We start from the raw sequence: 228502 nt of genomic DNA, 5'->3' as shown, positions 1-228502 counted from the left end.
TCGATTTTACAGGCGTCAACACCCGTATGCTGGCACATTACGATGCCGCGATGGGAGGACGGCAACCATCCCATCTACCGACTGATGTCGGTAGGATTTTGCACGTGCCTATCGAGGTACTCAAGTACGACATCTTCGGTGATGGCGCCAGTGGTGGTCGAAAAATATCCTCGGCCCCAAAAGTGCCTCCCCCAGGTAGCGCTTTTTAAGCTGCGGTAATTCAAATTGCACCTTGTGGGAAGATCGCCCCTTCATCTTACGCATGAGGTCGCTCACCGACAGGTTTAGTGATGCTGACACTAACATATGGTTGTGGTCTCAAGACAGAACCCCGTTGATGATCTCCACCCGGTTTTCTGAATAAACCTGTCTTACGATCTCTCTCACGCGCAAACGTACATCACCAACCAGCACCTTGTAGCGATATTTCGTTGACCAGACTAAGTGATAGCTATGGTAGAAAACGCAGTGTTTGCCTTTGTCGTATGGTCACCCTCTTCTCAACGCGCTGAAGCGATCTCGTCTGAAGACGAGGGGTTTAAACCAAAGCGTGGATACTAACGCTCATCAAACGCCAGATGTACGGACGCGCAAAACTCGATCTGCTGCAAGCGCGGCTAATCGGTGTGAGGTAACGACCAACTTCAGATAATGTGCGTCAGAGCCGATTTTAAATGCTGAAGGCGGGTCAGTTTTGAATGATCATTGACAGCCACTAATTCCAGGCCAAGTTTCACTGGAATTGTGAGGATCTCGGCATTCGGCATGTCTGTAACAAGCCAGTATCTCCGCATTTGAATGGCAAGGTTGAGAGATCGCATAAAACCGACAAGCAGGAATTTTGGCAGCTCGTGGGCTGTGTCGATGACATCGATATCAAGGTGAAACTGAAGAAATGGGAGGTCTTTACAACTGCCACAGACCTCACGCGGGGCTTAGAGGAAAAGCACCAATCGAAGTGCTCCGAGAAAAACTTCAGTTGCAGCCAGAAAAAGCCTAAAATAGCGCTTCAATCGAGGTGGAAGACATCACAACTTAGCTATATATATAATTCCAGAGTCCCAATTCCGATTGCCCTATCATGACGGTCCACGGGCCAGGGGATGTTGTCAATTGTTTCTGTTGACTGCATCTCCTTTCTCTGATTTTCGACCCGATTTTTAAGTTTGTTAAACACATTACGCTCTTCTGACGAAAGTTGGTTAAGCTGTAGAATATTTGCCGCCAAATTGAAAGCGATGACATTCGTATCGCTACGAAGACCACGCAATCCGATAAAGACATCAACCGGATGTTCGGATTTCATGCGTTCTGGGGTTAAATCGCGATGAGTGAAGGCAATGAACTCCAAGCATTCCAGTGTACGCCTGGGATATCTCAGGGCTTTCGTACTGGAAAGCAAAGGAATATCATCAATGCGACCTCCAGTCTCCGTGGCATGAAATGCGCGACAGGTAATGGCGCGCAGTTCACTGTCGGTTTGAAACTCGGTAAAGAAATCATCCATGTCAAAAATGACTCTGGTTTTTTCACCATTCTTGTCGATAACGAGTTCCTCATTTGGCAGAATTCTTAGTGGATCTAAACTGGAGGGAACGGTTCCAATGGGTGGCTCTGCAATCAGATGCGTCATACAGGCCATGAAGAAACTATGGGGAATGTCACGCCAAGTCTTGGCTCCTTCTAGCAACCATATTTTGGCCAGTGCAAATTCCTGAGAGGAAGCCCCCTCTCCCAATTCCGGTCGATATCGTGCCTTTGCTGCCAGCAGACCCTCTGGGATGGTTCTAAAAATATAGGCCCCATGCCTACTCATATCTTCATCAATGGAGAATTCTGATGGATTGGAACCGAAAATTGTCTTCTTGATATCAGTTTTCACATCCTCGAATCCGGGCGATTTTACCAAAATCCCGATAGGAGAATCCCTGATTATCTTTCCTCCTTCTTCTTCCACAACCATACCCATGATCGCTTGCTGAACAACGAATTCTTGTCTTTCAGAGTAGGTTTTTTCTTTCGCAGTCATTCGTCAAATCTTTTTTGGGGTTATGTTGGGCAGGCAACATAGGACAACTCAGCGGGTCTCAAAGATATCGTCAAACCTAAACAAGAAGGGAGTTCTGTAGCCAGTTGCTGCAAAAAGAAAGGGGTCTGCCACCAAATAGGGATAATAGATCCTATCGGTGATCGGTTCCGTCGTATTCTCCGTCATGTGTAGCATCGCATTTTCATCAATCTTGACATTTGGACAACCAATACCCGGCACAAACCCAAATGAGGAAAAAACCGTGAACCAGATTTCAATATCCTCGTCTTCCGCAGTATCACGAAAATGGCGCAGGATCTCTTTGGATTCCTCAAAATGCGTCTTCATGATTTTTTTGACTGAGTTATCGCGACAGGCCAGATCAATCGCAGTGCCACCATAGTTTAGCAGGAAAAGCTCAAACATGGAAAAAGCCACAACAATCCGCTTCACGTTTCCAGCCTGAGCAATGTGTTTCAGCACATATTCGGTGGCGTTAAGCAATATCAGTCCTGCATTATCTTCGAACCAGCTCGGTCCACGCAAAACAATTACTATACCAGATATTTCATTTGTCCACTCGCCAAACTTAGTCACGACTTCGTTCTCGACAAGTGGATTACTCACTGTCCCATCGTTGGCAGACATCTGATATAAATGCTTAAATAGCTCTCCTGGAACATCCAGAATGTGCACGTCAAAGCGATTATCAGCTTCCGAATAGCCATCCAACAGCATGGGATCATCAACACCGCTCCAGTCTACTTCAAATCGCCATTCAGTTGCATCGCTTGTGTTCTTGTACCTGACTTTGTGGTGATTGATTATTCTGTCTCGTGTTTCCTTGTCTTTCGCCTTGATCTTCGGCGTCTGGTCACGGCGATAACCATGGCGCTTTTCATTTACTGAGTTGACTATATTTTGCAAAGTGTGGGTCTTACCAAAACTTCGCATGCCAAAAAGGCCAATTTTCTGTACCTTCATTGCAAAAGACCAATCAAAAACCGTACAACTTGTAATATTGTTAGATGTAGCATATTGATTTTTTGGACTCAAATTGGAATGAACTCATGTATGGGCAAATTGATGAGGACCTGTGGCTCGCTTGGGATGGCGAGAGGCGTTTGACCATTGGTGGGATTGGGAAAACAGCTTCCAGTGAGCTCTTTGTAGTTCTTGGCCATACCCCGCCCAAGAGTGGACAACATGAAGTCAACTCAAAGCTGATCGGCGCTTACGAAACAATCAAGAGCAATCGTTTCTGTCTATCCATCAAGATGGACAGGGAGTTCGAGTATATCGAAGTTCTTCGTCTGGAGGAAAAGGCTGCATTTCCGATCAAGGCTTTTCGTCTGGTCAATGATCAGAATTTTGATGGCAAAACCGATGCTGTTGGTTATGTGCTCGTCGGGTTGATACATGATTATGCGACCAACACAGACAGATTCATTCCAGGCTTTCATCGACGGGAAAGCGAAATCAAAATTCCCGATATTCCAGGTCTTGCGTGGATGTCACGGTCGCGCATATTGGAAATCGGCTCCCAAAGCGACTCCAGGAAACTCGAGAGCATAGCACCAAGCATAGTTATTCCTCCGAGTAACTTCGCACCTATTCGGGTCTCCGTTCCAAGAAGTCTAAACCCCAGGCAAAAGGATATTGAGTGCTTTGCTGAGGTTCCAGCAGTTTTTGGAACCAATTATGCCAGCAGACATTTTTATGTTCCGTTCGGAGTTAGGCTTGAAGGGCAAGGTTGTTCCCTTGAGGGATTGTCTCTCATTCATGTTCGACGACAGGCCAAAATCGCCGAATTATGGAACAACAAAGCCAATGCTTCCAATCATTCTCCGTTGCTCAAGTCATCACATAAGGATCAGATCTCTCGCTCGGTGATTGACTGGTTAACCAAATGTACCAAATTCAACACAGCACAAGAAGCAGAGAGTTTTGGAAAATGGCTTCAGCAGGTATTTAATGGTGAACACATTTTTATTGGCATAGAGGAAGGTCTTGATAGCCCGTTGATCAGGGTCATCAGGGACTCTAGTCAGAGCGATTTATATGATGTTCAAGTTGGAATGGTTTCAATTGGCGATCATTTCATATTTATGGATATGCATGATCGATTCATTCAGGTGGACGACCAGTGCTATGCCGGTTTTATTGCCTTTGAGTTAAAACCGGACTTATCGCTGAACCAATTACATAATACCTATTCCCGAGATTCAGATGAGTTGAGCGAGGCCTTCTTTCAGCGGACCATCACCCTTCAGAAACAGGCTGAAAGTATCACTGAAATATCACCATCTCTTCGTGAAAAGCTTAAAGAGATTTCAGATCCGTTTGAAGAGGACGGATTTTCCGCACTCTTTGGAATTACCGCATTGGCTCTGGATACTGCCCGATTTGAGCAAAATGAATGGAATATATTCAAGGAAGATCCTGCCGCCTATCAGCTATCTCATATCCTTTTCGGAGCCACGGCCTGGAGAATTGATGAAGATAATATTCACTCCTCTGGAAGTTTTGTTGATCGTGTACTGGGCACCATAGGAGCGAAGATCGGTCTAGAGGAAGGGGAAGATATTCGTACGGAGCTAAAACTGCTGTCTCTTCTCTGGCAGAGCAAAAACAAACCATCTGTCGCTAGAGTATTGCAAATCTGCGATGATCTGAGCCTAGACAATAATCTAAGCGGCTGGAATAAGATTGTGGAGGCTGCGCACGAACTCGATAAGATTCAAACTCACCGCAATAACCATCAAATCACTCAGGTGATTATGGACGATCAAAACGCTGAAAAACTTAAGTCTGTATTGGGGATCTCAACGGAAACACATGTCCAACTAGAGGACGTTTTCACATATGTTGAGAAGATTACTAAGATTAACGCGTTTCTGAGCCAACGATTAAGCCACACTCAACCCGATGAAACCGGAACCACTGACGATATCTCTGCGGTGAAACAAAAGGCTGAGCAGATGGTCGAGAAGCTCAAAGAGATGAAGGCGACTGAGGCCGCGCAGCTGTGCAGCGATTGCATTGAGTCATATCCAGATAACCGCAGCATGCTTTTGATGATGATGAACAAGATACGAGAGGAGTTTCCTGAAATAGGATCTCTTGATCTGAAGACTATCAAGGAAGGAATAGCCCCACATGTCTCTTCTGACAGCAACGAAATTGATCGACTTTTGCAATTGTCGCAAGAGTTCATCAATCATGTTACACCTCCAACACATGAAATAGCCACTCAAAGTGATGACACTCTCAAGAGTCTTTTGCAAGCGTCAAGCGATCCGGTTACTAGCCTCAATTCAGATGAATCCCAAAAAGCCATTAATGTGGCACATATTCTCCACTCAAGTGAAAAATTTAATGAGCTTGCCGACATTGTCGCGTCCTTAAGGGAAGATGATATTTCGATCTCTCCTCGCCTCATGCGCCTAGTTTCCATTTGGCCGCGTGACGCGAATAAAACGATCAAAGAGATCGAGGCATTCCGAAACAGCAATTCCGCCTAGAAAAGGCTATCTGAAGTAGCTGTCTATAGGATTATGTGATGTCTCTCACCTCGATTGACGCACCATTTTAGACTTTTTCTGGCTGCGATTGAAGCTGACCTGCGCCCCAATTATCTAACATTTTTGGGGAGAATCCGTGGGTTGATTGCAGTGAGCCCCTTGTTTAGACCGCCGGGAGTTAGATTCTCCGGCTTCTTATCACAGTGACGGGCTGGTTTCGCCACCGGGATTATGCAATGCGATCGGTACTGCAGCTAATCATCAAACTCATCAACATGATAGCTGTATCTGAAATCGCCGCTTGAAACACCTGTTTTCCCCCTGTTCCGGTCTGATTGAGATGCGTTTCCATTTGTCTGACTATGTGCTACATCAACAAGATCGTCTTTCGGACGGCGGCTGGCCTGTTTAGTGCTATTCCTTTGCCGGGAAGAGCGGCGCGGGGCGACTTGGATGTCCTCTCCGTGAGCAGCAGATGACGTCCCCGTTGTTCGGGCTTTCTGGGCGCTTTTCTGACCACCATAATCGCTTACCTGGCGCTCTGCCGGACTGTCTGAATGCGATGACAACTCTTCTTCATCGTCGTAATCTGAAAATTGGGTATTCCATTCAGGCTGGTCTGTTTTTGTTGCGTTCCTCAGCATATTGTATCCCGATTCCGTGATCGTATAGTAATAGGAAGAGCGTGAACGGAAGGCGAGTTTTGCCTGAATGAGATCATTGATGAGCGTCTTGGCCTTCAAAATCTGTTCCTCTACGACCAGTTTCTCATAAAACTTGATATTGATTTGCCAGACCTTGCCTTTCCCATCTTCAATATATCGCAAGATGATCTCGGCAGCCTGCTTGTGATCGCTGCTGAGCAAATCCCGTTGCAAACGAATCAAGCCAACACTCTTCTCTGTCCAATCCCAAAAATACTTGCCGCAGAAGAAGAAGAACTCCATACAGAGACAGACAAAAAAAGTGAAGACATAGATCGATTCTTTCTGCAGCAACAATGTCGAACCAAGCCTATCGAGAGCAGCGGTGAAACCCTGTTTATTGCCACTGTTGGTCTTGGTGAAGAGAGTGACCTCCTTTTGGATGTCCAGCATGTCGCGGCCTTCGGCTTCAGCCTTGTCCATACAAGGTTTCACAAGATCCTTGTTCAGTGTCTCAAGGGAGGTTTTATATAATCCAGAGATCTGTCTTTCACCGTCCATCAAGATATTGACTTGCTTGTTGAGCAACTTGGCGTTCTGCTCAGACTCACATTGGTCCTTGACAAGCTGGTGGCTAGCCAAAAGCTTCTCCTGGTCTCCAAACAGGGTGACCATTCGCAAATCGGAGCAGTCAAGAGCGAAACGGTCGGCATCTTCCTGTGGCAACTGAGCTATCGCAGCTTTTTGCGTGGTGCACTCCTCCAGAACGGTATTGAGATTGTCAAGACTGGGTTCATTGTCAAGACGTTCCAAATGCTGCTTGAGAGATGATGCCAGTTTTTTATTCTGTTCTGAATTCTCTTTACGCGTCTTTGCCTCCTCAAGATCCTCATTCAGCTTTGCAAGAGTGTTTGACACTCTGGTTTCATAAGCCACGGCATCACGCAGTGTTTTGACGTCGCGATTAATGGCTCCAATGTCATTGGTAATCGTTGTTTGGTGTTCTTTGAGTTCCGCGAGTATTCGCTCCATTTCATTGTGACACGCGCCGTCGCCTTCTTTCCGTTTCTTGACTTTAGGTTTTGCCTCTCCCTCTTGCACCTCCGGGGTCAACTCTCCGCAAGCTTTCTTATTGACATTTTCTACGATGCCTCGATACAGGTCGTGTTCAAATGCCTCTTTCAGCAAACGACGCGCCAAATCAGGATTGGGAACAAATTCTCCCTTTTTCTCTTTGCTTGTTCCTTCTTTCTCAAGTTTCATCGCTGCTGAAAAGTGACTGACTTTTTCAGCAATGGCTTTCTCGTTTGTGATCAGAGAACTTTTTTTGTTTTCCAGCGCACCTATTTGGTCTTCCAGCTTGTGCCCTGAATTCAGTAGGTAGATTTGCTGAATTCGTAGAACCTCAGATGAGGTCGACACAGCTTGTTTATTGCTCTCAAAAATCTTCGTTTCGATAGCTGTGATCTGACCAGAATAATAAACTGTCAGAGCATTCGTATCATTCGGCCCGGAATCCAAACTGGCCAGAACTGTAATCTGCTGTTCAATATGTGTAGAAAAATCTTCAAGCTTTGTCGGGATGTTGAGTGCAGACAGATCAGCATCCAACTTGCTCTTGGAGAGATTGACGATATCCTGATTGAACAGCGCGAAGTCGCCCAGAAGACCAACGAATTCCTGGTTCTCGAGTTTTTCTCCTTCAGAGATCTTTTCAAACCAAAAAGCAAAGGAAAATGCAGAGAAGAAGATGGCAAATGCAGCAAAGGGAATAAGCCACAAAAAGCGCCATTTATGTATTCCATATACCAGCAATTTGGAAACCGCATAGGAAGACCCCACAAACACCAGCATAAAGAATGCAGCGATGGCTCGTCCCCAGATCTCGTCGGGGATGATCTGATGCCAGCCATGGAACTGACTCCAGCCCGTCAATACTGCACCAAAAAGCATACAAAGGGATGCGGCGGCAAACGCTGCCTTTTTCTCTGAAAGCATTTGGAGTAAAGATGGACTACCCTCATTCAGATGCGTTAAGTGGTTGTGATTATTCGTCAATGTTGCTTCTCCCAATGCAAATCTTAATACTCAACCGATATCATGGTGCATACCGAAAGGGTATCGTTTCTCTGCGAATGCGGGCGACCCGGATGCCCGCAAATATGGCACCACTGGCTGGGAGTGCCATAAACAGATGATGACTGGTTGCTGCGGAAGTCCAGGTCATGGGTTGTCCCATGATTGGCAACAGACCAAAAACATTTCCCCAGGACAAAATCCACTGCAAGACAAACAGAAAACAGGAACCCAGAATGAGTGCTGCTGTTGCATCATTGGCCGCAGCAGCGACAGGCTGCCGCAACTTGGCCGATTGGATCTGAAAATAGGCGATACCAGCAATTCCGAGGATCAATAACTGGAGGAACGCCACAAGACTGGCAGTGCCAATACCGTGGCGAGAAATCAGGTAGCTACCTGCAAAATCACTTTGAACGACGGGTATGCAATGCGGTTCGACAGGTTCTTTCAGATCATTGGTGGAGCAATCATTGGAAATGGCGATCTCAGTACCTGCTATATGCGGCGTGCAGATGCCAAAATAGTCCAATATGCTGCTGCTCCTCTCAGGTGCAAGAAAGGTCAAGCTGGCCATTTCGGGACTGATTGAACAAGGCGAATGAGCAATTGCCGACCGTGACCGCAGCACCTGATAGTTCAAATCCCTCAAGCTCAAAGGAATTGTCTCGCTACCAACCCTTCGATCATACCGAGTATCAGCCCAAATGAGGAGACGCTCAAGAACCGTGCGTCTGCCTTCACCGAGTTTTTTCTCCAATGCAGAGATTTGATTTTCAGCCTTCTGCGCTGTCCATTCCCAGTTCGGAACACCAGGAATTAGTCGTGGAACCAAAAAGGGCAGGCTGCCAGCCGTCGCGATCACCAAAACCAACAGCATTGGAGCCCCACATTTGGGGTGCCAGAAGAATGCAGTAATGCGCCGACGTAAACTGGTCAAAAATTCGCATGGGTGCAAACCCCAAAGTTTCTCCTCTCTTTTAGGACGAAACCGAAGCGGGATTTCTTCAATTTCTTTATCATCATGTTTTCGTTCGCGAATTCCTCTGGACACGATACTGGGCAAGAGCAAGGCAACAACGCAAATTGACGTGGCCAGAACAATCACAATCGGCGAATAATCAGAATGAAAATACGGAACAGCGGCCATGGCAATGCCAAAAAGTGCCAGGGAAAAGAACGCAACCCACGATCCCCGCAAGACCACATCGCTAAGCAGCCTAGAACGAACGGTCCATTGAGTAATGACCCCTGAAATTGCAAGGACAACGAAAAACTTGCCGAGTTCAACGGGTTGAAATCCCACAAGTCCTTGCTGGTCGCCGAAGAATACCCAGGCAATGAACACCGCGAGTAAGAGCAGAGAAAAGCGGATGAACGCTGCTGTCCCCAAAACGGCTTCCCCTATCGACCGCCTCAGGGCAAGAGGAGAGGTGGCGATAATGGTCATGAAGGTCAATGGTAACAAGTCCAGCACAAAATATTTCTGCTTGACAAAAAAGCGTTCCCAATCCGTGTTGGCCCCTTCCGCACTCAGGGTGAACAGAGACAGAGCGCCCACCAGAGCCAAACTGAGAGTAATTAACCAGAAAAGCTGGCCCAGCATGCTGCAATCTTCATCTATGAAGAGTAGCAATGTACCCAGCATCAACAGACCACCACTTGCATAGAGCATCAGCACAGGTTTTTCAAAACCGTACACCTCACCAGGCATCAGTTCCAGCCAGTAAGGACCTGCGACAAGAAGAAAAGCCATCGCTTGCAAAGCAAGCTGCAGACGCCTTCTCGGTGTCATTTGCTCAGCACTGGCCGACTGATTGAACAGCCACCAGCCTGCAAATGTGATAACCAGAATAGTCCAGAAAACCTTTTCTTCTCCAGCCAAATCGTCGTTGGATACGATAGGGACAAGCAGGCGATTCAGGGCAGGAGGCGTCTTTCTTGACTCCATTCTAACTGCGACGCCTCTTTCCAAGCTGGATCCAGGGCAGCGTAGTTGATCTGACGTTAAATCCGCTCCGTGAGGCGACACATCACCAAAAATCGATCCACATTGTGCCGCTCTTGTGAGAGGCACCTTTGACAAGGGAGAAACGGAAACCCTATCGCCATTGCTTTCGATCGTGTAGAGCGTATATCCCACCGTGAAACTATTGACAGCAAGTTGGTTGCTCGTGTTGCTATTCCAAACCGGCCATGAGAAATATTTTGAACCGCTATGCTGAGCAGTGAAACTACCGTTTTCTTCAATTTCATAGGCAACAGGCGCGTTGACTGGCATTTTTCTGGGAAACAAGAATGCCAGACCATCTGTCATGCCAGCGCGAATGCCAAACTCAATGTCATCAACCCCACCTGGCAATGCGACCAGGGGAGTTCCATCTTTCAGAATGCAGGTGTTAGAACCTCCAATATAAGCAATATTTCTTGCCGTCACGCCAAATGAGAAACCCAACTCGTGTAATTGCTGTATACGAGTAATCCGGCGTAGCCAATTTCGGAGATGTGTCCAGCCCCCCCACTCGACACAGCGCGGCAGAGCATCACCAGAACCAGTGGTGGCTGTACCTGAATAGGAGAAGATATAGTGTGCCGCTTGACCTGCTGCATCCGATATGAAGATGTGAAGGTCAGTTCCATCCTGACTGAACAACGTCATGTGCGCTTCACCGGCCTTAATATGCAATTTGTTCTTAGCATCCTTGGGTGAATCTGAACCTGAAGAGGGGATGGGAAATCGATCTGAATAGACAGTCATGGAGACATCGGGAAATCCTACGTCCAGCTTTCTGGTTTCAGCTATCCGCTGAAGCTCCCATTCTCCGAACTGGCTGAATGTCAATTGTATATGATCATCTTCGGCAGACTTGGTGCCAGTATCCTGTGCCAGCTCCCTTCGTCCCAAAACAACGGAGGTATCTGGCTTAGCTGAGAAAGTGAGTTTATCCAATTGCATGAATTGTGGTGCATTTTGGCTCGCATGCTCGACGGCCAGAACAAAATTGACGATGAAAAACAGAGTGATGCAGCAGATGAATAGTGGACCCAAGCTCTGCATCAATAAAGCCAAGCGATTGAACCAGTATGAAAAACCCAGCTCCCGAATGGCCCAAATGTCGGACAGTTTGCTCATCTTGGCCACCTTTTGTGCAAGCTGGTCAGAATTTGATTGATCAATGGCGCACAATCTGTTCCGCCACCACCATCATCAAGGGGGTATATCCGGCAGGCGAAGGCAATAGTCTCATTGATCTTCGAATCCCCACCCGGTGGTTCGAGAAAACCGACATACCAAGCTCCAATACCCTCAACCAGAGTTGCGGTTCCGGTTTTAGAGTATAGGTGTTCCCGGATCTGCTTAGACCTGATTTTGCCTTGAGCAGTGCCATGCTTGGCAACACCATTCATTCCTCTGCGCAATTGCTGCCAAAGGGCATGATATCTCTGGTTCCAATCCGCTTTCGAACGAGCATCTAGATTATCCGGCACTCGAATAACCGGCTCATTGGAGCCAGATTGAGCCATGGCTGTCCTTAGGTCATGCGCTATGAAGCGAGGTCTTACGACGCGTTCGGTCGCAATGGAGGCCGCAACTGAAGCCATGTTTAGTGGAGTTGCCCGCACACTCTGGCCAATCCCAGACTGAGCCATTTGGAACAGCCGACTACGGTCAAGATTTTTCACATTGCCTTGCTCATCCCGCCGAACTGGATTGGAAACCGCCAGCCACATTTTGCTGGCCTGGACCCTTGGAACACCTTCAGCTTCTGGGTCCGGGACTTCCAGAATTCCTGCAGGATTGTCTTGTGTGCCAGAGCTGGAAAACAACCGATCCGCCATCTTGGCGATGCTGCTCAACTGAGCTTTGCCGAAATGTTCTCCTTTGCCTGAAGGGTTGCGCAATCCGTCTCCATCCATTTTTAGTGCCAATCCGGCAAAAAACAGATTGGAAGAATGGATTATCGCTTCACACATGCCGATCGCTTTTCCCGAATTGCCAGGACGGCACATTGTTTTGCCGAACATGGCATGACCAGCAAGAGGCGTGCTTCTAGAGTAGTTCTTCATGCAGTAAATGGGCTTGATAGAGCCTCTGGGGTGGAAAAGCGGCAAACCATTAGAATTGCTACCGGTTGCCCTCAGTCTTTTGCCCGACCTGCTTCTTTTGAGCACACACACGTTGTCATCAGACCAGTTGACAGGAGAAAGACCAAGCTTTGTTGCCAAATCATTGGAAGATTGTTTTCCCAACAGAGCCTTCTCCAGCCATCTATCGTTGTTGTCCAACACATGTTGTATGCCAGCAAGAGAAGAAACCAGTTTAAAGGTTGAGCCCGGTGTAGCTTCAATGTTATGGGCGCGCCAGGCTTTTGCAGCAAAGGGGCCTTTTTCTGGCATGACCGAGTTCAGGGCAAGTAGATCCCAATGGGACAGTCCTGTTGCGGGACGAGGCGTTGAAGCAAAGGCCAATATGTCCCCAGCATCGTCACCTTCAGCATCAAGTAAAATGATATCGGCGTTTGCGTTTTTATATTTGGTCCCACTCTTCATGTATTTAGCAAGGATCGATGACACCTGCACTTGCAGCTTGGGTTCTATGGTCAACTTCAGTGGTTTTGGCAACAGCTCCTCGACAAGCGCTGCCGACAACGAGCCTGCATCATGAACCCCAAAACCCAATATATCGGAAAAGCCCAGAGAGAAGGCGGTTGGTGTAAGAACACCGTCCTTGTCCAGGATCTCAACCCCATCCTGTTTCAATGGACCAATTTTCTGCTTCGTGGCATTGCTATTATCGAGCTTTTGAGTTTTTTTGATGTCTGACCAAGCAAACTTACATCCTGTTTCGTCAAGGGCAGTGGGAGCGCCATTTTTCTGCTCAAGAGCACCGCCTTTTAAAATGGCACCTGACGGAATATTTTCTTTCCGCGAACAACTAAGCCGTAATCGACCAATTTTTTGACTGTGTTCGTTCCATGTTTCCAGTCCATTGGTACGACTACTAGGAACCAACGTCACATTGCTCGGCTGTGTGGTGATCTTGATCCTGAATGTGCCACGGGCAGGGCTCTCTATGATCAATGTTGTTGCACTTTGAAGGCTGTTGAGTTCAGAACTGTTGCAACTGACTCTTTGCCCCCTTTTGCCGGAACACCATTTCTGTGCATTGATGACAAAAACATTCTCATTGAACTTGAGGGATGCGTCGTCAAAAGCCCCATTCTTTGCTTGGATTGTCTTGCCTTCAATGTCAATCTCAGAGATTTCACCAATAAGATCGATGAACCAGGGATCGTTGTCGAGCAGCACTTCAGTTTGCAGAAAATGATCGGGTGCCTCACCAGTAGATTGGCTAACATAAGGCTTTGTGACAGACCAGTCAGACATGAAAGGCTTATCAAGATCTGCTAGAAAAGCAAAAGTATTCAGTGATATGGCAGATTGATTGATTTCCTGCAGGTGGCGAGGCAATGATTCACGACCGCCGCCATTAACATCACTGACGGACACTTCCCATTCCTCTTTCAGGCACCCCTCCTTGACAAAGAGGGCATTGAACTGACTGTTGTCCGTGCAGTTGATCTTTCCGTTATGCGCTTGAGAAGCAGTGAATATAGCCCTGTTGTCTCTGATCGCAATCAACTGGTTAGATGCATTAAAAACATCAATCAAGCTGCGTAATCTTTCTCCATCCGCTTCCTGACATAGCTCACGTACAGCGGCCGCCCGACTTTCCCCTGCCGGTCCATCAATCAGTTCTGCATCCTGCGGTACTTCGTTATAATAACTGTTGCAGGAGGCCCGTTTGATATGGACGCCACGGCTGGAGCGCTCGACCCAAATCGCTCCCTCGTTCAACAATCGTGCAAAGCTATTCTCGCCAAGCTTGGACGCGGTTGGTACGATAACCTTTCTGTGCCACTCCTTGTTGATCCCGAAAACATTCACTAGCGTGAAAAAGAGAAACACTCCTCCAGAGATCAGGATCGCGAGCACGATAAAGCTGGTAAGAAGCCGAAAAGAACTGGACCGGGAGTCAGGTTTCATCGATTTTGCCCTTTTTCAATTTGGAGGCCATCTTTCGATGACAAAAGGACCAAGTCTCAAGGTCTGATGCTTATCAAGCATATCCATCGATACCGGCCCTATGGTCGGGCCGTACAAGTGGAAGGCTTTGCCAAGACCAAGAACCTCGTTGCCAATCTGAACAGCGCCAGCATGGTCAAGCCAATCGAGATGGAAGCCTGCCTCAGTTTGCAGATCATCAAAAAAGAGCAGCTTTTCAGGCTGCGTAGGCAGCGTTAAGTATCCAAAAGGCTGATTGTTGCTTCGCTTGATCCGGATCATATTGGGATCATCGGGGTCTTGAAGAACTTCTAAAAAATGATCGCCGTGATGATCCCTATTCCAACTGGCGGACCAGTGATATCTCCTGTTGGCATGCCAATCAAAAGCAAGATGGCGGTTGGTCGAAAACGTCCAAGAAAGGGAGTAACGCCGTTTTTGCATAGCAGAGAATATCAATCTTTTGTATCCATCGAAATCAAACCAGAACTTGGTGATTTGGCTTTCAAGCTCACCATTGGCCAACTCAGTTCTTGAGAATGCCAATTGCGTGATAGCCACATGGGAAACAGCAGGTCGACGATAGTAAAGTCGAGAGGGGCGACCATCCAAGGACATATCCATACGACACACTTTGTTGGATGAGTGCTTGAGCCCAATAAAGGAAACGTTCCAGCGAGCATCGATATCGGCGGGGAGGGACTTGGTTATCGATTCATTTGGCCGTTTGAAAATCAAAGATGCTCTTTCGTTTGATAAAGGTTCGACCTGTGGTGGTGCGACGATTTCTTCGGCTTCCAGCTCCGTCCTGCCAGCAATCCAGATTTGATAATGCCCAGCTAGCTCGGCTTCTTCGAAATTCAGGAATACCGGATCTTTCTTTCCATCCAATCCGAAATACAACATGGACTGGCCGTTGAAGATAGCCGCTTGCGCACCATCAAGGAACAGAGGCTCGGTAAAGTTTGCAGGTTGCTCTGTTGGATTGGGATAAAAGCGGAGCCATCCAATGGGTTTCTCCCCTCTAAGGGGGGCATGCACCCCGGAGCCCAGGTAGAAATGAACCTCATCAAGTTGTTCTTTATTAAAAGCGTTGCTGACCATGCATCGAATACGCAATTGCTTCTCTGGATCTACATAACCGGAAACAGAAGAAGACAAATGCTTGGCCAGCGAGGTTTCAAGTGCCAGTTCGCTATAACCGCAGATCCCCTGACGAGCTGAGACCAGAAAAAAATTGTGGAAAGAAACCTCCCAAACCCGCTCTGAATAGTGGCTTCCAACGCGAACCCTGTCAGTCACCAAGTTTAGAATGTCGACAAAAGAATATATGGTGAGGCTCTTTATCCATTGGGCCAATTTGCTCTGCCGTCCGGGAAGTCTGGCTAAAAAAGAAAGTGCCAAGGATCGATACCAATGCTTCCTGGCTTGTTTCTTTTTGGAAGGTTTGCTGAAAATCCGATCACGCCAGAAGGCCTCCTCTGTCCCGGGTTCTACATGCCCGATGACTTCCACGAACCTTTCTGGTTCAGCCTTGTTTTGCGAGACTTGCCCTAACGCCATTGTTGTATTCCTTCTGTATCAATAAGCATTGTTGGCGATTGCAACGTGGGGGCGCTCTGTTCCCTCAGCAGAAATCCACCCCGGTCGTTTACAATCGATGACAAGGTAACAATTCTCATTTGCTCGATGATCGCTCAAAGTTTTTTTGGCTGCCAAGACAGCCGCCGCAACAGAAGGATCGAAATTAATCAACTGGATTTCATCATCAGATACTTTTACATCCTGAACCCGAATGAGGCTCAGAGGGGGGGGGAGGAGTAGGAATACCCCTTGCTGGGCCAGTTTACTACGTAGAATGGCGCCAGCCAAACTATAGCTGATGGCTTGCCTCGTATCTGGCGAAAAAGCATCCATGCGAAGAGAGACCGCAAAGAGATAGGCAACTTCACTTCGCTCCTGCAATCTGACTTGATCGCTCCATTCCGGGTTGGAAGATATGTGCTCGAAGAGTTTGATGATCCGGTCATGTTCCTCATCAAGCATCTGCCGGGGCTCGTTCCAGACTGCGCCAATCATTGGGGGGCCTGCTTGGCGTAACAGATCTGCAGCAAGAACGAAAAGATCTACACTTGCAGAACTAGTCGTCATCTTTTCTGTTGCCAATGACTGCCGAATATCCTCTGCAATCTGTTCCGGCTGGAGATGTTCAAACCCTTTCAAAGTTCCATGTTCGGTTGCCCCAGCCAAGTTCAGGAAGACTTGTCTGAGCACGGCATTCTCATCGCTCAACAGTTGATGCTGCATTTCGGCGTTGCAAACAGCGCTTCGCGAGGAATGGATAAAATAGATCGCCACCAGAATAGCAACCGCAGAAATGGATGCGATGAAAAACCATAATGGCCAGGGCAGATCCAATAAACTCATGGCTACGCAATCCTGTTGTTAGATATGCCTATTTTCTTGCCAAGAAACTCGATTTCGGTTCGATCCGCACTTCGAGTGACAAAAATTTGAAAGTTGGCGTGTTCGGCATGGGGTGAATTTTTTAGCTCCTGCGTTAAGGAGAATGATTGTTCATTTTCGAAACAGATTTTCATGCCGAACGCATGAAACAGATCTTCAATATCTTCTCGGGTGATGTGGCTATTCACCCCAGCATCATCCAACCCCGGCAGGACCGGCAGGACTAGGCGTTGACCATTCAGGCTCACATCAAATTTCTCGGTTCCCATTTTCGTTTCGCCGTCCAAAAGATACTCAAGATGCTTAATCTTAAACATCGATGGACGAAACTCATTATCGCCACCTCTTGGCACAAACTGGGCAAGGGCAATGGGATGTGTGACACCGTCAGAAAACTCCAATCCTGACAATACCAGCATTTGCGCTCCACGAACGCTTGCCGACTTCATGCCGGTGGGGGACATGGGAATCTTGTTAACCATCATGCCTGCATCAAGCCGTTTTATCGTTCTGGAAATGCCAGCGTAGAACGGAGGCCAAAGTGCAGCACGACCCGTAACCAACCAGTGAAGAGGTGCCTTGTTCAGCCGTTTCGCTTCTCGAGCCAACAAAGCAGGAACCGCATCAGCCAAGAGCCGCGCAACAGTTTGAGGAGACTTCTTGGAGGAACCTTCCCACTGCAAGCGTTTAGCGTCCAAGAGAGCCCGGGGTATGAACAGATTCAGACGACGGCCTTCCTCGGACATGACAATCTGTGTTTTAGCCTCTTTGCTTGGCGGGCGTAGGTTCAATTGAGCTCCAGGCTCCTCTTCAAACAAGCCAGACAAATCAACATAGAGGCCAGGACTTTTGCTATTGGCCCAATCATAGCAAATTGCAGTATTTGTGGTTTTGGTTTCGGCTTCCATTCGAGCCAATTCTGAAGCTTCAATCTTCGCTTTAGCAATGGCTACACGAAGAAGCTCATCACGTTCCAAATCACTCTTTGCTATATAGCGAGTTCTACTACGATACGGCTCACTAGCGGCTGCCTTCCTTTGGTCTTCGACCGCCGATATCGCCAAATCCAGTAGGGATGTATCAAGATCTGCTCCGCCGACTGTACCACCAAAATGAGCGAGTATTCTCCAATCATGTGGGGCGGCCTCTGGGTCGCCCTCTACCGTTCCATCAGGCCGCAAGAAGCTTGCCTCGATCAAACAGGCGTCAAAGGTGGAAGCGCCGATATCAATGCATGCATAGATTTGTGTTTTGTTTCTGTGACTCGTCCTCTGCACCTCTTTCTTTGTGTAAAAAACTCCATAGAAAGCCGATGCCAATGCTTCTGAAATGAACCTGGGCTCACCAACATCGTCAGAATTCTGAGTTCCAAAAACACTTGATGCAAAACGTCTGCCAGCCGTCTTATAGGCGTTCTGTTTTTTCCTATCAATGCCGCTTGGATGAGTGATAACGACCTCTAGGTCACCTGGGGCCAGATCAAGGTAGGCATCATACAACTGAAGGCCTGTATCTTCATCTTTGTCAGCGAAAAACTCCAGTGTTCTCGGAACAATATAACGGCCTAGTTCATCAAATACGTCCGAAAGCAAGTCTGATAGAACAAGCATATCCGTTTCGGCAACTCGACTGTTTGCTCGATCATATTCCAAGATCGACTTTGTTTTCGTTCTTGTATGTGTCAAAAAGCTCCGCTTGAGATTTCGGATCTTGTATTGCTCCATATCGGCCCAACCATTTGCCTTTTTTCTGCCTTCTGGCAGAACGGGCAGTGAGATATCGTAGCGTCGCTGCAACCAAGCCATTCTTTCCTTAGCTTGATCCTTAGCCAGACCTGCTCTTTTGGAGCAACCTAAGGATAGTGGATCAGACAGAGTTCGGGAATGATGCTTTGATGATAGACCAACAACCGTGGGCAGAAGAATGCTCTGAGTAGAGTTTTCGGAATACTCTTCAGTATTCTTAAACACGTCATGAGCGAAATCGCCAAGAGGCAAATGATGCACTTGCGTTGTGCGCCCCCACTTACCAAAATCAACGATGCAAGCTGAAGCGCCGAAATCAACGGCCATGACGTATTTTGGTGCATTCGGCAATGCCTTTAACGGCAGAACCAGAAGCGCATTGACGGCATCTTCCGACGAATTGACGGCCTCCACCTTGAGACACAGATCAATGACTCCAGGCCGTTGGGAGAAATTATGCAGTTCGAGGAGCTCTGCAATATCAATTTTTACGGAATGGGGACCACACTCTTTGAGGTTAACAATTTGTTCCGGCTGCATGAAATCTTCCGACAAGCTGTCTTTTAGTCTCAGAAAAGCTTGTATGTGGCAGGCATCCCACTTGTCATTTATCGGGTTGATTTCCAACTGGATAGGATCAATCAGGGCACCTACACTGCCATCAGAACTCGCCTTGATAAAGCTGATTTCTCTATCCAAAGGCGTCAGTTGTTGATTCTTTGGAATCATGGCGGGCGTGAATTGTATAGTGTCACCCTCTGTGAAGCTGACCATAAGGTCCAACTCTTCTCCCGCGGCTGCCGTAATCGAACAGGGCAGCTTCTGTTCCCAAAGTAGTTTGTTCGGAGGGGCTGGCAGATCCTGCACCTTAAATTGCAGATCGACGACAGTGGTCTCTCCCCCAGAGAAAGAACCCGCCAGTGAAGAAATAGCGATCCAGATTTCGAAGCTCGTATGACTGTCTGGTAGAAAGTTGACCGGACACTGAAGAAGATGGTCCTCCTTGTCACTTGTGATCTCGATGGGAGTCTGAAGGCCAATCTGACGCAGTTTGAGCATCAACGGAACTGGGTTATTATTTGCCAGATGAGCCTTGGTCACCAGCTCAACCTTCCTTTCATGGCTTTTGTAGGGGAGTTTAGCGAATGGCTGTATCAAGGAACCGGATGCCAGTAACAATCTGTCTTTGCCCATGATGTCTGAACGACTAACCGTCATTAACTCCTGTTTGATGTCTCCTTCCAGATCCTCTAACACACTGGTTGCTGCAATAGGATCCTTGAGAACCAATACTGAGCCCGATGGATCATCCGATGCACCAGAGGTGTCACGAACATAGAGCAATATAGATACATCCATCTCATCGAAAACTGCATCAGAATCCGGACATCCTTTAGAGAATAGAACAAGATCAATGCTTTCGCCGGGATTGATGGTCGCGTTATCCTCTAACTGGTTGTTCTGCTTGAAATGTACAGAAAGCCAACAATAGCCTTCAATTGCGGCAATGACATCCAGCTGCAATGGACCATCGTACCCCGAATGTTGCAGCGTTTCGATCATGGTTTGCGCTTGCGGATCGATATCTATCAGCAGACCCGGTCCCAATGTGTATTCTTTGGAGAGGTGCTTCGATATTCTAATGGCCATTGCGCACCCTCTGTACACCTGTTTGTAAAATCGTATTCGAACAACTACCAAATTATAAAAGACAAATATTTGCAAAATACAACCCTTAAGTGAACCGACAGCTAGCTCACTTGGCTTTCCTTGTATATCGATTGGCAAATTGTGATTCAGGGTCAGTCAGGAGGTGGTTTTTTGGCCCATGCTATCCCTTGACCTTCGCCATCGTGTGACAGAAGCGATATGGTGTGGCAATCATTGCCAAGGTTGAGACGCTCCCGGACGTCACCATACTAGATCTAGCAATATGGGCACTGAGGGAGGGAGTATTGCATGGGCGGAGCCTCTCTAACCTGTCGAAGACGATCCAGACCAAATACGATCTCCCCCAGATTTGGAAAATGGAGGTCACCGGTATCACCGAATTCGTCCGCACCCGCTATTGGCCTTTTTAACGATGGCTTGCGCTCAATCATCAACGATCTGGATTGCGAGCAAATCGTATCCCATGACAAGGCAACCTGCATTCTGGGCTGGAATCCGCGCTCGTCAGAATAAGCAACGCTCGCAACCGCTGAAAGCCTTATCCGGCTAGGTATCGTGTAGTCGCGACACCAACTGTGAGGTGTACAGTTACTCCTGTCTTGTTCCAAATGTAGTGACTCACCGGAATCTGCAAAGTCTACGCTGCTAATTTGAATGCTTCAGCAGGTGTCTGCATTGCCAGAGCCTGGTGAGGCCGTTTGGTGTTGTAGAAGTGTATCCAAGTCGCTGATGACGCGGTTGGCACACTGAATGGTTTCAAAGCGGTGTCTGTGAATGCATTGTTCTTTCAACGTCCGGATCACTCGCTCCACCATTCCATTCTGTTGCGGGCAATGCGGTGTTATGAACTCCTGTTTCAGGCCATAGCTTCTAACAATCGCCGAGAAGTGTCGGCTGGTAAAAACCAATCCATTGTCCGATCGGAGAAGGAATTCCTGATCAACACGACCAAGTGCCCCAAATCGACTTATCTGGGCGTGCTCCAAGGCAGCCGAAGCAGTTGTCGACTTACTAGTTCGTGAGAGATGCCAACCCAAAAGTTCTCGCGTGTGGCAATCAATAACCAATGCCAATGAGGCCCAGCCGTCCTTTCCGGTCCAAACACGAGCCAGATCTGTCGACCATCTTTCATTCGGAGCAGTAGCAACAGAAGGAACGGACTGGATCCGAGGCCGCATCCCAACGGCCCGCTTACGTACCTGCCATCCTTTGATCTGGAAAATGCGCTGGACCGTGTTTTTGTTGAAGCCTAGAAGCCAGGCAACTGTTCGATAACCGAAAGACGGTTCCTTTTCGATCATAGCCTTGATCGGATCAGAAAAACGGGCATCAACTCTTGGAGCCGACTTGGTTGGTTTGTAATAAACAGCCCTGCGCGGGATGCTGAACCATCTGCAAAGCTTGGCTATCGATACGCGGATCCCTTCTGACGAAAGGCCCTCATGAAGCGTCCGGATCAATTGTCACCCTCCTGCTCCATGAGGGCCTTCAACTTTTTCAGGCCCGCAACTCCAGCATGGCTTCACCATACGCCTCTTGCAGATCCTTCAGTTACTTCTCGTACTGGGCGTGAATGTCGATTGGGTTGGTGCCCAGGGAGTTCTCCATCCCATGCTTGGCATCCTCGATCCAACCCTCAATCTCTGAAGGGGAAAAATCGTAAGAACGGCTTGCTTCTGATACTGTGGTCTTGCCTTGAATGATCTCAATGACCAGAGCAGATCTTCAGTGGCTCATTACATCGACGCCTTACCAAATAAGGACAAAACAGGTGGAAAACACGTTTGTCGACACGAACTGAACATGAAGTATATTAGCATTGAATAGTATTTAAATTATTGAAATATATAAATAATTTCTATATAATGGATGCAGAGGTTGTCTGGCAAGTCAGGTCGCGTGAAGCTGACTGTCGCGCTTCAACCGCTCTTACTGGCTATCTTTGCACCAATTCATGGTGAGCAAACTGAACGCATGTCGCTTTCAGTTACACTCATCATGGAGAATTAAATTGACAGAGACAAATCAACCGCAGTTTTACTTGATTTTCAGTTCTGAGATCCCATCAGATTTATGGCTGCTCGATGAAGACTTGGATACCGGAAAGAAATTTCAAGGCACGATCAAGTTGGGCTTCGAATTTGAGCTTAAACCAATTGGTCTAAAGCCTTCTCAAGAGGACGTTAGAGTCCCTGAGGGAACAGTATTTGCTGGTGTTCTATGGGGTGATGGCGATCACTTCGAAGAATACACAGAGAATACTTGGGGGATTTTGGGTGAAATTGTCCGAATTGGTGCCCAGGACCTCGTTGTCTTTGGGCAAGACGGATCGGAAATTCTCTCAGTTGAATCAATCGATCAGGAAGATGGTTTGCCACATGTAATGCCGCCAGAAGCCTTTGGGCTTCAACGGAAACCCTGGTGGGGCGATCAATTTCACTGGTGTAAAGATGGCTCAGAGTAAAAGTATCAGTTCCGCCAACTCTGGCGGAGCTGATTTCCTAATCTACACGATATCCATACCAACCGATGCGAATTTGGTCTTTGTGTTTTTGTAATTGGCTATTGATTGACTTGAGGAATGTACTGAATTCAGGAGTAGTCCATCTCGGCTCTCGAACTTCGCAAAAAAACCGAGATTCAAAATCCCATTCCTTTGGGACCGCTAAAGCAACAAACGCAAATTGACCGGCTGCATCAGGCATGACAAAAGGCCGATCTTCCTCACCTCGAATAAAAAAGCTGGTTTGTGGCTCTGTTTCAAGCAGAATCGGGAAGCAGGAATAGGCATTTTCTTGACCTTCTCCATGAAGCTCATCGTATGAGTATTCAAAAACAAATACTTGCTCTCTGGTCTCATCAACGCCACTAATTTTCAGAACATATAATTCATCTGCGTCATGATAAGGTAGAGGTTTTATGGGAACTAAACTCCTTCTACCAACATCCACAGGCCTGAGTGAAAGAGTCGAATGAGGATTCATAGGCTGAATAGTTATCGAACTCATACCAACACTTAAACACGATAAATCCAATAAGATACTTGGGGAATAGTTGTTTTCGGGCATTGGTAGATCAAGTTGCCTGGCGCGAGAAAATATTTCACTAAGTGACAACCGCCCAAAATCTTCTGGTACAAACTGTTCGCGCCAGACCGGCGAGGTTGCTTCAATAAAGGCCTCGAAAATTGCTTTGGCTTCGAGCCGGGTCAAATATTTAGTGTTGCTTCTACGCCAAATATTTCCGAGCCGTCTAAATCCAAAATTTCTGGCTGTTGTGCTTGGCTTTCTCTCGTTGTTTTCTTGTACGTCAGTCTCTTCATCAACGTAGAAGTAATCGGCGATATCTTCTTGTCTTTTAAGACCGCCCATTAGTCCGGATTCGGCAATAAACATCAATATTGGTTTTAAATTCCGATTTTTCCCAACAACGTCTTTGTCTGCAATGGCTTTTCTCAGTTCCAATTTTGAAATTTTGGCTTTTAAGCTCATCGTTGCAACCCCATATTGAAACTGGCATTATCCATACAAACTGGAAGAGAGCTACAATTCAACCGACGTAGTTTGTCAGCACTGCCTCCACAGGAAAACATTTGATCTGCATTCTTCCAACGGTTTCATCCAAAAGAATCCACGCAAGTTGAGCACTGATTGATTTTAGTTCTTAGATTTTCAACATAAACGGGGCTTTAGCATGAATGAGAAGGGTCAGGAAACAGATATTGAATTCAAACAGCTGGAAGATGAGCTGGATCAAATTAGCCAAATCGAGAGCCTCGTTTCATCAGGTGAGTTAGAACCACAAAACTTGCAAAACATTCTTATAGATCATTTCAAACTCTGCTCATCTACCTTCGAAAAATGCATGAAGCTGGGTAATGCCAATGACGGCAAAATTGCAGTCTGGTCATACGCCCTTGCCGAAAAAGTTGCGCAACAAGGCTTTATCTTTTTGACCCCTGACTGGACTATGGCTGAAGCAATTATGCTTCGCAATTCCGCTGTGGCTCAAGCCGCCTCCAGCAACTTAACAAACGATATCGGGGGCCTGCTCAACGCAATGAAAATAGTTGAAGGCCTATTTTCCCGATCAGAATTTGGGCAGGATTCAACTCTTTTCTTAGACGCTGGCAAGTTGGCATTGGTCATTGGCCAAAAAACCAAGCAATTAGGATATCTATTTTTATCTGAAGGCTATCTGCGCCAAGGGATTGATATAGCAACCATTCAACTAAATTCAGACAGATCCGAGAGAAGCGCTGATATCTTTGTGAAGTTCAACCAGTTTTCGGGATCTCTTTATAGAGAATTGCACGAGTTCATCAAATCTGAAAACTATCAAGATCTTTCATGTTGGTACGGAAAAAATTCAATATTAGCATTTCCTGAAGCAGTAAGCATAAACTGCAAAATCGAATGCGCGCGTTCACTTATCCAAACCCATTCAATAAACGACAACCGCATTGCATTTTCACTGCTATATGACTGTCTCCAATATCTGGACAGAGAGCCGGTTAAGGTCGGTACTTTGGTACTTCAAAACTTGATCGATTGCTGCACCAATCTTGGCAGGGAATCTGGAAGATACATCCAGGAAATTGATATCCTGAGAATGATATGCAACCTGCAAACTCGCTATTTGGCTGAGAATGAAGTCGACTCAGCTCTCATTCAACTCGAGGAGTTGAAGCTCGAGTTGTTTGCTAGAAACCAAGAGATCATCTCCATCTCAGAGAATTGGAAAGAAATTTATGACAGAAGCCAGAGATTTTGGCGCAAGTATCTGACTGATCATGAACTTTTCAGTCTTGGAGATTTTTCACTGCTCAACATTGCGGCAGAGTTGAATATGGTTGATGAGGTGAGTTCCGACAATGCATTAGTTGATTTGATTGGGAACGTAGAGAAGGTTCTTTTTAGAGCTTTTTTCACCCGTGAGATTGATGAGTTAGTCAGAAGCTATTCATCGCTTCCTGACCAATTGATTTGCCAATTAAGGCAACGGCTAACGTTGGAAGAGACCCTATTGGTTTTTGATCTTCTTCGTCAGCCGAATGCGAAATTACGCACGATCATTCTGGGTCTTTCGCAACGAGAAAATACAGATCCTGAGATAAGCAGTTTGATTCGCGAGATGTTCCAGATTGAAGATGGGCTAATTGTTGCAGATGATACGCCTAGCGCATTTGAGAGGTTACGATTACAGCACTCAAAATATATTGAGGTTCGCAGTTCTATTGGCAACAAACTCGATGTGCGGCGCGCGGAAATTGATGAGCTGATTTGCGGAGAAAACCATTCTAGCTTGCCTGAGTTGCTAGACGAAGCGGATCAAAACCTTTGTCTTGTTAGCGCAACAGAAAAAGGGGTTATTATTCATATCGTAGGCGCATTTGGCCAAAAGAATTTTTTGTTTGATGAAGTCAAATTGGAAGATTTAGTATGTATTTCCAACGATTGGCTACAAGAGTTTAAGCGCTATGAGTTGGCAATTGAGAGAGACCAGCTGAAAACCGAACATTTAGTTCGATGGAATGAGTTCATTGATAGGTTTTTGGACCGGTTATGGTCGAAGTTATGTGCGTTCATTAATGAAGCACTCATAAATACCTCGTTACGGCCTGATGCCCGCATCGGCCTCCTACTGCCATCGTACCTTTACAACTTACCAATATTGGCTGCACGTAGTGATACGGGCACCCACTTTTTTGAAAAATGGAATTTGTGTCTTTTTCCGTCTATCTGGTCAGCGAAACAAGTCCTATTGAGAAAGGTTTCAAGAACTGAGCAGAGCCCGAAAAATGTAACGGTCATTTTCGATCCATTAAACGATTTTCCCTTTGAACAGCGGAACTTTGGCGAACCAACTGGAGCTGGCGATCCCAAGCTAAATGTCGATCTTTTATATGGCGGAGAAGCTACCAAAAGAAAAGTTCTTTCATCACTGGAAAATGCCGACGCTGTAGCCTTTTATTGCCATGGATATTACCATCACAGGTTTTCGCAGTTTTCTAGTTTGCAATTATCAGATGAAGACAACCCAACAAATTCATCCCATCTCAGTGTTCGTGAGCTTCAAGATGAAAAATTCAAGAACTTAAGATTGGTACTACTGGGTGCATGTGGACAAGGCTTAGTTGGAAATCGTTATGGGAATAATTTTGAAAGCGTTGCCGTATCGTTTCTGGAAAGTGAAGCAAATGCGGCGATTGCTCCACTTTGGTCCGTTTTATCCCAACCAACTGTTGGCCTGGGTACCAAAATAATGGCGAAGTTTGTCGAAACGGGCTCAGCATATGAGACCTACCGCCACGCGATCAAGGAAGCTGCTTACAATGGGTTTGAAACTGGTCAAAATGACTTGCCTTTGGCTCGAGCAAAAACATCACCAGATGAAACCAACGAAGGCGGCCCCACTGATCTTCCGATCAATGCCCCCATATTTTGGGCGGGTCTAACGTTGTGGGGATGTTAGTTTTTCAACCAAAGCCTTGTCATGAAATCAAGCTTGATTGTTATGCTCCAGACAATACACGCCAGGGAGGAAAGAAAGGCCTCTCAGGTAAAGCAGATGCTGTTATCAAATGGTTGCAGCCGATGGGTGTGTCACCGGATATATATACGTCATGAAAGCCATACTGAAGAGACAATCAAATTTGTTGAAAATCTCAAAGAAGCACCACCAGCCTCACTGGATTGGTGGTGCTTTGTCTTTTTCTGCAAACACGCAGCTATTCCACGACCAAATGCACCTCAATGTCTGCGAGTTTCAGTCGGCCCCGCTGTGTTCCCAGATTATCGATTTTTGCCCAGTGCTGTTCCAGGCGGTACCATTGATCTGATACTTCGATCAGAGTGTCATGGTTCCCGACATGACGAAGCAGCAATTTGTCTCGGAAAGGCGTAATTTCTAGGTGCCGTCGAGAAACCACTTGAGGTAGGTCTGGAATTGTCGAGCGGCCTAGCGTGATGGTTTCTCCCTCCTTGAGTTCCGCACGATAGCGATGACCAGAAGCGGGCAGAATCACTTTGAGGCTGTGAGCATTGGATTTGATTTCGACGGTAGATCCGCACCAGGGGCAATGGGTCGTGTTGGGTCCAGCGACAAAGGGGTTGCCACAATCATGAATCCAGCAATTGTCCAGGGCTTTGGTCAAAACCAGTCGCCATTCTTCCGGCTCAGGTCGGACCTTCGGATCGAGTGAGAAGGCGCGATCAAATAGAGCTTGGATCTCCGGTCCCAAAGCTTCGATGGGAAGTTCATCGGGGGCCGGGAGACGTTTTCGTTCGGGCCAGGTTCCATCGGTCAACAGAAGATCGATTTCCGCTGGCACGTCTGGAAACCCATCAGTTGGATAGCGCCCTGTCACCAGCATGCTCAAAAAGACCGCCAGCGCGAAACGATCACTCTCCACGTTTGGCTGGCCCTGCTGCTCCAAACGTAACTCTGGCGCCAGCATGGGACGCTGCCCGATGACCGGTGATGGCAGGCTGGTTGGATCGTCCGCAACATAGCCGTCAAAATCGATCACAGAGACCGTGCCATCCTGATCAATTAGGATGTTGCTGAAGGCAATATCGCCATGGGCGAGGCCATGATGGGCCAGAATAGCAAACAGACTGACAGTTTCGAGGCAGATTTCCAGATTCTCTACCAAACTGCGAGGCTGATCCTTTTCCAGCTCAACACCTCTGACGAAGGGAGCAACATGCCACACATGTCCATCGCTAAGTTCTTCGGCGGCGAATGGACCAGCAAAGGCTGGTGACATCTCACAAAGATGTCGGTTGACCAAATAGTCTGCTCGAGCAAGATTGTCAGGCCGATCATTCAGCTTCTTGGCAACGACACCAATCGTGGGATCGTCCTCCAGATGTCCGAGAAAGGCTTGCCCCTGGCCACCCGGCAAAGGATTTGACCGGTCGATACAAATTCTGATCCCACCAATAGTAATGATATCATTCATGATCGTCTCCATCGATCAGAAGGGCCATGGCAAGTGTCATATTGTCATGGTGAAGATAGGCACCAGTGTCAGGATCACGGGCAGACTCCAACTCGGCAAGTAAGTGATCGGCCAGCCCCCGCATATCGGCTATCTTTTCGCGCTGAAGGGCAAAATCCTCATAGGGAAACAGATCGGAGGCCCCATCTGTCATGGTCATGACGATGCTGCCGGGTTCAAGACGGCAAGAGCCGATACGTGCAGGGGCCTGACAGTTTTTGCCGATATAGGCATTGATGATATTGGACGGTTGGCCTGCGGTATGATGCGGCACTTGGAGATGTCCGACCATCCCATCGGGCCAGATCACCACGATGGCTCCATCACCCAACGTGGCATAGTGAACAATGTCACCCTTCAGCAACACCACAAGAGCTGTGGTCACACCGGTTAAATCACGTTCAGCGGCAACCTTTCTGGCATAGTCAAGTGCATCAAGCAGGTCTCGTAGGGTCAGATCTCCATTTCGCTGAAAAGCATCTCTGAGAGACCAACTAATACTCTCCGTTGCTGTGTGGGATGCTTCCCGCCCTCCTTTGAGGCCTCCAGCCCCATCATTAACATTGAATGCCTTCAATTCAGGTGCAAACTCCAGCACTGCAAAACAATCCTGATTTTCCTCGCGGACCTGACCTTGGCGGGTAGCGGCATCAAGGGACCAGAACTGCGTGGTGAGCTTTCTCGGCTCATGAACAATGACCGGCAAATCACAAGCCTCTGGCGGCATTGCCTCATCAACGACGGACTGTTCGAGATTTGAAGCAGTTATCTGATCTTCGCCTGTTTTCCGATCACCTTCGGGTTCTGATATCTCAACCAAGGGAGATTCAAACTCGACGACAGAACCATCTACACTGGAATTGTCCTGTTCCTCAGAGGCCGTGGCTGATGCACATTCGGGATCTGTCTGCTCGGTATGATCGACCACATTTCTTCTGGAGGTTCCGATCACATTCTGGTCAGTGGTTATCAGCTTCCGGGCAATCATGTGTCTCTGCGCCAGAGCGAGCAATTGGACGATAATCAACACGAATATCAAGCCCGGCACAAAGGTTGGATGTGACCAGTCGATCCCATTAATCTGTTCCAGGATAGGATTGGAGAAGGATTGCAATGCATCCGGTTTGACTGGGTCGAGCGAGGGTGGAGTGGCAATCTGAGATCCAATTTCATCCGAAATATAGGCATGAGAAGGATCGGAGTTCCAAAGCAAGCCGCCGCATAAAGTGATTGCGGCCAGCCCCAATTGCCGAGCCCGATCCATGCGATGAACGCGGTCAGCCAAAAGCAGTTTGGCACGGGTATCTTTTTGAGGGGCGATTGATTTGATCTTCTCAGCAACCGGGTTTCGGACCGGCTGCCGAACATGAGGATTGGAAATCGAATAGCCTGTGCGTTCCAACAGACGCTGCTGAAAGGCTAGGCTTGGCGCATATTTTATGAGTGTCATGGCACGCTCCACTTGTTCGCGAACTTGCGTGCTCTCAAAAAACTCACATATTTTTCTGGAAGTCGCCGGACGTAGTTCTGTCCCCTTGGGGGCGTAGTTACGTCCCGATCTTTCTTTTACAATCCGGGTTAGGGATCGATTGTCTTCAACGCGCTAACAAAAAGGATACCTTGCGATGACAATCAATATCTTCCCCAATAATGGCTCCCAAAATCAGGGAACGACAAAGACACTGCCTTTGGCTAATCAGGATGCAACGGCTCCGGCCACTGTGACGGCACCAGCTTCCGATCAAGCGGAACCTGCACTTCCGGTACTTAATGTCATTAAACGCAAGTCTCTGCCAACTGGGGTCGCATCCAATGTGAAGCAGTTGGTTCTCTTGCTGCTCGATTCATCGTCTTCCATGGCTTTGTTGGGCAAGATTGATGAACTCAACGCAGCAGTTGCTGACTTCATCGCAGAACTGGCCAATCAGGTGAATAAGGGTGGGTTCAAGGTTTCTATCATCGAGTTTGACAGCTCTGCCCGTCTGATCTGCTCAGCTGAATCGGCAGAAACTCTTGTCGCACCCGTGCTTCAGGCCAGCAATGGCACCAATTTTGATGCTCCGATCGATATGGCGGCGACTGAGATCGAAGATTTTCACAACCGACCAAATCCGGAAGGCTGGCATTATCTGAGACCTTTTGTAATCAAGATGTCAGACGGTCAGGCAAACGCCTCTGAGGAAAAGATCCAAAAGCTGCATGAACTCGCTGATGTCATGACCGTTGCCTACGGAACGGATGCCAACAAAGCCACTTTGTCACGCATTGCTAGTGATGGTCAGGTTCATGTTGTCGGGGTTGACGGCTCCCGGCTGCGTTCTTTCCTGGCCCAGGTTGGTCGCACCATGACCCAAACTATGGCTCAAAATATCTGATATTGGAGCAGAAAATGCGATTGAAGGCGGGATCAGTCTCGCCTTTTTGCATGCCACTATTGCGTTTGAGCAGTCCGCCCTCACCCCAGAGCGCACAGTACGCTTCATTTCGCTACCAACATGCCAAACTCACCTAATCTACCCATATTCTCCTGCTACAAATGCCTGATGTTAGGTCAATTTCTACAAAGGCCAGTTTGTTGCACAGCATTGCACTGCCTGATAAAATTCAGACCAAAGCAAGCCAAGACAAACATCAACACAAATGGAACAACCGGCTGGTGGCGAGGACGATCACGACCCGATCAAACAGCGTATCTCAATCAAGGGTGCCCGGCGCATGTTGGGCATGGTTGCCCGGAATTATTCAGACGAAGAAATAACAGAGCTGCTCGATATTCTTTACGGGATTTCGAAAGACGCTTTTGAAATGCATCGCAATGACGGGCGGGATTAGTTCCCCACCAAACGCAGTGTATTTGGAACCGGTTTCTGTGATTTTTGTTCGTAAGAATTATCAAATGCTATTTCACCATAATTCCAGATATTGTCTGAGCTTTTGGCCAAAATGGGGCTGATTTCGACCTATGGAAAAGCCTATTCCAGGAAAGAGATAACTTGCTGTTCAAAGGTGTTCCATCCAAGGGACAGTTGCCCAGCCAACAGGTTTTTGTCAGCTCCACCATCCCGGTTAAGCCGGTACAGGAGCGTCAATTGTGGTGTTCCATCGAGTAAATTCTGGTAGCTTGGTGATTGTGCAAAGATAAAGGACCAGTTTTTCTCCAATTGCGGCTTTGTTGCTGAGGAAAAGACGGTCTCTTCGGGGTGTTCCATCCGCTTTTTTGCAATCTCGAAAAATGCATCAATCTGATCTTCCCGAAGCTGTTTTGAATTGAGTTTCTTTCTGGTTTCCTTGATGGTCACTTCAAGCTGTTCAAGTTCTGCCTCCAGCCGAGTCTGCGCAATCTCAGTTGTACAGGCAATAATTCGATCAAGGATGGAATTTTGCCGATCCTTCAGGTCATTAACATGGGTCTCAATTAGTTTCCGGTCTTCTTCGAAAGAACGGTTCTTCTGGATCCAGACATCCCGCACGACCTCCCGAAACAGAGGCAAAAATCCCGGCTTGGCTTGCAAGCTTTTCAAGTAGTTGGCAATTGTCTGTTCGAACTCGGCCTTGTTCACGCCCCAATGCTTATGACCACGATTGCAATGATAGTAGCCGAAATAGTTACCTGACTTCCCCTTGGATCTGGATGCCACAACCGGTTTGCCGCATTCATGGCAAAGGACCACATGACGAAGGAGGAAGTCTGCATTGTGGCGGGTTTTGGTGTAACTGAGACGGTTTTCTTCAATCGACAAGGAACCATCCCGATGTTCTTTGATTTGAACCTTGCCTCGGTTGGCCTGATTGAAGAGAGAAATGCTAACCAGAGGCTCGATGGGAGCCTTGACCGGTTTGCCCTGGTTCCAGCTCTCACATTTGACTCCACAATAGATGGTTCGCGAGACAAATCTCTCAAGTTGCTTTGGGGTCAAATGTTTCGGCTTGGTCTGACCAATAACCCGCCTTGTTTCCTTGTCATAGATATTCATAGGGCGGGACTGATAGCCCATGGCATTGATGGCCTCGCATATGGCATCATCCGCCCATGAGCCATCGGCTCGTAATTCATACATCTTGATGATCCACGGCGCTTCAATCTCATGAGGCACCATGATGGTCTTCTTTTTTCCGTCTCCAGTGGTGATCTTGGCATTTCTGAAACCGAAATTGGCTCCCCGGCATTGATATCCTTCGCGGGTCAGCTGGATTTGCTGACCGATGGTCCGGGTCAAGATATCGGAGGCCTCTGTCTTGGCTTTTTCCGCCATGAAAACTTCTGCAAAGTGGCTGGGGGATTCCACCGACCAGCCATATTCGACGCCGAGATGCTCCAACCGGTTCCGTTCAGGTTGAATGATCCCGGTGGTATCCAGCAAAGCGACATCCATGGACCGCAATTGGCGTTTCAAGGCGAGATAGGTCTCGGTGCCACCGCGGGTGAAACGATCAATGTCGCCAACAATTACGACTTCGATATCGTCATTCTCTTCAAGAAAGTCGAACAGATCATCCAGCACCCGCCGGTCACTTTTCCGGCCCGAATAATGCTCGGTGAAGAAACGAACGATATCGATGCCATCACGCCGAGCGACAAATTCGGTCTTTCTTCGCTGAGTTTCAATTGACTCTCCCTCCTGGAACTGCCTGTCCGTCGATACCCGCAACAAAGCCACCCCGAGGCTCTGCCTGGAGTTGTTGGGTTTTCTTCTATTCATGAGATGCAAAGGGGTTAAGTCTTAAGAAACTGGCGAAAAGCTCCTTTCTTCCTACGCTGATTTTGCCAAATGAGGATGTTCAGACTAGAAAGAAGGGCTTCGGGGTCGGAGAGCTGTTCGCCGCACCGCAACAAAAGTTCAGGATTCAAGTTGGCCTTCGCTGCTCCGCCTGTCATTGTTAGAAACGTCCTCGCCAGTTTAATTTTGGGTGCGTCTTTGACAAGATCCTGGCGAATTTCATCAAGGTCTTTGACCGTTAATGGCTGCCATTTTGGTGGGTTCTCCATGTTTGGCAATGGTATTGGCAAGCTCTCATTCAGTCAAAGCTATCGCTCCAAGTCAGCTTGATGATCATGGCGGTTCTGGTAATGAGTCCTTTCAGCAGAGCGGCTCTTTTGAAGATCTGCACGCAACATGCCCATTTCCTTTTGGAGTAAGGCATTCATTTCCTTTTTAACCGTGGCTTGTTTTCTCACTTCGCGATTTTCCCGTATCTGATGGGCATATCCTTTTCTGTAGCTGATCAAATAAGCAGACAGATAATTGGATGACAGCAAGCTATGCGCAATGGTCGGTCTTGGGCTTTGGCGTTTCCCAGCTGCCGCATCAGCTTTTCCATCTTCAAAGCCGCTCCGACATCCATGTTGTTCCATCATGTCAGCGTTCTCGCTGTTCGGATTGCTCGTGGCTCCGGCGCGCTTCCAAGGCCGCACGGCGTCTTTGCTCTTCGCGAGCGGTCTCGTAGGCATCGTAGTAGGCGGCATTAAAGTGCTTTACATAACCAGGTTCGAGTAAACTGAAACCAATGTCAGGGAACGGCATTTTAGCTGCTCCAGCGAGGCAATCACTCCAGCCTTGTTTGAAGCCTTCCTCTTCTGCCATTTCGATGAGGTTTTCTGGCATGGACGTCTCCAATGTTAGAGTTTGATCACGGGTGGTTGTCCACCTGGAGCGTTCGGCAATTGAGCAGGCGACAAGCTGGAGCGACGGCGCAAATCTGCTCGTTGGAAGTATCGTTTGGTTTTCAGGATGACTGGCAAGTTGTTGGATTGCAGCAGCAATGCCTCATTGTCCTTCATTCGGATCAGATCATTGGCGGCCATAAGGGGCGCTTTGGCAGTCCTCCCAAGTCTGGCCTCCAAGGACCTCGCCGTATCAAGCGCCATGCCTGGGAGGTAGATTTCGGTTGCCAGGGCTTCTTGAATCGTTCTTGCTCCAAGGGCTCCGTAGCGGCTGTCAAGCTGCGCCATAGATTGCAGGAACAGCGTAAAGGCCACCTTGTATTTTCTAGCCGTTGTACCAAAGACTTCAAATCCTGGGATTGAGAGATGACCAAATTCATCGAGAAACAGGTAAACCGGCTTGCCGGGATTCTTCTGGTTTCTCAGGAGAGAGCGGAAAAGATCCGCATAAAACAGGTTTAGCAGGAAGGCATAAAGCTCCATTTGTGTCTGGTTGACGACCACATAGATCACTGCGGGCTGTTGCCGCAATTCGTCGAAGTCAAAAGAATTGGTGGCCGTCAGAGCCGCCATTTCCGGGGTGGCTACCGGATCCATCGCCACATCTGCGCTCATCAGAACGGATTGGATGGTTTTCAGGTTGCCCTGAACAAAGGCTTTGTAGGCCTGATAAGTGCTTTGGTCGGATCTGGTTGCTGCCAACACAAAGTCATCAATCTTACCTAGCTGCCCATTGGGGGCAACGTGGGCATCAAAACCGGTTATTAGATGTCGAAGGTTCGCAAGATTGCGGTATTGAGCATCCGGTTGATTGTGCAGGCACTGAGCCATGATGCGGATTAGTTTTTCGGCAGCCTGTTCCCAGAAAGGGTCATTTGCCATTTGCCCACTTCTGCCACTTGATGAGCGCACAAGGGTCTTGGCCAACTCAGCAATCTGCTGGGGTGATTTAGCTTTGGCCAGAGGGTTATATGTTTCCGACCGACTTGGATCCATCAGGTTCAACACACGAACTTGATACCCACGACGCTCCAAATAACCCGAAGTGTTTTGGTAGATTTCGCCGGAGGTATCGGTGACAACAAAGCTCGGCAGATGCGCAGGTGGAAGCAAAAGGTTGGGAACAACATAGGTCGATGTCTTGCCCCTACCCATTCCACCCTGGATCAGCACGCTCTCATAACTGGCATTTTCTGACAGCCTCGATGACTTTCCATCAATCAGGATGCCCTGATTGCGGCGACCGAGCAGCCGTGCTTGTTCAAACCGACCCATGAATTTGGCGGATTTTTCACCGCCAGTGAACAGCCAACCGAGGCTAAGGCCCAATCCGCGTCCCAGTCCTGTAAGGATTGAGGAAACGATATCTGCAATCCCGCCGACGATACCGAAAGCAAAGCGGCGTAGTGGGGAAAACCCCGCAATTCCCGCAAATACGAGAATTAGAACAGCAACTGGTGACAACACTGCGATCAAGCTTGGTAGAACCGGCAGCAGCGCTACCACCACGATAACGAGAGCCAGTTTTTTATTGAATTTGGATATCATCGTTCTCGGTCCTCTTCATGCTCGCGTTCAAAATCTTTCAGACGTTTAACCGCTAAACGTTCGAGCTCAGCGCGGCGTGGATCTTTGACGATGTGATTGACCCTCTTCGGTTTTGGGGATTTGTTTTCGGCCTGGCGATCACGCCAGTTCACGAAAGCTGTGGTCAAACCCAATGTCCGTAACCGGTATCGTTTGGTGCTTTGCTGGTCTTCTATGCTCCAATTTTGACCGCGCTGATGTAGGCAAAGTCCCTTTTCCTGAAGATTAAGCGACAGCTGTTCTGGACTATTCGATCGGCTCAGACAGTCCCGCACCATGGCAGCCACAATCTGTTTGCGGCTTGGCTCCCCAGTACGACGTTCCATCTCACTTTCCGACCGAGGTTTCTTGACTATTTCGACGGGGGAGGATCGTGCGTAAACCGGCTTCAGATTGAGCTCAGGGAAATGCTCACGAGCATAGATTTCTGTGGCGCGTTGCGCTTCTGCAAACTGCTTCTTTGTCAAGCGCCGACGTCGGTCTGAGTTCACAGCATTGGATGAGATCATCAGATGCACATGTGGGAAGCTCGTATCATGATGGGTTTTGCCCCACACCAGGTGACCGGGTGCTCGCGCATCGCAATAGACCTGGGCGATATTCCGGAGCCGCTCAGACACCTGCTGGGAACTCAAATGCGGTTGCGGCTCCAATGCCAGAATTTCGTGATAAAGAGCATTGCCATTCTGCCGGGAGGGCAGCTTGCGGTAATTTTCCTGAAACTGCGCTTCAACCCAACCGGTATTGATTCCGGCATGATAGAGGTTGTGTGCGAATGGTTCCTGATCTTCGGCATCACGGCCAATGTACCCGATGAGCTGGCCAAATGTCGGGGCCTTCCGTGCCATGGATTTAATGATCATGGCACCCCGCCTCCTGGTTTCCAGCCAACGAAACACTGATCGTCGTGCCATCGGCAAATCGAGTGATCAGCTTCTCTAGACGGGTGAATTGCCGCAACGCCTCTGCGCCAATGCGATCGCCAGAGGGAGCTTGCAGCCCGCCGTGCTTTCTGGCTTCAATGTGCCCCAGTCGGGCAAGCTGATTGACATTGTTGCCAATCCGGCGAAGTTCTGAGACAAGCAATCGCTGCTGTTCCATCTCATCAAGCGTGAGAACACGTTCACTACGTCGGTAGGCACAGGCTTCTGCCCAGACCTGCCCCCAGACAGAACGCCCAGAAATCTCGGCACGGGCTTGCAGGTCGGCAAATTCAGCATTCGTGATTGTGCCGAAAACGCGCTTTTTGCGCTTGTTCCACTTTTGCCAATAGTCACGACGATATCGCGTCCGATTGGCTTCTTTAGCGAGTTCTTTTTGGTGGGCAGCATCAGAAGACAGCCGCAATCCTTGCGACATCGTCTTCCCGATACCAGCTTGGGGATCTTTCATATTTCTGCACCAATTTTACCGAGGTGATTGTTCTCGGCAAATTTTGTGCAGACATCAGATCAATAACAGGGACGGAGTTCTGTCAATCGCTTCTATAACAACGTAGTAACAAACAATCTTTTGCGGTTGATCCCAGATGAAGGACGTTCCAACTCAAAGCTCACAAAAAACTGAGATTGGCCTTAGATTGACAGACTATGGTTCTTTCAAATCTGCAAAAAACTCGGATGCTGGTTTAATGCCGGAGACAATCAGTTTTTCCCTCGCGCGCGTACAGGCGACATAAAATAGATGGCGCTCGGTGTCATAGACTTCATCCAGTTCCACCTCATCAGCAACCATATCAATGCGATCTTGATCAGGTAGGACTTCATCGTCGCAGGCCATGACAATGACACGTCGGAACTCAAGCCCCTTTGCCAAGTGCATGGAGCCTATGGCGATACGCCCTGTACGATTTTCAACTCGGTTTGATAACTCCAACTGTGTTTGGCTGGCCTCTCTCACAGCCATACGAGCGCGCACCAGTTCGTTATCAGAACGGACAAAAACGCCAATATCCTCTGGTAGAATACCTTCATCGATCGCCTGTAAGATCGTAGCGCCGATGGCTTTTACCTCGTCCTCTTCCGATGCATGGATAAGTATATCGGGTTTGGGCCCATTGAAAACCGATACGGTGCCACGCCGATCTTCTTCAATTCCGTCCACGTCCCGCACAATCTGCGGCAATAGTTTATCGGCGGCCTGCCGAATTTGATGAGATGTTCGATAATTGACTTTCAGCGTATGCGATCTTCCGCGAATATCGATTCCTAGACCGAGCCAAGAAAATGGTTCCTGAAAGATGCGCTGGCCTAAGTCGCCCGCGAAAAATAGTGCCTCAGGATCGTCAGGAGCGATAGCCGAAATCATTTTGAGTTCGGGAACACCCAAATCCTGGGCTTCGTCCACGATGATGTGAGAGAATGGTTTAGCATCCCGGTTCTTGTAATAGGCAGCGACTTCACCAAACACTGTTGCGGGTGTGTATCGCAATTGGCTGCGTAGAATCTCTCGGGCACGACCAAACACAGGCCAGAGTCGTTCCCGTTGTTTGCTTCCCAATCTGTTTTTCCGCCCAAGTCGTGGCACATTGGCATAGGCTTCAAGGCTGTCAATTTGCCAGGCGTCGATGACATAACGCCATTCAGACATCAAAAAACGATCTGTGAAACCTGAAAGCCCCAATTCGTTTGACGCCTTCATAATGGCTTCACTAACATGTTCCAGGCTCGCCAATTTGGGGTCATGCCCGTTTATCAGCGTAAAAAGCTCTTTTGCGACACCATCGAAGGGTCTTACTGAAACCCGATGGTCAAGATATTTATCGTTGTCCATCAATAGCTTTAGCTTGTGTTCCAGTGCATTGGAAAGCGGGCTGGAAAAGGTCGTTAGCAGAAGTTTTGCATCTGCTTTCTGTCGTAAAATGTGTGCAGCTCTGTGAAGAGCAACGACTGTTTTTCCTGTTCCTGCTGAGCCTGAGATACGGGTGGGACCAGCATAGTTGCGCGTCACCAGCTGCCGTTGATCAGGGTGAAGATAGATTGCCCATTTATCCCAAGGATAGTTCAGAGCCCTTTCCAATTCTTCCGCATTTTCCATAATGCGGAAACGCCGCTGGGCGTCCGGATGGGCAAATGGGTCATCAGGGACTTGCCTAGAAGGTACGATCAGCTTCCCAGTGACGGCAAATTCCAGAAGCGCTTCGGCCGCTTCGGCGGGTATGTGATCGGCGAGTTCAAGAAACTGATCCTCGTTTGCCTGTCGCACATCTCCGAGCCAGTCTTGCGGCACCCCTATATCGAGAAGCGCTTCCTCATCAAGTTCGAAGAACGGCGATGCGGGGGATTCTTCGTAAACGATATCGTCTTCTGGTTCGATATCTGGGAGATAATGCTGCTGAGGGGTCTCAATTTCTTCGATGCGTTCGCGCACTTCAACAATTTGAGCCGCTCCAGTGCGCGGATGCGTGTCAATTCGTCTGCGTTCTGCCCATTTATAGGCATCGTCGTGGTGATCGACATAGGCAATCAGAAAACTGGATTGAGTTTTATGGATAATAAGACGGATGTCGCGGTTCACTCGCACAGACCAGAAATTCGGGTCTTTTGACTTGTCGATGCGGTGAAATTTGAAACCCGGATTTGATGGGTCCTGTTGCAAATCGAAGACGGTCAGCTTAACCGCTTTTTGCTCATCGTTCGCAAGCTTTGCCAGGGCCGCCTGAAATGTATCAGAGATAAGAAAATTCATAGTACCTCCTAAACCCCGAAAACTTTCATCACTTCATCGCCGAAGTGGTTGATAACCTTGACTGCGAAGCGACCGGTTGAAGGACGTTCGAAGGGGCGGGATGTGTCGCGATAGAGCGTTTCCCAGGCTTGCCTGTCAATCTCCGCTTTCAGGCTGGTTTTAAGCTGCTTGTAAGGATCGTTCGCACCAAGGAAATAGGCGTGGCGGACAAAGAAGCTTTCTTCGTTATAGTCAGTGTCAATGAACCAGGCAGCGATATCGTTCTTACCTGAAGCTCGGATTTCGTCCGTTTTGGGGTCAAATACGTCAATGCCCAGTACTTCAACCACGATATCGCCGTCCTCATTGAAATCCCATTCAACATCGGGTTCTCCAAACACGACGAACAGATTGCCCGCACCCGTATTCTTTAGGTCATCCGCCATATGAAGATCGGGATTCATCTTGGCTTTTAGGATCGGTAGCGGTCCCAGCTTGTTCACTTCAGAGGAATGGGCATCGAAGTTGAAGCCACAAGCAATCAACACGTCGAAACGGGCATCGTTGGCCTCGCGCGCAGCGGCCATCAGGTCGGAGCGAGTAATTGAACCGAATTCCGGACCGATAAAGATAGCCGCTTTTTTTGACTGTTCATTCTGCTCATAGATGCCTGTGGCGGCGATGTATTCGCCTGGCCAGCCTTCCATTGCCGTGAAATTGATCCGATCTTTCTTGTCGGATTGATGGACACCAGCAGATTTCAGGTTCTCCAGCACCATCGCGGCAAAATCCTGCGCGGGTGCATCAGTGCGGGCACGCTTGCCGTCCAGCGCGTTCAAATCATCAATCAACTCATAATCGTCAGCGGATATCACGCGATGCGGAGAAAGATTCTCGACCGTAAATGGGCCAGCAACGCGGACCTTGGACGTATCCTCATAAGGTCGGTCATGGAGATACTCCACATCTGCCTTCTGCGCGATGGATTTGTCGATTTCTTTCTGGCGTGCTATGCGGGCTTCCCACCAACGGGCATGGACAGCTGCAATATTGTCGGACCAACTTGCATCCGCTTCGCGCGGGACTTCCCATTCCTGCCAATCTTTATCTAGAATGTCGTTAAGTTCTTTGCGGAGCGGCTCTAGAGCTTCTTGCCACTTTTCCCAGATCACATCGATTTCGGCATTGTTGGCGATAACCGTTGACGTGATGTAGTTCTTGCGCTCAAGAACAAATCCTTGTCGCAAATCGTTTAGAATTGATTGCTTTGATTGTAGAGCGCCCGAAATTTGGCTTTCTTTCTCTAATCCTTCTTCGCTATCGGCAAGAAGGTAATAGGGGAAACGAGCACTCATGAGGCGGGTCCTGGTCAAGGCTAGTGCGACACGACTTGTGTCAATTGTAATCCAACGTCGCCCCCATTGTTCCGCCGCATAAGCAGTTGAACCAGAACCGCAAGTTGGATCGAGCACCAAATCACCAGGACTTGTTGCGAGCAATATGCATCGCTTTATTATTTCCGTGTTTGTCTGGACAACATAGACTGGGTTTGACGCACCGCCGAATCCATCCCACCAGTTTGATATCGGCTGCATTCCAAAATCATTGAAATACCTAACGTAGCCAATTTGATCTCTACCAATGTAAACCCTTCCTGCGATGGCCAATCGTTGCATGCCGCTTAGAATACCATCTTCAACAAACGTTGAGTGCTTCCATCCGAGACCTTTTACAAGACCCGGATCAAATTCTCGTCCACAGAAATTGAACTTCTGTGCTTGCGATTTCCCAGGTTTACCTCCCGTAAAGTTCTCGGATTTGAATAGTTTTGCCCCAGTAAAATCTTCCTGAATTTGCAGTGGTTTAACTCTATAAAAGCTTCCCTTGTCACGTTCCTTACCTAATTTTATAATTGAGCTGTAGCTAGCCCTACCAAGATCAACCAACCTGAAATCACGCGCAATTTCAGAATCGTCATCAAAAGCTGTATAGAGCTGGTGTGACTTCGTAATGGTCTTATCTTTCCCATACCAAAGGATGAAGTCATTTACCGGGTCCAAAAATCGACCTTTTTGCCCGCCTTTCTTCTTTACCAGTATCTCCGTAATGCTATTCTCTTCGCCAAACACTTCATCCATCAATGCGCGGACCCGGTGCACATTCTCATCGCCAATTTGAACAAAGATGCTGCCGCTTTCCGTCAACAAATCGCGCATGGCGGTTAGACGATCGCGGAGATAGGTGAGATAGGAATGAATGCCGTCTTTCCACGTATCACGAAAGGCTTTGACCTGTTCCGGCTCACGTGTGATTTGATCCAGCTTGCCGTCCTTCACAACGCGACTGCGCGTTGAGACCTGCCAGTTGGAATTAAACTTGATGCCATAGGGTGGATCGAAATAGATGCATTGGACTTTGCCGCGTAGATTCTCCCGTTCGGCCAAACTTGCCATGACCTGCAAGCTGTCGCCCAAGATCATGCGGTTTTGCCAATGCTGGTCGTGTTGGTAAAACTCGGTCTTGGCTTCCGGGTCTAGTCCGTTGAAATCACCAAACATGTCGAACATGTTCGGCGCATCAGTTTCTGCATCCCGACGTTCTTTTGTCTGTCTCTTCAGATCTTCGATGATGTGCTTGGGATGGATCTTTTCCTGCACATAGATGGGCGGAGCCTGCACCACCAGATCAGACCAATCCTGCCGATCCTTACCGCGCCAAACCAGTTGTGCCTCGCCAAGCTCCACCTTGCCGCCCGCTTTCAGCGTTTCGATTTGCTCGGAAGTCAGCCGAAGTTCAGTTCCCTGCCAAATAATCTGCGGGTCCAAATCTCCATCCCGATCTCGTGTCTCGCCCTCTGCTAGAGGCGTGGCACGTTCATAGGTAACCGGCTCGAACGGATTGATTTCTTCCATCCGTTCGGCGATAGACGCATGCTCGGCAGTTGGAATATTTTTCCTGCTTGCCGCATCGTGTTTGAGCGCTTCAACCTGCTTTGGGCCTTTTTTAGACGTTCTTCTTGCCATTGCCAGGACCCCCATTTCCAAAAATTGCATGTTGATGCAGTCCCGGCGTATGACCAAGAACTTCGAGAACCTCATAGTTTTCGTTGATCCAAGCGCCGCTCATTTCGTCTTTATACTGATGAATTCTCAAAATCACCTGAAGCGTATCTCCAGTACCAATGACGTACTCATGGCTGACGAGTTTGTCGTAAAAGGTCTCGTCAAGGATTGGGGCTGAAATCTTGATCCCGTCACGCCACACGAATTGCCACTTCCTCATACCCCGCTCGAAAATCGCGCGGATGATAAGCAAGCTAGCCTGCTCTTCCTTCTGTCGGCGGCGCTCTTCCTCTGTGACGATAATCTCTCTAACTTCTGACAAGCGAGGAAAATCTGAACGTGGAAACTCAATCAAGGGCTCCTCGTCCTCCAAGTTTTCCGTAATTCCAAAATTTTTGATTTCCTGATCAGCTTCCAGGATTTTGAAGGCTCTAGAAATGCGTTTTTCAATTTCGGGGTTCTTTGCGATCTTCCTCTTTGGCTCTTCCGCCTCCTTAGGAAGCACTACCCTTTGATCTCCTGCTTCAACGATATAGGAATCGTCGTTGACGATAATGTTGACCTCAGCTTTTTCTGCAAAAATCTTCTCGTAGATGAATGCGGCTAGTAGGCTGACAAGCAAGGCTTTGGGAACGCCATCGAGAAGAGGTGCAGCCTTCTTTGTAAGTGTCTTAATTCTTGCACGGAAGGAGCCCTCGCCAAGCGCATCAATATAGACCTCGACCTCGAACTCAGGATTTACGATGCGATTTACTTCTTTTAGTGCACCGGAAAGTTCCAACAGAGAATTGGCAAATGTCTCAGCATTGATCCGATGGAGCTCTCCACCGAAATGAAAAACAAACTCATCTCCCAATCTTGTGAGGTCGGCAATTTGCGTCATGCGACTTCCTTCCCATTTGACGTCGCGAATGCCCGTTCAATCAGCTCGCGAAATTCCTGATCGATTTCGAAAACACTATCAAACTGATCGAACACCCAACGGCCATAGCTACCTAAAGCGTTTACGCCGGGCACCCATTTCTCAGTCATGGTTTCTTTTTTGAGCTTCACCTGCTCATTTTTGAAACCCTTGATCTCGACAATGATGCTTAAAGGATTTTCAGGGCCATTTCCGTCATCCACTTGGACGATGAAGTCGGGGTAGTATTCGCGGGCGACATCGCCATCCTTATAGGGGACCGCAAAGCCCAAGCCCTGGTTCTTCACATAAGCCAAAACGCGATCATGCTTCTCGGCGACACGGGCAAACTCTGCTTCCCAGTCGCTGTCGCTCACAACATAGTTCACATGGCAGCATCGCGGGTCCGTCTCACGAACATCCTTAGTCGTAGAAAAGCTGACATGCCGGGTAGAGCCTTCCGGATTATAGGGATCAATGACCGCTTTAACCTTGTGGTTTCCATCACCAGCCCGAACAATAGCCATGACGATTTTCTCACATGCTTGTGCTGCGATTTCGGGATAGAAGCTTAGCATCCAGGGTTCTGTATCCCCTGGGCACCTCAGATAACCCTCATCAATCCACCGACGGCAGATGGTTTTGATTTGGCCAAATAAATGGTATTTAGGCTCACCATCCTGATCGAGGAAATGCCTATTCAAAACTTCTTTCGCAAGGTTCATAGCTATAGTACTGGGGCGCAGGTTTTGTGCTTCTCTCAGTGACAGCGTATGGCCTTCTCCGACAATTCCGGACATATCGGTCTGACTGGCGCCGACCTTTTCATGATCGATGACATAGGATGACTCGTCGGTGAATTCGGCCTTCAGTCGTTCCTCCGGCAAATCGACGCGATAGCCGATGACACGCGGGAACCTTATTTCCAGTGCCTCACGCTCTCTCAGCGCTTTAACATGGATTGTTTTCTTCGGCGCTTTTGGAGGAGCAACTACCGGCTTGGCGGTGAAGTTGAACGGGATGCCCAAAATGTCAGCATATTCGCTATCAAACAGACCGTCCGCATTCAACTCATAGCTCAAACGACGCAAGCCCCTGCCAACGACCTGTTCACACAGAAGCTGGGTGCCAAAAGCTCTTACACCGAGAATATGCGTAACGGTGTTTGTATCCCAACCTTCCGTCAGCATGGAGACGGATACAACGCAACGGATTTGCTCACCCAAACGATCTTTCTTGCCGACAGTGTTCATTACTTCGCGTAGCAACTCGGCATCTGAAATATCTCCATGCTCACCGCGTTGTTTGCGCTCGCGTTTGAAAGTCTCAATTTCCGACGCGGCCATCGCTCGGAAGTTCTTGTCCAATTCACCGCTCTCGATCTGTTGGCTATCAATGAGCAGTGTATTTGGCTTTGCCAGCGGCTCGTCATATTGGTCAAAATTGCTGAATAAAGACAGATGCCCCCGGTGTTGCGTCACCAGTTCATCGTCTTCGTTTGGGCGTTGCCAGCCTGAAATCCACTCATAAACCAGTTTGGAAGTGGTCGTATTATTGCAAACGACGATAAAGACCGGTGGCACATCAATGCCCGCTTTATCCCATTCAGTGTTGACCTTTTCATAGTGGCCGTAAAGCGACTGCAAAGCCGTCTGGAGGGGGTCAGGAAGTGCGGTTCGCGGATTGACCGTCAGCCCGCCCTTCTTCGGCATTTTCTTACCGATATGATCCCAAAGATTACGGAAGATAGGCATTTCTTCGCCGGGAATGTTATCATCCACTGGGATACGAGGCAGTTTGACAATCCCGCATTCAATAGCGTCCATAAGAGAAAAATCGCTGACAGTCCAGGGGAAGAGTGTGCCTTCAGCCCACCCGGATCCGGCCAAAAAGAACGGTGTGGCGGAAAGGTCATAAACAGCCCCAACGCCCAGCTTTCTTTTGAAGGCTTCAATACCATTGATCCAAAGACGGGCGGCCTTGTTGTTTTCTTCGGCCTCTTTTCTTTCATCGCCTGTTAATTTTTCTTCTTCGCTTTCGGGCTTCTCACGATAGCAATGATGGGCTTCGTCGTTGATCACAACGATGTTCTTGATGCCCATTAGCTCATCGGCAACCCGCCGTACCATCTGACCTTCTGTCTCTTTGCTTTGAATGGGAGCATGCCGTCCTTGCAAAAGAGAGCGGGTCGTCTTATTCGCCTCCAGGAGTTCGCGAAGCTGGAACGCATGATAGTTGGTGATGACGATTTTTGCTTTTCCCAAATCGGGTAGCATATCGGCAGGAACGAGCTCACGGCTTTCGTAATAGCTATCTGGATCGCTCGGCTGGAGCACGCGAAGCCTATCCTTAATTGTGATGCCAGGTGCGACGATCAGAAAACCACGGGTATACAACTTGCTGGTTGGTGAGCGCACTGCATTGATCGTCTGCCAAGCAATGATCATGGCCATGACAGTTGTCTTGCCCGCACCTGTTGCCATTTTCATGGCCAGACGCATAAGATTGGGGTTCGCCCCCGCATTACCGTTTTCTAGGTGCGCCCAAATCCGTTTGTAAGATTTGTTTTTCTTGGCGACTTCGGTGAGCCAGATAATTGTTTCCACCGCTTCGACCTGGCAGAAAAACGGTTTGATACCCTGGAACTCGTGACTGCGCCAATGCTGCAGCAGTCGTGCCGTTGCCGGTGTCACACCCCAGTCTTGCGAATTTGGTATCGAACGCCAGAGTTTTAACTGCAACCGTATATCATTGATGATAGGCGTTGGGTTGTACTCTTGATCTTCAGAGGAAATCCCGTCCGCTACATATAGCCCCAGGGACTGTTGCTCCTCTTCGGTTTTCTTAGATCGGCGTTTTCGTGGCTTTGGCACGGGAGAAATGTGGGCAGAAGGACGACGCCCATCGATTGGTGGCAGTTCGGTCGGTTGCCCTTCATCATCCAAAGCGTGATGGCGACTGGGTTCTTCATATGGAGAGTTCAGGATCGGCTCTTCGAAAAAAGTGCTATGCATCCGTGTCGCCTCGCTGTTCTTCTATCCATTTATCAATGTCTTGCTTCCGAAAACGCCACGATCCTCCTACCTTAAATCCTGGCAGCTTTCCCTCAGACGCCAGACGGTAAGCCGTTTTTTCATTGATTTTGAGGTACTCGGCGACCTCTTTCATCGTCATAATGTCAGAATCCATCGTTCTTCCATTCTCTCGAACCGATAGCATCTGGGAAAATAGCGGAAAATTATGGAATCATCAATACGTGTATTGCGTGCTGGCTTCAATTAAGAGATGTTCGTTTTAACGTGATATTAAAAGCTACCAAACGCAATGCCCATTCGTTTATGTCTAGTCTTTTCAGTAGATGTCGCGTTTTGAGGGGTTCCAAGGGCACCCCTTTGGCAAGTTGCATGTCGTCAGACTCGGGCTTTGCCCGTGTTTGTGCGATCATGCAAACTTGCGGGCGCAGTGCGCCCCTTTCGGCCATGCCGTTCACTCTGCGTCCGCTATGAGGAAAAACTCGGCTTTGCCGGTCAACGCAGCGACGTCATTTGGGCTCTGCCCGCCGATCCGGTTGGATGGCTTTTACCATTGCACAAAGCCGCGAAAATCTTGGCAACTGGATCAACTGAGCTACGCTTGAAGGACACATTTCGATGATCTCCGCAGCCATCGAAGCGTGCTGACTGACGGAACTCTGTCCCTGTCGAAACGGGAGCATGTTCTGCACAAACTTTTCCATGAAACACATCGATACAAACCACGTTCGTTTGACACCGGCGCATCTGGATGAAATCCGAGCCTCGGTTGATTGGCAAGCTCTGTTTGCCGGTCTGGGCCTACGTAAGGCTGAGGGCAAGAGTAAGGATCACGACTGGTGGGCTTTATCCCCATTCCACGAAGAAAAGACGCCGAGCTTTCACATGGGGCCGGGTGGCCTCTGGTATGACTTTTCGATTGGTGAAGGTGGTGGCGCAATTGAGCTCGTCCAGAAGCTCGAAGGGTGCAATTGCTTTGAAGCTGGGCACTTTCTCCTGGATCGAGGCTGGGCGTCATGCACTGCTGAGCGATCGCCAACTAAGGCTGCTCACCACAAAACCCGATCACGAGTGCGTCAAACGATTGAACCAGCGTCATCACAGCCGTCACAAACGGAAACCGTTGAAAACAAGCCCATTCGCCAGGACTTGATCAAGCTCTGCACCTCTCATGAAATGCTGGAAGAGCGTGGCGTCAGTGAAGAAACATGCGCTCTGTTAGGCATCGGCTATCTCCCGCAAGGCCGATCGCCATTGAAAGGCCGGATCGTGTTTCAGGTGGCGGATGCACGAGTCACACCCAAATCAGAAGGTGAACTCACACGGGTGATACTGTCTCATGTTGGCCGCGCCGCAAAAGACGGCCAAGAACCCAAATATCTTTTCTACGAAGGGTTTCATAAGTCAGAGGAATTGTACGCCCAAGAAATCCTGTGGCTGCATGAGGATGCTGAAGCGCAAACCCGTGAATGTGGTCATATTACGCTGACCGAAGGTCCGTTTGATGTGGCCCGTGCCTTTGATGCGGGACTGCGGAATGTTGTCGGCAGTTTCGGGGCATCATTGTCACAGGCTCAAGCCTTAAAACTGAAGGAATTTGCCAATCACTGTGGTGTGACGGCTGTGATGATTCTGTTTGATCGGGACGAAGCTGGCCACCGTGGAGCATTGAAAGCCCAAGAAACACTGCGTGAGGTTGATCTGGAGGGGAAGGTGTTCGATTGGAGCGCCCCGCTCGGACGAACGGTGAACGGGATCGTCAAAATTCCAGAGACGATTACAGATCTCGCAGAACTCAACAATAAACAGATCACCTGGCTTCGCCGCCGGGGTCGGATTTGAGGGAGGGCAGAATGAAAAACCTCTCCCTCACCATAAAGGGCGTTTCGGTTGGTGACACCTGGTTGCGTATGATCTTGGCCGATCTCTCTGATACTTTTTCTCGTGATGACCTATTGTGCCAGATGACAAAACAGCCCTGGCCAGACTTGATGCTAAACGAGGCAGCACGACCGATCTTGCAGCATCTCAAACGGCAGGGTGTGATTTCTTACTCTCGGGATCAAAAATGCTGGCAAAAGACGTCAACGCAGGAACCCGCTCCTTGCCAAATACCGCTGCTTGATACGGATAGCTCTGTTTCTTTGCCCAATGAAGAGCTGGTGGAGAGAGTTGCAGACAAAAGTTGGTTGGCAATGATCGCTGCGTGGTTGGTGTCGGCGTGCCTTGTTGGAGCATTGATGATCATCAATGCTGGGTTCGCTTGGAACTTGACCGAAGACTCGACGTTCCGTTTGGCATTTACCATCGGGTTCATGGGACTGGATGGTCTGCGACCTATGCTGATGGCGCTTGCTTTGAGCAGGTCAATCAGAGCATCACGACCAGCCCGGATTCTGGCGCTGTTTATTGCCCTTGGGCTGGCTCCAGCGTCGGTCATATCCAGCATGTCGGTTATCTCTTCCGCACTGATTCTGGGAACCGAAACGCAGATAGATCAATCGGTACGGCAACGGCAATTGGTCAGGTTGCAAGCTGAACTTGAGCGGCTGGAATCACGTGCGTCACAGACTTGGGCACAACACGTGCGAGAATGTGACCGTGGCGGTTGCGGTGTGATTGCTGAAAAGTTGAAGGAAGAAGCCCAAGATTTGGAAGTGCGGATCAAGGAAGTGCGAGGCCAACTGAGCAAACTGGAGACTAGTCGCCCCGCTTCGACCTTTGCCAGCCGTACAGTCAAAACGCTTCAGGCCTTTGGCTTGCATGGTTATGACACAGAATGGCTCATGCCAGTCTTTCTGGCGCTAACGCTGGAAATTGCCGCGTTGTTTGGACCGGCATTACTGTTGGGCGTTCAAAGTCGTTTCAGGCCAAATTCGTCAGCAAAGTACATAAGATCCGGCCAAAATCGCTGATCTAGGTAAGCATCGTGCATGTTGGATGCGATTCTCTTGAGATCATCTTGCGCCAGCTCCGAGATATCGTAGCCGTCGCATTCTAAGTCAGCCGCCGAAAGGGACGTGATTATCACTGGATGTAGGCTGTTGGTCGCCTCTATCTCGGCGGTCGGTTTGTCTGTTTCAGTCATGTCAATTTGATTTGTTAGGAATTATGCCCGGCCAGAGCAGACCGGGCGGAAAATGGTTAAGCCGTGAAGGGCTCATCAGATGACGATTGTCCGTCACTTTTCGGAGGAAATAGCCAGATGCGTCCGTCAATCGGGTTGGCGTCAAGCACAAGGTTCAAAGCGCCTTTGTCATTCTCGAAAGCCGCACCGACACGAATCCAGATCGGTTTGTCTGGCTTGCCAGATTTGATATGGGCGAAGTAGCGAGGCCGGTTATTGGTGTTGCTCATGATGGTTTGGGATTAGAAAATATTGAGCATCTGAGACGTCACCGGTCGCCTCAGGGTGGATGTCAAAACGGGCAAACGCGCCAGCGGCAAACCGTTGACCGACACCCGCGAGCGGTAGTCTCAAAGATCAGCGAGATTTCTCACCTCCCAAATCTCAGAGTTCCAAAACGCCTAATCGTCTACAGGCCGCGTGAGATTGCTTCGGCACGAAGAACGGCGGTGAGCGATAAAACGGCTTGCTATTAATCATCAAAGTACTAAAATATGATCAATAGAAACTCATCCTATTGATCATGACCTGGCTTTGGACCTTACCGGATTGGCCGAATTTTACGTGGGACGCTCAAGCGTTGGCCCCGCTGGAGGCTCGTTTTCTGCAAGGCTCAGGGAGGCTTGCCGGAACATGGCGACATCTGGCCGAGTCTGACCGGCTGGAATTGCAGGTGGACTGGTTGACCGGTGAAGCACTGGAGACATCGGCCATTGAAGGGGAGATTCTCAACCGGGACTCCGTTCAATCATCTGTTCGCCGTCAGTTTGGCCTGAAGACTGACGCGCGCAGATCTGGACCGGCAGAGGCAGGGATCGCCGAGATGATGGTCAGTCTCTACCAGACCTATGCTGATACCTTGTCCAGCGACACCCTTTTCGAATGGCACCGCATGATCATGAATGGTCGTCGCGATGTTGATCACATTGGTGAATGGAGAAGCCACAGCGAACCCATGCAGATAGTCTCAGGGGCAATACACGACCCCAAAATCCACTATGAAGCTCCGCCATCGGATCAGATGAATGCTGAAATGCAGGCCTTCGTAGTGTGGTTCAATGGAAGTGACGATCTTCCAGCTCTGACGCGGGCCGGGATCGCGCATTTCTATTTTGTATGTGTTCATCCGTTTGAGGATGGAAATGGCAGGGTTGGGCGCGCTCTGGCGGAGAAATCTTTAGCCCAGAGCCTTGATCAACCCAGCCTGATCGCTCTTAGCCAAACAATTTCAAAAGATCGGAAGCGCTATTACAACGCCCTACATGACGCCAATCACAGCCTGGAGATAACAGACTTTCTTGTCAGGTTCGGAGAATTGGTGCTGGACGCACAGCAATATAGTGAGCTCAAGCTGATCCGGTTAATTGAACAAACTCGGATGTTTGATCGACTGAAAGGCAAGCTCAATGCTCGTCAGGAAAAAGCGCTCCTTCGCCTTTTTCGTGCCGAACCAAAAGGCTTTCAGGGTGGGCTGAGTTCCGCGAACTATCGTCAAATCACCGGAACGACCATCCCAACAGCGTCGAGGGACCTCGCTGACTTGGTGGATAAAGGCGCTCTGACCAAGACTGGCGAAAAGCGTTATACGCGCTATTTTCTCAATCTTCCCGATTTGAATTAGAAGATAGGGCGCTACCAAAGCGCATGGACGCCTATCACTCTATCTCATGAAGCTCGCGGAGCAGTGTTTTCGCCATCTCGCGAATACAGTCTCGGCTATTTTCAGGCAGCGAAGCATGGGAACGTCTCGAAAGCTGTTTCAGGGTCAGCATTGGATCTTCGGAACCATAAGCAATCCATGCAACGAAACGCAGTGGGAGACATTTGTCATTCCAGGCTTTGAGATAGAGTAGGCTTGATTGAAGAGATTGTATTTTTTTTTCGGAATCGGTGAGTGTGTTTGTCATCGTGATTGAGATTATAAGAAAAAGAGAACAAGACCAGTGCATTACTGGTCTTTGAAGCGTTTGGTAGAGAGCCACCATAATCTTGGCGCACCCTGATGGCCCGGTTTCCAGACAGCCCAGTAATATTGCTGCTTGGCAATGCGGGCTGATGAAGATGTCGGCTTACCCTCAGGCCAGCAGATCAGTTCATCCAAGGCATAGATGGCAGCAGGTGGTGTTTTACAGAATTTCGGGGTGCGATCCGGATTGCATAGAGAGCGAAGATTGAGCAGCATTGCCACGGACCCGCCGGTCTTTTGGCAGTGGATCAATGCCTTTCGGACAAATGCATCGCCCAGGCCGTGTGTACCGTACGGGGGATTGGTAATGATGTTTTTCGCCAGAGGTTGGGTGGATTTAAGAAAATCTGACCGGCCCTGACCGAAACCCCGGTCAATCAGATCTGTGGATGTTACATTGTGTCCTGCTTTGATCAGTTCTTTGGAGATTGCGCCGTCGCCGCAAGCTGGTTCCCAGATGTCACCGTCAAATGTTTCTACGGAAAGCAGAGCCCGAACAGCTTCTGGCGGGGTTGGATAGAATTCAAATGGGGCACGACCAGAACGAATGTTTGACTGCGGTCGGGAATTTGGACGAGGCCGAGTAGCAAAGGTTGTCATGAGATTTGTGATTAAGAGACAAGACACCGCTTGCACCCCCGATCGCAGCTAAAGCGCCTATCAAAGCGGGCAAACGCTCAAGCGGCAAACCGTTGAAAGGCGCTGGCGATCGGACAAGGTCACGCGGTTCTGGGCTGGTCACAAAGCCTTCAGGAGCACTGCAAACTCAATCTCTGTGCAAAGTTCGACCATCAAATCGCTCAGGGTTATGCTACGTGCACTTAATCCCATCCAAGATGCCTGAAACGTGTGACAACTACGATGACCATGAGAGACTGAATGAAGCAGATCAACGTGTCCGTGATCTCAACGATCAATTTCGGCAAACATTCATTGGGGGACAGATCCTTTTGACCCGGGGCTTCCAGGCTTTGCCGGTTGAGGTGGCCAACAGAGCCATTCAGGCAATCCAGACCTTTGATGATTTTACTGAGGACAATGATCCTTACGGCACCAGGGAATTCGGAAGCGTCGAAATTGATGGCCAGGCTGTTTGGTTCAAAATCGACGCCTATGACCGAAACCTTGAATATGGCTCACCTGATCCAAGTGACCCCGAAGTGACCACAAGGATCATGACTGTCCTTCTGCCCGAGGAATACTGACAGGCACATGCTGTGAGGTGATCATTTTCAAGAACCAAACCCAACAATAATGAGTACAAGAGCAACGCTTACGATTTCTGACAAACATGACAGCTTTGATATCTATCGACATCACGACGGCTACCCCAACGGGCCGCATGGCGTGATCAAAGATATCAGAGCTGCCGTTGATAAAGCCTGGTTGTTACCGCACTTCGAGGCAGGGGATTTCGCTGCGGCAACGGTAGCGCAGATGAAGCAATCGCCGGGTTCGGTCTATTTGACCCACGAAGCTGCTCGCCACAGCGATCGGTCGTTTCACTGCGAGGTCAGTTTTGCAGAAAACGCTCTTCAGGTTGTCGTGCATGACTATGCCGCCCGTGTTGACGATGTGATCCCCAAATTTGAGGGAAGCATTGAAGAAGCGGTTGAACATTATGAAGCTGATCGAGATTATGATGGCGAACCTATTTTTGAACACCGTACCGTCGCCATGCCGGTTGAAGGTATTGATGTCATCGCAAGTGCATTGGATGCAGCGGCGCTCGATATCAACCAGGCATGCAAGTGGCGACCTGATCAAGATTCAAAGCGAGCTCTGGATCAAATATTGATGGCAAAGGCGCTGTGTAGATAAAACTTTGGTTTCTGACAGAACTATTACTGTTCAGCGATGGTCAATAGTTCTCGAATAAACTCATTTTTTCTCATTGCCTCTGCAAGCGCTGCCTCGGCTTCGGCCTTCGCTTCGGTCTTCGCTGCTTCGGCTTCAAACCGAGCTGCCAAAATCCTGGCCTCACCGTCAAGCTTGGCTTCAACAACTGCTGCGTCATCCTTGGCGTTGCCGCAATCCGCACGCTTCAACGGCGGCAACTGCGTTCCCCGATCGCCCTCCCACAGATAGCAGGCCCGCGCGATGGCCGCTTTGTTCGCGATGAACTCTGAATTCAGCTCAGGGTTCCAGGGGAACAATATGGGTGTCACTTCCACGTTTTGATCCACAGGCGATGGCTCTGCCGAGATTGAAAGGCCAAGCTCTTCCATCAAGTCTCCAAATGTAACGCCGCCCGCCACAAGGGCACCAAAAAAAGCCGTGTCGAGGGCGTGGCCATCTACGATGCATCTGGTGGCCTCGAAACCACGGTTTGGATGGGTAAACGATTCACACTTGCCGCCTTCAGCCCCCAACATTCTCGCGGTCACGTCAAACGCGTCGGCACCGTTTGGCTCAAAAACAAACAGCGCATCGTGATCGTTCTGAATCAGAAAGCCGGTTTCCTGCATCACCTTGGTGATCTCGTCATCCGATAGCACCACCGCCTGATCTTCTGCCGCCAGGGGGCTGCAAAGGAGCGTCAGACTGATCATTCCGAATACCAATTCTCGCAACGTAAAACTCCAATAAGAATTCCTTGCGCAATCTTAGTCTTCGAGGCTGAACCGGACAAGCTGCTACACACCGAAAACCACATTTTCGCCAAAACGGCCCTGTGGCCCTCAGCCCTGACACTGGAGACCGATGATCAATTGAAGCCGATCGTGTTCAATTAGCGGTTATAGCCAGCCTGCTAGCCAGGCTGATGATTAGCGCTTTTTCCTCTTATTCTTACGCCTGAATCTTCGTGAGGTGTTTGTTGCCCTCATGAATTTCTGATGTGCCTCCTCCTTCATTTCTGGCAAGCGACCCAGATCAAATACACGTGCTTCTTTGTCAGCAAGTTTGGCCAATAGCTCCTCAACGGACTTATCGGATACCTTCGACTTGTATGCTTCAAAAAGCAGGCCAGGTTTGGGTTTGTAGTTCCAATAGCGACCTATGACTTTGAGGATGAACCAAAGTCGATTTTCGTCTACTTTCCCATCCTTGACCAGGCCAAAATGCACAAGTTGGATGTGATCCGACCATTGAACGAAGACAGGATTGGCTCTCGTTCCCCGCTTTGTTTTCACAGAATACTGGTCGTCTACCAGCCATAGTGGGAAAACAAACTGCCAGAATTGCTCAAAGGCCTCACGGTCAAAAGCTTCGGCCCGCAGAATGGCGGGCATGGTATGATCAATGGCGATCGCATTGCCATCGCCCAACAGATCAATGACAAGAGCTCTGTTTTCCGAGAAATATACCTTGGGTTTGAAATTGGCCATAGAAGGGGGATTAGTCACGTGAACAGTACCTGATCCGCAAGCGATAGCAAATCAAACTATGTTGCCTGACCGCGCTCTATGGCCTCGCTCCAATCATCAAAGAAGTCCGGATTACGCTGGACTGCTCCCTTGAAAACTCGGGTTTGCTCAGCGTCCATTGCCTCTAGCTCCGGCAGAATGCCGGTGATAGTGTTTTCATCGGCTTCAAGCAATTGTCGCTTGGTTTCGTTACCAAGAAAGAGGTTTCTGTTCAGGAGCTCGTGAAGCCGGTTGCTGTGTTTACTCATTGCTAGATTTGAGAGACTGGCCTTGTCAGAATTGTTGCTATGCTGCTTCTCCAGATCGGATGAGTGCATCCCCGTCCTTTCCGACCGTGTCAAACGTCTTGCTATTTCGCCAGAGTGTCAAAGCATCGTAGTCCCATTGATCGGCCTCGGGGTCGTAAACACCAAGTTCTGTTGCTCGTACCTTCCAGTTTTGCGGATTAACGTCATCTCGCCCCAGATCGCCCCTTGGATGAAGCATTTGCATCATTTGGCGAATGCGGTCGGAATGTTCAGTCGTCCAAAGATTTCCGAAATCCGGATTCATACCGGTTGCCCGCACGAAATTCTCATAGTTGTGTCGCCGGACTTCATTTGAGGTGAATTGAGAACCGAACATATCGGTGTAACCCTGCTGTTCCATGTCTGCTGTGGCGACCAGATAGTTGATTTCGTTCATGCCACCCATTGCGAAGTTGTCGGCATCAATTCGTTCCACCAGTGGCAATCGAGACTCGCTGAGAATATGAACATAATAGGCGTCACTGCCCGGTTCTGGTTTGAGGTAAATATTCAAGGACGGATGATCAATCGGAATAATGTCATTGTTTTCTTCAATGACCGTCTCATAGATAATATTTCCGTCGTCATCACGCATTGGCTCTCCGGTGGCCGGGTCAATCTTGGGAACTTGTTTTTCAGTGTTTCGCCGTTCCCGCAGATCACGAGCCATTTGAGATGAGTCCTTCGGGATCTTATACGGCTCGTTTGATGTCTTTGGCGACACTCCCAACGTCACCCGTGCGGCGTTGGCGTCACTTTCCGTGATAGCGCCTGAGGCAAGACCGGCATCAATATGAGAAATCAATGATGCATAAATTTGGTTTGGTGACGATCCAACGAAATTAACGCTGTTCTGCTCAACAGCTTGCCGGAAAAAAGTTTGAGCCTCCGGGGTGCTTCCCATGTTGGCTAAGCTTTGTAATTGCGCCAGAACTTGCTGGACTTTACCTCGCATTTCCGGTGATTTCAAACGACCGCATTCAAGCAACATTTTCAGAACCCCAATAGTTCCTTTAGCGCCTTTTTGGCTTTGCGCCTGTTCAATGGCTTTGAGGTCGGCTTCCTTGTCAGCTTCTCGGGATTTTTCAGTTGTTAATGTACGTTCAGCTGACGCCACGTTCGCCTCAAGTGCTGTTCGTTCAGCATTTACTCTCTCTCGCTCTTCCGCAACCCGGTCTCTTTCAACAACAGTTTCATCGCGAGTGGTAGCTTTCCGATCACGGTCAGCAGTCAGTTCGGTGATCGTTTCTTCATTGGCGGCGACTTCGATAGTCAATGAGATTTTTTCTTCGATCGTTTTACGCAGTGTTGGGTCCTGAGCGTCTTCATCGGTTAGTATCAATGTTGGATCTTCCCACATCTCCCGACTACGATCTTCAAACCCGATACATTCATCCACCGCCAATTCGTTCCGCACGGGCGGGCAGACATCGGAAAAATGCGTCACCACAAACTGGCCTAACCGGTTTTTTCGAGCCGCCTCTGTCTCAACGCTGCTTTCTGCTTCCAACTTGGACATGACGCGCTGTTCCAAGCCATCCAGATCATTGAGCAGTGTTTCTCTCGTTACGCGTGGTTCTTCATTACAAAATGCCTCACGAACCTTCTGAGGATCGCAGTCATCAAAGGATTTGTTGAATTCCGTAATGGCGGCTTTAATCTTATCGTCCAACTGGTCTGGGGTCAGATCTGTAATGTCTTCTGGACGAATAGCCCCGTTCTCGACCCCCCGTATACCCTGAGCTAGAGAAGAGCCATCATCACGACTGCCGGGAGCTTCTGTATTCATCAAAGAAAATTCTACATATACTATCAGAAATTTATATATATTTCAATATGTTATTAGTTTTTGCTATGTATGACGAGGTGTTGAGTAATTCTATCGAGGATTAAGTCAACTTCCGCCAGCTTAGCCGCATTATCAGCATCTAGAGCGGCAATCCTTGCTTTTGAAGCTTGTATTCTAACAATTAGCTGGCCGTTGATCGCAATGATTTTCGCCAGAACTCGGCCTTGTTCATCAAGGATTTGGGCTTGTTCATCTAGCCTCAAGTCAAGCAGCCGGATTTCATCATCAAGTGCGTCAAGAATACGTTCTTGTTCAGCAATTCGGGCTTCGAGCTGACCACTTCGACATTGATGCAACATTGACTTTTGATCTCGACGGCTCATCACGACGCCGTTTTCAGTCGCCAATGTTCGTTGATCTTTTACAAATGCCACACAGTCGGTCACCTGACGATTGTAGGTTCCTTCGATCCGATAGGAACCAGCGTTGTCTTCAGCGCCTGCCTCAATTGGAAATGCAAGACAGAAAGCAAAAATGGTACACACAAAAAGATGGGTTTGCGTCATGTTCAATGGCCCTTCCTCCCCCAGAAGTGGGATATGATATCATCTTGAGTATTGAAAACAGCTAAGGAGAGCGTCTTTTACTGAGTGGCTAGTCTTTGGAGAATTCGTTCGGCTTCAGCGAGTTTGGCTTCAGTGTCAGCCTCCAGAGCGGCAATACGAGCTTCTGTCTCAGCAATCTCTGCTTCCAACTGTTTGCGGATGATCAACTGGCCATTGATCGCGACAATTTTGGCGATCGCCCGCCCGTTCTCATCAATTATCTGCCCGTTTTCATCAATCTCAAGCTGGATGGCTTTGATCTCCTCATCAAGTGCTGCCAGAACATGTTCCTGCTCTGCAATGATTGCCTCTAATTCGCTGTTCCGACATTGATGAAGCAGGTTCTTCTGTTCAGCCCGGCTCAGTACCATCCCGTTTTCTGCTGCAAGTGAACGTTGGTCTTTCACAAATGCTACACAGTTGGTCGCTTGAAGATTATAGGTTCCTTCGATCAGATAAGAACCGGCGTTGTCTTCAGCGCCTGCCTCAATTGGAAAAATCAACGCATAAAGAGAAATAGCACATACAAAATAACGTGTTAGTATCATTTCTAGTGACCCTGTCGGAACAATTACACAGCATGACATAATACCAATCTTGAGTTCTGGAAACAACGCCGTAAAGCGATGGTTATGACTTGGTCTGCTTCTGGAAAACGCCCCGCTTTGCCGTGAATCGCGATGACCAGATACTGTTCAGTTACTGGATAATTGACAACATCGAGGTTAGGAATGGGCAAATAGCGTCGGCGACTGAACTGGTCGCAAGGTTTCTTTGCCGCTGCCATTTCAAAATTCGAATCGGCATTCTCTTCCTCTCAAAAACTGTTTTCAACAAGGTACGCTTCAATTTCATCTAAGATCTGGGCTTGCTCCACCTCGGCAGTCTCACGGCGCAAAACCAGTTTTCGATTCACCCAAATGACGCGTGCAAGCTCTTGCCCCTGATCATCGATAATACGACCTTGCGCTTCCAATCGAAAATTTTGCTGTCGGATTTGCTCATCAAGGGCAGATAGAATACGTTCTTGCTTAGCAATATGGTCCTCAAGCTCGCCATTTCGACAATCTAATAGGATGAGCTTCTGATCTCGACGGCTCATCACTTCACCATTTTCTGCCGCAAGAGCTCTCTGCTTTTTGACGAACGCCACGCAATCAGTCGTTCGTTCGATCCTATGCGATCCGACGTTGTCTCCAGCGCCTACCTCAGTTGGAGAAATCAATGCACTAAGAGAAATAGCACATAAAAAATAACGTGTTAGCATCATGCCTAGCGATCCCGTCAGAACAATTCCACTGGATCATATAATAACAATCTTGAGGTCTGGAAACAACGCCGTAAAACGATGGTTATGACGTAGCCAATCGCTGAAGAATTGCTTCTGCTTGCCGTACTAACTCATCCTGCCGAGCACGCGAAGACGCAATCTCGGTATCCAACTCCTGTTTTCGGATGATCAACTGGCCATTGATCGCGACAATTTTGGCGATTGCTCGCCCGTTGGCGTCAATGATCTGCCCATTTTCAACAATCTCAAGCTGGATGGCTTTTATTTCATTTCTCAGGGCGGCTATAACACGTTGTTGTTCAGCAATGATTTTTTCAAGTTCACCATTCTCGCATTGACCAAGCATAGCCATTGCAGCTGTTCGACTCATAGGATTGCCATGTTCTGCAGCCAAAGCACGCTGTTGCTTTACGAAAGCCACACAATCTGTGACCTGTCCGCTCGTCATTCCGGCCAACTGCACGGATGGTTGTTGTTCTTCTGCTAATGCCGGATCAACCGCTAATGCGCCCAGCATCATTGCCCCGAGAGCCTTTCCCTTGTCGATTCCCATTTTGAGGAGAGATAAGTAAGTATCTCTATTTTCTAGGGAAATTGGTGTTTTTGTCAAATTTTCTTGACAAAAAAGATTTGACTTTAGGGAATTTTGACCAGCCAGAAGGCTATGCGGTGCACGGTGTTTTTTGCGATCTTGACGCATATCAGAACTCCTTGAAACAATCGAATTTGCGAGCAAGAGCCAAGGCTTCGTTCTGGTCGATCCCGAGATAGGCCTGGGTCGATTGCAGGCTTTTGTGCCCGAGCAGCAGGCGCAGCATTTCTGGACGGACGCCTTGTGCGTAGAGATGTGAGGGTTTGGATCGTCGAAGGCTGTGGCCGGAATAATCAGTTGGATCGAGGCCGAGCTCTGCCGCCCATTTCTTCACCAATCGTCGGAGGAAATTCGTCGTGATCGGTTTTGATCCGTCACCGGATCGGGACGTGAACAGGTAGTCACGGCGCGATAAATTTCCAACTTCAATCCAAGTCCTCAGTGCGGCTTGGCTAAACGGTGTTATGACGCTGACCACCGCCGCCCCGGTCTTCTGTTGACTTGATGAGAAGTCGGGCTTGGGTTGGCCATTCTGGTCAATCAAGTCTCTGACGCGCAACCGTACCAGGTCGGAACTGCGCAGCATGGTATCTATCCCAAGACAAAACAGCGTAAGCTCTCGTTGGCGCTCGGCATCTTTTAGAAGATTGGCGAGTTGGCGAATTTGGTCTTGGGTAAATGGCCGCTTTTGCCCGACAGCACGATCCTTGTTCCACGGATGGCCGGTATCGTTCGGCATATTGGAGGGGGTTAGATCAGCGAGCACGTCGTCGCCAGTTCCGCTTTTACGAAAAGCGTGCGTTATGATGCCCGGATAGCCGCATTTTCAGCGGTAAGCAGGTCTCGATCTTGGTGAAGCGATGCTGTACTCGGTTCCATTATGGGAAAGCACGGAAAGCTGTCAAAGCGACGGCAGCTTTGGTTTCGCTTTTCGTAAAAGCGAGCATATAGTGACAGGTTTTCGCTACGAACGTACCAGTGGCAATATCCGTTTGATTTAGTTCAACCAGAGTGAGGGAAGTTTTTTTGGGGGAGGGAACGGCCCAAACATATGAGCCACGCAAAAAATGACGGCCGGAGACGAAATTGACGACCGCGATCGGGCTCTCTGAGGCACGAGGAAAATGGTCGGTGCCTTCTGTGGGGATGGTTGCGAGGAGGCTATAACTGGTTGGTCAAAACAACGATAGTTGTCTGCTTGCCAGCCAATCTGGCGACTGTGCGGCCTCATCCAACCACCAATTGACAAAGGCCACGGGATCACCCTCAAACTCACCGAGGGCGTCCTGCCCGTTCATGAAATGGGATCGATAACCTGTTTCCGTGATTGGCAACGGAACACGATCATCACTTATGACTTCGATATGTTGGGTCACAAACCCATCTTGCTGTTGCTGATACCACGCTGGGCTATGGCGAACTGTTAGGCCTATTCCGTGCCATGTCAGCTGGAAAGCTTCATAAGTTGGGCAATCGGGCTCGAGGCTTGTTTCAGGGGATCTCATGGCACGATTCTAAAGCCAAGTGTATTCGGCGCAATCTTTGCGCTAATAGGTTCCTATCGCAGGATCCGGTAGTTGCCGAGCGGATGTATTGCGCGCACTTTCAGTAAAAGCGAGACTTAGCTTGTGCGAATTCCCGTCTGGTCAATGGCCAGGCCAAGCGACGACGGCGATCAGAGTGCGTTTCGCCTTCAAAACTGTCTCTACGTACACCATTGATTTTCCACGGCTTGCAGAGTTTGCAACCGGCTCGACGATTGATTGGGCGTTTTCTCTTGTGATGCATAGCCAGCCTCATGTTTCTGATTCATCTACAACCACGATCATGCTTTCCTCCTCAGTATTCAACGGACGGAACTTCGCCCCTCTTTAGAAAAGGCTATCCGTGCGATGTTTTCGCATGATCTTTCTGACTGAATACGAATTTGAACGTATGGAGCACCTTCTGGCTCACCGAAAATCGTAATGTTCTATCAAGCTCTTTTTGAACTCTTCAAAAAGGGTGTGTAAGTAGTCTGCTTGTCTAGCAATATTTGAATTGTTCTCTACAAGCGGGTTCATTCTAATGTCATTTTCGACCAGTATTGATGCTAATTCAACGCTATGGAATAGCATCCCGCGATCAAATTCTGAGACTTTTCTGAACATATCAAACTCCGTCTGAATTGTTGTTTCCAATTTGGGAGATCAGTTGCTCAATAAATTCAAGATTTGGCTTTGAAGCCGGGCCCTCATAGTCGATCATAAGTACGCGTGTATTCAGCTCAAAAAGCGCCTTACAGGCAATCTCTGCAAGCGCAACCAGCACCTCGTGTTTGGCAACAAGGGGATTTTCGCAGATATATTCTCCGATGTTTTCAAAGAGCATCATGCAGATTCCAGAGAAGTGTTCTTTGTGGAATACATGAAGTTCTTCCTCGTTTGGTTCTCTCATTGCTTCCTCCATGTTGATGGACACATCTATGCATATTTTTTGCCCGAGAGCAGACGGCAGGACATCTACTGATTTGCTCTGGTGTCTGGTGATTTCATTGGAATTCCAAACGCCGGAAGATGCCATTCCTCACCTAAGGCTATGCGGAATTTGTTGAGGCCTACCCATTGGCAGTGAAATTTCTAAAAACCGTTTGATCTGCCAACTCGTCGAAGATCTGCTGAAGAGTCCTTTTGGACTGAAAAAGCAAAACGTCTCCGATGATCGCTGAATTTCTCACCTTCGATGCTCTCGCTCCGTATGCCATTGACTTTCCATGGTTTACAGAGCTTGCATCCGGCTCGCCGATTGCGAGGTCTGCCTCTTTTGTGGTGCATATCTGCCTCCGATGTCAGAATTACCGCAACCAGGATCTTTCTTTGCACCTCTGAAAACAATGGACGTAGCTCCGCCCCTCCTTTCAGTCGGTTATTGGTGCGACTCTCAGGCATGATCTTTCTGACTGAACACGAATTTGAAAAGATGGAACACTTGCTGGCTGATTTGCTTGCCTCCTGCGATGAGCGGGAGGAAGCCAATTTGCTCGGCCTTCATGCACGCCTGCAAGCAATATTCGAGCAGCAATCAGCCTTGAACTCTTCCCGAAATCGCCTCAAGGCGCTTCAATCGCAAATCGGACGATGATGTCACGCAGCTCCTGCAAATCCTTGCCATAGCCATATTTGGGACGATGGAATTTATGCCCCATCAACTGGGCCTGGGCTCGGTCAATTACGTCTTGCTTGGTGAGTTGATCCTGAAACCAATGCCGCAAGGAATAAAGGCTCTGCTGTTTTTCGGTGACAATGCCATTTTCACGCAAATGCTGGTTGATCAGGCTGGTCGCATACATGTTCTTGCCTGCCCGCTTGCCCCATCCTCCAGCATCAACTAGTTCCTTGGCCGCGTCCAATGAGGCACCCAATAGAGGAATGAGCCTTTCGGAATGATCGGTCTTGAGACCACGTATACCATTCCGCCTGATATGGACATGAGGAACCTCATGATCGAGACGAATATCGGACAGTTCCAGACCGATGGCTTCCACCGGTCGCATACCGGTATTGACCAGCAAGCGAAAAAGCAACACGAAATCCGGATGCAACTTGCCCAACGCTCCGGGTTTGATCGCATTCTTGATCTGTTCGCTCGAGAACGGGATTCTTGGCGTTTGCGGTTCGTCTTTCAGCTTGATGCGAGCGAACGGATTGACCGCCTGATAAGCGTCTATGTCATAGTTGGTCGTGATCAATCGACGCAAGGCATTGATGTCCTTGTTACCGGTATGCGGTTTCAGGCCTCTTTTCTTCAGGCGTTTCAGCCACCATGTTCGGAAATCCATGGCATGGCGGCGTTCCACTTGGTAAAGCGGCACATCACCGACCGCTTCCCGGAAATTGCTCAAGGCCTTGAGATAGCCGTTGCGTTTGGCTCGCACTTGATCATGGCTGAGACCGGACCATTCATCCTCGATATGGGCCCAGAAACGTTCGAACCCCTCCATCATTGACATTTGCGGCACTTCTACCAAGCCAAGAAGTGCTTTTTGCTCCGGCACAGAAGCCGCTCGATCCAGCAACATGCGCAGGCGCATCAGAAGCTCGTCATTGGACATGGAATTGGAGTTGGTCGGAGCAAGTCCACGATCCAATTGGCACTGAGTGGCTGCTTCATATCGCCTTGCTTCATTCCTGCTGGACAGCGAGATGCCGAGATCGACGGCCTTTTGCCACTCTTCTTCCAGGTCTGCGGAAATCTGGGCGGCTCGCAGTTTGGCTTTGGAAAAGTCGCTGGTCTTGAGTGAGAAGCAGATTTGAGAGCGTGCCTCGACGTCGCGATACTGTTTGGGGACAGCGCGATAATAGTACCACCATTTGCTGCGACGCTTGAGATGAAGGCCCCACATGACGGAATTCCCTGTACCAACAATTGTACCAAGACCGGGAGTTCCCGATCCGCAGGGATCATCATGCTTTCAATGAAATCAACGTCTTAGAGACGTAGTTACGTCTTGCCATTAGACGAATGGCGGAGAGACAGGGATTCGAACCCTGGAGACGGTTCCCCGCCTACACACTTTCCAGGCGTGCGCCTTCGACCACTCGGCCACCTCTCCATACCAATTTGTGGGCGCACTATAGCCAAAATTTGATTGAACGCAACCCGCTTTCCACGAAGCTGTTAACAGAATTTGATTTGTGCTTTGCCATCACCTTGCTTAGGTTAGTGTTGCCCGATGTTGTTTTGGAACAAATTGATTTCCCAACAGGTGACGATCCTGACTATTAAAAGGCTAACTTAATGAAATTCCTTCTTTTTGTGCTCAGACTCTCTGGCCTTTGGATTTGTGCTCTGGCTCTTTTGGGGCTGGTTCTCGATGGTGTGCGATCCATCGCAGCCAATGAAATTGTCATCAAATCACTTGGGGAAAGCTGGTTCGAATTCGATAATGCCAGCCTCAATCTGGCACAAGCGGTCATTCAGAGAAATCTTCATCCCCTTATTTGGGATCCGACTGTCCAGAGCATTCTGACCATGCCTGCCTGGCTGGTTGGTGGTATCATGGGTCTGTTCCTGATTTATCTAGGTAGAAAGCGCCGCCCCAAAGTGGTGAGCGTGTAATTTATCAAGGAGTGCTGTCATGTTTGGATTTGAACGAAAAAAGGCCGTCATGCCAACCGCTGAAAGCGCTCTTGCAGGCAGAGAGCAACCAATCGCGACCGCAAAGCTTCACTATGTCTATGATAGACCACTGACTGCGGAGCCTGCCGAAGGCTATGAACGTGCCATGTTCGGGCTTGGATGCTTTTGGGGTGCTGAGCGATTGTTCTGGAAGCTGGATGGCGTCTATTTAACCATGGTTGGCTATAGTGCTGGCTATACCCCCAATCCGACTTATGAAGAAGTTTGTACTGGGGGCACTGGTCACAATGAGGTGGTTTTGGTGATTTATGATCCCCAAATTGTCAGCTATGGCGATCTGCTGGTCCACTTTTGGGAAAATCACGATCCGACACAAGGAATGCGTCAGGGGAACGACATTGGTACCCAATATCGTTCCGGGCTCTATATCTACAGTAATGAGCAGAAGCAGGAAGCAATCGAAAGCAAGCAAGCATTTCAGCGTGCACTGGCTCAAAGTGGACTTGGTACCATTACAACTGAAATTATTGCTGCCAAAGATTTCTATTTTGCCGAGGGCTATCATCAGCAATATCTGGCCAAAAACCCTGACGGATATTGCGGACTTGGCGGAACAGGCGTCAGTTGCCCGGTTGGTTTACCCATCCATGTCAGTGATGCATAGAAATTGCGCTAGAGTTGAAACTGAAAAGGCTGCCAAACGGCAGCCTTTCTTATAGCTCAGCGCTGAAGCGGTCTTGGTTTGGGCAGTTGCAACAACACCGGTATTGATTGGTAATTGGCTGCTTTTGCTGCCATGACAGGAGTCGCTTGCCCGGTGGCAGGGGCTGCATCCAAAACGACGCTACAGGCTTGCGGCAAATCAGCCAAAGTGATTTGGCGTTTCTTTTTAGGCTTCTTGCCGGGCTTCTTTGGTTTTTTTGGCTTCTTTGGTTTCCAAGGCTCGTCTGAGAGCCACCAGGAAAGCTCTTTGCCGCATCCATCTCCCGCTGGCGGCGGAGCCTGATTTTTACAGCCGACACTATCATTTGGGCACTTCATACGCACATGGAAATGATAATGATGGCCATACCAGGGGCGAACTTGCCGCAACCAGGCACGATCATTCCCGGCCCGATCACATAGGGCCTTTTTGATACCTGGATGGACAAAGATCCGCGCAACGCCGGGGGTAGAGGCAGCTCGCTTGATCACACGGAAATGCGCCATGGAGAATTTATTGGAATCCACCGTGCGCGTTCCTTTTTTCAGCATGGAAATTGCCGAGACTTTTTCACGCTCCTTCCGCGTGAAGCGACGCGCGGGCATAGGGCGCAACCAGATATCAGCATCCAGACCGATTTGATGGGAAGCATGTCCAGTGAGCATTGGCCCGCCACGCGGTTGAGCCAAGTCCCCTACCAACAATCCATTCCAGCCGTCGTAAGCCTGAGCATCTACCGCAAGACGTTCCAGAAATGCAATCAGTTGCGGATGACCCCAATTCCGGTTTCGAGACAGGCGCATGGCCTGCCAGGCAGGACCATCGATGGAAAGCGCACGCCCTCCGGCCAAACATCCTTTGGCGTAAGACCCAATGGCCCGGGCCTGCAAATTGGCCGGGGCACGTTTCTTTCCGAACAATTTTTTGGCTGCAGTCTGAGCAATCGCCGGCTTGCTTGCCAATGACATCATCGGCACAACAAGTGCGAGTGACAAAATCATCGCTCCAAACGAGGACGACCAGGATTTGGCCTTTTTCACATTGCAAGACGCATCCAGACATTGCCTGGCAAAGTATCGCTGCCCCGATTGGCCCATGGTCTCGATTTCCTCTTTCGTGACTTGTCTCTTCACTGTGACAAGACGTGTCAGATCATACATGTTTGGCAGATCTATGGCGTCTTTATTTTGAGTTTCACCACTTTGTCTTGCGAGCTTATCGACGAGTTGTTAACCATAAGTGATCACTCGCCCGCAATTGCCACAGAAGAGATGTTCATGCGCTTATTTCTCATTCTTTGTCTGAGCCTGCTCTCTCTTGTTGGTTGTGCCAGTCTATCAGAAGAAGAATGTCAGATCACCGACTGGTACAAGCTGGGTCAAGGAGATGCTTTGGAAGGCTATCCTCAGACGCGCTTGAAAGATCATATCAAGGCCTGTCAGCGCTATGATATTTCGCCTGACATCAAGCGATATGGTGAGGGCCGCAAGGCAGGTTTACAGCGCTATTGCACTGCCGAGAACGGCTTTCGGGTTGGACGGCAAGGCTATCGATATCAGGGTATTTGTCCCGCCGGCACGGAGAAAGCCTTCGTCGGCGCCTATGATCGTGGATCGAACCTCCACAAGATTGAACTGGATCTTGCGGCGGCAAGACAGGAGCGTAATGGCCTGCAGAAGGATCTGCGTCAGGATGAGACTTACAAGAATCTCACCAAGGCGGAGACAAGTGCTCGCAAGCTGAACCTTTCACGCCAGATAAGACAACTGGGACAAGAAATAGATAAACTGGAGCGCAAAAGGGATCGCGAGATCTTCCGTTCGGAGCAATATTTGCTTCGGGTTGCCCCGGAAACCTGAAATTCACTCACCTGGCCTTACAGGTTCAAAAGCGCGCATTTTCGCCATTTCCTTCCAAAATCACTGCATTTGCAATCTGCATTTGCAAAAAAATAGCCGAAACTTTTTCATTTCTTGCGTCAGAACGTTGAAAACACAAGATTTTCAGATTGCATTAAGACCATTGATCTATATTGGTCTGGTACGTCCGGTTGTGGAGGCTGAAAAGCAGATGAAGGTTGTTCTGATTGAAAGCGATCAGGAGAGTAGCCGCGTGATCCAGTATATGCTGGAGTCGCGCAAGGAGACCGTCTATGCTTTTTCTGATGCTGATGAAGCCTGGAACTTTATAGAGACTACTCCCAATATTGATGTCATACTCACTTCGCTCGCAACCAATGGCATGACAGGGCTGGAGCTATGCTGGAATGCGCGAATTCTGGCAGACCAGCGAAAAGGCCTTTATGTCATTGCCATGTCAGAGAGTGATGATGCCGAGCTTTTGGTCGAAGCTCTTGATACTGGCGCGGATGACTTTTTGCAAAAGCCATTGCATGAAGAAACGCTGCATGCACGAATGCGCGTCGCCGAGCGCATGATCCTTCTTCAACGTCAGTTGGTTCATTTGGCCACACGGGATCCAATGACCAATCTATACAACCGTCGCGCTTTTTTCGAACAGGTCCATCATCTGATTGATCAACCCGGCCAACGTGAGGACCTTTGCGCCATCATGTTCGATATTGACCATTTCAAAGCCGTCAACGATACATATGGTCATGATGTGGGAGATGAGGTCATCAAGACCGTCGCAACTTTGGCTGCTGGCCATGACGGTATTCTGGCCCGGCTTGGGGGGGAAGAATTTGCGCTGGTCACCAATGGCTTGTCCATTCTTCAGGCCAGCCGTGTGGCTGACCTGCTCCGCCGTGAAATTGCAGAGACTGACATTCGATTGAACAAATCTACCGTGACTGTCACATCCAGTTTCGGGGTTGCCATTTATCGACCCGGTGAAAGTATTGACGAGTTGCTCAAACGAGCCGACATGGCCCTTTACAAATCCAAGAATGATGGCCGCAACCGCGTATCAGCTGAACGGCCGAGACTAAAACGAGCCAGCTCAGCTGCGTAATAGCAAACCATCATATAAACAAAAAACCCGCCGAAATGGCGGGTTTTGTTTTGAAGACTTCGGGTCCTTTTCAAGGACCGTTGGATCACCAGAAAGCATTTATTTTTTGAAACGAATTCTTATCTGAAAAGTATTCCAGTTTTTCAGGAACACGCTTTGTCAGATCAACTATCCATTTTGAGAGCGGCAATGAAGGCCTCTTGTGGAATTTCCACCTTGCCAAATTGGCGCATTTTTTTCTTGCCAGCTTTCTGCTTTTCCAAAAGCTTACGCTTACGCGTGGCATCGCCGCCATAACATTTGGCGGTCACATCCTTACGCATGGCTGAAATGGTTTCGCGCGCAATCACCCGACCGCCCAGTGCAGCCTGAATTGGAATCTTGAACATGTGGCGAGGGATCAGATCTTTCAGCTTTTCACACATGGATCGGCCACGCGCTTCAGCTTGCGAGCGGTGCACCAGAATGGACAATGCATCGACCGGTTCATCATTGACCAAAATGGACATTTTCACCAAATCGCCAGCGCGATAGTCCGCCAGTTGATAGTCAAAGCTTGCATAACCCTTGGAGATGGATTTCAGGCGATCATAGAAATCAAACACCACTTCGTTGAGAGGGAGATCATACTGCACCATGGCACGAGTGCCGACATAGGACAGATCAGTCTGAATGCCACGGCGCTCCTGGCAAAGTTTCAGAATCGCACCAAGATATTCATCCGGGGTCATGATGGAAGCCTTGATCCAGGGCTCTCGAATTTCCTTGATCTTGACTACATCAGGCATATCAGCGGGATTGTGCAAGGTAATCTCATCACCATTGGTCATTTCCATCTCATAAACCACACTTGGTGCTGTGGCGATGAGGTCGAGATTGAACTCGCGAGACAGGCGCTCCTGAATAATTTCCAGATGCAACAGACCAAGGAAACCACAACGGAAACCAAAGCCCAGAGCGGCTGATGTTTCCATCTCATAGGAGAAACTGGCATCATTGAGGCGCAGCTTGCCCATGGCGGAGCGCAGATCCTCAAAGTCATTGGCATCAACCGGGAAAAGACCACAGAAAACCACGGGCTGAGCTGGGCGAAAGCCCTCCAACGGAGCTTCGCACTGTTTTTTCTCGTGCGTGATGGTATCACCAACACGGGTATCAGCTACCTCTTTGATGGATGCGATCAGGAAGCCAACTTCGCCGGGACCAAGCACTTTCTCATCCACCATTTTCGGTGTGAAAGTTCCGATACGATCCACATCATAGGTGGCATTGGTGCCAAGCATGCGAATCTTATCGCCTTTTTTCAACTCGCCATCAATGATCCGCACAATCACCACAACACCGAGATAGACGTCGTAATAGCTATCCACCAGCATCGCCTTCAAGGGTGCTTCAATATCCCCTTCTGGCGCAGGCAAACGGGTCACGATGGCTTCCAGCGTCTCCTTGATGCCGATGCCGGATTTGGCAGAGGCTTCAATGGCGTCAGATGCATCGATGCCGATCACATCTTCAATCTGCTCACGCACGCGCTCTGGTTCGGCTGCAGGCAGATCGATTTTATTCAGGACCGGCACGATCTCATGGTCGTTGTCAATCGCCTGATAAACGTTGGCCAAGGTCTGCGCTTCCACACCTTGTGAGGCATCCACGACAAGCAGAGAACCTTCGCAGGCAGCCAACGAGCGGGAGACCTCATAGGCAAAGTCAACATGGCCCGGTGTATCCATCAGGTTCAACGTATAGGTCTCACCATCGTCCGCTTCATAGGTGAGCGAGACGGTTTGCGCTTTAATGGTGATACCACGTTCCTGCTCGATCTCCATGTTATCGAGTACCTGATCAGACATTTCGCGATCGCTCAAGCCACCGGTATATTGAATCAACCGGTCGGCGAGCGTGGACTTTCCATGATCGATATGGGCGATGATGGAAAAGTTGCGGATTTTATCAAAGCTTTGTTTGGTCATGGATGCGCTTATACCCTTGCCTTGTCGAAACGACCAGAGACTTTTTCTGCCTATCTCATGCCTTGGCTCAATTATCCAGCCTGAAATTACAAAACCCGACCAATTTGGCCGGGCCTTGAGTGCACTTTAACTGTTTTTCGAAGCTGGACTTACAGCTCCAGAGCCATTTTTCGAGTACGTAGCGCCTCACCTTCGGAGATGGCAATATAGTCTGACGCTTTCTGGCGAAAATCGATGAAGCTTTTGTAGATATCACCCGCAAGTGGTGAGCTATCAGCGATTTCCTTGGTAACAACGGCGCTTTCCTTGGCCAGAGCCATAGTTACATCATCTGGCAGAGACTTCAGCTGGACGCCTTCTTTTGCCAAAAGCGGGCCAAGTGACATCATGTTATGATAAGCAAAATCGGCAATGGTTTCCATTGCGGTTGACTGAACCGCTTCCCGTACGATGGCTTGCAGGTCTTCTGGCAGCGCCATCATTTTTTCTTTATTAACGGTCACTTCCAATGCAGGACCAAGCTCATGGAAGGCTGGCATATAATAGTTCTTGACCACCTTGTAGAGGCCAAAAGCCAGATCATTCCATGGCCCGACCCATTCTGCCGCATCAATGGTGCCAGACTGCAGAGCGGAAAAGATATCCGTTGGCGGCAACATCACAACCGACGCACCAAGGCGACGCAACACTTCACCACCAAGACCAGCGATGCGCATTTTCAAACCCTTGAGGTCATCGAGGCTGTTCAACTCCTTGGAAAACCAGCCACCAGCCTGTGTGCCCGATGAACCAGCGTACATAGGCAAGACACCAAACGGCTCATAAGCCCTTTCCCAAAGCTCCTGACCACCTCCGAAGCGTAACCAGGCCGCATGCTCTACTTGCGTCAAACCGAAGGGAACGCCCGTGAAGAAATGAAAACTCTTGTCCTTGCCTTGCCAATAATATGGCGTAGCATGGCCCATATCGGCTGAGCCAGAGGATACCGCGTCAAAAACCTCCAAAGGTGGTACCAGCTCACCAGCTCCAAAAACCTTTACCGTCAGCCGTCCACCGGACATTTTGGTGATACGCTCGGCACAACGCACTCCGTTGACGCCAACACCGGGCACTTGCTTGGGCCAGGACATGGCCATTTTCCAGGTGATGGCTTCATTTGCTTTGACGATGGACGGTGTAGCAAGAGTGGCTACCCCAGAGGTCGCCAATCCGGCGAGAACCGAGCGGCGATCCAGACGGCTGGCTTTTGACATGACGGTGATCCTTGTTGGCTGTGAGAATTTTTACTTGCAGATGTGCAAAATGATGCATTTTTTCCGCACAGGGTCAATCTAATGCAGCACTTTATGCTTCATCTTACGGATTATCCCACTAAAAAGCCCTGCTTCCAATCCAGGAAGCAGGGCTTTTTAGTGGGATAATCTGGCTTGGTCGATAACCTTGCCATTCAGGCCGACTTCACCTGTTTCAGGAAGTCTGACACAACCACTTCCAACGAGGTAGATTTATCAACCAACTTCGAGGCGGAATTCTCCACTAGTCCTGAGGCTTTGGTAGCCGTGTTTACCGTACCACGCACCCCTTCCACGTTCTCCGCCAGCACGGCTGTTTGCTCTGCTGCTGACGAAATGGAATCGGAGATTTCATAAGTCGCCTTTGCTTCTTCATCCACGGCCAATGCCACTGCCCCTAGAGAATTATCAATCTGCCCGATAACCCGCTTCACCTGTTCGATCTCGGTTGCTGCTCCTGATGTCATGGACTGAACCGAGCGGATCTCGTTGGTTATCTCTTCGGACATCTTGGCGGTTTGTTCCGCCAAGGTCTTCACCTCACTGGCCACAACGGCAAAACCACGCCCGGCATCCCCTGCCCGCGCGGCTTCGATCGTTGCGTTCAAAGCCAACAGATTGGTCTGGTCGGCGACACCGTTGATGAGATCGGAGATGTTGTTAATCGCCTCGGCGCGCTCGACCAATTTGGAAATGGAATCCACCGCCTGATCTGCGGTGGAAATTGCTTGGTCCGTTACTGTCTGGGAGCTGTCAATCTGAGAGCGGATCTCCTCGATATATCCAGTCAAACGTTCGGTTGCCGCAGCGACATTGGTAACATTGCCCGATGCATCCTGTGAGGCAATATTCACAGTCTCTGCCCGGCTCTGAGTTTCTTCGGCTAATGTCGACATATCTGCGGCTGTATGATGCAGATCTTGAGAAGAAGAGCGAACAGATGAGACAATCTCTTCGATCTTGACTTCGAAGTCATTTGTAAAGCCTTCAAGGCGGGCCTGGCGTTCGCGCTCTTGTTCCGTGACCTCTTTTTGCTGGTCCAGAAGTTGAGAAGTCTCCTGCTGTGCATCCTGGGCTTTATCCATGGCCTTTTGAATATTGTCGATGCCCGTTTTGAGGATAAAAGCCAGCGCCATCAAGACCGTGATTTGAGGTGCGGAAATAACAGTATGAAGTATCACCCGGCCAAAATCTGCTCCTGTTGGAAACAAAGCTTGCGGTGCCAGAAAGTTCAATCCCACATGATGCAGTCCGATCATACCGCCGTAAAGAAAAATCGGACGCCAATCGAACCACCCGGTCAGCACTGCCACCGCACCAAAGAAATACATTTGCGTGTCAATCTGCCATGGATCAGCCCTCATAGCATACACCATCAAACCTACCAGAATGGCCATGGCCACGGCTGATGCCAAACGCACATAAATTTGCTGTTTCCCGAACAACCAGATTGCCGTAGCACCTGCCATTGTGCCGATGCCTGCAGCGCCGACCAGCAAAACCTGATCTCCGCGATAGGCTTCTATCCCGACTGCAATCAGGCAATTAAGCCAAAGAAAGCCAAACAGAAATCTGGCATAAATACGCTGAAAGGCTTCAAGATCATGCATTTGGTCGTCCAATCCAGGCTTTTTCTTGGGAACCAGCCTGTTTTCTGGCGGCGTTTAATGGGGCTATTCCTGAGAAAGACTATGCAGAATGCCTTAAAAAGCGGTAAATCAAAATAGGAGATTTCATTTCAGGATAACTAGCTAAGCAATTGTACATAATTAAAAAATTCATCTGTTGTTAGTGGTTCCTAGCCACATCCCCGCCACTGGCCCGATGAGGAGAACAGGAAATAGCTGGAGATATCAAATCCTCTTCTGTGACTATCGGGAGTGTCCAAAGAAACTCAATAAACGAAATTTTATTTCAAACTCTATAGATCTGATATCACAATAAAACTCGCATTTCGTGATAAGTTATTTTATATTCTTCAAAATTTTATTGGGAACAAGCCCTTACTCTTGGAGAAAAATGCCGTGCCGCGCAAAAGCTCGAAGCTGGATCGAATTGATTTACGCATTCTTGAAGAATTGCAAACCAACGCCCGGATCACCAATAAAGCATTGTCGGAGCGTGTCGGCCTTTCTCCCAGCCCCTGTCTGCAACGAGTCAAGCGACTTGAAGACATCGGCCTGATCACCGGCTATTTGGGTCTTGTCGATCTGGATCGCTTTTGCCGCCATGTTACCATCATGGCAACCATTACCATCCGCGATCACGACCACAGTATTTTTGCCACCTTCGAAGAAGCCATTGCCAAATTGCCCGATGTGGTGGAATGCCTGAAGATGAGTGGCTCGTTCGACTATCTCGTTCGCTTTGTCTGTGCCGATATTCAGCGCTATCACGCCGTGACAGAAGATCTTCTCAGCCAAGTCGGTGGTAAGTTGCAAATTGCCAGCCATGTCATGCTGGATCAAACCAAACAATATCGTGGTGTGAGCCTGACCGATCTGCTGCATGGCTAAGATTGGCGTTAAGCCTATAGCAATGCAATATTGTTGAGTTTCTCATATTTGATTTTGATCATATTCAGGTCTTCAAAGGCTCTCTATTCTTTCTGCAAGTCATTTTCAATTGCAAGTATCAGGGCCATCCAAAATGAGCATCACGCTTCGGGAAATGAAAGTCGGTGACGAAGGCCGCATCAAGGCAATCAGAGTTTCTGATGGCGCCTTTCGTGCGCGTCTGTTGTCCATGGGCCTGACCCGTGGCGCCCATTTTACCGTAAAACGCGTTGCGCCTCTTGGAGATCCGGTTGAAATTCGTGTCAGAGGCTTTGCTCTTTCCCTGCGAAAAGCCGACGCTGATGGCATGAAGATCGAAAAAATCCTGCGCTGAGAGGTCATCAAATGTCCTCCGCAAAAATAGCCTTTGCCGGAAACCCCAATTGCGGCAAAACCAGTCTGTTCAATGCCTTGACTGGAGATCATCAGAAAGTTGGTAACTGGGCAGGTGTCACGGTTGATCGCAAAGAAGGCCATTTCCGCCATAGAGATATGGAAGTCACACTGATTGATCTTCCGGGGACCTACTCGCTTAGCAATGCCCATGCCAGCAGTCTGGATGAGAGCATTGCGCGTGATTATCTCCTCTCTCATTCGGCCGATCTGGTGGTCAATATTCTTGATGCCTCCAATCTGGAGCGCAATCTCTATCTCACCAGTCAGTTTCTGGAAATGCGCATTCCGCTGATTGTAGTGCTCACAATGGTTGATCGCGCTCAGGGTCATCTATTGGAAATCAACTACCAGCAATTATCGGATGAACTCGGCGTTCCTGTCATTCCGATAAAGCATGGCGACGCCGCATCACTGGATCTGCTAAAAGACACACTCTATGAGCTCTCAAAGACCAAAAGCAAAAGTACCATTCAGCTTCCTTATGCCACACCGTTGCCAGCATCTCTTTCACGCCTGAAAGATGTCTTTACAGCAACAGCAGCAGGCGCTCAGGTCGATCCGCACTGGTTGGCTATTGAGGCATTGGCTGGTGACAGCAAAGCCTTGTCATTTTTAACGCCTGCTGATTTTGAGGCTCTACAGATTGAACAATCAGCCATTTTGAAGAGTACAGGTGAAGATGCTGATCTTTTGATCGCCGATAGTCGTTATGATTTTGCCAATCACATCACGCTTCAGGTGACCACCTATAAAGATCGCATCTCCAAGAACTGGACCGAGCGGCTGGATCAGATCATTTTGAACCGCTTTCTGGGGCTGCCTATTTTTCTTGGCATCATGTATTTGATGTTCCTATTCACCATCAATCTATCTGGCGCCTTCATCGATTTCTTTGATCAGGCTATGGGTGCCTTGCTTGTCGATGGTCCCAGCTATTGGCTTGATCAATGGGGAGCACCGGCCTGGCTTATTGCGGTGGGACCAAAGGGTGTCGGGGTCGGTATTCAGACCGTTTCGACTTTCATTCCCGTTATTGGCTTCCTGTTCCTGTTTCTGACCCTTTTGGAAGAAAGCGGCTATATGGCCCGCGCCGCTTTTGTCATGGATCGTGCCATGCGCACCATTGGCCTACCCGGCAAAAGCTTTGTTCCCATGTTGCTCGGTTTTGGCTGCACCGTTCCGGCCATCATGGCAACGCGGACATTGGAGAAAAGACAGGAACGACTTGTCACGTCCCTGATGGCACCTTTCATGTCCTGCGGTGCGCGCTTGCCGGTCTATGCTTTGTTTGCGGCAGCCTTCTTTCCCAGTAACGGTCAGAATCTGGTCTTTGGCTTGTATCTGATTGGATTGTGCTTTGCCATTTTCACCGGCCTTGTTTTGAAAGCCTGTTTCTTTTCAGGCAAAGCCGATCCTTTCCTGATGGAGCTGCCTCCCTATCACAAACCCAGCCTGATACTCGCCATTCAAAGAAGCGGAGAGAAACTCAAGCATTTCATTCTTGAAGCAGGGCAAGTTATTGTTGTGGTCATTCTGGCTCTCAGTCTTCTTTCTTCAATTGGTACCGATGGTAGCTTTGGCAACGAAGAAAGTGAGAATTCTGTTTTGGCCACGATCGGAAAATCTCTCACTCCTATCGTCGAACCGCTGGGGCTCAGTGAGGAGAATTGGCCAGCAACTGTTGGCCTGTTTACCGGTATCTTTGCCAAGGAAGCCGTTGTCGGCACGTTGAATTCTCTCTATGGCCAACTTGGCGCTGAAGAACAGGCGCAAAGAGATATATCAGCTGATCAGGATGAAGTCTTTGATTTGCTCTCCTCACTGACTGATGCCGCAGCGACCATTCCTGCAAACCTTTTGGATTTGACCACAAGCCTTACCGATCCATTGGGAATCGATATTGGCGATATTTCCAACCACACCATCGCCGCTGAGGAGCAGGAAGTGGACGTTCCAACCTTTGGTGCCATGGTGACGCGCTTTGACGGACAGCTGGGTGCCTTTGCTTATCTGTTGATGATCCTGCTTTACACCCCTTGCGTTGCAGCAATCGGCGCCATCTCACGCGAAATTGGCGGCCATTGGGCTTCATTTGCCGTGGTTTGGACAACCGGTCTTGCCTATGGTAGTGCAGTACTGGTTTATCAGCTTGGTACATTCAGCCAGCATCAGGCCAGCTCCAGCATCTGGATTGCTTGTATTCTGGGCTTTCTGGCTGTGGCAATCGGTTCCCTGTACCAATTTGGGCGTCGCTCACGAAGCTCGCAAATCCCCGTACAGGAGATGCCGTTGTGATCCTGAGAAAGCTTCTTCAGTATATACGTGAACGGCAACGGGTATCGTTAACCGATGTTTGTCTTCATCTGGACACAGAGCCAGATGCTGCAAAGGCCATGCTGCAGGATCTGGAAAAACGTGGCCGTATCCGCGCAATCGATCCTGCAGGCTGTAGCAAACAATGCTGTTTTTGCGAACCGGATGATTGCAGCCCCAAAATTTGGGAAAGCGTTTGAGTTGGCTTTTCTATAAGCGTATTGGCTGTTCTGTTTGCCAATCTAGTACCTTCAATTCGGGCCATAGGCGCATCATGCGTTTGGCTTTTTCACCATAATGTTTGACATTGCTTGGCAGGGAATGACAGGGACGGATGGTGAGCGCAAATATATCTTCCAATCCAAATGGCGCAGCAATGGAGAGGCTATCATCCTCTTCCAATCTCACCGCAACCGCGTGGGTGGTACACATATAATAATTGAGGCTATCGGCACTGGATTTTAGCTGCGGATAGGCATGGCCGAACTTTTCCGGATACCAAAGATGCACTCTCGCCTGATTGCGCACTTCCAAGCGATCGGCGAGATCTGGTATAGCGGCATTCACCTGCTTGATGATCAGATCTTCTGCGTCGTAGGAATTCTCAGCTGGATCAAAGTAGGCAATATCGAAATCCTTGATGCCGTGACCTTGGGATTTGCCGGTCAGGCAGTTCCACACGGTCTGATAGATGGCTCCTGAAACCAACCACCAATCAGGCAGATCCAATTCTCGCAAAGTCTGCAGAATTTCCACCAAATCCGGATCTTCCATGACAAAACGTGTCAGCAGAAAGCGACGCTCTTCTTCCTTCAATTTATCGCTTGAACTCTTTGCCACCAAATTTGGAGATTCCATGAGGCACTCCTTCGATCAAATTCAATTGAGTGTGCGAGATTCGTCCGATCTTAAGAAGCCTTAAATGCGTTCATCGACATTTTCTGCAATCTGGTCCGCATGAACGAACTTTCGCAGGAGAATTGCCAGACGGCGCCGACTTGATTTCAGGCCTGGAGAAAACTTTCTCTTCTGCCTTGTAGAATGTAAAAGAGCACAGCCCGTAAGGGCCGTGCTCTTCTTGATTGATCGAATGATGAGACCAGCCATTAGCCGCGCAACTCACCACCCGTAGACTTGGTCACTGCTGCTACGATTTTATTGGAAATCGCTTCGATTTCCTCATCGGTCAGTGTTTTGTCTTTCGGCTGAAGGGTCACTTCAAAAGCAACAGACTTCTTGCCTTCTGCCATATGCTCGCCCTCATAGAGGTCGAACAGATTGACACCAGCAATCAGCTTCTTGTCCGCACCGTTTGCGGCACGCAGAATGGTTGCTGCGCTCACATCGGTATCCACCACAAAAGCAAAGTCACGACGCAGAGGCTGCAAATCCGAGAGAACCAAAGCAGGCTTGGACTTGGTAGCCTTTTTCTTCGGAGTCGGGACATTCTCGATGGTGATCTCAAATGCACAAATCGGACCGTCGACCTTGAGCTGATCCAGAATTTTCGGATGCAGTTCACCAAAAGTACCAATCACATTTTTCGGACCAAGCTGGATCTTGCCGGAACGACCTGGATGATACCAGTCAGGACCGCCGGAGACGATCTGCAGTTTGGAGCTGTCCATACCCATAGACTCTAGTACGGCCAACGCATCGGCGCGTACGTCGAAGACATCGACAGAACCGGAAGCATCACGCCAGTGGCGGCCGAAACCTGCAATCTTGGCAGCACCACGGCGCAGACCGGTGGCATGCGTGAACTGCTCTTCCGGCTTATCACCAAGGAAGATCTGACCAACTTCAAACAATGCCAGATCGTTGAACCCACGATCCACATTGCGCTGTGCTGCTTGCATCAGGCCTGGCAAGAGGCTTGGGCGCATATCGGACAGATCTGACGAGATCGGGTTGATCAGGGTCAGTTCTGGCTTGCCACCACCAAACATTTTGGCATATTTGGCTTCAGTGAAGGACCAGGTTACGGCTTCCACCATGCCACGGGCAGCAAGGTTGCGGCGAGCATTGCGGATACGAACCTGACGAGCCGTCAGCGGTGGTTTGGTCACAGCATTGAGACGCGGCAGGGCAATAGGTTTGACCTGATCAACGCCAATGACGCGCACGACTTCTTCCACGATATCAGCTTTGCCATGGATATCCGGACGGAAGGTTGGAACAGCGACCTTGACATCTTCACCATTGCCAGACACCCAGAAGCCAAGGCGCTTGAGCACGGTTTTGATTTCGATATCAGACGTCTCAAGACCAGCAAGACGCTTCACTTCCCCCATAGGGAAGTCGATGATCTTGTCCTTGACCGGTGCTTCACCAGCAATGACGATATTGGATGGCTCACCACCACACAGATCCATCACCATTTGCGCGGCTGCATATTGGCCCGGAATCACGAAAGCAGGATCAACAGTGCGCTCGAAACGATAGCGCGCATCGGACTGAATGCCGACGGTACGGCCAGATTTGGCGATACGGATCGGATCGAACCATGCGCATTCGATCAGCACGTTTGTGGTGACATCAGATGAGCCAGTGCTCTCGCCACCCATGATGCCACCAAAGCCGATTGCGCCGCTGTCATCAGCGATGACGCAAACATCGGTCGGAACATCATATTCCTTGCCATCCAGTGCGGTAAGCTTTTCACCTTCACGGCCCAAACGAGCATGGATGTTACCGGTCAGCTTGTCAGCATCATAAACATGCAGCGGGCGACCTCGATCATAGGAGATATAGTTGGTGATATCGACCAGTGCATTGATCGGGCGCAGACCGATGGCACGCAGGCGTGCCTGCATCCAATCCGGGCTTGGGCCGTTCTTGACACCTTTGACATAGATGCCGGTGAAAATCGGACATGGGCTGTTATCGCCATCTTCGAATTTCAGTTCAATGCCAACCGGACTTTCAAAGGTGCCTTTGATTTCCGCTGGTGTTTTTTCCCTCAGAGTGCCAAGACCAGCACCGGCCAGATCGCGGGCAACACCATAAACGCCAAGCGCGTCACCACGGTTTGGGGTGATGGCAATGTCGATGACCGGATCATCAAGCCCCAGAATTGGTGCAAAAGGCTCACCTATTGGAGCATTTTCTGGCAGCTCAATAATGCCATCATGCTCTTCCGAGAGGCCCATTTCGCGTTCGGAACACATCATACCGTTGGATTCGACACCACGGATCTTGGTTGGCTTCAGCTTCATGCCGTTGGTCGGAATGACAGCGCCATTCTCGGCCAGAACAACCTTGATACCAGCACGGGCATTGGGCGCGCCACAGACGATCTGCAGCACTTCCTTGCCGGTATTGACCTTACAGACGCGCAGACGATCAGCATCGGGATGCTGCTCTGCTTCTTCGACATAAGCAACTGTGAAGTCTTTCAGGATCGCAGCCTGATCGATGACTTCTTCCACTTCGAGGCCAATGATGGTCAGTTTTTCGAGGATTTCCTCAAGGCTTGCGTCAGTCTCGAGATAGTCCTTCAGCCAGGATAATGTGAATTTCATGAGGACAGCCCTCCAACAAGGCCAGGAATATCGAGCGGTGCAAAGCCATAATGATCGAGCCAGCGTTTGTCGCCATTGAAGAAGGCGCGCAGATCAGGCATGCCATATTTCAGCATTGCCAGACGATCGATACCCATGCCCCAGGCAAAGCCGGTATATTTGTCCGGATCCAGATCGCAATTGCGCAGCACATTCGGATGCACCATGCCGCAACCCAGAATTTCCAGCCAGTCATCACCTTCACCGATGCGCAGCTCGTTGCCAACGCGCTGACAGCCGATATCCACTTCCATGGATGGCTCGGTGAACGGGAAGTGAGACGCGCGGAAACGCATCTTGATATTATCGACCTCGAAGAATGCCTTGCAGAATTCTTCCAGAACCCATTTCAGATGACCCATATGAGCGCCTTCTTCGATCACCAGACCTTCAACCTGATGGAACATCGGGGTGTGGGTCTGATCCGAATCGCAACGATAGGTTCGGCCAGGGCAGATCACGCGGATCGGAGGTTCCTGACTGGTCATGGTGCGAATCTGAACAGGGGAGGTATGGGTACGCAGAACCATCTGGGAGCCATCTTCCTTTTCTGGCAGGAAGAAGGTGTCGTGCTCCAGACGAGCCGGATGATCCGGCGGGAAGTTCAGCGCAGTAAAATTATAGAAATCAGTCTCGATGTCCGGACCTTCAGCAACCGCAAATCCCATATCGGCAAAAATAGCGGTCAGCTCTTCGGTGACCTGAGCGATTGGATGCACACGACCTTCGAAAGTGCTGCCCTGGCGGGTCGGCAGCGTGACATCAACCGTCTCGCTCAGCAGGCGGGCATTCAGTGCCTCTTCCTTCAGCACATCCTTGCGAGCAGAAATTGCATCGCCAACGCGCCCTTTCAGGCCGTTGAGGGCCGGGCCCATTTCCTTACGCTCCTCCGGGGTCATCTTACCCAGAGTTTTCATCATTTCCGAGATCTTGCCCTTTTTGCCCAGAGCGGCAACGCGCACTTCTTCCAAAGTGGCTTCGTTGATTGCTCCTGCGATATTGGACAGGATCTCCTGTTCCAGACTATTAAGTTCCGACATAACAAATTCCGATATGGACTTTTGCGCCGAACGAAGCCGGCGATCAGGATCGATTTGTTTGCGTTTTTAGCAGATTGACCGCTACATTCCAGCTTCTTTTGCTGCAAAGCAGGTCATCCATGCTCAAAAGACAAAGAAAAACCCGCATCAACGGATCGATGCGGGTTCTTGGGTATCAAAGATGCTTTAGCATCGAGTCATTAAGCTGCGGCAGATTTGGCCTTTTCAACCAGAGCACCAAATGCTTCTGGCTGATGGATTGCCATATCGGACAGAACTTTACGATCGATTTCGATGCCAGCCTTGTTCAGGCCATCGATGAAGCGACCATAGGTCAGGCCCTGTTCGCGCACAGCAGCGTTGATACGCTGGATCCACAGTGAGCGGAAATTGCGCTTCTTGGTCTTACGGTCGCGATAAGCGTACTGACCGGCTTTTTCAACCGCCTGTTTCGCTACGCGAATGGTGCTTTTACGACGGCCATAGTAACCTTTGGCAGCCTTGAGGACTTTTTTGTGACGGGCGTGAGCCGTTACACCGCGTTTTACACGTGACATATCTGAAAACTCCTAGAAAGAATGCGTCAGGTTCTTATGCGTAAGGCAAGAACTGTTTGACGACTTTGGCATCCTGATCTTTGAGAATGGTGGTGCCACGAGCAGTACGGATGAATTTGGTGGTACGTTTGATCATACCATGGCGCTTGCCAGCTTGACCTGCACGGATTTTACCAGAACCGGTCACCTTGAAGCGCTTCTTCGCGCCGGACTTTGTCTTCAGCTTGGGCATTTTGCTCTCCTGAATCCAATAGGATTGTTGATCTTGTGCTCGAAACCTTTCTCTTCCTCTGGCAAACAGAGGAAAAACAAGTCTCGGATTGAGCATTCTGACTCACCACGGCAGCCCTAAACCCAAAAAAGGAGAATAAGCCGGATGAGCCGAGACTGGCGGGTTATAGCCATGCAGGGAAAATGAATCAAGAGGCGTCAGTACGAATCTAGCCCCGAAAATACAAAAACCCGGAAGTTTTTCCGGGTTTTCATTGCCTATCTGCAAATAGAAGGATTAGCAGAGATCGATCAGGTGGCTTTTGGTGCCAGAATCATGATCATCTGGCGGCCTTCCAGCTTTGGCTCCAGCTCCACCTTGGTGCGCTCTGCCAACTCGGCCTTGACCCTTCTCAGAAGCTCCATGCCCAAATTCTGGTGGGCCATTTCACGACCACGGAAACGCAGGGTGAACTTGACCTTGTCGCCAGCATCCAGAAAACGATTGGCATTGCGCAGCTTGACTTCATAGTCATGGGTATCGATGTTCGGACGCATTTTCACTTCCTTGACATCAACAACCTTCTGCTTCTTGCGCGCTTCGGCCGCTTTCTTCTGAGCCTGATATTTGTACCGGCCATAATCCATGATCTTACAGACCGGTGGCTTGGCATTTGGGGAAATCTCTACGAGATCCAGACCCGCCTCTGAAGCCATGTCCAGTGCCTGACGTGTCGGCACGGCCCCATGGTTATCACCCTTATCATCGATGAGCTGAACTTCGTCTACACGGATTTGGTTATTTGTGCGCGGTCCCGTTTCCCGGGTTGGCTGCGCTCGATACGGACGGCGAATGGTCGTAGTCTCCTAAATAATTGTCGAAATCGGTTCGCTGCATAACATATGCCTTACGGGAGGCCAGCTTGCAAGTCTTTCTCGCGCCTTGATAGGACGCAAGCCTTGAGATTTCCTTGCACTGTCAACAATTGGGCATAAAGTCTCGATGAAATTGCGGGTTATTCCTTAGCGACCAGCGTCGAACCGATCAATTGATCATAAACGGCCATAGTTTGCTGTCCCATGGATTGCAGTGAAAAGGTCTTTGCAACATGGTCACGTGCCTTAATCGCCTGTTCACTGGTCTTATCAGCTTTTGAGGTCAGTGATTTGACTAAGGCGTCTTGCCATGCTTTTTCATCGCCATGAGTTAAACTTTGCCCTAGCCAGCTATCACCTTCAAACCCTTCTGGGGCAGCTACGACCTCGGGCTGCGCACCCAAATCACCGACCAGAACAGGCGTTTGCATGGCAAGGCTTTCTGCCGCAGAGCGGCCAAATGTCTCTGCATCCTGCGAAGGCACGATGGTCACATCCGCCAGAGCATAAGCCGCAGGCATATCTGCACAATGACCTACGCGTTTGACCATGTCCTGCAAACCATGCGCCAGAGTCAACGCATCCAGTTCTTCGACGTAACTTTGCCGTCCCTGATCATCCCCGATCAAAGCCACCTGAAAGGAAAGCCCTTGTTTCTTCAGCACGCCCAAAACCGGCAGAATGAAAGCTTGCCCTTTCCAGCGCGTCAGGCGAGAGGGAAGCAGTAGAACAGGACGCTCAGCCAACCCCCACTTGCTACGCAATGCTTGTATGCGCTCCTTCGAGATCACAGCAGGATCAAATTTTTCCAGATCAACACCACGATAAATGACGGTAAGGCGATCTTTGGCATCTGGATTACGCCCTGCTACCAGATCGCGGGTATAGCCAGAATTGGCAATCACCACATCACCCTTGGCCATGACCGAATTATAGAAGGCCTTGAAGCGGCCCTTTTGACTGTAGGCCCCGTGATAGGTGGTAACAAAAGGTACCCCAGCTCTTCTGGCTGCAAGATAAGCCGACCAAGCCGGTGCTCGTGAGCGAGCATGCACCAGATCCACGCCCTGCTCCTTGATCATTTTCTCGATCTGTTTGGCATGGCTATGAAGGATCTTGAAGGGATTTTTGGTTCTGCCTTCAAACTCCAATTGAACGCCGCCCATCTCTTCAAGATCCGCGCTCAAACGGCCGCGCTCGGACGCCACCAATGCCTTGCCCCCGGCATCGATAATGGCCTTGGCGATATCCACTGTTCCACGTTCAACGCCGCCGGAATCGAGCCAAGGAATAACTTGCAATATGGTCGGGGCGTTTTTCATGCTACAGCCTTGAGGCAAAGGCGCGACTCAATGGAGGCGCGAAGGAATATTTGACGGAGACATAGCAATGACTGCCATTCAGATGCAAATGCTTAACGTGGGCGGACGGGAAATCAAGTTCAATCACCGCCCCGGAAAAGACAGCGCATGTGGCGTCTTTTGGATGGGCGGCTATAAATCCGACATGGAAGGTTCCAAGGTTCTGGTGCTTGATGAATGGGCTGAGAAAACCGGCCATGGCTGCATGCGCTACGACTATTCCGGTCATGGTATTTCGGGTGGTGCCTTTACCGACGGCACCATTTCCAAATGGCTCGAAGAAAGCCTTGCCATTTTCAACAGAACGGAAGGCGAGCAAATTATCATCGGCTCTTCCATGGGCGGCTGGCTGGCGCTGCTGCTAACCGTTGCGCATATCAAGGCCATTGGCGTCGAGAATAGCCGCATCAAAGGCCTCATCCTGATTGCACCTGCAATCGATATGACCAAGGATCTGATGTGGGACAAATTTGACGACGAGATCCGCGCAGGCATGAAAGCGACCGGCGTTTATGAGCAGCCAAGTGACTATGGCGAACCTTATCAGATCACCCTTGATCTGATTGAAGACGGCAAACAGCATCTGTTTGGTGACGCCATGATAGAGACCGGCTGCCCGGTTCATATCCTGCAAGGGGTTCTGGATGACGCCGTGCCATGGCAAATGGCCGTTGATCTTGTTTCTCGCCTCGCCCGCGATGACGTGCGGCTCACCCTCGTCAAAGACGGCGATCATCGCTTGTCTCGCGACGAAGACTTGGCCCGGCTTATTCGATGCGTCGAGGAGATGCTTTAACGATCCAGGATCATCATTCCATGCGGCTCACCACATACATATTTTTATTTCTGATCGCGGCAGCACCTGCATATGCTGTCGATATTGTGCGTACAGCGTTGAACGAACAAGAATTTAGCCAGGAAAAGAACAAAAGAATAGACAGGGAGGCAGCTCGGAATTTCCAACGCTGGAACAAAAACCCAGACATTATATGGGACTGTGACAGTATTCCGCTGTCCCGTACCAATTGCTCTATCACCACTCTACTATGGAAGTCATTCAAGATTAGAGATAAGGGAATAAAGCTGTTTCCTTATGGGCTTTTTTCAAAAAAAACCTACCCCAATATCCATTTCAATATTTCAGGAAATGTGCCGGGCTGCAGGATCGAAAACCATCCCAACCTAACTTTTGTTGACGTTGGGAACATCGATAGATCAGCTATATATCAGTGCATAAATGGCAGTATCCTCACACATTATAACTTTAACGGAAATGTTAAATTTCCGAATATTATCAGCATAATAGCAGCAGAACACTTACTACAAACCACTCCGCCAGCAACAGATGTCGACCAGATTTTCAACGAGATTGAAGCAGTTATCAATCAGCGAAAATGGCAATGATCTATCTGAGCAATTTAACACCTGCCGCGGTTTGAATTTCCGCTTCCAAACCAATCTCATCTGAGTGCCTCAGAACGACCCTTTGATCCGTAAAGCGTGGTTTCAGAAAGGCTTCGATCTCATCCATGTTTGGGTGAGAGATAGTGAGTTTGAGCAAGCGACAGCCAAGATCGATCATGTTGCCTGATGGATGCGGCCCCTCTGGCCATTCAATCAGGGTTGGGCAAGTGCCATCAAACGGCAAGCGACCATCATCAGAGGTCGAGAATTGCCAATGCAGATCGCCACGTGCCATGTCGATGGCTTTGCCCATCTGAGCCGGAGCATCACTGAGGGTTTGCTGGATATCACTGGTTCCGACAATCCAGGTTGCCAAGGAAGCATCACCCTTCAAGGGAAAGTCAAACCCGAACCATCTGGGGTGGTCAGGCTTAGGCGCATCAGGATCGATGGCTATGACTTCCATATATTCATTGCCGCCCAAACTCATCAGTCGATTATGGGTACCCATTTTTGGATGCTGACCGCCCGGAGGCACGGTGATGCCCAGCTGATCTTCAACATGTTTGAGACCAGCCTCCAACGACGTTGCGACCACGGCGATATGATCAAGGACCAGATGATCTTGCTGCATGAGACTTGCCCTTTATGAAGAGTTCAGACAATTCGGGCAAGTTCCTCCCCGACCTTGATCAGGGTTTCCTTGCCCTCGGCACTGTTGACGATGAGATCACCAGAAAACTGGATTTTGCCCGGTTCAAAGACGAGAACCGTGGTGGAGCCACCAAATTTGAAATAACCTTTTTCATCCATCGCCTTGACCGGGCCGGATGTCTTGGTGTTGACGATTGCGCCAACCCCGAAAGCCCCTACTTCAACATAAGCAAGGGTGCCAGCTTTCTCGGTCTCGATCAGGGTATAGGTGCGTTTATTCTCACCAAAAACATCAGGCCCTGCTCCCAAGGCAATCGGATTGACCGAGTGCAACGCGCCTTCGATATCCCGACTTTGCGTGATCATGCCATCGCAGGGAAAGTGATAACGGTGATAGTCAGCCGGGCAGAGACGCACGATTGCCAATGCGCCACCGACAAAGCGCTCATGAATGCCAGGCAACATCTTCTCTATTGAAAACGGATAGCCCTTGACCGGGGCAAAGTCGTTGCCATCCAATTCCGGGAAGACCAGCACCCGACCATCGGCAGGACTGAGAATCAGATTGGGATCGGTACGATATGGGCGCGCTTCCGGCTTCAGATGCCGGATGAAAAATTCATTGAAGCTCTTGTAGCTGTCCTTGGAATCGGCAAATTCGCTCTCATCAATGCCAAGTTCCTTGATGGTTGGATCGATCTTGCTCCTGGAAAGCGCAGAATCGTAATAAGCCCCCATCAACTTGCTGATCAAGGGTGAGCGAAACAGCATCTTTTCGATCAAGGATGAACTGGCATCCTGATAGGCCCAGCGGATCCATTTTTCACCCAACACCACTTCTTCAAATTCATCTCCCGTCTTGCGATCAATGATGCGGATTGGTTGGCGCTGGCTCATCTCTTTTTATCCTTATTGGCCCGCATTGCGAGCGTTGTTTGGCGAATCAGGGCCTTACATACGTAAAAAGCCGGAAATTTCCGCTGCACAGACAGCCATAGAAATGCCATCAGGACAAGCTTTTACGCTCATGCCTGTGCAAAGCCATTTTCACAAAGATTGATATTTCTACACTTTTCGACACACCCCAAAAGATGCAGCTTTGCCAAGGTTCAAATGTCTTGCTCCCGTCATTTGGCTGGGATCTAATGTTCTCAATCATTTGATCATGCGTGCCGTTCTGTTCGCATTTCTCGATCAAATGAATCCACCTGCTTCTAATTCCACCTCTATTCAAAGATATTTTTTCGGGGAGATATTGATGAATATTTTGAAATCCTTTTTTTGCGCTGGTCTGATGAGCAGCACGATGGCTGCAACTTCGATGGTTTCTGGCTCCGCCATAGCTGCCGAGGTCAAACTGCGCCTGCTTGAGACCACAGACATTCATGTGCATCTGGCCGACTATGATTATTATCGCGACAAACAGTCCGATAAAGTTGGCCTTGCCAAGGTCTCCAGCCTTTTAAAAACTGCCCGGTCTGAGGCCAAGAATTCCATGCTGTTTGACAATGGTGATCTTATTCAGGGCAATCCGTTGGGCGATTACATCGCCAAGGAAAAAGGCCTGAAGGATGGTGAGGTTCATCCGGTCTACAAAGCCATGAATATGCTGAATTATGATGCTGCCAATATCGGCAATCATGAATTCAATTACGGTCTGGATTTCCTCAAAAAATCCATCAAGGGCGCAAATTTCCCTTATGTGCTGTCCAATGTCTATGTGCTGGATGGTGATAAAGACCCTTCCAACGACAAGCCGCTTTACGATCCTTACATCATCATCAACAAGGACGTTATAGCCGAAGATGGCTCCAAACATATGGTCAAGGTTGGCGTGATCGGCTTCACCCCTCCGCAGATCATGCAATGGGACAAGGCCAATCTGGAAGGCAAACTGCGTGTTGAAGACATCATCGACAGTGCCAATAAATATGTGCCGCAGATGAAGGAAAAAGGTGCCGATATCATCGTCGCCATTCCGCATTCCTCAGTCTCCACATCCGAGCGCAAAGGCATGGAAGAAAACGCCTCCGCCTATCTTTCCAAGGTTGAAGGCATTGATGCCATCCTGTTTGGCCATGGTCATCTAGTCTTCCCTTCGAAGAAATATGAAGGCTTCCCGGGTGCAGATGTCGCGAAAGGTACCCTTAATGGTGTGCCTGCCACCATGCCTGGTTTTTGGGGCTCACATCTGGGTGTGATTGATCTGACGCTTTCTGGAGAGACTGGAAATTGGAAAGTTTCTGATGGTACCGGGTCTGTGCGTGGTATTTACAAGCGCGATGGCCGCAAGACCATTCCGCTGGTGGAAGCCGATGCTGCCATCAATGAAGCCATCAAGCACGAACATGAGGAAACCATCGCCTATATGCGCAAAGGCGTTGGCAAGACCACAGCTCCGATCAATAGCTATTTTGCGCTGGTGGCCGATGATCCATCCATTCAGATCGTGACGAATGCACAGAAATGGTATGTTCAGAAGCTGGTCAATGGTTCGGAATATGACGGACTACCAGTGCTCTCAGCTGGAGCTCCGTTCAAGGCTGGCGGTCGCGGTGGCCCGGACTATTTCACCGTAGTGCCAGCAGGTGAGATAGCTCTTAAAAATGTGGCTGATCTTTATATCTATCCAAACACCCTGCGTGTGGTGAAAATGACTGGCTCTGAAGTGCGTGAATGGTTGGAAATGTCCGCCGGGCAGTTCAACCAGATCAAGCCCGGAATGGATGGCGAGCAAGCTCTGATCAACACCGATTTTCCATCTTATAATTTTGATGTGATTGATGGTGTCACATACAAGATTGATGTCTCCAAGCCAGCTCGCTATAGCAAGAAAGGTGAAAAGGTTTCTGACGGCCACCGCATTGTTGACATGATGTTTGACGGCAAGCCAGTTGATCCCAAACAGGAATTCGTCATTGCCACCAATAATTATCGCGCCAGTGGCGGCGGCAATTTCCCAGGGCTCAAAGGCGACAACATCATCATTTCAGCACCGGATGAAAACCGCACCATTCTGGCCAATTACATTTTCGATCAGAAGACCATCAACCCATCCGCCGATAAGAATTGGAGCTTTGCACCATTGAGCGGCAAGGCAAAAGTCTCCTTCACATCCAGCCCATCTGCCAAGGATGTGGCAACCAGCATGGGCTTTGAAACCATGGGCATGGCAGAAAACGGCTTTGCCAAATATCGGATTGATCTCAGCAAATAAGCTGGAATTCAGACAAACGAAAAGCCCGGTCGGAATAATTCTGGTCGGGCTTTTATAGTCAGGCAATTATTCTGACTATAAACCTTTTAGGCCCAAGACAGGCCCAACTCTTTTTGCAACTTCTTGGTCAGCTTACGACCAATGATTTCATGGGCCGCATCGATATGAGATTTGATCTCTTCATCGTCCATGGCATCCATACTCTCCAACTGTACCCATTTGGCTCGCGCCAGATAGGGAGCCGGGATGATATCTTCCTGATCGGGCAGGACTTCGAACGCCAAATCCGAGACCTTGAAGCTGATCTTGATGCCAAGCTTACCTGTTTCCTTATCCTCAACATCCTCTCCCCAATTGGAGCAGATGGCGAAAATCTTGCCACCGACTTTCCAGACGGATGCATTGCCCCATTGAATGACATTGGTCGTTGCCGTCAGGCTGGCGCAATAGGCATCAAATTCTTCTCTGGTCATGGTAATGGTCTCTATATCAAGATATTTTAACTCGCCTGATCAGGGGATGGCAGGCAGATTTGAAAATGTGCACCAGGAGAGCGTTCCAGCAATGCGATACTCCCGCCATGGGCCTGAACCAGCTCTGCCGAAATTGCGAGACCAAGACCGGTTCCACCTTTGCGAACCGACCCCTGGAACGCCTTGAAAAGCGATGCTTTCGCCTGCTCTGGCACTCCGGGTCCGGTATCCGAAATCACGATATCCGTCTTGTCGCCGGTTTCCTCCGCAAAGATTTCCAGTCGGGAAATAACACTTTCGCTATCTGCATCTTCGTTTTTCATGACCTGAACGGAATTGCGGCACAGATTCAGCATGATACGGAACAATTGACCAGGATCCGCATAGACTTCCAGATTTTCTGGAACCGCATTCGAGAAGGCGATTTCGCTTTTACCCGACAGATCCAGAAAGTCAGCGACTTCATCAGCCACTTTGTGCAAATTGAGCAATCGCTTTTCCGGTGGCTCTTCCTGCGCCTTTCCATATGACATCACGGCACGCGAATAATCGACTGCCCGATCCAACGCCCCCATGATCTTTGGAACGACACGCTGGACGGTCGGATCTTCCAACATGCTCAGACGATCAGAGAAAAGCTGCGCAGACGCCAGGATGTTGCGCAAATCATGATTGATTTTCGAGACTGCAAGGCCAAGATCGGCAAGGCGCTTCTGCTTGCTCAAGGTTCTGGCCAGTGCCATTTCCATGCGAGCAAGCTGCTGTTCGGTCATACCGATTTCATCCTGACGACCAGATGGTTTGATCACCGCAGTGACGTCATCAGGATTGTGCGAAAAGCGCACCATGCTTCGAGACATCCTGAGGATCGGTCGAATGAGCAAGCCGCGCAGCGAGAGATAGACAAGTGTGGCCGTGATCACCGAGATTACCAGCGACAATACCAGGATATTGATGGCAAACTGAAACATTGCCTGACGCAAGGGGGTTTCGTCGAAAACCAACTCAATCACGCCCTTGGTATAGGAGGACTCTCCCATCACACGAATGGTCCTGCCATCTCCCCACATCAAGGTATCGAATGCTGCAAATATCGACTGGACAGGTGTCATGGCACCGATATCGTCATCCCGCCGGATAACACCTGGCATGTCAATCATCGCAAGCAATTGACGCTGGCCTTCCTTGCGCAGCGCGAGTGTCTGAACCTTGAGTCGATCCAGGAGAGTTTCCTCGAACATCTCATTCATCATATCTGGTGAGGCTTGCGTATAGGCAAGTGCAGCCACTTCAGCCAGTTCGAGTTTCCTCGAGAGCCAATCCACGCGGAATTTGGAAATGGATGGCACGAAAATGAGCACTTCGCTAAGCATGACAAACAGGATTGTCAGCAACAGGAGCTTTGAGGAAAGGCTGAAACCCTTGACCTTCAAATCCTCCGGATCCGGCTGCAATGGCAGAGATTTGACCTCACCATTTGTCAAGCCGTTCGCGCCCTCGCTCTCAATTGGGTGAGCTGAAACAGTGTTGTTTGCATTCTCGCTCATTGTCTTGCACCTCGATCGCCCGTTTTCACCAGTAATGCGCAAAAAGGTTCAACGAATCATTGTTTTTATGCCCCTATCAACCAGTCTAGACCATCGAGCCAGCGATCTGAATGGATCATTCTCATCCGTTCACCATTGCGCTGGCCAAGGCAGTACAGATCGTCCATAGTGTGCTTTCATTTCGACTCGTTTTTGCAATTGGCAAGGAGCCCCCATGTCCGCCAACGGCTTTGCTGGCTACGATTTTACCGCTTTTGACGGGATCGATACCTGGATCTTTGATCTCGACAACACGCTCTATCCTCCCTCTACCAATCTGTTCAAACAGATGAACGAAAAAATGAGTGATTATGTGGCGCGGCTTCTGGATATCCCGGTGGATGAGGCAACCACTCTTAGAGAGGGCTATTACAAGGAGCATGGCACAACCCTGCGCGGCTTGATGATCGAGCATGACATTCATCCTGATGATTTTCTGGAACATGTCCATAATATCGATCACACTTGGGTGAAGCCTGACCCGGACCTTGCAAGGGCTATCTGCGCCCTACCCGGTAAACGCTATATCTTTACCAATGGCACCGAAAAGCACGCCCTCGCCGTGGCCGAGCGCCTTGGTATTACCGATCATATTGATGACATCTTCGATATTGTTTGGGCTGATCTGGATCCGAAACCCAATCGGGCACCGTATGAAAAACTCTTGTCCGAGACCGGTTTGAATCCCAAAAATTCAGCCATGTTTGAAGATCTGGCCCGTAATCTCAAGGTACCCCATGATTTAGGAATGCAAACAATTTTGATGGTTCCCGGTCATACGAAAGCGGTCTTTCAGGAAAGCTGGCAAGCCAAGGGCCCGGAAGCGCCCCATGTCGGCTATGTAAGCGATGATCTTGCCAAATTTCTGCATGGCGTTCTGGACCACCGTGAGATTGATCCCTCAATGCTTTCCCAAGATCTGTAAGCCTCGCTTGCTCCCCCTATACCCTCGCAACGTGATAATCCATTATACTGGTCCTTTAGCCAAGAACCAACAGTTTACGTAATATGTCGTTGAAAGCTTCTGGCCCATGAGGCAAAGTAGGGCAGCTTTTTTGAAACAAGATAGCAATTGAAGGGACTGCAGAGGTAGTCCGAGCTCTAATCCGTGACACGCCATGTGAGACAGAAAGCGAACTTGCACCCTTTGGCTGAACACGCTAGCCATAGCATCAACCAACCAATTGGGCAGATCTTATGATTTGCCGTCCGGATTTTGCATGATTGCCACTTTGCTGCCACTTCAGGAGGACTTGATGGCTTACGAACATATTTTGACAGAGACCCGCAATGGCGTTGGCCTGATCACTCTTAACCGCCCCAAAGCACTGAATGCGCTTTGCTCGGACCTGATTGCCGAAGTATCAGAAGCTTTGGACGGGTATGAGAAAGACGAGAAGATTGGTGCTGTTGTCATTACCGGATCTGAAAAAGCCTTCGCCGCAGGCGCCGATATCAAAGAAATGTCCTCCATGAGCTATATGGATGCCTATCTGGGTGATTTCATCACGCCTTGGGATCGTGTTGCACAAAACCGCAAGCCCATCATCGCCGCTGTTGCCGGTTATGCACTCGGAGGTGGCTGCGAGCTGGCCATGATGTGTGATTTCATTCTTGCCGGTGACAACGCAAAATTCGGTCAGCCGGAAATCACTCTCGGCGTCATGCCAGGTGCCGGTGGTTCCCAGCGCCTGACCCGTTTCGTCGGCAAATCCAAAGCCATGGATATGTGCCTGACCGGTCGCATGATGGATGCAGAGGAAGCCGAGCGCTGCGGTTTGGTATCACGCATCGTTCCAGCAGGTGATCTGGTGGAGGAAGCCGTCAAAACCGCGCAGAAGATTGCCGATTTCTCCCTGCCAATCGTCATGATGACCAAGGAAAGCGTCAATCGCTCTTATGAGACCACGCTCAATGAAGGCCTGAAATTTGAGCGTCGCCTGTTCCATTCCATGTTTGCAACCGAAGATCAGAGCGAAGGCATGGCCGCTTTCGTCGACAAGCGCAAACCACAATTCAAGAACAAGTAACTCCATTGACGGATTTCCGTTGAAAGACAATTGCAAAGGCGCGGGAGGCTTCTCGCGCCTTTTGTTATTTCAACAGAGCACAATGTCGCTTTGATCGGAATATAAATCAGTTGACGGTTATAAAGCACTACACTATAAGCACGGCCTGATGGCGGCCTCCATGTGCCGCCTTTTGTTGTCGAATTCTATTCGACTTTGTTTGAGACCAGCAAAGGCCCTTCATAGATAAGTCCTTTGTGAGGTAACTGCTCGTCCTTCTGGCCCAATCGAAGATTGCGCTGTTGCGATGCAGCGGCAAAGAAAAGGAACAGGCTCCAATGGCCAATACCACTTCAGCCAAAAAGGCTACCCGTAAAATTGCCCGCAAAACTGCCATCAACAAGGCCCGCCGCACTCGTGTACGTGGTTGCCTGCGCAAGGTAGAAGAAGCAATCGCCGCTGCCGATCAGGCTGCTGCCAGCGAAGCACTGCGTATTGCTCAGTCTGAACTGATGCGCGCTGTTTCCAAGGGTGTGTTCCATAAAAACACCGCATCTCGCAAAGTCTCTCGCCTGTCCAAGCGCATCAAAGCGCTTTCTGCATAAGCAGCAGGTATTGCTTTCAAAAAGCCCGGACCAGATTGGCCGGGCTTTTTTCATGATATGCCTTCTCAGCCCTGAATTGGATCATTTGGTATCCGGATTTTTGCCTAATATAAAATAACCATATATATCAAACACTTGTTTGAATTTCACTAAAGATGCGATTCTTGCTGATCGATTCTTACAAGGTCAATATGGTACGGCAAAAAAAAAATATGCGGTGAGAGTCTTGTCAATTGCGCAGACGAGGGCTTCCGGGATTGCTTTGAGTCGCAACATGTTAGGTCTGGTCAAGAGATTGGTTAAAAAAGTTTTAAACTTTTTGATCCCTTCTCAAAGCAAAGAATCTGGTTGTGAGTCTGTTGCGTGGAATGAGAAGGCTGTGTATTGTCAAACTACTGTAAATACAAGGTTAGAGAGCAACGTCACGTAGCAAGTCTTAAACGTTACGAACGAAAACAGGCTCAGTATTTCTTGTGGATTTCGTATGAGTTCGGCTAGTATTTTCTGGACATCACCTGTGAGCAGCAGGTCGAAATCTTTGTCTTACATCAAGACAGGCAGTATTTGACGACAGACGCCTTCCGGTTTTCTGTCCTGCTCATAGCAAAACGGCGTTCTAACAGTTACAAACAACGGTGCCAGTCGCCTGTTGTGAGGGTTTATATGTCAAATACCGGTTTTGATTGTTATGCAGGTGATATCTGTACTCAGGAGGCCTGGCAGATATTGGAGCATAACAATAAGGCGGTTCTCATTGATGTCCGAACTCATGCTGAATGGAGCTTTGTCGGGGTTCCTGATCTGACGGGACTTGGCAAATCTGTTTTGCAATTGGAATGGCTTTCCTATCCTGCCATGCAGGTTCATGCCGATTTTGGGGAGCGGCTGCTGGAAATGCTATCCGAACATGGTGCTGACCAACAGGCGCCTTTGTTGTTTCTATGTCGCTCCGGGGTCAGAAGCCGGAATGCTGCCATCGTCATGACAAAGGACTGGTCCGGGCCATGCTACAATGTTGCTGGTGGTTTTGAGGGTGATCTTGATGCCGGGGGGCATCGGGCGACGGTTTCGGGATGGAAAAAAGATGACCTGCCCTGGCGACAATTTTGATGAAGATTCCGAATTGCCGAATTGCGCGGCATAGGATAAGACACACAGTCTGGTCAGACTTACCCACTGATAAACGGGACCTCTGGCTGAGAAACAAACGAGCTGTTGAAGCGGCTAGCACACGAAAAGAAAACGATTATGCAGCAAACGGCCACAAAGGGAAACGCGGAAATGGAGATGGGTGCGGCAGCTCATCAAGCTTTTCAGGAGGCTGACTCCCCAAAAGAGGAGCCTTCAGTGAAAGTTGGCAAAGAAGAATGGGATCGTGTTAAATCACGGTTGCGTACAGAACTTGGTGAAGATGTATTTTCCAGCTGGTTCGCCAGCGTGGAATTGGAAGGCGAGCAAAATGGCCTCGTCATCCTGTCAGTCTCGACCCGGTTCCTCAAATCATGGATTCAATCGCATTATGGTGAGCGCTTGATGGCGCTTTGGCGTGAAGAGTGTGAGCATGTGCGACGCATTGATCTTTATGTCCGCGGTGCGGTGCGACCAAAACCAGCCCCGACCAAGACAGCAGCCCCTAATCCCGCAGGCAATGCAGCGGTTGGTGGTATGGCTGGAGCAGCCGGACTTGCCGGTGCACAGGCTAGCGAAAATGATCAACTTGGCGGATCTCCACTTGATCCACGCTTGACGTTCGAGACCTTTGTCGTTGGTCAATCCAACACTCTGGCCCATGCAGCGGCCAAGCAAGTGGCTCTGGCTCAACCAGGTCAGCCGGTTTCTTTCAACCCTCTCTTCCTGCATGCCTCTGTTGGCTTGGGTAAAACCCATTTGCTGCAAGCTATTGCCTGGGAAGCAAAGCGTTCCAATCCTGGCGCAAAGGTCCTTTACCTGACCGCCGAGCGCTTCATGTATTCCTTTGTGCAGGCTCTGAAAAGCCAGTCTGCACTGGATTTCAAGGATACTTTGCGCGACATCGATATTTTGCTGATTGATGATCTGCAATTCCTGCAAGGCAAGAGCATTCAGCAGGAATTCTGTCACACGCTGAACAGCCTCATTGATGGTGCACGTCAGGTTGTTGTGGCTGCGGATCGCCCACCGGTTGAACTGGAAAGTCTGGATGAGCGCGTACGGTCTCGTCTTGCCGGTGGTCTGGTCAGCGAATTGCAGCCTTTGGAGAAGGAACTTCGCCGTTCCATTCTCTCCGACCGTGCTCTGCAGGCATCCCGCCGTGATCCAAATCTGGCTATTCCAGATGTCGTACTGGATCATGTTGCAGGTATCATTCGCTCCAATGGCCGTGATCTGGATGGTGCCTTCAACCGCCTGATGGCTCATAATCAGTTGACTGGTGCTCCGATCACCATCGAAATGGCCGAGCAGGCCCTGAAAGATCTGATCCGCTCCAAGGAGCCACGTCGTATTCGCATCGAAGACATCCAGCGTGTTGTCTCCAAGCATTACAACGTATCCCGTTCGGATCTGCTTTCATCCCGCAGAACCCGCACTATCGTGCGCCCACGTCAAATCGCAATGTATTTGTCCAAAATGCTGACCCCTCGCTCTCTACCCGAGATCGGGCGTCGGTTTGGCGGTCGCGACCATACCACCGTGTTGCATGCAGTACGCAAGATCGAGGAATTGTCGTCGTCTGATACCACGCTGGCACAAGAAATCGAGATGCTGAAGCGTATCATTTCCGAATAGGAAATGTTCTGGCATTCCTTGCCGTGACGGCACGGTTAAGAATGTTGCTGATAAGCTGTGAAATAGAAGGGGATTGCACCATTTTTGGTGCAATCCCCTTGCTATATGGGTCACAACACGTCAAAGTTTCGGTCCCCATTGCGGGGCTGTATTGAGTTTGGAAAAGAAAAGGGAAGTGAGGGATATGAAAGTCACTCTCGAACGGGCGGACCTTTTGAAGTCGCTAAACCATGTCCATCGTGTTGTTGAACGTCGCAATACCATCCCCATTCTCTCAAATGTCTTGTTGAAAGCCGAAGGTGGAGAACTGGTTTTCAAGGCCACCGATCTGGATCTGGAAGTGCTGGAAACCGCTCCTGCCATGGTGGAAGCACCGGGTGCAACGACTGTTCCGGCTCATATGCTGCATGACATCGTCAAAAAACTGCCCGACGGCACTCAGGTGACTTTGACCCTCAGTGAAGATCAATCCAGCCTGTCAATTGACGCTGGTCGCTCACATTTCACCTTGCCGGTCCTGCCAATTGCCGATTTCCCAGACATTACTGCTGGTGAATTCAGCCATACCTTTGCCATCCCGGCACGAGATATCAAAAAACTGATCGACCATACCCAGTTTGCCATCTCTACCGAAGAGACCCGTTACTATCTGAACGGGATTTATGTGCATACTCTGGATGTCGATGGCGAGACATTGTTGCGTGCAGTTGCCACCGACGGTCACCGTTTGGCACAAGCTCAACTAAGCGCTCCAAATGGTTCTGCTGGCATGCCAGGCATTATCATCCCTCGCAAAACAGTTTCCGAAATTCAGAAACTGATCGAAGATCCGGATGCGGATCTTGCCGTGGAACTCTCCGAGGCCAAAATTCGACTGAAAATAGGCTCCGTTGTTCTGACATCCAAACTGATTGATGGCACATTTCCTGATTACGAGCGCGTCATTCCAAAAGGCAATGACAAGATCTTGCGCGTCGAGAACAGCCTGTTCGCACAAGCCGTGGATCGCGTGTCGACTGTTTCCAACGAACGTGGTCGCGCCGTCAAGCTCTCACTCGAACAAGGCCGCCTGGTTCTGAGCGTTTCCAATCCTGAATCCGGCACTGCAACAGACGAATTGGCGGTTGATTATGGCTCTGACGCCATGGAAATCGGCTTCAATGCCCGTTATTTGCTCGACATTACCAATCAACTGGAAAGTGATAGCGCTCAATTCTCTCTGGCTGATTCCGGATCCCCTACTCTCATTCAGGATGAGGGTAGCATCGGCACCCTTTATGTTCTGATGCCGATGCGCGTATAGGATGGTTTGAATTTGCGTTCATCATGCGCAATGATACAAAGGGGCAGTGAATGCCCCTTTTTTGATTCCTGAGTGGCTTCAAGCCTCAGCAGGACTGATGGATTCTTTGACCTTCATGCAAGATCGCAACAACCAGATGCAGGATCCCATACTGACCGATGAGGTCTATTCTGCTGACGAGATTGAGCATGTATGGATTTCGTCCATTCAGCTAAGCGACTTTCGCAATTATTCCTCTCTGTCACTTAGGTTGCGAGATGCTCACGTGGTGCTGAGTGGTGCCAATGGTTCGGGCAAGACCAACTTGCTGGAAGCCATTTCTTTTCTGTCCCCGGGGCGCGGTCTGCGCAGAGTCAGCTATCCAGATATTGCGCGCGAAAATGGTCCGGGAAGCTGGGCAATGGCGTCGGAGCTTCATGGCGATTATGGCGAAACCAAGCTTGGTGCTGGCCTGCAACCCGGTCCCAATGGGGATTTGCAACGCCGCATTCGTGTCAATGGTGCCAATATCAAATCCAGCGAACGCCTTGGTGATCATGTCAGCATTCTCTGGCTCACGCCCATGATGGACAGCTTGTTCACGGGTCCGGCATCGGAAAGACGCAAATGGCTGGATCGGATGGTTCTTGCCATCGACAAAAGTCATGGCAGCCGGGTCAATGCATTTGAGAAAGCCATGCGCCAACGCAATCGGCTATTGGATGAAGCTCCGCATGAGACTGTCTGGCTTGAGGGCATCGAAGCACAAATGGCAGAATTTGGTGTCGCCATTGCAACAGCACGTTCGGAACTGGTAAGTCTGCTCATTCAGTCCATTTCTCATTTACACAGTGCTGAGACCGCTTTTCCCATGGCGCAAGTTGGCCTGAATGGCAATTTGGAAGAAAAAGCCTTTCTCATGCCGGCCATTGAATGCGAGGAAACCTATCGCGAACAATTGGTGCAGATGCGTGGACGGGACCGTGCTGCGGGGCGTACCCTGGAAGGTCCTCACCGCTCGGACCTTGCGGTCAATCATGTTGGCAAAGAGATGCCGGCGGCCAAATGCTCGACCGGCGAGCAAAAAGCTTTGTTGCTGGGTATCGTTTTGGCCCATGCGCATCTAGTGGCCAAACGCAATCAGAAAAGCCCGATTGTTCTGCTGGACGAAGTTGCCGCCCATCTGGATGAAACGCGGCGGCTGGCACTCTTCGATATTCTCGACCGTCTTGGTTGTCAGGCCTGGGTGACAGGTACCGATGATCCTGTATTTGCCCCGTTGGGAGAACGCGCTCAGCGTTTCATTGTCGACAATGGCCAACTGACACCAGTTTTGAGCGAGGAAGGCGACAGATGATGAAGCCGCAAAAATTGATGATGTTTGCTATACTCATTGTCATTGCGGCACTGCTGGCTCTTCAATCTGGAAAAGAAGGCGAAAATGACGGTCCTTTGCATGGCAATGCCTTTTCGCTGGATACTGATAAAATCCGATCAGACGGCCTGCGTCTCTATAACGGTGCCTGTATTCAATGCCATGGCATTGAAGCGCGTGGCTCAAGTTTCGGCCCGCCCTTGGTGCACGAGATATACAGGCCATCCCACCATAGCGATCAGGCTTTTGCGCTTGCTGCCTTGCAAGGTGTCACAGCGCATCATTGGGATTATGGCGACATGCCGGCAATTGAGGGAATCAGCCAGACTGATCTGGCCATGATCACAGCCTATATTCGGTATTTGCAGCGAAAAGCAGGCATAAAATAAACTCTATTGTGCAATAAAATGCTCGCAAATATGGCTTTGGGGCTTCTCTCTCCACAATTGCCCGCAAAGGGTTGATTTCACAGCCTCCCATTGGTTGATCGAGACGCGAAACCACGTATAAGTGAAGGGTTACCCCTTTATCCGAGGATGACTGATTCGCATGAGCGAGACTGAACAGAATTCCGGCGCTGAATATGGCGCAGACTCCATTAAAGTTCTCAAAGGCCTGGATGCGGTGCGCAAGCGCCCCGGCATGTATATTGGCGATACTGATGACGGCTCTGGCCTGCATCACATGGTCTATGAAGTGGTGGACAATGCCATCGATGAGGCCTTGGCTGGTCATGCCGATCTGGTGACTGTTACACTCAATGCTGACGGTTCCGTGACCGTAACCGATAACGGTCGTGGTATTCCGACTGACCTGCATCCGGAAGAGGGAATTTCCGCTGCGGAAGTGATCATGACCCAGCTTCATGCTGGCGGCAAGTTCGACTCCAACAGCTACAAGGTTTCCGGTGGTCTGCATGGCGTAGGCGTCTCGGTGGTGAATGCTCTCTCAACCAAGCTCATCTTGCGTATCTGGCGCAACGATCAGGAGCATGAGATCGAGTTTTCTCATGGTGAAGCTGTCAGCCCATTGAAGGTTGTCGGCCCTGCAAATGGCAAGAAGGGGACGGAAGTTACCTTCTATCCAAGCGATGAGACCTTCACTCATATCGAGTTCAAATTCGCAACCCTTGAGCATCGCCTGCGCGAACTGGCCTTCCTCAATTCCGGCGCACGTATCCTGCTGACCGACAATCGCAGTACAGACCCTGTCGTCGAGGAAATGTATTACGAGGGCGGTCTGGAAGCTTTTGTGACCTGGCTTGATCGTGCCAAGAAACCTTTGATTGAAGCACCCCTGTCTGTGACAGCTGAGAAAGACGGCATCACCGTAGAAGCCGCACTTTGGTGGAATGACAGCTATCATGAAAATGTGCTGTGCTTTACCAACAACATTCCGCAGCGTGATGGCGGCACCCACTTGGCCGGTTTCCGTGCCGCTCTGACCCGTCAGATCACCGGTTATGCAGAAAGCTCGGGTCTTTTGAAACGTGAGAAGGTCAATCCGACCGGTGATGATTGCCGTGAAGGCCTGACTTGTGTGCTGTCCGTTAAAGTACCTGACCCGAAATTCTCCTCTCAGACCAAGGATAAACTGGTCTCGAGTGAAGTTCGTCCGGTTGTCGAGAATTTGATCAATGCTGCCTTGAAGGAGTGGCTGGAAGAGAATCCATCTGAAGGCAAGATGATTGTCTCCAAGGTGGTGGAAGCCGCCGCCGCTCGTGATGCGGCCCGTAAAGCGCGTGAATTAACCCGCCGGAAGGGTGCGTTGGATATCGCTTCCCTTCCCGGGAAGCTGGCCGATTGTCAGGAACGCGATCCTGCCAAATCAGAATTGTTCCTGGTGGAGGGTGATTCCGCTGGTGGCTCTGCAAAACAGGGACGCTCTCGCTCCAATCAGGCAATCCTGCCGCTTCGTGGTAAAATTCTCAATGTCGAGCGTGCACGCTTTGACAAGATGCTGTCTTCGCAAGAGATCGGTACGCTGATTACCGCTCTTGGTACTGGTATTGGCAAGGAAGAATTCAAGCAGGAAAAACTGCGCTATCACAAAATCATCATCATGACGGATGCTGACGTAGATGGCGCTCATATCCGTACCCTGTTGCTGACCTTCTTCTTCCGTCAAATGCCGGAGCTGGTAGAGGCCGGCCATCTTTATATTGCTCAGCCTCCGCTCTACAAGGTCAAGCGTGGGCAGTCCGAACAATATCTGAAGGATGAGCGCGCCTTTCAGGATTATCTGATCGATGCCGGTCTTGATGAGGCCGTTCTGATTTCTGGTGTTGGCGTTGAACGTGCTGGTCCTGATTTGCGTGGTTTGCTGGATGAAGCCCGCAATTTCGGCTCCATTCTGGATGGTCTGCATTCGCGTTATAATCGCAGCGTCGTTGAACAAGCTGCCATTTCCGGACTGCTAGACCCAACATTGACTGACGATGCAGCCAAGCAGAATATTGCCCTTAATGAAGTTGCTCAGCGTCTTGATTGGGTAGCGGAAGAGACAGAGCGCGGTTGGTCCGGAAGCATTCAGGATGATGGCGGTTATTTGTTCGAGCGCGAAGTGCGTGGTGTGCGTGAAGTTGCCATTCTGGATCCTGCCCTGTTGCAATCTGCCGATGCCATCAAGCTGAATCAGCTGGCTGCCGATCTTTCGGGAAGCTTTGGAGAAGGCACATTGATGCGCCGCCGTGAGAAGGAATATTCAATTCACGGACCAATTTCCTTGCTCAATGAGGTTTATGCCTTGGGTCGCAAGGGTATTTCCATGCAGCGCTACAAGGGGCTGGGCGAGATGAATGCCGAGCAACTTTGGGAAACCACGCTGGATCCGGAAGTGCGCACTCTGTTGCAAGTCAAGGTTCAGGAAGCGGATGACGCGGATGATATTTTCGCCAAGCTGATGGGCGACGACGTTGAACCGCGCCGGGCTTTCATTCAGGACAATGCCTTGAATGTGGCAAACCTCGATATCTAACGGGAATTGGGCCAGATGCAAATCTGGCCTTTTTCATTTCCAGATTTTCCGCAAACCATATTGAATCTCTCATGACCAGTGCCGAAGAAATTATTACAGCATTGAACATGCAACCACACCCCGAAGGCGGCTATTATGTCGAAACCTTTCGCGATCATGACGGACCGCAAGGGCGTGGTTATTCAACCGCCATCTATTACCTGTTGGAAAAAGGTGATCGATCCCACTGGCACAAAGTTGATGCCACGGAAATTTGGTTCTGGCATGCAGGGTCACCTCTTGAGCTTTGCCTTTCCTCTGATGGGAAAAGCATGACACATCATGTTCTCGGTTCCGATATAATCGCCAATGAACGCCCGCAAGTCATTGTTCCCAAAGGTGATTGGCAATCTGCACAAAGCCTTGGCATTTGGACACTTGTCAGCTGCACAGTTGCACCAGGCTTTGTCTTTGAGGGGTTTGAGATGGCTCCACGTGACTGGTCTCCAAAGGCTTGAACAGCTTCCAAGCCAAGGCTATCCGGCACTTAATCCCCCCTCCATGATTGTGATGTTTTTGCAACATTAAGATCAACTTAACTAATGGTTGCGGTTTTTCTGTTGCAGCTTTTTTCTCATGAGCGTATCTCAGCTCTCCCGATCACGACGATGACGGCATCAACGGCAGGAGTTTTCGCCTCCGCCCACATAGTCGGCCCTGCTTTTCTATGTATGGATGTGTCAACTCGCTCGGGATGCACAATGAGTTCGCGGCGAACGTCGGGGTGTTTCTCCGAAGGGGTGGGTTCGATTCCCACATTTTGCACCATGGATAGCTCAATGGGTAGAGCAACAGATTCAGGTTCTGTCGGTCGAAGGTTCGAATCCTTTTCCACTTGTTGATTTAACCATCAACCACACGCTTTAAACGTGTTTCATTTCATCCGGTTTGAAGACCGGTTTGCCGAAGGCCGATTGAGGAACTTCAAAGTTTTCTTGTGACGTCAGAGGCCAATTGCTTGCCGCCGCTCAATGGTGACGGGTAAGCCGCATGATACTCCACAATCGATCTGGATCGATGGTGCAATTTCATGCCGCATGCTCCACTCCCGGCGATCCGCAGCATCCGACTGTATCGGTCTTCAGACTTCTTTCCACCTCTTATCCGGCTGATCACTCATTCTGCGATCAGTCTAACGTCCATTCCCGTTTTGGGAATCCCAATCTATTGAAAGGATTGTCGTTTCATGACTTGACCAGCATGACGAAGGAGTATGTATGATGAACAGATATTTGAATTATTTGATGGGACGCAAACGTGTCCTTGTGAATGAAAATGAGCGAGTTTTGGCACTTTATAAAGGTGAAATTCTGGGCATCTTCGAGCCCGGCGAACATCTCTTACCTAACCGTCATGATAGCCTCGACATTCAACGCCACAATCTGAACCACCCTGCGGTGACCTCGGATTACGAGAAGATCCTGTTCGCCAAACTGCCTGAAGTCGCTGAGAAGCATTGGATGACATTCCAAACTGGTGCTGATGATGTCACCATCATTGAGCGAGACGGCACGGTCTTTCGGGTTTTGGGTCCAAACCAGAAGCTGGTTGTTTGGCAAGATTCAGGCCCTTGGGCTGAGACACGCTTTGACATTGCCAACGGCTCGAAGGTTCCTGCCAAATGGTTGTTGCGCCTTTTTCGTGAACAGAAACTGGATCAGGTGATCCTCTTGAATGTTCCAAACAATCAGGTTGGATTGCTTTATATTGACGGTGAGTTGGTAGAACAATTGCAGACAGGCCGACACGGTTTTTGGAGAGATGGTCGGTCAGTTGACTTCAAGCTTGCAGATTTGCAGCGCAACCCGATTGATGTCAGTGGTCAGGAAATGCTGACCAAGGATCGGGTGACAATTCGGGTCAATATCTCCGCCGACTATTGCCTGATTGACGTGGTCAAGGCTGTGTCGACTGTCTCTGATTTCAAGGACACGATCTATCGTGCGCTTCAATATGCCTTTCGGCGTGACATTGGGACCATGACATTGGACCAGATCCTGGAGGCCAAGACATCGATCAGTAGCGATACTGGCGAGGCTATCCGCAAGGAGCTCGCAGAGCTTGGGATCGAGGTTTCCAATATCGAACTGAAGGATGTCATCCTTCCTGGTGAAATGCGGGAGATCCTGAACCAGGTTGTCGCAGCTGAAAAGGAGGCGCAGGCAAATGTCATTCGCCGACGGGAGGAAACGAATGCTACACGTTCGCTTTTGAACACGGCCAAAGTCATGGCAGAAAATCCTGTCATGTTGCGCCTGAAAGAGCTGGAGGCTTTGGAGCATATCGCAGACAAGGTCCAGATGTTGACAGTGCATAATGGTACCAATGGTTTGATGAACGACCTTGTCAAATTGCGTGCCGATTAGATAAGATAGGCCGTCCGGATCTTTTCGGACGGCTTTTTTGCTTACTCCAACCGTTACCCTGAAGGAGGACTTTATGATTGTAAGTGTCGCCCTCCGGGCAAAAGACATCTAGACCAGATGTTTTGCTTGCCTGGATCATCCCCGCTCTGGCGATAGCTTGAGTGGCAGGTATTTTATGTTTTTCAGGACAAGACAATGATGTCTTCCAATTCCGGGTCTTTTGATAGCAATAACGGACCTTCTCTCAATGATTTGGGCTTCGGGCCCTTTTTCATGAGCCAACTCGATATGATCGAGTTGGAAACTCTTACTCCTTTTCGTATTTCTGAAATCCAGCGATCCATTGTCGTCGGTCTTGGCGATGGTGGCACGCGACCCTTGCGCACACCACACAAAGTGCCAACCTCTGCTTTTGCGGTGGGTGATTGGGTATTGGCCGATGAGGGAGATCAGATCACACGGCGGCTGGATCCTCGATCAGAATTGAAACGTCGCGGTGCTGGCACTGATGTCAGCGAACAATTGATGGCTGCCAATATCGACAGTCTGTTGATCGTCACATCCTGCAACGAGGATTTCAATCTGGCACGGATCGAGCGCTTCCTGGCTTTGGCAAAGGACGCCGAAGTGACCCCGGTGGTCGTCCTGACCAAGGTCGATTTATGTGATAATGCGGATCGTTACATTTCCGATGCCGGTGATCTGATGGACGAACTGGATGTGATTGGGGTGAATGCCAAAAGCCCGGATGCTCTGGATGCCCTCTCTCCATGGTGTGGCAAAGCCCAGACCCTTGCTTTGGTTGGGTCCTCAGGAGTTGGGAAAACCACCCTCCTCAATGGTTTGACGGGTCGTCAGGAAGCCACTGCCGCCATTCGCGAGAATGATGCCAAGGGACGGCATACCACCACTTATCGCTCGCTTCACCCCGCTCTTGGTGGAGCATGGGTGATCGACACACCCGGCATTCGTGCCTTGCGTTTGCATGAGAAAAGCACCGGCATCGAGCAGGTCTTTGATGATATTTTTGAGCTTGCTACCCAATGCAAATTCAATGATTGCAAACATGAAAGTGAACCCAAATGTGCAGTTCAGGCCGCAATTGCATCGGGTGAGCTGGAAGCTGAGCGATTGGAACGTTGGCGCAAACTTGAGCGCGAGGACAATCGTAATACCGAGACGATTGCACAATCCCGCAAGCGCTCCAAGGAATTTGGCAAGATGGTGAAATCGGTCATGACCGACAGCTATGCACGGAAAGGGCGCACCAAATAACATGAAAAAGCCCTGTTAGTTCAGCAGGGCTTTTTTTCTTGAGTTCTTATTTATCTATCAAGGCACCAAAATGATAGAGCCTGTTGTCAGGCGGGCTTGCAGATCCTCATGGGCTCTTGCTGCATCCTGCAGGGCATATTCCGCAGGATCCGCAATTTTGATGCCACCAGCCGAGATCGCGGCAAAGAAGTCATTGGCTGCCTGCTCCAGATCCGGGCGCGTCGGAATATAGTCATACAATGTTGGGCGGGTCACGAAGAGCGAACCATGGCTGGCCAGAATGCCCAGATTGACACCATCGACCGGGCCGGACGCGTTGCCAAAACTGACCATCAAGCCACGGCGATGCAAGCATTTCAAACTATCTGCAAATGTATCCTTGCCCACCCCGTCAAAAACGACCGGTAGCTTGGCACCATCCGTGATCTGATCAACCTTCTCAGAAACCACATCCTTTCGGTAATTGATGATGTGATCGCAGCCAAGCTTGCGGACCAGATCTGCCTTGTCATCAGACCCCACAGTGCCGATCACTTCGACGCCGATATGTTTCAGCCATTGCACAGCCAGAGTTCCAACTCCGCCAGCTGCCGCGTGGAAAAGCACCGTTTCGCCCGCCTTGACCGGATAGATCTGGCGAATAAGATATTGTACCGTCAGGCCCTTCAGCAAGGAAGCTGCGGCTTGCTTGGATGAGATAGAATTGGGAAGTAGAACGGCGCTGTCAGCAGCAATCACATTATGCGTGGCATAAGAGCCAATGGGGCCGGAGCAATAAGCCACCCGGTCACCGACCTTGACATGCTCAACGTTCTCTCCGATGGCTTCCACCACACCCGCCGCTTCACCTCCAAGACCGGACGGAAGGGATGGAACCGGATACAGGCCGGTTCGGTGGTAGGTATCAATGAAATTGACGCCAATTGCCTCATGACGCACCAAAATCTGACCTGCTTGAAGCGTCGAGATATCGCGCTCTTGAAGCTTCATTTGATCCGTGCCGCCATGGGCAGCAATTTCGATGCGTTGCATTTTTGACATATGAGGGCCTTTTCCGAACTGGATCTTTCGCAAAAACCTGTCTGATGATGGCGGCATCATCAAAAAGGCTTTTTGAACTTTTTTTCAAGCGAGTACTTATCCGAAAAGTCTGTAACTTTTCGGGAACGCGCTCTGATGCGATGAATTGGGAAAAATAGCCTATGAAATGCCACTCACCCTGACAAGTCTAAACACACGACCGAATGGATCAATCGTAAGAGCCCTTGGAACGAAGTTTCTTAAGCGCTCCGCGTTTGGTCTTGGAATCCATACGGCGCTTTTTACTTCCCTTGGTGGGCTTGGTTGCAATGCGTCGCTTGGGTCGATAGGAGGCTTTCTCGATCAGGGCGATCAATCGCTCAATGGCTTCTTCACGATTGCGGGCTTGTGTCCGATGGGTTTGCACCTGCATGACCAGCTCACCCTCTTGCGTCATCAAATGGGACGCCTGTCTGCGTAAATTGGCTTTGATATAGGTGGGCAAGGAAGGCGAACGACCTACGTTGAAACGCAGTTCAACTGCGGTCGAAACCTTGTTGACATTCTGCCCACCCGGGCCAGAAGCCCGGATGAAGCGTTCTTGAATCTCATCGGCATCCAGAGACAATCCATCCTTGATGATGATGCGCTCCGACATGTCCGAATACTCCTTGAGAATTTTCCTTAGCTCGCAGTTTTCGCCGCTTCAGTCTTCAGCTGTATCTCGTGCTCACGCTGCGCCAGAAGCTTTCTCTGGTAGCGGCCCTGCACGATATCGACAATCACAAGGATTGCCAGCACGAAATAGAAGGTAGACTTGGCCATAGCTTCCACTTTGTAGCCAAAGAAGGTCAGATGCGCCAAATGCCCGCCTTCCGAGATTAGCATGATACCGACAATGAAGAGAACGAACAGGCCGAGCACTTCATACATACGGTTTTTTTGCAAAAAGTCGGAGACTCGATCCGCCAGATAGATCATACCCAGACCAGACACGACAATTGCAGCGGCCATAACGATGAAGACATTGGTCAAAGCCATGGCAGAGAGAATGGAATCGAAGGAGAAGATCAGGTTCATGACCACGATCCAGGTGATCGCACTTGCTACCGAACGTGTCGCTTTGCCGGCGGCATGACCTTCAAGATCATCAATGGCAAGCATATGCATGATTTCCTTCACTGCCGTATAGATGATGAAAGCACCACCAATCAGCGTGATAAAGGCATGAACATTGACCTCACCTTCCACGATGCCGGTCCAGTGAACGGAGAAGAAAGGCGTTTGAAAATACTGAACGGCGGACAATATGGCGAACAGCAATACCAACCGCAGCAAAATAGCCAGCCCAATACCAACCTTGCGCACCATGGCTTGCTTGTCAGCCCGTACACGCTTGGATTCGATCGAGATATAAAGAAGGTTGTCAAAGCCCAGTACGGCCTGCAGGGCGGTGAGCATAAAAAAGGTGAAAAGATTGTCGAGGGAGAAAAGTTCGGCCATGGCGTCTTCCATGCTTAAGAAGACACCATAGCAAACCGCACACCCATATTTCCGTGCCGATGGCGCCTTCTATCCAAAAAACTTGAAGAAGGAAATTGTCCGCCGAATCATTGGTTTCTTCGGCAGATCGCCATAATAACTGATCGCCGCGCGACGTCCAATCTCGGACAGAGTAGGATAAGGAGAAATATAACCAGTGATGGCTTTGACATTCATCTTCTGAGAGATGATCAAAGACCACATATTGATCATTTCACCAGCATTTTCACCAACAATGGATGCTCCCAGAATGTTGCCACGCTTGTCGGTCACGATCTTGATCAGACCAGCTGTCTTGCGTTCAGCTTGCGCGCGATCATTCTCGCCATAAGGCCAACGAAGAATGCGAATGTCACGATGCTTTTGCTTGGCCTGCTCCTCATTCATACCGACATGGGCCATTTCTGGTGCGGTATAGGTAACCCATGGAATGATATTGCGGTTTTCGCGAGCCGTCATACGGAAGAGAATGGAGCGTATCACCAAACCGGCGTGATATCCGGCAACATGGGTGAATTGCAGACCACCGGTCACATCGCCGATGGCGAAGACGCGACGATTGGTGGTTTTCAGGGTATCCTTGACCTTGATGCCGCGCTTGTCATAGGTAATATTGGCTTTTTCCAGATCCAGACCATTTACATTTGGCGCACGACCAGCCGCAACCATCAAATGGGTTGCCTCCAGCACATCCTCCTCGCCGTCTTCACCTTCCAAAATGATCTTGGCGCTGTGATCGAAAGCTTCATCGCCTTTCTCAACACGCAGGATCTTGGCACCTTCACGCAGCTCCACACCGTCACGACGAATCTGATCGATTACCACTGCAGTAAGCTCAGGGTCATCTTTGCCCAGAACATTGAAGGCTTCCAGGACTGTTACATCGGTGCCCAGACGGCGTTGTGCCTGCGCCAATTCCATACCGATAGGGCCGCCACCGATGATGACAAGCTTCTTTGGCTGCTCCGTCAGATCAAAAACGGTTTCATTGGTCAGATAATTGACATCATCCAGACCTTCGATTGGCAGTTTGGCTGCGGAAGAGCCCGTTGAGATGACGAAATGACGTGCTGTGATCTCGGTCTTGCCATCGGCCGTTACCACGGTTTTGGCATCCTTGAACTTGCCGGCCTGCTGGATAACCTGCACACCAAGTCCTTCGAAGCGTTCGACAGAATCATTGGGTTCGATCGCCGCAATGACCGAATGAATATGGTCATGTACTGCCTGGTAGTTGACCTCTGGCTCACCTGCACTGACACCAAACTTCACCGCATCACGAATGGTCTGGGCCTGCTTGCCTGCAGCAATCATGGCCTTGGAAGGCACACAACCATAATTGAGGCAATCACCACCCATTTTGGCCTTTTCCAACAAAACCACTTTTTCACCAAAGGCAGCGGCAGCGGCGGCGACAGAAAGGCCGCCAGAACCGGCGCCAATCACACAAATATCTGCTTTAATCTGTTCGGTCATGATACAGTTTCCTTGTTGGGCAGCCTGTCCAACAGTGCCCGATTCTTTAAAAATTTTTCAGGGTCTATTTTTCGCTTCTGCGTTTTTTGACGGCCTTCAATACCGGTGGGATTAGCGAGACCACACCCAGTGCTACGAAGGCAGCAATCAATTCCGGTGTGATAATCGCAGATGTATCCAGCGTCACGGTGCAGCTTGGATCCGCCGCGCAGGCTGGATTGGCGGCATGTTGGGCTTCAATCACACTGTCCAGACCAGAACCGATGAAAGCATAAGCAAAAGTGCCGGGCAGGATGCCAAACAAGGTGGCAAAGAAATAGGAACCCAGGCGCACATTGAACAGAGCCGGAGCAAGATTGATCAACCAGAATGGGAAGAGCGGAACAAGGCGCAGGAAAAGCAGATAATTGAAAGCATCTTCACGAAAGCCTTCCGCAAATCGATCAATGAAACCGCCTGCCTTGGAGCGTAGAGATTCGCCAAAAGATGAGCGCGCTGCCAGAAAAATCAGGGATGCACCAATGGTTGCCGCAAGAACTGTCACCGCACCGCCAACGGCCCAGCCAAAGAGGAAACCACCGCCAATGGTGAGGAAAGATGCCCCTGGGAAAGACAAGGCCACTGCAGCAATATAGGCAAGGGCAAAACCACCGACCATGAGCAGATAATTCTGCTCTACATACCCACGCAGCAATTCACGGTTTTTGACCAGCGAATCGAGCGAGAGATATTGATGCCATCCTTGCGAAAAACCAACGGCCATCAAAATGACGATGACTGCAAGAGGGCCCCATTTCTTGGCAAGGGTCGAGGCATTGGAAGTCTGATTCATGTCCGGTGTGCTTGCGCTATCCATCGGAGCATTTGCTGATTGTTGTTGATCGTGCATGTCGTTATCACCGGGCATCGTTTAAGGACCAATTATAAGCATAACCATTGATTGATTTGTGTTTGCTTAATGCCTGTTTGAGTTTGGGGCTTGCATATCGTTGCCAATGGGCAATCAATTGCCTGGTGGATCCGAAATCATCGTCATACCAATCATAGATTTTTGACGCCTTGATTCCCCTGGCAGACACGGCAACACCACGCGGGTGATTGATATAGTCGCTCGCAGCCTTGTTAAGCTGGGCATCAATTTTTGAACCCTTGAATGCTTCCGTCAGCAGATTGGGACACCCAATCGAGGCGCAGTTGAAGCCATAGTGCAGGCGAGGGTCTCTCCATATTTTACGAGCGATATTGTGCTCGATATCATCGAGAGACAATTTCTTGCCGCCTACCGTCACCAGTTTCTTCTTCCATGGACCAGAACCAAAGAAACCACCACCAAGCTTGATATCCTTGATGGATTTGACTGGATAACGATTCACCACCACATCCAAGGTCTTGGCGTTGTAAAGGTTGATCCAGAAAGCTTTGGCTGCGTTGGAAGAGAGAGACTTGACCTTCACCGCTTCCATACGCGTGATATAGGCCTTCAACGCAGAATGCTGGCTTTTCAACCCGCGATAGTTGACCCGGTTCAGACCATCACGCCCCTTTACCACATAGCGTTTCAAAAGCGCACTATAGTCGGAATGATCAAGACTTCCCGATCCGTTTGCCTTGAAATGCGAGGCCAGCGAAGCAGCCTTGGCGGGGGCTGTGATCATACCCATTGCCAAGGCTGCCATCACAGCAACAAGCGCGACTGACGTTTGTTGCTTCTGGTGCGGGGACTTTATCGCCTTCATATTCGGGATCGGAGCTGACATCGGGGCCTCTTGTTCCAATATTATATCTGGTTTGTAAACGCTTGTGCGCCGCTTCTTCCTTTCCCTATATAGCGGGAAAATCTGCGTTTGTGGGGCTCCTCACCGTCATTTGATCCGCAGCTGATGCCCCCCTCACGCTGCTGTGATAAGGATGCTGTTTCCGCTCACCAGCGCGGTAGAGGATTCGAGAACTCTGTGAGGGAGAGTTGGCAGAAATCGGCGCTTTTGTATTTTGGACGGCCTGTTTTAACCTTTTGTTAGGTAAAAGAGGGGGGATGGGGATAGAAATATCTGCAATTGGCGCTGATTGCAGATTGACTCATCAGCCACATCTCCGTATAAGCCGAGCCAAGTGTATCAGGATCGTCTGCTGCGTCCCGCTTCGGGGCGCTCTTTTTCTCTGATCTTGATGGGATTTGAAAAAATTCAAAAAAGGGGCCGCGAAAGCGGAAAAAGCCCATGAAACGGACTTATCAGCCAAGCCGACTGGTGCGCAAGCGCCGCCATGGCTTCCGGGCGCGTATGGCAACCAAAAATGGCCGTCAGGTCTTGGCACGCCGCCGGGCAAAAGGACGCAAGCGTCTTTCAGCTTAAGACTAGCACATCAACCGCCCACCATTTCGGTTCGGCGGTTTTTGTGTGTCTGGAGCCTTGTGCTGACTGGCGCTCAACCAAGCGAGAAAGATCATGCTTCGGTTAAAGAAACGCGCCGAATTTTTAACCGCGGCGAAGGGTGTGCGCATCCCTCGCCGCGGTTTCGTACTTCAAGCAGTACGCCGAAAACCAGAAGATCCGGGTCCCGCGCGCGTGGGTTTCACGGTGACAAAAAAAGTTGGCAATGCTGTTGTACGAAATCGAATCAAGCGCCGATTGCGCGAGCTTGCCCGCCTTCATGGACCGAACCTCATGGCGGATGGTCAGGACTACGTTCTGATTGGCCGCCGGGCAGCTCTCCATCTGGATTACGACCAGTTGATTGCGGATTTTCGTGGCGCAATTGGGCAAGCAGCCAAAAAGCAGCGTGGCTTTAACCGAAAGCCCGGTGCCCGCAAGGTTGAAAACTAGAGCGCTTGAACTATTTGTGAGTTTTAAGCATGGTGCTGTGCAAGATCCCCTTGCTAGCATCATTCATACCGTCCAGCCGGACGACAGGATAACGGGATGAAGACGGTCGATGGAAAATAATCGCAACTTTTTCCTTGCAATTGCACTTTCCTTCTTAGTGCTTTTGGGATGGCAATATTTTATTGCCGGCCCGCAAATGGAACAGGAAAAGGCTCGTCAGGAGCAGCTGGCAGCTGAGGCAGCCAAGAATACGGCTTCTGGTCAGCAAGATGGCACAATTCCAGCTCCTGCAGCAGGAACTGCCGCAGTACCGGGTACAGAGACTGCAGCAGTGCCAGGTTCGCCCCAAAGCACCGAAGCTGTTCTGGCCGAGACCAGCCGGATCAAGATCGAGACGCCCAAGCTGACCGGTAGCATCAATCTGACTGGCGCACGCCTTGATGATTTGCATTTGAGCACCTATCGCGAAGAATTGTCAAAGGACAGCCCAACGATCACCTTGTTGGCACCTTCTGGTTCCGACAAGGCCTATTATGCCGAGTTCGGCTGGGTGGATAGTTCTCGCAACCTGAAACTGCCAACCGCTCAAACCGTCTGGACTGCTCCACAAGGCGCAACCCTGACACAGGCCACCCCATTGGTTCTGACTTGGGATAACGGCGAAGGTTTGCTCTTCACACGCACGATCTCTGTTGATGCCAACTATCTGTTCACAGTGGAGCAGATTGTCGAAAACAAAACAGATTCAGCCGTAGCCCTCTTCCCTTACGGACTGGTTTCTCGTCACGGTCAGCCACAGACCACAGGTCTGTATATCCTTCATGAAGGCCTTATCGGTGTTGCTGGTGAAGAGGGTCTTCAGGAAGTTGATTACGAAGATCTGGTAGAGACCAAGCTGGAAAAGCCAGCCAAGGTTACCGATGGCTGGGTTGGTATCACTGATAAATATTGGGCAACAGCCCTGATTCCGCCACAGGGTCAGGGTTTCCAACCAACTTTCCGCTATTCCGATGCATCTGGCAAACCTGCTTTCCAGTCGGATTATCTGGGTGATGCCGTTGGAATTGCTGCAGGTAGCACTGCGAGCTTCAAGACCAACCTGTTTGCCGGTGCCAAGGAAGTGGATGTTCTGGAACAGGTTCAAGGTGTTACCAATGCCAAGAATTTCGATCTGATGATCGATTGGGGCTGGTTCTACTTCATCACCAAACCAATGTTCGTAGCCATTGACTTCCTGTTTGGTCTGGTTGGCAACTTTGGTGTTGCGATCCTTCTTATCACCGTTCTGGTCAAGCTGGTCTTCTTCCCGTTGGCAAACAAATCTTACGCTTCCATGTCGAAGATGAAGATGCTTCAGCCAAAAATGGAAGAGATCAAGGAGAAGCTTGGTGATGACAAGCAGGCTCAACAGAAAGCCATCATGGATCTGTATCGCGAAGAGAAGGTCAACCCGCTTGCCGGTTGTTTGCCAATCCTCATCCAGATCCCGGTTTTCTTCTCGCTCTATAAAGTGTTGTTCATCACCATCGAAATGCGTCATGCGCCTTTCTTTGGCTGGATTCAGGATTTGTCTGCGCCCGATCCAACCAACATGTTCACCCTGTTCGGTCTGATTCCGTGGGATCCACCAAGCTTCCTCATCCTTGGCATCTGGCCTTTGATCATGGGTATCACCATGTTTGTTCAGATGAAATTGAATCCGGCGCCGACCGATCCGACCCAGGCGATGATCTTCAACTGGATGCCCGTAATCTTCACCTTCATGCTGGCTACCTTCCCGGCTGGTCTGGTGATCTATTGGGCGTGGAACAACACCCTGTCGATCTTGCAGCAGGCAACCATCATGAAAAAGCATGGCGTGCCAATCGAGATCTTCAAGAATATCAAAGGTACGTTCAAAAAACCTGCTGCCGATTAAAGGCATACAGTATGTGATTTTCAAAAGGCGGCCTTTGGGTCGCCTTTTTTTGTTGCTTTTTTGCAGCATGCCGAGTGCGATCTGTTTTAACTCTTGCAAAGGATTTGGCCATTTCCAGATTCAATGATAGCGTTTGATATCTTTTCTCCTGACTGGGTTCCAAGGACAGGTTCGATGACCAACTGATCTATTTGTAGGCATGTCCCAATCATTTTCTCACCACCCTCAATCCGGATTGGGATTGCTTATTCGTATGTCTTTTTCATTTTGAACAGGTCAGTTTCATGCATCCTCATGACTATTCATCGGGCCAGATTGGTCCTGATCCAATGAGCCCGTTTCCCATTGCCGGGCACAAACGCGTTGGCTTTCTCAAACCCTTGATCAGAAATCCCCTCATCGAAGTGGGAGACTACAGCTATTATGACGACCCGGAGGGGCCGGAGCATTTTGAAGAGCGCAATGTGCTCTATCATTTCGATTTTCTGGGTGACCGACTGATCATCGGAAAATTCTGCGCCATTGCCACCGGCACCCGTTTCATCATGAATGGCGCCAACCATGACATGCGCGGCTTCAGCTCTTATCCCTTCGGTGTCATGGGCGGTGGTTGGCAGGAAGGCTTTGATCTTGACGGATATAGAGAACAGAGTCGCGGCGATACCATTATTGGCGATGATGTCTGGATCGGTCGGGAAGCGACTATTCTACCGGGTGTCGCCATTGGCTCGGGCGCCATTGTCGCTGCTGGGGCCATCGTCAGTCGGGATGTTCCGTCCTATGGAATGGTTGCCGGCAATCCGGCAGAACTCATCCGACTACGGTTTGAGGAAGAAATCGTTGATCGTTTGCTGGCACTCAGTTGGTGGGACTGGTCACCGGAACTGATCAGTAAGCATCGAGAGGCCATTCAAGGATGCAATATCGAAGCGCTCCAAGCAGCTACATGCGCGCTTTCTTAGCCAAATGACGCATAATGTCTTGCAGGTGGGCCTTAATCCGGCTAACCAAGGCCGACATTCAGATGCCCACCTGCAGACCGCAAAGTTGGATATAATCCATGACCGATCCGAACCAACCAGTTTCCTCCGCTCATAAAGAAGAACAGGCCAACCTTGCGGCATTGGTGGGTGAGGCAGAGCTGGATCCCGGTGTGGTAGAGCGTGGCCGCAAACTGTTTGCCCAAAGCTGGGACTTCATGTGGGGCACCAAGTTCTTTCACCAGCTCCCTCCCATTGAAGGCGTGGAAATTGCCTTTGCCGGTCGTTCCAATGTTGGGAAAAGCTCTCTTTTGAACGCCATTACTGGCCGCAAGTCGCTGGCTCGCACCTCCAATACTCCTGGCCGTACCAAGGAGTTGAACTTTTTTCGCCCGGAGAAAGATCCGACACTCGTGATCTGCGATATGCCAGGGTATGGCTATGCCCGTGCATCCAAGAAAGAGGTCGCTGCATGGAACGAACTCATTCTGGACTATCTGCGCGGTCGCCCAAACCTGCGTCGTGTCTATGTTCTGATTGATAGTCGTCATGGTTTGAAGCCAAACGATATAGAAGTCATGGATACGCTCGACAAGGCAGCAGTCAATTATCAGGTTGTTTTGACCAAAGTAGACAAAACAAAACTGAATGATCTTAAAAAGATCATTGGAAAAGTAGAGCTGGGTTTGAAAAAAAGACCAGCAGCTCACCCGGAAGTCTTACTCACATCTTCTGACAAGAAAATTGGCATTGCACGCCTTCGGTCCGAAATGCTGCTTTTGTCCGAAGGGCTGTAGATTGTGCGAGTTGATCGGGAGCTTTCTGAGGTCACTCTTAAGGCAGCAGAAAATGCCGAATTAAAAGCTTAACTCCCTATAATCCATTGCAATTGGGGTTTTCGAAGGCTATAGAGCTAGTACTGTAATTCCACATTGAGTTTGATCATGTCCGAGCCAGAAAATCAGCAAGCCCAGAAGCCTCATAACCGCGCCAAGGTCATCTCCGAAGCCTTGCCTTACATGCAGCGCTATGACGGAGAGTCCGTTGTGGTGAAATATGGCGGTCATGCCATGGGTGATGAGGATCTTTCTGAAGCCTTTGCACGCGATATTGTGCTGCTCAAGCAATCCGGAGTGAAACCGGTTGTCGTGCATGGCGGCGGTCCCCAGATCAAGACCATGTTGTCTCGTCTGGGTATTGAAAGCGAGTTCAAGGGCGGTTTGCGCGTCACCGATCAGCGAACTGTGGAAGTGGTGGAAATGGTGTTGGCCGGTTCCATCAACAAGAGCATCGTTCGCAATATCAATGCGGAAGGTGGTCGCGCCGTTGGCCTATGCGGCAAGGATGGCAATATGGTGATTGCCGAAAAACTGACACGTACCATTCGCGATCCTGATAGTTCCATTGAAGAAGTGGTTGATCTTGGTTTCGTGGGTGAGCCCAAGAAAGTGGATCGCTCTGTCATCGACATGGTGGCCAAGGATGCCCTGATTCCGGTAATTGCACCGGTCGCACCCGGTGCAGATGGTCATACATATAATATCAATGCCGATACCTTTGCTGGTGCCATTGCCGGTTCAGTCAATGCCAAGCGGCTATTGTTCCTGACCGATGTTCCCGGTGTTCTGGACAAGAATGGTACGCTCATCAAGGAACTTACCATCAAGGAGGCCCACGCCCTGATTGCTGATGGCACCATTTCCGGTGGCATGATCCCGAAAGTCGAAACATGCATCGACGCGCTCAACCAAGGCGTGGAAGGGGTTGTCATCCTGGACGGGAAAGTCCCTCATGCCGTCTTGCTGGAACTGTTTACTGAGGGCGGCGCCGGTACACTCATCAAGCATAATTAAATTTGGTTCTACATCTGAAGCTCAAAAGGCTGCCAAAAAGGCAGCCTTTTAACTAGTTGATCTTGAGTCAGAAATTCAGTTCGGACACATCCCCCGACAGGCTTTTCAGAAAAGCCTCCAAGTCTTCGATATCCTGACTGTTCAAAGCCTGATCGCGCAAGATTGTCAAACGCCTTTGGTTTTGTGCTTCACCGACAGACACCGATGAGATTGCGAGATCATCGGAAGGGTCATCACTGATGACTTTCCCCAGTTGCGAGACCGCCATGATGCGGATTGCCTCCTTCAGATCCTTCACCGCGCCATTGTGAAAATAGGGCCCGGTCTGTGCGATGTTGCGCAGACTTGGTACGCGCCAAACCGATGGCTCTCCGTCGACCAGAAGATCGTATTTTGTGACATAGCTATTGTCAGCAAAAACCGGGAAGGATCGGTAAGTTCCGATATTCTTCACCTGACCTGCGGCCGAAAAAACCGGATCAATATGACAAGTCCGGCATCCCACTTCCTGAAACAGTGCCATCCCCCGCAATTGCTGAGCATTAAGCGCCGTATCATCTCCGGCAATGAAACGATCATAAGGCGCATTGGGCGTTATCAATAGTCTCTCATAAGAGGCAATGGCTTTTGCGATAGCATCAATATCGATCCTTGCCTCTTGGCCGAAGGCCCGTTCAAACATTGGTGCATAATCATCATTGGCTTTGACCCGCTCTTCCACGGCTTGCCAATGTGGCATCGCCATTTCCACCGGATTGATGAAAGGCTGTTTGGCCTGATCTTCCAGACTTGCTGCCCGACCATCCCAAAAGAGCCGCGTCAGGAAAGCGGCATTCAGGACCGTTGGTGCGCTCACGCCACCCTTTTGCCCGCCAACTCCCGTTGAAACGGGGGCATTATCATCTCCGCCAGCTTCCAGATCATGACAAGAGGCACAGGAGACCGTGCGGTCAATGGAAAGATTCTTGTCAAAGAATAGTTTCTTGCCCAATTTGGCTTTGGCCAGACTTTGCGGATTATTCGCTGGAGCCTTGGCAATTCGAGGCAGTGCCTGCCAGGTGCTCCAGTTGCCTGATTTTGCCAATTGGGCAGGCAAGGTTACGACCTTGGTTGACTTGGGAGACTGAGGCGGCAAAGGCACTGTTTGCGCCAATCTGGCTGACGCCAGGTTTGGGTTGGTCGCCTCCAGATAGAGGATGACACCTGCTTTGATGGACAAAGCAAAAACACCCAAACCAAGGCCACATGCCAGAAATAGTCGACCCTGTCCGCCCAACCTTACTCTTTGAGCCAGTTCTTTGGAGACCAGCGCCAGTGCGAGCATTCCCAACCCGAGGGCAGAGAACAGGATCATCATCAATTCTATATTGGGTCCATACATTTTCTCTCTCCCAAAAATCAGGAAAGATGCCCTGCCAGCTTTGTTCTGAAGTGCGTCATGATTGGCCTCGGGGAGAGGGCCGAAGCTGGCAGGGCAAGAGGATTATTTCACTTCAACAATGTCCTTGCGGGTGCCTTCAAAGAAAGCCACCACATCAGCCCGTTCTTTTTCCGGCACATTGAACTTGTCGAGCGTGGCTTTGAGGTGGGTGATCAGACGGTCCCAATCCTCACCATCAATGCGCATGCCAATATGGGTCAGCTTCATGTCGCGGCCAGTGTAATAGCGAGGGCCACCAGCCTGATTGGCAATGAAATCGATAATCAATTGCACTTCGCGATCAATACCGTCTTTACCGCGATGCGCCCAGAAACGTCCCATTTTCGGATCTGCCATCAGGCGCGCGGCCACATCATGGGTGACAGCGGTGATGGCATCATAGCCGCCCAGGCGCTCGTAAAGGGTCGGCTGTTCAGCCGCAACAACGACCGTTGGCATGGACAGGGCAGGCACTGCCAGAAATGCTGCCAAGGCAAGGATTTTAAGAGGGTTGGTCCGAGATACAGATCTGATCAACATTGATCTACTCCAGTTTTGGCTGGCACCTCTCTTCCTTGACGAGATGCCCGGTTTGGTCTTGCCAAAAAGCTAGAGAAAAATATATTATATTAGAAATTATAGTTTTGAATGTTATTTATAGAGAAATGATATAAATGAAATTGCGCCAACTCAGATTTGTCAAAAGCGTCGCAGAGACCGGCTCCTTCTCCAAAGCGGCTGAACAATGCTGCGCGACGCAGCCAACGCTCTCCAATGCCATTGCCCAGCTGGAAGAAGAACTTGGCGGCAGGCTGTTTGATCGCACCACACGCAAAGTAGAGCTGACAGCATTTGGCAATCACATTCTTGGCCGGATTGAAGAGGTATTATTGGCCGAACAGGAAGTTTTGCAAACCGCCAAAACCTATCACGATCCCAGCCATAAATTGCTGCGCATTGGCTTTTCGCCCCTTGTTGATATGGGACTTCTCAATCATATTCTGCAGCCCTTTTGTCATAAATATCAAGATATTGAGCTCTTCTTCAAAGAATGCCTGCTGGATGACTTATCAGAACGTTTGCGAGGTGATGTCATTGATATCGCCATCATTCCCTCCAGCATGCTTTCAGAAGAATATGAGCATGTATCCTTCTATGAGGATCCGCTCTTTTATATCGCAAGGGATGGAACAGATCTTACCAAACCAGGGGGTATTTTAAAGCTTACAGACCTGCCCTCCGATCCTGTCATCATGACCGGTGGAGGATGCGGCTTGAATGGTTCTCTTGATCATCTATTCAAGAACGAAGGCGCAGCACTCACGCCTTATCGCGGGCAGGCAATTTCCTATCAGGTGATAGAAGAATGGGCGGACTTGGGCATCGGCTCTGGCATTTTGCCGCAGGCAAAGATCTCTCAATCACGTAGCAACGCCTATCCTTTGACATTGAGGGATGGCACTGATGCTTCCTTTGAGTTTTGCTGGATCTGGCCAAAAGAGCTCGGTATGCGACCGCATATCGCTGACTTTATCGATTACATCCAGACCACAGTTCCATCGCTGATTGCAGGAAGTGATGGGATCTTGCCGATGCGAGCTCCGAGATCATTCTGAATTTGCGCGGATTTACTTCTGGCAGGACGAACAGAAGAAAGTGGAACGGCCGGACTGAACGATCCGCTCGATACTGCCTTTGCACCCTTCCTTGTTGCACGGCTCACCTTCCCTGTCATAGGTCTTGAAGGAATGCTGGAAATAACCCAATGTGCCATCCGCCTTGGTGTGATCTTTCAAAGTCGAGCCACCAGCCTTGATTGCCTCGGCAATGGTTGCACGGATCTCGTCGGTCAGCAGTTCCAGTTTTTTGGATGGCTTGCCGCTTTTCGTTACCAGCTCTCTGGCAGGCTTTCGCGGATCAAGACCCGAACGATGCAGGGCTTCGCAAACATAGATATTACCAAGCCCGGCGATCACATGCTGGTCCAGCAAAACCGCTTTGAGCGGTGCTTTTCGGCTGGCAAACAACGGGGCCAGATGATCCGCGCTTAATTCGTTGCCCACTGGTTCGACGCCCATTTTGGCAAAATAGGCATGATCAGCCAGTTCAGATCGGGCAATCAAGTCGAAGAAACCGAAGCGGCGGGGATCATTATAGAGGATCACAGCTCCATTGCTCATATGGAGCACGACATGATCATGCTTGGGTCGTTTACCCCGCTCGATATGAAAGGCCTCATCGGCAATCAGATGCGCTTCACCCTTTTCAATCACACGAAACGAGCCGGACATGCCGAGATGGATGACGAGCACTTGTCCGTCATCCAGATCAGCCAGCAGATATTTGGAGCGGCGGCCAAGGCTTGTGATCTCTCGGCCTTTCAAGCGTTCTGCCATCAAGTGAGGAAAATCAAACCGCAGATTTGGACGGCGAACTTCCGCTTTTTCGATGGTCTCACCTTCCATGAATGGGGCAAGTCCGGAGCGTACAGTCTCCACCTCTGGTAATTCTGGCATGGATGATCTTCCCTGATATTGGCTTACTTGAGCTCTTGTCTTTTCAACTCACCCTCTAGCATGAAAGGCAGAAGAAGGGCAGAGCCGTCATGGGAAATATCAGCAAGGCCTTGTTTCAGCTTCATGATTTCCTTTGCTTCGCCAGTGTCTGAGATCTCGAAGATCTGACCCGTGATCCAGTCATTGGTCAGAAGACGTCCTTTGAATCGAATGACCCCATCAAGATTGCCAACGCTTTTGGCAAGGGTGGTGACTGTCTTCTCCTTCAGCGAGATCGCCTTCAAGTCGCCGGGCACTTTGGTCGTGAAATCTGGCTGAATCTCCTCACCCCATGTTCCCACCAATAAGTGGTCATTCTCAACCAGCAGACCATTGGGATGAATGATTTCCTCGCCTTGATACCAGAGCGTCACCTTGCCATCGCGATAATGCCAGATACCATTGCCCATCCAGTCACTGATCCAGGCCTCCTTGCCATTACTGGTAACATCGTTGAGAAGCTTGGCGCCCGGGACGGCAATGGTTTCTCGTTTCTCACCGGTTTTGCCATCGATTACATGAATATTGCCAAGATCTGCAACGATCAGATCATGCCCAACCAGCGCCATGCCCTTGGGAGCATCAAGGCCGGTTACCCATTTCGCCTTTAACACCTTGCCGTCAGAGCTGATCTTGGACAGATAGCCCTTGCCATCCGCTTCCGTTGGATTGCCATTTATATTCGAGAGGATGTAATGCTGCCTGGCCTTGTCCCACAAGGCAGATTCTGGCCAGCTAAAGCCACTCAATGACCAATCCTCTTGCGCGGATACATTAATTGGGTTTGCAAACAGGCTTACAAGCGCGATTGAAGTGGCAACCAGGAAATTTTTCATCATTTTCTCCATGGAGATCTTGTGTTGAAAGTTGCCTTCGGGCTATCAATTTGCGTCTTTTTCTTCAAATTGATTTCCTATAGTATTGATTTTCGATCCTTTATCGGAGAATTTGGCATCATGAATGATGGATTGCGTCTCGACGCCTTTGACTTGATCAAACGGGCCATGAAGGCCCGGAGCATGACCTATGCGCAATTGGCCGAGTTGCTTGATTTGTCAGAACCCAGCATCAAGCGCATGTTTGCCGAACGCGACTGCAAGCTTTCACGGCTGATGAAAATATGTGGGCTGCTGGATCTGGACCCATCCGATCTGTTTGATCTCTCCAAACGCCACCAGTCCGGTCCCATTGAGCTGGATCGACAGGTAGAAGCCAAACTGGCCAGTGACCCCTCGCTCTTTCATTTCTTCATTCTGTTGCGCGAAACAGAGACAGCCGAAGATATTCGCCTTCGCTATCAGCTAAGCGGGGAGGATATCTTTCTCTATGGTCTCGCTTTGGAACGGCTGGGATTGGCGCGAGTTGATGAGAGTGGTGTGGTTCGGCTTGCCAATCATGGCCCGATCCGATTTCGTGCCGATGGCCCGTTACGGTCCTTGCTCAAGCAGCTCAACACCACATTTTTAGGTCGACTGATTGATGATCCATCTCATGAGGATGGCGATCTGTTTGCGACCCTGTCTCGTAAGATGAGCAGAGACACTTTTACGCATATCCGAGGGGAAATTGAGGTCTTGCGAGAAAAAATAGCCGAGCTTTCGCGGCAAGATCAGATGCTTCTGGGAACGCAGGACCTGCAAACCTTCAAACTGACCCTTGGTTGGGGCAAGATTGATTATCCCAATCTGCTCACCATTGAACCGAAAAACATCAGCGCTGAAACCAAGAATAATGAGCATATGTAGCTTCTTAAAAAGCTATTTTGACGCTGGTAACGTCATGGATATTTTCAATCCGATAGGCTATGGTCCAGCAAAGTTTGCAATGCTGAGCCCGCCTTTAACACAACGGCGTGAGCTCTATTCAGATTGGCAGAAGAAAAAACAATGGCTACTGGCAACCAAAAACGAACCGAAGACGTCACTGATATGGCGACTTCCTTCGGCTTTGAACAAGTCAAAGAGGGCAACAAGCAGCCTCTGGTCAATGATGTCTTTCACAAGGTCGCTGAACGCTATGACCTGATGAATGATTTGATGTCTGGTGGCATGCACCGCCTTTGGAAAGATGCCTTTGTGGCCTGGCTCAATCCACCACAGCGCTCAGCCAGCCCGTTCAAACTTCTGGATGTGGCGGGTGGTACTGGTGATATCTCTTTCCGCGTTGTGGATCGCGCCAAGGGCAATGCCCATTCGACCGTCTTTGATATCAATGGTTCCATGTTGGGTGTCGGTCGTGACCGCGCACGTGACAAAGGCCTGATGGACAATCTGGATTTTGTTCAAGGCAATGCCGAGGATCTTCCCTTCGAAGACAATAGCTTTGACGCCTATACCATTGCTTATGGTATCCGCAATGTTCCCCGCATCGATAAAGCCCTATCGGAAGCGCATCGCGTCTTGAAACGCGGTGGCCGGATCATGGTGCTGGAATTCTCCAACGTGGAGATGCCGGTTCTGGACAAGGTCTATGACCTCTTTTCCTTTCATGCGATCCCAAAGATCGGCGGTTTGGTGACAGGTGATGCCGAAAGTTACAGTTATCTGGTCGAATCCATTCGCAAATTCCCCAATCAGGCACGTTTCAAAGCCATGATTGAAGGGGCTGGCTTTGCACAAGTCTCCTTCCGCAATCTTTCCGGTGGCATTTCCGCCATGCATTCAGGGTGGAAACTATAAGCATGATTGGCTCTTCGTCCGCTTTGCTGCGTCTGGCCCGCGCCGGTTTCATTCTGGCGCGTGAAGGCGTCTTTTCCATTATTCAGCCGCCTGCTGATTTGCCTTTCCCAGCTCGCCTTGGTCTCTCCATTGCAAAATTGTTCGAGCGCTCTGGGTTGTCTGACAAAAGCAAGGGCGAACGCCTGAGTGTAGCTCTGAACCGTCTTGGTCCTTCCTACATCAAGATGGGTCAGTTCCTGGCAACGCGTCCTGACGTGGTAGGGCCGGAACTGGCGGAAGCCTTGTCCAGCCTACAGGATCGTGTGCCTGCTTTTGGCATGAAGGAGGCCAAGGAAGCGGTTGAAAAGGCGCTAGGAGCACCGGTTGATGAGCTGTTTGATGAATTCTCCGAACCCGTTGCTGCGGCATCCATTGCGCAGGTTCATAAGGCCAGCTTTATTGACCGTGATGGCGTGAAACAGACTGTTGCGGTCAAAGTGTTGCGGCCCAAAATTGCCGAGAGCTTTGCTCGCAATCTGGGTGGTTTTTATACCGCCGCCCGCTTGTTGGAAAAGATCCATGCACCAGCACGCCGTCTGCGCCCAGTTGCAGTGGTGGATACGCTTGCCCGCTCCATCCAGTTTGAGATGGATTTCCGCTTGGAAGCAGCTGCCATGAGCGAAATGGCGGAGCATTGCACGGATGATCAAGACTTTCGCGTTCCGACTATCCATTGGGAACGATCCGGCAAAAGCGTGATGACCATGGAATGGATTGATGGCATCAAGCTCAATGATATGGAAGGCTTGAAGGCTTCGGGACAGGATCTGAAGAAACTTGGCTCCAGTGTCATTCAGAATTTCCTGCGTCATGCTTTGCGCGATGGATTTTTCCATGCAGACATGCATCCTGGCAATCTGTTCATGGATCCCGATGGTCGTCTGGTGGCCGTTGATTTCGGTATCATGGGCCGTATCGGCCCGACCGAGCGTTTGTTTCTGGCTGAAATTCTCTATGGATTTATCTCACGCAATTATATGCGCGTGGCGCAAGTACATTTTGATGCTGGATATGTACCGCCAAGTGAGGATGTCGCAACCTTTGCGCAGGCCCTTCGCTCCATTGGTGAACCCATTCAGGGTCGCTCGGCGGACGAGATCTCAATGGCCAACCTGCTAGGGCAGTTGTTTGAGTTTACTGAAGTCTTCGGCATGCATACCCAGACCCAGTTGATCCTTTTGCAAAAGACCATGGTGGTGGTTGAAGGCGTTGCCCGGATGATGGACAATGAGCTCAATCTCTGGAACACATCCGAGCCAGTTGTCAAAGGCTGGATGGAAGAGAATTTTGGTCCCGGCGCCAAGATCAAGGAAGCAGCAGGTGGCCTGGCATCCCTTGCTCAGCTTTCCGCTGGTCTGCCGGAAATGGCCAAACGGGCCGAGCGTCTGTCTGTCAGCTTTGATGAAATGGGCCGCAATGGTATGCGCCTGGATGTTCAAACCGTTGCAGCAATCGGCAAGGCAGAAGCACGGGAAAGCCGTTCTGGTCGCGTGGCATTATGGGTGATAGCTGCGGCCATGACAGCAATTGCTGCTGGCATCTGGATGTAAAACCAACGAGCGGAGGCTGGAATGCTGACCAATAAACGAATTTTATTGATCATCTCTGGTGGCATTGCAGCCTTCAAGGCCATTGACCTGATCCGCCTTCTCAAAAAGGAAGGTGCCAGCGTCAAGGCCATCCTGACCAAATCCGCAACCGAATTTGTCACGCCTCTGACTGTCTCTACCTTGTCCGGCGAACCAGCTCTGACCAAGCTCTTCGATCTGACACGCGAAGCCGAGATCGGTCATATCGAGCTGTCCCGTGATGCCGATCTGGTTGTTGTGGTGCCTGCCACGGCCAATCTGATGGCCAAGATGGCTTATGGTCTGGCGGATGATCTGGCTTCCACCACTTTGCTCGCCACCGATAAACGCATCTTGATTGCGCCTGCCATGAATGTGCGCATGTGGGAACATGATGCCACGCAGCGCAACGTGAAGACCTTGCAGGCCGATGGCCATGTCATTGTCGGCCCGGATTATGGATTGATGGCTTGCAATGAAGAAGGCTTTGGTCGCTTGAGCGAGCCAGAAGACATTCTCGCTGCCATCAAGGAGCATATCGATACCGGCGCACTACCTCTCAAAATTCAGCAAAACGGTCCTCTTGCTGGCAAGCATGTCGTAATTACTGCAGGCCCGACCCATGAGCCGATTGATCCTGTGCGCTATATCGCAAATCGCTCTTCCGGCAAGCAAGGTTATGCCTTGGCCAAGGAAGCAGTGAAAGCTGGCGCGAAAGTCACGTTGGTCTCCGGCCCGGTGACATTGAATGCGCCTTCAGGTGTGGAGCGTATTTCGGTCGAAACCGCGCAGGAAATGCATGAGGCAGTGGCGAATGTCCTGCCCGCCGATATCGCCATCATGGCGGCCGCTGTGGCCGACTGGAAGGTTGCCAATCAGGGCACGGAAAAAATCAAGAAACAGGCTGATGGCAGCTTGCCAAGCCTGGAGTTTTCCGAGAATCCCGACATTGCCCGCTTTGTTGGGCATCACGAGAGCCAGCGTCCCAAACTGGTGATCGGCTTTGCCGCCGAGACCACCAATGTGGAAGAGCATGCCAAAGCCAAGCTGACCAAGAAGAACACAGACTGGATCATCGCCAATGATGTCTCGCCTGAGACCGGCATCATGGGTGGTGATCGCAATCAGATCAAGATAATCACCCGCGATGGCATTGAGGCTTGGGATGATATGCCCAAAGGCGATGTAGCCCGCAAGGTGATTGAGAAGATCGCCAAGACTCTCAGCAAGTGAATCTAAGGACACTTCCATGACCAAACTGGCTTTCAGAGCTCTACCTCATTTTGAAGGACTGAGCCTTCCACGCTATGAAAGCGCAGAGGCCGCTGGCATGGATGTTCGTGCAGCCAATGATGCAGATGAGCCGATTATATTGAAAGCCAATGGTGGGCGGGCTTTGGTGCCAACCGGTCTGACCATGGCACTGGAAGCGGGTTTCGAAGCGCAAATGCGCCCTCGCTCCGGCCTTGCTTTCAAACATGGCGTTACTGTTCTCAATTCACCTGGCACCATTGATAGCGATTATCGCGGTGAGCTGAAGATCATTCTCATCAATCATGGCGATGAGGATTTCGTCATCGAACGAGGCATGCGCATCGGCCAGATGATCATTGCACCGGTCCTGCAGGTCGAAGTGGTAGAAGTGGTAGAAGTGGACGCCCTACCTGATAGCGTTCGTGGCTCTGGTGGATTTGGTTCAACCGGGAAGCACTAAGTCTCGTACTAGCTATATCTTGCTTTTGCGGGGACGTGCGAAACATACGAGTTGTTTGAGTTTCGCAACCCTTCGAGTAGAATAATTTTCTACGCCAAACACACTCCCCCCACCCTATTGCAATTGCGTACCTTCAAATTTACGCAATGAAGATATCTTTTCCTCTTCATAAACAAAGGTTGGAACGAGATTCCTCGAAAGCGGAGCCGTGACTATCTACATTTGAGGTCAATGAGAAAGACCACCATATAATGGTCTTTGAGATTTTTGACTTTTCAAGGATAGTATCATGGCTAACTCCCCTAGAAGCACCGAAGGCCGCGGCCGTATTTACGATTCCATTGTCGATACCATTGGCAATACGCCCATCGTACGCTTGGACAAACTCGCCAAACAGCATGGCGTGAAAGCCAATCTGCTGGCCAAGCTGGAATTCTTCAATCCGCTTGCAAGCGTGAAAGACCGTATTGGTGTGGCCATGATTGAAAGCATGGAAGCCGCTGGAAAGATTACTCCGGGCAAAACCACTCTGATCGAGCCAACTTCTGGTAACACCGGTGTCGCACTGGCCTTCACCGCTGCTGCCAAAGGCTATCGCCTTATTCTGGTGATGCCTGAGACCATGTCCATCGAGCGTCGCAAGATGTTTGCCTTCCTTGGTGCCGAGCTGGAATTGACTGAGGGTGCAAAAGGCATGAAAGGCGCGATTGCCCGTGCTGAAGAGCTGGTCGGCAGCCTTGAAGATGCTATCATTCCGCAGCAGTTCCAGAACCCGGCCAACCCTGAAATCCATGAAAACACCACCGCCAACGAGATCTGGAATGATACCGATGGCAAGATTGATGCTTTGATTTCCGGCATCGGTACCGGTGGAACCATCACCGGTGTTGGCACTGCCCTGAAAAAACGCAATGCTGATCTGCACGTCGTGGCCGTCGAGCCAACCGACAGTCCGATTCTATCCGGTGGTGAGCCTGGCCCTCATAAAATTCAGGGCATTGGTGCAGGGTTTGTGCCTGATGTGCTGAATACCGCGGTCTATGATGAAGTGATCACCATCGCCAACGAAGATGCCTTCACTCATAGCCGTGAGCTGGCTCGTCTGGAAGGTGTGCCTGCCGGTATCTCTTCTGGCGCAGCCATTGCTGCGGCTCTGGAAGTTGGCAAGCGCGCTGATATGGCTGGCAAGAATGTTGTCATCATCATTCCCAGCTTTGCCGAGCGCTATCTCTCTACTGCCCTGTTTGAAGGCGTGTAAGACAGAACCAAGCGCATAATACTGAAAATTTTCAAGGCCGGAACCAAGTTCCGGCCTTTGTTTTTTCCAACTTCGCTCTCATACTCGATTGAGACAAGAATCATTGAGGGGATTTTGGATCATGATGCGGCACCATTTCATGGCCCCGATACGGGCAGGTCTGGTATTACTCGCTGTCACATTCGGGCTTTTCAGCAGTTTGGCAACCAGCGCATTTGCGGGCGAAGTCGCCGAATTTCGCGTTCATGGCTTTTCTGACAATGGACAATATTTCGCCTTCGAGGAGTTTGGTCGTCAGGATGGCTCCGGCTTTGTCTATTCCAATATCTATCTGATAGATCTTGAAAAGGACAAATGGCTGGACGGCAGCCCTGTCCGCGTCTTGGTGAAAGATGAGAACCAGCCGGTTCTAGCCGCCCGGGTCAAAGCTTCATCAGAAGCGCGCCCCCTTTTGGAGCGCTATCGCATTTCCGTTAGTGGAGCCTTACTCGCTGCCAATCCAATCACCGAGGTTGGCATTGACCCGATGAAACTATCCTTCAGTTTTCTGAAATATCCAATCTTGGGCAAGCAGGATAAACCTTACATCTTGCAACTCTGGCAGGAAGATGCCCAGGATTTTCACGGCTGCAATGATAACGGTCGGGTGATGGGTTTTGGTCTCGACATGAAACATGGAGAAGCTGGGGATCCACGAGAAATATATGAGGATAAAGAGGTTCCAAAGTCCCGAAATTGTCCAATTTCCTATCGGCTCGTAGCCGTATATTCCTCTTCTCGCTATAATCGCTCGGACTATGCGGTTGCATTGGTTGGGGTATATCAGCGCGGGTTTGAGGGACCTGGCATGCGCTATATTGCCGTTCCCATCAAAATGTGACGCGCCTCCCAACAAGCCAAGAAGATAGTGACCGACCATGCTGGATGAACAAGAACTGGAACGCTATGCCCGCCATATTCTCCTTCGCGATGTCGGAGGGCCGGGTCAGCAGAAGCTGAAAGCTGCGCGTGTTCTGATCATTGGTGCGGGTGGTCTTGGCTCACCTGTTCTTGCTTATCTGGCCGCAGCAGGCGTCGGCACTTTGGGTGTGGTGGATGATGACCATGTCTCCCTCTCCAACCTTCAGCGTCAGATCATTCATGATAGCGACGCGATTGATGTGCCCAAGGTCGAAAGCGCACGTCGGTCCCTTGCCCGCATCAATCCTCATGTGACACTGGAAGCGCATGAATGCCGTCTGGATGAGAGCAATGGTGCGGAACTCGTCGCCAAATATGATCTTGTGGTTGATGGCTCGGACAATTTCGATACCCGCTACCTGGTCGCAGATCTCTGCGAAACAGCTGAAGTGCCATTGATCACGGCGGCTGTCGGGTTGTTTGACGGATCGATCACAACTCTCAAACCATTTGACAGGAATGAAGCGGGGCAGCTCAACCCGCGCTACCGTGATCTCTTTCCGAAAAAGCCCGAAGCTGGCAGCATCCCATCCTGCGCCGAAGCCGGGGTACTCGGCGCGCTGACCGGCGTGATCGGCTCCCTTCAGGCTGTCGAAGTGATCAAGGAGATTGTTGGCCTTGGCGAAGGACTGGTCGGCCGTCTTATGCTCTATGATTCCCGCGCCGCCCGGTTCGAGACCATCAAATATCGCCGTCGGCCAGATTAAGCCCTCATTCAAAACATCTTAAAACTTTCAAGCCCTTACGATCATTTCGTGAGGGCTTTCGTTTGTCTACTCAAGTTTCTCAGATTCGAACTGAAGGATTGTTTGTTGCAATATTGGGAAAATTGAATATAAATGAAACTGACATCAGTTTCATTTTTTTGGATTTTTCATGTCTTTGTCCGCTCATCTTTCAACCTTTCTTCTATCGCAGCAGACAGACAACACTGTCTGTTTTGGCTTTTCTGCAAGTCTGAAGAACTGGCTGGAAGCGCAACGAGATGTGCTCAAGAAACGCGAGCGCACATCACTCTCACTTCAAATTGCTGGCTGCGATCTTTTGGATAGAGAAAGTCTCAGTCAGCTAACTGTTTCAAAGCTTTGCAAGGAAGCAGGGATTGCTCAGGGCACCTTCTATTTACATTTTCAGGATCGACATGATTTTGTTTCCCATTTGCTGCAGGCCTATATCGCTTTCCTGCAAGTGCAAATGAAACAGGCTTCACAATATGAGAGTGAAGATAGTGTGCGGGCGACAACAGCTGCCTATTATCACTTGTTTGAAGCCAATCTGGGTTTGATGAAATGCCTCATCCATCATCTGGAAGATTTCCCAGAAACAAGAGAAGCCTTTTTGCGGTTGAACAGAGAATGGGCGGATAGCGTCACTCATTCGACCATGAAGCGCTGGAAAAGTAAGGGGATCACTCAACCCTTCTCACAGGAAGATTTGCAAAGACGAGCCTATGCCTTGGGTGGATTGGTCGATCAATATCTCAATGTCCTTTTGTTGCACAAAGACCCCTATTTGAAATCTCTTTCAGATGACAAAGAGGCCGTGATTGACAGTCTCAGTGATATCTGGAAACGAGGACTGGCATTATGAGCTTACTGAAAAATGCAGAATGGGCGGATAAAGCTACCCTTGCAAGCCATCAGCAAACGCTTTGGGAAAAGCAAAGCACCTATGTGGCTGAACGCTCAGTCTTCTATCAAAAGCTCTGGCAGGGCACACGGCCCCCACAAACCTTATCCGACCTTGCTGCCCTTCCCTTATCGGACAAATCACAATTACGCCTCTCGCAAGCAAAGCATGGACCGTTCGGATCATATCTTGCTGCAGATCCATCAGAGGTCAATCGCCTGCACCGCACATCTGGAACCACAGGTCAGGCCATGAATCTGGCTTTGTCAGCAAGGGACTGTCACATCACTGCGGTGGTCGGCGGACGAAGCCATCGGGCGGCTGGTCTTAAAGCGAGTGATAAAGTGGTCCATTGTCTGAATTATCAAATGTGGATGGGTGGAGTAAGCGACCATCTAACACTTGAGCAAACTGGTGCCATGGTCGTTCCCTTTGGGGTTGGGAGCAGTGAATTGCTCATTCGGACAATTCAGGAAATTGGTATCAATGCAATCTCATGCACACCGAGTTATCCATCCGTTTTGGAGCGCGTTCTGGAATCACATTTTCCCAATATCGATCCAAAGGATTTGGGACTGCGACTAGGCCTCTTTGGTGGTGAAGCAGGACTGGATGATCCTGCTTTTCGGCAACGGCTGAAAGATGTCTGGGGAATGGAACCCAGAAACGCCAATTATGGCGTATCTGATGTTTTTTCCAACTTTGCCAGCCAGTGCGAACACGACACGCACCTGCATTTTCTGGGAAGTGATATTCTCTATCCAGAACTGATTGACCCTGACAATGGCCAAGTACTCGATATGCAAGATGGGCAGATTGGCGAACTGGTTTTGACGCATCTTGCCAAGGACTGCCAACCACTGGTCCGGTTCCGGACAGGCGATATTCTGCAAATTGTTGCTTCAGATCCATGTTCATGTGGGCGTACTGGCATGCGCTTCAAGGTGATCGGGCGCTCTGATGATATGGTGGTTGTTCGGGGGCTGAATGTCTTTCCTACCCAAATTGCGGCCATCCTTGGATCCATGCCGCAATTGTCGGGAGATTACCGGATCATTCTCGATGGACATCCACCTTATGATCGCTTGCCAGTTCATGCCGAAGTCGCCAAACAACAAGGCATAAGCGATGCACTAGCCAGAGAGGTTGAAGCCCTGATCAAGAAGCGTCTTGGCGTGACCGCCGAAGTTACACTGCGCCTCTTTGCTTCTTTTCCGACAACCGAGGGCAAAACAAGACGGGTTTTGCATTCAGCAAAAGACGGAGTGGGTCATGTCTGATTTTTGCTATGAAACGGTCACTTCACAAATTGTGGCAGATGGCGTTCGCAAGATCAGCCTGAATCGCCCTGATGTTCTCAATGCGATGAACCCTTCGTTGATCGCGGATCTGGCACAAGCATTCGAAGATGCCAACAGAGATAGCAAAAGCCGCGTCCTTATCCTGACCGGAGAGGGTCGCGCCTTTTGCGCAGGCGATGACCGCAAGGCCCACCGTCATCCAGAAAGTGAAAGTGAGGCCCGTCAGCTAACGCTCGCCATTCAGCGCGTGACACGAGCAATCAGCTTAGGCGAAAAGCCGGTCGTCGGTGCCATCAATGGCTGGGCCGTCGGGGGCGGGTTCGAATGGGCGATCAATTGTGACTTTCCCATTTGGGCGGAAAGCGCTAGGGGGTTCTTCCCCGAAGTCTCGCTTAATCTGTTTGTAACCGGAGGAGTGACTTCTCTTTTGCCAGCCTTGGTTGGCTTGAACAAGGCACGGGAGATGCTGTTTTTTGGAGAACGGTATAGCTCAGCAGAGCTTTTGGAACTTGGCGTAGCCTGGCGCATGGTTGGCGATGAGCAGCTACAATCCGAAGCCCTCGCTGTAGCTCAGAAGCTGGCCAATTTACCGCCGCTCTCCGTTCGTGCGATGAAACGCGTTCTGAACCAAAGTGCCTTTCAGAATTTGAACAACGCCATGGACAGGGAGACCGAGGCCACCATTGCCGGTTTCATGGATCCACAGACAACAAAACTGCTGCAGGATTTCTAATAAGAAAAACCCGCGAAGAGCATGAACTCCTCGCAGGTGATTACCTCTACATTTCCACTGCCATCAGAGCATGGATGGCAAGACGCGATCTGGTGGACGATGACCATCCATGAAGGTCTTGATATTGATGATGACCTTCTCGCCCATATCCGAGCGGCCTTCCAAGGTCGCCGATCCCATATGCGGGATGAGCACAACACGATTCGACTGCGCCAATTTCGGATTGACCGCAGGTTCATGCTCGAATACGTCAAGCCCAGCACCGGCAATCTCGTTATTGAGGACCATGCGAGCCAGAGAGTTTTCATCAATCACTTCGCCACGAGCGGTGTTGACGATATAGGCGTCTGGGCGAATCAGTTTCAGGCGGCGTGCAGACAGCAGATGATATGTGCCTGGCGTATGCGGACAATGGATGGAAATCACATCCATACGGGCCAGCATCTGATCGAGAGATTCCCAATATGTCGCTTCATGCTCCGCTTCAACAGCTGCGGGCAAGCGCCGACGATTGTGATAATGGATCTGCATACCGAAAGCCTTGGCGCGACGTGCCACTGCCTGCCCAATACGGCCCATACCGATGATGCCAAGGCGTTTGCCCCAGATCCGGTTGCCGAGCATCCAGGTCGGGGACCAACCTTGCCATCCGCCCTGCTCCATGACGGAAATGCCTTCCATCAGGCGGCGCGGCACGGCCAGAATCAGAGCCATGGCCATATCGGCGGTATCTTCTGTCAGAACACCCGGGGTATTGGTCACCACGATTCCGCGCTTGTTGGCAGTGGCAACATCGATATTGTCCACACCATTCCCAAAGTTGGCAATCAGCTTGAGACGATCACCGGCCTGCGAGATCACAGACGCATCAATGCGATCAGTCACGGTTGGGACCAGTACATCCGCACTTTTCATGGCCTCGACCAGCTCGGCCTGATTCATCGGCTTGTCTTCAAGATTCAAACGAGTATCGAATAATTCCCGCATACGGGTTTCCACACTATCGGGAAGCTTGCGGGTGACAACAACGGTCGGCTTGTTTTTCGCCATAGGTTCGCCCTAATCATGCCTCAAATGTCGGGCCGATCTGCAATCTTGGCCTGCTTTTATCTTGACGCGATAGAAGGACAGGCTTAAACGGCAGAGCCTGATCATTTCATCAGCTCTTTTCTTTTGCAGGGCACATGATTTGCGCCACAATCTATGTCTAGCAAATGCTGGCGCGAAAGGTAAGGTCTGATCGGATTGTTCCTTGGTCAAAGGTGCCGCAGGATAAAAAAGAGAATTGAGGGAAAGTCATTCCTCTTTAAATAAAGATTTAATGGTTTGGTTTACGCTTTTTCCATGCGACAGAACACTTTGGTACAGATGGCCCAGGCAAGACTTACCCAAAATAAATTTCTTAAGGTTCTACCAGCCCTTATCTTAAGCCTTGTGATGCTTGAGATTGGTTCTGTCTGGGCTCAGGGAACCTCTGTTGGTCCATCTGGTTACAAGGTACCACGATTTGTCAGTCTGAAATCAGACCGCGTCAATGTGCGCGGCGGTCCAAGCACTGATCATAAAGTGAAGTGGATTTTCCGTCGTGCCGGGCTTCCTGTCGAGATCATTCAGGAATTCGAAAACTGGCGTCGTGTTCGCGATTCTGAAGGTGAGGAAGGTTGGGTCTTCCATTCCCTTCTTTCTGGCCGCCGCACCGCGCTGATCAGCCCATGGCAGAAGCCAGGCACATTGCTCAGCCTCAAGGAAGAACCCCAGAATGACGCATCCGAAGTGGTCAAGGCGCAGGTCAATGTTCTGGTTGATGTGATGAAGTGTAAAAACAATTGGTGTCAGGTGTCAGCACAGGGACGCCAGGGCTGGTTGCGCGCCAACATGCTTTGGGGCATTTATCCCGATGAAGTGATCGAAGAATAGTCAAATCACGGTCTGCTCGCGATACAGGAGCAGGACAATGATTATTAGGCCAGCGACAGAAGGTGATCTACCCGCCCTTCTGAAACTCTATCGATCCCTCATCCCTAATGATCCTGTCCTTGATGAAGATAGAGCGGTCGAGATATTCCGGCAGTTTCACAATCGGGCTATGGGTAAGATCTATCTCGGCCGGGAAGAAGGCCAAGCTGTTGCCAGTTGCTGCCTTGTCATTGTTCCCAATCTGACACGTGGTGGGCGCCCTTATGCATTGATCGAGAATGTCGTCACTCATATTGAGCATCGTAACAAAGGGTATGGCAAAAGCATTATACGCCATGCTTGTGATCAGGCCTTTGAGCAGGGGTGTTACAAAGTGATGTTGATGACAGGATCACAGAACCCTGAAGTTCTGCGATTTTATCTCGCTGCCGGATTTGTGCAGGACAAGACAGGCTTCCAAATGAGAAATGTTCCGCGGCGAATTGAATAGAAAGGCAATCTTTGTTTGACCCAAAATGCAGGATCAACACTTGCAATTGGCCTGAACGCAAAATTCTGCTAACCAACATGCGCGCATTGCATTTAAATCTCTACTCTCCAAAAGCACCATGTCCATCACTGATCCAGCATCTCCCTCTCCAAAGGGCGCCTTCAGCCAACTAAGAGACCAGATTATTGATCACTGGCCTGGCTTCCTTGTTGCAACAATGATTGCTGTAACCGCCAGTTATTTGTCAGAGCATCACGGCGGACCGGTGATGCTCTATGCATTGCTGATTGGTATGGCCTTTCATTTTCTCTCGCAAAACCCTCGCTGTGCAGCAGGCCTCAGTTTTGCCGCAAAGAAACTCTTGCGGATTGGTGTTGCTCTGCTAGGTCTTCGGATTTCCTTTGATCAGATTCAACAATTGGGTATCGAGATGGTGCTTCTGGTCATTTTGGCAGTTGTGGGAAGTCTGGCCGCAGGTTTGCTCCTTGCGCGTTTTTTGAAAAAAGATGTTGCTTTTGGCCTTTTGACTGGCGGGGCTGTAGGAATTTGCGGAGCATCCGCTGCCCTTGCCATCAGTTCGGTCATTCCCTGTTGTGATGAAACCCGACAGAGATTGGAAAATGATACGCTCTTTACCGTTATTGCTGTCACAACTCTGTCCACCATTGCCATGGTGACCTATCCAACCATTGGTTCCATGCTCGGCATGAATGATCAACAGATGGGTATCATGTTCGGGGCAACCATTCATGATGTTGCTCAGGTGGTCGGAGCTGGCTATGGCGTCTCCGACGAGGCAGGCGATACAGCTACGATCGTGAAGCTGGTGCGGGTCATGATGTTGTTACCAGTCATGATCATAGTTGCCGTGGTCATGCGCCAAGTCTTCAAACAATCACAATCAGAACAACAGCGCGATTTTCAATTTCCCTATTTTGCTCTCGGGTTTGTAGCTTGCGTGTTTCTCAATTCCTTTGGCTGGGTTCCTGATGTTGCACATCTTATCCTGATTGATACATCCCGCTGGAGCCTGATCATTGCCATTTCGGCGCTCGGTGTCATGACCACGCTACAATCCATCGTGGCACTGGGAGCTAGGCATCTTTATGTCGTGGTGTTTGAGACATTGTTCTTGCTGTTTGGCGTTATCCTTGCAATTCACTACCTGTTTCAGGCATGAAATCCAAATTCGGGCCATAGGTCATTGTTCACTCATATGCCTATGAGCGGGTATCCTGGATCGTTATCTGGATAAAAAGTGCGGATCAGTTTTTCTTGCGGCGCAAGCGAACAACCACATCCACCCGGGTGATTTCCATACCTTCGGGGACTTCGGGAAGAGCATCAACACTCATGCCGCCGGGAATATCAACCACGCGATTGTCTTCTTCAAAGAAGAAATGATGGTGATCCGAAGTATTGGTGTCAAAATATGCCTTGTTGCCCTCAACGGCAACTTCCCGCAAGAGACCTGCTTGCGTAAACTGGTGCAAGGTATTGTAGATTGTTGCCAAGGATACGGATACATTTACCTTTTCCGCTTCCTGTTGCAACAATTCCGCAGAGACGTGGCGATCTCCCTTTGCAAACAGCAACTCAGCCAGAGACAGGCGTTGTCTGGTCGGGCGCAGTCCTGCGTCTACCAACATGTCGCGTGCTGAGCGTCTGTCAAAAGAGGGCATCAAGGGCTTCATACAGGCACTTCCCTATTCGGTCTTGCGGTCAATTCTTTGGTCCATCAACATATATTATGAGTGATATAGGGCTTTTTTGCAAATTCAGCAAGTATAAGTCGACATATTGTTTCAGTCTTTCGCCTGACAGGAAAAACACCTAGACCCTATTGGGTGAGCTCAATTTGGTCTAACTCAGCTCTGGGAACTCTCTTTCTTTTGCATTGGATTACTCTCCCAATCCGGCAGGACGCACACCGGCAACGAGAAAAGCTGTGGGCCACGAAATTTTCGTCTGCTAAGCCTAGTGCAAGTGTTAAGAACAGGTTATAAGCAGTTTGACCTTTATCCTTTGCAATGGAGCCCTTGTTGCACCATTGATAGAAGCTGACATACCCGATTAAGCCGGGCAGACTGTCACTTCAACAAGCACTATCTGGCCAGCTTAATTTTGCCTTTTTTGAAAGGCACAAAAGCGGCGAACAAGAGAATGGACACCTGATGGAACAGCGCCAATCCAGCTTTACCTTTGAAGAAATTCTGACCTGCAGCCGCGGCGAAATGTTTGGTCCGGGCAATCCGCAATTGCCTTTGCCTCCAATGCTGATGCTGGACCGAATTACCGAAGTGAGCGAGGATGGTGGCGAGCATGGCAAAGGCCATATTCGTGCAGAATATGACATCAATCCCGAGCGCTGGTTCTTTGATTGTCACTTTGCAGGTGATCCAGTCATGCCGGGCTGCCTTGGTCTTGACGCCCTTTGGCAGATGACCGGCTTCTATCTTGGATGGCTGGGCCTCGAAGGCAAGGGCCGGGCCATTTCGGTTGGCGACATCCGCTTTGCAGGCCAGATCACCCCGGAAACCAAAATGGTTGAGTTCGGTGTTGACTTCAAGCGCGTCATGAAAGGCCGCTTGATCCTTGGCATTGGTGATGGTTGGGTAAAGGCGGATGGCGAAACGGTCTTTACTGCGAAAGATTTGCGTGTTGGTCTGTTCAAAGATCAATAAGTTAATGAGCCTATTGGTGGATCGGTTGAGCATGCCCATATAGCGGGCATGTGCTTTTCTGATTGGAGTGCTTTGCGCTTTGAAAAATGGCCTTTTTGTCCTATGTCAGTGACAGATAGACATTGAGGCTGATAGGGCTAAACCTATCTGCCAGACATGAAGAGCCCCAAGATTGATAGTGAGGCCTAACTATGAGACGAGTTGTCATTTCCGGTTTGGGTATTGTTTCCTCTATTGGTAACGATGCCGACCAGGTCACTGCATCCCTGCGTGATGCCAAGTCCGGCATTAGTTTTTCCCAGGATTTTGCCGATCATGGCTTCAAATGCCAGGTTTGGGGCGCTCCCGATATTGATACCAGCGATCTGGTTGATCGCCGCGCCAAACGCTTCCTCTCACAAGGTGGTGAGTGGAACCATGTTGCCATGAAACAGGCCATCGCGGATTCCGGCCTGGAGCAAGATAACATCACAAACGAGCGTACCGGTATCGTGATGGGTTCTGGCGGACCATCCACCCAGACCGTTGTTCAGGCCGCTGACATTACTCGCAAAAATGGCTCGCCAAAGCGCATTGGCCCATTCGCGGTTCCAAAAGCGATGTCTTCTACTGCTTCTGCAACATTGGCGACCTATTTCAAGATCCATGGCGTGAACTATTCCATCTCTTCGGCTTGTTCCACCTCTGCACACTGCATTGGCAACGCCTATGAATTGATCCAGATGGGTAAACAGGATATCGTCTTTGCTGGCGGCCACGAGGATCTGGACTGGTCCATGTCCAACCTGTTCGACGCCATGGGCGCCATGTCTTCAAAATATAATGACACCCCATCGACAGCATCCCGTGCCTATGACGCTACCCGCGATGGTTTCGTTATTGCTGGCGGTGCCGGCGTATTGGTTGTTGAAGAGCTGGAACATGCTCTGGCCCGTGGCGCCAAGATCTATGCAGAGATCGTTGGATATGGTGCAACATCTGACGGCTATGACATGGTGGCCCCTTCCGGTGAAGGCGCGGTGCGCTGCATGAAGCAGGCTCTGGCCACCGTCAAAGGCGATGTCGATTATGTCAATTGTCACGGCACCTCTACCCCTGTTGGCGATAAACAGGAAATCGGTGCGATCCGTGAAGTCTTTGGCGACAAGATGCCTCATATCGCTTCTACCAAATCCCTGACAGGCCACTCCCTGGGTGCTGCTGGCGTACAGGAATCCATTTACTCCCTGTTGATGTTGCAAGCAGGTTTCATTGGTGAATCCGCTCACATTACCGAGCTGGATCCGGAATTTGACGGTGTGCCAATCGTTCGTGACCGCATCGACAATGCCAAGATCGATACGGTTCTGTCCAATTCCTTCGGATTTGGCGGCACCAATGCCACCTTGGTTTTCCAGCGCTATAACGGTTAAGAGGTCTTGTATCCATGACTGGTTTGATGACGGGTAAACGCGGCCTTATCATGGGTGTCGCGAATAGCCATTCCATTGCCTGGGGCATTGCCAAGACCTTGGCCGATCAGGGAGCTGAGCTTGCCTTCACCTATCAGGGTGAAGCCCTTGGCAAACGGGTAAAGCCGTTGGCCGAGAGTGTCGGCTCTGACATCGTTATGCCATGTGACGTAGAAGACCTGGCTTCCGTTGATGCTGTCTTTGACACATTGAAGGAAAAATGGGGTTCAATTGATTTTGTTGTTCATGCCATCGGCTTTTCCGACAAGAATGAGCTCAAGGGTCGCTATGCAGACACAAGTCGCGAGAACTTCACCCGTACAATGGTGATTTCCTGCTTCTCCTTTACCGAGATTGCCAAGCGTGCAGGCGCTATCATGAATGAGGGTGGCTCCATGATCACCTTGACTTATGCCGGCTCTGTCCGTGTCATGCCCAACTACAATGTCATGGGCGTCGCCAAGGCGGCACTGGAGAGCTCTGTGCGCTATCTGGCAACTGATTTTGGTCCAGAGGGCATTCGTGTCAATGCCATCTCTGCCGGCCCTGTCAGAACGCTTGCAGGCGCTGGAATCTCGGATGCACGCCAGATGTTCAATTATCAGCGTGATAACAGCCCATTGCGCAAATCCACCACTATTGAAGATGTGGGTGGAACAGCACTTTATCTGCTGTCTGATCTGTCTTCTTCGGTTACTGGCGAGACGCATTATGTGGATGCGGGCTACAACACTGTTTCCATGCCAACACTGGATACACTTGGGTATCTGGACAAGCGTTAAAGTCGAGCTACAAAATATAAATTCATGCAAAAGGGGAAAGCATCAGCTTTCCCCTTTTGTTTTTGGACACAGTGTCGCCTTTGCTTTTGCTTAACCATCTCTCTTAGCTTCAAATTTATTTCCTATCACTAGAGTGCAAGCGATGTAGTCAATGTAGCCAGAAGGCATGAGGATGTCGGTGACTTCACCTCGCAAATTCGGACGAAACAAAAAACAATGGTTCTTTGTGGGCGGATTGGCCATAGCCAATCTCTTTTATGCTGCTTTCGTATTCTGGCTTCTGGGTGATGAGAGCCAATGGTTGGGTCTTGTTCAGCTGGCCATGATCGCCCTTATTTCCGCCTTGTCCTTTGCCATTTTCTATCGCTTCAACAAACGTGAGATAGAAATGAAGAAGGCGTTTGAAGACTTGTCTGCCAACGACAAATTGACAGGTCTCAGTACGCGCGCGAAATTTTCCCAAACAATCAATACCTATCTTTCAAACTCCAAAAAAACTGGTCCGTTCGCCTTGATGCTGTTGGATATTGACCGCTTCAGGGAAGTAAACACAACACTGGGCTATGGTGGGGCTGATCAGTTATTGAAGGAAATAGGTAATCGTTTGGTGCATTTCACAGGGCAACGAGCGGAGTGTGCTCGCTTGTCGGGTAACGAGTTTGCCATCCTTGTGCGTTATGATGGCAGTGGCGAAGATTTGCAGCAACGTATGCAAAGCCTCTTCACAGCTCTCTATCGTCCCTATATCTGTGATGCCCGCTCCATGGAGATCACTTTTTCAGGTGGTATTTCTCTCTATCCCGATGATAGCCTCGAAGGGTCTGAACTAGCGCATTGCGCTCAGTTTGCTCTTCAACGGGCCAAGCAACAGGGACACAACAAGATCTATTGTTATGAAGAAGGTGCAGATGAGAAGATCCATGATCTGCAACTGCTTTCCCAAGACATGGACAGGGCTCTGAAGAATAACGAGTTCAAACTGTTCTTCCAGCCACAATTCAGCTTCGCCACCGGCGAACAGGTTGGTTTCGAAGCCTTGATTCGTTGGGAGCACCCACAAAGAGGGTTGATTTCGCCGGGTGATTTCATTCCTATCGCCGAACAGAATGGCTTTATTATTCCACTGTCTGAATTTGCCCTTCTGGAAGCTTGTAAAGCTGCGGTCAGCTGGCATAATCCTTTGCGCGTTGCCGTCAATTTATCACCCGTTCAGATACAGCATATCGATATTGTGGAACTGACCGAACATGCCTTGCAGGAAACCGGTCTGGATCCCGCCCGCCTTGAACTGGAAGTAACCGAAAGCCTGTTCATCAACATTTCAGATGGCACGGCAGAAATGCTGCAAAAGCTCCAGAAAATGGGTATTTCCATTGCTCTGGATGATTTTGGTACAGGCTATTCCGGCCTCAATTATCTGAGCAATTTTCCGTTTGACAAGCTCAAGATTGATCGTAGTTTTGTCAAGGATCTTACCCACGACCAAGGTGCCATGGCCATTATTTCGGCTGTTATCGGCATGGCAAAAAGTCTGGACATGCGCATCACTGCAGAAGGCATTGACAATAAGGAAGTCCTGGAAATCCTCAAGATTGCGGGCTGCCATGAGGCACAGGGCTTCCTGCTTGGCAAGCCGCGCGACATAAATCTTGTGCCCGGTGTGGAGATGGAAACTTCCCATACACATTCTGGTAATGAATTGAATTCCAGGCACGATACGAAGGCCGCTTGAGGATTTCAGAATCCCTACTTCTTTAAATCATCAGTCTCTCTCGCACAATTTGTGCTCATATTGGATTTGATGAAGTATTAATACTTGCTCTGATCGTCTATAACAGACCAAGAAAAACCCGCAGGCAGCATCTGCCAGCGGGTTTTCAATTCGTCAAGAAGCTAATGGCTGATTAGTCAGCGTTGGCTTCTTTCTTTTCTTCACGCTTGATCTCTTCGCCAGTTTCCTGGTCCACGACTTTCATGGACAGGCGTACCTTGCCACGCTCGTCAAAGCCCAGCAGCTTGACGAAGACGCTGTCGCCTTCTTTAACCACATCGGTCACCTTGTTGGTGCGCTGTGGGGTCAACTGAGAGATATGAACCAGGCCGTCACGCGCACCGAAGAAGTTTACGAAAGCACCGAAGTCAACGGTTTTGACCACTTTGCCTTTGTAAATCTCGCCAACTTCCGGTTCTGCTGCAATGGACTTGATCCAGTTGACAGCTGCGGTGATCGCAGCACCATCAGAGGAAGCCACCTTGATGGTACCATCATCAGAGATATCAACTTTTGCGCCGGTTTTTTCTGTAATTTCACGGATTACCTTACCGCCAGAACCAATCACTTCACGGATCTTGTCGGTTGGGATCTTGAAAGTCTCGATGCGAGGAGCATGTTCGCCAACTTCTGGACGAGCCTCGGAAAGAGCGTTGCCCATTTCTTCGAGAATGTGCAAGCGGCCGCCCTTGGCCTGCTCCAGAGCAACCTTCATGATCTCTTCGGTAATGCCATCAATCTTGATGTCCATCTGCAAAGAGGTGATGCCCTCGGAAGTACCAGCGACTTTGAAGTCCATGTCACCCAGATGATCTTCATCACCCAGAATGTCAGACAGAACTGCATATTTGTCGCCTTCTTTGATCAGGCCCATTGCAATACCGGCAACAGGTGACTTCAGAGGAACACCAGCGTCCATGAGAGACAAGGAAGTACCACAAACAGTCGCCATGGAAGAAGAACCGTTGGATTCGGTCACTTCAGAGACAACACGCAAGGTGTATGGGAAATCATGATGGGCAGGCAGCACTGGGCGAACTGCACGCCATGCCAGTTTACCATGGCCGATTTCGCGACGACCGGTGAAACCAACGCGGCCCGCTTCGCCTACAGAATATGGAGGGAAGTTGTAATGCAACAGGAAGGTTTCCTTGTAGGTGCCTTCCAGAGCATCAACAAATTGCTCATCATCACCAGTACCGAGTGTGGCAACAACCATTGCCTGGGTTTCACCACGGGTGAAAAGTGCAGATCCATGGGTGCGTGGCAGAGTGCCCACTTCGGATTTGATCTGACGAACGGTGGAAAGATCGCGACCGTCAATGCGAGTGCTTGTCTCGATGATCTGGCCGCGAACGATGCCAGCTTCAACTTTCTTGAAGACATCGCCCACAACGGATGTTGCAGGTGCTTCTTCGTTCTCGGCGTCGCACAGCGCTTCGACCACTTTCGCCTTAACCGCATCAATCGCATCGCGACGCTCGGTCTTGGAGGTGATCTTGTAAGCGTCAGCCAGCTCGGAACCAACGATTTCGGTAACTTTGGCTTTCAGCTCGGAATTGTCCGGAGTGACGAATTCGCGAGGCTCTTTGGCCGCTTTTTCAGCCAGACGGATGATAGCGCCGATCACAGGCTGGAAGCCCTTGTGACCAAACATAACTGCATCCAGCATGGTCTGTTCTGGCAGATTCTGTGCTTCGGATTCCACCATCAGAACTGCATCAGAGGTACCAGCGACCATCAGGTCCAGCTTGGATTCTTCCATCTGGTCGACAGCCGGGTTCAAGACGAACTCGTCATTGATCAGACCAACGCGTGCACCACCGATCGGGCCCATGAATGGAACACCAGACAGGGTCAGAGCAGCAGAAGTTGCTACCATGGCCAGTACGTCTGGATCGTTTTCCATGTCGTGGCTCATCACAGTGACGATCACTTGTGTTTCGCACTTGTAGCCTTCAACGAACAAAGGACGGATCGGACGGTCGATCAGGCGGGAAACCAATGTTTCCTTCTCGCTTGGGCGACCTTCACGTTTGAAGTAACCGCCAGGAATTTTACCGGCCGCATAGGCCTTTTCCTGATAATTGACGGTCAGTGGGAAGAAATCGAGACCTGGCTTTGGCTGCTTTGCAGACACAACGGTCGCAAGTACAGTTGTACCACCAAGGGACGCCAGAACAGCACCGTCAGCCTGGCGGGCAATTTTACCGGTCTCCAGGACGAGCTGTTGGCCGCCCCATTCAATTTCTTCACGTTGAATATCGAACATTCAAATGTCCTTTCATAGATGCCCCCATACATACATTTTCAACGGGGCATGTTTGGCATATTTGCCACGGGCAAGACAACGAGGGGCCTTGCGTCACTCGATTGAGGGCAAAGCCGCTGGCAATCCTGCCGGTGACTCATTCTAACAAGGGCCAACCCTTATAGGCCCGGATCCCTTGTTTCATCTCTTGCTTCACAAAGTCTTAAAGCAAGAACAAGAGGATGAAGTTGTATTCATCCAACTTGGTCAGATACGAGAAAACGCGGCGATCATCTGATCACCGCGTTTTATTTGGAGCTTAGCGACGCAGACCAAGACGCTTGATCAGGTCCTGATAGCGTGCTTCTTCTTTGGCTTTTACATAGTCAAGAAGTTTACGACGCTGAGAAACCAATTTCAGAAGACCACGACGAGAGTGATTGTCTTTCTTATGAGACTTGAAGTGCTCAGTCAGATTGGCAATACGCTCGGAAAGAACAGCAACCTGTACCTCTGGGGAACCGGTGTCGCCGTCTTTGGTGGCATATTCTTTGATCAGTTCTTGTTTGCGTTCAGCAGAAATCGACATCGGGATCTCCTTATTGGTTTGGCTGAGGCGTGGACAGATCCACGGAACCCTCAGGCAGATTGAAAACACGCCTTGGGCACAATTCTCCGGCAACAATTTCGCAAATAGCAATTGGGTTAGCCCCATTCATTGCCAATGCGAACCCGTCGATCGGGGCATCATTTCCACGTAGCAAGACCGATTGACCTCGGCGTAATCTTGCTACGGCATTCCTGTTTATGGCCAGAGCCGGGATGTCGTCCAGCGCGGTCTGAACAGGAAGCAAAGCATTGGCGAGCCCGGGCTCGCCGGGCGCACTATGGCTCAAGTCTTCAAGACTTTCCAGCGAAATCAGCATTTCCTCGCTAAATGGTCCTGAACAGAGCCGACGCAGACCAATCACATGGCCTCGCGTTCCGAGATGTCGCCCAATATCACGTGCCAAGGAGCGAACATAGGTGCCCTTGGAACATTCGGCGACAAAAATTGCAGTATCTTCGTCCGGAACCTCAACCAGTTCCAGATCATGAACAGTAATGGGGCGGGCAGCCAGCTTGACCTCTTCGCCATCACGAGCCAGATCATAGGCTCGCTCACCATTCACCTTGATGGCAGAAAAGGCTGGAGGCACCTGCATGATCTCACCAGTGAAGTGATCGAGGCACGCTTCGATCTCTTCTTCTGACGGGCGATGGGAAGAGCTGTCAATCAGCTCGCCTTCGGCATCATCAGTGCTGGTTTCCTCGCCCCAACGAACCTTGAATTCATAGAGCTTGATACCATCCATGACGTAAGACACGGTCTTTGTGGCTTCACCCAGGGCAATCGGCAGGCAGCCCGTTGCCAATGGATCAAGCGTCCCTGCATGGCCGGCTTTCTTAACATTGAAGATGCGTTTGATTGCACCCACAGCCTGCGTCGAAGTCATTTCCAGTGGTTTGTCGAGAGCAACCCAGCCGTGAATATCCGTGCGGCGTTTGGCGCGAAATTGCTGTTTTTTCTTTTTCTTCGGCTTTGCTGGTTGCTGATCCTGCTCCGCCTGAATGCTTCCATTCTCTGACATGATCGGCCCCTACTCGTCTTCTTCAGCCTGATCGTTTCTGTCTTGCAAATCCTGTATGACTTTCGGTGAACTCAGCAGCGCATCAATGCGCGAGGCTTCATCGAAGGTCTCATCATAGCGGAAGCGTAATTCCGGTGTATGTTTCATTCCAAGATCGCGACCAAGACGCCCGCGCAGATACTTCTTGTGGCGGTTCAGTGCTTCCACAATGTCCTTTTCCATGCCAGGAACACCCAACGGCATGACAAAGGCCGTTGCCAGCTTCATATCCGGGGTCACGCGTACCTCTGGAATGGAAATAACGTTATTCTGGAGCAATTCATCCTGAACTTCACCACGAGTCAGACATTCAGAGATGGATTTGCGCACCAGTTCACCAACGCGCAGCTGGCGCTGAGACGGCATACCTTTGCCGCCACGTGTCTTTCGGCTCATAGTCTATCCTATAAACAGCAAGGCAGCGGCCGGGATTGGACCGACCGCCGCACAAATTTTCATGGCCAACAGGGCCAGTATTGATATTCCGTGACGTCTCCGGATTACAGAGAACGTGCGATCTCTTCGACGCGGAAGCATTCGATTTGATCGCCAACACGAAGATCTTCGTATTTCTCGAAGGCCATACCGCATTCCTGACCAACAACAACCTCTTTCACTTCATCCTTGAAGCGCTTGAGGGTGGAGAGTTTGCCAGTATGAATGACCACATCGTCGCGCAGCAGACGTACACCGGTACCACGCTCGACAGTGCCTTCGGTCACGCGGCAACCGGCAACTTTGCCGACCTTGGTGATGTTGAAGACTTCCAGAATTTCTGCGTAACCAATGAAGGTTTCGCGAACTTCCGGGCTGAGCATGCCGGACATACCCGCTTTCACATCATCTGTCAGATCGTAGATAATGTTGTAGTAGCGGATTTCAACGCCCTTCTGCTCAGCTGCCTGTTTGGCCTGCTGATTTGCACGTACGTTAAATGCGATGATTGGAGCACCTGAGGCTTCAGCCAACGTGACGTCCGATTCGGTCACACCACCGACACCGGAATGCAGGATCTGCGCAGAGACTTCTTCGTTACCGATCTTGTCCAGAGCACCGATAATAGCCTCGACAGAGCCCTTCACATCGCCTTTGACAACAATCGGGAAGGTCTTGGCATCAGATGCCTTCAAGTTGGAAAGCATCTGTTCCAAAGAACCACGGTTGGCCTTGGCAGCCGCCAGATCCTTGTTCTTACGGATACGATATTCGGTAATCTCGCGCGCACGGCCTTCGGTTTGAACCACAGCAACCTGATCACCAGCATCTGGAGCAGACTGGAAGCCGAGAATCTCAACCGGCTTGGATGGCCCTGCAAAATCTACTTTCTTACCAAGATCATCGACCAGCGCACGGACCTTACCCCATTGCTCCCCGGCGACAACGATATCGCCAACATTCAATGTACCATGTTGAACCAAAACCGTTGCGACAGGGCCTCGGCCCTTGTCGAGCTTGGCTTCGACAACGATACCGTCAGCTTCACGATCCGGATTCGCTTTCAACTCCAGCAATTCGGTCTGCATCAAAATAGCTTCAAGCAAGCCGTCAAGATTCTGGCGCTTCAGAGCCGAAACTTCCACTTCCAGCACTTCACCACCCATGGTCTCAACAAAAACTTCATGTTGAAGCAATTCATTGCGAACACGAGATGGATCAGCAGCAGGCAAATCCATTTTGTTGACAGCAACAATGATCGGTACTTCAGCAGCACGAGCATGGTTGATGGCCTCAATCGTCTGCGGCATCACGCCATCATCGGCTGCAACAACCAGTACCACGATGTCAGTTGACTTTGCACCACGAGCACGCATTTCGGTAAAGGCCGCGTGGCCCGGAGTATCGATGAAGGTGATCTTCTCACCATTCTGCTCTACCTGATAGGCACCAATATGCTGGGTAATGCCACCGGCTTCGCCCTTGACCACATTGGCTTGGCGAACAGCATCAAGCAACGAGGTTTTACCATGGTCAACGTGACCCATGATGGTCACAACCGGAGGACGTTTGAGAAGCGTTTCATCAGAATCTGTCTTGTTGAACAGACCTTCTTCAACATCAGCCTCAGACACGCGCTTAACAGTGTGACCCAGCTCTTCAGCCACCAGTTGAGCTGTATCCGCATCAAGAATATCAACCGTCTTGACCATCTGACCCTGCTTCATCAGAATCTTGATCACATCAACCGCACGCTCGGTCATACGCTGCGCCAATTCCTGAACCGTGATCGTTTCAGGAATGATCACTTCACGGAAGACCTTTTCACGCGGCACATCATTTTGCATGCCGCGCTGTTTCGCACGGCGACGGCGCATGGAAGCAAGTGAACGTTGGCGTTCATTCTCGTTCAGTGCGTTGGACAGGGTCAGCTTGCCGCGACGGCGATCATCGGTCTTCGGCTTGGCTGGTTGCGCTGTCTTGTTTTGATCTGGCATGCGAGCACGCTTTGGTGCTGGCTTGAGTGTTTTCGCCCCTGGCTTGCCTTCTGCATTGAGATCCGGAGCAGGAGCCACGAAACCACCTGGACGACCACCACCGGCCGGACGACCGGCGCCACCGGGGCGACCCGGACCGCCAGGGCGACCAGCACCACCACCTGGGCGAGGACCGCGATCACCACCTGGACGATCACCAGACCGTGGTGGACGGCCGGAACGATCACCGCCAGGGCGATCTCCTGAGCGCGGTGGACGGCCGGAACGATCACCGCCAGGACGATCTCCTGAGCGCGGTGGACGGCCGGAACGATCACCGCCAGGACGATCTCCTGTACGAGGGCCGCGATCATTACGATCTCCTGAGCGAGGACCACGATCATTACGATCCTGACGAGGAGCAGAGCGCTCTTCCTGCTTCGGCTTGGCAACGGCTTCCTGCTTGGCCTTTTCGGCCTCTGCGGCCTCACGCACTTTCCGCTCTTCTTCAGCTTTTTTCGCCTCAATGGCAGCTTCTGCAGCGCGTGCTTCTTCTTCCTTGCGACGGGCCTCTTCTTCGACCTTACGCTGGGCTTCCATTTCCTTGCGGCGTGCTTCCTCTTCCTTCTTCCGAACTTCCATTTCCTTGGCGCGAAGCTTGGCAGCCTCAAGCGCCTGCAGGCGTTTGGCATTTTCAGAAGATGTCAGACCGCGCTGGCCACTGGCCGCTGCCTGATTGTTGCCGCCACGACCACCGCCGCGCTGACCTTGGCGTTGGCCCTGACGTTGTCCACCACCGCCGGACTTGCCGCCAGCTCCACCCTGACGGGCAGGGGCCTTGGCCCTTTCGCCCTCTTGTGCAGGCTGTGCACGAGAGGCGGCAGGCTTACCTTCATTGGGATTGGTGAACCGACGCTTGCGCTTTTCAACAACAACCGCTTTTGAGCGGCCATGCGAGAAGCTTTGGCGCACAGTACCCTGGCCTACACTTTTCCCCAGAGACAGCGTCTTTTTCTCTGATGGGCCATTGGTGTTGTCGTTGTTGTTTTCGTCACTCATTTGCGGTCGTTACCCTCGGTTGCCTCATCTGAGGCTCTGCCAGAACCAGCGCTGTCACTGCCTCTGTCGGAAAATTCTATATCGTCAGCTACAAATGCTTCGAACATTTGTGCTTGTTTCAAAAAGCCATGACTGGCGGAACCGGCAGTCAAAGCAGCATGTATCACGTTGCCCTGCCCCAGGGCTTTACTCATGGCATCGGCGCTGAACAATCGAATCACGGGGATCGAATGATCGCTGCCAAATCTGCGTCGCAAAGCCTGGGCCAGCTTTTTTTGTCCATCCTGCGCAGCATCTGCTGCATGTAATAGTCCCAATAGGGGGCTTTGTGCAATGGTTGCTTCAACCTTTGCAAAGCCTGTTACAATCTGACCGGCCTTTCTTGTCATGCTCAATGCACTCAAAGCGTGCTGGCGAAGTTGACTTTCCACCAGATCCGGCAAGTGCATGCAATCTTGGGTTTTGGATTTGAAACCACGTGCAAAAAGACCCTTGCTCACCGCTTCTTCCAAGATTTTCCGGTCTGCCGTTACCCAGACGCCACGTCCGGGTAGCCGCATTTTCAAATCAGGGACAACCTGATCATCGGGTGCCAACACAAATCTGATCATCTCAGTTTTGGAAAGGCTTTGCCGTGTCACAAGGCATTGGCGCTCAGGTTCATTGCTCTTGCGCGGCACGGTTTATCCTTTCTTGCCCGAATTTGTCAAACTTTGTCCCGTTTTTTTATTAGCCGGGAGGGTTAACCCTCCCGGAATTTACCAAGAGCTTATTCCTGGTTCTCACTTTCGGCAGCTTCTTCAACGCCTTCGTCATCAGATGCTTCTACTGCCAGATCTTCGTCCTCGATGCCGTCTTCTTCGGCTTCCAGAGTTTCATATTCAGCAGCTTCTTCCTCGCTTAGCAGCTCGGATGGATCAATCCAGCCAGCAGCTACACGGGTCAGCATAATGATGTCTTCTGCTTCCTGACGAGAAATATCAAAACCGGTCAAACAGCCATTGAAGCGCTTGACTTCGCCATTACGCCGCTCGGTCCAGCCGACAAGATCATCGGTTGCACAACCAGCAAGATCTTCAATGGTCTTGATATCATCCTTACCCAGCGCCACCAGCATTGCCATGGTCAAACCGGAAATTTCCAGCAGATCATCAGATACACCAAGTGCAATCCGTTCTTCATTCAGTTTCTGAGCCTGAGCTTCCAGATATTCATTGGCGCGGGTCTGAATTTCAGCTGCGGTTTCTTCATCAAAACCTTCGATATCAGAAACTTCGCTAGGATCCACATAAGCCACTTCCTCAATGGAAGCAAACCCTTCGGACGCCAAGAGCTGCGCAACGATATCATCGACGTCAAGTGCCTTCATGAACAATTCAGCGCGTTCGTTGAATTCCTTCTGACGGCGCTCCGACTCTTCTTCTTCGGTCATGATATCGATGTCCCAACCAGTCAGCTGGGAGGCAAGGCGGACATTCTGGCCGCGGCGACCAATGGCCAGCGACAGTTGATCATTGGGTACAACCACTTCGATACGTTCGGATTCTTCATCCAGAACAACTTTTGCCACTTCTGCAGGCTGTAGTGCATTCACAATGAAGGTTGCAGGATCTTCAGACCATGGAATGATGTCAATCTTCTCACCCTGCAACTCATTGACGACAGCCTGAACGCGAGACCCACGCATACCAACACAAGCACCAACCGGATCGATAGAGCTATCGGACGAGATGACAGCAATCTTGGCACGAGAACCAGGGTCACGCGCCACAGATTTGATAGTGATGATGCCATCATAGATTTCCGGCACTTCCTGAGCGAACAGTTTTGCCATGAATTGCGGATGTGTACGAGACAGGAAGATCTGCGGGCCACGCTGTTCCCGGCGAACATCGTAAATAAGAGCACGGATGCGATCTCCAGGACGGAATGCTTCGCGAGCGATCAGTTCGTCACGGCGAACAATGGCCTCGGTACCACCAAGATCGACCGTGACATTGCCATATTCCACACGTTTAACCTGGCCATTGATGACCTCGTGAACACGATCCTTGAATTCATCAAATTGATGATCACGCTCAGCTTCGCGCACCTTCTGCACAATAACCTGTTTGGCAGATTGGGCAGAAATGCGGCCAAATTCCAGTGGTGGCAGAATATCGGTGACGATATCACCGATCTGGATCTCGGGTTCGCGATCACGCGCATCAACAAGAGCAATCTGAGTGGCATAATCTTCTACCACCTCAACCACTTCCAGACGACGCTCCAAACGGGTTTCACCGGTACGTGGATCGATAGAAGCCTTGATGTCAGTTTCCTGACCGTAGCGAGAACGAGCCGCTTTCTGAATGGCGTCCTCCATCGCACCGATCACGATCATGCGATCAATGGATTTTTCGCGCGCCACAGCATCTGCGATTTGCAAAAGCTCAAGACGGTTTGCACTGATTGCCATCGTCAGGGTCTCCTATTGTTCCTGATCAGAATCGAGGCTTGGAGCCTCGTCAGCGGATTTGGTGGATTGCGCCTTGAGCGCAAGTTCCATCAATTTATCGGTCATGACCAGTTTGGCTTCGGCCAGATCGGTCAATGGCAACCTGACTGTGCTGGGCTTGTCTGCCGGCGCATCAGGTAAGGTCAGAAGCAATTCCTGACCTTCTACCGCTTCAATTATACCACGGAACCGACGACGCCCATCGAGACCGATCGACAATTCCAGTTTGATTTCAAAACCGAGCCAGGCTTCAAAGTCCCGCACACGCACCAGAGGTCGATCAATTCCGGGAGAGGAAACTTCCAAATGATATTCCCCGTCAACCGGATCTTCGACATCCAACACCGGAGAGATGGCGCGAGAAATGGTTTCGCAGCCCTCAATCGTCATGGAACCATCTGGCCGCTCGGCCATGATTTGCACGGTACAGCCATTGGTACCGGTGATGCGGACCCGAACAAGATCAAAGCCAAGATCCTCAATCACGGGGTCAACAATCTGCACAACTCGTGCTTCCAGACCGTTTTCACTGATCAAGCGACTTGCGCTTTTGTGGCGTTGATTTGGATTGCCTTCGTTCATTGGCAAGCCTGTCTCCTGTTTGTTGCAAATGATTGCTCAATTGCCCGATTGCGACCAGCAGAGAATAAAAAAGAGCGGGTCCGTTGGGCCCACCCTAAACTGATCGCCTAGATTTTGGTCGCCTTATACACCATTTCATGGTCAGAAAGCAAGCATCCATTTGATCGGCACTTTTTCGATCTTCCGGCGAGTTTCTAATCTGCAAGTCGCTCGAATTCCAGATATTGCGGAATACGCCCTTCTCGATAAGCTTTCGCTTCATAGCGCGTGCGTTTCCAGTCCGGATATGGTTGTTGGCGTTGCTCCGAGGTGGCACCCAGCTCTTTGAATTGCGGGTGCTTTTTAATATGCTCCAATGTCCAGTCAACATAATCGGCAATATCAGAGGCGAAGCGGAAAATACCACCAGGCTTTAGCACGCGAATGATGCGCTCAAGATTGTGATGAGATACAAATCTGCGCTTCCAGTGTCGCTTTTTATGCCAAGGATCAGGATAAAGCAGGAATAGCTTATCGATCGAGCCTACTGGCAGCCAATCCAGAATATGAGCCGCATCCTCATTATAGAGGCGAATATTCGCGATATCATGAGCTGCAATCTGATCAATAGCCTTACTCACGCCATTGACAAACGGCTCGCAACCGATCAGCCCAACTTGTGGATTCTGTATGGCCTGATAACTCATATGTTCTGCCCCACCAAAGCCGATTTCCATCCAGATTGCCTGCTTGGTTTCATCAAACAGGCTCTTGATGTCATTCATCGGCATGTTGGGGTCAAGCAAGAGGCTCGGCAATCGCTCATCCAGCAACGCCTGTTGACGCGGGCTAAGGGGTTTGCCTTTTCTGCGTCCGAAAAAAGAAGACTTTTTCTCCTCCTTCACACTCTCACAAGCTGGCACATCATTTTGTTCAGCAGCTGTTCCAAGCAACTGGTCGGACATATCAGACATTTCCCAATGATATCATTTGTACAGGCTATATAAGCCTTAGAGTCGGCAGAATACATATATGGCGTATTCTGTGTTTTCAGAATACGCCATAAAAATAGAAACGCAAAAGGTCAAGTCTTTCGCATCCGCAAAGTGCGGAATCAAAGCCTTATTGGTTGACTAAGCCAGTTCTGCGATGATTTTGTCTACCAGATCAGTTCTCTCCCAAGAGAAACCACCGTCTTCATTCGGTTGGCGACCAAAGTGGCCATAGGCAGCGGTGCGCTCATAGATCGGACGATTGAGCTGCAAATGGGTGCGAATGCCACGTGGTGTCAGGCTCATGCAGTTCCAAAGTGCTTTTTCTAGCTGGGAATCCCGCACCTTGCCGGTGCCATAGCTATCAACATAAAGCGACAATGGCTCGGAGACACCAATCGCATAGGAAAGCTGGATGGAGCAACGATCAGCAAGACCGGCTGCGACAACATTCTTGGCGAGATAGCGAGCGGCATAAGCAGCTGAACGATCAACCTTGGTTGGATCCTTCCCTGAGAATGCGCCACCACCATGAGGGGCTGCCCCGCCATAGGTATCCACGATAATTTTACGACCAGTCAGGCCGGCATCTCCGTCAGGGCCACCAATCACGAACTTGCCAGTTGGATTGACATGCCAGACGGTCTGATCCGTCAGCCAGCCCTCGGGAAGCGCTTTTTCGATATAAGGTGCCACGATCTGACGAATATCATCAGATGAAAGATTTTCATCCAAGTGCTGGGTTGAAAGAACCAGAGAGCTGACTTCTACCGGCTTTCCTTCGACATAGCGAAGGGTCAATTGGCTTTTTGCATCCGGGCCCAAAGCCGGCTCGGCGCCGGAATGGCGGGCTTCGGCCAGATCACGAAGGATTTTATGTGCATAGAAAATAGGGGCTGGCATCAATTCAGGGGTTTCGTTGACCGCATAGCCAAACATGATTCCCTGATCACCCGCTCCTTCATCCTTGCCTTCTGCTTCATCTACGCCCTGGGCGATATCGGCAGATTGTTCGTGCACATGAACGTCGATATTGGCATTCTTCCAGTGGAAGCCATCCTGTTCGTAGCCGATATCCTTGATCACCCGGCGAGCCGTTTCGCTCATCACCTCGGCATTGATGCTGGATGGGCCACGCACTTCACCAGCCAAAGTTACCTGATTGGTGGTCGCCATGGTCTCTACCGCAATGCGCGAATAGGGATCCTGCTCCAAAAATTTGTCGACAATTGCATCCGATATCCTGTCACAGATTTTATCTGGATGACCTTCCGAGACGGATTCACTGGTGAAGAGAAATTCTTTACGAGCCATTGAGGAGATCACTTTCAAACGGGCATGAATGAATAAAAAGCCAAGAGGTCTCTTAAACCTCCTGGCTTAATTAAGTGCTAAAAAGACGAAATCCAAGGAAACGTCAAGATAGTTGATGTGAAAAAATCAGCCTTCTTCGCCATCACCTGCCAAAGCACGCACAAGATCCACTACCTTGCGACGGACCTTGGCATCCTTGATCTGAACGAAGGCCCGATTGAGTTGCAATCCTTCTGATGAAGACAGGAAGTCGATCACAAAATTCTCAGATTTGGACTCACCCGTTGCTGATGCTTCTTGCGGGGACCCCGGGGCATCTTCAAAGAAGAAAGAAACCGGCACTTCCAGAACGGTCGCAATATGTTGCAAGCGGCTGGCGCCAATTCTGTTGGTTCCTTTTTCATATTTCTGAATTTGCTGGAAGGTGATCCCGAGATGTTCACCCAGCTTTTCTTGGCTCATAGACAACATCATGCGACGCAGCCGGACACGGCTTCCCACATGAATATCGATGGGGTTTGGTGCTTTTTTACTGGCCATTTTGGCTCTCATTGTTTGTGGCAATCTGCTCTTGGCGACAGTCATTTTGCCAACTTGTTTGTTTAAAAGAGGCTCCGCAACCTCTTGTTTCAACCTCAAGGCTCGGTATGTGTCTTATTTTGAGCCTTCGGGGACAGGTCTATAACAATATTGCCGTGTGAGCTTATGTTCTGTCAATTCTTGAGAGCATGTGGCTCAGACTTTTCTGCGCAAAAAAATTAGAATTATGAGTAAAAAAAGCCAAATTGCACTAAAAAGACCATTTCCTACGATGGAAAATAATGTCTTCGCTCTATCATCAGGCAATTTCATTTGAAGAATACCGGTTTGTTCCAATGGAATTTGCGCGATCACTTGTCCTTTGAAATCAATGATTGCAGAAATACCGGTATTGGCAACCCGAACGACAGGCAAACCCAATTCCACCGCTCGCATACGTGCCATGAACAAATGCTGATAAGGGCCAATGGACGGGCCAAACCAGGCATCGTTGGTCACCGTCAAGATCCAGTCCGGTCGTGCCACATAGCTGGCTACTTCACCTGCAAAGGCAATCTCATAACAAATCAGCGGAAGAACAGATCCGAACTTATCTGTTCCGAGGAGATTACGGTTACGCCCTGGCGTAAAGCCTCCCTTCAAACGGGTCAATTGTTCCAACCCGATTGCCTCCAGTACCGATTGCATCGGAAGATATTCACCAAATGGAACCAGATGGGTTTTATCATATGCCCCACGCACAGCTCCGTCCGCACCCAACCAATAGATGGAATTGAAAACATTCTCTTCACCTTTGGTGCTCTGTTCCCTACGAAGAGCACCGGTCATCAACTGACTTTGCCCGGGTAAGGCTTGTGCAATCGCTGCCAAGGCAGCGGGTTGCTCCATCAAATAGAAGGGAATGGCGGATTCCGGCCAAATAACAAGATCCACTTCGTCTGCTGGAGCTTGTTCGCTGGTTTGGCTGGTCATCGCAACCAACCGGTTAAAGATCCAGGAGCGATTTTCCAACTTCCATTTTTCGGATTGAGGAATGTTGGGTTGAACCAACCTGAGAATCTGTCCCTCAGACTGCAAGGGTTTTGAACCTTCATTCTGCAGACGCATAAAGCCATACAGAATCTGTACTGCGAGAATCGCAGATATCAAAACCGTATAACCCAGCGCTTTTCGGCTAACATGCTCTTGAGCAATCCAGATGACCGGCAGCGTGAAGAGAAGCAATGCCCACAAGGTTAGAAGATCCGGCCCAGTAAGGGACAAGGCTTGCATGGTTAGATCGTTACTTGCCAGAGAGAAGCCAAACCCGCCCCATGGAAGCCCAGTGAAAACAAACCCCCGGATCCATTCCATGATGCTCAATGATAGTGCAAACCATATCACTCGCGTCCAATGGTCCGACCAGACCAGAGCGAGAGCTGCCATTGCCGCGGCCCAGAAAATTGCCAACCCCGCTGGCAGAACCAGAATTGCAAGAGGCATTGCCCAAGCAAATTTTTCTGCTTCCACCAGAAACGCAGCTCCGAGCCAATAAAAAGTGAGCAGAAAGAAGCCAAACGCAAACATCCACCCAGTGGCAAACATACGCTTTGCAACAGCGCGGCCATTATGCCCAAGAGACGCAGAGTCCAACAGGGCGACCAAAATGGGTAAACAAAACCACAGAAGACCAAACCAACCATAAGGCGGCTGCGCAAAACTGGCTATGACTCCAAGGAGAAAAGCCAGACAATAGCGCTTCCAGCCATCAAGCAGGACAAGCGAAGAATAGAGATGCCTTATGGAAGCCATGGAGATCCCAGCGAATCAGAACAAGTCTTGTGGAAGTCATAAGACTCAGCATTCGGGTTACAGGTCAAGCACGCTTTGCATCGGGTTCCTCTTGCCCTGGATCTTTATCCTCGGAGCCGGAATTGCTCACTTCCAGATTGGCAGCATTCAATTGGCCAAGGCGTTTTGAGCCTTTTTTTGTAGGTTTGATACGAATTTTTACACGCCGAATGCGGCGAGGATCCGCATCCATAACCTCTGCTTCGAGATTATCGGAGATGGCAATCAACTCGCCACGCACCGGAATTCGACCAATATGGGTAAAAATCAAACCACCCAACGTATCAACATCATCCGATTCTTCACTGGTGGCGAGTGTTACACCAATTGCATTGGAGACTTCTTCGAGATCCGCCTTGGCATCGGCGATGAACAGATTTGGCCCTGCTGGCGCCACAACCAATTGCTCTTCATCATCATGTTCGTCTTCAATATCACCAACAACCGTTTCCACCACATCTTCCAGTGAGATCAGGCCATCAGTTCCACCGTATTCGTCAATAACAAGTGCCATCTGGGTGCGTGCAGCACGCATGGTTGCCATCAGATCGGTTGCAGGCATGGATGGTGGCACAAACAGAATCTCACGGATGACACCAAGCTCACTCAAAGGGCGCTGAAGATCAATGTTGCTCATGGTTTTGGGATGATTGCTGCCAGACAGCAACGGATGATAAACCTTTTCGGAACCATTCTGATCTTCGGCTTGCCGATCAATCGGTTCATTTTCATCAGCACAATCCAACAGATCTCCGTCGGTGGAAACGCATCCTTCTGATGTCATCAGACCAACGACATCCTTGATGTGAACCATGCCCACAGGATCATCCAACGTTTCACGATAGACCGGAAGGCGGGAATGTCCGACTTCCTGATAAATAGCCAGCAAAGCGCCCAATGAAATGTCATCTTCGACCGCATCGATATCGGCACGGGGGATCATGACATCATCAACCCGTAATTCACGTAGCGCCAGAATATTGCGCAACATGACTTTTTCATCGGCGGAGAAAGTCTCATCTCCCCCTTCGTCATCGGCCAATGCGCCTTCCATCTGGGTACGCAGAGATTTTGTGTTCAGCCGGGCGGTCAAACCGTTGATGAGGCGCTGAAACCAGCCCTCATTCTTGTCTTGCTGGCGTTCACTACCCGGCTCGATCGGGCTGGGGTCCAAAGGGTCAGGACTATCGGGATCGTTCATTATCGTATGTCATGCTGGCAATCAGCCAGCTTTCCTCATATTACGTCTAAAAAAATCTAATCAGGCATCGGAAGCGGATCTGAGCCTGCATAGGGATTATCTATTCCCAATTGGGCGAGAATGGCAATTTCCACAGCTTCCATCTTCTCCGCCTCATCCCATTCAATGTGATCGTAGCCTAAAAGATGCAAAAAACCATGAACACACAAATGGGTAAGATGGGCTGAAAATTCAATAGCCAGCTCTTCTGCCTCACGCTCAACCGTCTCATAGGCGAAAACAATATCACCCAGAAGAGGCCCCAGGGGATCTGCTTCTTCATCTATGGGAAAAGATAGCACATTTGTTGGCTGGTCCTTGCCTCGATGAGCGGCATTGAGCTCTCTTACAGTCTCATTGTCACTGAAAACCAGAGATACTTCCGAGCCTTGCCGAATTTCGATTTTCTCGACTTGCTCGGCATATGCATGGGCCGTATCAATTGCACGACTGATCAAAAGCTCCAGATTTTCAATCCGATTCCAATTATCCGCTTCAATCAGGCTGTCTTTTTCGAGAGGAGTTTCCAGGGGAGCAAGGCTCATTGCGCCGCCTCGTCCGACTGATCCTTGCCTGCACTCTCATCCAGATCGGTCAATGCCCTTTCTTCCAAAGCCCGGCGAATACGTACCTTACGACGTGCCTCATCATCATAGGCATTGACGATACGCATGACCAATTCATGCCGCACCACATCTTCAGCGGTGAATTGAACCCGCACAATGGATGGGATGTCAGAGAGAATATCCATCGCCTGCACCAGACCAGATTGCTCGCCAGAGGGCAAGTCGATCTGGCTTGGGTCACCTGTGATGATCATTTTGGAATTTTCACCAAGGCGGGTCAGAAACATCTTCATCTGCATGGAAGTTGTATTCTGGGCTTCGTCCAGGATAACCACGGCATTGGAGAGCGTTCGGCCACGCATGAAGGCAAGGGGCGCAATCTCGATGACCTTTGCTTCCAACTCACGTTCCACCTTGTCTGGCGGCATCATATCATAAAGCGCGTCATAAAGGGGACGGAGGTAAGGATCGACCTTTTCCTTCATATCACCCGGAAGGAAACCAAGCCGCTCGCCTGCTTCCACTGCCGGACGGGAAAGGATGATCCGGTCCACGACACCACGTTCAAGCAAGGATGCAGCATAGGCAACGGCCAAATAGGTCTTGCCGGTACCGGCCGGACCGGTGCCAAAGACCAGATCTGCGCGATCCATCGCACGGATATAGGCATCCTGCGTGGCTGTGCGGGCAATCAGTTTTTTCTTACGGGTCGCAATCTGGGCAAAATTCAGTTTGCCCTTGCCTTGCGCATCTTCTGGCATCATTTGTGGGAGAACCAATTGTTCATCTGCTGCTTGAGCCATGCGGATGGCACCATCCACATCGGCCTGTTCAATTTCTTCACCTGTTTCCAGACGGTGATAGAGACTGTCGAGAGCATATTTGGCCTGATCACATAAATCGGCGGGGCCTTTGATTGTGACCTTGTTGCCGCGGGCGATGGCTTCAATCCCGAGCTTTTGCTCAATGCGGGCAAGATGCTGATCATATTGGCCGAAAAGGTTGCTAGCCAGACGATTGTCATCATAAGACAGGACAATATGGCCCATGTCAGATGCGGCGCTGAGCGCCTTTGAGGCGCGATGTTGCTTGCGTGCCTGCTGCTTGGCTGGCTGCTTGTTCGAAGTTTGGCTCTTTTTGCCTTTGGTCCCTTTTGGGGTCATTTCGCGATTGTGATCGCTCAAATGCTTAACCCTTCCGCTTGGTTATGGAGAGGAGTGCCTATTGTAGTTCGATCTTCTATCATTGTCCCAAACAAACTGTTGGTTCCAATATTATCGATGTGAACTGTGACAATTTCACCAATCAATTCTTCGGAAGCTTGAACATGCACAGCTTGTAGCCAAGGAGATTTACCGACCAGCTGTCCCTCATCACGCCCCTTGCGCTCCAGGAGCAGGCTCATTGTCGTTCCAACCTTTGAGGCGTTAAAATCGCGCTGTTGCTGATTCAGAAGCTCTTGCAAGCGATAGAGACGCTCGGATGCAATTGTTGCTTCCACCTGTTCTTTCATATCAGCAGCAGGTGTACCCGGGCGTGGAGAATATTTGAAGCTATAAGCAGACGCATAAGTCACTTCGCGCACAATGCGCATGGTGTCTTCGAAATCCTCTTCGGTTTCGCCGGGGAAACCAACAATGAAATCGCCGGACAAGGCGATATCCGGGCGCACGTCGCGGATCACGTCAATCAAACGCACATAATCGTCGTAAGTATGCTGACGGTTCATGGCTTTGAGGATCTTGTTGGATCCAGCCTGGACCGGCAAATGCAGATACGGCATCAGGCTGTCGAGATCGCGATGTGCTACCAACAATTCCTCATCCATATCGCGCGGGTGCGAGGTGGTGTAGCGCAAGCGATCCAGACCATTGATCTCTGCCAGACGGAATAAAAGGCGCCCCAAGCCCCAGGCTTTGCCGTCCGGGCCTTCCCCATGATAGCCATTGACATTCTGCCCCAACAACGTGACTTCGCGCACACCTGCTTCGGCCAGGCGCTCGGCCTCGGCAACAATCTGCGCAACCGGGCGGGATGCCTCTGCACCACGAGTGTATGGCACCACGCAGAAGGTACAGAATTTGTCACAACCCTCTTGTACCGTCAGGAATGAACTGACACCGCGTTTGCGTGTCACTTCCTTCTTGGCCTTGGGCAGATTGGCAAATTTGTCTTCGACCGGAAAATCGGTTTCCACCACACGGTCACCATTATCGGCCCGGTCCAGCAGATCTGGCAGGCGATGATAAGATTGCGGGCCAAAAACCATATCAACGACAGGCGCACGGCGCATGATTTCCTCGCCTTCAGCCTGAGCCACGCAGCCGGCAACACCAATCTTCATGTCGCCCTTGCCGCCATCCCGTTTGGCGTCGCGCAATTTGCGGATACGTCCCAGCTCGGAATAGACCTTTTCCGCTGCTTTCTCGCGAATATGGCAGGTATTGAGAATGACCAGATCAGCCTCTTCCATTTGTTCGGTCGGCTTATATCCCTTGGTCGCCAAAGCATCGGCCATACGATCGGAATCATAGACATTCATCTGGCAGCCATAGGTCTTCACAAAGACCTTTTTGTCTTTAGGATCGGTCATATCTGGTCACGCCCGGAAAATCTGGTCTGAAAGTGCGGTTCGTACCGCGCAACATGCTGTTCATGACCCATATTGCCACAAACAGCTGAATGGCGGGGAGCTTTAGCGCATTTTCCGCGAATTTGCAAAGCGCAAATTCCGTCATCTTGCCTCGATGCTATTGTTTGGCAATCCGTCTCTCGAAAAGTGCAGCACGGGTCATCGCTCTTACTTCATTTTCAGCCATTTGCGCAATCTGCTTGCGATTCACGCTATCATCCATCGGGATTGGCTCGCCATAGCTTATCGTAACATCCAATGCGCCCTCTTTCAGTATGGCCCAAAGATGAGGCATCAATTCCATATCACCATACCAGGCCGCGAGTGGGCGATGCTGACGCCCCATTGGCAGACCCTGAACTGCGGTATAGGCAATGGACACCGGTTGTATCCAAACCGATGGAGCAGACGTGGTAGAAGTCTCGTTTTGGTTGGCTTCAGATGCAGTGGACATTGCTGCGCTCGCTGCTCCAATAAGCGCTGAGCGGAAAGGCAGAACCCGATTACCGTCTGAGGAAGTCCCTTCCGGAAACAGAACCATGGCATCGCCTTGGGCCAAACGCTCGGCAATCGCCTTGGCAACCTTTCCCGTCTCGGATCGGCGGGTTCGGTTGACAAATATGGAGCGTTGCAATTTGGCAAACCATCCAAAGATTGGCCAATTCGCCACTTCTGATTTGGCAATGAAGGAAAGCGGGCGACTTTGTCCCAAAACCACAATATCAAGCCAGGATACATGATTTGCCGTAATCAGAACCGAGCCTTTGTCAATCGCCAAACGCCCTTTGGTTCTGACCCTGACACCAAAACCAAAGCAAGCCAAACGATGATAAATGACCGGAATCCAGCGTGCTGTTGGCAATTTTGCTGTAACGGAAAGCGCCTGCAGGGGCAAACCGATCAGGGTAATTCCAATCAGAAAGCCGCTTGCCAGCGTGGCCCGGATGGTCGCAGTATCTGGAATCGTTACTTGACGCATGGCCTTGCTCCCAAGGGAAAAACTGGCTCACTAATCCTTTGAATCCTCAAGTGGAACCCCGTACAGCTCCAAACGATGATCCACCAATTTGAAACCAAGACGACGAGCAACTTCAGTCTGCAAACGCTCGATTTCCTCATCGCGAAATTCGATCACTTTGCCAGAACGCAAATCGATCAGATGATCATGATGCTCATCGGAAATGGTCTCATAGCGCGCACGACCATCTCGGAATTCATGCCGCTCGATAATGCCAGCGTCTTCAAACAATTTGACCGTGCGATAGACGGTAGAAATGGAAATGCCACTATCAATACTCGATGCCCGGTTATACAATTCTTCCACATCTGGATGATCTTCTGCAGCGTCCAGGACGCGGGCAATCACACGCCGTTGCTCGGTCATTCTCATACCGGCATTGACACACAAATCCTCGATGGCGGTCTTCTTGATGATGGTCATCACATTGTTGCCCTTTGCTGCCTCTGCAGATCAGGATGCTTTTCCAATCCTGTTTCCTTCGCGCTCTAGCCATCCAGCTCGACTTGCATGATGAGGGCCGTAGCGGCACTATCTTTGCCACTCGTATAATAGCCCTTCCGCTCACCGACTTTTTCAAACCCGAGCTTTTGGTAGAGCAATAGCGCAGGTTGGTTGCCCTCGTCCACCTCCAGAAACAGCTTGGCCATCCGATCTGCATAGAGCTTTCGCATAACTTCACGCATCAACAGCTCTCCCGCTCCCGTTTTTCGCTGGACAGGATCCACAGCAATGGTCAGGATTTCCGCTTCGTCCAGAACTGTGCGAACCAGCACAAAGCCAATAATCTTGTCTTTTATCCGCAAGTTTGAACGCCGCAGAACCAGACAATCGATGCCATCATCACCCAGAAAGGACTGGAACTCACTATCGGTCCAGGCACGGGCGAAAGATTTTTTGTGAATATCGGATAGAACCGGCACGTCTTCCAGCATCGCCGGCGCAATCGACGAGGTATTTTTGATCGGGAAGATCACCCAAATGCTCCCACAGTCTTGTTTATGTCTTCATCCCACAATGAGTGTGAAACAAAGATCAGGCCCTTGCAATGGCCTTCCCGACTTGGGGTTTTGCATCTGGTGCCCGCAAGTAAAGTGGAGATGGACTGATATCAGTTTTTGGCTGTTTTAGCGCCCATTTCGCAACAACCGCCATATCGGGCACTTGTGGAAGGAGTGATGGCTCCCCTGCCTCATTGTTTTGCGGTTCATCCTGCACTTGGCGAATCAGCTCCGAGGCACTGCCAATCAAAGACACATCTTTCATTGAAGACAGGTCCTGCATCACCTCTTCAAGGCTGGCGGCTTTTGGCTTGCTCTCATGATCCAATCCGAAAATCTGGCAATAGATCTGCCCGCGACGGGCGTCGATCGCTGCACATATCACCCCGTCTTGACCTAACTCTCTGGCTGTCACTTCCAATGCCTGCAATGTGGACAGGCCGACCAACGGGATCTTGAGTGCCAAGGCAAAGGCACGCGCTGTTGCCAGCCCAACACGAAGGCCTGTAAAGCTTCCCGGGCCAACTGTCACCGCAAGGCAAGTCAGATCGGAATAGTCAACTTCAGCTTCCTGCATCAATGCTTCCAGCTGTGTCATCAGAGCTTCTGCATGGCCGCGATCCATCAAGATGGACTTCTCGATCAGAACCGGCTCTGTACCTTCTTCGGGGCAGATTGCCAAAGCCAGCGAACAGGCATTGAGAGCCGTATCGATTGCCAGACAAATCTGACGCCCGGGCTGCTGATCTGAGGTCATGATGGCGATCCTGATGGTTTCGTAGTTTCCCCATGCAAAAGGGCTGTATGATGTTTGCATACAGCCCTTTTGAAATTTCTACAATATCAATCGATGTGCTTAAACGGCACGCACTTCCTGTACATCCGGCAGGAAGTGGCGCAACAGGTTTTCGATGCCATGTTTCAGGGTCGCGGTGGATGACGGACAACCGGCGCAAGCACCACGCATCTGCAAATAGACAACACCATCGCGGAAGCCGTGGAACGTGATATCGCCGCCATCCTGCGCAACAGCAGGACGAACGCGGGTTTCCAGCAATTCCTTGATGGTAGCAACGGTATCAGCGTCAGCTTCGTCGTAATCTTCGCCGCCACCGTTGGTTATCTCTTCGATCTTCATGATGGGTGCGCCAGACATGAAATGTTCCATGATGGCACCAAGAATAGCAGGTTTGATATGCTGCCATTCAGCTTCACCTTTGGTGATGGACACAAAGTCAAAGCCGAAGAAAACGCCTTCTACGCCTTCAATCGAGAAAAGCTTTTGTGCCAATGGAGAGACTTCGGCTTCCTGCATGGAGCGGAAATCATGGGTGCCATCTTCCAAAACAACCTTGCCTGGCAGAAATTTCAAGGTAGCCGGATTGGGTGTTGCTTCGGTTTGAATAAACATGTCTGTTCCTTCATATGGTTCGGCCATGGCGCAATCAACATCCCTATGGTCGTGCGGGACGGTGCGCAAAATCTATCAGTCTCACTAGAGAGATACGCTTTTTGACGGAAACTTCAAGCGCGAACGTCTCGCAACTGGCTATTTCTTTTTTTTCAAAGAGTTACGCCAGAGCTTCAATATCCTCATCTGACAGATCCCCGGGTACGATTGTCACCGGAATGTGGAATGCCCCATTTGCATGGTTTGCAATAGAGGATACCAGAGGCCCCGGCCCGTCGCCAGAGCCGGTCGCTGCCGCCAGAACCAGAATAGCGATATCTTCGTCTTCATTGATCAAGTCACTGATCTGTTCAGCTACCATTCCGTCACGAATGACACTTTCCGGTGAAATCTGCGCAACTGCGCGTACCCGTTCATCAAAGCGCGCCAGAACTTCTTCTGCTGCTTCGCGTGCCTCGGCCTTCATGATTTCCTCAACCCCCAGCCAATGTTGGAACTGGCCGGGCTCAATCACCATCAGCATTGTAAGGGCTCCACCGGTGCTCGCAGCACGGCGGGCAGCGTAAATGACCGCTCTGTCGCATTCGGATGTGTCATCAATAACAACCAAAAACTTGCGACGATGGCCAGCTTCGTGACTTTTGCGTTTTGTAACCATGGCGTCAGCCTGCCACGAACACACGTTCGGAGCAAGACATGAGCTCCATGATGCTCCCAGAAAAACAACACCCCTCCTGGATGCTCATTTCTTCCATGAGCATCCAGGAGGGGCTATCAATTTCTTTGTTCAGGCAAAGTCAAACACAGTACCTAAAGAGTGTTATGCCTTGCGGATGAAGCCAACGATATCCTTGACTTGATCCAGAACTGGCTCGGCAATCGCTGAAGCTTTTTCTGCACCCTCACAGAGGATCTTGTCGATATGGCTCTTGTCATCCATCAGACGACGCATCTCGTCCGTGATTGGAGAGAGCTTGTCCAGAGACAATTCAACAAGTGCAGGCTTGAATTTGGAGAATTCAGAGCCACCAAACTCACCTAGAATCTGTGCTTTTTCCTTACCAGACAAAGCGGCGTAAATGCCGACCAGATTGGCAGCTTCCGGGCGACCTTCCAGACCCTCCACTTCACTTGGCAGCGCTTCAGCGTCGGTTTTGGCCTTGCGAATTTTCAGTGCAATGGTTTCGGCATCATCGGTCAGATTGATACGGGCCTTATCGGAGGCATCAGACGAAGACATCTTCTTGGAACCATCACGCAAGGACATAACACGTGGAGCCGGGCCACCGATCAGAGGCTCTGGCTGAGGGAAGAAAACTTTCTCCGGATCTGTCGTCGCATCGCGGTTTAAATTGTCTACGCCATAGCCAAGATCGGCAATACGATCGGCAAAATCGATGTTGAATTTCTGAGCCGTGTCGCGTGCCAGTTCCAGATGCTGTTTCTGATCTTCACCAACCGGCACATGGGTCGCTTTATAAGCCAGAATATCGGCAGACATCAGGTTCGGGTAGACAAACAGACCAGTGGAGACATTCTCACGGTTCTTGCCAGCCTTATCCTTGAACTGGGTCATGCGATTCAACCATCCCATACGGGCAACACAGTTGAAGATCCAGCCAAGCTCGGCATGAACCGGCACCTGGCTCTGGTTGAAGACGATATGTTTGGTCGGATCGATACCAGCTGCCAAGAAGCCTGCGGTTACTTCACGTGTACGCTGTTCCAGACCTGCAGGATCTTGCCAAACGGTGATGGCATGCATGTCCACGACACAGAAGACGCAATTGTAGCTTTCTTGCAGATCAACGAATTTGGTGATGGCGCCAAGATAGTTGCCAAGATGCAGGTTGCCAGATGGCTGAATGCCGGAAAAGACGCGTGGCTCAAAAGCGGCCATGATCATATCCTCTTCATGTTGCCCAAGCGGTTGGACGCGCAAGGGGGGGAGGGAGAGCCCCGTAGGCTCAACAAAAACAGAGGTGGTTATCGGTCAAGGACGATAAGGTTGCAAGGCCTTTGTTGCTATTGGGGTAAATGCCCAAAGAATATTAGCGGAAGATCAAGCCGAACGACGGCGAAGACGTGCCTTCAACTCTGATAGGTGGATGGCTCCAGTGCCCAATGTCGCAACAAGAAACAGCCCTATGCCCGCGATTACCAGAGCAGCCAAAGCAAGCGCCTGATTCAAAAGGTTCGAGCTTTGCAGCCAACCAAGCATTTGTTGCTGTAGTGCATAGACCCCTGCCCCCATGATGAGGGAAGCCAAAAGGAACAGGGTCAGTCGACGAATCAGCAATGCATCTGCGACGAAATGCCCGCGTCGTTGCAGGCTAACGGCCAAGAGAATCACATTCACCCAACCCGCCGCTGTGGTAGCAATCGCAATACCGACATGCTGGATGAATGGAAAGAGGATGAGCGACCCGACAACATTGACCACCATGGCGATAGCAGCGAATTTCATTGGCGTTTTGGTGTCATGACGGGCAAAGAAACCCGGTGAAAGGACCTTGTTGAGTACGAAAGCCGGAAGACCGAAAGCGAAGGCAGCCAGCGCCATTGCCGTGAGTTGTGTATCATCTGCGCTGAATTTACCGCGCTCAAACAGAACCTGAATGATCGGTGCCGGGATAACCGCCAGAGCGATGGACGCAGGAAGCGTCAGAAACATGGCAAATTCCATGGCCCGGTTTTGAGAGCCAATAACGGCATCCTCATTCCCTGCTCTTACCTTTCTGGTGAGATCTGGCAGAAGAACCACGCCAATGGCGATGCCAACCACACCAAGCGGCAATTGATAGATGCGGTCTGCATAATAGAGGTACGAGACCGCACCCGCCTGAAAGGAGGCAATAATCGTACCGATGGTGATATTAAGCTGGGTAACACCACCCGCAATGATGCCGGGAATGCCAAGCTTGATCAATTTTTTGGTGTTGCCAGTATGGCGTGGACGTTTCAAGGAGATTGGGAAGCCTGCTTTCCTGATCGCCAGAACCAGGGATGCCAACTGAACAAAGCCCGCAACAAAAACACCCCAAGCCAGATAATGGCCAGCCAGATCACTTTTGCCTGCCCCATTCAGTAAAATCAGCACCAATGTCGAGATCAGAACGATATTGAGCAGGACCGGTGCAAAGGCGGCAGCTGCAAACTTACCCAGAGAATTCAGGACACCCGAAAGAAAGGCGATGAGGGACATGCAGAGCAGATAGGGAAAAGTGACGCGAGTCAGCACAACCGCCAGATCGAACTTGGCTCCGTCTTCCACAAAACCCGGTGCCAGAATATGGATCATCCATGGCATGGCAAGTTCTGCCAAAGCCGTGAACAGCAACAAGACCAGCAAGAGACCCGCCAGGATCTCTTCCGCAACTTTTCTGGCACCAGAAGAGCCCTCTTCCTGCAAACTGGCAGCAAAAATTGGCACGAAAGCGGAGTTGAACGCCCCTTCCGCAAAGAGACGACGAAACAGATTTGGCAGGCGAAATGCGACAAGAAAAGCATCAGCCACCGGCCCGGTCCCTACCGTTGCAGCCATCAACATGTCACGCACAAAGCCAAGCAAGCGGCTTGCAAGCGTTGCCACACCAACTGTGGCAAAGTTTTTCAGCATGGACATGGAGGCAGCACTTTCAATCAACCAAACAGCAAAAACAGTGTCACCGACTTATAGCTCTTTTTGAGGCCGGATCAATTTTTATCGCAGATTATGTGCTGCTCAAACACTGCCCCCTATTTATACAGGTTGGGATTTGGTTGTTTTGCCTTTCAAAGCCGCAAGCAAGGTCTCTTCGATTGCCTGCTTTCGATCCACATTGGTGATTTTCGCACCGGTCAGATCGGTTACATAGAAGCTATCCACGACACGCTCGCCATAGGTAATGATGTGCGCCGAGGCGATATCGAGATTCAATGCCGATAATGCCCTGGTCAGATCGGAGAGCAAACCCGGACGATCCAGACCAGATATTTCAATGACCGTTGCCTGATTGGACAATTCATTGTTGAGCGTGACTTTTGGTGTCCGGCGGAAGGCACGATAACGCTTTTTGTGTTTTTCCTTTTGCGCGACCAGAGGAGGAAGCCGTGTTTCTCCTTTCAGCACTTGCGTCAGCAAATCAACAATCCGATTGGCGCGACGACGCTCGTCCTTGTCCTCTTCAAATTCGCGAGAAATGAAGATGGTATCCAGCGCGCGCCCGTCTGTGGTGGTAAAGATCAAGGCATCCATGATATTGGCACCAGCCGCAGAACAAGCTCCTGCTATCATGGACAATAGACGCGGATGATCGGGTGCAAGAATGGTGATTTGAGTGATGGCCTCGAATTCCAGTGTCTTGATGGAAACAGCGATTGATTGTCCCTTTTTATCCGCAGAGCGGATCAGCTCGGCATGCTCCAATGCGCTGTCCATGTCGGTGCGCAACCAATAGGCTGGATAATGCAGATCGAGATAAGACTTGACCTCTTTCTTGCTCCAGCCCTCCAGTTTGGCGACAAATTGCTCCTTCATATGTGCAAGACGTGCGTCCCGCGATGTTTTGGAATGACCGCCGGTCAGGATCGGTTCTGCCTCATAATAGAGGGTACGCAGAAGCTGTCCTTTCCAGCCATTCCAGACATCCGGGCCAACCGCCTTGATGTCACATACAGTGAGAATGAGCAGCATTTTCATCTGCTCCATGGTCTGGACGGAATGGCAGAAATCCAGGATGGTCTTGCGATCAGCCAAGTCACGGCTCTGAGAAATGGTGCTCATGGTCAGATGCTCTTGTACCAACCAGGCCACCTGTTCTGTTTGCTCTCGGGATAATCCAAATCGCGGACAGAGGCCACGGGCAACCTTGGCCCCGGCGATGGAATGATCTTCCGGTCTTCCCTTGGCAATATCATGCAGGAAGACCGCCATATACAGGACCACCCGATCATCCAGCTTGCGGATCAGTTCGTGGGAAAGCGGATGTTCTTCTCCAAGATTTCGCTTTTCGATCTCGGAAAGAATTCCCACCGAGCGCAGCAAATGCTCATCAACCGTGTAGTGGTGATACATATTGAACTGCATCATGGCGACGATCTTGCCGAATTCCGGTACGAAGCGCCCCAAAACACCAGCTTCGTTCATGCGGCGCAGAATACTTTCGGGATCTCGCCGGGAGGTCAGGATCTTGACGAAGAGCCTGTTGGCTTCCTTGTCTTTTCTCACCACACGCGTAATCAGTCGCAAAGAGCGACGGATCAATTGCATGGCGTCAGGATGGAAAGCCAGATTTTCCTTATCCGCCACTGCAAAGATACGAATGAGATTGACTGGATCGCGTTTGAAAACCTCATCATCCATAATCGTCAAACGGCCATGTTCGATGACAAAATCTTGTTGACCGCGAATCTTTCTGCGACGACGGAACGGGATGGAGGAGAAGAAACGGTTGATCCCTGGAGCCTGACGCCCGAAATCCTCTTCCAGAGCCGCACAAAAAATGCGGGTCAAATCGCCCACTTCCTTGGCGACCAAAAAGTAGTGCTTCATGAAGCGCTCGACCGAGTGCTGACCCGGACGGCTGGCATATCCCATTCGTCCGGCAAGTTCTCGCTGTAAATCAAAACTCAAGCGTTCTTCGGCTCGGCGGGTCAGGAAATGCAGATGACAACGCACGGTCCAGAGAAAATCGTTTGTTCTTTTGAAGCGGCTATATTCCTTGGCCGTAAAGACCCCGGCTTCGATCAACTCCTTACCCTTGCGGACCCGGTAAACATATTGCCCGATCCAAAAGAGCGAGTGCAGATCACGCAGACCACCCTTGCCTTCCTTGACATTGGGTTCCACCATATAGCGACTGTTGCCCTGCTGAGTATGGCGGGCGTCCCGCTCGGCAAGTTTGGCAGTCATGAACTCGCTGCCAGAATCCTGCATGACTTCCTTGTCATAACGCTCGATCAGAGAATCATATAAAGGCTGTTCACCGCAGATAGGTCTTGCTTCAAGCAACGCCGTTCGGATTGTCATATCCGTCTTGGAGAGACGAACACAATCATCCAGCGTGCGAGTGGAATGACCGACTTTCTGACCCAGATCCCAAAGCATATAGAGGATATACTCCACCACGCTCTCACCCCAGGCCGTTTGCTTGTAGGGCAGCAGGAAGAGCAGGTCGATATCAGACTGAGGGCCGAGGGTCGCGCGTCCATAGCCACCCACTGCGATAACGGTCATTTTCTCGGAATCTGACGGGTTCACCACCCGATAAACATAGGTGGTGGCAAAGTCATAGATCAGCCGGATCAGGCAATCTTCCAGATAGGATAAACGGATCGCACAGAGGATGCCGCTTCCATCTTCAAACAGCATCTCTTCAGCTTTTTTGCGCCCCTGCCCCAAACGCTCCTTGAAAAGCGCCAGTATCTTGCCACGCAGTTTGAAATCATCTGACTTGCCATCATGATTTTCGACCAGTTCCTGAAGGGCCTGTCTGGTTTGGTCGACGTCAATCAAACCATCTTCTTGGGGCGCTATCTTCATCATGGTGAGCTGGCTTTCTGTTTGCGGTGATACGCTTTGCCCATTTCTCAAGCAAATTGAAGGCCAAGTGACCTACCGACATGAACAAGGGTCAGGATTTATTCAACAAGCGTCAAGTGAGACCTTGGGTCCCACCTTCCCCATTCACGCCCCTATTGTAGCATTCCTTTTAACTGATAGAGCATTTCGTGCGCCTGTCTTGGGCTGAGGTCATCCGGATTGACATCCTGAAGTGCAACACGCAGCTCATCAGGTTCCTCTTCCTCATTGCTCATTACATGGGCAGTTGCATGGAAAAGAGGCAGATCATCGATCATGGTCTTGGCGTTGGATTGGCGATCACCCTCTTCCAGATGTTCCAGCACGGCCTTTGCGCGCCCCACAACTGCAGGCGGCAAACCTGCCAATTTGGCCACCTGGATGCCATAGGAACGGTCAGCTGCACCGGGGATGATCTCATGCAAGAAAACCACATCGCCTTTCCATTCCTTGACCTTGACCGTTGCATTGACCAGACGTGGCAATTTTTCGTGCAGGACTGTCAGCTCGTGGTAATGGGTGGCAAAGAGAGAGCGAGATTTGTTCACATCATGCAGGTTCTCGATCGTAGCCCAGGCAATGGAGAGGCCATCAAAGGTCGCCGTACCACGTCCGATTTCATCAAGAATCACCAACGAGCGTTCACCAGCCTGATTCAGAATGGCAGCGGTCTCAACCATTTCCACCATGAAGGTGGACCGGCCACGCGCTAGATCGTCCGCTGCTCCGACACGAGAGAAAAGCCGATCAATCAGACCGATATGAGCGTTGGATGCGGGCACGAAGGACCCCATCTGCGCCAAAATGGCAATCAGCGCATTTTGGCGCAGAAATGTCGATTTACCAGCCATATTAGGACCGGTCATCAGCCAGATCTTGCCGTTGGTTTCACCATTTTGCGGGCTGAGATTGCAATCATTGGCGACAAAGGCATCGGCACCGTCGCTCATAAGCGCTTGCTCGACCACCGGATGGCGGCCGCCCTCGACATGAAAGGCCAGACTCTCATCTATCACGGGGCGGCAGTAATTCTGCTCTTCTGCCAGCAAGGCCAGAGCGATGGAAACATCCAGCACCGCCAACGCATGAGAGGCGTTCTTGATCATATCGCTGGCAGCCAGAACTTCTCGCTCCAGATGGGCGAAAATGTCCTGTTCGATTGCCAAGGCTTTGCCTGCGGCCGAAGCAATCTTCGCCTCCAGATCCGCCAGTTCCGTAGTGGTGAATCGCACGGCATTGGCCAATGTCTGGCGATGAATAAAGGTCTCGTTCAATGGTACCGACATCAGTTTGTCGGCATTGTTGGCGGTGACTTCGACAAAGTAGCCAAGCACATTGTTATGCTTGACCTTGATGCTTTTGATGCCGGTCAGGTCTGCATAATCGGCTTGCAGTGATGCAATCACGCGGCGACTTTCATCACGCAGCGAGCGTAACTCATCAAGGCTTGGATCATATCCCGAACGCACAAAGCCACCATCGCGGGCCAGCAATGGCACTTCGTCATCCAATGCTGCGCCCAAAAGCGTACCAAGATTTTGAGGCAAAGCAGAAAGAGCTTCATAAGAACGAAGCAGTTCTGCTGGTAATTGCTCAGGTTCGACGCTTTGTCCAAGCTGTGCCAACAGAGTGATACTGGAAGCAAAACCACCACGAATGGCCAGCAGATCACGTGGACCGCCGCGGCCAAGAGAGAGCCGCGACAACGATCGTGGCATATCAGGTGCTATTTTTATGGCATCGGATAGATCTTCACGAAGACCAGTCTGTTCCAAAAACCAACTGACGGAATCTTGCCGTGCAATAATCTCTCCCAGCTCCACCAAAGGAGATGCAAGGCGCGCTGCAAGCAAACGAGAGCCACCGCCTGTGAGCGTTTTATCGATGGTCGAAAGAAGTGAGCCTCTCTTTTCACCCGACAACGTACGGATCAGTTCCAGATTGGTCCGGGTCGCAGCATCAATGGACACGGTTCGGGCGGAGATTTCCCGCACAGGCGGGCTAAGAGGTGGGCGCGCGCCCAGTTGGGTTTTCTCGACATAGGCAAGAACGGCACTTGCAGCCATCAATTCAACCCGTTCAAACTGACCAAACCCATCAAGGGTAGAGACCTTGAAATAGTCTTTCAGACGGTCTGCTGCGGTTGAACCATCAAAGAAAGCCCGGGGAACCGGAGATAATGCTCCCCTCACCTCTTCGTTCAGTGCGCGGATGTCTGACTCTTGCAGGATATTGTCGGAAAGGATGATTTCGCGTGGATCAAGGCGCGCCAATTCTGCGTTGAGGCGCAGGTGGTCGACTTGTTGGACACCGAACTCGCCGGTTGAGAGCTCCAACCAGGAAAGACCATAGAGCGCCTCTTCCTGCTCACCGGTTTTCACCCGGGCAATGGCTGTCAGATAATTGGAGCTGGCAGCATCAAGCAAACTATCCTCGGTCAGCGTGCCGGGAGTTACCAGACGCACCACTTCTCGCCGAACCACTGATTTGGAGCCACGTTTCTTGGCTTCTGCCGGATCTTCTGTCTGTTCACACACCGCAACCTTGAAACCAAGAGCGATCAATCGATCCAGATAACCGTCCGCTGCATGGATCGGTACGCCGCACATAGGGATATCCTGCCCCTGATGCTTGCCGCGTTTGGTCAGGGTAATCCCGAGTGCTTGGGCAGCATGAACTGCATCCTCGAAAAACAGCTCATAGAAATCGCCCATACGATAGAAAAGCAGACAATCGGAATTGGCATTCTTGATTTCGATGAATTGCTCCATCATGGGCGTGATCTTTTGCCCAGGTTCTATGGCAATTTTCCCACCGACTTTCGTACCCTGTGGCTGGCTGGCGATATTCTTCTGCTCGTTCATCACTTGGGGCCTGATTTATCCTTGTGCGATAGATTTTGGGGGACATTCATACTCGATCCAGCCCGGAAATCCTGGTCTTTTTTCGTCATATTCTTGGGCTGGAGAGGCGAATCCCCGTCAATTTTTTCGCACATTAACAACAAAGCGGGTGTCTAGACCACAAAAGGAAACCTTTTGGCTGATTGCGACTGGAAGCAGCTTGCAATAATGTGCATAACTCGTGATCCGATTTACATGAATGATGGTGTGATTTGCGCGCAAGGACCAACCTTTCAAGCTGCGCATACCAGCGTCAAAGCCGCTGATTGTTTTGAGAGAAGAGGAAGCCCGACGTGGGACAGGACAATATCAAGAACGGTGTAACCGTCACCGATGAGGAAGCGCTGAAATTCCATCAGCAAGGCCGGCCGGGCAAGCTGGAAATTGTACCCACCAAACCCATGGCGACCCAGCGTGATTTGTCGCTGGCCTATTCTCCGGGTGTGGCAGCTCCTGTTCGGGCCATTGCAGAAGATCCTTCCCGTGCCTTTGATTATACCGCTCGCGGCAATGTCGTCGCCGTGATCACCAACGGCTCTGCCATTCTGGGTCTTGGTAATCTTGGGGCTCTTGCCTCCAAGCCTGTGATGGAAGGGAAATCCGTTCTCTTCAAACGCTTTGCTGATGTGGATTCCATCGATCTGGAAATTGATACCCAAGATCCTGATACCTTCATCAATGCCGTGCGCTATCTCGGCCCTTCCTTTGGTGGCATCAATCTGGAAGACATCAAGGCTCCAGAATGTTTCATCATTGAGCAAAAGCTCAAGGAAGTCATGGATATCCCGGTCTTTCATGATGACCAGCATGGCACCGCCATCATTGCAGCAGCTGGCCTGTTCAATGCCATGCATCTGACCGGACGCGACCTCAAGGACACAAAGGTCGTCTGTAATGGGGCGGGGGCTGCTGGTATTGCCTGTATCGAGCTGGTCAAAGCCATGGGTATTCCGCACGAAAATGTTATTCTGTGCGACACCAAAGGCCCGATCTATCAAGGTCGTGAAGAGGGCATGAACCAGTGGAAGTCCGCTCATGCTGTTCCAACCGAAGTACGCTCTCTGGCAGAAGCCATGGATGGTGCTGATGTTTTCTTCGGCGTATCCGTTAAAGGCGCTTTGACGCCTGAGATGGTCAAGAGCATGGCTCCATCGCCAATCATTTTTGCCATGGCCAATCCAGATCCGGAAATCACACCGGAAGAAGCCCATGCCGTGCGTGAAGATGCCATTGTGGCCACCGGTCGTTCTGACTATCCCAATCAGGTCAACAACGTTCTCGGCTTCCCCTATATCTTCCGTGGTGCTTTGGATGTGCGCGCCACCGAGATCAATGATCACATGAAAGTGGAAGCTGCTCGCGCTATTGCGGCTCTGGCTCGCGAAGATGTGCCGGATGAGGTGGCCAATGCCTATCAGGGCAATCGTCCGAAATTCGGTCCTGATTACATCATTCCGGTGCCGTTTGATCCACGTCTGATTTCTGCTATTCCGCCAGCAGTTGCCAAAGCAGCGATGGAAAGTGGTGTCGCCCAGCGTCCTATTCTGGATTTGGCTGATTATGCCCAGCAGCTTTCTGCCCGCCGCGATCCTTTGGCCTCAACGCTGCAGCGCGTCTATTCCAAAGTTCGCCGCAATCCAAAACGCGTTGTTTTTGCTGAAGGTGAGGAAGAGCAAGTCATGCGCGCCGCTATTTCCTTCGCCAACGAGGAACTCGGTACGGCCATTCTGATTGGCCGCGATGACGACGTGCGTCGCACCGCCCAGAAAGCCGGGATTGATCTGAACCGTCCGGGTATCGAGTTGGTCAATGCCCGAAATTCGACTCGCTCTGAGGATTATGCCGATCATCTTTTCCGTCGCTTGCAGCGCAAGGGCTATCTCTATCGCGACTGCGTGCGTCTGGTGAACAATGATCGCAACATTTTTGGCGCTTCCATGGTTGCGATGGGTGATGCGGATGCGATGATTTCAGGCGTGACCCGCAATTATTCCATCGTTCTGGAGGATGTTCAGAAAGTCATCGATCCGCGCCCGGGCCACCGAGTGATTGGTGTGACCATTTCGCTCTGTAAGGACCGTACAGTGCTCGTTGCTGATACTGCCGTGCATGATATGCCAAATTCAGAAGAACTGGCTGACATCGCAGAAGAAGCCTCTGGCGCAGCACGCAAGCTGGGTATCGAGCCTCGTGTTGCCTTCCTTGCTTACTCTACCTTCGGGCATCCGGAAGGGGAGCGTTCTGACAACCTGCGTGATGCTGTAAAGCTTCTTGATCGTCGCCGGGTTGATTTTGAATATGAAGGCGAGATGGCTGCTGACGTGGCTCTGAATAGCGACCTGATGGCAGCGTATCCCTTCTGTCGTCTGTCCGGCCCGGCAAACGTTCTGGTTATGCCGGCCTTCCATGCTGCTTCCATCTCCACCAAGATGCTGCAGGAGCTGGGTGGCTCGACCATCATGGGTCCGTTGCTGGTAGGTCTGGATAAACCAGTTCAGATTGTCTCGCTCGGAGCACGCGATAGCGAGATCCTCAATATGGCTGCTTTGGCTGCCTATAATCTTGGCGCATGATTGCCAGAATGAAGATCAAGGAAAAAGGGCCTCTCAGGGGCCCTTTTTTGTATCTGATATCAGTGAATAATTAGCCGCGCTGTTCGACCGCCGATTTCACATGGTCGGTGCTGTAATGCTCTATATATTTCCGATCAATCCGATCAATCGGCATGATGATGAAAACATCCGTTGTGCCGAATTGATGGTCAACCATCGCAGATGAGCCAAAATAGCAACCAATGCGCATATAGGCTTTGACCAGTGGCGGAAGCTGACGCAGTGCCTTTCTGTCATTCAGCTCTTGTGGCTTCATCTGTTGCAGTGGCACTGCTATATCTGGCCAAGCTTCCACATTCCATTCCTTTGGAACGTCGCCTTGCTTTGAAAGGAAGGTGAGGGGCTCTGCAAGCTCTTTCGGATCAGTACCAGCCAGAGAAGCGCAACCGAACATCACATCAATGCGATGGATCTGGACATAGGCCCAGATGCCTTGCCAGAGCAGCTCAATCGTACGTTTGGTACGATAATCTTTCAGGACACAGGAGCGGCCCAGCTCCAAAAAACGCGCATCAGGGTGGCGCTCCAGCATGGGCTGGATGTTGAATTCATTGGCTGAGTAAAAGCCACCAAACATATCCGCCCGGTCCTGCCGTAGCAAACGATAGGTACCAACGATACGAGGCTCATTTTTACGAAACTTCTTTTTGGGGCAAGCATGATCCAGTACCAGAAGATGATCGCAAATGGCATCAAAGGCATCTGCATCACGACGAGTCAATTTGGTCTGGTTGCTCGGTTTGGCTCCCATTTCCTTGTAAAAGACCTTGTAACGCAACCGCTGGGCTTTCTTTACCTCCCGCTCCGTTTGCGCCAGACGGATTTCCAGCGAGCCAATGCGACCAAGAGTCAAGGGTGCAGAAGAGATCCGCCGGCCATCTTTGAGGCGATTGCGCCGCATGGCGGAAATCAGCTTTTTGGGAAGGGAAGGAGGAATAGGGCGTTGAGCGATCTTGTGTGGATGCCCTTCGATCTGAGCCGAATTTGAAAGACGTTTCTGAGCCATTGTCTTTGCCTTCTATCACAAGCCCGGGCCAATATCAGCTTCGGTTGAAAGAGGCATCAAGGCGGTTGTGCATTTTGCAAGTTCGCGAGCCAAAACATGCCCGACAAATCATCACTTTGACAAATCAACTTAAATATAGAATTGCACAGTTATATGACGCTTGGCAAAGAATAAATCCTTCCTATATCGCAATCACTTATGATTTGATTGACTGGCAGTAGCATGCACTGTGTTGATCAAATTCTGCGGATCAACCGGTTTGACGATGAAATCTGCAAAACCATGCGCCAGACAAGTCTTGCGGGTTTCCTGCAAGGCATCGGCGGTGAAGGCAACTTTGGGAATGGAACACCCAGTTACCTGATCACGCTTTTTCATCTGATCAAAAAGAGACAATCCATCCATATCTGGCATATGCAGATCGAGAAGCGCAACGTCAAATGGATGCTCCGCTTGCTCATCATACAGTTCCAAAGCCTGTTGACCTGATTGGGCCATAGAGACCTTGATATTGGCCTTGGTCAGAATGGACTTGGCGAGAAGGGCATTGATCTCATTGTCCTCTACCAGCAAAACATGCAGCTTATCAGAGGTTTCCTTGTCATGTTGTTCTGCTTCGCTCTCGGTCGTGATTGGAGCAGATGGTTTTTCATCTGCGGGTTCGACCCCTTCCGATGCTGTATGAACAGCTGCTTCGCCTTGCAAGCCAGCCCAGAGAGAGGATTTGCGCACCGGCTTTACAAGATAGCTGGTCATGCCCGTCTCACGCATCTGAGCGATCATGGAACGCTCGGACGGCTCAATCAGCACAATACGTCGACGGGGAAGGGGACGTGTCAATATTCCGGTAATCTCCGGATCAAAAACATCAAGGATTTTCTGGCTCCGCTCCGAATCAGCACCATTGATCAGGATATGATCTGGTGCAAGATTGTTATCTTCCTGTGCGATCCATTGCTGACTGGTCAGGGAATGAAAGCTCAAGCCCCAATCCTGACAATAAGAGCGAAAAGCCAGCTCATCAGCAGAAGTGAGATCGATGCCAAGCAAGCTTTTCCCTTTCAGCGGTTTGGCGTTGTCTTCTGTTTCTTCCTGTGCCAAAGCCGCTACGGGAAGATAAAGACTGAAGAGGCTTCCCTTACCAGGCGTACTGGAAGCCATCAGATCACCTTGCATCAACTGGGCCAGATGACGGGAAATGGCCAGCCCCAATCCTGCCCCATCATGACGACGGCTACGCCCGGTATCGATCTGCTCGAACTCCTCAAACAAACGCTCAAGCTCATCTACCTCAATGCCAATGCCAGTATCGCGCACAGAGAAATGCAGCAAACTTTGCTCCAGATCCAACTCCTTGCCAAGAAGCTCATGCGCCTGAGCGGGGAGGCAAAGTTCCAGTGAGATATTGATGGCACCGCTGTCGGTAAACTTGATGGCATTGCCCAGGAGATTGATCAGAATCTGACGCACGCGCACAGGATCCAGCAAGACTTTTTCCGGCAGATCCGGCGCCATCCAACTTGCAATGGACAGGCCTTTTCCCTGAGCATTGGGTGCCAGCAATTCAGCAACTTCCTCAACGATCTGGATGGGTGATGTCCAGTCTTCTTTCAAGGTCAACTTGCCGGCTTCAACACGTGAGAGATCCAGCACATCATTGACCAGCGAGAGAAGGGAAGATCCGGATTGACGCAGAGCCTGAACATAACTGATCTGTTCTGGGTTGAGTTCCGTTTGTTCCAGCAAATTAGCCATGCCGATCACGCCATTCAATGGTGTGCGCATTTCGTGGCTGATGGTTGCAAGAAAACGTGACTTGGCTTCACTTGCTGCCTCTACACGTTTATAGGCAGTGATATCGCGGGCAATGATCAGTCGCAAGGTTTCCTTGCGTTGCGCAGAACGCATCAAGGTCTCCGTCCAGCGGAACCAGCGTGGCCCTTGTGTGGTTTCGATGAGTTTTTCATGAAGCAGGGTGTCGTTGAGCTGACCTTGCGAATATTGGCGAATATCGGATCGCTCACGATTTTGTTCCTGCATGGCTCCTGCATCTTCAACAAGATGATCCGGATCCATATCGACCAGACTGCCTTCTTCACATTGGAACGGTATTTCCTTGTCACCCCGATCGAACCAATCATCGAAAGCCTTGTTGGCGAAATGGATGGTTCCGTCATCTCCTTGCTGGATGATGATGTCTCCTTGACGATTGAGAAGCGCGTTATATTTCAGCTCAGCCTCGCGCAATTCCCAGTTCTGATCATGGAGCTTCTCCAGCTCGCTATCCAGCAAGTTCAGATGACTGGATAGATCCAGTTCCACTTGCTCATTTTCATGGTCTTGTTCGGTCGTTTGAACGGAAACAGGAAGAGGAGCTTGATGTTGTCCGATCAGAAGCGTGACCAGAATGCCGACAAGTGCCCACAATAAACCCGCAACAAAGCCAAGTTTCGGCGTTATCCAGAAAAGTCCAACCCCAATAAGAAAAAGCAGGGCAGTCAGCAAAACCAATAGAAAGGGACGGGCCTGAAGCCAGACCATGATATTGGCCACAGCAGATCGCTGCTCGCCCTCAAGCTTCGGCTCTTCATGAATTGGATCGGAACTATTGGTCATTAAGCACTAGAAGCTCTGGCTATGATGGATCAAATTTCTTCCGTCATAGCACAGATCTGTGACCAAAACCTTGATCGCTGAGCTGTATGCTCCTACCAATATCAAGCCATGGTCAGCGATGTACTGGATGTCATTCGATAGGAGAGCGCCTCAGCGATGTCTTCTTTACCTGGTTGCTCCCGCTCAGCCAGATCCGCCAAGGTACGCGCTACTTTCAGAACCCGATGATAGCCACGAGCAGAGAGTGACATACTGGTTGCTGCCAAACGCAGCAGATCCATGGCACCTTCGCTCGGTATGGTCACCTGCTCGATCAGGCTGGCCGGACATTGCGCATTGGTCAGAACATCCGGACGACCTTTGGCGCTATAACGTTCTTTCTGGATGGCACGGGCTTTGGCAACACGTAAGGCCACCTCTTTGGAGCCTTCCTTGGGCGGAGGCAACATAAGATCTGTGGCTGAAACCGCTGGAACCTCGATCCGCAGATCAATACGATCCATCAAAGGACCAGAAATCCGAGCCTGATAGTCAGCGGCACATCTGGGACCGCGTTTGCAAACGAAACCCGGCTCCCCAGCATGGCCACAGCGACAAGGATTCATGGCCGCAATCAATTGTATTTGAGACGGATAGCTAACCCGATGATTTGCACGGGAAATAGAAACCTCGCCGCTTTCAATCGGTTGGCGCAGACTATCCAGCACTTGCGGAGAGAATTCCGGCAATTCATCCAAAAACAGGATGCCATTGTGAGCAAGCGCCACTTCTCCCGGTTTGGCACGCGCACCGCCACCGACCATTGCCGCCATGGAAGCAGAATGATGGGGTGAGCGGAAGGGGCGCGCATTTGAGAGCTGACCTTGCGGTAACAGCCCCGCCATGGACTGGATCATGGAAACGTCCAGCAATTCCTTTGGCGTCAAAGGCGGCAAAATGGTCGGAAGGCGCGACGCCAGCATGGATTTTCCCGAACCTGGAGGGCCAACCATTACCATGTTATGCCCGCCACTGGCAGCGACTTCCAAGGCCCGCTTGGCGACTTCCTGCCCTTTGATATCAGAAAGGTTCAACTTATTGTCTTTAGCTTGTCGAATGGCCGCCTTGGGTCGGGAGAGAACCTGTTGACCTTTGAAATGGTTAGCAAGCGAGATCAAACTGGTTGGTGCGAGGATCGACATATCCGGATCCGCCCAAGCAGCCTCTGGTCCGCAATCTGATGGACAAATCAAACCCTCATCTCGCCCATTGGCAGCTATAGCTGCTGGCAAGACGCCAACGACGGAAGCGGTTCTGCCATCCAATGCCAATTCTCCCAAAATCAGATAATCATCCAGACAATCCGAGGGCAGGGCACCAATCGCCACCATCAATCCCAATGCGATGGGTAGATCAAAATGGCTGCCTTCCTTTGGCAAATCAGCCGGGGCCAGATTGATGGTGATGCGTTTTGGTGGCAATGCCAGACCGGACGCGGTGAGCGCCGCTCTCACACGCTCACGGCTTTCTGCTACCGCTTTGTCAGGTAAGCCGACGATGGTAAAAGCAGGAAGGCCGGGCGCAATCTGCACCTGTACATCCACCGGAATGGCGGTTACCCCCTGAAAGGAGACAGTCTGAACATGTGCAACCATGACAAGGCCTTTTGACGATAATCATTATTCATCACAACCTTAAAGGGATTTTCGTACCTTTTCAAGAACACATAGAGAACAAATACTGGCGTTTCAAACTTTGATATGGCAGAGTGAGGATATATTGGATGCGGAGAGAAAAATGGCTGAACCCATTCTATATTGGCAAATGGAAAGCCCAGTTGGATCACTGCTCATGGGCGGTGAGGGTGGTCAGCTCGATTTCCTGCATTTTCCGGAGAGTGCCCGCCGGCGTTTCATCGAGCCCGAATGGCATGAGGACCCAACCCCTTTTGCCGAAGTGCGCAATCAGCTATCTGCTTATTTTGCCAGGGAACTCACTGTCTTTGACGTGCCATACCGCCTTAATGGTTCAGATTTTCAAAAGGCAGTCTGGCAACAATTGGCTGCAATTCCATTTGGTGAAGTGAAATCTTATGGCGATATTGCACAAGCCTTAGGAGACAAGGGTGCAAGTCGAGCCGTTGGTATGGCCAACAATGCCAACCCTATTCCCATCATTGTGCCCTGTCACCGCGTGATAGGAGCGGATGGCAAGTTGGTCGGGTTTGGTGGCGGCATGGATACCAAGATCTGGCTACTTGAGCATGAAAGTATCGATCCACGCTCTGTTAAAAATCCCGATCAAATGAATTTATTTGGCTGATTTTTTCATTTTGTTAGAACCAAATCTGATTCCACCGCGTCCCACCCTGTGAAAGAACAATTTTGAGGGTTGAGGGACAAAATGACACAAATCACCCATATGTCGACAATCAAGGCACACACATTCGCGCTTGCTGCATTTGGGCTGCTTGCCCTTTCAAGTCCTGGACAAACCGCTACTTTCGAGAGTGCTTATGCAGGTTTTTGCGAAAAAATGAAAAGCTGTGCCATGGCCGAGATCAATAAGGTTCAAGGCATGAATGAAGCGATGAAAACACAAGCCACAATGATGATTGAAGGCATGTGCGCCAATGTTCGCCAAGACTTTACCTCAATCACCCAGCATCCAGCGCTGGAGCCTGCGGCTGTTGACTGTCTTAATTCCATGGCAGCATTGAGCTGCGAGGATTTATCAGGTCATCAGGGAGCCCAAACAACTCCTCAATGTACAGCACTGCAAACCAAGGCAGAAGCCATGGGCGCCAAGTTTGGGCAATAATTTCTCAACTTCATAACCAATTGATAGTCAGTTTTTTTCAGCAGCAAAAAGGCACCCGGGATGGTGCCTTTTATTTTTGATGAATTATATCTCTCACTCTATCCCTCTCACGGCTATTCCGGCCTTGGCCGGACCTCCGAGGGGCGCAGCCAAGCTGCGGTCGCTTATCAGCTCCCGGCGGAAGCGCGATGCTCCCGCCGAATTCTTTTTCCTTGAGAGATTGATTTGAGAAAAGGATCCGTAAAAGGAAAACGTCCCGTCTGGAGCTCTGATCGCAAGATCAGGAATAGCGTGAAGACGAATAACTTTCTACTCTTCGAGCAGATGTTCGTAGCGTTTGTCTGTGAGCGTTTTCATGAAAGCAACCAGAGCATTGATCCGCTTTTCATCCAGAGCCGGACCGGTGGTCAGCTCCTTGACATCCAAGGTTGCGGGCACTTCCGGTTTTCCCCATGTCTTACCCGTCTCCGGATTGATCTGTGAGGATTTTTTGAGGCTGTTATAGCGATTGTAGAACTGGACAACCGTTTTCAGATCCTTGAAGACGCCGTTATGCATATAGGGACCAGTGACCGCAACATTGCGCAAGGTTGACGTCTTGAATTTTCCGTCCCAATTTTTTGCGGTGACGGCCGGGTTGGCCAGCAACCCATGATCAATGGTGCCGGGTTTGGAGCCATTGACGTTGCGGACAGCTTCATTCACCGGCACGCCAATATTGAAATATTGATAATTGGAGAAGGTCTCTCTGGCCGCACCCGGTGTTGTATGGAGTTGATGGCAAATATTACAATTGGTGAATTGCGGGCTGAAAAAAAGGGTACGCCCCAACTCCTCCTGCTTGGTAAATTTCACTTCTCCGCGCAGGTATCGATCATATCTGGAATCGAACGGTGCAAAATAATCTGTTTTTTCAAAAGCTGCGATGGCCTTGGTCATGGAGCCATAGGCTTTATCAGAATCTTTGAAGATATCCTCTCCGAAGAGATGTTTGAAGCTCTTGATATAGGTTTCATTCTCTTGCAGTCGCTCAACGACGGACGCCTTGTCAGGCATGCCCATTTCAATAGGATTCAGAGGAGGGCCACCTGCCTGCCCTGCGAGATCTTTTTCACGTCCATCCCAGAATTGGCCACCGACCCAAAGACCTTCTCTATTCTTATGGAAGTCCGGAGAGAATGCGGCATAACCCGCTGCTGGAGCATTTCGGTCTCCAATGGATTCCCCATCATCGCCCAAGGATACCGCTCGATTGACCGGTTCATCAAAACCATTATCGCGCGGATCGGCAAAACCGGTTTCTGCCGAATGACAGGTGGCACAAGACATGGTGCGGTTCTTCGAGAGATTTTCATCAAAGAACAGAGCCGCGCCCAGACCTTCCAATGTAGATGTATCATTTGGCAGCACTGGCTCACCATTGGCATTTGCCACTGGCATCAGGACAAGAAAAGACATGACAAGCGGAGCCAAGCTCCGCTTCTTGAAGAAAGTTCGCATTGTTCCACTCTTCGCCAGGCGCAGACTGGTCCAAGGCTTGCCCGCTGACGTCTATTCCAATTACTGTTTTTTGGCTTCGATTTTATCCCAAATGATGGCTGCAATATCGATGCCGTCCAGACGCTGAATGGCGCGGATCCCTGTCGGGGAGGTCACATTGATCTCGGTAAGATATCCTCCGATCACATCAATCCCGACAAAGATGAAACCGCGCTCTTTCAGAGCCGGTCCTATACGGGCACAAATCTCAATCTCCCGTTCGGTCAATTCTGTTTTCTGGGCCTGGCCGCCCTGAACCATATTGGAGCGCAAATCGTCCGCCGCCGGAATGCGGTTAATCGCCCCAACAGGTTCTCCATCTACTAATATGATACGCTTGTCGCCGTCTTTGACATCGGGCAAAAATTGCTGAGCCACCCATGGCTCACGGAAGATTTCACCAAACAGGCCCATCAATGAGCCAAAATTCTGATCTTCCTGACGAAGGCGAAACACCGCAGCCCCCCCATTTCCATAGAGCGGCTTCATGACAATATCGCCATATTTTTCCTTGAAACGGCGCAACTCGGATTCGAAACGTGTGATCAAGGTTGGCGGCATCAGATCCGGATATTCGGTCACAAAGATCTTTTCAGGCGCATTGCGCACCTCTGCCGGATCATTCACGACCAAGGTTTTTGGATGAATGCGCTCCAGCAGATGCGTTGCCGAGATATAGCCCATATCGAAGGGCGGATCCTGACGCATATGGATTACATCCATTTCCGCCAGATTGGTGCGTATCGCCTCGCCCAACTCATAATGATCACCAACTTCATCCTTGACGATCACTGGCTCAAGACTGGCAAAGATTTCGCCATCTTCCTGCGCCATGCTTTCAACCACATAGTGATAGAGCTGATGGCCACGATTTTGCGCTTCCAGCATCAATGCAAAGGTGGAATCTCCAGCAATATTGATGCTTTCAATGTGATCCATCTGGAAGGCGACCTTGAGCGGCTTGACCATGTTTACAGCTCCGAGCTTGGGCATTAAAGCCATTGTTTTGATGCAAATTCTTGTCCGAAAAGTGCTTCAACTTTTCAGGAACGTGCTGTAGAAAATTTTCCGAAAAGCCCCTGAGGAGATAAGAGACTGAGCGGGCAGTTCTTCCTATATGTCGGCTTAGAGCCGCAATTTCAACTGCCAAGACTGCTTAAGCATGCCAAAGCAAAGCTTAAAAGGCTTCGAATGCATTTTCGATATGTTGATATCGTGGGAGCAGCCCCTTTTTCGGGGCGAAAGCCATGACATCAAAGCGAAAGGTTTCAAAAGCCTCGCAAGAATGATTGGCGAGATAATGCTGACTTGCGGCAACTATGCGCGCCTGATTGCGCGGCGTGATGGAATAAAGTGCATCTTCCAGTGATTGCCGATATTTCACTTCAACAAAAACAAGGCTTTTGCCTTTTTGGGCAATCAGATCAATCTCACCGCCTTGGGCCTTATAACGTTGTGCCCGAATGGAATATCCCTTGGCACGCAAGATCCACATTGCCCACCGCTCGGCTTTCAGACCCTGTTTATAGGTCTGGCGCTTCTTTAATTCTTTGCCCGATGGTTGGGCTTTGGACTTATCGGGGCGATGTAGAGGCATGCCAACTCGTTGGAATTTTGATCTATATCTGATCCTTGATAGTCTGAGCCAGCTTATAGATTTCGTTTTTCTTGCGACCAGTTTTAAGCGCCAAGTCGGCTGACAGCTGTTTCACATGCAGCCCTTCCGCCAATCCCTGGCGAATCAGTTGGTCCAGATCATTTTCATCAAGCTCCTTCTTGGCTGCGGGACCCAGCAGGATCACAGCTTCGCCTTTTGGCGCGTCGCTATTTGCATAATGCTCAGCCAGCTCAGCCAAGTTGCCTCGACGAAATTCTTCGAACTTCTTGGTCAGCTCGCGGGCAATCACCGCTTTGCGCTCTACCCCCAGATGCTCAGCCATTGCGCTCAATACCGGGCCGAGGCGGCGCGGGCTTTCGTAGAAAACAAGCGTACCGGGAATATCTTTCAGGCTCACCAACTTGGTGACGCGGGCTCCAGCCTTTTGAGGCAAGAAGCCAGCAAAATGGATTTGATCTGTTGGCAGGCCTGCAGGCACCAAGGCCGCCAATAGAGCCGATGCACCAGGAATCGGCGTGATTTCAAAGCCTTCGCTCAAAACATCTTCAACCAGTTTGTAACCGGGATCAGAGAGGAGCGGGGTGCCTGCATCGCTGATCAGCGCAATGGCCTTTCCCTCATTCAGGGCATTCAGCAGATAGGGGCGTTGCTTGTCCGCATTATGCTCATGATAGGTGACCAGATGGCTTCGGATGCCATAATGGCTTAGCAATTTACGGGACACGCGCGTGTCTTCACAAGCAATGATATCGCATGCTGCCAGTGTTTCCAGCGCACGAATGGTGATGTCCTTCAAGTTCCCGATCGGGGTAGCTGTGACATAAAGCGCAGCTGGCAATTTTGGCGCTTTCATCTTGTTGCCAAGCAAAATATACTCTGCTTCGCCTAGCGCAGCTTCTGATTTTTCAAGGGGTGCATCTTGATGACTATTCTCATCAAGTTCGGGAGAAGCTTGGTCTGTTGGCAGGTCTGATGGCTTTGTCATAATGATCGGGTGCTGCGATGATGCGTTTGAACGTCCAGACAGGATCTGTCCGGTTTTTGGCAGGTGCGATGTAGCTCGAAACAGGCTGTAAGAATTTGTGAACTTTTCTGTCAAATTCGCGACAAAATGGTCACAGTTTTGCCTTTTCGCCATCGAATCATGCCTACCGACTGTAACAGAGTTGTTTTGACAGGTTATTTCTGACAAATCAAACGCCCAATTCGAAATGTAGCTGCCCGAGGAGGCCAAATCTCGATGCGTTTCAAACCAATGCTTGAAAAAGCAGCCAACCAGATTGCCGCCCCACTCTCAGCATCGAGCAAACGCTCTGCTGTGCGTGCTGGCGCAGCCGTGGCTTTGGCAGGGATTGTGACGGCCTGTCAGCCAGTCACATTGGGTGGCCCGGGCTATTCCACTCGGCCTACTCCGGGTGTTAATCCACCTGTCATCGCACAGCCTACCGGTGAAGTTTTGGGCTCGGGTAGTGTACGTGTTGCTCTATTGACGCCAAGTTCTGCTCCGGGTCAGTTTGGTAAAGCGGGACAATCCATTCGCAATGCCGCTGCGATGGCCTTGCAGGATTATTCCAGCGCCGACTTGCAAGTGATCGTCAAGGATGTCGGTCAGGATCAAGCTGCACTTCAGGCCTCCAAGGCTCTGGCTGAAGGTGCACAGCTGGTTATCGGTCCGATGCGTTCGGCCCAGGTCAAAACAGCGGGTACTGTCTTGAAGCCTGCTGGTGTTCCGATGCTGGCCTTTACCACTGATACCGGTGTTGCTGCCCGTGGTGTCTATCTGATCAACTTCACACCTGAAAATGATGTTGATCGCATGATTTCCTATGCGGCTTCCAAAGGCAAACGTTCCATTGCTGCCATGCTTCCAGCAACACCTTATGGTTCTGTGGTAGAAGCCTCCTTGCGCCAGACAGCTGCTCGCAATGGTGTCCGTATTCTGGCAATCGAGAAATATAAGAGCGGTGGCAAGGCCGATCCGTTCAGCCTGCAAACTGCGGCAGAAAAGCTAGGCGAAATCAAAAATCAGATCGACGCCATGTATATTCCGGAAGGCGTCGCAGCGGTGCCTGCAACCCAATTGCTGGCCGGGCAGGGCATTCGCGCCAATAAAATTCAGTTCCTTGGCTCCGGTCAGTGGGATAACGCCAGTGTTTCTCGCGAGCCAATGTTGCGTGGTGCCTGGTATCCGGCTCCCCCGGCCAGCCTTCGCAATCTTGATGGCCGCACCATCGGCTTTGATGTCTTTGCCAATCGTTACACTCAGCAATATGGCGAGCGTCCACCACGTGTAGCGGCTCTCGCTTATGACGCGGTTATCCTGTCAGCGGCTCTGGTTGCCCAAGCCGGCGAACGTCGCTTCGCCCATGAAACCTTGACCGACCCGCAAGGCTTCATCGGCTTTGGTGATGGTTTCTTCCGTTTCCGTCCGGATGGCACCTCTCAGCGATCTCTGGGCATCAAGGAAATCACCACCAGCGGTGCCAAATTGATCGAGAATGCACCTATGTCTGCTGCGGGCTTGCCCAACTAAGCTGACAATCCGAGTGATGAGATTACGAGAAAGGGAGCCTGAGGCTCCCTTTTTTGAACTATTTCAAAACTTTATTTGCTTGCCAGTTCCGCAACGACGGAATTGAGCAGGAAAAAACCTTCCCTTGTCGCGCGGATGCGATCATCTGAGATCTGCTCGATAAGGCCATGTTCAATCATGGTCGCCAATCTCTTTCCATTCAGAGTACGATTGGAAAGAGATTGATAGCGCTCAAGGCTGATGCCTTCCTTGACGCGCAGACCCATGACAAGAAATTCATCGCCTTGCTCTTCAAGGCTCAGGATTTCTTCACCGCGCGCACCGATTTCCCGCTCTTCCACCAGCTCCAACCAACGTTCTGGATTATATTCATTGCTGGTAGCAACGCGGGCATTTGGCAGCGTTAAGCGTCCATGTGCGCCTGCACCGACGCCGACATAATCGCCATAGCGCCAATAGGTAAGATTATGGCGGCTTTCTTCGCCTGGTCGTGCGTGATTGGAGATTTCATAAGCAGGCAAACCACGCGCCTCGCAGGTCTCATGGGTGACCTCATAGAGCGCAACTGATGTATCTTCATCGGGCAGTTTGAACTTGCCGCTGTGATAAAGCTTATGGAACATCGTATCCTGCTCAATGGTCAGCTGATAGAGCGAGAGGTGATCTGCTGCAAGATCAATGGCTTCGTTCAGTTCATCCGACCAGCTTTGCGGCGTCTGATCAGGCCGTGCATAGATCAGATCAAAGGACATGCGCGGAAAGATGTCTCGCGCCAGTTTGATGGCATATTTGGCCTGCTCCACATCATGCATACGGCCAAGGAAGCGCAATTGCTCATCATGCAAGGATTGAACACCCATCGAGACGCGATTGATGCCAGCATCCCGATAACCCTTGAAGTTCTTTGCTTCTACCGAGGTAGGATTGGCTTCCAAGGTGATTTCCGCGTCCCTGTCCACGTTCCAAAGGCGATGAATGGCATCCAGAACATGGCCAACCGTTGCAGGCTCCATCAGAGATGGAGTGCCACCACCGAAGAAAATGGACGTGACCGTTTGAGAAGGAACGCGCGACGCGTAATGGCTCAGTTCTTTTTCCAGCGCGCGGGCAAAGCGCATCTGGTCCACCGGCTTGTGGCGAACATGGCTGTTGAAGTCGCAATAGGGGCATTTGGCTGCGCAAAATGGCCAATGTACATAAATACCAAAACCGGGATGGTTGGGTCCCGGTTTTGCAAGTTTGTTTGCTGAGTTCAGCACCGCAGTCCCTTCAGTGATCCATTCTCCCGTATCGGGAGCAGGGTCATTCTAAAGCACTTCTCACGCTTATTGAATTGCGAGAAATGCTTTAATTTTTTTGGAAGCGAGTTCTTATCCGAAAAGTGCTACAACTTTTCGGGAATGCGCTCTAGCTTGCAAGACAGGCTTTTGAAAACAGAATGAAGGCGCGGGAACGGTGAGAGAGCGCTTCCTCTTGTCCCGGCTTCCAGCCATGCTTTTGTTCGCTGTCCATTTCACCAAAGGTAATATCAAAGCCTTCCGGCACAAAGACCGGATCATAGCCAAAGCCTTTGTCGCCACGTGGTGGCCAGACACAGGTGCCTTCCACTTCGCCACGGAAAAGATCGCAATGGCCATCAGGCCAGGCAAGGCACAGCACCGCCACGAAACGTGCACCGCGTTGACTTGGCTCGATCACACCTTTTTGCTGCAGTTTTTCTTCGACATTGCGCATGGCCATGCCAAAATCCTTGTCCGGCCCAGCCCAGCGCGCAGAATAGATGCCCGGATCTCCATCCAGAGCATCAACCGCAAAGCCTGAGTCGTCTGCCAATGCAGGCAGACCAGTAGCGGTGGCGGCAGCCAAGGCCTTGATTTTGGCATTGGCCTCAAAGGTATCGCCATCTTCAATTGGCTCTGGCAGATCCAGCTCTTCGGCTTCTTTCAAAGAAAGACCATAAAAGTTCAGAAGCTCGCGAATTTCGCGGATTTTTCCCTTGTTATGACTTGCCACAACAAGAGGGGTGTCTGCGGTCAGTCTGCGTGCCATGATCTGGCCTTTCCTTACATGCAAAAAGCAAAAGTGTGAGAGCAAAGCTTAGTCTTTATTGGCTTCCTGCAATTCGACCAGCTCGCCAATGCCTTTCTTGGCCAATTCCAGCATCTGCATCAGTTCGTCGTGAGAGAATGGCTCGCCTTCAGCGGTGCCTTGAACTTCTACAATGCCGCCCTTACCTGTCATGACGAAGTTGGCATCGGTCTCAGCGTCAGAATCTTCCAGATAGTCCAGATCCAGAACTGGTGTGCCCTGGTAGATACCGCAAGAAATTGCTGCCAGCTGATCCTTCAGCACAACTGCGTCGGCGGCAATCATGCCACGAGCACGCATCCATTCGATGCAATCACGCAGGGCAATCCACGCACCAGTGATGGAGGCGGTACGGGTACCACCATCGGCCTGAATGACATCGCAATCGACCGTAATCTGACGCTCTCCCAGAGCTTCCAGATCGACCACTGCACGCAAGGAGCGACCGATCAGACGCTGGATTTCCTGCGTACGGCCGGACTGTTTGCCAGCTTGGGCTTCACGGCGCATACGATCGCCAGTGGCGCGGGGCAACATGCCATATTCAGCCGTTACCCAACCACGGCCCTGACCACGCAACCAAGGTGGAATGCGCTCTTCCAAAGATGCCGTACAAAGAACATGGGTATCACCGCATTTGATGATGCAGGACCCTTCTGCATGTTTGGAAACATTGCGCTCCAGACTCACCTGGCGCTTTTCATCGGGATTTCGCTTGGATGGACGCATCGGTCTTTCCTTTCGCCTTATGGGCGGATCACCAGCGGCAGCTGCTGGGCTGCCGATAGACTGGCTTGGTCAAGAATATTCGTTGTGCCGCTTGTAAAAGCCTTAGCACTTGCGGACAAGGTATGCTTGCAGCTTTTCCCCCTTTTGAGGCATAAAGAAGAGACTTGGCAAGTTCAAAGCACTATCCAGAGGACGCGCAGAGCCAAATGAGGAACAACAAGGACATCATTAAATATGATTGATCGCAACATGTTGTTGTCAGCTTCCGAACTGGCAGGAATGGATGACCGGCTAAAAGATATTTTCCGGCATATCGTGGATTCCTATCTGGCAACCGGTGATCCCGTTGGCTCACGCAATATTTCCAAGGCACTCCCTCATTCGCTCTCGCCAGCTTCTGTGCGCAATGTGATGGCAGATCTGGAACAGTTGGGTCTGATCTATGCACCCCATACATCTGCTGGACGTTTGCCCACGGAAATGGGACTTCGTTTCTTCGTGGATGCCATGATGGAGTTTGGAGATCTCTCCAATGACGAACGTCACCGTATCGAGCGGCAGATGACGCCGGGCCATCAACAAAGTGCCGGATTTGAAGGATTGCTCACCAAAGCCAGTCAGATGTTATCGGGACTGTCAAGCGGGGCAGGACTGGTCATGGCCAGCAAACAGGATCGCTTGCTCAAACATATCGAATTCGTTCGACTGGAAGCAACCAAGGCACTTGTTGTTCTGGTGGATGAGGAAGACAAGGTCGAAAATCGTCTCATCGATTTACCAGCAGGCCTGCCTGCTTCGGCTCTGACCGAGGCCAGCAATTTTCTCAATGCTCATATCTCTGGCAAAAGCCTTGATGCCGCACGTCAAGATATCGAAGCTCATCGCCATATTGTGCAGCAAGAACTGGATGAACTGACAGCAAAGCTCGTTGATGCGGGCCTTGCGACCTGGACCGGGGCAACCTTGGACCAACCGCAAAGCTTGATCGTGCGCGGACGCTCCAATCTGCTGGAAGATGTTACCGCCAAGGAAGATCTGGATCGCATTCGTCATCTTTTTGATGATCTGGAAAGCAAACGAGATTTGATCCAGCTTTTGGAACTGGCCCAAGATGGCGATGGCGTGCGCATCTATATTGGTTCGGAGAACCAGTTGTTCTCACTATCCGGCTCGTCGGTGATCGTCTCACCCTATCGCAATAGTGAGCAGAAAATTGTTGGTGTTTTGGGAGTGATAGGACCAACCCGGCTCAATTATGCCCGGATTGTGCCTATGGTGGACTATACTGCCAAGGTTCTCAGTTCCATGATTTCGGAACCTTGAGATAACCACAGCGCGGCAGCAAAGGCCAAATGGCAGACCAATCAGACCATCTGATTGTGCGCGAGAGACAGAAAAAGGAGCATTCTCTTGACTGTCTCTCTTGATTTTTTTGCCAGAAAGCCTGATATCCCTTGCAAAGAAATGTGTGCGGCGCGCGACTTTCGCCCCGCTCGATACAAGATTTGATCAAGACCGAGGCTGATACATGTCTGAAGACATTCGCGAAAACGAAGCCGCCGAGACCCCAAATCCTGCGGAAGAGGTAGCTGAGGAGAAGGAAGAAAAGCCTTACCTCAATCCTCTGGAAGCAGCAGAACTGCGCATTGCCGAGCTGGAAAAAGAACATTCGGAAATGAAGGACCAGCTTTTGCGGACCGTGGCCGAGATGGAAAATCTGCGCCGCCGCACCGAAAAAGAGATTCGGGACGCCAAACAATTTTCCGTTGCCAGCTTTGCTCGTGACATGCTCGGCGTTGCCGACAATCTGCGCCGCGGCCAGGAAGCTATCAGTGACGAGGATCGCGTTGGAGCAGAAGGTGCCTTGAAAGCACTTCTGGATGGCACTGCCATGACCGAGCGTGAAATGCTGAAGACACTGGAAAAGCACGGTGTGAAAAAGCTGAATCCGCAAGGTGAAAAATTCGACCCGAATTATCATCAGGCCATGTTCGAAGTGCCAAATCCTGATGTACCAAACAATTCGGTCATTCAGGTGGTTCAGGCCGGTTATGTGATCGGCACCCGTGTACTGCGCCCAGCCATGGTTGGTGTTGCGAAAGGTGGCCCGAAATTTGTCACTCCGACCGAAGAGACAGGCGAGTCCTCTGAGGGCATCGACAAGAGCGTCTAAGACACTCTATTTGTCGTATATCATCGACAAATAGAGTTTGAAATCTTACAAAAGGCTCCTGATTCAGGAGCCTTTTTTGTTTGATGCTATCCATTAGTTCTGATTTTTTGCAAGTTTTTGGGATTTTTGTGTTCAAACATGACTTTGATCAAGATTTTTGGCCCAGAGAATCGGTAATCTCTATTCAACACTTGTGGTTCCGGCAATCGATCAGTGCGTCTCTCTCCTCCCTCGACGTTCCTCTTCTGATTAGAGCCCATGGACCACCATCCAAGGAGGCTTCTCTCGGGCCTCCTTATTTTTTGGGTAAAGAGTACTTTTCTCTCACGGCTATCTTAGATTTGTACGTCTTCACGCTATTCCTGATCTATCGATCAGGGCTCCAGACGGGGCGCTTCGCGCTTGCCTATCGGCCGTCAGAAAAGGAAGGATTTCCTTTTCTGGATTCTTTTCCCTCACCAAGCTCTCAAGGATAAAGGAATTCGGCGAAAACACAGGTTTTCGTCGGGAGCCGATAGGCGACCGCAGCTGACAAGATACGCCATCAAGCCGAGGCGAGATGATAAGCGTATCGATAGGAATGCTGCGCACCCCGTAGGCCCGAGCGAATGCGAGGAATTGCCGTGAGGGGTATAATTAGGCGAAAGCTGAAATAGCCCTGATCGTAAGATCAGGAATAGCGTGAAGACAGATAGCCGTGAGAGCAAACACTATTTCCTCGCCGTGGCGAGGAGCCAGGAGCGGAACTGGATGGCTGCGCCTTGGCTGTGGCCTCTATGACGCAGAAGCAGGAAATGCTTGGAGGCTGGCAAAGGTGTGTCTGACAGGACCACCAGTTCGCCCTCCGCCAGTTCATTGGCTATCAAAGATGGATGACCCATCAGCATACCAGCAGATTCCTTGGCGGCTTGAAGGGCCATGGCATAGGAAGAGAAGCGCGAGCCGGACTGGCAATCAAGATTAAGTCCCGGATGGGTCTCTGCCCAAGCCTGCCAATCACCACTCCATTGCATATCATGCAGCAATGTGGCTTTGCGCCAGTTGCTCTCATCCTCAAGGTTCACGAGATCACGATAATAAGGCGTCGCTACAGGAACCAGAGCATCCTCCAGCAAGATTTCAGACGCTGCTCCCTGCTGATCCCCAGAGCCATGACGTATGGCGAAATCAACTTCGGGATCTTTTTCCAGATTGACCAGATGCTCCTCGGCCCGAACATCAATCTCGATGTCTGAATGCTGTGCCATGAATTCGGACAGGCGAGGGGCCAACCAGCGCTCTGCAAAGGCAGGCTGGACGGACAGGGTCAGGCTTATCTTTTGTGTCTCATTGGCTGGCTCAGGAGGCAGCAGATCGGCAATCTGATCCAGAATGCGGCTTACATCACCCAAAATGGCAGAACCGTCTGACGTAAGCAGAACGCCGTTTGAGCGGCGCTGGAACAGGTCCTTGCCAAGCCATTGCTCCAACCCTTTGACATGCTGGCTGATGGCGGTCGAGGTCACATTCAACTCCTGTGCGGCTCGAGCGAAGGAGCCGTGACGTGCTGCAGCTTCAAAAGCTTTGACTGCACTGAAAGGAGGAAGTTGACGCGCCATTCTGGAAATTCCTTGTCTTTCTATCTGATGCGAACCCTTATCCGAAAAGTCGAACAACTTTTCAGGGGCGCGCACTTTTCGATGCGAACCCTCTGTCATCTGAGCTTAGGCCCAAGTTGAACTTAGCCTAAGCTTAATTTGATTGCCATTGCGGATTACGGTTGTCCAAACCTGCTTTTGAACAGGATTAAGACAAGTTTGCAGCTTCATGAAAGATAAGCGGAATTTCGAACTTTTTCACAACCGGCAGCTCTCATTGGGCCACTGGTTTGGAAGGCAGAGTAATTTTGAATTGCTCTGCCCAATTAGGAATAAATCAGAAAAACCCTGAAAATCCTGCGCAAAATATGGACAAAAAAGAACCCCCGGATGACCTCTAGAATAGTCATCCGGGGGCTGCTTTAGGCTCTGAAATTCAGAGTCTCCTCGCATGCTTCTTGCGATAAGAAGGCGGGACCATGGAAGCAGGGGGGAGTTAAGCCGCTTCCCCTCCTTCGGCTGCCGCAAGAAGCGAAGCATTACCGCCAGCGGCGGTGGTATCGATGCAGAGATGGCGCTCGAGCACATAACGGCATGGAGCAAGACCTTCGCTGATCAATGGAAGCAGGACGCCATCGCGGCCTGCAAGAGCACGGCGGAAGCTGCGCAGATGCGCTTCGTCGCCATTGCTGGCCACAGCGTCGATGCCGTTCAGATCAGCCAGATGTCTGGATGTCACGGTGCCGTTCAGACCAGTCACAGGAGCGCCGGAGCTTTTCAAGCTCGTTGCCAGCTCGTCACCATTGCCGCAGGCAATCACAACAGCGTTGCCGGTTACCAAAGCAGAGGTTGCTTGCATCAGGGCTGTGTCCCGATCCGGACCTGTTACCAGAACCACACCACGTGGTGCCATGGAGAGACGGTTGGATTCACCGGTTGGGCCAGGCAGATCGACAGCTTCCAGATCACAGTGCAGATCCTTGTCCCAAGCGACTGGCAAATCAACCGCACCTTTGATAGCGGCAAGACGGAACTTGTCATTCTCCCAATGCTCTCGGGATTTGGTATCGTTGGTCACTTTGCTGATGGCAATTTGCAGATCACCCAGATCCAGTGGAGCGCTGAGGTCCTGTTCGCCTTCAACCTGGTCCGCTTTCAGGAAGCGGGCTACATAGTGTGGGCCACCAGCCTTCGGACCAGTACCGGAGAGACCTTCGCCACCGAATGGCTGGGAGCCAACCACCGCACCAATCTGGTTGCGGTTGACATAACAGTTGCCGACTTTGACCTGATCAACCACTTCCTGAACCCGATTGTCCATGCGGGTATGCAGACCAAAGGTCAGACCAAAATTCTTGGCATTAATGGCTTCGATCACTGTGTCCAGCTCTTTGGCTTCAAAGCTTGCTACATGCAGAACTGGGCCGAAGATTTCTTCTTCCAGCTCTTCAATGCTGCTCAGCTCCAAAAGAGTTGGTGGGCAGAAGAGGCCTTTTTCCGGCACTGGAAGTTTCTTGAGCAATTTGCCCTGTGCTTCCAGTTTTGCAATATGGTTGTCGATCTTGTCCTTGGCGGCTTTATCGATCACCGGACCCACATCTGTGGTCCAGGCCCATGGATTGTCGAGCTGCAGCTCATCCATAGCACCCATCAGCATCTCAAGGAGCTTGTCCTTGATATCTGCCTGCACATAAAGCATGCGAAGAGCGGAACAACGCTGACCAGCAGACTGGAAGGAGGAGGCCAGAATATCACGAACAGCCTGCTCTGGCAGAGCAGTGGAATCGACGATCATGGCATTCAGACCACCGGTCTCGGCAATCAGTGGTGCATCTGGAGCAATGCCTTCAGCCATCACCTTGTTGATGCGCTGGGCGGTTGCCGTGGAGCCTGTGAAGCAGACACCAGACACACGGGCGTCAGAGGTGATTGGCGCACCGATGGTTGGACCATCACCTGGCAACAATTGCAAGGCATCAACCGGAATACCGGCTTCATGGATCAATTGTACTGCACGGTAGGCCATGATCGGGGTTTGACCAGCTGGCTTGGCAACAACCGCGTTACCCGCAGCCAAGGCTGCCAGAATCTGACCGGTAAAAATGGCCAGAGGGAAGTTCCAAGGTGAGATACAGGAGATGATGCCACGGGCATTCAAGTCTCCATTCGCTGCAAGACGTTCAGCTTCATTGGCATAGAAGCGTGCAAAATCGACAGCTTCGCGCACTTCGCCGACAGCATCGAGCATCATCTTACCAGCTTCGCGGCTGGCAAGAGCGAAGAGCTCAACGGCATGCTCTTCATAGAGATCACCAACTTTGCGAAGAGCAGCTGAGCGCTGTGCAACTGGGGTCTTGGACCAGCTTTCATAGCCCTTTTGAGCGGCTTCAAGCGCAGTTTCGACATCTTCGTGAACTGCATTGAGAACAGTACCGACTTTGTCATCCTGATCGGCTGGGTTCAGCGCATCATAGGTGTCTTTTGCTACAACCTTGCCAGCGATCAGCGGCTTGGCTTCCCAAAGATGGGTTTTGAATTTATTGCGTGCTTCATCAAGCGCTGCAATTTCCATTGGGTCGGTAATATCCCAGCCCTTGGCATTCAGACGGCCTTCACCAAAGATACCGGCTGGCTTGGTCAGATATGGGTTGGCAATTTCATCACCCAGCGCTTCCACCTGATCAAATGGATCCTTGGCAATTTCTTCCGGAGAAATGTTCTCGTCGACAATCTGATTCACGAAGGAACTGTTGGCACCATTTTCCAGAAGACGGCGAACCAGATAGGCCAGCAGATCCTGATGGGCACCAACCGGAGCATAAATACGGCAATTGGTTTTATCGCCTTCCACCACGGTGTCATGCAGGCTTTCCCCCATGCCATGCAGGCGCTGGAATTCGAACTTCTCTTTCTCAATGCCGAAATGCTGGGTCATTTCCAGAATTGCGGCCACCGAATGCGCGTTATGGGTCGCAAACTGCGGATAGATGCGATCGGTCATGCCCAGCAATTTGCGAGCATTGGACAGATAGGAGACATCTGAATTCACCTTGCGGGTGAAAAGCGGGAAGCCTTCCAGACCAAGTACCTGAGCGCGTTTGATTTCGGTGTCCCAATAGGCACCTTTCACCAAACGCACCATGATCTTGCGATCCAGCTTCTGAGACAGGTTATAGAGCCAATCCAACACAAAAGATGCACGATGGCTGAAAGCCTGAACCACGACGCCGAAGCCGTCCCAGTTTGCAAGAGCAGGGTTGGAGAGAACCTCTTCGATGATATCGAGAGAGAGATCCAGACGATCCATTTCCTCGGCATCAATGTTGAAGCCCATATTGGCGGACTTGGCGAGCAGAGCCAGACTTTCTGTGCGGGAGGTCAATTCTGACAGCACACGCTCTTTCTTGGCCATTTCGTAACGAGGATGCAAAGCTGAAAGCTTAACGGAAATTCCCGGGTTTTTGCGGATGTCATCGCTGGTGCAGGCCGGAGCCAAAGCGGTGATGGCATCAGAATAAGCAAGATGGTAGCGCTTGGCATCATCTTCGGTACGGGCTGCTTCGCCCAGCATGTCATAGGAATAGGTAAAGCCTTTGCCTTCCATTTCCCTGGCACGATCAGTTGCTTCTTCAATGGTACGGCCAAGGACGAACTGACGGCCCAGTTCTTTCATGGCTTGCGCGACAGCGGTACGGATTACCGGCTCGCCAAGACGGCGAACCATGCCATGCAGAGTGGAAACAAGGCCTACCTCTTCGCCACCTTTCAGCACTTTACCCGTCAGCATCAGGCCCCAAGTAGAGGCATTGATCAGCGATGAAGAGGACTGACCCAAATGCTGGCCCCACTGGCTGGGAGCAATTTTATCAGAAATGAGCGCATCAATCGTGTCGTCATCAGGCACACGCAGCAAAGCCTCTGCCAGGCACATCAGCGCCACACCTTCACGGGTGGAGAGACCATATTCTGCCAAAAAGCTTTCCATCATGGTTGGCTTGGTGGAGGTACGGATGGTGCGGATCAGATCCGCCGCGCGCTTGGAAGCCTTGGCGCGAAGATCGGCGTCCAGATTGGCATCCTTGATCAGACGGCGAACATTCTTTGCTTCATCGGCAAGATAATGATCACGCATAAGCTGGCGGATTTCTGCGCGTTGTGTATCGAGATCGATGCTCATGGTCTGGTTTCCTCCTTAATGCGTTTACGGAGTCCTGAAAACGCATTAATCCTTGTTTAGAAGCGAATTCTTATCCGAAAAGTCTGCAACTTTTCGGGAACGCGCTTGTGCTCGATGCAGGCCAGCTTCTCGGCTTTGGCGGCCACGCTCATCACGATGGGTCATTGACTTCAGAATACAGGAAAGCCTCTAGTCGGAGTGGCCATAAATTTTGGTTTTTTGGATAATATGACTTTATTTTTTGGGTTATTTTTATCTATTACCTATGATATCACTCATATATGGACGTTTTGGATAAAATTGATCGCAAAATTCTGGAAATTCTGGCTCAGGATGGCCGGATCACGGTAACCGAGCTTGCCAAACAGGTAGGCCTATCAAAGACACCGTGCCAGTTGCGCATGAAAAAGTTGGAAGATGCTGGATATATTACTGGTTATGGCGCCATACTGGATCCGGAACGGCTGGGCGAGGGGCATATTGCCTTTGTGCAGGTGACACTCAGCGACACCCGATCTGAAGCGCTGAATGCTTTCAATGAGGCGGCTCGACAGATCCGCGAGATTGAGCAATGCCACATGATTGCCAGTCATTTTGATTATCTTTTGAAAATCCGCACGCGCGATATGGCCAATTATCGAAAAGTACTGGGCGAGAAAATCTCAGCCTTGCCGCATGTAGCCCAGACATCCACCTTCGTTGTGATGGAGGCGGTGAAGGATAGGGGTTAGATCCTGCTCTCAGTCCAGTGATTATCAATCATGCAGTTTTTCGGGCTCGACTGATGGTTTTGCTCATATTGTTTTTAAATAACAGGGCAAATTCCAATAACGCACAATACCAACCAAGAGATTGCAAGGACTGATATCAAATCCTTGCCTCAATCAATGTTCAAAGTCTGGTTGCCGCAATTTGATCTGCTTGGTCAATTGCAGCAGCATAGTCATTTTATAAGACCTGTGCCCAAACCAGCAACAATCACGAGAGTGGACCGATGCTCGTCAATACCCATAAAACCTATGGTCTGGTCGCCCAATTGCTTCACTGGACCACCGCAATTCTGATCCTGACCTTGCTCGGACTCGGCCTGTTCATGGTTGAACTCCCTGAAACCTCAGCAGCAAATGTGGAATCCAAGACGTGGTTTTATTCCCTTCACAAGACCATTGGAGTAACCACGCTGATTGTAGCGAGCTTGCGCATTTTATGGGCCTTGCTGCAGCCGCACCCTTTGCCTCTGAATGCCGAGCGAAAACTGGAGAGCCTTGCTGCACAAAGTGTTCACTGGATGCTTTATGGGTCCATCCTTCTCATGCCCTTGACCGGTTGGCTGCATCATTCTGCACTGGATGGCTTTGCGCCCATCTGGTGGCCGCTACCGCAGGATCTGCCGCTTATTCCAAAGAACCCACATCTGGCCGAGATTTTCGGCGCTGGCCATTTCTTTACCGGCGTTTTGCTTGTCGTATCCTTGGCTTTGCATATCGGCGGAGCTCTCAAACATGTGGTCATTGATCGTGACCAGACCCTCGTGCGCATGATACCGGGCATGAAGGCGGATATTGCTGATGATCTGATGGAAAGCAGCCACAAGCAATCGCCGATATTGATTGCCATGCTCTGCATTCTGGCCGTTATTGCAGCGTCAATCGGCGTCAATCAATTGAACAGACCCGCAGCAGGAGATCTTGCTTCGCCTACGGCTGTCACCAACGCACAGACTGCAAACTGGGCCATTGATCACGAAAAGAGTGAACTTGGTATTTCTGTCATTCAGTCCGGCACACCCATTATGGGCGCCTTTGCCAGCTGGAATGCTGCAATCAACTTTGATACGGACAATCTGGCCGGTTCACGGGCTGAAGTGATTGTTCAGATTGCCAGCCTGTCTTTAGGGGGTGTGAGTGCTCGGGCTATTTCATCGGATTTTCTCAATGCCGAACTGCATCCCACGGCCAAATTCCTCGCTGAGGAATTTGTCAAAACGGGTGAGAACAGCTTTGAAGCGCTCGGAACTCTGGATCTGGTCGGGCAGAGCAATCCCTTTGTCATTCCGTTTGAACTGAAGATTGAAAATGACCGCGCCTTCATGACGGGTAAAGCAACCATCAAACGGCTTGATTTTGGTGTAGGCGCTGCCGGGTTCCCGGATGAAGGCACCGTTGGCTTCAATGTTGATGTGACTATCAAAATCGAGGCGGATCGGCAGCAATAACGCATTCTCAGCCTTGAAATAGCCTTCAAACAAAAAGGCGGGTGTCGTGAAAACACCCGCCCTTTCGTTTTTGCAAGATCACCCAAATCTGAGATGCCAGGATTTACCCAGCAATCTGCTCAATCCTTTGAAGTCATCCAGAATCATCAAGAAGACCGGGATCAGGAACAAGGTAATCAGGGTGGCAAACAGGATACCAAATCCTAATGAGACCGCCGCCGGGATCAGAAATTGGGCTTGTTCTGCAGTCTCAAAGATCATCGGGGCAAGACCTGCAAATGTGGTGGTCGAGGTTAGAATAACCGCTCGCATACGTAGGCCTCCTGCCAAAATCAGGGCTTTTCGGATCTTGGTTCCGTTGCCCTTATTCTCGTTATAGGCAGAGACGAGCAGCAAGCTGTCATTGACGACAATGCCACTGAGCGCAAGGATACCATTGATGGAAAGGATCGAGATTGGCAAGCCAACAATCCAATGCCCCAGAATGGCTCCGACAATTCCAAAGGGAATAGCGGCCATGACAATCACAGGCTGGGTATAGGATTTCAACGGCACGGCCAACAGAACATAGATTGCGATCAAGGTGATGGTGAAGGCGGTGACCAGGCCACCGATTGCTTCAATTTCCTGTTCTACCTCACCGGAAAATTTCGCTTCAATTCCAGGAAACTTCTTTTGTAGTTGAGGGAAAATTTCAGAATTGAAATAGCTGGTCAGAGTTTCTGCTTCGATACTACCCTTGTCAATCTGTGCCTCCAGAGTAGCAACGCGCTTACGTTCACTATGATAAATTTCATCGACCGTGAAATCCGGTGATAGTGTCGCAACCGCACTAAGAAGAACCGGATTGCCATCCGGTGTTCGCACATAGAGTTGCTCCAGAGCGGCTTTGCTGTTGCGTTCTGCATCCGGATAGCGGACCCTTACCTTTACCTCCTGATCATCGCGTTGGAAACGCTGGATTTCTGCACCACGAATAGCCTGAAAGACCTGCTCGGATACACTTTGTGTGGTCAAACCAATCGCACGGCCATAATCCGTCAACGAGATATTCATTCGACCACGAACAGCGCGCAGATTGTTGGTCATGGACAGGACGCCATCTTGCGTGGCTAGTTTGTCTTCGACCATCTGACTGGCCTGGATCAGCAAATCCAAATCATCCAGCAACAATTCGACACTGAAATCTGCATCATCAAATTCACTGGCCCGGAAATTCAGTCTCTTTGCACCTTCTACTGGTCCGACTTTATCGCGCCACCGATCCGCCATTTCAGAAATTGTGATTGAGCGCTCGGATGGCAGGGTCGCAACACCAGTGACAGTCACGGTACCTGTGTCACTGGCGGTCAACTCGATGCCGATAAGGGGAGGCTTACTGGAGGGTTCTTCATTTGCCAGTTCTTCATTAAGCTCGTGCAGAGCCTTCTCCAGACGATAACCTTCCGCAAAGAGACGCCCATAACCAAGGTCCGGTTCGCTTTCATAGATAGCCGTGATGGTGGAACCAGGAATTTCCGGGAAGAAAACCATACGCACATGACCAGACGGGATCATGTAACCAACAGCCACAAGGACTAGGCAGAAAACAAGGGCTGAGAGATAACGTAGTTTCAGAGCAAGCGTTACCAGTGGCTGATAGATATTGAGCCTGAAGCGATCCAGAGCTCCGCCAACCTTGTCCTGAAAAGCATGCCAGAAGCGCGCCAGAAAATTGTCATGGCGTTTGGAATGATTGATATGCGCCAGATGAGCAGGCAGGATGAATTTGGATTCAATGATTGAGAAGATCAGGCAGAAAACCACCACCCAAGCAAATAGTGAGAAGATTTCAGCAAGGCGGCCGGTCACCAATGTGATCGGGAAAAAGGCAGCCATAGTGGTCAAAACACCAAAGACGGCAGGTGTTGCGACCTTATGAACACCTTTGACGACCTTATCGACGCCACTTCCTTCTTCTTTGACCGTGGTATGGACGCTTTCCGCCACCACAATTGCATCATCCACCACAATGCCCAGAGCAATGATGAAGCCGAAGGTCGTAAGCTCGTTCAAAGTGAGACCCATCATACTTGGTCCCATCAGGAACAATGCGCCAGCAAAAGCGATTGGTAGCCCCATCGCCACCCAAAAAGCGGTACGCAAGTTCAGGAATAGTGATAGCGTCAGCAAGACGAAGCCCATCCCCATCAGGCCATTCTTCATCATCAGCGATAGTCGATCGGAAATTTCGACACTCTGATCACCCCAGAATTTGACCTGCAGCTGAGGGGGCAGGCTGCCATCTGCCGTGACCTCTTCAATAATCTCACGAGCCCGTAATGCGCTGGGTATCAAATCGGCATCGCCAACCATTTGCACAGTTAGCTTGCGACCAGGTTGACCATCAAAACGAAACAGACTTTCATCGTCCGTATAGCCATCACGGATCTCTGCCAACTCTTGCAAGCGAACCACGCGACCATCTTCGAGGGTCACAACGGGAATGGTTTCAAAGTCCTGCTTGTAATAGCTCTGCTTGTCAGCCTTGACGAGAATGCGACCATTTTCACCCTTCAGGCTGCCTTGCTCGGATACCAGCGAGAAGGCTTGCACTTGACGAACCACAGTTCCGAAAGTCAGACCATAGCGCTGTAGGGTCTGCTCATTGACCTTGATGGTAATTTCCTGAGTTTTATCACCACCGATTGTCACCGAGGGGATCAATGGATCTTCGAGCAAACGATCCTTCAGACGGCGTGCACTGGTCGAGAGAACATCCTGCTCCAGCGGGCCGAATAGCTCGATCTGAATGACCTCTTCAATTTCGGTAGCACGTACCACGACAGGATTTTCGGCGGCATCTGGCAAGCTGACCGCATCGACCTTGATTTTGACATCAGAAAGCAGTTTATCGAGATCAATCCCTGAGCTTTTTTCAACCACTATGGTCGAGTTGCTTGCCGTTGAGGTTGAGGTGACCTTCTTGATGCCTTCCGTACCGGTCAGAGCACGTTCGATCTTCTTCGTGACCGCTCGTTCGGTTTCGACGGCGGATCCTGAATTGTAAGGAACCGAAATGGTAACCTGTTTGGCTTCGAAGCCCGGGAAACCTTCTGTTCGGATGGACATCAAGGTCATCACGCCTGCTGCAAGAATGCAAAACATCAATAGATTTGCCGCAACACTATTGTTGGCAAACCAGGCTATCCAGCCTTTGTGATTGGGATCGCTCATTCTGCCACCTGCGCTTTCTCGATTGCTTTAGGTGACGTACCTGCGGCGGAGTTGGATGTGGGTTTGACATATTGGCCCGGCAGGTAACGACTGATCGGGTTGACCACGATTTTAAGCGGCTTGCTTCTGTCCCAACTCGGCAATTGATCAGCCGGAATCGCCACTTGCTCTTGCTTGGCAAAAAGCGGGGTGACCGCATGGCGCTGCAATTGATCCTTTGAAAAGACCGTCCAGACATTGCCTTTCAGAGTGAGGGCAGAGGATGGAACCATCAGGATATCGGGAACTTCCCGTCCTATCAGGCGCACATTGACGAAGGCACCGGGGCGTAGCACCGCGCCTTGCGGGCTGATGGGTTGGACCTTGAGGCGCAGCGTCTTCTGACGGGTTTGACTATCGGCTTCCGCTCCAATGGCGATCACCTCGGCCGTCCAACCCAGATCGGTGCCATTGGTGACTTCGGCCTTGATCTTGTCCAAGCCGACAGGCTTTCCATCCTGCAAAAGTAATTGCTGCCATTGCTTATCTGATAGACCGACTTCCACTTCCAATTCATCGGTGGAATAGATCTCGGCCAATTGTGCACCAGCTGAAACATAGGCCTTAGGAGTAGCCGAGCGAGACACGACGATTGCATCAAAGGGGGCTTTGATCGTCGTGTTGGTCAGGTTTTTCTCTGCCTTTGCCAGATTGGCTTTGGCGGCTTCAAGCTTGAGTTTTTCCAGTTTCAGAAAAGGTTCTCGCAACACCAAAGGTGAGGAGGGCTTTCCTTGCAGACGGGCGCGTTTCCAGTCCAATTGTGCCTGAGCACTCCGCTGCTCTTCCTGAAGCAAATTCAGTTCTGCTTCTGCCACACTTTGCTGGGCTGAGGCAACACTGGTTTGATAGTCCGTCTCTTCGATCCGGGCGAGGGTTTCGCCCTGTTTCAGTCGGATACCAGGCTCCAGACGAGGAGATAGTTCGATGATGCGTCCGGAAACTTCCGTCACCAATGTTTGACGATAGTGGGCTTTGGCCACGCCAAAGACTTTTAACTGGATATTTTCCTGGCTGGAGCCACGTTCAACAACACTGACAAGAGGGCGAAGCTGCTCTTGCGGGGCAGCTCCGTCCATATCCTGTTTGGTTTCCTGAGCCGGAACAAGGCTGGTAGACAGGAGCAGGCCAGCCAGCACCAATCCAGAACCAAACAGGACTTTGCCAGTCTCTGATGTGCGGGGCATCAGAAATTTTGAGGTTTTGTGTCGCATGATGGATCTCATTGTTTCGATGTTATGAGCCGGGCCACCTGCTGGGGCCCGATGATCAGTTAAATTTGGAAAAAGAGGCGCGTATGCTTACAAACCAAGGCCAAAGGCCACGGCCAGGTTGACGCGGTTTTGAAGCCGTAACGAGCGGATATTGACCAGGGACTGCCTTGCCGTGAACGCATCACGCTCAGCCGATAGCAAGGTCACGATGTCCGTCAGGCCATCGCGATAACGGCGCTCATATTGCTCATGATTGGTCTTGGAATGGCGCAAGGCTCGGGTCAGCATTGCTTCTCTGCGGCGCAGATTTCCTTCACTCTGTAGACCATTTTCTACCTCGGATAAGCTATCCAGTATGGTCTGGCGATAGGTCAGCCATCCCCTTGCAGCATCGATCTCTGCCTGTTTGGCGGTCAGGCGTCTGGTGCCGCCATCAAAGATCGGAGCAGTCAATGATCCCAATGTGCGCCAGGCCGGTCCTCCACTGAACAGATCGGACAGGTTGGGCGCCTGATCGCTGGCAGTCAAGGTGATCGAGAATGACGGCAGCATATCCTTGTAGCTTGCGGAATGGGTGCTATCTGCAGCCTTGGCACGCTCAAAGGCAGCCAAGATATCGGGCCGCCTGCCCATCATGGCGGCGGGATAATCGCCCTTTGGCAATTGAATGGACGGCATTTTACGGCCTAGACGCAACTTGCCGGTTGGAATGCCATTTGTTGCGATCTGCATACGACGCTTGAGCTGGGCAATTGCCAGTTTTCGCTCCTCAAGGGAGGCTTCGGCATTGGCAGTTGCAGAGCGAGCCGCTTCCAGATCACTTAATTGCCCCAATCCACGAGAGAATTGATCAGAGATGATCTGTTCAGTGCGGCGCAGGCTGGTGATGCGGGATTGCTCAAGACTTTTCAAGCGCTCCAGACTTGCCAGTTCAATGCCATCTCGAAGAGCTTGCGCCACCATTGATACCCTTGCGGCCTTTAGATCCTGCTGGCTTGCTTCTCCTTCAGCACTCGCCGCTTTCTTGCGGTCGGCAAGCTTGCCCCAGATATCGAGCTCCCAGTTGATACTGGCATCCAGACCAATATTGTTGGCATAAGATGCTCTCTTCTGGCCAGGGGCTGCCTGCTGGGATTTGCTACGGGAACGATCTGCCGTTGAAGACAGGTTCAAATTGGGCCACAGATCTCCTGCCGCCTTCTGACGTTCCAGCTCGGCCCGTTGATAAGCCAGCTCGGATTGGCGAAGCGAGATATTCTGCTCAAGGACCTGATCGATATAGGCCAGAAGAGCTTTGTCATTTGTCAGAGATCGCAGGCTCTGAACGCCGGACGCATAGGGTTGTTTTGAGTTCGTCCAGCTGGAAGGAATATCCTGCAATGCTGCTTGCTGAGAAAAACCGGATTTCTGAGGCACCAGCATTGTGCCACATCCAGCCAAGACAAATCCCAGAGTGGATAGAAGAATTAGACGGAATACGGATTGCATGCTCATGCCTCTTTGCCAAATTTCAGCAAAGAAATGCCATAGAGCCGGTAGCCGCCCGGTTATCACCCATACTTCTGATTTATAGAGATATTTTTCTTATCTGAGCTTAATTTCAAATGTGCGATAACCTGATTATCCGTAGTTATCAGAGCAAATTGCCAGTTCAAACGTTCAGCCATTCGACGGATCAGAGAGAGCCCAATTCCCTTGTCTTGCTCAAAAACTGTGCTTTTGTTGAATGGATCGCTGGGTTGATTGCCCGCAATTTCATTCATCACCTTAATCTCGCCCTGGCTTGCCACGATCTTGATGACACCAGACTGGCTATGCTGAAAGGCATTACGCACCATATTGGCCAGAATGATTTCCAATGGTGCGGCTGGTAGCAATTGAGTTTCATCCTCAAGCTCAAGGCTCAAGGAAATCTCCTTACCACCCAACAGATAGCGGTGATCTTCAACGCATTGCTGGATCATTTTGGAGGGATCAATCAGCTCCAGATCAGTATAGACTTCTTTTTCCCGACCAAGCCACAATAGTGTTGCCACGATTGTCTGCATGGAGTGGCTTGCTCGCTGGATACGAGCATTGATTTCCTTTTGCTGCTCTGATGTTGCTATCTTTTCCAGCAGTTCTGCATTACCGAATATGATGGTGATGGGTGTCCTTAGTTCATGGCTTGCATGACGCAGAAAAGCGTGCTCACGGTCAACAAATCCCGCTATGCGCATGACGGATTTGGCGAGATGATCGGCAATCTTGTTCAATTCTCTATAATTGAAATCCGGTCTCTCTTCGACCAGCTCGCGGGCTTTGAGTTGATCTGCCCAGGACTGCAAGGCATTGATGCGCTCATTTACCCGTCTTGTCAAAAAATGGAAAACCAGCAGAAACACTAGAATGGAGAAGCCTGCACCTGCAAAAACAATTAGTTCCAGATTCCAAAATCCGAATGTTTTATGTATGAGTTCGTCTTTTGGTATGAAGAGTTTGTCAGCCAAATAAAGCCTTTTGCCGTCCTTGGTTGGTTCTACATAGACGAAATAGATAAACTCTGGCGGACCGTCACCCTTTTCCAGAGGCTCGGCCTCAAGTTTTCCCGGTACAAGATCTTCTTTTGAGAAAATACTCTGATATTCTTTCGGTAAGTCTTCAAATTTCTCGGCAACCAGAAGTGTACGAGTGATGGGGGTCAGCGGGGAGAGATTATCATTTTGCTGCATCTGAGCCGCGTAGCTGAGGGCAACATTTTTCATCTCCAGTCGCTTGGCAGTATCCAGGCCCGCCATGAAATAGAAAAATAGGCCAACACTGTAGACCAGCACCAAGATGATGAATAAAGCCAAGAGAGATCGGCGAAATTCCTGCCTTAGTGATCGCACCTGAAATCCGGGTTTCAAGGGATTTAAAAATGACAAGGACATATCTTCCACCCTTCTATCTCAATCAGGACTGGCGCAATCCATAGCCTGAGCCTGCAACAGTATTTAGCAAAGGGCTTTCATGAGGCCTCTGTATCTGTCGACGCAACTTGTATATGTGCACCTTCAGGCTATTGCTATTCGGTACTTGATCTCCCCAAACCGCACGCTCCAATTGCTCACGGCTTAGAGTTTTTGGACTGTTTCGGGCCAATTGTTCAAGAAGTGTCCAACCGGTGGGGGAGAGTTTGAGCCTACGGCCATTGCGCAGCGCCAGCTGTTGATCAAAATCGATGGTCAGGTCCGCTATTTTTACCTGGTTGGACTGGGCTTTAGAACGCCGGACCAGTGCACGAATTCGAACGACCAATTCTTCAAATGCAAAAGGCTTGATGAGATAGTCATCCGCGCCGGCTTCAAAGCCAGCAACGCGATCGGAAATGGCGTCACGAGCCGTTAACATCAAAATGGGGCATTGGATATGCTGCGCACGTAGCTGTTCACTAACCGAGAGACCATCTATTTGTGGCAAGGTAAGATCAAGCAAGATCAGGTCATACTGATTGTTCAACGCCTGATCCAGGCCAGCCCTTCCATTGAAAGCATGATCGCATTCTATATTCTCCAGCGTCAGATAGTCAGATAGTGTCGCGGCCAGATCCATATCGTCTTCAACCAGCAAAACAAGCAGTGCGGTTTGCTTCATGGACATTTCCCTAGCTGCGCCTTTACAAATTTGAGGCTTTAGAACTGATTTGAAATTTCATCATCCCAGAGAAGGAGTTACAGTATGGTTATCATGTAACACATTGTTTAGATGGTATATTTTTATAAAATTTGTATTTTAATACCAAAAAACCTGCGAGGAACAAAACGTACTTCTGTCCCTGCAGGCATTTTATATGCTTCAAAACGGCAAGCGCTCAGAATTTATAGACAGTGAAAAGCTGTCCAGAAAACTGATCTTCTTTCCGCGTGATGGAGCTGTCCGCAGCGTCACCGATCAGTTTGGTATATTCTGCTTTGGAGCCAATGATCACATGATCAGTGACGGGAACAATCAGGCCAATGGAACCAGATACAGATTTGAAGCCAGATTTAGCCGTGAATTGCTTCAAACCAGACGCTGCCGATTGCGCGCTTGTCACGCCAAAATAGCTTTCCATGTGATTCTTGTCAGCCCACGTTGTGGAGGCACCAAGAGTTAACACGGGACCATTTGGACCCTCGTTATCATCTCTGGAGACATCGCCGCCCATTGAGGAGCCCATAAGAACCGCCAGAGGTATAAAAGCACTCACGCCAGCATCTACGGTCAGACTTTTTGAACCAGAGAAAGTCTTGTTGATTTTCACATCCGTCTCAAGAAACGAATATTGGTAACTGGCAAAAAGCGAGCCTTGTGCGCCACCTTTAACATTTCCCAGGCCAGTCAGTTCTTTGCGGCTGTCTTTTTCCTTGCGTCCACCATCATAGCCAACGGATCCCCCAAAGGTGAAACCTTCGTGTTTGAAAATATTGACACCCAGACCATCGACCGGATTTAGGAAGATCGTATCTTTCCAGGCAATATCCAGGTAGGGCATAGCCGAGACCTTATGGTCTTTTGAGCCTTCGAATTTGGGCGCATAGGCAACGCCGCCACCTAATTTTACATCCCAGTTTTCGAGCTCGGTAAAGCCCCCTGCCATCATGGTCGAAAAGACATCTTCAGCCTTGGCTGGATTGATCGCGACAATCAACGACAAAGCCATCGGTGCAATCTTTACGAGGCATTTCATATATGTACTCCAAATAACGAACTACCCGTTTGGCTTGGGTATGAAGTGTTTAATGTTACATAGAGGAGGTTACAAGTCAGTTACATATTAAGATATTGAATTTAAAAGATTAAAATTTGAAACACCGATTTTTGCCACATCTTCGCCTCATTCTGTTTCATTCCAGGATGTAACACGACGCATTGTCAGGTTTATGCGTCCCGGGGCTTTGAGCAGGGTCGAAGTTCCTGCATAAATCCGATCAATTCCATGATAGGCTTTACGATCTTCACCATCCAAAAGCAAAACATCACCGGAATGCAGGATGAAGCTTTTGGTCGGATCTTTTCGATTCATTCCCCCCAAGCGAAACCGGGCGTCATCTCCCAGTGAAAGCGAGAAAATGGGTGCCATGAACTCTTCTTCGTCCTCGTCCACATGCAAGCCCATTTTGGCCCTGGGTTCGTAGTGATTGATCAGGCAGGCTTCCGGCTCTCCGCCAAAGTCAGTCAGATCGCTCCACAACTTCAAAAGCTGGTCTGGAATGTTTGGCCAGGGCTCATCGGTGATTGGATGAGTGGACTGATATCTATATCCCTGCTTGTCAGCGACCCAGCCCAACGGGCCACAATTACTCATCCGCACTGAAAATGGCTTTCCCGTTCGTGGCATACAGGGTGTGAAAAGCGGGGCCTGACGTACAATCTCCCGGATCTCTGAAAGAAGTGTTTCTTGCGCTGAGTGATCCAGATATCCGGCAAGCAATTTCATGTCGAAATCAATTCCATACCGAATTCAATAAATAAAGTTGCGGGGAAATTGCTCGTAGAGCGGATCTCCCTCCCAAAAAACATCTGTTGGACCAATTGCATAATCAACAATATTCCAACGCTTATAGGCATATTTCAGCAATACATACGTATGCAGACCGTCTTGAAACTCACTCAAACGATAGTTTTTATCAGTTTTATTGATTGCAATTCCACCAGGACGTTGGGGATTAACCACTGCAAATACCCAGTCTTGATAAATACGCAACCGATCGACAACAAATTCTACCGGTGGGCCAACGCGCGCTTCTATCAGAGGTCTGATCGCGTTCAAGACGTCTGTTCGCTCTTCGGTTCCCCGTTTCGGCGTATAGATTTCATTGGCTATTACAGTTGTTGGTGCCATATTCATGCAAAATATCATGAACAGGGCAGACAAAAGATTTCGAATAATGCGCAGTTCAAGCATGGGCAACTTCCAACTGTATCGATCTATCGATGATCTTATTCTATCAGTATAGATCCACAACTTGTACCTTGCCCATAGCTGGATGGGATAATTTCTTGAAGCAACAGAATAGAATTTGGGGAAAAATTTGTCCTTAACGCCACTTTAACCAAAATCACCCCCTTTATTTTGCCGCTTCTCTGACTTAAAGAGAGCGCTGATTTTCAAAAATGTCGCAAATCTAGGGCCGCGGTGCCTTGCAGGACGTTCGATACGCCCCTATATGTGCCGTGAAACGTGAATGAAAGCCTCATGTGAGGCAAAATCTTCATGGGGGCCGGGCTGATTAGTTGATTGGCATTGGCGAGCTGCTTTACCCAAGAGCTTGACCGGCCTGCCGACAAGGAGAAGAAATATGAGCAAAGTCATTGGTATTGACTTGGGCACCACAAACTCCTGTGTGTCCATCATGGATGGCAAAGAGCCAAAAGTCGTTGAGAATGCGGAAGGCGCACGGACCACTCCTTCCATGATCGGTTTTACCGAGGATGGCGAGCGTCTTGCCGGTCAGCCTGCCAAGCGTCAGGCCGTGACCAATCCGGTGAATACCCTGTTTGCCGTCAAGCGTCTGATTGGCCGCCGGTATAACGACCCGGCAGTGGCAAAAGACAAAGAGCTGGTGCCATACGAAATCGTCAAAGGCGATAACGGCGATGCATGGGTTCAGGTAGACGGCGAAAAATACTCTCCTTCTCAGGTTTCTGCGATGATCTTGCAGAAAATGAAGGAAACTGCCGAAGATTATCTTGGCGAGACTGTCACCGAAGCTGTTGTTACCGTTCCTGCCTACTTTAACGATGCTCAGCGTCAGGCAACCAAAGATGCTGGCAAGATTGCTGGTCTGGATGTGAAACGCATTATCAACGAGCCAACAGCAGCGGCCTTGGCCTATGGTCTGGATAAGAATGACGGCAAAACCATCGCGGTTTATGACCTTGGTGGTGGTACCTTCGACGTGTCCGTTCTGGAAATCGGTGATGGCGTCTTTGAAGTGAAGTCCACCAATGGTGATACCTTCCTCGGTGGTGAAGACTTCGACATGCGTCTGGTTGATTATCTGGTCGGTGAGTTCAAGAAAGAGAGCGGCATTGATCTGAAGGGTGACAAGCTGGCTCTGCAACGCTTGAAAGAAGCAGCCGAAAAAGCCAAGATCGAGTTGTCTTCCTCCACTCAGACCGAGATCAACCTGCCTTATATCACCGCAGATGCATCCGGCCCAAAACACCTGACCTTGAAACTGACTCGTGCCAAGTTCGAAGCATTGGTGGATGATCTGATCAAGCGCACCATCAAGCCTTGTGAAGCAGCTTTGAAAGATGCTGGTCTGAATGCTTCCGAGATCGACGAAGTTGTTCTCGTGGGCGGTATGACCCGTATGCCTAAGGTTCAGGAATCTGTTAAGCAGTTCTTCGGCAAAGAGCCTCATAAGGGTGTGAACCCTGATGAAGTGGTTGCCATGGGTGCTGCCATTCAGGCTGGTGTTCTGCAAGGTGACGTGAAAGACGTCCTGTTGCTCGATGTGACTCCGTTGTCTCTGGGTATTGAAACCCTTGGTGGCGTGTTCACACGTCTGATCGACCGCAACACCACCATCCCAACCAAGAAGAGCCAGGTATTCTCCACTGCTGATGACAATCAGAATGCGGTGACCATCCGGGTCTTCCAGGGTGAGCGTGAAATGGCTGCCGATAACAAGGCTCTTGGCCAATTCGATCTGGTTGGTATTCCACCAGCACCACGCGGCGTGCCGCAGATTGAAGTAACTTTCGACATTGATGCCAACGGTATCGTGAATGTGTCTGCTACCGATAAAGGCACCGGCAAGGAGCAGAAAATCTCCATTCGTGCTTCCGGCGGTCTGTCTGATGCTGATATTGAGCAGATGGTGAAAGATGCTGAAGCCAATGCCGAAGCTGACAAGAGCCGCAAGGAACTGGTAGAAGCCAAGAACCAGGCTGAAGCTCTGGCTCACTCTGCCGAAAAGTCTTTGTCTGAATTTGGCGACAAGGTCTCCGAAGCTGACAAATCTGCCATTGAAGTGGCGATTGCTGACGTAAAGGAAGCTTTGGAAGGCGATGACATTGAAGCCATCAATGCCAAATCTGAAGCTCTGACCAACGCATCCATGAAGCTTGGCGAAGCAATGTATGCAGCTCAGCAGTCTGATGAGGAAGCTCGTGCAGCAGCTGACGCCGCTGCAGATGCAGCGCAGGAAGATGATATCGTTGATGCTGACTTTGAAGAAGTCCGCGATGACGAAGAGAAAAAGTCCTAAGGCTTTCGCCTTTGGCTTTTGAGCATTGAAGAGGGCTTCTTTTCCACTCGGATAAACCGAATGGTGAGAAGCCCTTTTTCTCATGGCCTGCTTTTGCAATTGGCTTTAAGCGGGCTCACAGGTGGCAAGCGTATGGCACCAGCGATTTCGCCCGCGCACGGACCCACCTCGAACAGTTTGGAATATGACGGCTCATTATGTCTAAAGCTGACTATTACGAAACGCTTGGTGTGTCCAACGGAGTGGATGACAAGGCCCTGAAAAGCGCCTTTCGCAAGAAGGCCATGCAGTTCCACCCTGACCGCAATCCTGACAATCCCGATGCCGAGGCCCGCTTCAAGGAAGTGAATGAGGCCTACGAGGTTTTGAAAGACGCTGAAAAGCGTGCTGCTTATGATCGCTATGGCCATGCAGCCTTTGAGCAAGGCGGTATGGGGCAGGGCTTTGGCAATGATTTCGGCACCTCCATGCATGATATTTTCGAAGATATCTTCGGCGATATGATGGGTGGTGGCCGCAGCAGAAGCCGTGGTCGCGAACGTGGCGCGGATCTACGCTATAATCTGGAAGTCACATTGGAAGAATGCTTCCATGGCAAGGCTGCCGAGATTGAAGTGCCGACTTCGGTGACTTGTGGAACTTGTTCCGGTTCCGGCGCCAAGGCCGGCACCGCACCAAAGCCATGCCGAACCTGTGGTGGTATGGGCAAAGTTCGCGCAAGCCAGGGCTTTTTCACTGTCGAGCGCACCTGTCCGTCCTGTCATGGTCGGGGAGAGATGATCGAAGATCCATGTGAAAATTGTGGCGGCGTTGGTCGCACGACGGAAGATCGTAATCTGTCAGTCAATATTCCAGCCGGTATCGAAGACGGCACTCGTATCCGGCTTTCCGGCGAAGGAGAAGCAGGTGTTCGGGGCGGCCCATCTGGCGATCTCTATATCTTTATCAGCCAGACACCGCATGATCTGTTCCAACGTGATGGATCTGATATCTTCTGTAAGGTGCCCATTTCCATGACCACCGCCATTTTGGGCGGATCTTTTGAAGTTCCTGTCGTGGGTGGCGGTAAAACCCGTGTAAAAGTGCCGGAAGGCACACAATCGGGCAAACAGTTCCGCCTGCGTGGCAAGGGCATGCCAGTGCTACGTTCCGCTCAGCATGGAGATATGTATATCCAGGTGGACGTCGAAACTCCACGCAAGCTTACAAAGCGTCAGAAAGAGCTTATCTCCGAATTCGAACAAATCTCTCATGAAGACAATCACCCTGACAGCTCTGGTTTCTTTGCCCGTGTCAAAGATTTCTTCGAAAAGATCTCCGACTAGTCGAATGGCCCATGCCATGCTTTGACAGATTACAAAAGGCAACTCTCTTGGGTTGCCTTTTTGTTTTTCCAACAACCATGCTAAGCTTTGTTGAACAATTCGATATAGCCCCTTCACATTTGATGATCGGCTCCCTAGGTTAAGGTGAAGAACAAGGTTAAGACATTGTAGTCTTCAAAGTGGGGCGTCATACCATCGCCATAGCTGTAGGTTATCGAAGCAGAGCGATGGATTTTGCGTGAGGAAAGCATGTTAAAACAATTGCGTAGTACCAGCCTGAAGGCTCGCCTTCCGGATGAGATCCGCTTTCTGCGACAATGGTTCGATAATCCACTAAAAACCGGGGCAGTTGCTCCATCCAGCCCTGCACTTGCGCGTCGCATGGCCAGCTATATCAACCCCAAGCTACCGGGAAAAGTCTTGGAATTGGGTCCTGGAACCGGGGTTGTTACCAGTGCGGTTCTTGAGCGCGGTATTGATCCACATCGTGTTATTGCCGTTGAATATTCCTCGCAATTTGTTGATATTCTATCTGATCGGTTTGCCGGAGCAACCGTGGTTCAAGGTGACGCCTATGATTTTGAAGCTCTGATTCAGGATCACGTTCATGAGCCGCTATCCGCTGTGGTCTCGTCTCTGCCGCTTTTTACCAAGCCCATGCCTCAGCGAAAGCGCCTGATTGAGCTTTGCCTGAAGTCACTGGCGCCGGGAGCTCCATTCATCCAGTTTTCCTATGCTCTGGTTCCTCCCGTTCCGGCCAAAGCCGGACAATTTGATGTTGAGGTCAGCAATTGGGTGGTTGGGAACCTGCCTCCAGCACGGGTCTGGGTGTATCGCCGCCGTCATCAAAACTGATGTGATGCAATGCAGTCCGATGCTGACACTCCTCAGAGATATCTTGATCAACTGGAAGAGGATTGGCGCAAAGACAAGCTCTTAACCTTGCGCCAACTGATCTTGGGCATTGCTCCTGAAGTGGATGAGCACATTCACTATAAAATGCTGGGTTATGGTCTGGATGATCGCTGGCTATGTCATCTCAATGCTCAAAAGCAGTATGTCAGTCTCTATCTTGGTAACATTCAAGCCCTTGATCCAGATGGATCTTTGACAACGGGGCTGAATATTGGCAAGGGATGCGTTCGCCTCTCCAAATCTCTGAAAATAACTGATACCGGTATACCAGACCTTATTCAGCGCTCAGTTGCGCGCTGGAAAAAAGGTGAAGTATCAGGCTGCTGATAACTCCTGCCATCGTGCTTTTTCCAGAGTAAAGAAGGGTAGCATCTGACCATAAGCAAGCTTGTCTTCTTTCTGAAGCAGGCCGATTTTCCTCAATACACTCTGAGAGGCTCTATTCTCAGGATGAGTCACCGCCACGATCTCATACAGATCAGTTTGCTGGAAGGCATGATCCCGAATAACGGCGGCCGCTTCGCTGGCATAGCCGTTGCCCCAAGCTGCCTGTATGAACCGATAACCGATCTCGACCTCCGGACCTTCATCTGCCAGAGGCACCAGAAGAACCCAGCCAATGAAATCTCCTTGGCTGCCATCCTCTTTTCTCAAAAAAACAGACCAAAAGCCAAGACCATCTTCATAGGATCGTTTGAAGCGCTCTTGCAGGAAGGCACGATGTGTTTCTTCATCTTCGGTCGGACGGATATATTTCACCACCGCAGGATCCAGATCCATGGCAACACAATCTTCTAGATCGTTCAGAGATCTCGGGCGCAAGATCAATCGATCGGTTTTGTAAACAGGATTCATGCAGTCACTCTTATTTTAAAGGAAAATCAAGCGTGATAGATTCGTTGGAGTTAAGGTTTTATCTCGCCTTGGTGATGATTCCCACGTTTATTGTTTTCGATTGCTGAAAGACAAATTCCATGACTCATTCCAAAATCCTGTGTTTCGCCGGATCCAACCGGTCTGCCAGTTTCAACAAGTCTTTGGCCGGAGCCATGGCCAAGCAATTAAGCCTGTTGGATTGTGAAGTCACTCTGATTTCACTGCAGGATTATCCTCTGCCACTTTTCGATCAGGATGAAGAAGCGGAAAAAGGGATACCCGAAAATGCAATCAAACTGGCAAAATTACTGGCAAGCCAAGATGGTGTCTTCATTGCCAGTCCGGAATATAACGCCAGTATCAGTCCATTGCTGAAGAATACCATTGACTGGATTTCCCGCCTGCCAAATTCGGATCCACATCCTTTCAAAAATCCGGTCTATGCCATCGGCGGTGCCTCACCTGGTGGTTTGGGGGGGATTCGAGGTCTCGCCCATTTGCGGCAGGTTTTGGTGGCCTTGGGGGCGCTGGTTTTGCCACAGCAGGTAAGCGTTGGCTCTGCCCATTCAGCCTTTGATGATACCGGGGATTTGTCTGACAACAGAACGGCCGCTTTCCTAGGTGATGCAGCGGCAAGTTTGCTCTCCCATAGCAAGCGTTTCTAAGGATTATCGCAAAATCATTGCCTATCTTGGCTTGCGGGTTAAAAGGGTGTAGAGAGGGGCCACTCCAGTGTGGTGGAATTGAAACAGATATCATCTGTCTGCGGGTTTGTTTGCCTATTTCAATCTTGAAACCGCATTAGAAACATATACTTGCTAGTTACCTTTTTGAATCTAAAGTTCGTTCGATGCTCGCTGCTCAATGTGACGAATTTTAGATGCGGGTAACTGGCCGAAAAATGGAGATTGCCATGTCTGCCCTTAGCCCGCGGGATCGTATGATTGTGCCTCTCGACGTCCCAACTGTTGATGACGCCTACGCCATTATTGATGACTTGGGTGACAGCGTTTCTTTTTACAAGATTGGCTATCAATTGGGATATGCTGGCGGGTTTGATCTGGCACGGGACCTGATCGCAGATGATAAAGATGTCTTCATGGATCTGAAGCTTCTTGATATCGACAATACCATTGAAAAGGGCGTGATCTCCATTCGAGATATGGGTGCCAAATTCCTGACCATTCACGCCTATCCAAAAGCCATGCGGGCAGCTGTTCAGGGTCGTGGGGATACCAACCTCAATCTGCTGGGGGTGACGGTACTGACATCTATGGATGACGCAGATTTGGCGGAAGCAGGCTACCTGATAAGCGCCAAGGACCTTGTTGCCAAGCGGGCAGCAAACGCCCGTGCCGCTGGTATGGATGGCATTGTTTGCTCTGCTCAGGAAGCAGGTGCGATGCGCGCCATTGTTGGGCCAGACATGTCCATTGTCACGCCTGGCATCCGTCCAGAAGGCACAGATATTGGCGATCAGAAGCGGGTCATGACCCCATCCAAAGCCATTGCAGCGGGTGCTGACTATCTGGTAGTCGGGCGCCCGATCTTGCAGGCAGACAATCGTTCGGACATGGCACGACGCATTACGGATGACATTGCCAAGGCATTAGAGAAGTAACGGTTTTGAGCGGAATTTAAGGAATAAAGTGTGACTCAGTTCAACACAAATTGTTCCGTGACGATTGGGCCAATCCTAAGAAAGGATTGGCCTTTTTTGTCTGAAGTGGAGTTAAGCGCAGCCCAGCTGTTCAAAGATAGCCCTTATCCAGAACTGGCCAGCTCGGCTGCCTGTACAGGAGACGCTGTCGAACAGCACTTTGCTACAGGTGGACTTGGATGGTCTGCCAAGACAGCGGAGGGCGCTCTTGCAGGCTTCATCATCGCCCATAGAGTTGGAGCGAGCGATCTGCATATTGACGAGCTATCTGTAGGCGCAGATTATCAAGGGCAGGGGATCGGTACATCCTTGCTAGACCATTGTATCAAGGAAGCGAAGCCACAGTCTTTTGACGCTTTATTTCTCACTACCTATAGCGATATTGCCTGGAATGGACCTTTTTACGCTCGCCATGGCTTTGAGATCATCCCCACTGAGACACAGCCCTATTGGCTCCGCGATATTGTATCAAGAGAAATAGCGGCCGGGGCCAATACGCAAAGTCGGATCGCCATGCGCCTTGATTTGTGAGATGTTTTAGATTGCAGCACCTGCATAGACCGGAGCTGCTTGCAACTCCCCAAATCGCCAATCTCGCCGCCTTCGTCGTTCATCCCGGACATGCTGAACCTGACCAAACAACCAGTTCAAAGCCAGCACAATGAGTGCAGGCAGAACAAAATTCATCATATAATAGTTTGGATTGGTGGTCAGATAGACCTGTTCCGGTCTGTTGGGATTGACATATGCCAGAACTGTGCGTCCCTCACTGAAAGGAGCGAGCATGCGCTTGACTTCACCGGGAGAGGTGGAGCGAGTAGGCGCCACCGACAAGCGGGTACCGGTCAAGGTTTCACCATTTACATTATAGGTATAGCTCAAATCAGCCGTGAAAATCGGTACGGCATCACCATGTTTAATGCGTGCAACTTCTGCACGGGTCACTTCCACGCTGACTTGCTGCCAGGTGGTGGCCCAGGTTGCCGTGAAATAATGGGCAATGCCGACGATGAAAACGAGTATCGCAGCGATCAGCGACATATACCGAATTGCACGAACTGTAGGTGTTGCAGTGATTTGAAATTGCGCTGGCTTCATGGCCTGCCAACTTTGTGCCTCGGGCTGGCTTTGTTGTGGCCTCAAATCTTTGCCGTTGTAACAGTATGCGCGTTGATATCGCATCCCCGTCCCCCCAAAAATATTTAATCAATATTAACCAAGTAAAGCACAGCCCGGTTGTTGTCGCCAGTAATTAGATCATTAAAGTTTGAATCTTTATTAATTTAAGAGAGTCGAACGAAAAAGAATCTCAATTTTCTAAAGAATTGGAATGGGAATCTAGAGTCAAACGGAAACGTTGCTTATTGTGCCTGTGAGTCTAACTCCATTAGGAGCGAGTCTAGCGGTCAAGCGCAGTGCTTGAAGTATTTACGATTGGTTAATTCTGATAGAATTTAGCATGATATAACCTTCAACCAGAATTTTTCGGACCAGAACATCGATTGTCGCATCACAAGACCCTTGTCTGCCGTGCCAAACCTGCTAAGAACAGGCTGGATTTTGCGCAATTCCATGCGCACATGCTCGAAGGCAGGATTTAGGAACATGGTGACAGCAAGCTCTGTTGGAACATCCGGGATGGGTCTGGTCGTTATGGGAGCAGAGGGTCGCATGGGTCGTGCCTTGATTGCTGCCATAACAGAATCTGCTGGTGTAAGGGTTGCTGGCGCAGTCGAGCGAACCGGATCTGCAAGTCTTGGTATGGATGCCGGTACACTTGCCGGATTACAACCTTTGGACGTTCAGGTTACTGATGATCTTGAGGCCGCCCTGTCGGTCGCTGATGGTCTGATTGATTTCACAGCACCAACTGCAAGCCTGCAGTTTGCAGAAGTCGCCGCCCGCCTTGGCAAGGTACATATCATTGGCACTACCGGCTTTGATGCCGAGGAAGAAGCCCAATTGCCAAATCTGGCCGCCCAAGGAGCCGTTATTGTCAAATCCGGCAACATGAGCCTTGGTGTCAACCTTCTTGGTAAACTGGTTGAGCAAGCCGCTCGCTCACTTGATGCCGACTTTGATATCGAAGTGGTCGAAATGCATCACAGACACAAGGTAGATGCACCATCTGGTACAGCCTTGTTGCTGGGGGAAGCTGCAGCTCTTGGTCGAAACATTGATTTGCGAGCCAATGCCGTCATGTCTCGTGAGGGTATCACCGGAGCCCGCGAGCGCGGCTCGATCGGCTTTGCAACCTTGCGCGGTGGCTCCGTGATCGGCGAGCACACGGTTATTCTGGCCGGTGAGGGTGAGCGCATTGAACTGACTCACAAGGCACAGGATCGCAGCGTCTTTGCGCGTGGCGCCGTAAAAGCAGCCCTTTGGGCCAAGGATAAGCCGGTTGGCTATTATTCCATGATGGATGTGTTGGGACTGTCATAAGGGTGTCTGGCAAAGCCCTGGATGATCGTTAGAGCGCGTTCCCGAAAAGTTAAGGCATTTTTCGGATAAGAGCTCGCTTCAAAATAAAGAGCTAAAGCCTTTCAAATGTTTTCGATGAAAATGAGAAAGGCTTTAACATATATCGCAATTGAGGAGCGAATGAAATGGAACGGACCCTTGTCTTGGTGCGTCATGGTCAGAGTGAATGGAATCTGAAAAACCTGTTCACTGGCTGGAAAGATCCTGATCTGACAGAAAAGGGTGTGTCTGAAGCGATTGCTGCGGGCAACAAACTCAACGAGATGGGCATGAAGTTCGATGTTGCCTTCACGTCCGAGCTGACCCGTGCCCAGCGCACCTGTCAGATGATTTTGGATGGCGTTGGGCAATCCGACCTGACCACTATTCGCGATCTGGCGCTGAATGAGCGTGATTATGGCGATCTGGCTGGCCTGAACAAGGATGATGCACGCAAGAAATGGGGCGAAGAGCAGGTTCATATCTGGCGCCGCTCTTACGATATTCCCCCTCCAGGCGGTGAAAGCCTGAAAGACACCGCAGCGCGTACCCTGCCATACTTCATCACTGATATTCTGCCACGCGTCATGGCTGGTCAGAATGTACTGGTAGCTGCTCATGGAAACAGTTTGCGTTCGCTGGTAATGGTCCTGGATCGCCTGAGCAGGGAAGAAATCCTGAACGTCAATATCGCAACTGGTGTTCCGACCGTTTACAAGCTGAATGTAGATACAACCATTGCATCCAAGGAAATCATTGATCTGTAAGGTTGAATTTTTGGACAATCAAAAGCCCCGCAACAAACCTGTTGCGGGGCTTTTTTGTAGCTTAAAACACTTCTCACAATCGTTGAATCGTGAGTAGTGCTTCAACTTTTCGGATAAGAACTCGCTCTAAACAGCTTGGTGTTCAGGCATCGATGGGTAGATGGCCTTTTTCCCATCCCAGCATGGCCTGTTTACGGGTCAGGCCCCAATGATAACCACAAAGCTTACCGCTTTTTGCCATCACGCGATGGCAAGGCACGACGAAAGAGATCGGGTTTCTGCCCACCGCTGCGCCTACTGCTCGTGATGCCGTTGGTTTACCCAAATGTTCGGCGATAGCAGAATAGCTGGTCGCATGACCCATTGGGATCTTCAGCAATGTCTCCCATACACGCACTTCAAAATCTGTCCCAATCAATGTGATCCTTAAGGGCTGATCCTGCTGCCAGCTATTCATGTCAAAAGCACGGGTGGCATAAGGTAATGTTGCAGCCTGATCCCGTTCATAGCGCGCCTTTGGCCAACGGCTGGTCATATCCTGCAGCGCTTCCTGCTCCTTGCCAGCATCACAAAAGGCCATTCCGGCCAAACCACCTTGATCCGTGATCATCACAAGCGCCTGACCAAAGGGGCATGAATGAAGACCGTAACGAATGATCAGCCCTTCTCCCTTGGCTTTATAGACGCCCGGCGTTATGGCTTCATGGGTGACAAACAGATCATGCAGACGTGACGGACCGGATAGCCCAACTTCAAAAGCTGTTTCCATGATGGAAGCAGATTGATCCAGCAAGTGTTTGGCATGGTCCAAGGTTACTGCCTGAATGAAACCTTTTGGCGACAAACCACCTGTCCAGCGTGTGAACAATCTTTGCATATGACTTTGGCTCAGCCCAATATGATCAGCCAGATCATCAAGGCTTGGTTGCGCACGCCAGTTCATGGTCAGATATTCAATGGAGCGGCGGATCAGATCATAATCTGCCATAGTGTTTTCACTTGTGCCTTGCCCGATCGGGCTCTCATAATCATTGGCCAATGCCGGTTCCATGATCGGCCTCCTCTGCAAAAACGAACTGGTGTCATTCTAGGAGAGCTCACAAATGCTCGCCACCCGAAACTTGCTCGAACCACGACAAGAAATTTGCGCTATTCAATTTCACGATGGCATTGGCGGCTGTTTGACCAACAACAAAGCTGCCTGCAGCGCTCGAGCGAGACTTTCGCGGTCTGGCGCGTTGAGAAATGGTCCAATCTCCAGGCTCTTGCCGTGAGAGATCAGGCATAACCGTGTCATGCCTTCCTCATCTTGTTCCTCGGTGATCAAGCGAGCCCAATAGGGATTGCACTGAAAGGATACTTCTTTGCCCTTTACAGGCATTTTGGTCAGGATCAGACTCTCACGGGTCAGCAATATCCGCTCTCGGGTCCGTGCATCGCGATAATTGATCCGAAATGCCCAATAGAGAGCCAGAAGATCCAGTCCGGCGAAACCAATGACAGGCCATGCACCAAGTGACCAGAAGTAGAGAGAAACTCCTAGCAGAACCACAAAGACAAAGATCATCAGGATCAAGAAACCTTTGGTCCCCAACGAACGATGGGGATGGAGGATAGCATGAAAGTAGATCTTTTCATTTTCTGGTTGCTTACTGGTTTCTGACAAAACACTTTCCAGTCTTTGTGCCTCATTCCACCATTATAGGTGAATTTTACGTGTTTTCCCATATCAAACTGGATCACGAAAATGTCGAAAGGCCCTGCCTATTGGGCTTTAAGGCATTTTGGCGATGATTGGCTTGTGCGCATTGCTTTGGTTCCTTGTTTCACGCCAGTCCCTATCCGAAAAGTACTTCAACTTTTCGGGGACGCGCTGTAAGACAAGAGGCGGGATGAGACCCACCAGTCATGATAGCCAGAAAGCCGGACCGATCTGATGAGCAAAAGTGCAAAGCCAGAATCATCAAAACCGAAAAAAGTGACACGACGTCGCTGGTCGCGATTGAAAAAAGCTGAGATTGTTGATCTTTTTGAACGCTTTTCCAAACAGCGCCCCGATCCACGTGGTGAATTGGATTATAGCAACGCCTATACCTTGCTGGTCGCAGTCGTGCTGTCAGCTCAAGCCACCGACGTAGGCGTGAACAAGGCTACAGGTCCGCTTTTCGCCATTGCTGATACACCGGAAAAAATGGTGGCCTTAGGCGAAGAAAAGGTCCGTGACTATATCAAAACCATTGGTCTTTATCGAAACAAGGCCAAGAATGTCATTCTGCTCAGCCAAAAGCTGATTGATGAATATTGTTCGGAAGTGCCAGCAGATCGGGATGCTTTGGTCGGCCTTCCCGGTGTTGGTCGCAAAACAGCCAATGTGGTTCTGAATATCTTCTTCGGCCAATCCACCATTGCGGTGGATACGCATATTTTCCGTCTGTCCAATCGAGTTGGACTAGCGCCGGGCAAGAATGTCGATGATGTGGAACTGGCTCTGGACAAGATCATCCCGAAGGAGTTCAAGCGCCATTCCCATCATTGGTTGATCCTGCACGGGCGCTATGTCTGCAAGGCACGTAAACCGGACTGCAAAAAATGTATCATCGCTGACCTTTGCACATTCAAGGACAAGACCTATAGCGTTCCTGCACCGATCGTAGAACTGGATTCATATGAAAACCAACAGGGGCAACCAGACAATACCGGTGAATTTACCGGCTAAACAATAGTCTGCAATTGTCGGATATCGCCAAAATCCGAAATTTGGCCGGCGATAAAAGGCTACTTTCGTAATGTCCGTGTTCCATGTTTCAAAATCCATTGGGTATATGGGTGATCGATGGTCGACCAATCCTTGACCAGCTCACCAATCCGTTCCGGATGGTCCTTGGAAACATCATTAATGAGGTTGGCCACAGATTTGCGAACATATCTTGACGGATCCGTCTTCAACGGCTCTACCAGATCGAGCATGGGTTCGGGATCTTCAATGAAGATGGGAAGATGTTTGGCCCATGGTAGACGTGGGCGTCCCCCTTCAACGGCCAGTCGACGGACATGCGCATTTTCCGAGCCAGCCCAGTTCTTCATAAAATCAAGTGCCTTTTCCGGATCGAGCTCGATATATGGCCTGACAGCATATTCCGAGGTGTTTCGTTTGGTGATCTCGGCGCATAAATCCATCGAAATATCAAAGTAATCTGTACCGAACTCCTCAACGAGCCGTGCCACCGGCATGAGCCAATACCCCTTGGAGAACATCCCTTCTTCCGTTTCGAGAGTCGGTCCTAGCGATTTGTGCAATATTTGTGAAGTTTTTTTGTAATCACGAGGCATATGAACACGCAAAGCTTGCGCCATTACAAAAACACGGTCTTTGAGTTCAAGACCATCGATTCCCTTTTCGACCATATCTGCATATTCTTCGATATTCAGCGCTTCGAAATGAGGTTTGATCGCAGTCGCAATTTTAAAAGCACAATCCCTATCAAACCAATATTTTAGTTTTTTTGCCATTTTGCTCATCCAACTTTCAAAACCGCCCGGTCATCTTGGCTCCGGAGCATATCCGGTAACCAAGATAATCTCTTCTCAATCATGCAGGCACACCATCGGCATACTGCTTCAAAAATTCCTCACTTGGCGGGATAATCTTAATAACATCAATCAGAACACCATTTGGATCGGACGTTATGAAATGTCGCTGTCCGAATGCCTCGTCTTTAATCGGCAGATGTATGACAAGGCCGTTTTGCTGTGCGCGTCGATATTCAGCATCCACATCATCAACCTCGAAATTTAAAAGAAGACCACTGACCTTCCCTCGTGCCGGTTTCGGGATCGTTTCATGGTCACCTTGCAGAATAGCGATATTCACTTTCTCATCTTCCACAGACTGCAAGTGAACATACCAGTCACTCTCGAAGCTCGGTACGAATCTGAAGTGTGTTTGATAGAAAGCAGCCGTTTCTGCCACTTTGTCGGTCATAATCACAGGATAGAATTGCGTGCATTTCATGGGTTTATCTCCATAATGATTTAACATACAGTCTGTATGCATGTTTTCTATTAACAAACAGGCTGTATGTATGCAAGTAAAAAATGAACGCAAATCAAATGCTGCAAGAGCCGAAGACACCCAACACGCACTCGTTACGGCTGCAAGGCGGCTTTTTGCTGAAAAAGGGTATCCGGCAACAAGTACACCAGACATCGTTAGCGAGGCCGGTGTAACACGTGGAGCATTGTATCATCACTACAAAGATAAAGCGGAGTTGTTTCGCACCGTTCTATGCAAGGAACTAACTGCTATTGCTGAAGAAATTGAAGCAAGGACATCGACCGACATGGAACCAATGGAAGCTCTGTTCGCTGGTTCTGATGCCTATTTCGATGCGATCTCAGCACCAGGGAGAGCCAAGATGCTGCTCATTGATGGACCTGCTGCATTGGGGTTCGAAGAGATACGAGCTCTTGGGTTGGAAACTGGTGGCGAGGAGCTTCGACAGGGTCTCGACCATCTTTTCGGTGATACCAATCCGAATATTGATATCACGATACTTTCTGATTTGTTCGCAGCAATGTTTGACCGCGGTGCTCTTGCCATCTCAATGGGTGAAAATAGCGATCAGTACAAATATCATACAAAACTGATCTTCAGCCTTCTCTCCAACCTGGTTCACACATCACATGAAAACAAAGCTATCGATTAAACAAGTGTCCAACCGATAGCATGGGGGAAAAGTCACTCGACCGTTCAAAATTTGTAAGCAGGAAAATGGCAATCCTTGATTTCCCTGCTTACCCTTACAATGCAAATCTACCCGATCGCTCAGCCGCAGCCCCATCCATGCGATGAATTTACGGCCCAATATCCGTGACTTGCAAAATTCCAGACCATTGTTCTGGAGAATAGCCTATTCAATATTGGTAGGGGTCGATCCGGACAGTTTTTTATGAACATGCACCATGAATGCTGTTGCAAAAAGTGGTGTCAGCAGG

General features: G+C 50.2%; 195 protein-coding genes, 3 tRNA genes and 2 pseudogenes (1 of these 200 only partly in view). 80 read left to right on the top strand and 120 right to left on the bottom strand.

Annotation, left to right across the window (positions count from 1 at the left end; all coding sequences use genetic code 11):
- Nucleotides 1-74 precede the first annotated feature (74 nt).
- From tnpA to CRO57_RS15980, 3 genes and pseudogenes are all read right to left on the bottom strand, one after another.
- Nucleotides 75-486, bottom strand: a pseudogene (gene tnpA / locus CRO57_RS15990) (IS200/IS605 family transposase); the annotation flags it as partial.
- A gap of 553 nt (nucleotides 487-1039) precedes the next feature.
- Nucleotides 1040-2029: a hypothetical protein gene (locus CRO57_RS15985; RefSeq protein WP_097154458.1), complete on the bottom strand. Its 990-nt coding sequence runs from the start codon at nucleotides 2027-2029 to the stop codon at nucleotides 1040-1042.
- A 48-nt stretch (nucleotides 2030-2077) separates the two neighbouring features.
- On the bottom strand, nucleotides 2078-3013 hold the full coding sequence (locus tag CRO57_RS15980) for a hypothetical protein (RefSeq protein WP_097154457.1): 936 nt from the start codon (nucleotides 3011-3013) through the stop codon (nucleotides 2078-2080).
- Nucleotides 3014-3099: 86 nt separating this feature from the next.
- Between CRO57_RS15980 and CRO57_RS15975 the strand changes: the two genes are divergently transcribed.
- Nucleotides 3100-5553 carry a hypothetical protein gene (locus tag CRO57_RS15975; RefSeq protein WP_097154456.1) on the top strand — a complete coding sequence of 818 codons (2454 nt, stop codon included), beginning with the start codon at nucleotides 3100-3102 and terminating at the stop codon, nucleotides 5551-5553.
- A gap of 254 nt (nucleotides 5554-5807) precedes the next feature.
- On the opposite strand, the gene CRO57_RS15970 is transcribed toward CRO57_RS15975, so the two are convergent.
- The 8 genes and pseudogenes from CRO57_RS15970 to CRO57_RS15935 all read right to left on the bottom strand — a co-directional run.
- Nucleotides 5808-8270: a coiled-coil domain-containing protein gene (locus CRO57_RS15970; RefSeq protein ID WP_141401263.1), complete on the bottom strand. Its 2463-nt coding sequence runs from the start codon at nucleotides 8268-8270 to the stop codon at nucleotides 5808-5810.
- Between the two features lie 25 nt (nucleotides 8271-8295).
- Nucleotides 8296-11406, bottom strand: coding sequence for an MFS transporter (locus CRO57_RS15965; RefSeq protein ID WP_097154454.1), 3111 nt, complete (start codon nucleotides 11404-11406; stop codon nucleotides 8296-8298).
- Complete coding sequence (locus tag CRO57_RS15960; RefSeq protein ID WP_097154453.1) at nucleotides 11403-14321, bottom strand: penicillin-binding transpeptidase domain-containing protein; 2919 nt, start codon at nucleotides 14319-14321, stop codon at nucleotides 11403-11405. The genes CRO57_RS15965 and CRO57_RS15960 overlap by 4 nt, the downstream gene beginning before the upstream one ends.
- Before the next feature lie 15 nt (nucleotides 14322-14336).
- Complete coding sequence (locus CRO57_RS15955; RefSeq protein ID WP_097154452.1) at nucleotides 14337-15902, bottom strand: hypothetical protein; 1566 nt, start codon at nucleotides 15900-15902, stop codon at nucleotides 14337-14339.
- 18 nt (nucleotides 15903-15920) lie between these two features.
- A complete protein-coding gene (locus CRO57_RS15950; RefSeq protein WP_097154451.1) occupies nucleotides 15921-16766 on the bottom strand; it encodes a hypothetical protein in 846 nt (281 codons plus the stop codon).
- Nucleotides 16767-16768: 2 nt separating this feature from the next.
- On the bottom strand, nucleotides 16769-20200 hold the full coding sequence (locus CRO57_RS15945; protein WP_097154450.1) for an acetate and sugar kinases/Hsc70/actin family protein: 3432 nt from the start codon (nucleotides 20198-20200) through the stop codon (nucleotides 16769-16771).
- A 658-nt stretch (nucleotides 20201-20858) separates the two neighbouring features.
- A complete protein-coding gene (locus CRO57_RS25400) occupies nucleotides 20859-20966 on the bottom strand; it encodes an integrase core domain-containing protein (protein ID WP_425291285.1) in 108 nt (35 codons plus the stop codon).
- Nucleotides 20959-21681 (bottom strand): annotated as a pseudogene (locus tag CRO57_RS15935) (transposase); the annotation flags it as partial. The pseudogene CRO57_RS15935 and the gene CRO57_RS25400, both read right to left, overlap by 8 nt.
- 418 nt (nucleotides 21682-22099) lie before the next feature.
- Between CRO57_RS15935 and CRO57_RS25255 the strand changes: the two are divergent.
- Together CRO57_RS25255 and CRO57_RS15925 are read left to right on the top strand one after the other, a co-directional pair.
- On the top strand, nucleotides 22100-22231 hold the full coding sequence (locus tag CRO57_RS25255) for a hypothetical protein (protein ID WP_280176189.1): 132 nt from the start codon (nucleotides 22100-22102) through the stop codon (nucleotides 22229-22231).
- A gap of 1 nt (nucleotide 22232) precedes the next feature.
- Nucleotides 22233-22685, top strand: coding sequence for a hypothetical protein (locus tag CRO57_RS15925; protein ID WP_097154448.1), 453 nt, complete (start codon nucleotides 22233-22235; stop codon nucleotides 22683-22685).
- Between the two features lie 37 nt (nucleotides 22686-22722).
- Here CRO57_RS15925 and CRO57_RS15920 read toward each other — a convergent pair whose 3' ends face one another.
- Nucleotides 22723-23712 (bottom strand): hypothetical protein, encoded by a 990-nt coding sequence (locus CRO57_RS15920; protein ID WP_097154447.1) that lies wholly within the window; start codon nucleotides 23710-23712, stop codon nucleotides 22723-22725.
- A 202-nt stretch (nucleotides 23713-23914) separates the two neighbouring features.
- Between CRO57_RS15920 and CRO57_RS15915 the strand changes: the two genes are divergently transcribed.
- Nucleotides 23915-26695, top strand: a complete 2781-nt coding sequence (locus tag CRO57_RS15915; RefSeq protein ID WP_097154446.1) for a CHAT domain-containing protein — start codon at nucleotides 23915-23917, stop codon at nucleotides 26693-26695.
- Between the two features lie 256 nt (nucleotides 26696-26951).
- Here CRO57_RS15915 and CRO57_RS15910 read toward each other — a convergent pair whose 3' ends face one another.
- Together CRO57_RS15910 and CRO57_RS15905 are read right to left on the bottom strand one after the other, a co-directional pair.
- The gene (locus CRO57_RS15910; RefSeq protein ID WP_170956133.1) at nucleotides 26952-28187 is read right to left on the bottom strand and encodes a protein kinase domain-containing protein; all 1236 of its coding nucleotides are present in this window, start codon (nucleotides 28185-28187) and stop codon (nucleotides 26952-26954) included.
- The gene (locus tag CRO57_RS15905; RefSeq protein WP_097154444.1) at nucleotides 28180-29676 is read right to left on the bottom strand and encodes a protein phosphatase 2C domain-containing protein; all 1497 of its coding nucleotides are present in this window, start codon (nucleotides 29674-29676) and stop codon (nucleotides 28180-28182) included. Before CRO57_RS15905 ends, CRO57_RS15910 begins: the two co-directional genes overlap by 8 nt.
- A 175-nt stretch (nucleotides 29677-29851) precedes the next feature.
- Here CRO57_RS15905 and CRO57_RS15900 point away from each other — a divergent pair, with 175 nt between their 5' ends.
- A complete protein-coding gene (locus tag CRO57_RS15900; protein WP_097154443.1) occupies nucleotides 29852-30601 on the top strand; it encodes a vWA domain-containing protein in 750 nt (249 codons plus the stop codon).
- Nucleotides 30602-30866: 265 nt separating this feature from the next.
- Nucleotides 30867-31058, top strand: a complete 192-nt coding sequence (locus CRO57_RS15895) for a hypothetical protein (protein ID WP_097154442.1) — start codon at nucleotides 30867-30869, stop codon at nucleotides 31056-31058.
- A gap of 140 nt (nucleotides 31059-31198) precedes the next feature.
- On the opposite strand, the gene CRO57_RS15890 is transcribed toward CRO57_RS15895, so the two are convergent.
- From CRO57_RS15890 to mads1, 11 genes are all read right to left on the bottom strand, one after another.
- On the bottom strand, nucleotides 31199-32875 hold the full coding sequence (locus CRO57_RS15890; protein WP_170956132.1) for a recombinase family protein: 1677 nt from the start codon (nucleotides 32873-32875) through the stop codon (nucleotides 31199-31201).
- A gap of 377 nt (nucleotides 32876-33252) precedes the next feature.
- Nucleotides 33253-33582: a hypothetical protein gene (locus CRO57_RS15880; RefSeq protein ID WP_097154439.1), complete on the bottom strand. Its 330-nt coding sequence runs from the start codon at nucleotides 33580-33582 to the stop codon at nucleotides 33253-33255.
- Between the two features lies 1 nt (nucleotide 33583).
- A complete protein-coding gene (locus CRO57_RS15875) occupies nucleotides 33584-33829 on the bottom strand; it encodes a hypothetical protein (RefSeq protein WP_097154438.1) in 246 nt (81 codons plus the stop codon).
- Between the two features lie 14 nt (nucleotides 33830-33843).
- Nucleotides 33844-35436, bottom strand: a complete 1593-nt coding sequence (locus tag CRO57_RS15870; RefSeq protein WP_097154437.1) for a type IV secretory system conjugative DNA transfer family protein — start codon at nucleotides 35434-35436, stop codon at nucleotides 33844-33846.
- Complete coding sequence (locus tag CRO57_RS15865; protein ID WP_170956131.1) at nucleotides 35433-36338, bottom strand: relaxase/mobilization nuclease domain-containing protein; 906 nt, start codon at nucleotides 36336-36338, stop codon at nucleotides 35433-35435. Before CRO57_RS15865 ends, CRO57_RS15870 begins: the two co-directional genes overlap by 4 nt.
- A complete protein-coding gene (gene mobC, locus CRO57_RS15860; RefSeq protein ID WP_097154435.1) occupies nucleotides 36328-36867 on the bottom strand; it encodes a plasmid mobilization relaxosome protein MobC in 540 nt (179 codons plus the stop codon). The genes CRO57_RS15865 and mobC overlap by 11 nt, the downstream gene beginning before the upstream one ends.
- 195 nt (nucleotides 36868-37062) lie before the next feature.
- Nucleotides 37063-39162 carry a 3'-5' exonuclease gene (locus CRO57_RS15855; RefSeq protein ID WP_097154434.1) on the bottom strand — a complete coding sequence of 700 codons (2100 nt, stop codon included), beginning with the start codon at nucleotides 39160-39162 and terminating at the stop codon, nucleotides 37063-37065.
- Between the two features lie 8 nt (nucleotides 39163-39170).
- Nucleotides 39171-41798: a site-specific DNA-methyltransferase gene (locus CRO57_RS15850; protein WP_244580118.1), complete on the bottom strand. Its 2628-nt coding sequence runs from the start codon at nucleotides 41796-41798 to the stop codon at nucleotides 39171-39173.
- Nucleotides 41799-42144: 346 nt separating this feature from the next.
- Nucleotides 42145-43086 (bottom strand): LAPAL motif-containing putative phage structural protein, encoded by a 942-nt coding sequence (locus tag CRO57_RS15845; RefSeq protein ID WP_097154432.1) that lies wholly within the window; start codon nucleotides 43084-43086, stop codon nucleotides 42145-42147.
- Nucleotides 43083-46118, bottom strand: a complete 3036-nt coding sequence (locus tag CRO57_RS15840; protein WP_097154431.1) for a BPTD_3080 family restriction endonuclease — start codon at nucleotides 46116-46118, stop codon at nucleotides 43083-43085. The genes CRO57_RS15845 and CRO57_RS15840 overlap by 4 nt, the downstream gene beginning before the upstream one ends.
- Nucleotides 46111-46293 (bottom strand): methylation-associated defense system helix-turn-helix domain-containing protein MAD1, encoded by a 183-nt coding sequence (gene mads1 / locus CRO57_RS15835; protein ID WP_097154430.1) that lies wholly within the window; start codon nucleotides 46291-46293, stop codon nucleotides 46111-46113. The genes CRO57_RS15840 and mads1 overlap by 8 nt, the downstream gene beginning before the upstream one ends.
- 545 nt (nucleotides 46294-46838) lie before the next feature.
- Between mads1 and CRO57_RS15825 the strand changes: the two genes are divergently transcribed.
- Both CRO57_RS15825 and CRO57_RS15820 read left to right on the top strand, forming a co-directional pair.
- A complete protein-coding gene (locus tag CRO57_RS15825; RefSeq protein WP_170956130.1) occupies nucleotides 46839-47978 on the top strand; it encodes a toprim domain-containing protein in 1140 nt (379 codons plus the stop codon).
- 11 nt (nucleotides 47979-47989) lie between these two features.
- Nucleotides 47990-49051 (top strand): hypothetical protein, encoded by a 1062-nt coding sequence (locus CRO57_RS15820; RefSeq protein ID WP_097154427.1) that lies wholly within the window; start codon nucleotides 47990-47992, stop codon nucleotides 49049-49051.
- A 229-nt stretch (nucleotides 49052-49280) separates the two neighbouring features.
- On the opposite strand, the gene CRO57_RS15815 is transcribed toward CRO57_RS15820, so the two are convergent.
- Nucleotides 49281-49493: a hypothetical protein gene (locus CRO57_RS15815; protein WP_097154426.1), complete on the bottom strand. Its 213-nt coding sequence runs from the start codon at nucleotides 49491-49493 to the stop codon at nucleotides 49281-49283.
- Between the two features lie 293 nt (nucleotides 49494-49786).
- Between CRO57_RS15815 and CRO57_RS15810 the strand changes: the two genes are divergently transcribed.
- Nucleotides 49787-50884 carry a Fic family protein gene (locus CRO57_RS15810; RefSeq protein WP_097154425.1) on the top strand — a complete coding sequence of 366 codons (1098 nt, stop codon included), beginning with the start codon at nucleotides 49787-49789 and terminating at the stop codon, nucleotides 50882-50884.
- A 327-nt stretch (nucleotides 50885-51211) separates the two neighbouring features.
- Here the strand turns inward: CRO57_RS15810 and CRO57_RS15800 are convergent, their stop codons facing one another.
- Nucleotides 51212-51829: a hypothetical protein gene (locus CRO57_RS15800; protein WP_210200888.1), complete on the bottom strand. Its 618-nt coding sequence runs from the start codon at nucleotides 51827-51829 to the stop codon at nucleotides 51212-51214.
- A gap of 350 nt (nucleotides 51830-52179) precedes the next feature.
- Between CRO57_RS15800 and CRO57_RS15795 the strand changes: the two genes are divergently transcribed.
- Nucleotides 52180-52434 carry a DUF3768 domain-containing protein gene (locus tag CRO57_RS15795; RefSeq protein WP_244580117.1) on the top strand — a complete coding sequence of 85 codons (255 nt, stop codon included), beginning with the start codon at nucleotides 52180-52182 and terminating at the stop codon, nucleotides 52432-52434.
- A 142-nt stretch (nucleotides 52435-52576) separates the two neighbouring features.
- Nucleotides 52577-53050 carry a hypothetical protein gene (locus CRO57_RS15790; protein WP_141401262.1) on the top strand — a complete coding sequence of 158 codons (474 nt, stop codon included), beginning with the start codon at nucleotides 52577-52579 and terminating at the stop codon, nucleotides 53048-53050.
- Nucleotides 53051-53073: 23 nt separating this feature from the next.
- Here CRO57_RS15790 and CRO57_RS15785 read toward each other — a convergent pair whose 3' ends face one another.
- The 13 genes from CRO57_RS15785 to CRO57_RS15710 form a co-directional block, all read right to left on the bottom strand.
- Nucleotides 53074-53781 (bottom strand): hypothetical protein, encoded by a 708-nt coding sequence (locus CRO57_RS15785; protein WP_097154421.1) that lies wholly within the window; start codon nucleotides 53779-53781, stop codon nucleotides 53074-53076.
- Between the two features lie 216 nt (nucleotides 53782-53997).
- Nucleotides 53998-54576 carry a hypothetical protein gene (locus CRO57_RS15780; protein ID WP_141401260.1) on the bottom strand — a complete coding sequence of 193 codons (579 nt, stop codon included), beginning with the start codon at nucleotides 54574-54576 and terminating at the stop codon, nucleotides 53998-54000.
- A 38-nt stretch (nucleotides 54577-54614) separates the two neighbouring features.
- The gene (locus tag CRO57_RS15775; RefSeq protein ID WP_170956129.1) at nucleotides 54615-54845 is read right to left on the bottom strand and encodes a hypothetical protein; all 231 of its coding nucleotides are present in this window, start codon (nucleotides 54843-54845) and stop codon (nucleotides 54615-54617) included.
- A gap of 37 nt (nucleotides 54846-54882) precedes the next feature.
- Complete coding sequence (locus CRO57_RS15770; protein WP_141401259.1) at nucleotides 54883-56403, bottom strand: coiled-coil domain-containing protein; 1521 nt, start codon at nucleotides 56401-56403, stop codon at nucleotides 54883-54885.
- 323 nt (nucleotides 56404-56726) lie between these two features.
- A complete protein-coding gene (locus CRO57_RS15765) occupies nucleotides 56727-57239 on the bottom strand; it encodes a hypothetical protein (protein ID WP_097154417.1) in 513 nt (170 codons plus the stop codon).
- Between the two features lie 77 nt (nucleotides 57240-57316).
- Nucleotides 57317-57892, bottom strand: coding sequence for a hypothetical protein (locus tag CRO57_RS15760; protein WP_141401258.1), 576 nt, complete (start codon nucleotides 57890-57892; stop codon nucleotides 57317-57319).
- A gap of 203 nt (nucleotides 57893-58095) precedes the next feature.
- The gene (locus CRO57_RS15755) at nucleotides 58096-58548 is read right to left on the bottom strand and encodes a hypothetical protein (protein WP_097154415.1); all 453 of its coding nucleotides are present in this window, start codon (nucleotides 58546-58548) and stop codon (nucleotides 58096-58098) included.
- A gap of 82 nt (nucleotides 58549-58630) precedes the next feature.
- On the bottom strand, nucleotides 58631-59269 hold the full coding sequence (locus CRO57_RS15750; protein WP_097154414.1) for a hypothetical protein: 639 nt from the start codon (nucleotides 59267-59269) through the stop codon (nucleotides 58631-58633).
- Nucleotide 59270: 1 nt separating this feature from the next.
- Complete coding sequence (locus CRO57_RS15745; RefSeq protein ID WP_141401257.1) at nucleotides 59271-59927, bottom strand: tyrosine-type recombinase/integrase; 657 nt, start codon at nucleotides 59925-59927, stop codon at nucleotides 59271-59273.
- A 409-nt stretch (nucleotides 59928-60336) separates the two neighbouring features.
- Complete coding sequence (locus tag CRO57_RS15740) at nucleotides 60337-60666, bottom strand: hypothetical protein (protein WP_097154412.1); 330 nt, start codon at nucleotides 60664-60666, stop codon at nucleotides 60337-60339.
- Nucleotides 60667-61312: 646 nt separating this feature from the next.
- Nucleotides 61313-61723 (bottom strand): hypothetical protein, encoded by a 411-nt coding sequence (locus CRO57_RS15725; RefSeq protein ID WP_097154409.1) that lies wholly within the window; start codon nucleotides 61721-61723, stop codon nucleotides 61313-61315.
- A 526-nt stretch (nucleotides 61724-62249) separates the two neighbouring features.
- Nucleotides 62250-63542 (bottom strand): DUF6538 domain-containing protein, encoded by a 1293-nt coding sequence (locus CRO57_RS15715; protein WP_097154407.1) that lies wholly within the window; start codon nucleotides 63540-63542, stop codon nucleotides 62250-62252.
- A gap of 120 nt (nucleotides 63543-63662) precedes the next feature.
- Nucleotides 63663-63752, bottom strand: a tRNA-Ser gene (locus CRO57_RS15710).
- A gap of 185 nt (nucleotides 63753-63937) precedes the next feature.
- On the opposite strand from CRO57_RS15710, the gene CRO57_RS15705 reads away from it, so the two are divergent.
- Both CRO57_RS15705 and msrA read left to right on the top strand, forming a co-directional pair.
- Nucleotides 63938-64258, top strand: coding sequence for a hypothetical protein (locus CRO57_RS15705; protein ID WP_097154406.1), 321 nt, complete (start codon nucleotides 63938-63940; stop codon nucleotides 64256-64258).
- Nucleotides 64259-64277: 19 nt separating this feature from the next.
- Entirely contained in the window at nucleotides 64278-64943 is a 666-nt protein-coding gene (gene msrA, locus CRO57_RS15700; RefSeq protein WP_097154405.1) for a peptide-methionine (S)-S-oxide reductase MsrA, read from the top strand.
- 56 nt (nucleotides 64944-64999) lie between these two features.
- Here msrA and mepA read toward each other — a convergent pair whose 3' ends face one another.
- A complete protein-coding gene (gene mepA / locus CRO57_RS15695) occupies nucleotides 65000-65953 on the bottom strand; it encodes a penicillin-insensitive murein endopeptidase (protein WP_244580126.1) in 954 nt (317 codons plus the stop codon).
- A 306-nt stretch (nucleotides 65954-66259) separates the two neighbouring features.
- Between mepA and CRO57_RS15690 the strand changes: the two genes are divergently transcribed.
- On the top strand, nucleotides 66260-66841 hold the full coding sequence (locus CRO57_RS15690; protein WP_170956128.1) for a DUF2799 domain-containing protein: 582 nt from the start codon (nucleotides 66260-66262) through the stop codon (nucleotides 66839-66841).
- A gap of 127 nt (nucleotides 66842-66968) precedes the next feature.
- The gene (locus CRO57_RS15685) at nucleotides 66969-67955 is read left to right on the top strand and encodes a diguanylate cyclase (protein WP_097154403.1); all 987 of its coding nucleotides are present in this window, start codon (nucleotides 66969-66971) and stop codon (nucleotides 67953-67955) included.
- Between the two features lie 164 nt (nucleotides 67956-68119).
- Here CRO57_RS15685 and lepA read toward each other — a convergent pair whose 3' ends face one another.
- From lepA to CRO57_RS15670, 3 genes are all read right to left on the bottom strand, one after another.
- Complete coding sequence (lepA, locus tag CRO57_RS15680; RefSeq protein WP_097154402.1) at nucleotides 68120-69925, bottom strand: translation elongation factor 4; 1806 nt, start codon at nucleotides 69923-69925, stop codon at nucleotides 68120-68122.
- A gap of 149 nt (nucleotides 69926-70074) precedes the next feature.
- Nucleotides 70075-71178, bottom strand: a complete 1104-nt coding sequence (locus CRO57_RS15675) for a TRAP transporter substrate-binding protein (RefSeq protein ID WP_097154401.1) — start codon at nucleotides 71176-71178, stop codon at nucleotides 70075-70077.
- A gap of 194 nt (nucleotides 71179-71372) precedes the next feature.
- Nucleotides 71373-72827: a methyl-accepting chemotaxis protein gene (locus tag CRO57_RS15670; protein WP_097154400.1), complete on the bottom strand. Its 1455-nt coding sequence runs from the start codon at nucleotides 72825-72827 to the stop codon at nucleotides 71373-71375.
- A 414-nt stretch (nucleotides 72828-73241) separates the two neighbouring features.
- Here CRO57_RS15670 and CRO57_RS15665 point away from each other — a divergent pair, with 414 nt between their 5' ends.
- The 4 genes from CRO57_RS15665 (at nucleotide 73242) to CRO57_RS25395 (ending at nucleotide 76681) form a co-directional block, all read left to right on the top strand.
- Complete coding sequence (locus CRO57_RS15665; RefSeq protein ID WP_141401256.1) at nucleotides 73242-73733, top strand: Lrp/AsnC family transcriptional regulator; 492 nt, start codon at nucleotides 73242-73244, stop codon at nucleotides 73731-73733.
- 133 nt (nucleotides 73734-73866) lie between these two features.
- Nucleotides 73867-74106, top strand: coding sequence for a FeoA family protein (locus tag CRO57_RS15660; protein ID WP_097154398.1), 240 nt, complete (start codon nucleotides 73867-73869; stop codon nucleotides 74104-74106).
- Between the two features lie 11 nt (nucleotides 74107-74117).
- On the top strand, nucleotides 74118-76463 hold the full coding sequence (gene feoB / locus CRO57_RS15655) for a Fe(2+) transporter permease subunit FeoB (RefSeq protein ID WP_097154397.1): 2346 nt from the start codon (nucleotides 74118-74120) through the stop codon (nucleotides 76461-76463).
- Nucleotides 76460-76681: a FeoC-like transcriptional regulator gene (locus CRO57_RS25395; RefSeq protein ID WP_170956127.1), complete on the top strand. Its 222-nt coding sequence runs from the start codon at nucleotides 76460-76462 to the stop codon at nucleotides 76679-76681. The genes feoB and CRO57_RS25395 overlap by 4 nt, the downstream gene beginning before the upstream one ends.
- A gap of 10 nt (nucleotides 76682-76691) precedes the next feature.
- Here the strand turns inward: CRO57_RS25395 and CRO57_RS15645 are convergent, their stop codons facing one another.
- From CRO57_RS15645 to CRO57_RS15610, 7 genes are all read right to left on the bottom strand, one after another.
- Entirely contained in the window at nucleotides 76692-77339 is a 648-nt protein-coding gene (locus tag CRO57_RS15645) for a nucleotidyltransferase family protein (protein WP_097154395.1), read from the bottom strand.
- A 248-nt stretch (nucleotides 77340-77587) separates the two neighbouring features.
- The gene (gene pheT, locus CRO57_RS15635; protein ID WP_097154393.1) at nucleotides 77588-80005 is read right to left on the bottom strand and encodes a phenylalanine--tRNA ligase subunit beta; all 2418 of its coding nucleotides are present in this window, start codon (nucleotides 80003-80005) and stop codon (nucleotides 77588-77590) included.
- Nucleotides 80002-81084 carry a phenylalanine--tRNA ligase subunit alpha gene (gene pheS, locus CRO57_RS15630; RefSeq protein WP_097154392.1) on the bottom strand — a complete coding sequence of 361 codons (1083 nt, stop codon included), beginning with the start codon at nucleotides 81082-81084 and terminating at the stop codon, nucleotides 80002-80004. The genes pheT and pheS overlap by 4 nt, the downstream gene beginning before the upstream one ends.
- Nucleotides 81085-81284: 200 nt before the next feature.
- Nucleotides 81285-81641, bottom strand: coding sequence for a 50S ribosomal protein L20 (gene rplT / locus CRO57_RS15625; RefSeq protein ID WP_097154391.1), 357 nt, complete (start codon nucleotides 81639-81641; stop codon nucleotides 81285-81287).
- Between the two features lie 34 nt (nucleotides 81642-81675).
- Nucleotides 81676-81873: a 50S ribosomal protein L35 gene (rpmI, locus tag CRO57_RS15620; RefSeq protein ID WP_097154390.1), complete on the bottom strand. Its 198-nt coding sequence runs from the start codon at nucleotides 81871-81873 to the stop codon at nucleotides 81676-81678.
- 290 nt (nucleotides 81874-82163) lie between these two features.
- On the bottom strand, nucleotides 82164-82706 hold the full coding sequence (infC, locus tag CRO57_RS15615; protein ID WP_097154389.1) for a translation initiation factor IF-3: 543 nt from the start codon (nucleotides 82704-82706) through the stop codon (nucleotides 82164-82166).
- A gap of 161 nt (nucleotides 82707-82867) precedes the next feature.
- The gene (locus tag CRO57_RS15610) at nucleotides 82868-84049 is read right to left on the bottom strand and encodes a glycosyltransferase family 4 protein (protein ID WP_097154388.1); all 1182 of its coding nucleotides are present in this window, start codon (nucleotides 84047-84049) and stop codon (nucleotides 82868-82870) included.
- 67 nt (nucleotides 84050-84116) lie between these two features.
- Here CRO57_RS15610 and CRO57_RS15605 point away from each other — a divergent pair, with 67 nt between their 5' ends.
- Nucleotides 84117-84884: an alpha/beta hydrolase gene (locus CRO57_RS15605; RefSeq protein ID WP_097154387.1), complete on the top strand. Its 768-nt coding sequence runs from the start codon at nucleotides 84117-84119 to the stop codon at nucleotides 84882-84884.
- A 20-nt stretch (nucleotides 84885-84904) separates the two neighbouring features.
- Nucleotides 84905-85492: a hypothetical protein gene (locus CRO57_RS15600; protein WP_097154386.1), complete on the top strand. Its 588-nt coding sequence runs from the start codon at nucleotides 84905-84907 to the stop codon at nucleotides 85490-85492.
- A 1-nt stretch (nucleotide 85493) separates the two neighbouring features.
- On the opposite strand, the gene CRO57_RS15595 is transcribed toward CRO57_RS15600, so the two are convergent.
- Nucleotides 85494-86126, bottom strand: a complete 633-nt coding sequence (locus CRO57_RS15595) for a VOC family protein (protein ID WP_097154385.1) — start codon at nucleotides 86124-86126, stop codon at nucleotides 85494-85496.
- A gap of 23 nt (nucleotides 86127-86149) precedes the next feature.
- A complete protein-coding gene (gene asd, locus CRO57_RS15590; protein ID WP_097154384.1) occupies nucleotides 86150-87043 on the bottom strand; it encodes an archaetidylserine decarboxylase in 894 nt (297 codons plus the stop codon).
- Between the two features lie 361 nt (nucleotides 87044-87404).
- Here asd and CRO57_RS15585 point away from each other — a divergent pair, with 361 nt between their 5' ends.
- Complete coding sequence (locus tag CRO57_RS15585) at nucleotides 87405-89363, top strand: bifunctional 2',3'-cyclic-nucleotide 2'-phosphodiesterase/3'-nucleotidase (RefSeq protein WP_097154383.1); 1959 nt, start codon at nucleotides 87405-87407, stop codon at nucleotides 89361-89363.
- 86 nt (nucleotides 89364-89449) lie between these two features.
- Here CRO57_RS15585 and CRO57_RS15580 read toward each other — a convergent pair whose 3' ends face one another.
- Nucleotides 89450-89836 carry an MmcQ/YjbR family DNA-binding protein gene (locus CRO57_RS15580; RefSeq protein WP_097154382.1) on the bottom strand — a complete coding sequence of 129 codons (387 nt, stop codon included), beginning with the start codon at nucleotides 89834-89836 and terminating at the stop codon, nucleotides 89450-89452.
- Nucleotides 89837-89862: 26 nt separating this feature from the next.
- Nucleotides 89863-91383, bottom strand: coding sequence for an ATP-binding protein (locus tag CRO57_RS15575; protein WP_097154381.1), 1521 nt, complete (start codon nucleotides 91381-91383; stop codon nucleotides 89863-89865).
- 214 nt (nucleotides 91384-91597) lie between these two features.
- Between CRO57_RS15575 and CRO57_RS15570 the strand changes: the two genes are divergently transcribed.
- From CRO57_RS15570 to rsgA, 14 genes are all read left to right on the top strand, one after another.
- On the top strand, nucleotides 91598-92347 hold the full coding sequence (locus CRO57_RS15570) for a pyrimidine 5'-nucleotidase (protein WP_097154380.1): 750 nt from the start codon (nucleotides 91598-91600) through the stop codon (nucleotides 92345-92347).
- Between the two features lie 331 nt (nucleotides 92348-92678).
- Nucleotides 92679-93452: an enoyl-CoA hydratase gene (locus CRO57_RS15565; RefSeq protein WP_097154502.1), complete on the top strand. Its 774-nt coding sequence runs from the start codon at nucleotides 92679-92681 to the stop codon at nucleotides 93450-93452.
- Between the two features lie 317 nt (nucleotides 93453-93769).
- The gene (gene rpsT, locus CRO57_RS15560) at nucleotides 93770-94036 is read left to right on the top strand and encodes a 30S ribosomal protein S20 (protein ID WP_097154379.1); all 267 of its coding nucleotides are present in this window, start codon (nucleotides 93770-93772) and stop codon (nucleotides 94034-94036) included.
- 663 nt (nucleotides 94037-94699) lie between these two features.
- Nucleotides 94700-95146: a rhodanese-like domain-containing protein gene (locus CRO57_RS15550; protein WP_097154377.1), complete on the top strand. Its 447-nt coding sequence runs from the start codon at nucleotides 94700-94702 to the stop codon at nucleotides 95144-95146.
- A gap of 177 nt (nucleotides 95147-95323) precedes the next feature.
- The gene (dnaA, locus tag CRO57_RS15545) at nucleotides 95324-96802 is read left to right on the top strand and encodes a chromosomal replication initiator protein DnaA (protein WP_097154501.1); all 1479 of its coding nucleotides are present in this window, start codon (nucleotides 95324-95326) and stop codon (nucleotides 96800-96802) included.
- Nucleotides 96803-96986: 184 nt separating this feature from the next.
- A complete protein-coding gene (dnaN, locus tag CRO57_RS15540; RefSeq protein WP_097154376.1) occupies nucleotides 96987-98105 on the top strand; it encodes a DNA polymerase III subunit beta in 1119 nt (372 codons plus the stop codon).
- 97 nt (nucleotides 98106-98202) lie between these two features.
- Nucleotides 98203-99441, top strand: a complete 1239-nt coding sequence (recF, locus tag CRO57_RS15535) for a DNA replication/repair protein RecF (RefSeq protein ID WP_342068283.1) — start codon at nucleotides 98203-98205, stop codon at nucleotides 99439-99441.
- Nucleotides 99438-99848 (top strand): c-type cytochrome, encoded by a 411-nt coding sequence (locus CRO57_RS15530; protein ID WP_097154375.1) that lies wholly within the window; start codon nucleotides 99438-99440, stop codon nucleotides 99846-99848. The genes recF and CRO57_RS15530 overlap by 4 nt, the downstream gene beginning before the upstream one ends.
- 160 nt (nucleotides 99849-100008) lie before the next feature.
- Nucleotides 100009-102435, top strand: a complete 2427-nt coding sequence (gyrB, locus tag CRO57_RS15525) for a DNA topoisomerase (ATP-hydrolyzing) subunit B (RefSeq protein ID WP_097154374.1) — start codon at nucleotides 100009-100011, stop codon at nucleotides 102433-102435.
- A 71-nt stretch (nucleotides 102436-102506) separates the two neighbouring features.
- Nucleotides 102507-102932 (top strand): cupin domain-containing protein, encoded by a 426-nt coding sequence (locus CRO57_RS15520; protein WP_097154373.1) that lies wholly within the window; start codon nucleotides 102507-102509, stop codon nucleotides 102930-102932.
- Nucleotides 102933-103170: 238 nt separating this feature from the next.
- Nucleotides 103171-103242, top strand: a tRNA-Asn gene (locus tag CRO57_RS24800).
- 1 nt (nucleotide 103243) lies between these two features.
- Nucleotides 103244-103308, top strand: a tRNA-Leu gene (locus CRO57_RS15510).
- 383 nt (nucleotides 103309-103691) lie between these two features.
- The gene (locus CRO57_RS15505) at nucleotides 103692-104840 is read left to right on the top strand and encodes a slipin family protein (RefSeq protein ID WP_342068282.1); all 1149 of its coding nucleotides are present in this window, start codon (nucleotides 103692-103694) and stop codon (nucleotides 104838-104840) included.
- Between the two features lie 195 nt (nucleotides 104841-105035).
- The gene (gene rsgA, locus CRO57_RS15500; RefSeq protein WP_244580115.1) at nucleotides 105036-106115 is read left to right on the top strand and encodes a ribosome small subunit-dependent GTPase A; all 1080 of its coding nucleotides are present in this window, start codon (nucleotides 105036-105038) and stop codon (nucleotides 106113-106115) included.
- 57 nt (nucleotides 106116-106172) lie between these two features.
- On the opposite strand, the gene CRO57_RS15495 is transcribed toward rsgA, so the two are convergent.
- The 6 genes from CRO57_RS15495 to CRO57_RS15470 form a co-directional block, all read right to left on the bottom strand.
- Nucleotides 106173-107156: a quinone oxidoreductase family protein gene (locus CRO57_RS15495; protein WP_097154371.1), complete on the bottom strand. Its 984-nt coding sequence runs from the start codon at nucleotides 107154-107156 to the stop codon at nucleotides 106173-106175.
- Between the two features lie 208 nt (nucleotides 107157-107364).
- Nucleotides 107365-107793 (bottom strand): alternative ribosome rescue aminoacyl-tRNA hydrolase ArfB, encoded by a 429-nt coding sequence (arfB, locus tag CRO57_RS15490; protein ID WP_097154370.1) that lies wholly within the window; start codon nucleotides 107791-107793, stop codon nucleotides 107365-107367.
- 26 nt (nucleotides 107794-107819) lie between these two features.
- Nucleotides 107820-108638 carry a TerC family protein gene (locus CRO57_RS15485; protein ID WP_097154369.1) on the bottom strand — a complete coding sequence of 273 codons (819 nt, stop codon included), beginning with the start codon at nucleotides 108636-108638 and terminating at the stop codon, nucleotides 107820-107822.
- Between the two features lie 69 nt (nucleotides 108639-108707).
- Entirely contained in the window at nucleotides 108708-110153 is a 1446-nt protein-coding gene (locus CRO57_RS15480) for a dihydrolipoyl dehydrogenase family protein (protein WP_097154368.1), read from the bottom strand.
- Between the two features lie 64 nt (nucleotides 110154-110217).
- Complete coding sequence (locus CRO57_RS15475) at nucleotides 110218-111042, bottom strand: TVP38/TMEM64 family protein (protein ID WP_244580114.1); 825 nt, start codon at nucleotides 111040-111042, stop codon at nucleotides 110218-110220.
- Nucleotides 111043-111049: 7 nt separating this feature from the next.
- Nucleotides 111050-111910: a DUF547 domain-containing protein gene (locus CRO57_RS15470; protein WP_097154366.1), complete on the bottom strand. Its 861-nt coding sequence runs from the start codon at nucleotides 111908-111910 to the stop codon at nucleotides 111050-111052.
- A 459-nt stretch (nucleotides 111911-112369) separates the two neighbouring features.
- On the opposite strand from CRO57_RS15470, the gene rpmH reads away from it, so the two are divergent.
- From rpmH to argB, 6 genes are all read left to right on the top strand, one after another.
- Complete coding sequence (rpmH, locus tag CRO57_RS15465; protein ID WP_068311851.1) at nucleotides 112370-112504, top strand: 50S ribosomal protein L34; 135 nt, start codon at nucleotides 112370-112372, stop codon at nucleotides 112502-112504.
- A 93-nt stretch (nucleotides 112505-112597) separates the two neighbouring features.
- Nucleotides 112598-112975, top strand: a complete 378-nt coding sequence (gene rnpA / locus CRO57_RS15460; protein ID WP_097154365.1) for a ribonuclease P protein component — start codon at nucleotides 112598-112600, stop codon at nucleotides 112973-112975.
- A 109-nt stretch (nucleotides 112976-113084) separates the two neighbouring features.
- Nucleotides 113085-114893 carry a membrane protein insertase YidC gene (gene yidC, locus CRO57_RS15455; protein ID WP_097154364.1) on the top strand — a complete coding sequence of 603 codons (1809 nt, stop codon included), beginning with the start codon at nucleotides 113085-113087 and terminating at the stop codon, nucleotides 114891-114893.
- Between the two features lie 284 nt (nucleotides 114894-115177).
- Nucleotides 115178-115855 (top strand): CatB-related O-acetyltransferase, encoded by a 678-nt coding sequence (locus CRO57_RS15450; protein WP_097154363.1) that lies wholly within the window; start codon nucleotides 115178-115180, stop codon nucleotides 115853-115855.
- Between the two features lie 98 nt (nucleotides 115856-115953).
- A complete protein-coding gene (gene yihA / locus CRO57_RS15445; protein WP_097154362.1) occupies nucleotides 115954-116670 on the top strand; it encodes a ribosome biogenesis GTP-binding protein YihA/YsxC in 717 nt (238 codons plus the stop codon).
- A gap of 147 nt (nucleotides 116671-116817) precedes the next feature.
- Nucleotides 116818-117726, top strand: a complete 909-nt coding sequence (argB, locus tag CRO57_RS15440) for an acetylglutamate kinase (protein ID WP_097154361.1) — start codon at nucleotides 116818-116820, stop codon at nucleotides 117724-117726.
- Nucleotides 117727-117793: 67 nt separating this feature from the next.
- Here argB and CRO57_RS15435 read toward each other — a convergent pair whose 3' ends face one another.
- Nucleotides 117794-119107 carry a cytochrome-c peroxidase gene (locus CRO57_RS15435; protein WP_097154360.1) on the bottom strand — a complete coding sequence of 438 codons (1314 nt, stop codon included), beginning with the start codon at nucleotides 119105-119107 and terminating at the stop codon, nucleotides 117794-117796.
- Nucleotides 119108-119209: 102 nt separating this feature from the next.
- Nucleotides 119210-119686, bottom strand: a complete 477-nt coding sequence (locus CRO57_RS15430) for a group I truncated hemoglobin (protein ID WP_244580113.1) — start codon at nucleotides 119684-119686, stop codon at nucleotides 119210-119212.
- Nucleotides 119687-119820: 134 nt separating this feature from the next.
- Between CRO57_RS15430 and CRO57_RS15425 the strand changes: the two genes are divergently transcribed.
- Nucleotides 119821-120762: a LysR family transcriptional regulator gene (locus tag CRO57_RS15425; protein ID WP_097154359.1), complete on the top strand. Its 942-nt coding sequence runs from the start codon at nucleotides 119821-119823 to the stop codon at nucleotides 120760-120762.
- A 12-nt stretch (nucleotides 120763-120774) separates the two neighbouring features.
- Here CRO57_RS15425 and mutM read toward each other — a convergent pair whose 3' ends face one another.
- Both mutM and CRO57_RS15415 read right to left on the bottom strand, forming a co-directional pair.
- On the bottom strand, nucleotides 120775-121662 hold the full coding sequence (gene mutM, locus CRO57_RS15420; protein WP_097154358.1) for a bifunctional DNA-formamidopyrimidine glycosylase/DNA-(apurinic or apyrimidinic site) lyase: 888 nt from the start codon (nucleotides 121660-121662) through the stop codon (nucleotides 120775-120777).
- 23 nt (nucleotides 121663-121685) lie between these two features.
- Entirely contained in the window at nucleotides 121686-122540 is an 855-nt protein-coding gene (locus CRO57_RS15415; RefSeq protein WP_210200887.1) for an SMP-30/gluconolactonase/LRE family protein, read from the bottom strand.
- Nucleotides 122541-122657: 117 nt separating this feature from the next.
- Here CRO57_RS15415 and CRO57_RS15410 point away from each other — a divergent pair, with 117 nt between their 5' ends.
- From CRO57_RS15410 to CRO57_RS15360, 11 genes are all read left to right on the top strand, one after another.
- Nucleotides 122658-123446, top strand: coding sequence for a helix-turn-helix domain-containing protein (locus CRO57_RS15410; protein ID WP_141401255.1), 789 nt, complete (start codon nucleotides 122658-122660; stop codon nucleotides 123444-123446).
- A gap of 141 nt (nucleotides 123447-123587) precedes the next feature.
- Nucleotides 123588-124379: a bifunctional demethylmenaquinone methyltransferase/2-methoxy-6-polyprenyl-1,4-benzoquinol methylase UbiE gene (gene ubiE / locus CRO57_RS15405; RefSeq protein WP_097154355.1), complete on the top strand. Its 792-nt coding sequence runs from the start codon at nucleotides 123588-123590 to the stop codon at nucleotides 124377-124379.
- Nucleotides 124380-124381: 2 nt separating this feature from the next.
- Nucleotides 124382-125968 (top strand): 2-polyprenylphenol 6-hydroxylase, encoded by a 1587-nt coding sequence (ubiB, locus tag CRO57_RS15400; protein ID WP_097154354.1) that lies wholly within the window; start codon nucleotides 124382-124384, stop codon nucleotides 125966-125968.
- Between the two features lie 21 nt (nucleotides 125969-125989).
- Entirely contained in the window at nucleotides 125990-127219 is a 1230-nt protein-coding gene (gene coaBC / locus CRO57_RS15395) for a bifunctional phosphopantothenoylcysteine decarboxylase/phosphopantothenate--cysteine ligase CoaBC (protein WP_097154353.1), read from the top strand.
- A 16-nt stretch (nucleotides 127220-127235) separates the two neighbouring features.
- Entirely contained in the window at nucleotides 127236-127700 is a 465-nt protein-coding gene (gene dut / locus CRO57_RS15390; RefSeq protein ID WP_097154352.1) for a dUTP diphosphatase, read from the top strand.
- A gap of 289 nt (nucleotides 127701-127989) precedes the next feature.
- The gene (gene cysK / locus CRO57_RS15385) at nucleotides 127990-128958 is read left to right on the top strand and encodes a cysteine synthase A (protein WP_097154351.1); all 969 of its coding nucleotides are present in this window, start codon (nucleotides 127990-127992) and stop codon (nucleotides 128956-128958) included.
- Nucleotides 128959-129079: 121 nt separating this feature from the next.
- Entirely contained in the window at nucleotides 129080-129838 is a 759-nt protein-coding gene (locus CRO57_RS15380) for a DUF2259 domain-containing protein (RefSeq protein ID WP_097154350.1), read from the top strand.
- A 37-nt stretch (nucleotides 129839-129875) separates the two neighbouring features.
- Nucleotides 129876-130625: a molybdopterin-synthase adenylyltransferase MoeB gene (locus CRO57_RS15375; protein WP_097154349.1), complete on the top strand. Its 750-nt coding sequence runs from the start codon at nucleotides 129876-129878 to the stop codon at nucleotides 130623-130625.
- Nucleotides 130626-130794: 169 nt separating this feature from the next.
- Entirely contained in the window at nucleotides 130795-131508 is a 714-nt protein-coding gene (locus CRO57_RS15370) for a TetR/AcrR family transcriptional regulator (RefSeq protein WP_097154348.1), read from the top strand.
- Entirely contained in the window at nucleotides 131505-132827 is a 1323-nt protein-coding gene (locus tag CRO57_RS15365) for a phenylacetate--CoA ligase family protein (protein ID WP_097154347.1), read from the top strand. The genes CRO57_RS15370 and CRO57_RS15365 overlap by 4 nt, the downstream gene beginning before the upstream one ends.
- The gene (locus tag CRO57_RS15360) at nucleotides 132820-133581 is read left to right on the top strand and encodes an enoyl-CoA hydratase/isomerase family protein (protein WP_097154346.1); all 762 of its coding nucleotides are present in this window, start codon (nucleotides 132820-132822) and stop codon (nucleotides 133579-133581) included. The genes CRO57_RS15365 and CRO57_RS15360 overlap by 8 nt, the downstream gene beginning before the upstream one ends.
- A 63-nt stretch (nucleotides 133582-133644) precedes the next feature.
- Here the strand turns inward: CRO57_RS15360 and CRO57_RS15355 are convergent, their stop codons facing one another.
- Entirely contained in the window at nucleotides 133645-134631 is a 987-nt protein-coding gene (locus CRO57_RS15355; RefSeq protein ID WP_097154345.1) for a 2-hydroxyacid dehydrogenase, read from the bottom strand.
- 387 nt (nucleotides 134632-135018) lie between these two features.
- Here CRO57_RS15355 and CRO57_RS15350 point away from each other — a divergent pair, with 387 nt between their 5' ends.
- The 3 genes from CRO57_RS15350 to CRO57_RS15340 all read left to right on the top strand — a co-directional run bounded on the left by CRO57_RS15350 (nucleotide 135019) and on the right by CRO57_RS15340 (nucleotide 137168).
- Nucleotides 135019-135498 carry an SH3 domain-containing protein gene (locus tag CRO57_RS15350; protein WP_097154496.1) on the top strand — a complete coding sequence of 160 codons (480 nt, stop codon included), beginning with the start codon at nucleotides 135019-135021 and terminating at the stop codon, nucleotides 135496-135498.
- Nucleotides 135499-135535: 37 nt separating this feature from the next.
- Nucleotides 135536-135988, top strand: a complete 453-nt coding sequence (locus tag CRO57_RS15345; protein ID WP_097154344.1) for a GNAT family N-acetyltransferase — start codon at nucleotides 135536-135538, stop codon at nucleotides 135986-135988.
- Between the two features lie 118 nt (nucleotides 135989-136106).
- Nucleotides 136107-137168, top strand: coding sequence for a YeiH family protein (locus CRO57_RS15340; RefSeq protein ID WP_097154343.1), 1062 nt, complete (start codon nucleotides 136107-136109; stop codon nucleotides 137166-137168).
- Between the two features lie 85 nt (nucleotides 137169-137253).
- Here the strand turns inward: CRO57_RS15340 and irrA are convergent, their stop codons facing one another.
- On the bottom strand, nucleotides 137254-137670 hold the full coding sequence (irrA, locus tag CRO57_RS15335) for an iron response transcriptional regulator IrrA (RefSeq protein WP_210200885.1): 417 nt from the start codon (nucleotides 137668-137670) through the stop codon (nucleotides 137254-137256).
- 492 nt (nucleotides 137671-138162) lie between these two features.
- On the opposite strand from irrA, the gene fabA reads away from it, so the two are divergent.
- From fabA to CRO57_RS15315, 4 genes are all read left to right on the top strand, one after another.
- A complete protein-coding gene (gene fabA / locus CRO57_RS15330) occupies nucleotides 138163-138672 on the top strand; it encodes a bifunctional 3-hydroxydecanoyl-ACP dehydratase/trans-2-decenoyl-ACP isomerase (protein ID WP_097154342.1) in 510 nt (169 codons plus the stop codon).
- 191 nt (nucleotides 138673-138863) lie between these two features.
- Nucleotides 138864-140084 (top strand): beta-ketoacyl-ACP synthase I, encoded by a 1221-nt coding sequence (gene fabB / locus CRO57_RS15325; protein WP_097154341.1) that lies wholly within the window; start codon nucleotides 138864-138866, stop codon nucleotides 140082-140084.
- A gap of 14 nt (nucleotides 140085-140098) precedes the next feature.
- Nucleotides 140099-140905 (top strand): enoyl-ACP reductase FabI, encoded by an 807-nt coding sequence (fabI, locus tag CRO57_RS15320; RefSeq protein WP_097154340.1) that lies wholly within the window; start codon nucleotides 140099-140101, stop codon nucleotides 140903-140905.
- A 172-nt stretch (nucleotides 140906-141077) separates the two neighbouring features.
- Entirely contained in the window at nucleotides 141078-142637 is a 1560-nt protein-coding gene (locus CRO57_RS15315) for a putative bifunctional diguanylate cyclase/phosphodiesterase (protein ID WP_210200884.1), read from the top strand.
- 172 nt (nucleotides 142638-142809) lie between these two features.
- Here the strand turns inward: CRO57_RS15315 and pnp are convergent, their stop codons facing one another.
- From pnp to mutS, 26 genes are all read right to left on the bottom strand, one after another.
- Entirely contained in the window at nucleotides 142810-144948 is a 2139-nt protein-coding gene (gene pnp, locus CRO57_RS15310; protein WP_097154338.1) for a polyribonucleotide nucleotidyltransferase, read from the bottom strand.
- Nucleotides 144949-145246: 298 nt separating this feature from the next.
- Nucleotides 145247-145516, bottom strand: coding sequence for a 30S ribosomal protein S15 (rpsO, locus tag CRO57_RS15305; RefSeq protein ID WP_097154337.1), 270 nt, complete (start codon nucleotides 145514-145516; stop codon nucleotides 145247-145249).
- Between the two features lie 10 nt (nucleotides 145517-145526).
- Entirely contained in the window at nucleotides 145527-146558 is a 1032-nt protein-coding gene (truB, locus tag CRO57_RS15300) for a tRNA pseudouridine(55) synthase TruB (protein WP_097154336.1), read from the bottom strand.
- A 9-nt stretch (nucleotides 146559-146567) separates the two neighbouring features.
- Nucleotides 146568-146993 (bottom strand): 30S ribosome-binding factor RbfA, encoded by a 426-nt coding sequence (gene rbfA, locus CRO57_RS15295; RefSeq protein ID WP_097154335.1) that lies wholly within the window; start codon nucleotides 146991-146993, stop codon nucleotides 146568-146570.
- A 104-nt stretch (nucleotides 146994-147097) separates the two neighbouring features.
- Nucleotides 147098-150067 (bottom strand): translation initiation factor IF-2, encoded by a 2970-nt coding sequence (infB, locus tag CRO57_RS15290; RefSeq protein ID WP_097154334.1) that lies wholly within the window; start codon nucleotides 150065-150067, stop codon nucleotides 147098-147100.
- Nucleotides 150064-150747: an RNA-binding protein gene (locus CRO57_RS15285; protein ID WP_097154333.1), complete on the bottom strand. Its 684-nt coding sequence runs from the start codon at nucleotides 150745-150747 to the stop codon at nucleotides 150064-150066. The genes infB and CRO57_RS15285 overlap by 4 nt, the downstream gene beginning before the upstream one ends.
- 89 nt (nucleotides 150748-150836) lie before the next feature.
- On the bottom strand, nucleotides 150837-152525 hold the full coding sequence (gene nusA, locus CRO57_RS15280; protein ID WP_097154332.1) for a transcription termination factor NusA: 1689 nt from the start codon (nucleotides 152523-152525) through the stop codon (nucleotides 150837-150839).
- A 12-nt stretch (nucleotides 152526-152537) separates the two neighbouring features.
- On the bottom strand, nucleotides 152538-153146 hold the full coding sequence (gene rimP, locus CRO57_RS15275; RefSeq protein WP_097154331.1) for a ribosome maturation factor RimP: 609 nt from the start codon (nucleotides 153144-153146) through the stop codon (nucleotides 152538-152540).
- A 194-nt stretch (nucleotides 153147-153340) separates the two neighbouring features.
- A complete protein-coding gene (gene trmB / locus CRO57_RS15270; protein ID WP_097154330.1) occupies nucleotides 153341-154090 on the bottom strand; it encodes a tRNA (guanosine(46)-N7)-methyltransferase TrmB in 750 nt (249 codons plus the stop codon).
- 168 nt (nucleotides 154091-154258) lie between these two features.
- Entirely contained in the window at nucleotides 154259-155431 is a 1173-nt protein-coding gene (gene metK, locus CRO57_RS15265; RefSeq protein WP_097154329.1) for a methionine adenosyltransferase, read from the bottom strand.
- Between the two features lie 126 nt (nucleotides 155432-155557).
- Complete coding sequence (locus CRO57_RS15260) at nucleotides 155558-155971, bottom strand: helix-turn-helix domain-containing protein (protein ID WP_097154328.1); 414 nt, start codon at nucleotides 155969-155971, stop codon at nucleotides 155558-155560.
- Nucleotides 155972-156166: 195 nt separating this feature from the next.
- Complete coding sequence (gene lnt / locus CRO57_RS15255; RefSeq protein WP_097154327.1) at nucleotides 156167-157762, bottom strand: apolipoprotein N-acyltransferase; 1596 nt, start codon at nucleotides 157760-157762, stop codon at nucleotides 156167-156169.
- 64 nt (nucleotides 157763-157826) lie between these two features.
- Nucleotides 157827-159002 (bottom strand): transporter associated domain-containing protein, encoded by a 1176-nt coding sequence (locus CRO57_RS15250; protein ID WP_097154326.1) that lies wholly within the window; start codon nucleotides 159000-159002, stop codon nucleotides 157827-157829.
- A gap of 56 nt (nucleotides 159003-159058) precedes the next feature.
- Entirely contained in the window at nucleotides 159059-159586 is a 528-nt protein-coding gene (ybeY, locus tag CRO57_RS15245) for an rRNA maturation RNase YbeY (protein ID WP_097154325.1), read from the bottom strand.
- On the bottom strand, nucleotides 159583-160656 hold the full coding sequence (locus CRO57_RS15240; RefSeq protein WP_097154494.1) for a PhoH family protein: 1074 nt from the start codon (nucleotides 160654-160656) through the stop codon (nucleotides 159583-159585). Before CRO57_RS15240 ends, ybeY begins: the two co-directional genes overlap by 4 nt.
- Before the next feature lie 131 nt (nucleotides 160657-160787).
- The gene (miaB, locus tag CRO57_RS15235) at nucleotides 160788-162200 is read right to left on the bottom strand and encodes a tRNA (N6-isopentenyl adenosine(37)-C2)-methylthiotransferase MiaB (RefSeq protein WP_097154324.1); all 1413 of its coding nucleotides are present in this window, start codon (nucleotides 162198-162200) and stop codon (nucleotides 160788-160790) included.
- Between the two features lie 157 nt (nucleotides 162201-162357).
- Nucleotides 162358-163218, bottom strand: a complete 861-nt coding sequence (gene olsA, locus CRO57_RS15230; protein ID WP_097154323.1) for a lyso-ornithine lipid O-acyltransferase — start codon at nucleotides 163216-163218, stop codon at nucleotides 162358-162360.
- Nucleotides 163219-163248: 30 nt separating this feature from the next.
- Nucleotides 163249-163680 carry a Fur family transcriptional regulator gene (locus tag CRO57_RS15225; protein ID WP_097154322.1) on the bottom strand — a complete coding sequence of 144 codons (432 nt, stop codon included), beginning with the start codon at nucleotides 163678-163680 and terminating at the stop codon, nucleotides 163249-163251.
- A gap of 65 nt (nucleotides 163681-163745) precedes the next feature.
- Nucleotides 163746-164234 (bottom strand): ribosomal protein S18-alanine N-acetyltransferase, encoded by a 489-nt coding sequence (gene rimI, locus CRO57_RS15220; protein WP_210200883.1) that lies wholly within the window; start codon nucleotides 164232-164234, stop codon nucleotides 163746-163748.
- A 58-nt stretch (nucleotides 164235-164292) separates the two neighbouring features.
- Complete coding sequence (gene tsaB, locus CRO57_RS15215) at nucleotides 164293-165015, bottom strand: tRNA (adenosine(37)-N6)-threonylcarbamoyltransferase complex dimerization subunit type 1 TsaB (protein ID WP_170956125.1); 723 nt, start codon at nucleotides 165013-165015, stop codon at nucleotides 164293-164295.
- A 99-nt stretch (nucleotides 165016-165114) separates the two neighbouring features.
- Nucleotides 165115-165669, bottom strand: a complete 555-nt coding sequence (locus CRO57_RS15210) for a NifU family protein (RefSeq protein WP_097154492.1) — start codon at nucleotides 165667-165669, stop codon at nucleotides 165115-165117.
- Between the two features lie 160 nt (nucleotides 165670-165829).
- On the bottom strand, nucleotides 165830-166327 hold the full coding sequence (locus CRO57_RS15205) for a universal stress protein (RefSeq protein WP_097154320.1): 498 nt from the start codon (nucleotides 166325-166327) through the stop codon (nucleotides 165830-165832).
- A 162-nt stretch (nucleotides 166328-166489) separates the two neighbouring features.
- Complete coding sequence (gene trpS / locus CRO57_RS15200) at nucleotides 166490-167569, bottom strand: tryptophan--tRNA ligase (RefSeq protein ID WP_097154491.1); 1080 nt, start codon at nucleotides 167567-167569, stop codon at nucleotides 166490-166492.
- 162 nt (nucleotides 167570-167731) lie between these two features.
- Nucleotides 167732-169294, bottom strand: a complete 1563-nt coding sequence (murJ, locus tag CRO57_RS15195) for a murein biosynthesis integral membrane protein MurJ (protein ID WP_097154319.1) — start codon at nucleotides 169292-169294, stop codon at nucleotides 167732-167734.
- A 117-nt stretch (nucleotides 169295-169411) separates the two neighbouring features.
- Nucleotides 169412-172243 carry a [protein-PII] uridylyltransferase gene (locus CRO57_RS15190; RefSeq protein WP_280176187.1) on the bottom strand — a complete coding sequence of 944 codons (2832 nt, stop codon included), beginning with the start codon at nucleotides 172241-172243 and terminating at the stop codon, nucleotides 169412-169414.
- Between the two features lie 101 nt (nucleotides 172244-172344).
- Nucleotides 172345-175095, bottom strand: a complete 2751-nt coding sequence (gene mutS / locus CRO57_RS15185) for a DNA mismatch repair protein MutS (protein WP_097154317.1) — start codon at nucleotides 175093-175095, stop codon at nucleotides 172345-172347.
- A 332-nt stretch (nucleotides 175096-175427) separates the two neighbouring features.
- Between mutS and CRO57_RS15180 the strand changes: the two genes are divergently transcribed.
- The gene (locus tag CRO57_RS15180) at nucleotides 175428-177707 is read left to right on the top strand and encodes an NADP-dependent malic enzyme (protein WP_097154316.1); all 2280 of its coding nucleotides are present in this window, start codon (nucleotides 175428-175430) and stop codon (nucleotides 177705-177707) included.
- A 70-nt stretch (nucleotides 177708-177777) separates the two neighbouring features.
- Here the strand turns inward: CRO57_RS15180 and olsB are convergent, their stop codons facing one another.
- The 3 genes from olsB to CRO57_RS15165 form a co-directional block, all read right to left on the bottom strand.
- The gene (gene olsB / locus CRO57_RS15175) at nucleotides 177778-178752 is read right to left on the bottom strand and encodes a l-ornithine N(alpha)-acyltransferase (protein ID WP_097154315.1); all 975 of its coding nucleotides are present in this window, start codon (nucleotides 178750-178752) and stop codon (nucleotides 177778-177780) included.
- A gap of 192 nt (nucleotides 178753-178944) precedes the next feature.
- Entirely contained in the window at nucleotides 178945-181368 is a 2424-nt protein-coding gene (locus tag CRO57_RS15170) for a PAS domain-containing hybrid sensor histidine kinase/response regulator (RefSeq protein ID WP_097154314.1), read from the bottom strand.
- Between the two features lie 101 nt (nucleotides 181369-181469).
- A complete protein-coding gene (locus CRO57_RS15165; protein ID WP_097154313.1) occupies nucleotides 181470-183002 on the bottom strand; it encodes a YifB family Mg chelatase-like AAA ATPase in 1533 nt (510 codons plus the stop codon).
- Nucleotides 183003-183144: 142 nt separating this feature from the next.
- Between CRO57_RS15165 and CRO57_RS15160 the strand changes: the two genes are divergently transcribed.
- Nucleotides 183145-183669 carry a methylated-DNA--[protein]-cysteine S-methyltransferase gene (locus tag CRO57_RS15160; RefSeq protein ID WP_097154312.1) on the top strand — a complete coding sequence of 175 codons (525 nt, stop codon included), beginning with the start codon at nucleotides 183145-183147 and terminating at the stop codon, nucleotides 183667-183669.
- An 81-nt stretch (nucleotides 183670-183750) separates the two neighbouring features.
- Nucleotides 183751-184167, top strand: a complete 417-nt coding sequence (locus CRO57_RS15155; RefSeq protein ID WP_097154311.1) for a hypothetical protein — start codon at nucleotides 183751-183753, stop codon at nucleotides 184165-184167.
- 309 nt (nucleotides 184168-184476) lie between these two features.
- Here CRO57_RS15155 and CRO57_RS15150 read toward each other — a convergent pair whose 3' ends face one another.
- From CRO57_RS15150 to rsmI, 4 genes are all read right to left on the bottom strand, one after another.
- Nucleotides 184477-185607 carry a cytochrome-c peroxidase gene (locus CRO57_RS15150; protein WP_425291286.1) on the bottom strand — a complete coding sequence of 377 codons (1131 nt, stop codon included), beginning with the start codon at nucleotides 185605-185607 and terminating at the stop codon, nucleotides 184477-184479.
- 120 nt (nucleotides 185608-185727) lie between these two features.
- A complete protein-coding gene (gene gshB, locus CRO57_RS15145; protein ID WP_097154490.1) occupies nucleotides 185728-186675 on the bottom strand; it encodes a glutathione synthase in 948 nt (315 codons plus the stop codon).
- A gap of 208 nt (nucleotides 186676-186883) precedes the next feature.
- The gene (locus CRO57_RS15140; RefSeq protein WP_097154309.1) at nucleotides 186884-187303 is read right to left on the bottom strand and encodes a YraN family protein; all 420 of its coding nucleotides are present in this window, start codon (nucleotides 187301-187303) and stop codon (nucleotides 186884-186886) included.
- A 22-nt stretch (nucleotides 187304-187325) separates the two neighbouring features.
- Nucleotides 187326-188309 carry a 16S rRNA (cytidine(1402)-2'-O)-methyltransferase gene (gene rsmI, locus CRO57_RS15135; RefSeq protein WP_244580112.1) on the bottom strand — a complete coding sequence of 328 codons (984 nt, stop codon included), beginning with the start codon at nucleotides 188307-188309 and terminating at the stop codon, nucleotides 187326-187328.
- Nucleotides 188310-188564: 255 nt separating this feature from the next.
- Between rsmI and CRO57_RS15130 the strand changes: the two genes are divergently transcribed.
- A complete protein-coding gene (locus CRO57_RS15130) occupies nucleotides 188565-189857 on the top strand; it encodes a penicillin-binding protein activator (RefSeq protein WP_097154308.1) in 1293 nt (430 codons plus the stop codon).
- Between the two features lie 71 nt (nucleotides 189858-189928).
- Here CRO57_RS15130 and hemW read toward each other — a convergent pair whose 3' ends face one another.
- The 3 genes from hemW to rph form a co-directional block, all read right to left on the bottom strand.
- A complete protein-coding gene (hemW, locus tag CRO57_RS15125) occupies nucleotides 189929-191116 on the bottom strand; it encodes a radical SAM family heme chaperone HemW (protein ID WP_244580111.1) in 1188 nt (395 codons plus the stop codon).
- A 148-nt stretch (nucleotides 191117-191264) separates the two neighbouring features.
- Entirely contained in the window at nucleotides 191265-191906 is a 642-nt protein-coding gene (locus CRO57_RS15120; protein WP_097154307.1) for a non-canonical purine NTP pyrophosphatase, read from the bottom strand.
- 48 nt (nucleotides 191907-191954) lie between these two features.
- Entirely contained in the window at nucleotides 191955-192674 is a 720-nt protein-coding gene (rph, locus tag CRO57_RS15115) for a ribonuclease PH (RefSeq protein WP_097154306.1), read from the bottom strand.
- Nucleotides 192675-192908: 234 nt separating this feature from the next.
- Here rph and hrcA point away from each other — a divergent pair, with 234 nt between their 5' ends.
- On the top strand, nucleotides 192909-193997 hold the full coding sequence (hrcA, locus tag CRO57_RS15110) for a heat-inducible transcriptional repressor HrcA (protein ID WP_097154305.1): 1089 nt from the start codon (nucleotides 192909-192911) through the stop codon (nucleotides 193995-193997).
- 205 nt (nucleotides 193998-194202) lie between these two features.
- A complete protein-coding gene (gene grpE / locus CRO57_RS15105; protein ID WP_097154304.1) occupies nucleotides 194203-194847 on the top strand; it encodes a nucleotide exchange factor GrpE in 645 nt (214 codons plus the stop codon).
- A gap of 710 nt (nucleotides 194848-195557) precedes the next feature.
- Here the strand turns inward: grpE and CRO57_RS15095 are convergent.
- A complete protein-coding gene (locus tag CRO57_RS15095; RefSeq protein ID WP_170956124.1) occupies nucleotides 195558-196445 on the bottom strand; it encodes a LysR substrate-binding domain-containing protein in 888 nt (295 codons plus the stop codon).
- 475 nt (nucleotides 196446-196920) lie between these two features.
- Nucleotides 196921-200601, bottom strand: a complete 3681-nt coding sequence (gene putA / locus CRO57_RS15090; RefSeq protein ID WP_097154301.1) for a bifunctional proline dehydrogenase/L-glutamate gamma-semialdehyde dehydrogenase PutA — start codon at nucleotides 200599-200601, stop codon at nucleotides 196921-196923.
- Between the two features lie 281 nt (nucleotides 200602-200882).
- Between putA and CRO57_RS15085 the strand changes: the two genes are divergently transcribed.
- On the top strand, nucleotides 200883-201332 hold the full coding sequence (locus CRO57_RS15085) for an Lrp/AsnC family transcriptional regulator (RefSeq protein WP_097154300.1): 450 nt from the start codon (nucleotides 200883-200885) through the stop codon (nucleotides 201330-201332).
- Nucleotides 201333-201595: 263 nt separating this feature from the next.
- The gene (locus tag CRO57_RS15080; RefSeq protein ID WP_097154299.1) at nucleotides 201596-202816 is read left to right on the top strand and encodes a cytochrome b/b6 domain-containing protein; all 1221 of its coding nucleotides are present in this window, start codon (nucleotides 201596-201598) and stop codon (nucleotides 202814-202816) included.
- Nucleotides 202817-202894: 78 nt separating this feature from the next.
- On the opposite strand, the gene CRO57_RS15075 is transcribed toward CRO57_RS15080, so the two are convergent.
- From CRO57_RS15075 to CRO57_RS15040, 8 genes are all read right to left on the bottom strand, one after another.
- Complete coding sequence (locus CRO57_RS15075) at nucleotides 202895-206032, bottom strand: efflux RND transporter permease subunit (RefSeq protein WP_097154298.1); 3138 nt, start codon at nucleotides 206030-206032, stop codon at nucleotides 202895-202897.
- Nucleotides 206029-207282, bottom strand: a complete 1254-nt coding sequence (locus CRO57_RS15070) for an efflux RND transporter periplasmic adaptor subunit (protein WP_170956123.1) — start codon at nucleotides 207280-207282, stop codon at nucleotides 206029-206031. The genes CRO57_RS15075 and CRO57_RS15070 overlap by 4 nt, the downstream gene beginning before the upstream one ends.
- Before the next feature lie 87 nt (nucleotides 207283-207369).
- Nucleotides 207370-208770, bottom strand: a complete 1401-nt coding sequence (locus CRO57_RS15065; protein ID WP_097154487.1) for an efflux transporter outer membrane subunit — start codon at nucleotides 208768-208770, stop codon at nucleotides 207370-207372.
- Nucleotides 208771-208832: 62 nt separating this feature from the next.
- Complete coding sequence (locus CRO57_RS15060; RefSeq protein WP_141401254.1) at nucleotides 208833-210194, bottom strand: sensor histidine kinase; 1362 nt, start codon at nucleotides 210192-210194, stop codon at nucleotides 208833-208835.
- A 22-nt stretch (nucleotides 210195-210216) separates the two neighbouring features.
- On the bottom strand, nucleotides 210217-210897 hold the full coding sequence (locus CRO57_RS15055; RefSeq protein ID WP_170956122.1) for a response regulator transcription factor: 681 nt from the start codon (nucleotides 210895-210897) through the stop codon (nucleotides 210217-210219).
- A 217-nt stretch (nucleotides 210898-211114) separates the two neighbouring features.
- On the bottom strand, nucleotides 211115-211972 hold the full coding sequence (locus CRO57_RS15050) for a MipA/OmpV family protein (protein WP_097154294.1): 858 nt from the start codon (nucleotides 211970-211972) through the stop codon (nucleotides 211115-211117).
- Between the two features lie 147 nt (nucleotides 211973-212119).
- Complete coding sequence (locus CRO57_RS15045; protein ID WP_097154293.1) at nucleotides 212120-212722, bottom strand: alpha-ketoglutarate-dependent dioxygenase AlkB family protein; 603 nt, start codon at nucleotides 212720-212722, stop codon at nucleotides 212120-212122.
- A gap of 24 nt (nucleotides 212723-212746) precedes the next feature.
- Nucleotides 212747-213190 carry a hypothetical protein gene (locus CRO57_RS15040; protein ID WP_097154292.1) on the bottom strand — a complete coding sequence of 148 codons (444 nt, stop codon included), beginning with the start codon at nucleotides 213188-213190 and terminating at the stop codon, nucleotides 212747-212749.
- A 394-nt stretch (nucleotides 213191-213584) separates the two neighbouring features.
- Between CRO57_RS15040 and dnaK the strand changes: the two genes are divergently transcribed.
- The 4 genes from dnaK to CRO57_RS15020 all read left to right on the top strand — a co-directional run bounded on the left by dnaK (nucleotide 213585) and on the right by CRO57_RS15020 (nucleotide 218071).
- Entirely contained in the window at nucleotides 213585-215504 is a 1920-nt protein-coding gene (gene dnaK / locus CRO57_RS15035) for a molecular chaperone DnaK (protein WP_097154291.1), read from the top strand.
- Nucleotides 215505-215701: 197 nt separating this feature from the next.
- Nucleotides 215702-216829, top strand: coding sequence for a molecular chaperone DnaJ (gene dnaJ / locus CRO57_RS15030; RefSeq protein ID WP_097154290.1), 1128 nt, complete (start codon nucleotides 215702-215704; stop codon nucleotides 216827-216829).
- Nucleotides 216830-217078: 249 nt separating this feature from the next.
- Nucleotides 217079-217684 (top strand): class I SAM-dependent methyltransferase, encoded by a 606-nt coding sequence (locus CRO57_RS15025; protein ID WP_097154289.1) that lies wholly within the window; start codon nucleotides 217079-217081, stop codon nucleotides 217682-217684.
- Nucleotides 217685-217693: 9 nt separating this feature from the next.
- Entirely contained in the window at nucleotides 217694-218071 is a 378-nt protein-coding gene (locus tag CRO57_RS15020) for an iron chaperone (protein ID WP_097154288.1), read from the top strand.
- On the opposite strand, the gene CRO57_RS15015 is transcribed toward CRO57_RS15020, so the two are convergent.
- Nucleotides 218060-218599: a GNAT family N-acetyltransferase gene (locus CRO57_RS15015; protein WP_097154287.1), complete on the bottom strand. Its 540-nt coding sequence runs from the start codon at nucleotides 218597-218599 to the stop codon at nucleotides 218060-218062. The two genes, CRO57_RS15020 and CRO57_RS15015, sit on opposite strands and share 12 nt — an antisense overlap.
- A gap of 119 nt (nucleotides 218600-218718) precedes the next feature.
- On the opposite strand from CRO57_RS15015, the gene CRO57_RS15010 reads away from it, so the two are divergent.
- The 3 genes from CRO57_RS15010 to CRO57_RS15000 all read left to right on the top strand — a co-directional run bounded on the left by CRO57_RS15010 (nucleotide 218719) and on the right by CRO57_RS15000 (nucleotide 220811).
- A complete protein-coding gene (locus tag CRO57_RS15010) occupies nucleotides 218719-219285 on the top strand; it encodes an NADPH-dependent FMN reductase (protein WP_097154286.1) in 567 nt (188 codons plus the stop codon).
- Nucleotides 219286-219533: 248 nt separating this feature from the next.
- Nucleotides 219534-220241, top strand: a complete 708-nt coding sequence (gene pyrF / locus CRO57_RS15005) for an orotidine-5'-phosphate decarboxylase (RefSeq protein WP_097154285.1) — start codon at nucleotides 219534-219536, stop codon at nucleotides 220239-220241.
- 105 nt (nucleotides 220242-220346) lie between these two features.
- Nucleotides 220347-220811, top strand: coding sequence for a GNAT family N-acetyltransferase (locus CRO57_RS15000; RefSeq protein ID WP_244580122.1), 465 nt, complete (start codon nucleotides 220347-220349; stop codon nucleotides 220809-220811).
- A gap of 6 nt (nucleotides 220812-220817) precedes the next feature.
- On the opposite strand, the gene CRO57_RS14995 is transcribed toward CRO57_RS15000, so the two are convergent.
- Entirely contained in the window at nucleotides 220818-221462 is a 645-nt protein-coding gene (locus CRO57_RS14995) for a DUF3592 domain-containing protein (RefSeq protein ID WP_097154283.1), read from the bottom strand.
- Nucleotides 221463-221885: 423 nt separating this feature from the next.
- Here CRO57_RS14995 and dapB point away from each other — a divergent pair, with 423 nt between their 5' ends.
- The gene (gene dapB, locus CRO57_RS14990) at nucleotides 221886-222722 is read left to right on the top strand and encodes a 4-hydroxy-tetrahydrodipicolinate reductase (protein ID WP_244580110.1); all 837 of its coding nucleotides are present in this window, start codon (nucleotides 221886-221888) and stop codon (nucleotides 222720-222722) included.
- A 164-nt stretch (nucleotides 222723-222886) separates the two neighbouring features.
- Nucleotides 222887-223507, top strand: a complete 621-nt coding sequence (locus tag CRO57_RS14985) for a 2,3-bisphosphoglycerate-dependent phosphoglycerate mutase (protein WP_097154282.1) — start codon at nucleotides 222887-222889, stop codon at nucleotides 223505-223507.
- 142 nt (nucleotides 223508-223649) lie between these two features.
- Here the strand turns inward: CRO57_RS14985 and CRO57_RS14980 are convergent, their stop codons facing one another.
- Nucleotides 223650-224495 carry a methylated-DNA--[protein]-cysteine S-methyltransferase gene (locus tag CRO57_RS14980; protein WP_097154485.1) on the bottom strand — a complete coding sequence of 282 codons (846 nt, stop codon included), beginning with the start codon at nucleotides 224493-224495 and terminating at the stop codon, nucleotides 223650-223652.
- 171 nt (nucleotides 224496-224666) lie between these two features.
- On the bottom strand, nucleotides 224667-225173 hold the full coding sequence (locus CRO57_RS14975; RefSeq protein ID WP_244580109.1) for a DUF2244 domain-containing protein: 507 nt from the start codon (nucleotides 225171-225173) through the stop codon (nucleotides 224667-224669).
- Between the two features lie 270 nt (nucleotides 225174-225443).
- Between CRO57_RS14975 and nth the strand changes: the two genes are divergently transcribed.
- Nucleotides 225444-226223, top strand: coding sequence for an endonuclease III (gene nth / locus CRO57_RS14970; RefSeq protein WP_097154281.1), 780 nt, complete (start codon nucleotides 225444-225446; stop codon nucleotides 226221-226223).
- A gap of 59 nt (nucleotides 226224-226282) precedes the next feature.
- Here the strand turns inward: nth and CRO57_RS14965 are convergent, their stop codons facing one another.
- Both CRO57_RS14965 and CRO57_RS14960 read right to left on the bottom strand, forming a co-directional pair.
- The gene (locus CRO57_RS14965; RefSeq protein ID WP_170956119.1) at nucleotides 226283-227017 is read right to left on the bottom strand and encodes a DNA alkylation repair protein; all 735 of its coding nucleotides are present in this window, start codon (nucleotides 227015-227017) and stop codon (nucleotides 226283-226285) included.
- 79 nt (nucleotides 227018-227096) lie between these two features.
- The gene (locus CRO57_RS14960) at nucleotides 227097-227519 is read right to left on the bottom strand and encodes a VOC family protein (RefSeq protein WP_097154279.1); all 423 of its coding nucleotides are present in this window, start codon (nucleotides 227517-227519) and stop codon (nucleotides 227097-227099) included.
- Between the two features lie 40 nt (nucleotides 227520-227559).
- On the opposite strand from CRO57_RS14960, the gene CRO57_RS14955 reads away from it, so the two are divergent.
- A complete protein-coding gene (locus CRO57_RS14955) occupies nucleotides 227560-228213 on the top strand; it encodes a TetR/AcrR family transcriptional regulator (protein WP_244580108.1) in 654 nt (217 codons plus the stop codon).
- 204 nt (nucleotides 228214-228417) lie between these two features.
- Here the strand turns inward: CRO57_RS14955 and CRO57_RS14950 are convergent, their stop codons facing one another.
- A protein-coding gene (locus tag CRO57_RS14950) for a sulfate transporter family protein (protein WP_097154277.1) crosses the window boundary here: on the bottom strand, nucleotides 228418-228502 show its 3' end. The gene runs 602 nt beyond the window's last position; only the last 85 of its 687 coding nucleotides appear in the window; the start codon falls outside the window, past its right edge — the gene reads right to left on this strand; it ends in the stop codon at nucleotides 228418-228420.

It is taken from the genome of Cohaesibacter gelatinilyticus, assembly GCF_900215605.1.
Classification (GTDB): domain Bacteria; phylum Pseudomonadota; class Alphaproteobacteria; order Rhizobiales; family Cohaesibacteraceae; genus Cohaesibacter; species Cohaesibacter gelatinilyticus.
Note: the sequence above shows the minus strand (reverse complement) of the source record. Positions and strands in the feature narration are given on the sequence as shown.

Excerpts from the sequence above, each read along its gene's own strand:
- mutM (WP_097154358.1), bottom strand. The coding sequence starts at position 121,662 with ATGCCAGAATTACCAGAGGTGGAGACTGTACGCTCCGGACTTGCCCCA.
- CRO57_RS15520 (WP_097154373.1), top strand. The coding sequence starts at position 102,507 with ATGACCAGTGCCGAAGAAATTATTACAGCATTGAACATGCAACCACAC.
- mads1 (WP_097154430.1), bottom strand. The coding sequence starts at position 46,293 with ATGGATTCTGACATTATGACGATGAAAGAGGTCGCCGAGTACCTCAAA.
- recF (WP_342068283.1), top strand. The coding sequence starts at position 98,203 with ATGGATTCTTTGACCTTCATGCAAGATCGCAACAACCAGATGCAGGAT.
- CRO57_RS15015 (WP_097154287.1), bottom strand. The coding sequence starts at position 218,599 with ATGAATCCTGTTTACAAAACCGATCGATTGATCTTGCGCCCGAGATCT.
- CRO57_RS15060 (WP_141401254.1), bottom strand. The coding sequence starts at position 210,194 with ATGTCCTTGTCATTTTTAAATCCCTTGAAACCCGGATTTCAGGTGCGA.
- CRO57_RS15975 (WP_097154456.1), top strand. The coding sequence starts at position 3,100 with ATGTATGGGCAAATTGATGAGGACCTGTGGCTCGCTTGGGATGGCGAG.
- dnaA (WP_097154501.1), top strand. The coding sequence starts at position 95,324 with ATGGGTGCGGCAGCTCATCAAGCTTTTCAGGAGGCTGACTCCCCAAAA.
- CRO57_RS15820 (WP_097154427.1), top strand. The coding sequence starts at position 47,990 with ATGAAAAACCTCTCCCTCACCATAAAGGGCGTTTCGGTTGGTGACACC.
- CRO57_RS15965 (WP_097154454.1), bottom strand. The coding sequence starts at position 11,406 with ATGAGCAAACTGTCCGACATTTGGGCCATTCGGGAGCTGGGTTTTTCA.
- CRO57_RS15755 (WP_097154415.1), bottom strand. The coding sequence starts at position 58,548 with ATGATGCTAACACGTTATTTTTTATGTGCTATTTCTCTTAGTGCATTG.
- CRO57_RS15040 (WP_097154292.1), bottom strand. The coding sequence starts at position 213,190 with ATGCTTGAACTGCGCATTATTCGAAATCTTTTGTCTGCCCTGTTCATG.
- dapB (WP_244580110.1), top strand. The coding sequence starts at position 221,886 with ATGGTGACAGCAAGCTCTGTTGGAACATCCGGGATGGGTCTGGTCGTT.
- CRO57_RS15570 (WP_097154380.1), top strand. The coding sequence starts at position 91,598 with ATGTCCGCCAACGGCTTTGCTGGCTACGATTTTACCGCTTTTGACGGG.
- CRO57_RS15955 (WP_097154452.1), bottom strand. The coding sequence starts at position 15,902 with ATGGCGTTAGGGCAAGTCTCGCAAAACAAGGCTGAACCAGAAAGGTTC.
- CRO57_RS15080 (WP_097154299.1), top strand. The coding sequence starts at position 201,596 with ATGCTCGTCAATACCCATAAAACCTATGGTCTGGTCGCCCAATTGCTT.
- CRO57_RS15785 (WP_097154421.1), bottom strand. The coding sequence starts at position 53,781 with ATGATCAGTCTGACGCTCCTTTGCAGCCCCCTGGCGGCAGAAGATCAG.
- CRO57_RS15260 (WP_097154328.1), bottom strand. The coding sequence starts at position 155,971 with ATGGCCAGTAAAAAAGCACCAAACCCCATCGATATTCATGTGGGAAGC.
- dut (WP_097154352.1), top strand. The coding sequence starts at position 127,236 with ATGACCAAACTGGCTTTCAGAGCTCTACCTCATTTTGAAGGACTGAGC.
- rbfA (WP_097154335.1), bottom strand. The coding sequence starts at position 146,993 with ATGAGCCGAAAGACACGTGGCGGCAAAGGTATGCCGTCTCAGCGCCAG.
- mutS (WP_097154317.1), bottom strand. The coding sequence starts at position 175,095 with ATGAACGAGCAGAAGAATATCGCCAGCCAGCCACAGGGTACGAAAGTC.
- nusA (WP_097154332.1), bottom strand. The coding sequence starts at position 152,525 with ATGGCAATCAGTGCAAACCGTCTTGAGCTTTTGCAAATCGCAGATGCT.
- argB (WP_097154361.1), top strand. The coding sequence starts at position 116,818 with ATGTCCGAGCCAGAAAATCAGCAAGCCCAGAAGCCTCATAACCGCGCC.
- yihA (WP_097154362.1), top strand. The coding sequence starts at position 115,954 with ATGACCGATCCGAACCAACCAGTTTCCTCCGCTCATAAAGAAGAACAG.
- CRO57_RS15575 (WP_097154381.1), bottom strand. The coding sequence starts at position 91,383 with ATGAGCGAGAATGCAAACAACACTGTTTCAGCTCACCCAATTGAGAGC.
- rsgA (WP_244580115.1), top strand. The coding sequence starts at position 105,036 with ATGATGTCTTCCAATTCCGGGTCTTTTGATAGCAATAACGGACCTTCT.
- CRO57_RS15495 (WP_097154371.1), bottom strand. The coding sequence starts at position 107,156 with ATGTCAAAAATGCAACGCATCGAAATTGCTGCCCATGGCGGCACGGAT.
- CRO57_RS15740 (WP_097154412.1), bottom strand. The coding sequence starts at position 60,666 with ATGAGATCCCCTGAAACAAGCCTCGAGCCCGATTGCCCAACTTATGAA.
- CRO57_RS15075 (WP_097154298.1), bottom strand. The coding sequence starts at position 206,032 with ATGAGCGATCCCAATCACAAAGGCTGGATAGCCTGGTTTGCCAACAAT.
- CRO57_RS15415 (WP_210200887.1), bottom strand. The coding sequence starts at position 122,540 with ATGATGAAAAATTTCCTGGTTGCCACTTCAATCGCGCTTGTAAGCCTG.
- CRO57_RS15370 (WP_097154348.1), top strand. The coding sequence starts at position 130,795 with ATGTCTTTGTCCGCTCATCTTTCAACCTTTCTTCTATCGCAGCAGACA.
- irrA (WP_210200885.1), bottom strand. The coding sequence starts at position 137,670 with ATGCCCTCTTTTGACAGACGCTCAGCACGCGACATGTTGGTAGACGCA.
- CRO57_RS15980 (WP_097154457.1), bottom strand. The coding sequence starts at position 3,013 with ATGAAGGTACAGAAAATTGGCCTTTTTGGCATGCGAAGTTTTGGTAAG.
- lnt (WP_097154327.1), bottom strand. The coding sequence starts at position 157,762 with ATGGCTTCCATAAGGCATCTCTATTCTTCGCTTGTCCTGCTTGATGGC.
- CRO57_RS15845 (WP_097154432.1), bottom strand. The coding sequence starts at position 43,086 with ATGACGCAAATTGCCGACCTCACAAGATTGGGAGATGAGTTTGTTTTT.
- mobC (WP_097154435.1), bottom strand. The coding sequence starts at position 36,867 with ATGAAAGATCCCCAAGCTGGTATCGGGAAGACGATGTCGCAAGGATTG.
- dnaJ (WP_097154290.1), top strand. The coding sequence starts at position 215,702 with ATGTCTAAAGCTGACTATTACGAAACGCTTGGTGTGTCCAACGGAGTG.
- CRO57_RS15580 (WP_097154382.1), bottom strand. The coding sequence starts at position 89,836 with ATGACCAGAGAAGAATTTGATGCCTATTGCGCCAGCCTGACGGCAACG.
- coaBC (WP_097154353.1), top strand. The coding sequence starts at position 125,990 with ATGCTGACCAATAAACGAATTTTATTGATCATCTCTGGTGGCATTGCA.
- CRO57_RS15130 (WP_097154308.1), top strand. The coding sequence starts at position 188,565 with ATGCGTTTCAAACCAATGCTTGAAAAAGCAGCCAACCAGATTGCCGCC.
- CRO57_RS15140 (WP_097154309.1), bottom strand. The coding sequence starts at position 187,303 with ATGCCTCTACATCGCCCCGATAAGTCCAAAGCCCAACCATCGGGCAAA.
- trpS (WP_097154491.1), bottom strand. The coding sequence starts at position 167,569 with ATGGCCGCTTTTGAGCCACGCGTCTTTTCCGGCATTCAGCCATCTGGC.
- CRO57_RS15010 (WP_097154286.1), top strand. The coding sequence starts at position 218,719 with ATGACTCATTCCAAAATCCTGTGTTTCGCCGGATCCAACCGGTCTGCC.
- CRO57_RS15095 (WP_170956124.1), bottom strand. The coding sequence starts at position 196,445 with ATGGCGCGTCAACTTCCTCCTTTCAGTGCAGTCAAAGCTTTTGAAGCT.
- CRO57_RS15880 (WP_097154439.1), bottom strand. The coding sequence starts at position 33,582 with ATGATGGAACAACATGGATGTCGGAGCGGCTTTGAAGATGGAAAAGCT.
- CRO57_RS15605 (WP_097154387.1), top strand. The coding sequence starts at position 84,117 with ATGACTGCCATTCAGATGCAAATGCTTAACGTGGGCGGACGGGAAATC.
- CRO57_RS15375 (WP_097154349.1), top strand. The coding sequence starts at position 129,876 with ATGCTGGATGAACAAGAACTGGAACGCTATGCCCGCCATATTCTCCTT.
- CRO57_RS15250 (WP_097154326.1), bottom strand. The coding sequence starts at position 159,002 with ATGAACGATCCCGATAGTCCTGACCCTTTGGACCCCAGCCCGATCGAG.
- CRO57_RS15960 (WP_097154453.1), bottom strand. The coding sequence starts at position 14,321 with ATGAAACCTGACTCCCGGTCCAGTTCTTTTCGGCTTCTTACCAGCTTT.
- CRO57_RS15365 (WP_097154347.1), top strand. The coding sequence starts at position 131,505 with ATGAGCTTACTGAAAAATGCAGAATGGGCGGATAAAGCTACCCTTGCA.
- olsB (WP_097154315.1), bottom strand. The coding sequence starts at position 178,752 with ATGGCTCAGAAACGTCTTTCAAATTCGGCTCAGATCGAAGGGCATCCA.
- mepA (WP_244580126.1), bottom strand. The coding sequence starts at position 65,953 with ATGATGTCATTGGCAAGCAAGCCGGCGATTGCTCAGACTGCAGCCAAA.
- CRO57_RS15425 (WP_097154359.1), top strand. The coding sequence starts at position 119,821 with ATGAAATTGCGCCAACTCAGATTTGTCAAAAGCGTCGCAGAGACCGGC.
- tsaB (WP_170956125.1), bottom strand. The coding sequence starts at position 165,015 with ATGACCTCAGATCAGCAGCCCGGGCGTCAGATTTGTCTGGCAATCGAT.
- CRO57_RS15340 (WP_097154343.1), top strand. The coding sequence starts at position 136,107 with ATGTCCATCACTGATCCAGCATCTCCCTCTCCAAAGGGCGCCTTCAGC.
- CRO57_RS14995 (WP_097154283.1), bottom strand. The coding sequence starts at position 221,462 with ATGCGATATCAACGCGCATACTGTTACAACGGCAAAGATTTGAGGCCA.
- CRO57_RS15865 (WP_170956131.1), bottom strand. The coding sequence starts at position 36,338 with ATGATCATTAAATCCATGGCACGGAAGGCCCCGACATTTGGCCAGCTC.
- CRO57_RS15380 (WP_097154350.1), top strand. The coding sequence starts at position 129,080 with ATGATGCGGCACCATTTCATGGCCCCGATACGGGCAGGTCTGGTATTA.
- CRO57_RS15170 (WP_097154314.1), bottom strand. The coding sequence starts at position 181,368 with ATGACCAATAGTTCCGATCCAATTCATGAAGAGCCGAAGCTTGAGGGC.
- CRO57_RS15770 (WP_141401259.1), bottom strand. The coding sequence starts at position 56,403 with ATGTCCAAGTTGGAAGCAGAAAGCAGCGTTGAGACAGAGGCGGCTCGA.
- rpmI (WP_097154390.1), bottom strand. The coding sequence starts at position 81,873 with ATGCCCAAGCTGAAGACAAAGTCCGGCGCGAAGAAGCGCTTCAAGGTG.
- CRO57_RS15595 (WP_097154385.1), bottom strand. The coding sequence starts at position 86,126 with ATGCAGCAAGATCATCTGGTCCTTGATCATATCGCCGTGGTCGCAACG.
- hrcA (WP_097154305.1), top strand. The coding sequence starts at position 192,909 with ATGATTGATCGCAACATGTTGTTGTCAGCTTCCGAACTGGCAGGAATG.
- CRO57_RS15360 (WP_097154346.1), top strand. The coding sequence starts at position 132,820 with ATGTCTGATTTTTGCTATGAAACGGTCACTTCACAAATTGTGGCAGAT.
- CRO57_RS15675 (WP_097154401.1), bottom strand. The coding sequence starts at position 71,178 with ATGTCAAAAGCCAGCCGTCTGGATCGCCGCTCGGTTCTCGCCGGATTG.
- feoB (WP_097154397.1), top strand. The coding sequence starts at position 74,118 with ATGTCCTCCGCAAAAATAGCCTTTGCCGGAAACCCCAATTGCGGCAAA.
- trmB (WP_097154330.1), bottom strand. The coding sequence starts at position 154,090 with ATGTCCGACCAGTTGCTTGGAACAGCTGCTGAACAAAATGATGTGCCA.
- CRO57_RS15435 (WP_097154360.1), bottom strand. The coding sequence starts at position 119,107 with ATGTATGGACCCAATATAGAATTGATGATGATCCTGTTCTCTGCCCTC.
- CRO57_RS15240 (WP_097154494.1), bottom strand. The coding sequence starts at position 160,656 with ATGGGCCATATTGTCCTGTCTTATGATGACAATCGTCTGGCTAGCAAC.
- fabI (WP_097154340.1), top strand. The coding sequence starts at position 140,099 with ATGACTGGTTTGATGACGGGTAAACGCGGCCTTATCATGGGTGTCGCG.
- infB (WP_097154334.1), bottom strand. The coding sequence starts at position 150,067 with ATGAGTGACGAAAACAACAACGACAACACCAATGGCCCATCAGAGAAA.
- CRO57_RS15020 (WP_097154288.1), top strand. The coding sequence starts at position 217,694 with ATGCAGTCCGATGCTGACACTCCTCAGAGATATCTTGATCAACTGGAA.
- CRO57_RS15715 (WP_097154407.1), bottom strand. The coding sequence starts at position 63,542 with ATGTGGGGCCTTCATCTCAAGCGTCGCAGCAAATGGTGGTACTATTAT.
- CRO57_RS15050 (WP_097154294.1), bottom strand. The coding sequence starts at position 211,972 with ATGAAATGCCTCGTAAAGATTGCACCGATGGCTTTGTCGTTGATTGTC.
- CRO57_RS15815 (WP_097154426.1), bottom strand. The coding sequence starts at position 49,493 with ATGAGCAACACCAATAACCGGCCTCGCTACTTCGCCCATATCAAATCT.
- CRO57_RS15155 (WP_097154311.1), top strand. The coding sequence starts at position 183,751 with ATGACACAAATCACCCATATGTCGACAATCAAGGCACACACATTCGCG.
- CRO57_RS15225 (WP_097154322.1), bottom strand. The coding sequence starts at position 163,680 with ATGACCATCATCAAGAAGACCGCCATCGAGGATTTGTGTGTCAATGCC.
- CRO57_RS15085 (WP_097154300.1), top strand. The coding sequence starts at position 200,883 with ATGGACGTTTTGGATAAAATTGATCGCAAAATTCTGGAAATTCTGGCT.
- CRO57_RS15070 (WP_170956123.1), bottom strand. The coding sequence starts at position 207,282 with ATGCGACACAAAACCTCAAAATTTCTGATGCCCCGCACATCAGAGACT.
- metK (WP_097154329.1), bottom strand. The coding sequence starts at position 155,431 with ATGGCTCGTAAAGAATTTCTCTTCACCAGTGAATCCGTCTCGGAAGGT.
- gshB (WP_097154490.1), bottom strand. The coding sequence starts at position 186,675 with ATGGTCAAGCCGCTCAAGGTCGCCTTCCAGATGGATCACATTGAAAGC.
- msrA (WP_097154405.1), top strand. The coding sequence starts at position 64,278 with ATGTTTGGATTTGAACGAAAAAAGGCCGTCATGCCAACCGCTGAAAGC.
- dnaN (WP_097154376.1), top strand. The coding sequence starts at position 96,987 with ATGAAAGTCACTCTCGAACGGGCGGACCTTTTGAAGTCGCTAAACCAT.
- CRO57_RS15765 (WP_097154417.1), bottom strand. The coding sequence starts at position 57,239 with ATGACGCAAACCCATCTTTTTGTGTGTACCATTTTTGCTTTCTGTCTT.
- CRO57_RS15565 (WP_097154502.1), top strand. The coding sequence starts at position 92,679 with ATGGCTTACGAACATATTTTGACAGAGACCCGCAATGGCGTTGGCCTG.
- rsmI (WP_244580112.1), bottom strand. The coding sequence starts at position 188,309 with ATGACAAAGCCATCAGACCTGCCAACAGACCAAGCTTCTCCCGAACTT.
- CRO57_RS15750 (WP_097154414.1), bottom strand. The coding sequence starts at position 59,269 with ATGCGTCAAGATCGCAAAAAACACCGTGCACCGCATAGCCTTCTGGCT.
- CRO57_RS15120 (WP_097154307.1), bottom strand. The coding sequence starts at position 191,906 with ATGGCACGCAGACTGACCGCAGACACCCCTCTTGTTGTGGCAAGTCAT.
- CRO57_RS15410 (WP_141401255.1), top strand. The coding sequence starts at position 122,658 with ATGAATGATGGATTGCGTCTCGACGCCTTTGACTTGATCAAACGGGCC.
- CRO57_RS14985 (WP_097154282.1), top strand. The coding sequence starts at position 222,887 with ATGGAACGGACCCTTGTCTTGGTGCGTCATGGTCAGAGTGAATGGAAT.
- CRO57_RS15915 (WP_097154446.1), top strand. The coding sequence starts at position 23,915 with ATGAATGAGAAGGGTCAGGAAACAGATATTGAATTCAAACAGCTGGAA.
- rpmH (WP_068311851.1), top strand. The coding sequence starts at position 112,370 with ATGAAACGGACTTATCAGCCAAGCCGACTGGTGCGCAAGCGCCGCCAT.
- CRO57_RS15480 (WP_097154368.1), bottom strand. The coding sequence starts at position 110,153 with ATGACCGAACAGATTAAAGCAGATATTTGTGTGATTGGCGCCGGTTCT.
- CRO57_RS15025 (WP_097154289.1), top strand. The coding sequence starts at position 217,079 with ATGTTAAAACAATTGCGTAGTACCAGCCTGAAGGCTCGCCTTCCGGAT.
- dnaK (WP_097154291.1), top strand. The coding sequence starts at position 213,585 with ATGAGCAAAGTCATTGGTATTGACTTGGGCACCACAAACTCCTGTGTG.
- gyrB (WP_097154374.1), top strand. The coding sequence starts at position 100,009 with ATGAGCGAGACTGAACAGAATTCCGGCGCTGAATATGGCGCAGACTCC.
- ubiE (WP_097154355.1), top strand. The coding sequence starts at position 123,588 with ATGGCTACTGGCAACCAAAAACGAACCGAAGACGTCACTGATATGGCG.
- asd (WP_097154384.1), bottom strand. The coding sequence starts at position 87,043 with ATGAGCCAGCGCCAACCAATCCGCATCATTGATCGCAAGACGGGAGAT.
- CRO57_RS15065 (WP_097154487.1), bottom strand. The coding sequence starts at position 208,770 with ATGCAATCCGTATTCCGTCTAATTCTTCTATCCACTCTGGGATTTGTC.
- CRO57_RS15505 (WP_342068282.1), top strand. The coding sequence starts at position 103,692 with ATGATGAACAGATATTTGAATTATTTGATGGGACGCAAACGTGTCCTT.
- rpsT (WP_097154379.1), top strand. The coding sequence starts at position 93,770 with ATGGCCAATACCACTTCAGCCAAAAAGGCTACCCGTAAAATTGCCCGC.
- CRO57_RS15945 (WP_097154450.1), bottom strand. The coding sequence starts at position 20,200 with ATGGCCATTAGAATATCGAAGCACCTCTCCAAAGAATACACATTGGGA.
- CRO57_RS15810 (WP_097154425.1), top strand. The coding sequence starts at position 49,787 with ATGACCTGGCTTTGGACCTTACCGGATTGGCCGAATTTTACGTGGGAC.
- CRO57_RS15045 (WP_097154293.1), bottom strand. The coding sequence starts at position 212,722 with ATGAAATTGCTTGCCGGATATCTGGATCACTCAGCGCAAGAAACACTT.
- pheS (WP_097154392.1), bottom strand. The coding sequence starts at position 81,084 with ATGTCGGAACTTAATAGTCTGGAACAGGAGATCCTGTCCAATATCGCA.
- CRO57_RS15840 (WP_097154431.1), bottom strand. The coding sequence starts at position 46,118 with ATGCATAGCACTTTTTTCGAAGAGCCGATCCTGAACTCTCCATATGAA.
- ubiB (WP_097154354.1), top strand. The coding sequence starts at position 124,382 with ATGATTGGCTCTTCGTCCGCTTTGCTGCGTCTGGCCCGCGCCGGTTTC.
- fabA (WP_097154342.1), top strand. The coding sequence starts at position 138,163 with ATGGAACAGCGCCAATCCAGCTTTACCTTTGAAGAAATTCTGACCTGC.
- CRO57_RS15895 (WP_097154442.1), top strand. The coding sequence starts at position 30,867 with ATGGAACAACCGGCTGGTGGCGAGGACGATCACGACCCGATCAAACAG.
- CRO57_RS15150 (WP_425291286.1), bottom strand. The coding sequence starts at position 185,607 with ATGCCAGTGGCAAATGCCAATGGTGAGCCAGTGCTGCCAAATGATACA.
- CRO57_RS15550 (WP_097154377.1), top strand. The coding sequence starts at position 94,700 with ATGTCAAATACCGGTTTTGATTGTTATGCAGGTGATATCTGTACTCAG.
- CRO57_RS15600 (WP_097154386.1), top strand. The coding sequence starts at position 84,905 with ATGCGGCTCACCACATACATATTTTTATTTCTGATCGCGGCAGCACCT.
- CRO57_RS15900 (WP_097154443.1), top strand. The coding sequence starts at position 29,852 with ATGACAATCAATATCTTCCCCAATAATGGCTCCCAAAATCAGGGAACG.
- CRO57_RS15825 (WP_170956130.1), top strand. The coding sequence starts at position 46,839 with ATGAAACACATCGATACAAACCACGTTCGTTTGACACCGGCGCATCTG.
- CRO57_RS15475 (WP_244580114.1), bottom strand. The coding sequence starts at position 111,042 with ATGCACGATCAACAACAATCAGCAAATGCTCCGATGGATAGCGCAAGC.
- CRO57_RS15610 (WP_097154388.1), bottom strand. The coding sequence starts at position 84,049 with ATGAAAAACGCCCCGACCATATTGCAAGTTATTCCTTGGCTCGATTCC.
- miaB (WP_097154324.1), bottom strand. The coding sequence starts at position 162,200 with ATGACCGATCCTAAAGACAAAAAGGTCTTTGTGAAGACCTATGGCTGC.
- rpsO (WP_097154337.1), bottom strand. The coding sequence starts at position 145,516 with ATGTCGATTTCTGCTGAACGCAAACAAGAACTGATCAAAGAATATGCC.
- grpE (WP_097154304.1), top strand. The coding sequence starts at position 194,203 with ATGTCTGAAGACATTCGCGAAAACGAAGCCGCCGAGACCCCAAATCCT.
- CRO57_RS15055 (WP_170956122.1), bottom strand. The coding sequence starts at position 210,897 with ATGAAGCAAACCGCACTGCTTGTTTTGCTGGTTGAAGACGATATGGAT.
- pnp (WP_097154338.1), bottom strand. The coding sequence starts at position 144,948 with ATGTTCGATATTCAACGTGAAGAAATTGAATGGGGCGGCCAACAGCTC.
- pheT (WP_097154393.1), bottom strand. The coding sequence starts at position 80,005 with ATGAAATTCACATTATCCTGGCTGAAGGACTATCTCGAGACTGACGCA.
- lepA (WP_097154402.1), bottom strand. The coding sequence starts at position 69,925 with ATGACCAAACAAAGCTTTGATAAAATCCGCAACTTTTCCATCATCGCC.
- CRO57_RS15485 (WP_097154369.1), bottom strand. The coding sequence starts at position 108,638 with ATGGCCGAACTTTTCTCCCTCGACAATCTTTTCACCTTTTTTATGCTC.
- rnpA (WP_097154365.1), top strand. The coding sequence starts at position 112,598 with ATGCTTCGGTTAAAGAAACGCGCCGAATTTTTAACCGCGGCGAAGGGT.
- ybeY (WP_097154325.1), bottom strand. The coding sequence starts at position 159,586 with ATGAGCCTTGCTCCCCTGGAAACTCCTCTCGAAAAAGACAGCCTGATT.
- murJ (WP_097154319.1), bottom strand. The coding sequence starts at position 169,294 with ATGTCCATGCTGAAAAACTTTGCCACAGTTGGTGTGGCAACGCTTGCA.
- rph (WP_097154306.1), bottom strand. The coding sequence starts at position 192,674 with ATGCGTCCATCCAAGCGAAATCCCGATGAAAAGCGCCAGGTGAGTCTG.
- CRO57_RS15315 (WP_210200884.1), top strand. The coding sequence starts at position 141,078 with ATGTCGGTGACTTCACCTCGCAAATTCGGACGAAACAAAAAACAATGG.
- CRO57_RS15660 (WP_097154398.1), top strand. The coding sequence starts at position 73,867 with ATGAGCATCACGCTTCGGGAAATGAAAGTCGGTGACGAAGGCCGCATC.
- CRO57_RS15205 (WP_097154320.1), bottom strand. The coding sequence starts at position 166,327 with ATGGTTACAAAACGCAAAAGTCACGAAGCTGGCCATCGTCGCAAGTTT.
- CRO57_RS15165 (WP_097154313.1), bottom strand. The coding sequence starts at position 183,002 with ATGGTTGCACATGTTCAGACTGTCTCCTTTCAGGGGGTAACCGCCATT.
- CRO57_RS15910 (WP_170956133.1), bottom strand. The coding sequence starts at position 28,187 with ATGAATGATATCATTACTATTGGTGGGATCAGAATTTGTATCGACCGG.
- CRO57_RS14980 (WP_097154485.1), bottom strand. The coding sequence starts at position 224,495 with ATGGCAGATTATGATCTGATCCGCCGCTCCATTGAATATCTGACCATG.
- CRO57_RS15160 (WP_097154312.1), top strand. The coding sequence starts at position 183,145 with ATGGCTGAACCCATTCTATATTGGCAAATGGAAAGCCCAGTTGGATCA.
- truB (WP_097154336.1), bottom strand. The coding sequence starts at position 146,558 with ATGTCAGAGAATGGAAGCATTCAGGCGGAGCAGGATCAGCAACCAGCA.
- yidC (WP_097154364.1), top strand. The coding sequence starts at position 113,085 with ATGGAAAATAATCGCAACTTTTTCCTTGCAATTGCACTTTCCTTCTTA.
- CRO57_RS15855 (WP_097154434.1), bottom strand. The coding sequence starts at position 39,162 with ATGAATTTTCTTATCTCTGATACATTTCAGGCGGCCCTGGCAAAGCTT.
- CRO57_RS15875 (WP_097154438.1), bottom strand. The coding sequence starts at position 33,829 with ATGCCAGAAAACCTCATCGAAATGGCAGAAGAGGAAGGCTTCAAACAA.
- CRO57_RS15920 (WP_097154447.1), bottom strand. The coding sequence starts at position 23,712 with ATGAGCTTAAAAGCCAAAATTTCAAAATTGGAACTGAGAAAAGCCATT.
- rplT (WP_097154391.1), bottom strand. The coding sequence starts at position 81,641 with ATGTCACGTGTAAAACGCGGTGTAACGGCTCACGCCCGTCACAAAAAA.
- CRO57_RS15800 (WP_210200888.1), bottom strand. The coding sequence starts at position 51,829 with ATGACAACCTTTGCTACTCGGCCTCGTCCAAATTCCCGACCGCAGTCA.
- CRO57_RS15950 (WP_097154451.1), bottom strand. The coding sequence starts at position 16,766 with ATGAGTTTATTGGATCTGCCCTGGCCATTATGGTTTTTCATCGCATCC.
- CRO57_RS15350 (WP_097154496.1), top strand. The coding sequence starts at position 135,019 with ATGCTTGAGATTGGTTCTGTCTGGGCTCAGGGAACCTCTGTTGGTCCA.
- CRO57_RS15530 (WP_097154375.1), top strand. The coding sequence starts at position 99,438 with ATGATGAAGCCGCAAAAATTGATGATGTTTGCTATACTCATTGTCATT.
- CRO57_RS14955 (WP_244580108.1), top strand. The coding sequence starts at position 227,560 with ATGTTTTCTATTAACAAACAGGCTGTATGTATGCAAGTAAAAAATGAA.
- CRO57_RS14965 (WP_170956119.1), bottom strand. The coding sequence starts at position 227,017 with ATGGCAAAAAAACTAAAATATTGGTTTGATAGGGATTGTGCTTTTAAA.
- cysK (WP_097154351.1), top strand. The coding sequence starts at position 127,990 with ATGGCTAACTCCCCTAGAAGCACCGAAGGCCGCGGCCGTATTTACGAT.
- CRO57_RS15690 (WP_170956128.1), top strand. The coding sequence starts at position 66,260 with ATGCGCTTATTTCTCATTCTTTGTCTGAGCCTGCTCTCTCTTGTTGGT.
- CRO57_RS15870 (WP_097154437.1), bottom strand. The coding sequence starts at position 35,436 with ATGATATCCAAATTCAATAAAAAACTGGCTCTCGTTATCGTGGTGGTA.
- olsA (WP_097154323.1), bottom strand. The coding sequence starts at position 163,218 with ATGCGTCAAGTAACGATTCCAGATACTGCGACCATCCGGGCCACGCTG.
- CRO57_RS14960 (WP_097154279.1), bottom strand. The coding sequence starts at position 227,519 with ATGAAATGCACGCAATTCTATCCTGTGATTATGACCGACAAAGTGGCA.
- pyrF (WP_097154285.1), top strand. The coding sequence starts at position 219,534 with ATGTCTGCCCTTAGCCCGCGGGATCGTATGATTGTGCCTCTCGACGTC.
- CRO57_RS15450 (WP_097154363.1), top strand. The coding sequence starts at position 115,178 with ATGCATCCTCATGACTATTCATCGGGCCAGATTGGTCCTGATCCAATG.
- nth (WP_097154281.1), top strand. The coding sequence starts at position 225,444 with ATGAGCAAAAGTGCAAAGCCAGAATCATCAAAACCGAAAAAAGTGACA.
- CRO57_RS15210 (WP_097154492.1), bottom strand. The coding sequence starts at position 165,669 with ATGTTTATTCAAACCGAAGCAACACCCAATCCGGCTACCTTGAAATTT.
- CRO57_RS15705 (WP_097154406.1), top strand. The coding sequence starts at position 63,938 with ATGAAATTCCTTCTTTTTGTGCTCAGACTCTCTGGCCTTTGGATTTGT.
- CRO57_RS15355 (WP_097154345.1), bottom strand. The coding sequence starts at position 134,631 with ATGGCGAAAAACAAGCCGACCGTTGTTGTCACCCGCAAGCTTCCCGAT.
- rimP (WP_097154331.1), bottom strand. The coding sequence starts at position 153,146 with ATGAACGAAGGCAATCCAAATCAACGCCACAAAAGCGCAAGTCGCTTG.
- CRO57_RS15470 (WP_097154366.1), bottom strand. The coding sequence starts at position 111,910 with ATGTCAGCTCCGATCCCGAATATGAAGGCGATAAAGTCCCCGCACCAG.
- CRO57_RS15985 (WP_097154458.1), bottom strand. The coding sequence starts at position 2,029 with ATGACTGCGAAAGAAAAAACCTACTCTGAAAGACAAGAATTCGTTGTT.
- CRO57_RS15670 (WP_097154400.1), bottom strand. The coding sequence starts at position 72,827 with ATGCATGATCTTGAAGCCTTTCAGCGTATTTATGCCAGATTTCTGTTT.
- CRO57_RS15585 (WP_097154383.1), top strand. The coding sequence starts at position 87,405 with ATGAATATTTTGAAATCCTTTTTTTGCGCTGGTCTGATGAGCAGCACG.
- arfB (WP_097154370.1), bottom strand. The coding sequence starts at position 107,793 with ATGTCGGAGCGCATCATCATCAAGGATGGATTGTCTCTGGATGCCGAT.
- CRO57_RS15430 (WP_244580113.1), bottom strand. The coding sequence starts at position 119,686 with ATGTTGATCAGATCTGTATCTCGGACCAACCCTCTTAAAATCCTTGCC.
- CRO57_RS15725 (WP_097154409.1), bottom strand. The coding sequence starts at position 61,723 with ATGGCATCTTCCGGCGTTTGGAATTCCAATGAAATCACCAGACACCAG.
- CRO57_RS15345 (WP_097154344.1), top strand. The coding sequence starts at position 135,536 with ATGATTATTAGGCCAGCGACAGAAGGTGATCTACCCGCCCTTCTGAAA.
- CRO57_RS15645 (WP_097154395.1), bottom strand. The coding sequence starts at position 77,339 with ATGGAATCTCCAAATTTGGTGGCAAAGAGTTCAAGCGATAAATTGAAG.
- CRO57_RS15775 (WP_170956129.1), bottom strand. The coding sequence starts at position 54,845 with ATGAGTAAACACAGCAACCGGCTTCACGAGCTCCTGAACAGAAACCTC.
- CRO57_RS15905 (WP_097154444.1), bottom strand. The coding sequence starts at position 29,676 with ATGACACTCATAAAATATGCGCCAAGCCTAGCCTTTCAGCAGCGTCTG.
- putA (WP_097154301.1), bottom strand. The coding sequence starts at position 200,601 with ATGAGCATCGATCTCGATACACAACGCGCAGAAATCCGCCAGCTTATG.
- fabB (WP_097154341.1), top strand. The coding sequence starts at position 138,864 with ATGAGACGAGTTGTCATTTCCGGTTTGGGTATTGTTTCCTCTATTGGT.